Genomic DNA, 230012 nt, shown 5'->3' with positions numbered 1-230012 from the left:
CGCGCGGCGGGTGAAGCGATCGCCCGCGCCCGCAGAGGCGAAGGTCCCACGCTGATCGAGTGCATTACCTACCGCAATTACGGCCATTTTGAAGGTGATGCCCAAAAGTACAAAACAGAGGAAGAGAAGGCCGAACATCTCAACGAACGGGATGCGATCGCCCTGTTCCGCAATCACCTGCTTGCCACGCAGACGCTGACGGCTGATGAGATCAACGGCATCGAGCACGACGTGGACGCAGCCGTGCAGGCGGCGATCCGGTTCGCGGAGGAAAGCCCGTATCCGGATGCGAGCGAACTGTTGACCGACGTGTACGTGTCCTACTAAGAAAGGAGGATGAACATGACGAGAAAAATCAGCTTTTCTGCCGCTGTCAACGAAGCGATCAGGCTGGCCATGCGGGCTGACGAAAACGTCATCCTGCTCGGCGAAGACGTGGCCGGAGGTGCGCAGGTGGACCATCTGCAGGATGACGAAGCCTGGGGCGGCGTGCTCGGTGTGACCAAGGGACTGGTGCAGGAGTTTGGCCGTGAGCGGGTGCTGGACACGCCGATTACGGAAGCCGGCTTTATCGGAGCTGCGATGGGAGCCGCGGCAACCGGCCTGCGCCCGATCGCGGAACTGATGTTTAACGACTTTATCGGCAGCTGTCTCGACATGGTGATGAACCAGGGGGCCAAGTTCCGCTACATGTTCGGCGGCAAGGCGCAGGTGCCCGTCACGATTCGGACCATGCACGGCGCGGGCTTTAGCGCCGCCGCCCAGCACTCCCAAAGCCTGTACGCAATGTTTACCCACATCCCGGGCATCAAGGTGGTCGTCCCGTCCACCCCGTATGATGCCAAAGGGCTGCTGCTCGCTTCCATCGAGGACAACGACCCGGTGATTTTCTTTGAAGACAAGACCCTGTACAACACTACCGGTGACGTGCCGGAAGAGTATTACACCCTGCCGCTCGGCAAGGCGGACATCAAACGCGTCGGCAGCGACGTGACGATCGTGGCCATCGGCAAGCAGGTCCACACGGCGCTGCAGGCGGCGGAGCGACTGGCCCAAAAAGGCGTCGAGGCAGAAGTGGTGGACCCGCGCACGCTTTCGACGCTGGACGAAGACACCATCCTCGCGTCGGTCGCCAAGACCAATCGCCTGATCGTGGTCGACGAAGCCAATCCGCGCTGCAGCGTGGCGACCGATATCGCGGCCTTGGTGGCGGACAAGGGCTTCGATACACTGGATGCGCCGATCAAGCGGATCACCGCGCCGCATACTCCGGTGCCGTTTTCGCCGCCCCTGGAGGAGTTGTATCTGCCTTCGCCCCAGAAAGTGGTGGAGGCCGTCTCGGAACTGATCGGTGACGCGTCCATCGCGGCGGTGACGTAATCGCTGCCCGATGGCGGAAAAGCCCGCTGGCCGTCCTGATCGCGGGAGTGAGCGGGACCGGTACATGGTTGTTTGCCCAGGAGCATTCGGTTCGGTGCGGCAGCCGCGCCGGGTGCTCCTGGCTCGTTTTTGGGTGACGTCGAAGCAGGGGGAGGAGAGATCAGCATGGCACATGAAGTGATTATGCCCAAACTGGGCATGGCGATGGTGGAGGGGACCGTCATCGCCTGGAAAAAACGAGTGGGCGATGCCGTGAAAAAGGGGGAGGGCATCGTCGAGATCAGCTCGGAAAAAATCGAGATGGAAGTGGAAGCACCGGCCGATGGCATCCTGCTGCGCATTGACGTAGCTGAGGGGGGTGTCGTTCCCTACGGTACCGTGCTGGGTGTGGTAGGCCAACCAAACGAGACGATAACAGAGGTGCCGGCAGCTGGTGCTGCACAGGTGGAAGCGGCCGCTTCGCTGGCGGCTGCAGAGCCGGTGACGACTGCGACTGCCGCGCCGGGAGCACCGGCGACAGGAAGGACACCGGCGGCAGGTTCGGCCCTGTCGCGGGAAGGCGTCAAGATTTCGCCAGTGGCCCGCAAAATGGCCGAAGAGGCTGGACTGGACTACACGCGCATCGTCGGATCGGGTCCGCAGGGACGCATTACCAAGGAGGATATCGAGGCGGCGCTGGCGGCGCGGGAAAACGCAGCAAACGCGTCGGCCGGACAGGTTGACGCGGAGCCGGTTGGGACAATGAGCGCCGAACGCATTCCGGTGGCGGGCATGCGCAAGGTCATTGCCGAGCGGATGAAACACAGCCTGATGCAGAGCGCCCAGCTCACCATAACGATGCATGCCGATGTGACCGACTTGCTGCGGATGAAGGAACAAGTAGCTGGCGAGCTGCAGGAGCGCTGCGGGGTGAAGCTGACCGTCACCGATTTGATCGCCAGGGCGGTCGTGCTGGCCCTGTCCCGCCACAAGGACATGAACAGCGCGTTTCTCGGCGATCACATCGAGCGGTACGAGGAGATTCATCTGGGCATTGCCGTCGCTCTGGAAAAAGGACTGGTGGTGCCAGTCATCAGGCGGGCCGGGACGCTGTCGCTGGCAGAACTGTCCGGAACAATCAGGTCGCTGGTGGATCGCGCCCGCCAAAACCAGCTTGCGCCGGATGAGATGAAAGGCTCCACCTTCACCATCACCAATCTGGGCGGATACGGCGTGGACACCTTTACCCCGATCCTCAACCCGCCGGAGACGGGGATTCTCGGTGTCGGGGCCGCAAAGGATACGCCTGTCTTTGTCGGCGACGAACTTGTGCGGCGAAGCATGCTGCCGCTCTCGCTCACCTTTGATCACCGGGTGCTTGACGGCGCTCCGGCAGCGGCATTTCTGGCGACGGTGAAGCGCTATCTGGAAGAGCCGTACAACCTGCTGCTTTAGGGAGGACATCACATGCAAAACGTTGCGATTATTGGCGGAGGTCCGGCAGGGTACGTGGCGGCAATCACCGCCGCGCGCCTGGGGAAACGGGTGTTTTTGATCGAAGAAAAGGAATTGGGCGGCACTTGTCTGAACGAAGGCTGCATGCCGACCAAAGCGCTGCTGGAGTCGGCAGAAATGTACCAGCATGTTCAGCGTGCCGGCCGCTTTGGCATTGACGTGCCGGCGGAAGCAACAAGCGTCAACTGGAAAAATGTGCAGGCGTACAAGCAGGGCATTGTGCGCAGGTTGACCAGCGGGGTTCATCACTTGATGAAGAAAAACCAGGTGCAGGTCATCCGCGGGAGGGCGTCCTTCACCGACGAGCACCGGCTGCTCATTGAGCGGAGTGACGGTGAACAGCGGCTGGAAGCGGACCGCTTTCTCATCGCCAGCGGCTCGGAGCCGATCGCCCTGCCGTTTGCGCCGTTTGACGGCGAGTGGGTCCTGCACAGCGGTCATGCCATGTCGCTTGACGCCGCCCCGCCCGTCCTGCTGATCGTGGGCGGCGGCGTGATCGGCTGTGAATTTGCTTCGCTGTACGGGCGGATGGGCAGCAGCGTGATCGTCGTCGAAATGGCAGACCAACTGCTGCCTGGCGAAGACGCAGACATCGCCGCCGTCCTGGAGCGGGGATTGAGGCAAGCGGGGGTCACCGTTCATTTGGGCAGCCGTGTGGAAGCGCTGGATCACGCGACGAAAACAGCGCGGGTGCGTACACCGGAGGGGGTGATCGAAATTGCCGCAGAGGCTGTTCTCGTGGCAATCGGGCGCAGGCCCCGGGTGGCCGGTCTGGGGTTGGAACGGATCGGGGTGCGCGTCACTTCGCGCGGGGTCGAGGTGAACGAGCGGATGCAGACCAACCTGCCGCACATTTTCGCGGCGGGCGATGTGATCGGGGGAATTCAGCTCGCGCACGTGGCGTTTCATGAAGGAGAGGTGAGCGCCGTCAACATCTGCGGAGGGGACCGCAGCGTCGATTACCGCACAGTGCCACGCTGCATCTACACTTCGCCGGAAGTGGCGTCGGTGGGACTGACTGAGCGGCAGGCGCGGGAAACGTACGGCGAGATCCGGATCGGCGAGTTTCCCTTTGCGGCCAACGGCAAGGCGCAGATTTTGCAGGAGACAGCCGGCAAGGCAAAAGTCTTGATCGAACCTCGCTATCATGAAATCGTGGGCATTTCCCTGGTGGGACCGCGGGCAACCGAGTTAATCGGTCAGGCTTCGCTGATGCTGCACACGGAAATGACAGCCGAGGCGGCGGAAACCCTGATCGCGCCCCATCCGACACTGTCCGAAACGCTCTGGGAGGCAGTTCGGGGCGGGATCGGCCAGGCTGTCCATGCATGACGTCAGGCAGGTATCGCTACCGGGCGGGCATTGCGGTGTCTCGCTATCTTTTGTTCCGCCTCGTTCCACCTTTCCGGTATAATAGAACTACGTACACATGGTCGGCAAAGAGGTGGAACCGTGTCTGTTCAACCTGATTACTTTCAGAAGTACCAACATGCGGATATTGAAGAACTGGCGGACATCATCGGGGATCTGTTGCAAAACCCGATCACGATCGAAGACGCCGACCACAGGCTGATCGCTTACAGCTCCCACGGCGAAAGCACCGACCAGGCCCGCTGGTCGACGATCATGGGCCGGCGGGTGCCGGAACACGTGCTGACCCGGTTGTGGAAAGACGGGGTGTTTCAGGAGCTTTTGACCAAGGACGCCCCCGTGCACATCCCGGCAAAAGACGAGGTGGGGCTCGGCAAGCGGGTGGCGATTGCGATTCGCCGCGGCAGCGACGTGCTGGGATACATCTGGGCCCAGGAAGTAAACCGCCCCTTGACCGAGGAAGACGACGAAATATTGCGACAGGCGGCGCGGGCAGCGGTGACCCGGCTGGTGCAGCGGCAGGGAAAGCGGAAGGCGGAGGAGCGGCGGCGCAAGGAGTTTCTCTGGGAGTTGTTGTTGGGCAATCACACCAGTGACGCGCTGATTCGGCAAAAAGCGGAAAGCCTGCAGATGAAGCTGCCTTCCTCCTACCTCATCTGCGTCATCGAGGCGGCCGGAACGGGGCTGGAGCAGTACCTCTACCCGCTTTTGATGCGCGACAAGCTGCTGTGGGTGGTGGATGACGGACAGATCGTGCTGCTGATCGGTCTTTTCGGTCGAGGCAAGGAAGGGAAAGACGAGCTGCTGCGCAAAACCGAGCAGTTTCTGGCCGACTCGCTCAGCAAGCTGGTGACCCACGTCCGCGAAGGCCAGGTGACGGCCGGTTACGGCTGCGTCTACAGGGCCTACCCCGACATCGTAAAAAGCTACCGGGAAGCGCTCCACGCGGTCCGGGTAAAGCGGCTGTTTCCGCGTGAGACAGAAGGAATTCACGGGTACCACGAACTGGGCATCTACCGCTACCTGCTGAAACTGAAGGAGTGGGACGAAGAGCAGGGCTACCAAAACGACCGGCTGGCCCGGCTCAAGGCGTATGACCGGGAAAACCAGACTGCGCTGATGGAGACGCTGGAGACGTACCTGGACGCTGCCGGCCGGTCCAACGTCACCGCCCAGCGGCTGCACATCCACATCAACACGCTTGGGTACCGCCTGCGCCGGATCGAGGAGATTCTGCGAGTCGACCTGGAGGACATGAATCAGCGCGCCGCGTTGTATCTGGAACTGAAAATGGATAAGTTGGACCAGGAACGCTAGTTCGTTTGTGAAAATTCACAAACAGAGCGGCAAAAGATTAAGGGAATCCCCAAGGAAACGCGTTTTGAAAACGCTGTACAATAGCAGTAACTCGTTATACGGCGTTGCGAAGGAGGATAACCAGCATGATTGTAGGGATTCCCAAAGAGATTAAAAACAACGAAAATCGCGTAGCCATTACCCCTGCCGGCGTGGCTGCGCTGGTGCAAAACGGCCACACGGTTCGCATCGAAAACGGTGCCGGCCTGGGCAGCGGCTTTACCAACGACGATTACACGGCGGTAGGAGCGGAGATCGTCGCCACGGCAGCGGAAGCGTGGGCAGCCGATATGGTGATGAAAGTAAAAGAACCGCTTCCGTCCGAATACGGCTACTTCCGCGAAGGCCTGGTCCTGTTCACCTACCTGCACCTGGCGCCGGAACCGGAGCTGACTCGCGCCCTGATGGAGAAAAAAGTGGTGGCGATCGCGTATGAAACCATTCAATTGGACAACGGTTCACTGCCTCTCCTGATGCCGATGTCCGAAGTGGCCGGCCGCATGTCCGTGCAAATCGGCGCGCAGTTCCTGGAGAAACCGTACGGCGGCAAGGGCGTGCTGCTCGGCGGCGTACCTGGTGTGCAAAAAGGTGAAGTGGTCATCATCGGCGGCGGCATCGTCGGCACCAACGCTGCCAAAATGGCAGTCGGTCTGGGCGCCAACGTCACGATTATCGACGTGAATGCTGATCGCCTGCGCCAACTGGATGACCTGTTCCAAGGTCGCGTGCAAACCCTGATGTCCAATTCGTTCAACATCGCCAACGCCGTGAAAAAGGCGGACCTGCTCATCGGCGCCGTGCTCATCCCTGGTGCCCGTGCACCTCGCCTGGTGACGGAAGAGATGGTCAAAACGATGGCACCGGGCTCTGTGATCGTCGACGTGGCGATCGACCAGGGCGGTTCCATCGAAACGATCGACCGCATCACCACGCACGACAACCCGACCTACGAAAAACACGGCGTGATCCACTACGCGGTTGCCAACATGCCGGGCGCGGTGGCGCGCACTTCCACGCTGGCACTGACCAATGTGACCGTGCCGTACGCTGTGCAGCTTGCCAACAAGGGCTACCGCCAAGCGATCCTGGACAACCGCGCGCTGGCCAAAGGGGTCAACGTGATCGAGGGGAACGTGACCTACAAGGCCGTCGCCGAAGCGCACAACCTGCCGTACGTCTCTATCGACGACGTGCTGCTGGTGAAAAACTAACCGGGCCGGGACGATCCCAGCCGACACAGCAAAACCGTGACCAACTGCCTGCCCTGCCAATCGGGGCAGGCAGTTTTTTTGGTGCGCCCGGCATGGGCGGTAGCTATAGGGTGAAAGTCCCGAACGGGGGTTGGCTGTACCAACCGTTAGCTTAAGGCAAGGGTGTCCGCCGTGAGGCGGAATCTGAAGGAAGCCGGCGGCAAAGTCCTGACCTGAGGTACACGAACCCAATTTGAGGCTGTTGTACTCGGGCGAGCCTGCCGAACAAGGTGAAGCCCCATACAGCCAAGGAGTGCAGCAGTAAATTGGGCAGGTACATGGGACGAAAGTTACCGCCCTTACCCGGGGAGGTCTGCATGATACGCCTACTACCGTTGGCAACCGTCTCCGCGAGGGGCGCTGAACATGCAGAAGTCAGCAGAGGCCATAGTACTCCGATAGAGGACGCTCGAAGGAGGAAGGGCCGAACATCAAGTCAACACATGTTCTAATCCCTTTCGATACGGTGCGTCGAAGCAGAATTCCGAAATGGAACTTCCTCTGAATAGTAGGGGTGAAGCCCCGAGGGTACAGAGAAGGGCTGAGCATCGTACGGCAAGCTTAGCAACATGTGTGCGAAGAGAGGAGTATCGTCAGGGGCATGCTGGAGAAAGTGCTGTCACGGGACAACCTCATGGCCGCTCTCAAACGAGTGGAGGCCAACAGAGGTGCTGCGGGAATCGACGGTGTTTCAACCGAACAACTGCGCGACTACCTTCGTCAGCACTGGGCGACCATCCGGTCGCAAATCGAGAAGGGAACCTACAAGCCGTCTCCTGTCCGCAGGGTCGAAATCCCGAAACCTGACGGGGGAATACGGTTGCTAGGCATCCCTACCGTGGTAGATCGCTTCATCCAGCAGGCCATCCTGCAGGTATTGACTCCCATATTCGACCCAGAGTTCTCCGACTCCAGCTTCGGGTTCCGTCCAGGCCGCCGTGCTCACAGTGCTGTGCGGAAAGCACAACAGTACATCAACGAAGGATTCCGGTATGTGGTCGACATCGACTTGGAGAAGTTCTTCGACCGGGTCAACCATGATATCCTAATGAGCCGGGTTGCCCGCAAGGTGAAGGACAAGCGCCTTCTTAAACTAATTCGCGCTTATCTGCAATCCGGAGTCATGGTCAACGGAGTGTGTGTCACGACGGAAGAGGGCACGCCGCAAGGTGGCCCCTTAAGTCCGCTGTTGGCCAACATTCTGCTAGACGACCTGGACAAGGAGTTGGAGAAAAGGGGACACCGTTTCTGCCGCTATGCGGACGACTGCAACATCTACGTCCGCTCCAAACGTGCGGGTGAACGTGTAAAGGCAAGTGTGGAGCGATACTTGACCAGGGTTCTCAAATGTGAAGATCAGCGATAAAATCCCCAATAGAATCGGTTGAAAATTCCCCATTTTCATCGCAGACTCTCTCCTTGGAGGAGAGAGAAATTATGGTAAAGAATGGGGAGTTTTACATGATTCACGAGATGAGGAAACGTGGCATGAGTATTACTCGGATCGCGCAGGAAATGGGGAGGGATCGAAAAACCATTCGTAAGTGGCTAAACAAGAAGGAACCTGAATCCTATCAGCGAAAGGTCACTCGTCTCGGCAAGCTGGATCCGTTCAAGGATTACGTTCGCCGCCGAATGGAGGAAGGTTGCCTGAATGCGAGAGTTATCCTGGAAGAAATCAAGGCAAAAGGGTATACCGGTGGGATTACCACTCTGCGAGTCTTCATGAAACCGTTCCGGCCCACCGTCATCAGCAAAACCACCGTCCGATTTGAAACAGATCCCGGATACCAAGCCCAAGTCGATTGGGGACGGTTTACGGTGGACTGGCACGGCAAACCAAAACGGCTCTATGCGTTTGTCATGGTCCTCAGCTATTCTCGCATGATGTATCTGGAGTTCACTGAAGATGAGAAGTTGGATACGCTCATCAGTTGTCACCATCGGGCTTTTGAGTATTTTGGAGGGGGTACGGAGGTGATGCTGTACGACAACATGAAGACCGTTGTGAAAGACAGAGATGAACAGGGCCATCCCGTCTGGAATGAGCGTTTTTCCCGATTTGCCAGCCACCACGGCTTCCTTCTTACGAGCTGCCGGCCCTATCGCGCTCGCACTAAAGGAAAGGTCGAAAACGGAATTGGCTATGTTCGCAAGAACTTTTGGCCGCGAGTTCGGGAATTCAAGGGAGTAGACGATCTGAATCGTCAAGCTCGTGAGTGGCTAAATCAAGTGGCCAACGTGAGGATTCATGGAACCACGCACGTCAGGCCGGTTGACCGCTGGCATGAGGAAAAGCTGAAACCCATGAACCCAACGCCGTTTGCGGTCGTCGACCGTCATGCTCGGAAGGTATCAGCCGACTGCCTGGTATCGTTTGAGGCCAACCGTTACTCCGTTCCCTTCCGTTTTATGGGGCAAATCGTGCATGTCCAGGACGACAAGAACGGACGCATCCGGATTTACAGTGGAGACACACTCATCGCTGAACATCCCAAGGCCGTCCAAAAAGGGCAGCTGGTCATCAACAAAAAGCACTTCGAAGGACTGCGCCCAACCGGTCAACATCGAGTTCCTGCCCCAATGCCCAAACTTGTTGACCGACCAGCCCCTGAAGTGCTGGAACGAAACTTATCCGTGTATGAACAATTCCTCGACGAGGCGGTGAGGCTCCAATGATTGGGCTGCAAGAACGTCTTGAGGATGCCTTCCACCAATTCGGATGGACTCGCATTCCCGAGGTGCTTCACCACCACGCCGAAGAAGCTTCCAAACACAATATATCGTATCTGGAATTTCTGGACAAGCTGCTGCAGGAGGAGTTGGCGGCAAAATGGGATCGGTATATCCGGACCCGGACACGTCTAGCCAACTTGCCCTTTCACAAGACCCTGGATCAATTCGACTTTCGTTTCCAACCATCCATCGATGAACGGCGAATCCGGGATCTGGCGACCCTTCGGTTTATCGAGCACCAGGAGAATCTCATTTTCCTCGGCCCGCCCGGTGTGGGGAAAACACATTTGGCCGTTGCACTGGCTTTGGAGGCGATTAAGCAGCGGTATACGGTGTATTTTACAACCGCCCATGATCTCGTGCAAACGCTTCAGCAGGCCGATCAGAACCATACGATCAAACAAAAAATTCGCATGTACACCAAGCCGCGTCTGTTGATCATCGATGAGATCGGCTATCGCAAGATGGACGAACCGGCAGCCCATTTCTTCTTCCAAATCATCTCCGAACGATACGAGACCGGCTCTATCATCCTGACTTCCAACAAGTCGTATGGTTCATGGGGAGAAATCTTTGGAGACTCTATACTGGCCACAGCCATCCTGGATCGTTTGCTGCATCATTCCACCACAATCAATATCAAGGGGGAAAGTTACCGCATCAAAGAAAAGAAAAAGGCGGGTTTCTTCCGACCAGAAGGGCATGAAGAACACCCAAAGGAGTAGTCCTTGTTTCCGCCCCCTAAGGGGCGTATAAAATAACTCTTACTGGGGAATTTTCGATTGATTTTTTTGAGGAGCTTTCTTTTGATCTTGACACAAACTCAAGGTAAATCAACAGAAAAGTGCGGTGGACCGCCCGTGCAACCGGAAGTTCCTCGGCTTTAGCTTTATTCCGGGAAAGGAAGCGCGGATACGTCTGCATCCCAAATCGATCACCCGGTTAAAAGGACGAATTCGCCAATTAACCAACCCACATCGAAGCATGGCCATGCAGGAGAGGATTCAAAAACTCAACCAATACCTCATGGGATGGATCGGGTATTTTGCGCTGGCCGAGGCGAAAACCCATCTTCTGCGAATAGAGGAATGGATTCGCCGAAGGCTCCGGCTCTGTCTATGGACGCAGTGGAAACGAGTTCGTACGAGGTACCGCGAACTTCGTTCGCTTGGATTTTCTCACAACAGAGCACTGGAAATCGCAAACACCCGAAAGGGGGCGTGGCGGACAACAAAATCCCCACACATGCACAAAGCCCTTGGTATTGCCTACTGGCAACAACAAGGGCTGATGAGTTTGATACAGCGATATTTCACACTTCGTCAAGCTTGGTGAACCGCCGTATACCGGTCGGTACGTACGGTGGTGTGAGAGGACGGGGGTTAACCACCCCCTCCTACTCGATTCGGGAGATCGGGTTTAAGAGAATACAGGCATAGGGAATGAGGATACTAGTTGCTAGAGGGGCCGGCTGCCTGCAGACGGGAGGAGTAGGAACCGAAACAGCCGTCTGCTGCCAATGGACCAGGGTCTATCCTCGTATCGCGGCAGAAGTTTTTCCGTAACCGAAGGGAAAGGGTACTTCTCTCGTAGTGCGCACCCTTTTGCAAATATGGTATGCTACTAGGCAGTAGAACGAGTGAGGAGTGCAGTGATGTATCAACTGGTCAAAAAATTCCTGTTTAAGATGAGCGCAGAAGAAGCGCATGAGAAGACCATACACCTGCTCCGGTCAGTGGAAAACTCCGCACCGGGCAAAAGCATCCTGAAGATGGTGTATCAGTTCCGCGACGAACGTCTGGAGACAACGCTCTGGGGCATTCGCTTTCCCAATCCAGTCGGCCTGGCCGCCGGATTTGACAAAAACGCCGAAGTCTATCACGCGTTGGCTTCGCTGGGCTTTGGATTCGTGGAAGTGGGCACAATCACGCCGCAGGGACAACCGGGCAATCCGCAGCCGCGGCTGTTCCGCCTGCCGGAGAAGCAGGCGGTCATTAACCGCATGGGGTTCAACAATTACGGCGCCTACACCGCCTCGCAAAACCTGTTGGACTACGCCTATGCCGACATCCCGATCGGCATCAACATCGGCAAGAACAAGCTGACGCCCAATGAAGAAGCGGCTTCCGACTACAGCAAGTGCCTGGACCTGCTCTATTCGTACGGCCATTATTTTGTGATCAACGTCAGCTCGCCCAACACGCCCAACCTGCGCGACTTGCAGGAGGCCAACAGCCTGCGGTCCATTCTCCGCGAAGTGAAGGCCAAGGCGGCCGAACTGGAGATGCGCGGCGCCAAGGCGAAGCCGATCCTGGTGAAGGTATCGCCCGACATGGCGGACGAGCAGATGAGTGACGTGGTCAGGGCCGCGGTGGCCGAAGGGGCGGCCGGCATCATCGCCACCAACACCACACTGTCCCGTGATGGGGTGGAAAACCACCCGTACGCAGAAGAAGTGGGCGGCTTGAGCGGAAAGCCGCTGGAGGAGCGGTCCACCGCCTGGGTGAGAGAAATTTACCAGGAAGTGGGGGACAAGGTGCCGATCATCGGAGTGGGCGGCATCTTCACCGGTGACGACGCCTACCGCAAGATTCGCGCCGGCGCCAGCCTGGTGCAGGTGTACACGGGAATGATCTACCGCGGGCCGGGTATTGCGCGGCAGATTAACAAACGGCTGGTGCAGCTGTTGAAGAAGGACGGGTTTGCCCGCATCAGCGACGCGGTAGGCGTGGACGCACGATAGATAGCGCACCTCGGAGACGATTCTCCCCTCTTTTGCTTTCGCGGGGCTCGTTTATAATGGACGCAAACGTCCAAGATGGAAAGGAAAAAAACCGAATACAACGGAGCTAGGTGCCCTTATGCGGATAAGGGGTAACAGGGAATCGGGTGAAAATCCCGAGCGGTCCCGCCACTGTAACCAGGGAATTCTCTTTTGACAGGCCACTCGCCGCTCGCCGGACGGGGAAGGCAAAAGAGCGTGATGATCTGGAAGCCAGGAGACCTACCTAGCTGCCGCACCCAACAGCCTTCGAGGAAAGGAGAGGTGAGCCCAGGCAGTACGACTGTTTTGTTTGAGGAAGTAGTCGTCTATTCACATTGCGCAAAGCTCATCCGGCCGGATGAGTTTTTTTCTTGGACGTTGGATGTCGAACCAGATAGGGAGAGGATGCTCGATGAGCCGTTCGCGTTCGTTGATGAGCGGAATGCTTGTGACCGGATTTGTCATGTACTTTCTGCTGAATGAGCCGGAGACCGGACACGCCATGCACATCATGGAAGGCTTTTTGCCGGTGGAGTGGGCGCTGTTCTGGTGGGCCGCGTTTCTGCCCTTTTTCCTGCTGGGCCTGCGCTCCATCAAGCGGCTGGTCCAGGATAACCCCGAGTTGAAGCTGCTGCTGGGGGTGGCGGGGGCGTTTGCCTTTGTTCTGTCTGCATTGAAAATTCCGTCTGTGACCGGGAGCAGTTCCCACCCGACCGGGACCGGCCTGGGAGCCATCCTGTTCGGTCCGCTGGTCATGTCGGTGCTGGGCACCCTGGTGCTGCTGTTCCAGGCCCTGCTGCTCGCCCACGGCGGCTTGACCACGCTGGGGGCCAACGCGTTTTCCATGGCAGTGGTCGGGCCGTTTGTGGCCTACGGGGTGTATCGGCTGGTGCTGCGGGCCAACGGCGGCCAGCGGGTGGCAGTGTTTCTGGCGGCTGCCCTGGCCGACCTGACCACGTACGTGGTGACGTCACTGCAGCTGGCGCTGGCGTTTCCGGCAGCATCCGGTGGTGTCGCCGCCTCGTTCGCCAAATTTGCCGGCATCTTCGCGCTGACGCAGGTGCCGCTGGCCGTAAGCGAGGGACTGCTGACGGTGCTCGTCTGGAACTGGCTGCAGTCGTACAATGCAAAAGAACTGTCGCAACTGCCGCTGCTCAAACGGGAGGGGATGTAAGTGAAACGCTGGTCAAACTGGGTGCTGTTGCTGCTGGTGGCGTTGTTGGCCGTGCTGCCGCTGATATTGGTGAAAGATTCGGAGTTTGGCGGAGCGGACGGCGCGGCGGAAGAAGCGATCAAAGAAGTGGCCCCCGACTATGAGCCCTGGTTCCAGCCGCTTGTGGAGCCGCCGGGCGGCGAGACGGAAAGCCTGCTGTTTGCCGTGCAGGCCGCGCTGGGCGCCGGATTTATCGGATATGCAATCGGCCTGTACCGGGGTCGGTTGAACAACGGCAAAGAACAATGATCGACCAGTTGGATACGCTCGCCTACACCAACCGGCTGCGCCGCCTGTCCCCCGGCTGCAAGCTGCTGTTTGCCGTGGCGCTGATGTTGATCGTCCTGGTCAGCCATCCGCCCGTGCAGATTGCCGCCTTTGTCTGGATCAGCATCTGGATTGTCGCCTACGCCCGCATTCCCTGGCGCGTCTACCTGGTCGGGCTCGTTCTCGCATGTTCGTTTCTGGCCGCGGGAATGCCGGCCCTGTTGGTGGAAGCGGCGCCTTCGTCCGGGTGGAGCAGCGGCGCCAATGTCCTGGCCGCCTGGCAGTGGGGAGGCTGGGTGATCTATGTGACCACGGACGGCGTCGCCCGGGCAGTGACCCTCATGTGCCGTTCCCTCGCGGCACTGTCCTGCTTGTATTTCGTGCTCTTTACCGTGCCGTTTGCCGAACTGCTCCAGGTGCTGCGCCGCATCGGCCTGCCGGCGGTGCTGACCGATCTGGTGATGCTTATGTACCGTCTGGGGTTTGTGTTTCTGGAAACGGCAGCCTGGCTGCGGACCGCGCAAATCGCGAGGGGCGGCTATCAGGGGATTCGCGCGGCGCTCCGCGACACCGGCAGGTTGGTCAGCCGGCTGTTTGCACGTGCGATGCTCCGGTATCGGCAGCTGTACCTGGGCATGATGGCGCGAGGTTTCACGGAGGACTTTCGCGTCGTCAGCCTGTCAACACATGTCCGCTCCAAGCGGCACGAACGGGAGGCACTGGTCGGATGCGTGCTGCTGGCGGCATGGGAATGGTGGATCGGAGGATGAGACGTGACAACGCATGTGCTTGAGTTTGCCGATGTGCATTACACCTATCCGGGCGCCGCTCAGCCTGCGCTCAACGGCGTGACAATGGCCGTGCCGGCAGGCCGGCGATGTGCGCTGCTCGGCCGCAACGGCTGCGGCAAGTCGACGCTGTTTTTGCATGCAAACGGCATTTTTCGCCCGCACAAGGGACAGGTCCTGTGGAAAGGCGTGCCGATCAGTTCGCGGCGGGCAGATCTGCAGGCGCTCAAACGAAACGTAGGGCTTGTGTTTCAGGACCCGGAGCAGCAGTTGATCGCTGCCACTGTCGCCGAGGATGTGTCGTACGGGCTGTGCAATCTCCATCTGCCGGAAGCGGAGATCAGGGAAAAAGTGCGGCGGACACTGGAGGCATTCGGCCTGAGTGAGTGGGCTGACACTCCGGTGCATCATCTGAGTCTCGGCCAGAAGCGGAGGGTGGCCCTGGCCGGCGTGATGGTGATGGAACCGGAACTGCTGCTGCTGGATGAGCCGACGTCCTACCTGGACCCGTGGCAGACGGAGGCCTTTGTCCGTCAGTTGGAGCGCATCCACGCAGCAGGCACGACAATTGTAATGGCGACGCATGACCTGGATTTCGCATACGCCTGGGCGGACTGGGTGTTTGTGATGGATGCGGGGCGGCTTGTGCTGGCAGGGGAGCCGGAGCGTGTCTTTGCCCGTCGGGACATCCTGGAGGTTTTGCAGTTCAAACGGCCCGCCGTGCTGGAACTGTGGGAATCCCTTCCCGGCCATGTGAAAGAACGGCTCGGCCCCGGCCTGCCCAAGACGACGGGCGAGCTGGCGGAGCGGCTGCGTTTGTTGTAGCGTTGTTTGCCCCTTATCCGCGTCGCGTTTTGGAGCGGACGCATTCGACTACTTTGCTGGTTGTCAAGAGAGCGAGCGGGCACCATCACACATGACTGATTTTGCCTGCAAACAAACTGAGACCGAGGCACAATGCCTCGGTCTTTTTGTTGCTTCTGTATTTGCGGCGGATTCGGTTTCTCGCGGTTCCAGATTGGAGGATTGCCCGAGCGCTTGGCTTACAGATCGTAGTACAGTTCGTATTCCTTCGGATTGACGGTGCGCTCCACTTGTTGGATTTCGTCGCGCTTGAGGGCGATCCAGGTTTCGATCACGTCGTGAGTGAAGACGCCGCCCTCCAGCAGGAAGTCGTGGTCGCGTTCCAGCGCGTTCAGCGCTTCTTCCAGCGAGCCGGGTGCGCTCTTGATCTCATGTTTTTCTGCATCGGTGAGGTCGTAGATGTTGCGGTCAACCGGCCCGAATCCCAGTTCGCGCGGATCAAGCCCGCGCTTGATTCCGTCCAGACCGGCCATCAGCATGGCGGCAAAGGCCAGGTACGGATTCGCCGTGGAGTCCGGGGTGCGAAACTCGATGCGAGCCGCTTTCGGCGTCATGGCAGCCACCGGGATGCGGATGGCAGCGGAGCGGTTCCCTTTGGAGAAGACCAGGTTGACCGGCGCTTCATAGCCGGGCACCAGCCGTTTGAACGAGTTGGTGCTCGGATTGGTCAGCGCAATCAGGGCCGGGGCGTGATACAGGATGCCGCCAATGTAATAGAGCGCCATTTGGCTCAGGTTGGCGTAGCCGCCTTTTTCGTAGAAGAGCGGTCGCTCGCCGTCAAACAGGCTTTGATGCACGTGCATGCCGCTGCCGTTGTCGCCGACGATCGGTTTCGGCATGAAGGTGGCCGTCTTGCCGTGTTTGGCCGCCACGTTGCGGACGATGTACTTGAACAGCAGCAGGTTGTCAGCCGTGCGCGTCAGGGTGTCAAAGCGGAAGTTGATTTCCGCTTGCCCGGCAGTGGCCACCTCGTGGTGATGGCGCTCCACTTTCAGGCCGGCTTGGGTCATGAGTGTGCACATCTCATTGCGGATGTCCACCTGTGTGTCAGTCGGCTGCACGGGGAAGTAGCCGCCCTTGTTGCGCACCTTGTAGCCGAGGTTTTGCCCTTCCTTCCCGGTGTTCCAGAACGCTTCCTCGGAGTCGATATGGAAGAAGGAACCGGACGGTCCGGAAGCGTAGCGGACGTTGTCAAACAGGAAAAATTCCGATTCCGGCCCGAAGTAGGCGTCGGTGGCCAGGCCTGTCTGTTTCAGGTAGCGTTCCGCCTTCAGGGCGATGCCGCGCGGGTCGCGTTCGTAGGGTGTGCCGTCGGGATTGTAAATGTCGCAGACGATGTTCAGCGTTTTCGCTTCGACAAACGGGTCGATAAATGCGCTGGCGGGGTCGGGCATCGCCACCATGTCGCTGTCTTCGATGCCTTTATACCCAACCAGGCTGGAGCCGTCAAAGGCGACGCCGTTGAGGAAGGTCCCTTCGTCAACCGCATAGGCGGGGATGGTCACATGATGCTGGCGGCCGGACAGGTCGACGATGCGAAAGTCAACATATTCGATGTTTTCTGATTCAATCAGGGAAAGAACTGATTTCATATCCATTTTGATCACTCCATGACGAATATTCTTAGGTGAAATTTGTGTTAATGTTCGATTTTTAATTTCATATTAGCGATTATAGTGTTTGGATTTTTGCGCTGTCAATAGGTTTTATGACGCATAATGTTAGGTTTTATTACATAATAGTGCGGGGTATCGCATCAGCTTCCGTTTTATTAGAATGGAGACAGACTATTTTGAACTAAGATGGGGAGGAAATGCGGATGAACGTATTGGTCTTGGGAGCAGGTGCGGTGGGCGGTTATTTTGGCGCCCGATTGGCGGAAAAAGGGGAAAATGTTACCTTCCTCGTGCGAAAACGTCGGCAGGAACAGCTGTTGAAGCGGGGCCTGCGCGTACATAGCGTGCACGGCGACATTCATCTCGACCAACCGCAGTTGATCGTCGCAGGTGAAGCAGCAGGGCCCTTTGACGTGGTGATCCTGTCCAACAAGGCCTATCATCTGGACGACAGCCTGGAGTCGATTGCTCCGTACGTGGGCGAACAGACGGTGGTGATACCGCTCTTGAACGGGATTGCCCACATGGAGCAGTTATGGGCGCGCTTTGGACGGGAGCGGGTCCTCGGCGGTCTCTGTTTTATCGAGACGACGCTGAACGAGGATGGCGATGTGGTGCAGACCAGCCCGACGCACGAAGCGGTGTTCGGCGAGTGGGAAGGCGGGCGAAGCGAGCGGGTGGACGCGATCGAACGGGCTTTTGCCGGGACGGCGGCCACGATCAGGGCGAGCGCCAACATCCAGCGCGACATGTGGCACAAGTACCTGTTCATCACCACCTTGTCGGGCATGACCACGTTGATGAACGCAGCGGTAGGGCCGATCCGCGATGCCGTCTACGGGATGGAGCTGACGCGCCAACTGGCCGAAGAGGCGGCCGCCGTGATGCGCGCGCTGCATGCCCCGATCGACGAAGACATCGTCGAGAAGCAGATGAAGACGTTTCAAAATCTGGGCTACGGAATGAAGTCCTCGATGCTGCGCGACATGGAAAAAGGACTGCCGGTGGAAGCGGATCACCTGCAGGGCTACCTGCTGCGGCGGGCGGAGGAACTGGGTGTGGCCGCGCCGCTGCTCAAAGTTGTGTACAATAATCTGAAGGTTTACGAACGGAAGCGGGAAGCAGGCAAATAAGGTATAATAGTAACGGTTTGTTTATTTCGAGAGGAGGGGTACACATGGAAGTGATCAAGATTTCCCCCGCGGATACTGTTACGGCGTCGTGGACGCCATGGTGCTGGCGCTGAAAACGGCGCAAAATTTTGACCTGCCCCGACCGATTCACATATTGGGGATGATTGTACACAACGCCCACGTCGTTGAGGCGTTTGAAAAACTGGGTGTAAAGACGCTGGACGGCGAAGACCGGCTGGCGCTGCTCGACAAGATTGACAAGGGGACGGTGATCTTCACCGCGCACGGCGTTTCCCCCGAAGTGCGGAAAAAGGCGCGTGAAAAGGGCTTGACCGTGGTAGACGCCACCTGCCCGGACGTCACCAAGACCCATGACCTGATCCGCGAAAAAGTGGCGGAGGGGTATCACGTCATCTACATCGGCAAAAAAGGGCATCCGGAGCCGGAGGGAGCTGTCGGCATTGCTCCCGACAGGGTGCATCTGGTGCAGACCGTGGACGAGATCGAGGCGCTGAATCTGCCCGTCGACAAACTGATCGTGACCAACCAGACGACGATGAGCCAGTGGGACGTCAAACACCTGATGGACGCGATCATCAAACGCTTCCCGCAGGTGGAGGTCTACAACGAAATCTGCCTGGCCACACAGGTGCGCCAGGAGGCAGTCGCGGAGCAGGCCGGAGAGGCCGATCTCTGCATCGTCGTCGGCGACCCGCGCAGCAACAACTCCAACCGGCTGGCGCAGGTGGCGGAAGAGATTGCCGGCGTGCCGGCCTACCGCATCGCTGATTTGTCCGAACTGAATCTGGAATGGCTGAAAGGAAAGAAAAAGGTGGCGGTCACGTCCGGTGCGTCCACGCCGACGCCGTTGACCAAAGAGGTGATCCAGTTCCTGGAGCAGTACGACGAGACAAAGCCGGAGACCTGGGAGAAAAAGCGGACAGTCAACATGGAGAAAATCCTCCCGGCAGTGAAGCAGTAAAGCGGGCCGCTGCCGACGGAGACGAGAACCGTCACCACAAGAAATTACCGCGTTTCCGACATCTGAACCCAAGCGCAATTTGGCCGAGGAGACGAGCGGGCACGCTCGTCTCTTCGGCCTGAACCAAAGGAGAGCTTATGTCTGAAGCACTGACCAGTCAAGCGAGCGACGAACGCGGGGCACAGCGCATCCACCTGAACGCATTTTACCTGTTTGCCTACTACGGATTCGGCTCGTTTTTTCCGCTCATTACCCAGTACTACGATTCGATCCGCCTGACCGGAACGCAGATCGGCGTGATCAGCGCCGTGACACCGGTGATCTCCATTGTGACACAGCCGCTGTGGGGCATGATCTGCGACCGCTTTCACATCCGCAAGCAGGTCCTGATGCTGACCCTGGCAGCAGCGGGGGCGATCGGGCTGCTGTTTCCCGCCGTTTCCACGTTTGCCTGGGTGTTTTTGCTCTACATCGCCATGTCCGTGTTTCAAAGTGCGGTCGTACCCGTGTCGGACAGCCTGGCACTGGGGTATGCGAAACGGCACAACGTCCAGTTCGGCGACATTCGCATGTGGGGCGCAGTCGGGTTTGCCCTCGCCGCCTTTCTGACCGGGTTGGCGGTGGAACAATGGGGGCCTGCCGCCATTTTTTACTCGTACTGCGGCGCCTACCTGATCGCCTGCCTGTTTCTGCGCCGGATTCCGGAACACACGGATGCGGCGCCGTTTACCGTGAGTGTGTTCAAGGGACTGACTCAGCTGATCCGCCTGCCGCGGTTTGTCCTGTTTCTCGCGGCTACCTTTTTTATCTTTGGGACGATCAATGCCCATAACATCTGGTTTTCCCTGTACTACCAGCACATCGGGGGAACGGTGGCCGGCGTGGGTCTGGCCTTTCTGCTCTTTGCCGGCAGTGAGGCGCCGTTTATGAAAATCGCCGGTTACTTTGTGCGCCGCTGGGGGCTGGAGCTGACCATTCTGCTTTCGAGCACGGTCTCCGCCCTGCGCTGGCTCTGGTACAGCACGGCTCCCGACACGACCTGGGTGATCGCCCTCTTTTTCATCCAGGGTCTCTCCGTCGGATGTTATCTGGCCACGGCAGCGCAGTTCGTGCGGGAAAACACGCCCGCTTCCTTGCAGGTGACCGCGCTTGCCATCTACGCTTCCATCGGCAACGGTCTGGGCTCGATGACCTGCAACCTGTTGGGCGGCTGGATCAAGGACACGTTTTCCATCCTGGAGACGTACCTGTTTTTCGGTCTGGCCTCGGTAGCCGGACTCATTCCGCTGCTGATCATCCGCTTTGGGCCGTGGAAGCACGCTTCGGCCGAGCAGCAGGAACAGTTCGCGTCAGGACAGCTTAGTCGATAATCAGCAGTCCCTGATACCCTGTTTCCGGATAACCGGGCGTATCCGAGACAAACGGATAGCGCCCTTTTTTGCTGGCCGTAAACTGGAGCGTCGTCGACTGGCTCGGTTTCAGATCGGCGGAAGAGATGTTCAACTCGCGAATCACCAGGTTGTGGGGACGGGTGTCCGTGTTGACGACCGTCAGGGAAACGGTCTCTCCCTGGTGAAAGACGAGCCGGTTGGGCAAAAAGCCGGCGCTGGCAATGGTGACGGTTTGCACCCGTTGGGCCGCGACCGGGGAGGTATTTATGCGGTAGTGGTCATGCAAGGCTAATAACCCCGATATCAGCGCCAGCGCGATAAACGGATAGCGAAGCTGCCTGAAACGGTGACGAGTCATTACACTTCAGCTCCTTCGCGTGTGCATGATCTGTGCTGTTACTATTATCCTGTCCTGGCCTGGGCGGGGATAAACACAGCGATGGTGCGCAGATGATGGATGATCCGAGCGCGAAAAAAGCCCTGCTCCCAACATGATGTCGGGATCAGGGCTTTTGCTGTCATTGACCACGCTTGCCGGCGATCATTTCGATCGCTTCGCCGGTGTTGGCATCAATCATCACGTGAACATCAGCGTTCACGTATTGGTTCCTGCCGGGCTTCCCGTTTCTCGGCATCTCCACGCCGTGGAAGGTTACAATCCAGACGGGAACACCTTGTCCATGCGCATCCGTCAATCGCGCCAGCGCCATCGTCACCTTCTCGGCAGTCGCCGCGCGTGCGGAACCAATGAATCGCTTCGCCGCTGCAAGCGCAGTGTTTTCATCCACTTTTGCCGCTTCATCCAATGCCTGGACGTTCAATCCGTTGTCGACAAACGTGCAGCTTTCTGCCAGTCGCTGAACCTCGGCGGCATACACAGCCGTTCGCTCCTGTCCCGGATCGGGGGGAGAAGCGGTCAGCTGTGCTGCGGCAGCCGATGTGATTCCAACCGCAGCGACAATGACGGCACTTGCTGCGAATCCGAAAGGTTTTTTCAAGAAGCCGTCAACTCCTTTTTATCGCTCGGATATCCCGCTCTAGCCGGGATGTTTGCGGTAAGGTGAGCGGAGAAGAAACCTGCCTTTCCTGCTTTCCAGCAACATTCGCTGACGCTCCACGATGTACCTGTCCAGTTCCTGGCTTACACGCAATACAGCACAATCCGTCAACGATCCTTTTTGTTTGACAATCTCATTCAGTTGTTTTTGGAGGTTCTCAATGATTTGCGAAACGTCTTCGTGATTTTTGGCGCGCCAGCCCTCCATGTCCGAATGCCTCCAAGAATTGATAGTGCGATTCCATTTCCTTCCTTTACTGTACCTACTATTTACCAAATGTCACCAACTTCACTTTTTAGAAAACGTTCGACATTTTAATACACTGATATAAAGACAAAAAGATTTTTATTGATCTGTTTTTATTTTCTGTTTATAATCTCTATAAAATAGTAATGTTTGGAAATGGAGTGTTATAGTTGGAAAGAAACCAACGACGAAGGAAAACCCTCGGAGATTTATTATCTCTTTACCGTAAACAAAGCGGGGTTTCTTTTTCGGAAGTGGAAGCACAAACTGGTGTGACCAAAGGGGCACTTTATAAGATTGAAAGCGGGGAAACGAAGCGGCCGGAATACAAAACAGTTAAGGCGTTAGCTGCTGTCCTGCCTCAGCCCTATGAAGAAATCATTGAATATTACGTGGAAGACGAACAACGGTCAGAGACGTTATATGAAATCCTGCAGGATGTCATGCAACGAGGCAGCAGCATTCCACTGTTGGAAAAAGTGGCCGTCAAGTTCCTGCAATCTCCCCAGGCAGACACCTACACAGCATTGGAACGGCTGTATCACCTCGCTGACACCACCACCAATACCGAGCTCAGCCTGCCGCTTTTCAATACCATTGTCAAGTACGCGAGAGAACACGGAATCCCGCAGTATATTGCCAAAGGGCTGCTCAAAAAATATCTGATTGAAAGGAATGATTTGAAACGGTTGGACGATTCATTCCGAGTTGGCGAAGAAATTACGCATTACATTGACTTTTTAAGCCGAGATGAACAAACGATTTATTATTTTAGGATGGCGCTCCATGCCCACAACATCCAGCAATACGAACGGTGTATTGAATATTGTGAAGCGGGCCTTAAATTGAAAACGGCTGAAACGGAACTGACAGCCAGAGCGTACTTGGCCATGATCAACTCATTTTATTGGTTGGGGGAGTATGATGCTGTTGAATCCCACTTGCGTGTGTTTGAAAGGTTTGATTATGAATTTGTTGCATATACAGCCAAGTTTACGTGTGCGATCGTAAAAGCACGCAAAAAAGAATATGATGTGGCTGTTCCCATGCTGAAAGAGTGTTTACGCGAGGTTAGCCCGGATTCTCGCATTCATGTTGTGAATGAACTGCTGGACATTTATCTGCAGACAAACAATCATCATGAAATTGCCGAGCTGCTGAGAAAGGAAAAGGAAATCCTGCCGGAGAATCCACAGACTCCCTATAAACATCGATCGATCGGAAAGTACTATCGCTACAAGGGAGAGTTTCAAATACAGACAGGCTCCCATGAGGAAGGGATTGACAGTTATCTTAACGGTTTGTGCGCCTACGGAGAAGTGAGTGCCTACCAGGAAATAATCGAATGTATGACTGACATTCTGTCACAGTTCACTAAGTTGAAAAAATCAATTGATATACAATATGTGGAAAATATAAGGGGTTGTATGGTAAAATTTATAAAAAAAGGCAAAGGAGAGGTGTGTAATAATGAAAACATTGAAGACATTGACTGTATTAGCCCTGTTTATTGTTGTATTTATGAATGATCAGCCCATAAAAAAAGTGGGAAGTTTTAGCGCTGATATTTTGTATAAAAAAAATATTCAGATGCATACAATGGATCCGGGACATTAACCAAAAACGATTGAAAGGGAAGCCACGTGCTCCCCTTTCTTGCTTCCTGGCGATCCTTACGCAGTCAGATCCCGCACCAGCGAAACCGCCATGTACGCGGCAACGCCCCAGATGAGAAAGGCGGAGGCGACGTTGAGGGCGCGCAGCAGCCGGCCGGACGAGTCAAGTCTGCCCGCCATCCGTCCGGCCAGCGCCAGTCCGAAAAACCACAGCCAGGAGACGAGAATGCAGGCGGCGGCGAATCCCCACTTCGCCGCTCCGGCATAGCCCAGCGAGCTGGTGCCGATGACGCCGATCGTGTCCAGGATCGCGTGCGGATTCATCAGCGACACCGATGCGGCGAACATCACCTGGCGTTTCGGCGGGAACTGCTCCGCCTCCTGCGTCTCGGCAGAGGGGCGGCTTCGCCAGGTGAGGATGCCCATGTAGATGAGAAAGCAGACGCCCCCGGCATAGAGGATGGTTTTCAGCCAGGCAAAGGTGAGCACCGCCAGCGACACGCCCAGCACGGCCAGCAGGATCAGGAGCGTGTCGCAGACGGCTGCGGTCAGGACGACAGGCAGCGCCCGCCACAGCGTCGGCTGGGCCGCCCCCTGATTGAAGACAAAGACATTTTGCACGCCGAGCGGCAGGATTAATCCGAATGCGAGCACAAATCCGTGCAACGCGGCTTCCCACATGCGAAAAGCTCCTCCTTTTGCGGTGTATCTCATGGCTTCCACAGTAAGACAAATCGGGCCGTCTGTCTCCAGCCAATTGGTTTGGCAGCGACCCGACCAATTGGCTACAATAGGGGAAGCATGAAGACCGGAGGAGGGATCACGATGGTGCCGACGATTGACTGGAAGCCGGACAGGGCGTCGGATGTGCCGATCTACGCCCAGATTGTTGCCTACATCCGGGAAAAAATCGCCACCGGCGACTGGCCGGTCAAAAGCAGACTGCCGACGCAGCGGGCCCTGGCCGAGGCGTTTGGCGTCAACCGGAGCACGGTGGTGACGGCGCTGGACGAACTGAAGGCGGAAGGGCTGATCGAAGCGGTCGTGGGCAGCGGCACCGTGGTCAGCAACAACACCTGGTCGCTGCTGGCGTCCGCCCCGCCTCCCGATTGGCTGAGCTACGTCCAGGCGGGCGAACATCCGCCCAATCAGCCGACCATCCAGGCCATCAACCGGCATGAATACGATCCGCAGATCATTCGGCTGGGCACGGGGGAACTGTCGCCCGACCTGCTGCCGTCTGCCGGCATGGCGGAGATTATGGGACGATTGGGCGGACAGATTGCCCAGCTCGGCTATACGGAACCCAAAGGGCTGAAGTCACTGCGGCAGGCGATCAGCGCCCACCTGCGGACGCGCGGCATCGACGCTCCGCCGTCGTCCATTCTCGTCGTGTCCGGTGCACTGCAGGCGCTGCAGCTTATCTCGCTGGGTATTTTGCGCCAAGGCTCGGCCATATTGCTGGAGCGCCCTTCCTATCTGTACTCGCTGCCGGTGTTTCAGTCGTCGCGCATGCGGCTGACGGGCGTTCCGCTGGACGAGGAAGGGATTCGTCCGGATGCGCTGGCACGGCTGAAACAGGCTCACCAGGCCGCTCTGCTCTACACCATACCGTCCTTTCACAATCCGACCGGCATCCTGATGTCGGAGAGACGGCGGCAGCAGGTGCTGGCCGGCTGCGAACGGGAGCGGCTGCCCATCCTGGAGGATGACGTCTACGGCGAACTGTGGCTGGACGAGCCGGGGCCGCCTCCGCTGAAGGCGCTCGACCCCAACGGGCTGGTCCTGTACGTGGGCAGCCTGTCCAAATCGCTCAGCCCCGGGCTGCGGATTGGCTGGGTTGTCGGGCCGGAACCGGTTGTCGAACGGCTGGCCGACGTGAAAATGCAGACCGATTACGGAGCCAGCGCTCTGTCCCAGCTGGTGGCGGCGGAATGGCTGAGCAGCGGCCTGTACCAACGCCATCTGCAAACGGTGAGGGAGGCTCTTCGAGCGCGCAGGGCGTGCGCGTGCGAGTCGCTCAGGCGCTGGTTTGCCGATCTGGCGGAATGGCGATATCCGCAGGGCGGCTTTTACATCTGGCTGCGGCTGCGCCGGGCGGTGTCGATGCGGACTCTCTTTTCGCGGGCGCTGGCCGAGGGCATTCTGCTGAATCCGGGCTACATCTATGACGGCACGGACGACTGCCACCTGCGCCTCTCGTACGCATACGCCGATGAGCAGCAGATGGAGCGGGCGCTTCACCGCCTGTCCCGATTGATCAGAGAGATGATGTGACCGTCGGCAGAGCAGCGAGCGGGCCCCCTCACCCATGGGCTACGGACTTGTCTGCAAACAGAAGGGACATCCCTTGTCGGATGTCCCTTCAGACTGAAGACAAATTTCCCGGTTTGCAGCGATCGTCTATCAGTGATACGGAAACTGCGTGGAATATCCGCTGAACTGCTGATACGCCTGCTGCAGCTTTTGCTGGTCTTCCGCCTCCAGCTTGTACCATCCCTTTTGGAACATCAGATTAAACATCTCGCGGGCGCTGTGGTGCGTCTCCGTCAGGATGTGCAGCAGGTCGTCGTAGAGCTGCTGGTGGCTGGCTTCCCGTACGGCGACGTTCAGGCTGTCCGTCAGGTACTTGCATGTCGCCAGACCGTCGTTCAAGAAGTCACGGTCGTTCATCTGCGGCCCTTTTACCTTGGGAACACCCGTCTGCGGATTGGCAATCTGGTTTTGGTTTGGCATCTCATATCCCTCCTTTTACTGCATCTGCTGTTGTTGCTGCTGTTGCTGCTGTGCCTGTGTCTGGGGTATGGCAGCCATCGCCTGCGCGTTGTTTACCTGCAAGTGGCTAAGCAGTTTCTGGTAGTGGCGCTGATGCATCTGACCTGCTTTTTCCAGCGCCTGTTTCACCTGCGGGTCGGTCGCCTGTTGGGCGAAGAAGTGCAGCTTTTTAAACGCCAGCAGTTCCCAGGAAAGGGCGTCCTTCAAATAGCTGGCGTCTTTGGTCGAAATCACGCGGGGCGGTTGGGGCATCGGTGCCTGCGTTTGCTGAGGAGTGAACATCGTCGTTGACATGAGGCGATCTCCTTTCAGGTAAAATGGGATACACTCCATAGCTTGAGCAGCGGGAAGGCGGGTCATGACTTGTATTTGCAGGCAAAATGAAAGCCGGTTTGCCTCGTGTCAAATGACAGTCAGCAAACCGGCGAAGCCGTTGCGTATGTGGGAGTACTTGGGAGGAAATCCATTAAACCAATTGCAAGCGCATAATCCGTATGTCAATGCTGACCGGGGCAAAATTGAGACAGTGGCTCGTTTCCTGATGTAGCGCCTCTTGAATCTCCCGGGCCAACGGGGGAATGGACGTCCCATACGGGAGCCGGACATCCAGGGATACCTGCAGACGGGGCACGTCTTCAAACGTGTAGGTCATGTTCTTCACCTGGCTGACGTACGGAAAGCGGCTGCACGTCACCTGGACGATCTTGCGCAGCACCTGCGGATGAATCAGGATGCGGCCGCCGGTAAACGGCGGGTGTACCACCGTCGTTTCCCCGATCACTTCCTTTTTGGCGGAAAAAATCTGTTGGGCGGAGGCGATCATCCGCTGCCAGAAGTCTTTTTCCACCTCGACGCGGGGAATCGGGATCACGTGCTTTCCCTGGGTCTCCCGAATGTACCGGGCCGCTTCGATCTCATGCGCTGGTTTGATCGCTTCGATCGGAATGTAGCGGACAGGGGTGGGCAGGTCCAGCGCTTCCCGTATCCGCTCGATCATTCGCTTCGAGGTGCCGATCACCAACAGGCGCTGAGGGCGGAGGGCGGCGAGAGCGCGGCGCACTTCCTCCGCGTGGTCGCGGTAGTGGAAAATGGCCCGCTTGACCGCCTGGATTTTCGTTTTTTCGTACTTGGCGGAGGTGCCGGCCACCTTGCGGCCCTGGTAAATCAGGATGCCGTCGTCAATGATGGCGCTGATGTCCATCTGGTGGGCCAGCTGCAGCGCACTCGTGCTTTTTCCCGTCCCGCTCGTACCGTAGAGGGCGTAAATCTCCATCGGCTCCTCCTCGTCCGTGTTTTTTCTTTAGTATACACGATCGGGCGCAGGCGCAAAACGGATCACCGGTACTGGGCGCCAAGCTCGCGGGCCCGTTCAGCGGCGCGCAGCACCGCGGAGGTGACGGCGTGTTGAAAGCGGTACGAATCCAGGACTTCCAGACCGGCCTGGGTGGTGCCGCCCGGACTGGTTACTTTTTTCCGCAAAAGGGCGGGCTCATCGCTGGAGTGGAGCAGCATCTGCGCTGCTCCCAGCAGGGTCTGGACGGTGAGCTGCCGGGCCATTTCGCGGGACAGGCCGGCTTTCGCGCCCGCGCCTTCCATCGCTTCTGCCAGGTAGTACACGTAGGCCGGGCCGCTGCCGGAGAGGCCGGTGATGATGTCCAGCTCGTCTTCAGACACGATGTGGACGGAGCCGATCGCTTCAAACAGGGCAGTGGCGGAGCCAAGCTGCTGCTCACTCACGGCGTTGTTGGCGGAGAGGCCTGTGACGGACAGCCCGACGGCGGACGACGTGTTCGGCATCGTTCTGACGATCGGGCCATTGGTGCCCAGCCAGTCGCTGATGCAAGCCGTGGAAACGCCGGCGACGACGGAAATCACCAGTTGATCGGGACGGACGAGTCCGCGCAGGCTGCGGCACGCATCCGGAGCGTCTTTGGGCTTCATCGCCAGGATGAGAATATCGGATTGCTCCACCAGAGCGGCTTTGTCCTCACAGGCGTTCACCCCGAACGTCTCTGCCAGATGCCTGAGCCGCGCCTGGTCGCTGCGGTTGGCGACAAAAATCCGCTCCGGTGCAATGAGTTCGTTTTTCAATATGCCGGCCAGCATGGCCTCGACGATCGAACCGGCTCCGAGAAAGCCGAGCCGCGTATCGAAAGAGAGCGTTGAATGTTCACTCATGCTGCATTCTCCTTCCGTTAGCGAATCTGTCCGCTGCCGCGCACGACGTACTTGCTGGACGTAAGCGCGGGCAGGCCCATCGGACCGCGGGCGTGCAGCTTTTGCGTGCTGATGCCGATCTCCGCGCCAAAGCCGAATTCCCCGCCGTCCGTAAAGCGGGTGGACGCGTTGTGGTAGACGGCGGCCGCATCGACGGCGGCGAGAAACCGTTCCGCTCGCGCGGCGTCCTGCGCCACGATCGCTTCAGAGTGGCCGGTGCCGTGGCGGGAGATATGGTCCAGTGCGTCGTCCATGCTGTCTACCGTGCGCACGGCCAGGATCAAGCCAAGGTATTCCGCATCCCAGTCCGCCGGCGTGGCGGGTACGAGCCGGTCCGCCAGCTCCGGATGGAGCCGCCGCGTCTCCTCGCAGGCGCGCAGTTCGATGCCGGCCTCCATAAGACGGGCCAACAGGTCGCGCCGGTGCGCTTCAGGCCAGGCGCGGTGCAGGAGCAGGGTTTCGGCCGCGTTGCAGACGGCAGGGCGGCTCGTTTTGGCGTTGAGGGTGATCGTTTCCGCCATGGCGTACTCGGCGGTTCGGTCGATGTAGATGTGGCAGTTGCCCACGCCCGTCTCCAGCACCGGGACGGTGGAGGTGCGCAGCACACGGCTGATCAGCGAGGCGCCGCCGCGCGGAATGACGACGTCGATCAAGCCGTTGGCCGTGCACAAGAGATCGACCGATTCGTGTGCGTCATAGGGCAGGTACTGCACGGCCTCTGCCGGCAGCCCGCTGTCCGCCAGAGCGGCGCGGATGCTGTGCGTCAGGGCGAGGTTGCTTTCCCGGGCACTGCGGCTGCCGCGCAGGACGATCGCATTGCCTGTCTTGAGCGCAATCGCCGCGGCGTCCACGGTGACGTTTGGCCGGGCCTCGTAGACCATGCCGATCACGCCCAGCGGGACCCGCACCTGCTGAATCACCAGACCGTTTGACCGGGTCCATTGGGCTGTCACTTCGCCCACCGGATCGTTCAGCGCGACCAGTTGGCCAAGCCCTTCGACCAGATCGCGCAGCCGATCCGGCGTCAGGCGCAGCCGGTCCAGATAGGCAGCCGGTTGACCGTCCGCTTCCGCACGGGCCATATCCCGCTCGTTGGCGGCGAGGATGGCTGCTTCGTCAGCCAGCAGACGTTCGCCGATTGCCTTTAGGGCGCGGTCCTTTTCCGGGCGGGACAGCAAGGCCAGGTGCCGCGACGCCTGTTTGGCCAGGCGGATCTGTTCGTACACGCGTTCCTTCAGGTTTTGCTCCATGTGTGGTTTTTTCTCAGTTTGGCTCTTCTCCACATTCCTCATCTCCTTTAACGCGAGGGAATCCCCCGCCTGCTTCACGTTCTCTCGCTGCCGCCGATTGCCGCAAAGCACGCTGCTTCCGTCCATTGGTCGCGGTGGATGACGATGCCTTTCGGCGGACTGGCGGCAGAGAGCTTTGCCCGCAGCTCGGCGGCGCTCCAGCGGCTGACGCCGCGACCGATCATTTGGCCGTCGCAGTACACCTCGATCACCTCGCCGGAGGCAAACGCGCCATCCACGTCCCGCACGCCGGCCAAAAGCAGGCTGCGCTGGTGTAGCAGCACAGCTTCGGCGGCGCCGTGGTCCACGCTGATCCGCCCGCGGACGGGGGAGTGAAGCGCGATCCACTGCTTGCGGGTCGGCAGCGCGTGGCCGGCGGGCGATTCGGGACGGAAGCCGACGTAGGTGCCGCTGCCGCTGCCATCCAGCACGTCAAGCAGGTCGGACGGCTGCGCCAGGCGGCCGATAAAGCTGGGAACGCCCAACTGCCGGGCAGTCTTGGCGGCAATCAGCTTGGAGCGCATCCCGCCTGTGCCCAATCGGGAGGCTCCGCCAGCCAGCGCCTCCACTTCGTCGGTGACGGCGGACAGATAGGGAATGCGGACCGCGTCCGCGTGGGTGCGCGGGTCCTTGTCGTACAGCCCGTCGGTATCCGTCAGGATCAGGTACAGGTCGGCGTGTACCAGACCGGCAACCAGCGCGCCCAGCATGTCGTTGTCGCCAAAGGTCAGCTCCGCCACGGAGACGGTGTCATTTTCGTTGATGATCGGCAGGACGTTTTTCTCCAGCAGCAGAGACAGCGTCTGAAAGGCGTGCTGATAGCGTTCGCGGTCGGAAAAGTCGCCCCGGGTCAAGAGGATTTGCGCCACGGTGTAGCCGTATGCGGCGAACAGTTCGGTGTAGGTTTGCATCAGGAGGCTTTGCCCGATGGCCGCAGCTGCCTGTTTGGCCGCCAGCGTGCGGGGACGCTGTTGGTACCCCAGCTTCCGAAAGCCGCTCGCCACCGCTCCCGAGGAGACGAGCACGACCTGATGGCCGGCGTCTCTAAGACGGCTGACGGCCGATACGAGCAGGGACATTTTCGCCGGATCGCACCCGCCGCCCGGCGCCGCCAGCGAACTGCTGCCCACTTTTACCACCAGCCGCATTTTTCCCTTCTTCATCGTGTAACCCTCCTCATTCCAGCAACAAAAAAGCAAAAAACCCTTTCATCCCACACATAAGGACGAAAGGGTATCTCTCTTCCGCGGTACCACCTTATTTAACGGTATGCAGGCGTAAAGCACGAGGCGTTGTCCTCGTGTTCAGCCGCCAAACCGTTCGGCTCTCTTTCTTTGATAACAGGTGAAAGAAACCTGTCCAGGTCATCCCTGGCCGCTCAGGGGTGGGTTCAAACCGGTTCATGGGCGAAATCTCTCAGCCGCTGAATCTCGCTCTCTGTACCTGAAGGGCGGTTTTACTGATCCCCGTCATCGCCATAGGCTATACACTTTTGTTCAATCGCGTTTGTTAATTCATAATTATTCGCGTGGGCCTGTGCAAATGTCAAGGGGGTTTGCGCACATATTTTTTTCGCATGTCCGGATTACGGCTGCCGCTCCCGACACCGTCTGACTCGTGATTGCGCTTATGTTTCCCGCGAAAAACAGCGCGCAAACACGGTGCGGCAAAACGATGTGAGCTGGTTGCGAGATAGGGGTTGTTTCCGTGGAGAAATTATGGCTATCATGGAATGAGGTTGAAAAACAGTTGAGGTGGAATAGGCATGTTCGGTTTTGGGAAAAAGGAAAAAAAGATGGACGGCATCGATGTATTGCTGATTAAGACGGAAGAATCGCAACTTCGCGACATCTACATGGTCGCGTTTCCCAGCATGTATGCCAATGACATTGTCAGCATGCTGCAAAAGCTGGAAAAATCGCCGCTGAACAATCGGGAATACCTGGGGGAACTGGGCGGATTCCGCATCATGATCCACCTGGAGGCCATGACCCGATATGAGGTGCTGGACGATGCCGACATGGAGGCGCATCCGCTCCAAATCAGCGACTTTGCCAACTTTCTGCTGCGCCGTCTGGAGACGCTGGAGGCAAACGGCCAGCTGCCTGAATCGGAAGACGTGGCGTTCTTCATGGGCGAGCTGACCATGCTTCGCGACGGCAGTTTTATCCCGCAGTAACACGCAAGCCGGCATTCTTGCCGGCTCTTTTCTCAGGCGCAGGAGAACCGCAGGGTGCAGGGGAGATACGAAACTCATTATCGGCTGGTTCGTATTACGTGTAAGTACGACGCACTTCCCGGCAAAAGGAGGACGACCATGATCGAACTCGTGGACGTGAGCAAGAGCTACGGCGGTACTGTCAAGGCGGTTGACCGCCTCACCCTGACCGTTCCCCGCGGGGAAATTTTCGGTTTTCTCGGGCCAAACGGGGCGGGCAAGACAACGACGATCAAGATGATTACCGGCATCGTCCGGCCGGACCAGGGAACCATCCGGGTGAACGGCCGAGATATCGGGACCGAACCGCTGGAGGCCAAGCGGCAGTTCGGTTATGTGCCGGACAGTCCCGACTTGTTTTTGCGCCTGAAAGGGCTGGAATACGTCACCTTTATGGCCGACATGTACGGAGTGCCGCAGGACGTGCGCAAGGAGCGGATCGCCCGGCTGGCCGAACGGTTTGACATGACCGACGCCCTCTCTGATCCGATTCAGAGTTATTCGCACGGCATGAGGCAAAAAATCGTAATCATGGGGGCCCTCGTCCACCATCCGGAAGTCTGGATTCTCGACGAACCGCTGACCGGGCTGGACCCAAAATCAGCGTTCACCCTGAAGGAAATGATGCGGGAACACGCTGACAGCGGCCGGACCGTGTTTTTCTCCACGCACGTGCTGGAAGTGGCGGAGAAGCTGTGTGACCGCGTCGCCATCATTAACAAGGGCGAGATTCTGTTCTGCGGCACGTTCAAGGAGATGCAAGAGCACTTCCGCTCCAGCGAATCGCTGGAACGGCTGTTCCTGGAGCTGACGAAGCATGAATAGGACCTGGAAGTTGACCAAGGTGCTGATGAAAAACGGCAGCGGCCTTTTGAGCGGGAAGCGGGGGAATTGGTGGAAAAATGCGCTGATTATCCTGCTGTTGGCTGTCGCCTTTTTCCCGATGATATCCGGATACGTGATGGGGGTCATGGGCCTGTACGACGGACTGGCGGCGAGCGGGCAGCAGAGCGCGCTCTTGGGGATGGGGATGGCAATTGCCAGTATGGGCATCCTGATTTTCGCCCTTTTTTACGTTCTGACTGTATACTACTACTCGCAGGACGTGGAGCACCTGCTGCCCCTGCCGCTCAAGCCGTCCGACATTCTCGGGGCAAAGTTCCTCGTCACGCTGGTGTACGAGTATGTGCCGACCGCGTTTTTGCTGCTGCCGCTGCTGATAACGTACGGGGTGAAAAGTGGCGCCGGACCGCTCTACTACCTGTACGCGGCCGTCGTCTTTTTGACGCTGCCGGTCATCCCGCTGGTCATCGCCTCGCTGGTGGCCATGCTGTTCATGCGGGTGACCAGCGTGGGGAAAAGCAGGGACCGGCTCCGCCTGATCAGCGGCGTAATCGGGATCGCGGCCGTGATTGGCGTTCAAGTTGCCATCAATCGGAACAACGCAGGGGAACACAGCTTCGAGCAGTTGGCACAAATGCTGATCTCGGATAATAACGCCCTGCTTTCGCTGGTCACCCGACTGTTCCCGAACACCAGGCTGGGGGCGTTGGCGCTTGTCGAGTCGGGAGCTCTCGCCGGCCTATGGTACCTGCTCGCCTTTGTGCTGGTGTCGGCGGTGTTTGCCGCGGGCTTTGTCATGCTGGGAGACCGCTTGTACCTGAAGGGTGTCATGGGGATCTCCGAGACGGCGGCCAGGCGCAGGCGTGTCAGCGGGGATGAGTTTGACAAGCTGACCGGACGAAGGTCGCCTGTGCTGGCGTTCGCCAGCAAGGAATGGAAGGTGCTGCTGCGCACCCCTGCCTTTTTCCTCAACTGCGTCCTGTCCTGCTTCTTGTTTCCCTTGCTGGTGTTCATTCCCGTGCTCAGCCGCCCGGACGGGTTTGAAACAGTGGGCGAGTGGGGGCAGTTTCTCCAGAAAGACGCCTTTGCCGGAATTGGCGTGGCGGTCTTGTTTGTGCTCGCCATTTTCATGACGGTCATGAACAGCGTCTCCGCCACGGCCTTCTCGCGCGACGGGCAGTCCTTTTTCGTCAACAAGTACCTGCCTGTTTCTTACGTGCAGATCATCGCGGCCAAAGTGGTGCCGGGCACGATACTGGGCATCATCAGCATGCTGCTGCTGTGTGCCGTCCTCGGGCTGGTGTTTCATCCGCCGCTGCAATTTCTCGTGATCGCGTTGCTTGCCAGCCTGCCGGGCATCGTGTTCCTCAACCTGATCGGGATCATGATAGACCTCAGGATGCCCAAACTGGACTGGGATTCAGAGCAGAAGGCGGTCAAGCAGAACTGGAACACGCTGTTCTCGTTGGCGGCCGTGGTGGTCATCGCAGCGCCAACGCTGTACCTGGTGTTCCAGGTGACGCCGTCGCTGTACGGCATCAGCCTGTTGCTGTTTGGCTTGTTTGCCGTCTTCGACCTGGTGCTCTGGCGGGTGCTGGTGACCAAAGGACCAGAATGGATGGAGAAGATCAAGTCGTAAGAAAAAGTGCATGGCAAGGAGAAATGGGGCAAAGAAAGCCAAGCGGGCCCCATCACTCATGTGCCGCGGACTTTGTCTGCACGCTGAACCGGAGGAGTCATTCCTTCGGTTTTTTGCTTGGCCTAGTGCGGCACAGGGAGCGGAAAGACGCACGACACAGAGCTTAAAAACTGGATGATGTTTCCTGAATGCAGGATGATCGGACTATTGGGTCAGGCGGAGAGCTTGTGCATCCCATCCTAAATTTTTTAAGCTATCTTTACAAAGGTGGGAACTGTTGGTATTTTTTTCTCATAACTTAGCAGCGGTTGGGCGGTAAAACAGGCAGTTTTTCCCGGAAATCATCTGTACAAATCATACCATTCGACGCAAATTCACTTGGAGAGGAAAGGAGAAATCATGTTCAAGAGAAGTCTTTTGTGGGTACTCATGGTTTGCCTGTTGTTCCAGGTCGTCATCGTGCCCTGCGCAAACGCCGAAACCGCGTACGACGACGTCAAGGGGCACTGGGCCAGCGAGCAGATTCAGTTCTTGACCGAACGGGGCATATACAAGGGAAACGGCACGCGCCATTTTTACCCGGACAAGCCAATTACCCGCGGCGAGGCGCTGGTGCTGGCGAACCGCGTCTTTGAAGCCGTCTACGGACCGTTGGCTGCTCCCGAGCAGAAGGCTTACCTCGATTACAGGTATCCGCTCCGAAAGGAAATCGAAGCGATGACGGCCAACCTGCAGGTGCTGCTGGACGTCCAGACAGGCTTTGTCAACGAATACCGGCCGGGTGACAAGATTCTCTATTATCTCCATCTGGTTTCGCAGGGGCAGTTGATGAAAACACCGCAGAAAGAACTGGTCGACTGGTGGGTGCCGACCCAGTTCCTGCAGTATCCGCTTTCGCGGGAAGAAGCCAGCATGATCTTCTTTCACCTGCTCGCCCCGTACAAGTTGAGAACCATGAATGCAAAATCGCAGGATGTCGCCTCGTTTTTCGCCGGGTACCAAGGATGGAAACAGCCAAGCTATTATCCTGATACTGCTTCGCCTTATGCGGGAGCGATTCGCGAATTCCATCTGTTCAACGAAACGCGCCTGTTTAACCCGTACAAAAACATGACACGCGCAGAGTTTGCGACCGTACTGAAGCGCCTGTACGATTTTTACACGGAAGACGCCGCCAAACAGTTCCGGGAATCGCAAAATCGGCAGCAAACAGCGGTGAACATGCTGCTGACCGCCGCCAACTATGCGCACCAAACCAAGAATGAGAAATGGCTGGACGCGTATCTGAGCAAGTCTGCGCAGGAGAGCATCGACAAAATCGGCGTGCCGCTGCATGACTATCGCGTGACGCTCACGCTGCGCAAGGATGACACCGACAAGAACAAGCTGTGGGTCACGGCAGCTTACGTAGACAGCAAAGTGGGCAAATACGAGCTGGAGTACCTGCTGGAACCGGATGACGGAAATCCGTTTGGCCGCAAGGTGATGTCGATCAACATCATCCATAAGTAATGGCATAAACGGCAGGTGCGGCTGCGTCTTTGCTGCCTGTACGTGGCCGCCTGCCCTGTCTTTGGCTGTTGCGGCGGGAAAACTTCCGGGAAGGGGAGAGAGCGAATAAGCAGCAAATGAAGATTGCAACCGCTCTCCTTTTCGTTTACAATAAAACTGAGCGATCATTCAGTCGCGTCTGAATCGCCAAACATCTCACAGGTGCGAGGGCTTATACGGTGGGGTGTTTTTTTACACCAGCAAAATGAATGAGCATTCATTCAAGGGGTGACATGTGCGGCGAAAAAAAGGAATACGTTTGAACAGGTAGAAATCCTTCGTGAAAAACTCTGCAAGTTCAGACTGTTTTGCCTTTTTCGCAGGACCCCATTTCTTTAGTGAGGAGGGTAATGGATGGAACGCAACATCTACAAAGCGGCCGTGCTCGGTTCCGGCGTGATGGGAGCAAGCATCGCCGCTCATCTGGCCAACGTCGGCATCCCCGTTTACCTGCTGGACATCGTGCCGCGAGAGTTGACAGAGGACGAGAGAAAGAAAGGACTGACGCTGGCTGATCCCGTCGTCCGCAACCGCATCGCCCAGTCCGGCAAGGACCGGCTGCTGAAAGAAAAGCCGGCTCCGCTCTACGACAAGGCGAACCTGGACCTGATCACTGTCGGCAACATGGAAGACCACCTGTCCTATCTCGGCGAGGCTGACTGGATCATCGAGGCGGTCGTGGAAAACCTCGACGTAAAGAAAAAGGTGTTTGAACTGGTCGAGGCGCACCGCAGGCCGGGCACCATCGTCTCCTCCAATACGTCGGGCGTTTCCATCAACGAGATATGCGCGGGACGTTCCGACGAGTTTCGCAAGCATTTCCTGGGCACGCACTTTTTTAATCCGCCCCGTTATCTGAAACTTCTTGAGATTATTCCCGGAAACGACACGGATCCGGCGATTGTCGACTACATGATGCACTTTGGCGAATTCGTGCTGGGCAAAGGAACGGTGCTCTGCAAGGACACCCCCAACTTCATCGCCAACCGCATCGGGACGTTCGGCCTGCAGGTCTCGATCCAGGAGATGATGCGGCTCGGACTGGGCATCGACGAGGTAGACGCGCTGACGGGTCCGGTGATCGGTCGTCCGAAAAGCGCCACCTTCCGCACGCTGGACGTGGTCGGGCTGGACACGTATGTGCACGTGGCCAACAACGTGAAAAACAAGACCGCGGATGACGCGGAAAAAGCGATCTTCGAAGTGCCGTCCCTGGTGCTGCAGTTGGTGGAAAAGGGCTGGCTCGGCCAAAAGGCAGGTCAGGGCTTCTTCAAGCAGGTAAAGACGGAGAATGGCAAAGAGATTCTCGTACTCGACTACAACACGCTGGAATACCGTCCGCGCGTCAAGGCGAAGTTTCCGTCGCTGGAGGCGGCCAAGACGGCGAAGACGTTGCCGGAAAAGCTGAAAGCGCTTGTGTACGGCAAGGACAAGGGGAGCGAGTTTCTCTGGAGCGTCTTCAAGAAGGTGCTGCTCTACTCGGCGGCCAAGGCGTACGAAATCGCCGACGACATCGTGGCTGTCGACCGGGCGATGAAATGGGGCTTCGGCTGGGAACTGGGACCATTTGAGACCTGGGACGCGATCGGTGTGGAAAAATCGGTGGCCCGCATGCGCGAAGAGGGCGAGACAATCCCGGCGCTGGTGGAGGAACTGCTGGCGAGCGGCAAGACCTCGTTCTATCAGAAACAGGACGGGCGTGTGGCTGTATTTGCCGTCGGCGGCCGCTACAAGGACGTCGAGGAAAAGAAAGAGCAGATCAACCTGGCGGCACTTAAGGAACAGGGCCGGCTGATCAGGAAAAACGCGGGTGCCGCGCTGGTGGACCTGGGCGACGGTGTGGCCTGCCTGGAGTTTACCTCTCCGCACAACGCGCTGGGCATGGATGTGCTGCAGATGGCGGCCTTCGCCGTGGAAGAGGTGCAGCGCAACTTCCTCGGACTGGTGATCGGCAATCAGGGCAAAAACTTCTGTGTCGGCATGAACCTGGCTCTGGCCTTGATGGAGGCACAGGACGAAAACTGGTTTGAACTGGACATGTTGGTCAGACAGTTTCACAAGGTGGGGAACGCGCTGCGCACCATGCACCGTCCGGTCGTAGCGGCGCCGTTCGGCATGACGCTCGGCGGCGGTGTGGAAGTCTGCTTCCTGGCCGACCGCGTGCAGGCGGCCGCCGAGACCTACATGGGGCTGGTGGAAGTGGGCGTAGGCCTCTTGCCCGGCGGCGGCGGCACCAAGGAGATGCTGTTCCGGGCGATGGAACAAGTACCGGAAGGCGGCACCGTGCCGGTTGATCCATTCCCGTTCGTGGCCCGTGCGTTCGAGACGATTGCCATGGCCAAAGTCTCTACTAGCGGGAAGGAAGCGATCAATCTGGGCTACCTGCGCCCGAGCGACCGGATCAGCATCAATCAGGATCACCTCCTCTACGACGCCAAGCAGCTCGTGTTGACGATGGTCAAGGAGGGGTATACACCGCAGCGGCCGCGCAAGATTCGCGTCATCGGCGAGTCGGGGTATGCCACCCTGCGGCAAAGCATCTATTCGATGAAAAAGAGCGGCTACATCAGCGATCACGACGAACTGATCGCCAGCAAGATCGCCTACGTCATGTCCGGCGGCAGCGTGCCGGCCGGCACCGAGGTGACGGAATCCTACATCCTGGAGCTGGAGCGGCAGGCGTTCCTCGAGCTGATCAAGACGCCCAAGACGCAGCAGCGCATGCAGCACATGCTGATGAAAAACAAGCCATTGCGTAACTAGGGAGGGGGAAAGACATGAGAGAAGCAGTGATCGTCGCCGGCGCCCGCACCGCGGTGGGAAAAGCGAAGCGAGGCAGCCTGAAGGACGTGCATCCCGTCGACATGGGGGCTGCGGTCGTGAGCGACCTGTTGCGCCGCGTCCCCGAGCTTAATCCGGCCGAGATCGAGGACGTGATCATGGGGACGGCCGTACCGGAAGCCGAGCAGGGGATGAACATGGCCCGCCTGATCGGCCTGCGCGCCGGATTGCCGACCAACGTTCCCGGCATTACCGTCAACCGCTTTTGCTCGTCCGGCCTGCAGACCATCGCCTACGCCGCCCAGCAGATTATCGCCGGCGGGGCTGACGTGATCGTGGCCGGCGGGGTGGAGAGCATGAGCCTGCTGCCGATGGCCGGCCACAAGGTGGCGCTCAATCCGACGCTGATGGAGACAATGCCGGAAGCGTACATGAGCATGGGGCACACAGCCGAGGAAGTGGCAAAGCGCTACGGCGTCAGCCGCGAAGACCAGGACGCGTTTGCGCTGCAAAGCCATCAGCGGGCTGCAGCCGCCATCGCCGCCGGCAAGTTCCGGGACGAGATTGTGCCGCTGACCGTCAAGCAGCACCGCGTGGACGATGACGGCAAGCTGCACGTCACGGAGCGCGTCTTTGACACGGACGAGGGCGTGCGGGCTGACACCTCGCTGGAAGCGCTGGCCAAGCTGAAGCCGGTGTTCCACGTGCAGGGCACGGTCACGGCAGGCAACTCTTCGCAGACGAGCGACGGCGCAGCCGCCGTACTGGTGATGTCGGCGGAAAAGGCGGACAGTCTGGGCGTTCGCCCGATCGCCAGATTCCGCTCGTTTACGGTGGGCGGCGTCGATCCCGACGTGATGGGGATCGGTCCGGTAGTCGCCATTCCAAAAGCGCTGAAAATGGCTGGATTGAGCCTGGCCGATGTGGACCTGTTTGAGCTGAACGAGGCGTTTGCCTCCCAGTCACTCGCCGTCATCCGCGAACTGGGCCTCGACCCGGCAAAAGTAAACGTCAACGGCGGTGCGATTGCCCTGGGCCATCCGCTGGGCTGCACCGGGGCGAAGCTGACCGTTTCCCTGTTGAATGAGTTGAAGCGGCGCGGCGGCAAGTACGGCGTCGTGACGATGTGCATTGGCGGCGGCATGGGGGCCGCCGGCGTGTTCGAAATGCTGTAGGCACGGAGAAACACCACATTTTATAAAAAGGGAGAGGGATTTGATGGCTGAAACGAAAGATCTGATTCGCGGCGGCAGCTTTCTGATCAATGCCGGTTCGCCGGACGACGTGTTTGTGCTGGAGGAAATCACCGACGAGCAAAAACTGATCGCGCAGACGACAGAGGATTTCATCAACAATGAAGTGCGTCCGCATATGGAAGAGCTGGAACAGCAAAACTTTGAGCTGTCCGTATCGCTGCTGAAAAAAGCGGGGGAACTGGGCCTCCTGGCTGCCGACGTGCCGGAGAAGTACGGCGGTGTCAGCCTGGATAAGATCAGTTCCGCTCTGATCGGCGAAAAATTTGCGCTGGGGCGCGGGTTTGCGATTACGTTTGGGGCGCACGTCGGCATTGGTTCCCTGCCGATCGTGTACTTCGGCACGGAAGAGCAAAAGCAGCGCTACTTGCCCGATCTCGCCACCGGAAAGCGGATTGCCGCGTACTGCCTGACGGAACCGGGCTCCGGTTCGGACGCGCTCGGCGCCAAAACGACAGCCAAATTGTCCGAAGACGGCACGCATTACGTGTTGAACGGGACCAAGCAGTTCATCACAAACGCCGGTTTTGCCGATATCTTCATCGTTTATGCGAAAATTGACGGGGAACACTTCTCTGCGTTCATCGTGGAGCGCGACTTCCCGGGGGTATCGGTCGGCGCCGAAGAGAAGAAAATGGGCATCAAGTGCTCCTCGACCCGTCCGCTCATTCTCGAAGACGCCCGCGTGCCGGTGGAAAACCTGCTGGGCGAGCCGGGAAGAGGGCATGTGATCGCGTTCAACATCTTGAACGTCGGTCGCTACAAACTGGCTGTCGGCGCGGTTGGCTCGGCGAAACACGCCCTGCATCTGGCGACCACCTACGCCAAGGAGCGCAAACAGTTCAAAACGCCGATCGCCAACTTCTCCATCATCAAGAACAAATTGGGCACCATGGCGGCAAAAATCTACGCCGCGGAATCCTTGGTGTACCGCACGGTCGGCCTGTTCGATGCCGCCCTCTCCGCTCTTGGCGAAAAGGCGGAGGACGGCCGTGAAGTGGCCAAGGCCATCGCCGAATACGCGATCGAATGCTCCATCAACAAGGTATTTGCTTCGGAAGTGCTGGATTACTGCGTGGACGAAGGCGTACAGATCCACGGCGGATACGGCTATATCCAGGAATACGAGATCGAGGGCATGTACCGCGATTCGCGCATCAACCGGATTTTTGAAGGTACGAACGAAATCAACCGCCTGCTGATCCCCGACATGCTGGTGAAAAAGGCGATGAAAGGGGAACTGCCGCTGATGCAGGCAGCCGCCGGCCTGCAGGAAGAGCTGATGAGCTACTATCCGGAAGAAATCGAGGAAGCGCCGCTGGCGGCAGAAAAACACCTGATCGAGATGACCCGCAAGATCATCCTGATGGTGGCCGGTTCCGCGCTGATGAAGTACCAGCAGGCGATTGCCAAGGAGCAGGAACTCCTGGCGCTGGCCGCCGACATGCTGATCGAGCTGTACGCGATGGACAGCGTCGTGAAGCGGACGGAAAAGGCAATCGAGAAAAACGGCGTGGAAAACGAGCGGCAAAAGCTGGATCTCGCCACCCTGTATGTACACGAAGCGTTTGACCGGATCGAGGGCTGGGCAAAAGAGGCGCTGGCGGCGATGGAAGAGGGCGACGAACTGCGCATGCGCCTGTCCATCCTGAAAAAGCTGACCCGCCGGACGCCGATCAACACCGTCCACCTGAAACGGGCCATCGCCGACCGCGTTATCGAAGCGGACGGATACGTGCTGTAACGGGTGAAATGAACAGAAGCCGAGGGGATGTCCCTCGGCTTCGTTGTTTTTCGTTTTCGGATTAGTAGATGGCTTCCCAGCCGGCCGGAGTGACGAACAGGCGGATCGCCTTGATCTTGCGGTCGTCCATCAGCGTGAAGTAGTGGCGGGAGTAGGACGGGACGGAGATCAGGTCGCCCGGCTCCATTTCCACGTCAAAGTAGCGGCCGTCCTTGCCTTTGATCGCAAAGATGCCGTGGCCGTCCACGCAGAAGCGGCACTCGTCGTCGGTGTGATGATGTTCTGCTTTAAATTTGACCAGCAGTTCATCCAGGTTGGGCGTCTGATCGGACAGGACGACGATGTCGGCCGTGAGATAGCCGCGCCGCTTGCTGATGTCCTCGATTTCCGGGCGGAACGCGTCGAGAATCTGCTGCTTTTCCTCGTCGGTCAGGTTGTAGTTGTCGCGCAGATTGGCATCCAGGCGGTCTACTCCCCAGTGCTCATAGATGATTTCTTGGGATTGCAGGAATTTAGAAACTTCCTCCGGTGCCGTAATGTACTCGTTGTTGTCGTGAAACCGTACTTTTGCCATGATGCAATACCTCCTTTAATGATTTTCAATTTATTGAGGGTGTGTGAGGGACACGGCGGTCTGGCGAAGCTGCAGCCAGCGCACGTGGTACTCAAACAGGAACTCAAACGACTCCAGGTGGCGCTTCGCCTCGAAGTCGTTGGCACCCCAGGCGTAGATGCCGTGGTTGCGGATCAGCACGCCGGGGACATCAGGTGTGATCACTTTTTCGATCGCGGCCGCCAGTGTCGGAATGTGGGCAAAATTCTCGACAATCGGAATGGTAATGCGCGCGTTTTCTTCCCAGATGCCCAGTCCCTTGATCAGCTCCTGCCCCTGAATGGAAAAGGCGCGCTGCCCGAAGTAGAGTTCGGACACGAGGTTGTTCCACACGGTGTGCACGTGGAAGCAGGCGCCCGCCTGCGGAATGCGCTTGTAGACCACGGCGTGGATCAGCGTTTCCGCCGAGGGCTTGAGCGTCGTCGGTTCGACCGGGCGGGACTCCCCGTCGACCACCAGGTAGTCTTCCGGGGAGAGCTTGGTCTTGTCTTTTCCACTGGCCGTCACGGCAAACTGCAGCGGGTCATCAGAGAGCTTGATCGAAAGATTGCCGCTGGTGCCGGGAAACCAATCGCGGCGGGCAAACGTCAGCTTCGCTTCGTCCAGCCGGCGAAACGCGTCTGCGCGTTGTTCCAGAGTCACTGTCATGGTGAGCCGACCTCCTGTTTGGTACGTAAATCTTTTACAATGTCGATGACGTCGTGGAAGGTGGCAAACGTCCGATGCGCAAGGCCCAGTTCCGCACATTTTTGCGCCAGCAGCGAACGGGCGATGACGAAATCGGCAATCTTGGCGCCCGCCAGATCGGTGACGGAATCGCCGATGACCACGCGGAAGTGGCGGTCCGGGTCGTATCTCCGGATGATCGACGTCTTGCACATGCCGCAGTCGTTGTCACAGTGTTCGTCGCAGCGGTGCGGCCACGTGATGGTGATGTGCTCGCCGCTGAAATCGCTGCCGTTGCAGTAGATGGGCACGTTCAGCTCAAACGGGGCGAGGATCGGCTCCACGAAAAAGTCGATGCCGCCGCTGGTGATCAACAGTTCGATGCCTTCGTCCCGGCAAAAGCGGACAAATTCGGCAAAGCCGGGACGGATCACCGCATCCTCGACGATGAAGTCGACAATCTCCTGCTTAAGCGAGGAAGGGAGGAGCTGAAACAGCCTGCCCACGCCTTCGCGTATGCTCACCTGCTGGGAGAGGATTTGTTCCGTCAGCGCCTCCCACTGCGGGGGAGCAAAGCGGCGCATGATGGCGACGATGTTGTCCTTTTCCGTAATGGTGCCGTCAAAGTCGCAGAACAGCACGAGCGATTTGCTCATCGTCCGCCCCCCCATTTCTCCAGGGCTGCCGCCAGCTCCGGCGACTCGGCTGCCGCGTCGGCAAGCGAACGTCCAGCGACGACCGCGTCAATCGCGGCGACAAACGCGCGTCCGCCTGCGGTCGCCCCGCCGGGATGGCCGTGGATGCCGCCGCCCGCATTGACCACCTGATCCTGTCCAAAATCTTCGTACAGTTGGGGCACCAGGCCGGGATGAATGCCTGCAGACGGGACCGGGAAGGCGCGCCGCAAGCCGTTCAGGGGAGCGGTCAGATGCTCGGCCAGCTGCAGGGCTTCCGTCTTGTCCAGAGCCACGCTGCCGTATGGCGACGGGAAGAGCACCAGGTCGGCGCCGGCGATCCGCATCAGTTTGCCCAAGAGCAGCGGCGTGGCGATGCCGTAGTCGGGCGACGGGTAGAATGCGCCTGCCAGTGCCGGATGGGCCATGATCGGCACGTGGACGTCCGGGTCGGCACTCAGGCGGTGCAGGGCGTCAAAGCCGAACGCCAGCACGTTGAACAGCAGGCAGTCCGCGCCAGCCTCCACGGCCCGCTTGGCCCGCTCGTTCAACTCGTGCACCGGACCGGTCAGATTGGCAGCGTAGAGGACAGGTTTGCCGGTCTGTGCTTCCGTTTCCGCGGCAATCTGTTTAAACGCCTTGATCCGTTCCAGAAACGGGGCGCGGTCATCGGCGAAAAAGATTTCATCGTCCTTGACCAAGTCCACGCCGCCCAGCGCCTGCGCGCGGAACTGGGCTTTCAGATCGTCAAACGGCATACCCAGGCAGGACTTGAAAATGCTCATCAGCAGCGGGCGGTCATGCACGCCGAGCCGTTTGCGCAGACCATCGATGCCGAAACGGGGACCAGGAAAGCCGTTGAGAAACGCTTCCGGGAACTGCACGTCGATCAGCTTGATCTTGCCGTCCATGGAGAGCTTGCCGAAGATGCCGGTCAGCAGCGACGGGATGTCGGCGGTAAAGTTGCGCACCGGGTAGCTGACGGTGATCAGACCGCGCGTTTCCCCGTTTTCCAGCGTCTCCAGCGGTTGAGCGTCCACCGCTTCGCCCAGGTACGGTTTCAGTTCCGCCTGTTTGGCGGCGGGCAGGTCAGTCCAGGTGCCGACGGTCATCCCGACGGCGATCCCCTCTGCTTTTTTGCGCAGGTCTTTCGCTTGTGTCAGATAGGTGACGAGGATGCGTTGTTCGTTCATGGATGGGATGATCCTCCTTGTGCTGTGCCCTCCCGGCTTGCGGGCGGGATTGCCGCCGTGCTGTGGACGAGCCGGACAGGGCCGCTGTGTTCCAACAAAAAACCTCCCCATGGAGGAGGGGAGGCGGTTGTCGTTCAGTCAGCGTCTCCTCTCATCTTTCGGAAAACATTTCCGCAGGATTTAGCACCGTTACGCCCCCAGACGGGAAAGCGCCGGTTGCCGGGCATCATAGGGCCAGTCCCTCAGCCAGCTCGTGATAAGAGTGTGAATCGTCTGCTATGCGGTTTTGCTTGGCAGTTACCCCCATGATATGACGTTCCTTGCAGGGAGTCAACCCTTGATCGGTGGAAATGTGCAGGCTGTTGTCACGCTGCAGGGAGCCGGGCCTGGCGTTGTCCGGCCGGTAGTAAATCCGGCCCTGGCGCCGATTCAGTGCTGGATGTGTACGTTATGGAGAAGGAGCCCCAGTTCAGATGTTTCGTCCACCACCCACCAGAAAAAGGCATCGCGTGCAAAGGCGCATCGGTGTGCAGGCGGAGCGGCGGCCAGATAGGCGCGTATGTCGTCCAGCGGTATGTGATCCCTGCTGGTGTCGGCAAAGGGAAACACGTAGTCAGCAGCAGGCTTTCCGTCCGGTCCGTCAATTGGCACGACCCCCAGCCCGTCGATGGTCGGAATCCAGCCAGCGGATCGGCGCTGGCTCTCCAGGTCGTTCAGATACCGCATGACGTCGGGAATCGGTTCGAGGCCCAGGTCTGTCTGCATGTGATGCAAAACGGTCTGGCGGCACGTAACGAAGTTTCGTAACTGCGGGTCTGTTGCCTCTTCATGCCTGCTTTCTGCGAGATCGGCCCAATACCGCTCCCATTGCCGGGGTGTGCGGACGGACACCAGACTGCCAAGTTCGCCGGCGGATCCGATCGTCACCACCAGGCGGAAAAAGTCTTCCAGATTACGTGCGATAATGCGCAAAGGTGGGTCGTCCGTCGGGCTGACACAAACAATCGAGGCCTCTTCCAGATCTGTGATGCGGCCGAAATCGGTCAAAAAGCCGTAATGAATGCCGTCGCAGCCGGTCTCGGCAAAGACGTGCAGGTCGGGCGGCGTAATCGTGTAGCGGAAGGAATTGTCTGCAAACCGGAAATGGATATACTCCAGCGGTCTGTCCAGTCCTTCCCGTATCAGTTTCTGCTCCAATGCCCGCATGTGCTCCAGCAGGTCGATGCCATACCCCATCAAATCGCCCCTTGGACACCGTGTTATAATACCCCTTATTTTACCATAAACCTCAATCTTTTGAAAAAATGCTGCGGCCTTTTGAAAAAATGCTGCGGCGCGGTGGAACTTTTCCCCGCCATGTGCGTGGATAGGAGTGAAAGGGTGTGAATCCGTGGAAAAGGTCGGACTGGAAGACGTGTACCGCTTGTACGTCAACGACATATACCGCTACCTCTGCCGATTGACCGTTGACCGGGTGCAGGCGGAAGACCTGACGCAGGAGACCTTTTTTCGGGCGTATCAATACCTGGATGACTATCGTGGGGAAAAGGTGCGCCCCTGGCTGTACAAGGCGGCCTACCACACGTTTGTGGACTGGCATCGGAGGCGGAAGAAGCGTCCGTGGCGATTGGTGGAGAAGATTCCGGAACAGCCGGACGGGGCGGCGGCGGACCCGGTGCGGACGCTGCTGAGCCAAGAGGCGTGGTCATCGCTGCGGACGTGCCTGGACCGGCTGCCGGAGAAGCAAAAACAGGTGATCCTGCTGCATTACGAACAGCTCAGCTACGCGGAAATCGCCGAGGTGCTGGGCATCGACACGGGGGACGTAAAGCGCTCATTGTTTCGCGGGCGGCAAAAATTACGCAGAATGTGGAGGGATGAACTTGACGACGGACAAGGCAAATGAGGATCGGGAACGGGAACTGCTGGCATATCTGCGCGGTGAAATGACGAAGGAAGAAGCTGCCTCTTTCCGTGCGAGGATTGCAGCGGACGAACTGTATGCGGAACGCTTGGAGGAGCTTTTGCTGGGCAGCGGCGGAGAGGAGGAGAGAGAAACGGACGTGCTGTCCGAAGAGACGCAGCGCGCCATCCTCCGCCGCAGCAAATGGCGCCACAGGCTCGGCAACGCGGCTTACACGGTGGCCATCTCGCTTCTCGTCGGGGCCGTCCTGATCTTCACCAACGGGTGGATCGGCTGGTATTTGTACGAGGACGCCTACCGGGTGGCCCGGGACATGGTGCACTTTACCCAGCCGGGGCTCACGGTGGGCAGCAGCGGTTCGCAAATCGGATTTCTGTACGGGGAGATAACCATGGAACTGCGTGAACAGGTGGGGAGAGACGATCAGAACGCCGGAACCTTTTCGATCAGCAACGTCTTCTCGATCATTTCCGCGAAGCCGGCATGGACCGACGGTTTGCGGAAAGAGCGGCTCTTTTTTCTCTTTCCGTTGTCAGCGGACGATCGGGAAGAAAGCGCCATCCGCAGAAATCCTGCCTGGAACACGCTGGAAAAGCTGCCGGAGGGAACGGTGGCGCAGCTCGCCGTCTCGTTTGACCGGCTGCTGACCCATGATGAGTACTACGCCCTTTTTTCCGGCTACGATTTGGATACCACCTGGTTCGCCGTGGACACGGGGCAGGAGCGAAACCATCCGGACGCGGCGGAAGGCAGTCTGCTGCTGTCGGCCGGTGACGTGTGGGGATACGCGGAAAGAGAACTCGATTACGGCGAAGCACCGATTCAGGCACATGGCGAAGGTGAGCGGCGCGCCCGGGCGTACCTGGCGGAAATGGAGTATCTCGCGGGACAGGAACGGCTGACGAACGCCATTGGCGAGCGGCTTGTGACCGCCCGAAACCGGCTGCGCATCGAGGAACGCTGCCGCTACCTGCAGCAGAACGGTGTGCGCCTCTACGGGGCGGTCGTGACGGGCCCTGTCAAGGAACTGCTAAAGCTGCGGCAGGAGCCGTCGATCACGGCTGCCTTCGTGGGCCGGATCGACTGGTGGAACTGGGACCGGCCGAGTGCTTCGGGCCAGCGAACCAGTCCGTGAAGACTGGACAATTCGCCCAAAAAAGGGTGTTGACAGCGAGAAGACGGGGTTGTATGATTCAAACAAACGTCAAAACCGCATACGTTGGATACCTTATCCAGAGAAGGTGGAGGGACTGGCCCGATGAAACCCGGCAACCGACATGACGCTGTTCGAGCGATTCTGGCGACAGACGTGCAGCGCATGCACGGTGCTAATTCCTGCAGAAACAAAAGTATTCTGGAAGATAAGGGGGAGACGACACGCAGACGCGTATGAACAGACCTCTTTTCTTCGGGAAAAGAGGTTTTTTGTATGTGCGGAATGCTCCGGCTGGAGGCGGCAGCAGCACACACGCCGCCCGGCGGCCGCCAACATAGACAAAGCGAAAGTGCAAAGACAAGTGAATGTGAAGACAAGAGAATCTGTCAAAGGAGAGGGGATTGGACCATGGCGTATCGCGCATTGAGCGAACAAGAAGCAGTGCAGTACGTAAAACAACTGCCGGACCTGTTTGCGCCGGAAGCGGAACTGACCAGCCGGGAGATTGGTGACGGCAATCTCAACCTGGTATTCCACATCAGGGAGGAAGCGACGGGCAAAAGCGTCGTCGTCAAGCAGGCACTGCCCTACGCCCGCGTAGTGGGTGAATCCTGGCCGCTCACGCTGGACCGCGCCCGAATCGAAAGCGAGGCGTTGCGCATCCAGCACAAATACGTGCCGGATCTCGTGCCGAAGGTGTATCACTACGACGAGGAGCTGGCCCTGACCGTGATGGAAGACGTCAGCGACCACGTGATTATGCGAAAAGGCTTGATCGAGGGCAACCGCTACCCGCTGTTCGCCAAACAGATCGGCCGCTTTCTCGCCCATACGCTGTTTTACACGTCCGACTTGGGGGCGCATCCCTACGACAAAAAAGCGCTTGTCGGAAGATTCATAAATCCGGAATTGTGCAAAATCACGGAAGACCTCGTCTTTACCGATCCTTACGAAGACGCGCCGACCAACAATTTCAACCCGCTGATCAAGCGGGAGGTGGAGGCGATCTGGAACAACAAGCAGCTGAAGCTGGAAATTGCGCAGCTCAAGTACGATTTTCTCACCCGGGCGGAGGCGCTGATACACGGCGACCTGCATACCGGCAGCATCTTTGTATCGCCGACGTCGGTCAAGGTAATCGACCCTGAATTTGCCTACTACGGCCCGATCGGCTTCGACATTGGCGCGGTGATCGCCAACCTGCTGCTGAACTACGCGGGCCAGCACGGTCTGCAGCCGGACGCAGGAAAGCGGGGGGATTATCGAGAATATCTGTTGGCAACGGTGGAAGACGTTTGGAACGAGTTTGTCTCCCAGTTCGTCCAGCTCTGGCACAAACAGGCGAAAGAGCGGAGCGCCCACACCGAAGGCTTCTGGCAGGGCTACGTGCAGCGGCTGATCCGCGACGCAGCAGGCTTTGCCGGCTGTAAAATCCTGCGCCGCGTCATCGGACTGGCGGGCGTCGCCGACCTGAACAGCATCGCCGATGACCAGACCCGCGCGGAAGCAGAACGGCTGGCGCTGGCGATTGGCCAGGCGCTGATTCTGGAGCGGAACAAGGTGGAAGTATCGACAGACATCACAGATATCGTTCGGACGGTTACCGCACGATACTACCAGGAGGCTGTAGTATGACAACGACCAGCACGCCATTTGCGCCGGTCAAGTGGCAGGATGACGCGCTCGTCCTGCTGGACCAGACCCGGCTGCCCGTTGAAACGACATACCTGACACTGACGACTGCACAAGAAGTGTGGGCGGCCATCCGCCATCTGCAGGTACGCGGGGCACCGGCCATCGGCATGGCGGCCGCCTACGGTTTGTACCTCGGCATCCGCAACAGCGACGCCAACGATTTCGATACGTTTTGGCAACACCTGAGCGAACAGGCTGACTACCTCGGCACCTCTCGCCCGACGGCAGTCAACCTGTTCTGGGCCCTGGACAGGATCAAAGCACGCGTGCAGCGCGAGTCCGGCAAACCGGTGGCAGAGCTGAAGGCAGCAGTCCTGAATGAAGCCCTGTCCATCCAGCGGGAAGACGCGGAAGTGTGCCGCCGGATCGGAGAGCATCTGCTCACCCTGCTGAAAGACGGCATGGGCATCCTGACGCACTGCAATCCGGGGGCGCTCGCGACAGCAGCCTACGGCACGGCGACGGCCCCGCTCTACCTCGCCAAGGAGCGCGGCTGGAACCTGAAAGTGTACGCTGACGAGACTCGGCCTGTGCTGCAGGGGGCGCGCCTCACCGCCTACGAGCTGCAGCAGGCGGGCATCGACGTCACGCTGATTTGTGACAACATGGCGGCGATGGTGATGGCCCAGGGCAAGGTGCAGGCAGTCATCGTCGGCACGGACCGCGTGGCTGCCAGCGGTGACGTCGCCAACAAGATCGGGACCTACGGTGTTGCCGTTCTGGCACACGCGCACGGCATACCGTTTTACGTGGCGGCCCCGCTGTCTTCTATCGATCTCGACACGCCGACGGGCGCAGACATTCCGATCGAGGAGCGGCCGGCGGAGGAGATTACACATGGACTGGGCAAACAGGTGGCGCCGGACGGCATCAAGGTGTACAATCCTGCGTTTGACGTCACTCCGGCCCGCTACATCACGGCCATTGTCACCGAAAACGGCATCTACAAACCGGACGAAATCCGCAACTGCAAACGCTGACGCAAACAGCCCCGGACGGCCCAGGGAAGGGCGTCTCGTCCGGAGGTCCTTTTTCCCACCGATAAAGCGCCCCCGGGCGCTGTTTGCGTTTCCTGGAGGAGGAGAGACATGAGAGTGATTCCCATGACGATGGAGGCCTGCCTGAAGCAGCTGGAACCGGCCGACGCGGAGGAGTTGTTCTGGCTGACGGATGTCAACCGGGCCTATTTGCGCCAGTGGCTGCCGTGGCTTGACATCGTGCGCGAGGTAAAGGACACAGCCCAGTTCATCGCCTTAACGATTGACCAGCACAAGCGCCGCCAGGGCACCCATTACGGCATCTGGTACAAGGGCAGGTTGGCCGGGACGCTGGGCGTCCACAGCATCGACTGGAACAATCGGAAGACGTCCATTGGGTATTGGCTGGGGGAGCAGTTTCAGGGAAAAGGGCTGATGACTCAGGCAGTGGCCGCTTACCTGGACCATCTCGTGTTTGGCGAGTGGAATCTGGAGCGCGTCGCCATCCAGGCGGCGACGGGCAATGTAAAAAGCCGGGCCATACCGGAGCGGCTTGGCTTTCAGCTGGAAGGCGTGCTGCGCAGCAACGAATTCTTGTACGACCATTTCGTCGACCACGCCGTCTACAGCATGCTCGCTGCCGAGTGGCGAGGCCGGAGATCCGCGGGGATGAGCAGGAGCGGGATTTGAGAGAATATGTTGGATTGACAAGAAAATTTGGATAACTTACGATCGTAACATGACTAGCGAAAAAGGGATTGCGTGCAGCGCATCCCTTTCTTTGTTGCGAACAAGCAATAGGTCAAGCGGCGTGCCTGCCTGATGCGGGACACTGCCAGCTTTGACCGTGATACAGAGTCGGCTGTCCAGCCAGCGCAGGAGGGGCTGCATCCAAACAGGTACCTGTTGCAGCAGGTTTTCTCTCTGCGGCGCAGCCAGGGAGTGCCGCTGACGTGGCGGGAAGGCTGCACATATGAATAAGGAAGAGTTTGAGAGGAGTTACCGGAAATTATGTCGTCATCGCGTTATACCTTTTGGGTACTGATCCTGGTGGTGGTGATCGGCGGCGTCAGCCAGGGTCTGACCATCCCGCTTTTGGCCGTGCTGCTGGAACAGCAGGGGGTGTCGTCTTTGGCCAACGGCCTGAACGCGGCCGCCTTGTACATCGGGATGGTAGTGGCTTCACCGTGGTTGGAGATCCCGCTCAGACGGATCGGCTACCGTTCCACCATTTTGTGGGGATTGGTGCTGGTCACCGCCTCCACCGTGCTGCTCCCGTTCTTTACCCATCTGGCTGTCTGGTTTGCCCTGCGCCTGCTGATGGGCGTGGGCGATACTTCGCTGCACTACGCCAGCCAGATGTGGGTGACGAAAATTGCGCCGCCAGAGCGGCGGGGACGGGATTTGTCGCTGTACGGATTGGCATACGGGATCGGTTTTAGCATCGGACCGCTGGGAATCAATCTGCTGCCGTTCGGGATCTGGGCACCGTTTGCGGCGGTCACTGTCCTGTACGTGCTGGCGTTTTGCCTGCTGGCCCGTATCCGCAATGCGTATCCCGATCCGGTACCGCCGGCTGCGGATGGAAGGCGGGAAAACCGCTACGCTGCCGTCTTCCGGCTGGGGTGGCTGGCGCTGATTCCGTCGTTTTTGTACGGATTCATGGAGACGTCGCTCAACGGCAGCTTTCCCGTCTACGCGCTGCGAACAGGCATCTCAGTGGAGTGGGTGTCGCTGATCCTGCCGTCGTTTGTCGTGGGCAGCATCATCCTGCAAATGCCGCTGGGGGCGTTGAGCGACCGGATTGGGCGCAGACTGGTGATGGGTGTCTGCGCATTGGTGGGGGCAGCTGCGTTTTTGCTGTTCCCTTTGAGCGGCGACAGCGTCTGGGCGATGATGCTGCTGTTGGCCCTGGCGGGTGCGGCGGTCGGGTCGTTTTACTCGCTGGGCCTGGCCTTTGCGGCTGACATCCTGCCGGCGTCCATGGTGCCGACGGCGGGCATCATTGCCGGCGTGAACTTCGGCGTGGCCAGCATTCTTGCGCCCAATCTGAACGGTCTCATGATGCAGGTGTGGGAGCCGTGGACCATCTTCTGGCTGATGGGCGGGCAGCTTCTCGCTTTCGCCGTCGCCTGCCTGCTGAAGCGGACCCAGTCAGAAAAGATGTGCCTTCATACCCAGGAAAGCTAGGCGCAGCATCCCTCTGCCGTCACAATATCGTCTGTCATGCAGCCCGACTAACGGGCTGTTTTTGCTGAACGTCCTTCAAATTGGGCGCAGACCCAAAGAATAAGCGGCGCTCCCGGCATAAACTGAGAACAGCAGGGGAAACGTAAGGATAGTCCCATTTTTTGTCGAAAGGGGTCGACCCGATGCTTACGCCATCCGTATTTAAACGCGGGATTATCTGGATTCTGTTTTTTCTGCTGAGTCTGGTCGTCGCTCCCTTCTTTACAGATGACAGCAATCCGGCGCCCGCTCCCGCCGCTCCGCAGGCGACAGTCCGATAGGGCGACGGCACACATACCCGCGTTCACGGCCAGTCCGGCCGGCGAGATGCATGGCGTGCCCCGGCATCCCGTATCCACAATCCACGTGGTGCGGGATGTTTACGTTTGGGGGGCTGTCCTGGAGGGGAAGGAGATATCAATGAATACGTCGAAAGGCTCAGGAAGGAAGGGCATAAAATTCATGAAGTTTGTTAAAGAGCTAGACTTTAAAAAAAAGAACGATTGAATGGCAGGCACTCGCTGACATAAAAAAACGGTAACACAAGGTGTGAACTGGATTCATGAAAAACTTGGTCAGGGATATTTTTACTATTATCAGGATTGCTTTAATCTTTCTTGCTACCTTTGCACTTTCAAGCCTATTGTTTTTTAGGTTTTTCTATGATGGTAAAAATGATGAACTAGTTTTTTTAATCCAGTTGGTTGTCGTTTTTCTAATGAACCTCGTATGGTATAAGTGGAAACAACCGCTGACGCATCCCGCTGCAGTTGGCTCCCTTTGCCTTCGCGAACCCAAGTATAAGGAGGGAATTATCATGTCGACGTGGATCTTCCTGTCCATCATTGTTGGGGGTCTTTTGGTTTTTGGGGTAGTGTATGACCGCGTAACAAAAAGAAAAGCGAACGTGAAGGATTTGGATACAGCAATGAAAAACTCAAGCCCGTCTAATATGGTATACAAAGAGACGTTTTTACATGAACAGCAAAATAAAATTCATGATTATAGCCAACTGCACTAATCCTGTCATCTGATGCACGAAGGTGGAGTACCCGCTGATAAAATATGTTAAACTGCTGAAATTTTCGAAACATTAGGCTACAATAGGGAGACAGGAATACAGACAGACGGAACCAGGGGGTACAAGTCGTGATCATCCAAGTGACAGACCTGCGAAAAAATTACGGAAAGCTGGAAGTGCTGAAAGGCATCACCACCCAGGTGGCGGAACGGGAAGTAGTGTGCGTGATCGGGCCGTCCGGCTCGGGGAAAAGCACGTTTTTGCGCTGTCTCAACCAGTTGGAGGAGATGTCGGGCGGACGGATCGTCATCGCCGGTCGCGACCTGAGCGATCCCAAGGTGGACATCAACAAGGTGCGGGAAGAAGTCGGCATGGTGTTCCAGCGGTTCAATCTGTTCCCGCACAAGACCGTGCTGGAAAACGTCATCCTCGCTCCCATCAAGGTGAAGAAGATGCCGCTGGAGGAAGCGCGGCAGCATGGACTGGCCCTGTTGAAAAAGGTGGGGCTGGAAGACAAGGCGGACGTCTACCCGGACCGCCTCTCAGGCGGACAGATGCAGCGGGTGGCGATTGCCCGTGCACTGGCCATGAACCCCAAAGTGATGCTGTTTGACGAGCCCACCTCCGCACTTGATCCGGAGCTGGTCGGCGAAGTGCTGGGTGTGATGAAAGACCTGGCCAGGGAAGGCATGACCATGATCGTCGTCACCCACGAGATGGGCTTTGCCCGCGAGGTGAGCGACCGGGTGATTTTCATGGATCAAGGCGTCATTGTCGAAGAAGGAACGCCCGAACAGATTTTTTCCAGTCCGCGAAACGACCGGCTGCGCGCCTTTTTGGGCAGGACGTCGGCGTAAGCGTGCAAACATGATTTTCAACCCGATAACTAACAAAGACAAAACCCAGGAATGCTGGAAAATCAACATTCCTGGGTTTTTCATTTTTATCGGGACAGCCCCTTTTGAGCCAGCCTTTTTTGTGCGCAATGCTTGGCGGATTACTTTCGAATCGGTTTCCAATGATTGCGTATTTCATTGAAACCAAATGAAAAATGTGGAAAAATATACCTCCTGCGGTTTGGTTGGCGCAAAACAAGCACCTATTGTGCCGCATCAAGAAGCTGGCTCACAGTGACAAACCGGTAGCCCTGGGAGCGGAGATCGGTAATCAGCTCTTGCAGTGCCGCTACGGTCTGCCGCTGGTTCAGCCCGCCGTCGTGAAACAAAATGATGTCTCCGGCCGAGACGCTGCTTTTAACGCTTTTGGCAATCACCGAGGCGGTGCGGGCCAACGACCAGTCGCGCGGATCGACCGACCAGTGGATGATGTCGTACCCGCATGACTGGACGGCGTTCAACACGTCGTGGGTCATGACGCCGCCGGGCGGCCGGTAGTACTGGGCCAGCACGCCGGTCGTGCGCAGGATCGACTGCTCGGCGCGCTTGATCTCGTCGTAAATCTCCTGTTCGGTCAGCTTGTTCAGGTCGTAATGGTGGTACCCGTGATTGCCGATCTCGTGCCCGGCTTTCTGGATCCACTGCATGATCTTGGGATATTGCTCCGCTTTGGAACCGAGCACGAAAAAGGTGGCTAACACGTTGTTGCGGTGCAGCACTTCCAGGATCTTCGGCGTGTAGACGGCATCCGGTCCGTCGTCAAAGGTGAGCGCCACCACTTTTTTCTGGGTGTCGATGCGATGGATGGGCTCGTAGGCGGGGACAGGCAGACCAGACGCGGCGGTGCGGGACGTCCATCCGAAGAGGCAGAGGAGCAGACAGGCAAACAGCATCCTGCGGCGCAAGACTACCGCCTCCTTTGCATGAATGGTCTTTTTCTAGCTTCACCGGGCCCCGGGAAAACATGCTGCCAAAAGAAAACAGCGGTCTGCGGGAAAGCGGGATGTGGTAGAATGAAGGGACCGTACATAGGGGAGGAGAGAGTAATGGTGGAACTCCGCGGTGTTCTGCATGGGCTGGTCCACCAGTACCACGGCAAGGATCAGCCTGTTGACTACTATCTGCAGGTGGGGGAAGACCGGCTGCCGTTGAATGAATGGCTGGGCCGCGAACTGACGATCGCCTTTCTCGGCGAGAAAAACTGCATCGCCTGCGGACGCAAGACCAACAAGACGTTTAACAACGGGTACTGTTACCCCTGTTTTACCAAGCTGCCGGAAAACGACTTGTGCATCGTCAAACCGCACGAATGCCACTATGATCAGGGGACTTGTCGAGACGCCAGCTTTGGAGAGGCGCACTGCATGATTCCGCACTACGTCTACCTGGCCGTATCCAGCGACGTGAAGGTGGGGCTGACGCGAAAAAACAACGAGCTCAAGCGCTGGGTGGACCAGGGAGCCATCCGCGCCATCCCGATCGCGGAGGTGCCGACCCGGCGCATGGCGGGAGAGCTGGAGGTGCACCTGAGCCAGTTTTTGCCCGACAAGACCAACTGGCGAAAAATGCTGAAAGGGGATGTCAAGGAAGTGGATCTCCTCGCCCTTCGCGAAGAGGTGTACGCCCACTTCCCTGAGGAGTTCAAGCCGTTTCAGTACCGGGAAGACGAATGGATAGACATCACCTATCCGATCCTGGAGTCGCTGGACAAGATCAAATCGCTGACGCTGGACAAGCAGGAGAGTCTCGGCGGCAAGCTGATCGGCGTGAAGGCCCAGTACCTGATTTTTGAAAACGGCGTCTTCCAGGCGAAAAAACACGCCGGTTACCAGGTGCAGGTGACCGTCACCGCCTGACGTGCATAAACCAGCCCCCTTCGCTCCACACTGAAAGAAATCGGAGCGGAGGAGGCGAACGCACGTGACCCGAGAGCAGATCCAATACACGGAACCGCTGACCGGCACGCTCGCAGAAGCGGCAGAAGCAGACCCGCTGGGGGTGCCCTTTTCGCCGCTGGCGCAGACGTGGCAGGTCAATCCGGGTACGGAAACGGCGGAGCCGGGCGGCGAGCCTGGTGAACCGGTACGGACAACCAATTAAAAGACGGATGACAGGGTATGGCAGCCAGCAGCGATGCGTGGCTGCCGTTTTTTAAGGACTGCCCTGGTCGCATGAAAAAAAGCCCGCGTAACTTCGGGAGGGGGGCACCTGTCCTCTCCTGCACGTTACTTGCGGGCTCCAGTCTGAATCGTTTTTGCCGCGAGGGACATCGTGGTATGCTAGTAGCAGGAACAATTCTTTCCATTGTTAATTATCACGCGTTCGAGGTGAATCAGTATGACGATCAAGGCATACCTCTACGACAGATGCGGCACCTGCCGCAAAGCGAAGCAGTGGCTGAATCAGCACGGTGTCGCCTTTGAGGAGATTCCGATAGTGGAAGCACCGCCGTCCAAGGAGGAGCTGCGCCGGATGTGGCAGGCGAGCGGGCTTGACCTGCGCAAGTTTTTCAACACCAGCGGCCAGCACTACCGCGAGTTGGGACTGAAGGACAAGCTGCCCGCGATGAGCGAGGAAGAGATGCTGGAGCTGCTTTCGTCCAACGGCAAACTGATCAAGCGCCCGCTGGTGACGGACGGCAATACGGTGACAGTTGGCTTTAAGGAAGATGAGTTCGAAAAAGCCTGGGGGGCGCGCTGACGATGCGGACCCCGTCGCGGCGTTTGGAGCACCTGTCGTCGGCGATATTTTCCGAACTCGCGAGGTGCAAGCGGAGCGCGGCGCAGCGTCGTCCCGTCATCGACCTGAGCATCGGCAGTCCGGACCAGCCGCCCGCGCCTGAACTGGTGGACGCGCTGGTCGAAGCCGTGCGGCAGCCGGGAGCGTTCGGCTATCCGATGACCGACGGGACGGACGAATTTCGCGCCGAAGTGGCCTGCTGGTACCGGTACCGGTTCGGCGTCGCGCTCGATCCCGACAGGGAGGTACACTCGTTGATGGGCTCCCAGGACGGTCTGGCCCACTTTGCCCTGGCCTGGGCCGACCCCGGGGACGTGGTGCTGGTGCCGGACCCGGGGTATCCCATCTACGCCGGCAGCGTCCGTTTGGCGGGGGCCGACCTGTACCCGATGCCGCTGCGGGCGGAAAACGGCTTCCTGCCCGATCTGGCGAAAATTCCGGAAGAGGTGGCCCGGCGCGCCCGCTTCATGATTCTCAACTATCCGAACAACCCGGTGTCTGCCGTGGCGCCGCTCTCCTTTTTTGAACAGGTGGTGTCCTTTGCCAAACGGCACGACATCATCGTGGTGCACGACCTGGCCTACTCGGAAATGGCGTTTGACGGTTATCGGCCGCCCAGTTTTCTGCAGGCGCCCGGAGCCAAAGACGTGGGCATCGAGTTCAACTCGTTTTCCAAAAGCTTCAACATGGCCGGCTGCCGGATCGCCTACGTGGTGGGCAATGAAGAGATCATCAAGCCGCTGGCCGCGGTCAAATCCAACGTGGATTACGGCGTCTTTCTCCCCGTGCAGCAGATGGCGGTGGCGGCGCTGCGGCTGGACAGGGAGTCGGGTTCGTCAAACGCGGTGGGCCCCCTCTACCAGGAACGGCGTGACGTGTTGCTCGCTGCGCTGCGGGAAGCGGGCTGGGCGATCGAGCCGCCCAAGGCGACCATGTTTGTCTGGGCGCCGGTGCCGGCCGGATGGAGTTCGCGGGCGTTTGCCTTTGCCCTGTTGGAAGAAGCGGGCGTGGTGGTCGTCCCCGGCAGCGCATTCGGCGCGGAAGGAGAAGGCTACGTGCGCATTGCTCTGGTGCAGCCGCCGGACGTGCTGCGGGAAGCGGCCGACAGAATCGCGGCATCCGGCATATTGTCTCGAAAACCGACCGGCGCATAAACGTTCCTGCGAGTGGGAATGCTATTTGTTGTGCCATTGAGATGGAATTACAGGTTGAAATGATTCCTACATTATATTGACTATAAAGAGCTACGTTGATATGATGAGAACTGTAGGCAATAAAACAAATCCTAAGGAGGTTGTTACATATGGCACAACGTCTTGTTGGTCTTCCGGCCCCTGACTTTACGCTGGAAACCGCTCTTGGCAACGGCAAGGATTTCGGTAAGGTTTCCCTCTCCGACTACCGTGGCAAATGGCTGGTACTGTTCTTCTATCCGCTCGACTTCACGTTCGTGTGCCCGACGGAAATTATCGCGCTGAGCGATGCTATCGAAGACTTCAAAGATCTGGATGCGGAAGTGCTCGGCGTATCCGTTGACTCCAAGCACTCCCACCGTGCATGGATCAACACCCCGCGCGACAAAAACGGTCTGGGCGGCCTGAACTACCCGCTCGCTTCCGACTTCAACAAAACCACCGCTCGTGCTTACGGCGTGCTGGATGAAGAAGCTGGCGTAGCATTCCGCGGTCTGTTCATCATCGACCCGGAAGGCGTTCTGCGCTACCAAGTCGTAACCGATCTGAACATCGGCCGCTCCGTAGACGAAACGCTGCGCGTGCTGCAAGCACTGCAATCCGGCGGTCTGTGCCCGGCCAACTGGCGTCCGGGTGAAGCTCACCTGACGGCGAACTAAGCATCGCGGCATCAGATGAAAAAGGGTCTAACAACCTGCTGTTAGACCCTTTTTTTGCAGGAGCGATGAGCAAGCGACTCCTGTTTCAATAGAAGGGCCGTTTTTGGCATAAGCTTTTCTGTAGGGAACCGAAAGGAGATGTGCTTTCCATGCGTTTGCGCGAAGAACTGCCTGATTTCCCCGGTGTGACCGAATGGGTCAACGGACAGGCGAGCAAGTCCGAACTGGCCGGCAAACCGGTCCTGGTTCACTTCTGGTCGATTAGCTGCTACATGTGCAAGGAGTCGCTGCCGCAGGTGAACGAGTGGCGCGAAAAATACGCCGCCAACGGCCTGCAGGTGGTAGGCATCCACATGCCGCGCTCCGAAGCGGACACCAACGTGGAGGCCATCAAGGAAACCATTGCCGAGTACAAGCTGACGCACCCGATTGCCATCGACAACCAGATGAAGACCACCGACGCGTTCCAAAACGAATACGTCCCGGCTTTCTACCTGTTTGACGAAAACCTGCAGCTCCGTCACTTCCAGGCGGGCGAGAAGGGGCTCAATTTGGTAAAAAAACGCCTTCATCGAATTTTGGGGATTGAAGAGGAATCCTAGAACGTTTGTCCAATAAGTAAGGGGTAACCGAATGTACCTGATAGGAGGATACGTAAGCGATGGAATTCCCGAAACACCTTCGTTACAGTGAAGAGCACGAATGGGTGCGCGTAGAAGGAAACAAGGCGTATATCGGTATTACGGCTTTTGCCCAATCCGAGCTGGGCGACATCGTGTTCGTCGAATTGCCGGAAGTAGGGGCCGAGATCAAGCAGGATGAACCGTTTGGCAGCGTGGAGTCGGTCAAGACTGTATCCGAGCTGTATGCTCCTGTCAGCGGAAAAGTGGTGGAAGTAAACGGCGAGTTGGAAAACGCGCCGGAACTGGTCAACACGTCGCCGTACGAGCAGGCGTGGATGATCGTCGTGGAAATGTCTGATCCGAGCGAACTGGATAAGCTGCTGGATGCGGACAAATACGAAGCAATGGTAAAAGAATAGGAATGTGCACGAAAAGGCCGGAAGCAGCATGCTCCGGCCTTTTTCTCACGGGGCGGGCCGTGCTCCGGGGCGGGACAAGCGGCGGGTTTCGGGTCCCGGGCCCCGGGGCCAAGCGCAACTGCTGCCCGGACGAGGGGAGAAAACGCCAGCGGCTGCGGCCGGCGGCGTCCAGGCGGGAGCGGAAAATCGCGCCTGTAATGTTTTGATTAGTCAGAAAAAAAGTGGTCGCTGCTGTTGTTTTCAGATACAATGGGAATACGAATGTACGCTTCCGAACAGGGACTGGTATCATTTGCGTCTGGAGTTGACGTCCGTTTGTAGGCTACAATGCCTATACAGAGGTACATTCGTGCAAACGTGCAAGCGTTTGGCGAAAAGGAGGGAGAGGAATGAGCTTTTGCTGCGGAGCCGGAATGGTCGGTTCGATCGGAACCGTGCGCCATTACAAGACGGTTGTGCACAACGTGCCCATCCTGTTTTGTCCGGTTTGCGACCGGATCGAAGTCCATCCGGCCATTGAGGGAGAGTACGAGATCCTGGTAGAATATGCGCAAGGTGATAACGCACCGGAAGTCGACTTTGCCGACTTTGTGAGTGTTGACAATACATCCGAGTTGTTTGAGAATTGTAGCATGACGGACGAAGCGGCCAGCTTCGCCGACGTGCTGAAACAGCAGATTGACATTTCCCTTGACCTGCTGGGCGTGGCCAAAGAGCTGAACGACGACGACTGGCGGGAAACGCTGATGCTGCGCCTCAAGCGATTGAGCGAACGACTGAAGCAGTACAACAAGCGAAGGGAAAGCGCAGCGTGTGATTGAGTTGACGTAGGAGGCAGTGTAAATGTTTCATTTGAAAGGTGTACACCACATCGCCTTAAATTGCCGCGATGTCGTGAAGGTAGCTCGTTTTTTCAAAGACATATTGGAAGTTCCCATCCCTGAAGAACACATGACAGAAGGAGCACCTATCTACTTTCAAATTGGCACTTACACGCGGATTGGTCTCCATCCCTGCACCGATAACGAAGGAAAAGGCGGCATCGGACAGGTGGATCACATCGCCTTTTCCGTGACCAGCCGGGCTGAGTTGGATTATCTGGTTGACAAGCTGGAGGCGTGCAATATCTGCTACCGCGGCCCCATTGCCCGGCCGACCAGCTATAACCTCTATTTTGAAACGCCGGACGGCCACCATCTGGAGGTACGCCTGGACAAGGACGAGTTTGACGAGTAGCCAGACAATGGCTTGGAGATATGTGAGAGATATGGAGAACGGCACCTGCAGGCAGCGCTGGGTGCCGTTTTGCTGTTCCGAGGGCCAATTGCCGTCCCTCTGCCCTGCGGATAAGTGTCGAGAAAAAATGGGAGCGGCTGACACCAGCCGACATCGGTTCCGACTGCTCGTCAAAGGATTCGACCCGGACCTCCGCGAACGTAAGGGAAGAAGCAAAGGGGGAGATGGCGTTGGCGAAGTCTCTGGAGCGGCTGTTGGCGGAGAAGGCGGAGCGGGTAGGGCAAAAACCCCACTTGAAACCCTTGACGGCCGGATGGGAGCGCATCGTGGGGATTGTCGCGGAAGATGTGCCGGCGCGCTACTGCCTGATGTTTTCCGGCGGCGCTGTGACGTGTACGGCCTGGCAGGAACCGGTCCATCTGGAAGTGCGGGGGCGCGCGAGTGATCTGGCGATGCTGTTCGGGGGCGATGAGCTGGCCTACCAGTACGCCAGGCAGCAGGTGTCCACCAAGGGACGGATCGGCGATCGGCTGAAACTGGAGGCACTGATCCGCTTATCGAGCTGAACGATCTATCGCGGATGGCTGGCCAGGAAGGGACCTGGTGTCGTCGTGGGTGCCGTGACGGTACGCTGCGGAGCCCGGTGGGTCTTGTGTTATAATGGTGCCGGGAGAACGTTCCGGTCGGAAGACGAGACAGCAGGGAGCAGCTATGGTTGATAATGACGGAACATTCGCAAAAAAATGAAAGAAGGAGAGGGGAACATGACGACAGCGTTGCCGTTGAAAGAGACGCTGGCCGCGCGGGAAGCCCAGGTATACCGCACGTTTGACCATCTGCACACCCATCCGGAAACCAGTTGGAACGAATGGGAGACGACCCGCTATCTGGCCGAGCGGATGCGCGCCCTGGGGCTGCGCGTGACAACGTTTGACGACTGTACCGGACTGGTGGCAGAGTGGGGCGAGGGTAAGCCGGTCGTGGGCCTTCGGACCGACATCGACGCGCTTTGGCAGGAAGTGGACGGCGTATGGCGGGCCAATCATTCGTGTGGTCACGACGCTCACATGACGATCGTGCTGGAGGCGGTGGAGACGCTGATCGCTTCCGGATACCAGCCGCAAGGGACCGTGAAAATCCTGTTTCAGCCTGCCGAGGAAAAGGGAGAGGGCGCGCTCAAGCTGGTGGAAAAAGGGGTGGTGGATGATATCGACTTCCTCTACGGCGTCCACCTGCGGCCCATTCAGGAAATGGCTGCAGGCGAAGCAGGGCCGGCAATCTACAACGGCGCAGCGATGTTCATGACCGGAGAGATTACCGGCGTGTCGGCGCACGGTGCCCGGCCGCACCTGGGCGTAAACGCCATCGAGGTGGCGGGGGCCATTCTCAACGGGTTGGGGCAGGTGCACACCAATCCGATGGTGCCAGCGACCGTGAAAATGACCATGCTGCAGGCAGGAGGGGACAGCTACAACATCATTCCCGACAAGGCCCGCTTCGCGCTGGACTTGCGGGCGCAGACCAATCAGGCTATGGAGGAGCTGACCGCCCGCGTCCGGCAGGTGATTGACGGCGCGGCCGCGATGTTTGGGGCCGACATCAGCGTGACGACCGGTTCGCAGATGGTGGCGGCGGAAGTGGACGAAGAAGCCAGACGGCTGATGGAACAGGCGATCGTGGACGTCCTGGGAGCGGAGCACCTGCGGCCTGCTCCGGTCAGTCCCGGCGCGGAAGACTTTCATTTCTACACCGTGCAGCGGCCGCACATCAAGGCGACGATGCTCGCGCTCGGCTGCGATCTGACGCCTGGGCTGCACCATCCGCACATGCGCTTCGATCGCACCGCTCTGCTTGCCGGTGCGGAAATCCTCGCGCGTGTCGTGGTTCGGACATTTGCCCACCTCCACGGGGAGCAATCAACGTAATCACAGGCAACGGTGCCTCCGTCATCCGGCGGAGGCTTTTGTCGTTCGGCGCCATGCAGGCGGTGCCGCCATGATCTGGAACGGACAAAAGCGATGCGGAGGCGGAGGAAGCGGACGCGCCGGGGAACCCTAGAAACAAGGAACCCCGGCCGTATGTGTTGGCAGACAGTCATTCACAGTTTGTTCACACCCAAAAAAATAAAATCTTGTAGCTTATTTGGCGAAATGTGATATACTAATTACAAATCACGTGACATGAAAAAGGCATGACTCGGATTTTTATGGGAAGGAGATCGTTCACACATGGAAACCAAGACGGTTTACAAACTTGCTGACGTACTGGCGACGGCGACCGTCCACGCAAACCTGCCTGTCGCCCAACTCGTTGAGATGGCGGTAAAACGCGGTGAAGGTATTCTGACCGACAAGGGAGCGCTCAACGCGTTAACGGGTAAGTTTACCGGCCGCTCGCCCAAAGACAAATTTGTGGTGGACGAAGTCTCCGTGCATGATAAAGTCAACTGGGGACCGGTTAATCAGCCGATCTCTCCGGAGAAGTTTCAGGCTCTCTACCAGGACGTGCTGGAGTATCTGCAGACGAAAGAGCTGTTCGTCTTTGACGGCTTTGCCGGCGCGGACAAAACCTACCGTCTGCCGATTCGCGTGGTAAATGAATACGCGTGGCACAATCTGTTTGCCCGCCAGCTTTTCATTCGCCCGACCGCGGAAGAACTGGCCGAGCACAAACCGGAGTTCACCGTCATTTACGCGCCGACGTTCAAGGCCGACCCGGCTGTGCACGGAACCAACTCGGAGACGTTCATCATCATCAGCTTTGAGCAAAAAACCGTGCTGATCGGCGGGACCGAGTACGCCGGCGAAATGAAAAAATCCATTTTCAGCGTGATGAATCTGCTGCTGCCCGAGCGCAACGTGCTGTCCATGCACTGCTCCGCCAACGTGGGCAAAGATGGCGATGTGGCGCTGTTCTTCGGACTCTCCGGCACGGGCAAGACGACGCTGTCGGCTGACCCGAACCGCTTCCTGATCGGCGATGACGAGCACGGCTGGTCGGACGACGGCGTCTTCAACATCGAAGGCGGCTGCTACGCCAAGTGCATTCGCCTGTCCGAAGAAGGCGAGCCGCAAATCTGGAAGGCGATCCAGTTCGGCACCGTGCTGGAAAACGTGGTGGTCGACCCAGTGAGCCGCGTCGCCGATTACGACAGCGATGCCTACACGGAAAACACTCGCGCCGCCTACCCGGTTGAAGCGATTCCGGGCGCTGTCATCCCGGGCGTCGGAGGCCATCCGAACGTGATCATCTTCCTGACCGCTGATTCCTTTGGAGTGCTGCCGCCGATCTCCAAACTGACGAAGGAACAGGCGATGTATCACTTCCTGTCCGGCTACACCAGCAAAATGGCCGGCACTGAGCGCGGGGTGACCACTCCGCAGACGGAGTTTTCCACCTGCTTCGGTTCTCCGTTCCTGCCGCTGCATCCGGTCGTCTACGCCGAGATGCTGGGCAAAAAGATTGACGAGCGCGACGTGCGGGTCTACCTGGTCAACACCGGCTGGACCGGCGGACCGGTCGGCGTGGGTTCGCGCATGAAGCTGGCCTACACCCGCGCGATGGTAACTGCCGCGCTGAACGGCGAACTGGAACACGTGGACTACGTGACCGATCCCGTCTTTGGCGTGCAGGTGCCGACATCTTGCCCGAACGTGCCGGCGGATGTGCTGCAGCCGCGCAACACCTGGGCGGACAAGGAAGCGTACGACAAGCAGGCGCGCGAACTGGCAGCCCGCTTTATCGAGAACTTCGAGAAGAAATTCCCCGACGCGACAGAGATCGCCAAGGCGGGTCCGCGCGTTCAATAACCAGCATACGCAAAGGCGCCCCGGCCGAACATGGCCGCCGGGCGCCTTTTTTCGCGAGCAGGGGAAAGGCCTGCATGGCAGACTGCTGCCCGGATGATTCATGGCAATTTTTTTCAATCAGATGGAATTGATTTTTCATTACAAAGCAAGTAAAAATGATATGAATGCCCAGTACGCAGAAACGACTTCCCCAATATACTAAACATAATTATTTAAAAATTACAGATATGTTCCATTCCTTGATTTAAAATTATTCTTATTATAAGATAGTCATTGAGAATGAATTGAGAATAACCCATTCATTTCACGATACTGATGGAGGGAAAGCACATGACAGCAGTACCGCATTTGCAAATAAAAAACCTTCGCGCCAAAATCGAGGACAAGGAAATCCTCAAGGGTCTCACTCTGGAAATCAAAGGCGGCGAAGTGCACGCGATCATGGGTCCGAACGGTACTGGGAAATCCACGCTGGCGTCCACGCTGATGGGGCACCCGAAATACGAAGTTACCGAAGGCGAAGTCATCCTTAATGGAGAAAACCTGCTTGAGATGGAAGTGGACGAGCGCGCCCGCGCCGGTCTGTTCCTGGCCATGCAGTATCCGTCTGAAATCAGCGGGGTGACCAACTCCGACTTCCTGCGCTCCGCGATCAACGCGCGCCGCGGTGAAGGCAACGAGATTTCGCTGATGAAGTTCATCCGTGAACTTGACAAGAAAATGAAAACGCTGGAAATGGACGAATCCTTTGCTCACCGCTACCTGAACGAAGGCTTCTCCGGCGGTGAGAAGAAGCGCAACGAAATCCTGCAAATGATGATGCTGGAACCGAAGATCTGTATTCTTGACGAGATCGACTCCGGTCTCGACATCGACGCGCTGAAAGTGGTGGCTAACGGTGTCAACGAAATGCGTTCCCCCGAACGCGGTTTCTTGATCATCACCCACTACCAGCGCCTGCTGAACTACATCAAGCCTGACTTCGTACACGTGATGATGCAGGGCCGCATCGTGAAATCCGGAGGTCCGGAGCTGGCAGAGCGCCTCGAGGCGGAAGGCTACGACTGGATCAAAGAAGAGCTCGGCATCGTGGATGAAACCGTAAACGCGAACGTGTAGGAAGAAGGAGGCAGCAGTCAGATGAGTGTGGATGTACATCTCCGCTTCGACCGTGAAGCGATCACCGAGTTCTCCAAGGCCAACCAGGAGCCTGCCTGGTTTCTGGAAAAGCGACTGGCCGGTTTGAAGGCGGCGGGCGAACTGCCGCTGCCCGCTTTGGAGAAAACGAAAATCGACAATTGGAACTTCGATCAGTATGAACCGTTTGTGACCAGCGCCCGCGTATCTGCCGCAACCGAACTGGACGACGTAGTGAAGGCGCAGATCGACGCAAACGCGGTAAAAAGCCTGATCGTGCAGAAAAACGCCTCCCCTGTGTTTCACGCAGCAGCAGACGAGCTGAAGAGCAAGGGTGTCATCTTTACCGACCTGGCGACCGCACTGCGCGAGCACGGCGAACTGGTGCAGCAATACCTGCTGAACGTCGTGGCGTACGACGAGCACAAGCTGACGGCGCTGCACACGGCTTTGGTCAACGGCGGGGTTTTCCTCTACGTCCCGAAAAACGTGGAGCTGGACGTGCCGCTGCAGGCCGTATTTGAAGTGGCAGGCGACAACGCGCTGCTCTGCCCGCACGTGCTGATCGTGGCGGAAGCGAACAGCAAAGTGACCTACGTGGATACCTACGTCTCCGGCGAAGGCCGCAACATGGTGGCCAACAGCATCGTGGAAGTGTACGTCGGCCCGGGCGCGTCCGTGCAGGTGGCATCCGTTCGCTCCCTGTCCAAGGACGTCCACGACTACACGTTCCGCCGCGCCACCGTTGACCGCGACGGCAAGATGGAGTGGATCCTGGGTGAGATGAACGACGGCAACACCGTCGCCAACAACACGACCATCCTCAAGGGCACCGCTTCCTCCGCCGCGACCAAGACTGTCTCCGTGGGAACCGGCGATCAGCGTCAGAACCTGACCTCCCAGGTGCAGCACATCGGCACGCATTCCGAGTCCGACATGGTCAGCAAGGCAGTTATGACCGGTGAAGCAACGACCATTTTGAACGGCATCACCAAAATCGAAAAAGGCGCCGAAAAGGCCAACGGCGAGCAGGCGGAAAACATTCTCATGCTCAGCGAAAAAGCGCGCGGCGACGCCAATCCGATTCTGCTGATCGACGAGGATGACGTGAAAGCGGGTCACGCCGCGTCGGTGGGTCGGGTGAGCGAAGAGAGCATCTACTACCTGATGTCCCGCGGGATCGACCGCGAGGAAGCGGAGCGTTTGATCATCTTGGGCTTCCTGGAACCGGTCGTCGCTGAAATTCCGATTGATGAAGTGAAGAACCGGCTGCGCCAGGCGCTCGAAAGGAAGTTGGGCTGATGAACGCCAAGGAGCTTCGTCAATACTTTCCCATCCTGCACCAAGAGGTAAACGGCCACCCGCTCGTCTATCTGGACAACGCGGCTACCTCGCAAAAGCCGATCCAGGTGATCGAAGCGGTCGACAAATACTACAAGGAGTACAACTCCAACGTGCACCGCGGCGTGCATACGCTGGGCAGCCGGGCGACAGACGGATACGAGGGCGCGCGTGAGAAGGTCCGCGCCTTCATCAACGCCCGCGAGGCGGCAGAAGTCGTCTTTACCCGGGGAACGACCACCGCTGCCAACATGGTGGCTTACGGATTCGCCCGTACGTTTCTCAAGCCGGGCGACGAGATTGTGACCACCCTGGTGGAGCACCACAGCAACTTCATTCCCTGGCAGCAGGCGGCCAAGGCGACCGGCGCGACGTTCAAGTTCATTCCCTTGGCAGAGGACGGCACGGTGACGCTGGAAGCGGTGGAGCAGACGATTACCCCCAACACCAAACTGGTCGCCATCCACCACATCTCCAACGTGCTTGGCGACACCACACCGGTGAAGGAGATCGCCGAAATTGCCCACCGTCACGGTGCGCTGCTGTTCGTTGACGGCGCCCAGGGGGCTCCCCATAAAAAGATCGACGTGCAGGATTTGGACTGCGACTTTTACGCGTTTTCCAGCCACAAGATGTGCGGTCCGACCGGCATCGGCGTGCTCTACGGCAAACGCGCGATCCTGGAGCGGATGGAGCCGGTTGAATTCGGCGGCGAGATGATCGACTTTGTGGAGCACTTCGATTCCACCTGGAAAGAGCTTCCCTGGAAGTTCGAGGGCGGAACGCCGATCATTGCCGGTGCCATCGGATTGGGAGCGGCTATCGACTTCTTGCAGGAAATCGGACTGGACAACATTGAACGGCATGAGAAAAAACTGGTGGCATATGCTTTGGAGCAGATGCGGGAAATCGAAGGGCTGACAATTTACGGCCCACTGGAAAACCGCAGCAGCTTGATTACTTTCAACCTGGCCGAGGTCCATCCACACGATCTGGCGACTGTGCTGGACAGCCACGGCATCGCCATTCGCGCGGGCCATCACTGCGCCCAGCCGCTGATGCGCTGGCTGAACGTCACAGCTACTGCCCGGGCCAGCTTCTACCTGTACAACACGGAAGAAGAAGTGGATGCGTTGGTGGCGGGGTTGAAAAAGGCGAAGGAGTTCTTTGGCAATGTCTTCTCTTGATGATCTGTACCGCCGCGTGATCATGGACCACTACCAGAAGCCGCGCAACCGCGGCAAGCTGGATGAATCGGAAGGACTTGTAGTCAATTTGAATAACCCGACCTGTGGCGACAGCATCTCGCTCTCCCTGAAAGTGGAGGAGGGCAAGGTGGTCGATGCCAGGTTTCTTGGTGAAGGATGCTCGATCAGCATGTCATCCGCCTCGATGATGACGGAGGCGATCAAGGGCAGGTCGGTGGAAGAGGCGCTGAAACTGGCGAGCATCTTCTCCGACATGATGCAGGGCAAGGAAATCGACGATTCGATCGACCTGGGTGATATCGAGGCACTGTCCGGGGTCGCCAAATTTCCGGCGCGGATCAAGTGCGCCACGCTGGCCTGGAAGGCGCTGGAGCAAGGAATCAGACAGGCCGGAGAGTCGTAAGTCCGTCAGGCTGTCAAGCCACCATGTTCAACAAAAGGAGTGAGTAAGGATGGCGAAGAAAGCCCCTGAATTGCAGGAATACCAGTACGGCTTTCACGACAAGGACGTCTCCGTCTTCCGGACGAAAAAGGGCTTGACCCGCGAGATCGTAGAGGAAATCTCCCGGATCAAGGGCGAACCGGAGTGGATGCTCGAATTCCGTCTGAAAGCACTGGACATCTTTTTGAAATTGCCGATGCCGAAGTGGGGCGGCAACCTGGATGACCTCAACTTCGACGACATCACGTACTACGTCAAGCCGTCCGAAAAGACCGGACGCAGTTGGGACGAAGTGCCGGAAGAAATCAAGGCGACCTTTGACAAGCTGGGCATTCCGGAAGCGGAGCAGAAGTTCCTCGCCGGCGTCTCCGCCCAGTACGAATCCGAGGTTGTCTACCACAACATGCAGGAAGACCTGGAAAAGCTGGGTGTGCTCTTCTGTGACATGGACTCCGCAGTGAAGCTCTACCCGGACATCGTCAAGGAGTACTTTGCCACCGTCATTCCGCCGGCGGACAACAAGTTCGCGGCGCTCAACTCGGCAGTATGGTCCGGCGGCTCCTTCATCTACGTGCCGAAGGGCGTGAAGGTGGAGACCCCGCTGCAGGCGTACTTCCGCATCAACTCGGAAAACATGGGGCAGTTTGAGCGCACGCTGATCATCGTGGATGAGGACGCCTTTGTGCACTACGTCGAAGGCTGTACCGCTCCGATCTACAGCACCGACTCGCTGCACTCGGCCGTGGTGGAAATCATCGTGAAAGAGCGCGCCCGCTGCCGTTACACGACCATCCAAAACTGGTCCAACAACGTCTACAACCTCGTGACCAAGCGCGCTGTCGCATACGCGGACGCGACGATGGAGTGGATCGACGGCAACATCGGCTCCAAGCTGACGATGAAATACCCGGCGGTAATCATGAAAGGACCGCGCGCCAAAGGGACCGTTCTCTCCATCGCGGTGGCGGGGAAAGGACAGCATCAAGACGCTGGCGCGAAAATGGTTCACCTGGCGCCGGACTGCACGTCTACGATCATTTCCAAGTCCATTTCCCGCGACGGCGGCAAAGTGACCTACCGCGGTCTGGCCCAGTTTGGCCGCAAGTCTGACGGCTCCAAGTCCAACATCAAATGCGACACGCTGATTCTGGATAAACTGTCCACGTCCGACACGATCCCGTACAACGAGATCATGAACGACAACATCACCCTGGAGCACGAAGCGACCGTCTCCAAGGTGTCCGAAGACCAGCTCTTCTACCTGATGAGCCGCGGTCTGACTGAAGCAGAAGCGACCGAGATGATCGTCATGGGCTTCATCGAGCCGTTCACCAAGGAACTGCCGATGGAGTACGCGGTAGAAATGAACAGATTGATTAAGTTTGAGATGGAAGGCAGCATCGGGTAGGAAATTATAAAACGTTGTTGCCCCAGCGTTTTATAAGTGGAATACGAGTTTAAAAAAATAATCGTGCCGATTTCGTGCCGATTCAAATTCTTTCTTTTGGTATAGAAGGCGAACTTTTTTAAGTTCGTCTTCTTCATTTTTTCGGTGATGGACAGATATGTGTCGGCGCTCGGTTTGATCGTCTTATGTCCAAGCCGCTTTGATACATAGACTAGACTGGCACCAGACTCGAGTATCATGGGTACCCTTGTATTCCACTTCTGCTTTTTCACAATGCGATTGTGCGATAAAAAATGAGAAAAAGTGGAAAAGAATCCAAAATTATGGTATATATTTTGATTGGGGAGTATGGGTAATATTGTAAGAAAGGGGAGTTATTTCTTTGAGAGATAATTGAAAAGCCAAAAAAAGAAGATTAATGATGTTGGAAATACAATGATAAAAATTATTAGTGTCTCTTTTGGATTCTTAATCGAGTCACGAATAAAACCAGAGAAACCAACTGTAAAGAAAAACGTGATATTTTCAAAAGCTTTGTCTACAAAGCTTTTGTTTTGATTATCATTGTTTTTCAAAGTAAACACCTCTTTTGGGGTTTATTACACAATATTACCATTTATTTCCCTACTAATAAATAGTAAAGGAGTCACGGATAATGAAGAAAATTACAAGCACACTGTTAGCTTTATCGGTTGTAGGAATGTCTATATTTTCTAATTTTGCTGTAATACCTACAACTTTCGCGAAAAGTAGCAAGGGTGATGAAAAAATTCTTCAGCCTAAATTTGATTCTTATAAGATTGAGTTAAATGATGGATATAAAATTGTTTCCGAAAGTGTTGGAATCAACAAAAATGATGATTTCATTGAGACATCAGTTTATTCAAGAGAGGATTTTTTTGATAATGACGGTAAATATCAAAATACTGTCCTTGAGATTTCTTCTTTCCACAATGATTTTGAGACTGGAGAGGCAAAGAATAAATTCCTAACTAAAACAGTTTATGATGAAAAAGGAATAAAGAAGTTGTCAAGTAAAAAATCTCTCTCTTTTGAGATTGCTGATTTTGAAAAAGAGATTGAAAGTTATTTTGAAGATGAAGAGGGATCATTTGATAAAATCGAAGGGCATACCCTAGAAGACGTTAAAGAAGAGAAGGAAAAATTAAATAAAGAAATTGAAAAGAATAATCATTCCATTGGTTTAATGGCTGTTTTAGCCAGGGGAGCTTTTGACAATTATTACAACCATGATAATAAATCGGGAGACTTTGAAATTCAGGCTTTGAGTGCCTCAGCACATGAATATATTAGGATTACAGGTAATGAAAATGATGGGGATAACGCTGACTCTTTGTCGAATTTCAAGAGCTATATAAAAGCTTATGAAGATGCAGTTATTACAAAAATGAATCGAGAAGAGTTTAGAGATGAGGTAAATGCTTGGGCTAGCGGTATTTCTTCCTTCCTTACTATTGGCCAATACGGAGGACAAGCTTTAAAAGGGCCAGCGGGATGGGTTAAAGGAGTTAAGTACCTTGGAAAAGCGTTCATGATTGCTAAGTTAGCCCTTTGGACAACACAAGCCTATGCTTCAGGGGCGGTCTTGGGTTACTCAAATATCGCAGCAGAAAATCTAGATAACGCTAGAAAAGAATTGAATTACAAAAACTGGACGAATGTAAGAATGAAGACTGTTAGCGGATACTAAGAGTGTGGAGGGTATTTATTAGACTCTCAAATTATTACTCATGTGAATTTAAGACAATGTAGGCGTAGCTCCCCTCCCTAATCAATCGATGTAGGGAGGGGTGTTTTTATTTTCATGGCGAAAATAGAAGATGTACCATTTGGGGCAGAGGCTGACTATGGAGAAGGCTTCCTTGAAAACGGTTTTTCCCCGAATTATTACGGTTACGATCTTAGACAGATCGCTATCATGGCTTGGACGCTGTCCGAAGTGGCGTTGAATCGAAAGCTAAGGGTTTGGTGGGAGCAACATGATTACTGGACAAGGTTGGCGGTGAATAGTAGGCGACCTGCCTGATAAGGATGAAACGATAAAAAGGCTTCTGCGGAACGATACAGATTTTGCGGCTGCTTTTGAACCTTTTTATGGAAAGGCCATTGCCGCACGATTTGGCGATTTGATGAAGCGACATCTTACGATTGCGGCCGAACTGGTTCAGGCACTGAATACAGGCAATACCTCAGCCGCTGCAGATGCTCAGAAACGTTGGTTCGCTAACGCAGATGACATTGCTGTCTTCCTGGGGAGAATTAATCCTTTTTGGTCCACAGAGGAATGGAGACACATGATGGATGAGCATTTGAGGCTTCTCAGTAGCGAAGTGACTTCCCGTATTGCCGGAAACTATGCTGAAAACATCGCATTAAGTGATCGGATCGAATCACAAGCGCTGGAAACGGCAGACGTGATGACGAGGGGAATCATTCAACAATTTCCGATGGCCTTTTCCGCTTAACTGCTTTTTGTTAAAGGGGCGTGTCCAGAAAGTCAGGGAAAACTGACTTCTGGACGCCCTTTCTTCCTTGTTAGGGCAGTATTTTAGGTGGCTTTCGCAATTTTTGCAGAACGATCGTTGTATTTTGCTACAAAGTAAAAATCTGAAAAGCCAGTACAAAAACCAAAAACATACTGACACCCAAAAAAGTGTAAGCTCTGGCTTTATCTTTGTTCCAAGCAAATGCCCTAAAGAAACCATGAGAACAACCAGGCCAAGCGTATTCAAGATTTCTAAAAAAGGAACATCGATTAGAAGGGAAGTTACGGCAATCACAATGACGATGATTGCAGTGACAGAAACCCAGAGAGGGAGCTTGCCTAAAAGAAACACTCACTTCCTTTTTGGTTAATTACAACATATTTCTTGGCGTGTTTCATGGATATTCCACATGAGTGGGGAAGCACTGGCGGGGCGAGAGCGAGTGAGCACTGTTCAGACGTCAAACTGCTGACTTTTTTGTTACCTAAGTAAACAATGATGCAAGAGATTACGCAGCCCGGGCCAGGAAGTGTTGGTCCCAGGATGCGTTTTGCTGCCAAGCGACTCTTTTGTTATTTCACGTTGCTTGTCCGAGCAGCCGACTCTCAAGATTCCATGGTGGACAAATCGCCAGTTGGCAATCCAAGCTCCCATGCCTTCAGTACGCGGCGCATGATTTTGCCAGAGTTGGTTTTCGGCAGTGTCTGTCAGGTATTGTGCTTTACATCTGGAAAAAATTGATCATGGATGAAGGAGGGGGAACGCATGGCCAAAAAAAGGCATATTTGGACGAACGCAGATTATTCTGAAGCTGAAGACATACACGATAATAATATAGATGTTATAGTTACTTTACCAGATCGAACCAGATGGTGGGGAACATTTTTTACGTGCAAAAATATAGAATGTCTGCGTCGGAAATAAAAAAACAGGGGAGTTCTTATCTGACACATATCTAAGGTCGGTCAACATGATCATTTGTGAAATGGAAGGTTCTATCGGTTAATCCTCAATCTTTCCTGGTAATGTTTTACGTACGTGTTCGCAGTGACTTTGACACTTGCATGTCCGAGTCGCTCGGACACGTATTTTATTTGGGCATTTATGATTTTATGGTGGAATCCAGCCATTGACGAACATTCATTTGTTGCAAACTGACGTTTTCTGTCGGTTGGCAACATTTTTTATTGCTTGACTTTCCACTTGGATGGAAGGTTTATAATTCGAGTACGGAAAGGAGTGAACCCCATGTTTAAAATCAGCGAGTTCTCAAAATTAAGCCAGGTGCCTGCTAAAACGCTGCGGTTTTATGATCAAATTGATCTTTTATAACCTGCCTACACGGATCAGCAAAGCGGTTACCGTTACTACAAGAGCGAACAGCTGCTTGATCTGCACCGAATTCTGGCGTTTAAGGACCTCGGTTTTACACTTGAACAAATCAAACAGCTTCTGAATGATAACGTATCTACTGCGGAAATTCGAGGAATGCTTCGACTCAAGCAGGCGGAACTTCACTCGCTGATTCAGTCGGAAATGGAGCGTTTACGACGTATTGAGGTGAGACTGGAACAAATTGAACGGAAAAGTGACAGTCTTTCTCATTGTGAGGTTGTAGTTAAGAAGGTTGAGCCCTTAATGGTTGCAACGCTGAAAGAAACCACAAGCAGAGCAAATATTCCCGGGTTATTCGAAATCGATGAATATTTAAAATGGAATGGAATTCCGCTTCCTGTCCCCCATATCGTGATGTGGCATGGTTGTCCGGAATGTGAAAGCAGCATCGATCTGGAAATAGCTTGCCCAATCCCGCGCAAGCTTCAGGACACAGCTCGTTTTCGGACGATGGAGCTGCCGGAATTGACCGTTGCGGCGGTGACCCATATAAGCCGTCCAGACATGGATACGCCAGTGAGCATTGATCTAGGATCTTGGATTGAGGAGAACGGCTACCAGATCAGCCCGGAAATGCCAAGCAGAGAGATTTATTTATCGCCTCAAGAAGGTAACAAATTGTGGTATGTGACCGAGAGTCAGATGCCCATTTTGCGAGCAGGGTTCATGCAATGAAAAAGGAGTGCTCGATATGTCAGAACAATTGGAAAACCAGATGATTGCAGAATTTGATGTTCCCGTTGAGATGCGAGACGGAATCGTGTTGCGTGCTAATATTTATCGGCCCAATCAGGAAGGAAAATGGCCCGTTCTGCTCCATCGCCATCCTTATAATAAAGATACTCCCCCCATTTCTTTTGGATTGTATGATATTTCCCGTGCAGTTCGGCAGGGATATGTGGTCATCGTTCAAGATACAAGGGGGAGATTCGCTTCTGAGGGAGAATGGGAGCTGATTTCGACCAGTAAACAAGAAGCTTCTGATACCTTTGAGACCATTCAATGGGCAAGCACGCTTCCTTACAGCAACGGTAAAGTTGGCATGTTTGGTGAATCTTATTCCGCATTTGTACAGTGGGCAGGCATGCTGAAGAATCCACGTGTACTCAAAGCAGCGACTCCTTCTTTTTCCTGGAGCGATCCCTTTGATGGATTCATGTACCGGGGAGGAGCGCTTGAACTCGGCTTTTTGTCCTATTGGCAATTAGGGATGTATCTGGACACGCTCTCAAGACGTTATGCGGATGAGCAAGAACGAGCTGATGCTTTGGCGCAGTTAGTTTCAGATATTGATCAACTAAAAACGGAGATGAAAACACTGCCATTGAAACAGTTTGCTCCCTTTGCCCGAAATAAAGTGGCTCCCTTCATTCTTGAACATGTTGAGCGCGGCATGGATCAAGATTATGTGGATGCGTTATCGTTGAAGGGGAAATATGACAAATTCACAGTCCCTGCACTCAACATTGCAGGTTGGTACGATATATTTTTGCAAGGAACCATAGAAAATTTTCTTAAAATGCGTAACAAAGGCGGCAGTCCGGAAGCTCGGCAGAGCAAATTAGTCATCGGGCCATGGATGCATTTGGATCACAGTCATCAAGCTGGCGAAATAAATTTTGGATTGGCTGCAAACTACGCTGTCGCGGATATGGTCGGACTCCAGTTGCGATGGTTTGATCATTTCGTAAAAGGAAAGGACACCGGTATCATCAATGAAGCGCCTGTCAAGATATTTGTGATGGGCGAGAATGTTTGGCGCGATGAATATGAATGGCCGCTTGCCCGGACAAATTATACGTCGTACTACCTGCACAGCCAGGGACATGCGAATACGCTTCACGGCGATGGCGTGCTTAGTACAATCATGCCAGATCAAGAGCCAGCCGATCATTATACGTATGATCCGTTGAATCCGGTCATAACGAAAGGCGGAGCGATCATGATGCCTCCCGATTTCAGCAGCGGTGCATTTGATCAGAGAGAGATTGAATCACGCAATGACGTATTGGTTTATACAACCCCCGTATTAGAAAATGATGTAGAAGTTACAGGACCGGTTAAAGTGAAACTGTGGGCAAGTTCAAGTGCCGTAGATACAGACTTTGTCGCACGATTGGTAGATGTTCATCCCGACGGGTATGCACAAAATCTAACAGACGGCATTATCCGTGCCCGTTATCGGAATGCTGCCAAAGGAGAGGCTCCAAGCTTAATCAAGCCTGGAAAAGCTTATTTATATGAAATCGATTTATGGTCAACAAGCAATGTATTCAAAAAAGGACATCGAATCCGCCTGGATATAACGAGCAGTAATTTTCCGCGTTGGGACCGAAATCCCAATACCGGAAGACAATTCGGTGAGGATCGGGCTGAGGATGTTGTGATCGCGCGGCAAACCGTCTTTCATGATGCCGAACATCCTTCTTGCATTATTCTGCCGATCATACCAAGAAGATGAAACCAAAACATTACATCCATGATGAAATCCGTATATTTTTTATGCGGATTCTTTTTTTATTTCCACGCACATACTGCACTGCATGAGCGGAATTACTGCATGGAACGGATGCGAATAATCGAACAGTACAAGCTTTGTGAATACGATAATCGGAGGGGGTGAAAACGTGTGACAACACCCATTTTGATTATCGACCCCGGACACGGCGGGACTGATCCGGGCGCAATGGGGAACGGTCTAAGGGAGAAGGACCTCACCTTGCAGATCAGCACCTACCAAAGTGCACGGTTCCACGCGTTGGGTGTTCCTGTTGTGCTCACCCGAACAACAGATACGTCCCTCACGCCGTCACAACGCACGAAGCTGGTACGAGACAGCGGTGCCACCTACTGTATTTCCAACCATATTAACTCCGGTGGGGGAGAGGGGGTTGAGGCGATCTACTCCATTTTCGCAAAAGATACCCTTCCCAAACTGCTTGCCCAAGCTGTTGCAGATTGTGGTCAGAAAATTCGTAAAATATACACCAAAGTGGGACCTGGGGGGAAAGATTATTTTTTCATGCACCGGGATACTGGAAAAGTGGAAACGATTATCCTGGAATATGGATTTATTGACCATCCCGTCGATGCAAAAAAGCTAAGAGATAACTGGAAAACTTACGCAGAAGCAGTGGTTAAGGCCTTTTGCGGTTACATCGGAGTGCCCTACATTCCACCTGCAAAGCCTGTGGAAAAGGTGTCCATCGAATTAAACGGCAGTCTCCTGCCGGTTCAGGGTTATCTGCGTGACGGCGTATCGTGGCTTCCGATCCGGGCCGTGGCCGAGGCAGTCGGCGCCACAGTGGAGTGGAATGCAACCACCAGGCAGGTTAAGGTGAACGGCCAAGACCTGACGGAGAGCATCGAAAACGGAACAGCGTATGCCCCTGCGCGGGAGTTGGCTGCCATCCTCGCGTTGGACGTTGAGTGGGAACAGGCGACGAAAACCGTGAAGATGAAGAAAAGGAGTGCGTGACAGAAAAGACGGGAAAGCTTGCGGTAATTTACTGGCCTGTCGGGTGCCGTCAAGCTGGCGTTAGAGTCGTTGGGGGCGGGAAACCAACCCTCCACGTCGTCAAGCCTGCCTTATCATTGGAAACATTATTTTATGATTCTATGCATTTTCATTGTTTCTATAATTTGGTATAATAATTTTCGGCATGTTTATCGGCAAATTTGTAAGTTTAATAAAATTATACTATAGCACTTGAGTCGGGAGCGAATGTCATTACAGGTGTAACCTGGCAATGCAGACTTACATTGATCGTCGTGCATTGTTCAATCCGGATCATGTCCGTGAGACAGCGTTGAAAATGCAGCGTAAGGTAAACTTTCTTTCTTCTTTGATTGACAGTGCCAACCATCGCGCGGAGTTTGAATTTCCGTTTGTCGAACAATACATGCGCTAGTGTTTTACACTAGCTTTGGGGAATAAACCATGGCGACGAGGTTTATTCTCCAAAGCTGGTGTAAAGCCAGCTCAAGGTATGTGGTGTCGGAAGCCGCCTGCTGTTGAGCGTGTCAACAGATAGATACCGTACAGTCGAAAATTTTTTAAGAGGGCGACCGGTTGACGACTAGACGGATTAACGTGTTACGTCAGGACACTTTACGGACGAAACTTTTTTGCTAACACAGATTCCCGGCCCCATACCTTGATCTTACAGTAAGATTATTGCTGCCTGCCTTGAACGTTACCCCGTTGATACTCCAGAAGGCGCTCCTTTATTTTGCAAATCGCTGCTCCATTTGGCAGGGCTCACACATCGGTTTGACTGGAAACATTGCTGCAAATAGAGAGGTGGAAAAATGAATTGGGAGACTCTTCCTGATTGGTTTTGGGTAATTTATTACTTAATTTTATCAACAACATTAGTGACTGCAATATTTGGTGTTATACGAAAGAAAATGACAAGGTTGTCCATTTTAGCCATTATGTTTGCTGTAACAGTTCCATTCATTGCTTTGATAAATAGTATTGGAAGGGCAGAAGGTTTGAATGAATTTGAACATTTAATTAGTCAATTACAACAAGGGGCAATTTGGTCTATATATGCAATTATAGGTTATTTGTTTTTAATTGTATGGTGGGTATTGTTCCTGCTAAATAGCAAGACAAAAAATAAGTGAAAGTTCGGTGATTCTGCGGCCGGAGGATGAAGACCTTTGGCTTGATCGCAAGCGGTTTGATCCTGAACTGTTGCGGTATGATGCAGGCCGGATGCGAGGTTATCCGGTGTGCTGTTGGGAGCCCCCAATATCCCGATTGGTTACGCTATAAATCAGCTTTATTAAAATATGCTAAATATGAATTTGAAAAGATAAATCATTGAAACAATGCCAATTAAATCAAATAAATGGTATTTTAATGGTTTTGGCGGATTCTTTTCAAAAAAGTGCTTAAGGATTAAAAAACCAACAATAGCCATTACGGTATGAATAAATTCGCTCATGATTGAGTGCACATCCTTACATTCGGACATATGGACGAATCCGTGAAATGCCTGGTTTTCCTTATTTTACAATATTACAATCGATTTTGGGCGGGTTGAACATTTCGTTCAAGCAGAAAATTCATGATCTCTCCGGGGGAGTGCAGCAGCGGGTTGCCTGGATGCTTCCTGAGGAGCCTCTCCCATACAGACAAATTGCCCCCAACGAGCAGATGCACCGCTGGTATGGGGGTTCTTTTTTGTAGGAGGGTTGCCGCCTGATGGATGATGGATAGTGAGGGGCGGATGCGCGATTTTCTCCCCGCTCGGCATGGCAAATGGCGCATTTCTTTCTATATACTAGAATTAGCGAATACACTGGACCGCGGGGATGCTGACATAACTGTGAATGGAGACGTACATATGCAAGTCGTAACCCAACTGCTTCACCATTATAATCACGCGTTTGGCAGCCGGGGAGAACTGTATCAATCCGAAGAGGCGGATGTGCTGATCGCCGTCTATCCGGCTACGCGCAAACGGGGTTGGTGGACCTACGCGACGCTGGAACTGCATCAAACGGGAGGAACGGAGTGCGTGTTCTATTCCTACCGGTTCACACCTGCGATGGTCACCCACCTCGGACACGTGGCCGGACAGGTGGCCCGGCTGTGGCGCGAACAGGGAAGGCGGCTTGGGGACGGGGACGTCTTTTTGCTCCGGGAACCCATTGCCGAGGGCTCCTGCCTGCGTTGGGCGCTGGCCACGCCCCCTTATTTTGAAGCGGACGGCTTTGAGCTGTTTACCAATGGGAGCGATGTGGTTCGGATGATGATGCTGCACGCCATCTCCGAAACGGAGGCCGCTTTTGTAACGAACGAAGGACTTGACGCACTGGAGAGACGCTTTGCAGAGACCGGAGTCAATTCTCTGGATGTGACGCGTCCCCCTGTCTTATAAAAAGGGAGCGAGCGGAATGAAAGCAATTCGTATGCGGGTCACCGTCGTGGTGGAACACCAGGGCGCGATTTTGTTGATTAGGGAAAAAAGCGACGGAAAGCCCTGTTACAGCTTGCCCGGCGGCAGCGTGGAGTTTCTGGAGACCATTCCGGAGGCGGTGCGGCGCGAGGTATGGGAAGAGACTGGCCTATTGGTGGAGTTTGAGCGGATGCTCTGGGTGGATGAACGGATTGATACCGCCGGTGAAGGCAAGCACACGATTGGCATCGGTGTACTGGCCCGGTTGGTCGGGGAGGAGACGGCGCCCATCCCCGGCGGGCTGGACGACGAAGAGATTGACTGGGCCGGGTGGGTGCCGGTGGAGGAGTTTTGCACGTGTCCGGAGTACAATCCGCTGCGTCGCGAGCAGGTGATCCAGGCGCTGACGAAAACGGGGTACATCCCCGGCTACATCGGCAGCCATTCCCAACAGGAATGAAGCGGTGCCAGGTTTACCAATCCGGGGGTGAGGGGTTCTGCATGTTTTCTCAGATACTTGATCGGATCCTTGATTCTGTTTTAGTCTGGGTTCCTCTGCTGATTATGTTTTCTCCGTTTCTATTTAGATTTTGGTTTGAACGAAAAGAGAAATATGAAAAATGAGTAATGGATACGAGCCCTTTCCGAAACCGGGAAGGGTTTTTTTGTCTGGAGAAGAGGCTGGACCGGAATGAACCTCCGCACGACAGGGTGACAATAGGAGGGAACCACGTGTCGGTAAACATGGCGGCTGACCAAATGGGGAAGTCAACGACTATGAGGTGCCAAAAGGAGGTATGGGTTTTGGAGAAGGATTTGCTGCTGATGAAGGAACTGACGGAGACGGCCGGGCCGCCCGGATTTGAGGTGCGCATCCACGAGGTGATGCGAAAACACCTGGCCGATCTGCAAGCGGAGTTGATTACCGACAACTTGGGCAGCATCGTCGGGAAAAAAGGGGATTCGGGACCAAAAATCCTGTTGGCGGCGCATCTTGACGAAGTGGCGTTTCTGATTACGCACATCACCGATGACGGGTTTTTGCGGTTTCTGCCGCTCGGCGGCTGGTGGGGACACGTGATGCTGGCCCAACGGGTGAAAGTGCTGACCGGCTCAGGTGATTTGACCGGGGTGATTGGTTCCAAAGCGCCTCACGTCCTTTCCCTGGAAGAGCGCAGGAACGTGCTGGAGATCGACAACATGTTCATCGACATCGGAGCGTCCAGCCGGGAGGAGGCGGAGAAATTCGGCGTCCAGGTGGGCGACCCGGCGGTTCCCGTGTGTCCGTTTGAAGTCCTCCCCAACCCCAAACTGCTGCTGGCAAAAGCGTGGGACAACCGGGCAGGCTGTTATCTCGCGCTGAAAGTAATGGAGCAGATTCAACAGGAAACCCTGTCCAATACCGTATACGCCGGCGCCACCGTTCAGGAGGAAGTGGGACTTCGCGGCGCCGAGACGCTGGCGCACAAGATATCGCCGGACATCGCGTTTGCACTGGATGTCGGCGTGGCCGGGGATACGCCGGGCATGGCCCAAAAGGACGGGCGGACCCGATTGGGCAAAGGGCCGCTGTTGGGATTTTTGGATCGTACAATGATTCCCCATCTGAAGCTCAGAAACTTCGTCATCGAGACGGCGCGGGAACACAATATCCCGTTTCAGATCGACGTGATGCCGGGCGGCGGCACCGACGCCGGAAAGATTCACACCGCTTACAACGGCATCCCCTCCATGGTGATCGGCGTGCCGGCCCGCTACATTCACAGCCACGTCTCCGTCGTCCACCGGGATGATTTGGACCATGCGGTAAAACTCCTCGTCGCCCTTCTGAAGAAGCTGGATGCAGCGGCGGTCCAGTCGATCAAGGGCTTGGGACCAAATGACCCGGCCAGACAATGACGGAGGCGAGCAAACCGTTTTCGTTTTTGCTGCGATCTCATTCACGACCGCTCGATGCGCATGACAGCGGCACGGCGTCCCTGGGCTACGGCGGCTACGACGATGACGGCAGCGGCGATAGCCCCCAGCGTGATGGATTCGCCTAACAGCAGGGCAGAAGCGGCAATCGTGAAAAACGGCTGGAGGTACTGCGTCTGGCCGACACGAGCCACGCCCCCAACAGCCAGGCCGTGATACCAGGCGAAGAAACCGAGATACTGGCTGACCACGCTGACATAGCCAAAACCCAGCCACGCACTCCATGAGGCGTTACGGAGTTCGGAGATGAGCGGGCCGGTCATGGTGACGACGAGGAGTGGCAAGGAAAAGACCAGTGCCCAACTGATCACCTGCCAGCTGCCCATCGTGCGCGCCAGCTGTCCGCCCACGGCGTAGCCAACGGCAGCGGCCAGCACGGCACCGAGCAGCGCCAGATCGGCCAGCTGCAGTCCGCCCAGTCCGGTGCCGGCTGCGTACGCCAGGATCGTCAGACAGGCCGCCGCGCTGGAGAGCCAATACCGCCGAGAAGGACGCTCCCCGGCGAAAAACGCAGCCATTCCCGCAGTCGCCAGCGGAAGCAGCGCCAGTACGATTGCGCCGTGGGTGGCCGGTACACGTTCCATCGCCCAGGCGGATAAAAATGGAAAGCCGCCGACCACTCCCGCGGCGACGATCAAAAGCTGCCTGGTTTCCTGCCAGGTTGGTACCCGCTCCCGCTTTAGCAGCAGCACCACTCCGGCCAGCACAGCGGCAACCAGCGCCCGCCCCAGCCCGACGGTGAGCGGAGAGAGGGAGGCCAAGGCTGCCTTGGTGGCCGGAAGCGTCAGGCTGAAGCTGAAGACGCCGAGCAGTCCCCAGGCCAGGCCCACACGTTCCTGCCGTTGAACTGAGGTTTCCCGTGACGAAGGTTGACGAATCCGGCTTCGGACTTGAATTTTCATGATGATCCCATCCTTTTCTCAGCATGCTCTGGCACTTTCCATGGTAGGGGAGGCTGCGTGAAAAGTCTTGAGCCAATTGGTCGCAGGGTTGATAGGCCAATTTGTCGAACGAGAGAACAAGAAACGAAACGAGGGCCACGGGAGGGAATGTGACATGGATTGGAAGCCGGACAAGCATGCGGAAATGCCGGTCTACAAGCAGATTGCAGCGCATCTGGAACGTGAGATCGTCAGCGGGGCGCTGCCGCCGGGGGCTCCGCTGCCGCCAGAGCGGACGCTGGCCCGCCAGTACGGCGTCAATCGGGGGACGGTTTCGGCAGCTTACGAGGAGCTGCGCGCCGCCGGGTTGATCCAGTCCCTGCAGGGAAGCGGGACGTGGGTCAGCCGGCACCTGTGGGGCGTACAAAAAGTGCCCAACTGGCACCAGTACACCACCGGCGGGGCGTTTTTGCCGGCACTGCCGCTCGTCAGGCGAATCCGCGAAGCCGGGTGGAATCCGGCGATCATCAATCTGGCCAAGGCAGAACTGGCGACGGAAATGATCCCGACACTGGAGTTTGAGCGTTTGACCGGGGGGAAGATGGAGGCTATCGATTTGGGGTACGTCCATCCCAAAGGGGAGCCGCAGCTGCGCGAAGCCGTGTCTGCTCACCTGCGGACCCATTACGGGATTGCTGTCTCTTCCGAAGAGATCCTGATTACCTCGGGCGCTCAACAGGCGCTCCATCTCATTTCGCTCTGCCTGCTGGCCCCGGGCGATGCCATCGCCATGGAGGGACCCTCATACACTTATTCGCTGCCCTTGTTCGCGTCGGCGGGCCTTCGCCTCTACCAGCTTCCGATGGACTCGGATGGGGTGATTCCCGACGAGATGTGGACGCTGTACAAAAAACACCGGATTCGCATGGTGTTTCTCAACCCCACTTTTCACAATCCCACCGGCACCGTGCTGAGTGAAGCGCGTCGCCGGCAGCTGTTGACCGTCTGCCGCGAACTGCGGATTCCGGTGGTGGAGGACGACGCGTACGGAGCGCTCGCTCTGGACGAGGACAAGCGTCCGCCGCTGCCGCTGAAGGCGCTGGACAGCGGCGATTCCGTCCTGTACGTCGGCAGTTTGTCCAAGACGATCGCGTCCGGACTAAGGATCGGCTGGCTGGTCGGGCCGCGTGCAGTCATCGAACGGCTGGCTGACGCCAAACAGCAGATGGACTACGGCACCAGCTCGGTATCGCAGCAGTTGGCCCGGCTGGCTCTGGAAGGCGGGCTGTGGGAGCGGCAGATGGAGCGGCTGCGTCCGTTTCTCACCGCCCAGCGGGACCGGATGCTGGCCGCACTGGATACGCACCTGAGGCAGGAGGCATCGTGGAACGTGCCGGCGGGCAGCTGCCACATCTGGTGCCGACTGAACACGCCCATTGACGGACTGGACCTGCTGGAGGCGGCGATCCAGGCCGGCGTGTTGATGACGCCTGGCGAGGTGTTTGGAGCGGAGCCCGGCTGGATGCGTTTGACGTATTCGTGGGAGAGCAGTGAGGCGTTGGAGGAGGGGATACGCAGGTTGGCGGGGGCGATCAAAAAGGCGGCACCGGTACGTTTGTCCCCCTGTCGGTGAAGAATCGTGCCGAAAAATCGAAACATTTGGCCTATCCATTCGTATGAAAGAGGTGACAGGAATGGAAAGGGGTGACAAACATGGGCGTGATGGATACCGTCTACCTCATCTGCATCGTATTTGGCCTTGTCTATACGTTGACGACATTGTTTTTTGGCGATGCTGTCTCCGATTGGCTGGAACAGCTCCAGCTGCCGGTGCTGCAGCCCGTCCTGCTGGTCAGCGGGATTACCGCTTTTGGCGCTGCGGGCTTGCTCCTGACCCGTCTGACTTCCTTTTCCGCGTGGACGGTGCTCGGCTTGGCTGCTTTGGCGGGAGTGGCGTTGGCAGTTCTGGCGTATTTCGTCTGGGTGGAGCCGATGGCGAAGGCGGAGAACACGACAGGTTACTCGATGCAGCAGCTCGTCGGCCAAATTGGCGAAGTATGGACATCGATCCCCTCGGGCGGTCTGGGAGAAGTGCTGATTGTCATGGTGGCCGGCACTACCCACCACATGGCTGCCAGCGTAGATGGTGAACCGATCCGGGAAGGGACGCGAGTCGTGGTGGTAGAGGTGCGTGACCACGTTTTGTATGTCACACCATTTCCCCAATTTGACGAAAAGGAGGCCATGCTTTGATGGAATCGACCATTCTTGTCACCGTCGCTGTCGTTGTCGGCGTCTTCGTGGTGCTGGGCATCGCTTTTTGGGCCCGGTACAAGACCGTGGGCGCAGATGAGGCGATGATCGTGACCGGCAGCTTTTTGGGCACCAAAAACGTGCTCAGCGATGAATCCGGCCGCAAGATGAAAATCGTCCGGGGCGGAGGCGCCTTCATCCTGCCGATTTTCCAGCAGGCCAACTTCCTCAGCCTGCTGTCCCACAAGCTGGACGTCTCCACACCGGAAGTGTACACCGAGCAGGGTGTTCCGGTGATGGCAGACGGTGTCGCCATTATCAAGGTAGGCGGGTCGATTGAGGACATTGCCACAGCCGCGGAGCAGTTCATGGGCAAGTCGGACGACGCGCTGAAAGCGGAGGCCCAGGAAGTCCTGGAAGGCTACCTGCGCGCCATCCTGGGAAGCATGACGGTGGAGGAGATTTACAAAAACCGGGAGCGCTTTGCCCAGGAGGTGCAGGCGGTCGCCGCCAAGGATCTGAAAAAGATGGGGCTTGCCGTGGTCAGCTTCACGATCAAGGATGTGCGCGACAAAAACGGCTACCTGGCGGCGCTGGGGATTCCGCAGATTGCGGCCGTCAAGCGGGATGCCATGATTTCTCAGGCAGAAGCGGACAAGGAAGCGCGCATTCGCCAGGCCCAGGCGGAAGAAGAGGCGCGCAAGGCGGAACTGCTGAAAGAGACGAACATCGCCGAGGCCGAGAAGGACAAGGAACTGAAGATCGCCGCTTTCAAGCAGGAGCAGGACAAGGCGAGAGCCGTCGCCGACCAGGCCTACAAGCTGCAGGAAGCCGTCGCGAAGCAAAAGGTGACGGAAGAGGAGATGAAAATCGACCTCGTCCGCAAGCAAAAGCAAATCGAGCTGGAGGAAAAGGAAATCCTGCGCCGCGAGCGGCAGTACGACGCCGAAGTGAAGAAAAAGGCAGACGCCGAACGATATGCCGTGGAACAGGCGGCGGAAGCGGAGAAGGCAAAGAAAATCCGCGAAGCCGACGCGCTGAAGTATCGGATCGAGGCAGAAGCAAAAGCGCTGGCTGAACAGAAGCGGCTGGAAGGTCTGGCCATCGCCGAGGCGGAAAAGGCACGAGGCAGCGCCGAGGCGGAGGTTACCCGCCTGAAACTGGAAGCGGAGGCGGAAGGGAAGGAGAAATTGGCCGAAGCGTTCGAAAAGTTCGGACAGGCAGCCGTGCTGGACATCATCGCCAAGATGCTGCCTGAATTGGCTGCGAAGGTGGCCGAGCCGATGAAAGCGATTGACAAGGTGACGATCATCGACACCGGCGGCGGGCAGGGCGACGGTGTGAATCGGCTGAGCGGCAACGTGACCAAGCTGATGGCCCAACTTCCGGAAATGTTGAAGGACGTCTCCGGACTGGACATGAACAAAATGATCGCCAGCTTTATGCAGCCGTCCCAACCGGAGGCCCCGCCCGTGACGCAGCCGGCGGCTCAGCAGGCTGCGGCCGCGGCCGAGCCGCTCCCGACTGCGGACCAAGCCCAACGTCCGGCAAGTTCCGCAGCGGAACAATAGACCAGACTCTCCCTTGACAGGGTTGGGACATTTTCAATACGTTCATCGGATTACGTACATCACAAGCAGGTTTCCCTCGCAGGAGGAAGGCTGTTCAGCATGTAGACAACGTCCGTGGCGCATGGGTGATCGGGCCCGCTCGCTCTCTTGACGCCCAGCATATAAGTGGATGTTGTCCGCTCCAAAACGGGACGCGGGCAGGGGGCAAACATCCGGGTGTTTTCGACGAGGTGAGACTTGTGCCCCCTGTTTTTCCCCGCGTCTTTCGTTTTTCCGCTGAGCAGGTCGTCAAAGGAGCTCGCTTGGCCCATCCCTCCATGCGATGTACGTAGTCTTCAGCTTCGGTTGATGAATGTACAGGCCTTTCGGCCTGACAACGATGGATAGATCGTTTCCTTGCGGAACCTCGACGAAACAGTACAGTTTGTCTTCGGTCTGAAGCAGGTTTCCCTCGCAGGTGGGAAGCCTGCTTTTGTTTGTTCTGAGCAGGTCGGCAAAGGTGCCATCCCTCCAAGCATCATGCTTTACTCCAACTTTGTTTATCAACGTGCAGGCCCCGTAATGGGAATCGAAGCAGCATGCATAAATCCCGGAGATTTTATTCATAATTGGACCGCATTTCGCCAACACTATAGAGGCTTGAAGGGAATGAATGGAAGGAAAGGTTTGAACCCCCTATGAAGTTCAACCTGTTTTGGCGCAAATCGGTGGATAGATCGAAACGGTTCCTGTTACGCGAGACACAAGCGGTGAACACAATCGAGAAGACGCCCCTTCACGCGTCGCTGGTTAAAAACGCGGAGGTGCTGACGGAGCGGCTCGGCCGCAACAGTGATTTTGCCGCCTGCCACTTCACGTGTATGAACAGAAATGTCAGCCTGTTCTTTCTGTACAGCCTGGCTGATTCCGACCGCCTGAACCGGCAGGTGATCGTTCCCCTCCAGCAGAGAGCGGGCATGTTCCCGACTGCTGTGGAGACGTCTTTGGCCGAGGACGAGGAAAAAAGCCTGATCGTGTTTATCCAGGAGAACATCATATCCGCAAGTGACATACTGCGGGTAGAGGACTGGCAGGCCGCGATTGAGCAGATCCTGCACGGCAAAGCGCTGCTCCTGGTGGAGGGCGAGTCGGTCGGTCTGGCGGTGGGAGTCAAAAAGGAATACAGCCGGAACATCGAGCAGCCGGAAACGGAACAAAGCGTCATCGGATCGAAAGACAGCTTTGTGGAAACGCTCAACACCAATATCGGCCTGGTTCGCCAGCGCCTGCGCGACCCGTATCTGCGGGTGGAATCCGTCGTGGTGGGAAGACGGACGAAGCAGGAAACAGCCGTATTGTACCTCGCGGACGTGGCCAATCCGCAGATCGTGGAAGAAGTAAGGCGGCGTCTTTCCTGCATCGAAACAGACAGCCTGATCGGCCAGATGCAGCTTCAGGAATATCTGGAGGACAATTCGTTCTCCCTGTTTCCCCTCATGCGCCCCACGGAACGGCCTGACGTCACCTGTTCCTATCTGATTGAGGGAAACGTGGCGGTCATGGTCGAGGGGACGTCGCATGCGCTGATCCTGCCGATCACGTTCTTTCAACTGCTGGAAACCGTCGACGATTACTACACCAGTTGGCAGTACGCCACGCTGATCCGCTTCGTGCGGATGATCGCCCTGTTTTTCAGCATCACGACGCCCGGGCTGTACCTGTCGCTGGTCGCGTACAACCCGGAGCTGATTCCCACCCGGCTGCTCATCTCCATGGACGCCGCTCGGGTCAAGGTGGCGTTTCCCTTTCTGGTGGAAATTTTCATCATGGAACTGATGATCGAGATTTTGCGCGAAGCTGGTGTCAAGCTGCCCAAACCGGTTGGGCAGGCGGTCGGCATCATCGGCGGGCTTGTGATTGGGGAAGCGGCTGTGAACGCCAATCTGGTCAGTCCCGTGACGGTCGTCATCGTCGCGTTGACCGCGATCTCCTCCTTCACGGCGCCTGTGTATTATCTCGGCATCACGTACCGGATTCTGCGTTTCTTTCTGCTGATCTGCAGCAGTCTGCTGGGGACGTACGGATTCATCCTGGGCCTGCTCTTCATCCATGCCCATGTGGCCAGGCTGGTTTCGTTCGGGGTTCCCTATCTGGCGCCGCTGTCGCCGCTGCGTTTGCGCGACTGGACGGATATGCTGATTCGCATTCCGATGAAAAAGCTGCATACGCGTCCAGCATTTCTGAAAACGCGCAAGCCAAAAAAGGGAGAGAACACCCCGATGATGCGCCCCGACAAGCGGAACACGTGAAGGCAACATCTCCTCATGAAAGGAATGATCACGCGTGCAAGGACTGGAACAGCGTCCCGCGATTAGTCCGACTCAACTTTTCATGTTAGCATTCGGCCTTATTGTGGGGGTGGGGTTCCTCATCATGCCCAGAGGCGCGATGGAGAAAGCCCGGGAAGATGCATGGCTGACTGTCATCCTGGCGGGATTGTGCGCCATCCTGTCGCTGTGGTTGATCACCCGGGTGGCCCGCATGTTTCCGCATGATACTGTGTTTGATTACAATACCAAGCTGTTTGGAAGCATTATCGGCAGCTTGTTCAACATCCTGTGGGGCTTGTACTTCCTGTTCTTTACCGTGACCGGCATTCGTGTCATGGCGGAAGTGGTGAGGGACGAAATGCTGCCGTTTACGCCGGTGGAAGCGATTATTGGTGCGATGCTGCTGGTAATCATATACCCGGCGTGGAACGGGCTGATGCCCATTATCCGCATGTTCGAATCGGGATTGCCTTTCACGCTGTTGTTGATTGTCATGTTTTTTCTGTTGGCCTATCTGCACGCCGACTGGGCCGAACTGCGCATTCCGTTCCAGGAGGGCGTCACTCCCATCATTTCGGCTCTCCCCCAGACGATTTATTCGTACCTCGGCTTTGAAGTGTTGTTTTTGTACTATCCGTTCGTCACCCACAAGGATAAGGCTTTCGCCAGCACATCGTTTGCGATCGCCGCGGTGGGATTGTTTTACGCCTTTCTCGTATTGGGAACGCTGGTGACCCTTGGTCCGGATGTTACCATGTCCCAGACCTTTCCCGTCGTGACCATGGCAAAGACAATCGAGGTGGTGCGCCAGTTTGTGGAGCGGGCCGAATTGTTGCTGATTATCCTGTGGCTTCCGCTCGCGTACACCACCCATCTCGGCTTCTTTTTCAGCAGTGCGTTTTCGTTCCATCGCACGTATCCGCGACTGAAGCTGCGGTGGTGGATGGTGATCTTGCTGCCGCTGGTCTTCATCTTGTCGCTGATTCCCGACAATTTTATCGACATGCAGACGTGGTCGGACAAGGTGGGCCTTGTGGGATTGTTTTTGACGATTCCGTACCCGTTGATCATGCTGGTGTGCATAGCCGTGCGGCGCAGGCTGGGGCATTTCCCTCCTCCCCGCAAGGACGGTGATGTGACATGACAAAACGGCGGCGAAATTGGTTTGCAGCCGTCACGGTTATCCTTTTGATCGGTCTTTTGCTTGCCGGATGCTGGGATTACCGGGAGCTGGAGAAGCGTGCAGTCATTGTCGGCATCGGCGTTGACGAACTGCCCCCGCTCACTGAAAAGGGCAAACAGATGCGGATGTACCAGATTCTCGTACAGGTAGTCGAGCCGGCAGGAGCAGGGGGAAATCTGGGCTCGAGCGGCGGTACGGAGGCAACCAGCCGGAAAGCCTACACCAACATTGTCGTCACCTCGCCGTCGTTTGCAAACGCAATCGAACGGACCGTGGCCCTCAGTGATCGCATCCCCAATTTGGCTCACCTGCAGCTGATCGGGGTGGGGGAAACGATGGCGAAAAACGGCATCAACGAGCTGTACGACTTCTTGACCCGCCTGCCCCAGATGCGCCGCCACACGGAAATCGTCGTGCTGGATGGTCCAATTAGCCGGTTCTTTACCACGCAGAGTATCTCTCAACCCACCCCGGCGCTGCACATGTCGGAGATGGCGGCAAATGTCCAGCAGACGCTGGTTATGCCCGATTCCAACCTGGGGGAAGTTTCAAAAAGCGTTCGGGGAAAAATGCCGTTCATCCTGATAAAAGCGAGTTTGGACGATTCCAATAAAATCAGCATGAGACATGCAGCCGTATTTACGGATCAAAAAATGGTAGGCACCCTGACAACGGACGAAATGCAGTTGCTGTCCCTGCTGCGGAATGAAATTGAACGGGGGCTATTGTCCTTCCCGTGCTCTGCAGGCAAAAGAACATCGTTTCAGATCCTGGGGGGGAGAAGCAAATTGGAACCTGTCATGAAAAATGGCCGGCCGCATCTCACGTTTGAGCTCTTTCTCGAAACGGAGATGATCGAATACCAATGTCTGGGCGCTTCCTTTGACAAACAGGAACAGATCCGAAAGGCTGAACGATTGTACGGCGCCGAGTTGAAAAAACGATTGATCACGACGGCCAACAAGCTGAAAGACAAGTACAAAGTGGACGTGTTCCGGCTGACCACCCGGTTGAAAAACTACCCGGACATTCACAAGGCGTTGAGGAACGATCCCAAAACCTTTATGGAACAGATGGTCGTCGATGTAAACGTCAAGCTGAGGATCCGGACGATCGGCAGTTCGCTCGAAACCCCGAGTCTTCAAGAGAAGCCGTGATCACCTGCTCGCATCAGGCGTGGCTCGCTATTCAATCACTGCGCGGCGGCATGTCGCCTGTGGACCCGACGCTTTCGGCAATGTCCGCAAGCGTGTAAGGGCGCTCGACAAAACGACCGTCTGACCACTGGTACAGCCGCAGGTCGGGCATTCCCCCCGCAAAGCTGAGAATCCAATAGGCCAGCTGGGGATAGTGCCAGCCGATTTGATCCGCTTTAGAGGGAACGGGCGGGCTCGTCGGATGGCTGTGCAGGATGCCGACCCACTGCACGCCTGCCTTCCGCACGCTGGCAAGCGCCTGAAAAAAGGAAGGGGCGTCCCACGAAAACGAGTTTCTGCCGTGGCTGGATGAGCGCATCGGCAAATAACCGGTTACCATGGAGCCGTGTCCTGTCAGCAGCGCGGAATACTCATACGGCAGCGCCTCCTGTGCTTCGGCCAGGAGGCGTTTGGCTGTGTGCCGGTCAAAAGACAAACCTTGGTTTTGACTCGCAAAAGGACGGCCGATCAGATCGTCGTACATGCGGCTTTCCTCCGTCTAGGAATGTGGCGAAATTTGCAGGAGCAAACATGACTCGATACGATGATTGTACCATGGGCCGTCTGGCGGGCAACCGGGGAGGCATTCGCCACTTTTCGCTCCAGGCATAGTTTGGTATGCTTAATCGCAAAGGGGTCCCGCCATGAATGTAGATGAATGTACAGGCAGGGGCCGGTTACGCAGACAGTTGGTCATTTCTTCCCTCCATTGGGGTTGGAGGTTTGTGTTGAATGAATTCGATCCAAGTGGGAGTGTGCGGCTGGGGAGACCACTACGACTTGTATCCCCCGGGGACGCGCAGCCGGGACAAGCTGTCCGTCTATGCAGGCCATTTCCCCATCGTGGAACTGGACAGTTCTTTTTATGCCATATTGCCGCAGCGCAATTACGAGACATGGGTGCGTGAAACACCGGACTGCTTTGGCTTCATCGTCAAGCCGCACCAGGCAATGACCGGCCACCAACGAAGTGAAGCGCCCCTGGATCGGCGGGAACTGTTTCGCCAGTTTGAGGAGAGCATCCAGCCGCTGGTGGCGGCGGGCAAGCTGAAAGCGCTGCTGTTTCAATATCCCCCCTGGTTTGACTGTACACGGGAGCACGTGCAGTATGTCCAGGCCTGCCGACAGGCGCTGGATACGTATCCGTTTGCCGTGGAATTCCGCCACCGCAGTTGGTTTGAGCCGCGCTACCGTGAAAAGACTCTGGATTTTCTCAGAACCATCGGGGCGGTCCACGTCATCTGCGACGAGCCGCAGGCGGGCAGCAGTTGCGTTCCTGTCGTCGTCGCCGTGACCGATCCCAAGCTGGTGCTGATCCGCTTTCACGGGCGTAACGTCTCCGGCTGGAACAATCCGGGCGAGGGGCAAAACTGGCGGGATGTCCGCTATCTCTATCAGTACAGCGAAGCGGAACTGGCGGAATGGGTGCCGCGCGTTCAGGAAGTGGCCCGGGAGGCAGCCGAGGTGTGCATCCTGTTTAACAACAACTCGGGAGGGCACGCGGCCGGCAACGCCAAGCAGTTCATGGAGATGCTGGATGTCCGGCCGACGGGTCTGAATCCGCGTCAACTGGAGCTGTTCTAACAGTACGAAAGAAGGTTTGCAGATGGTTTTCGCTATGGCAGCTTTGTTTCTCGTCGTGGGACTGGGGGCCGGAATGATAGGCAGCATCGCCGGATTGGGCGGCGGGATGTTTTTTGTGCCGGCGCTGCTTTACTTTGCCAACGCCTACGAACCGGGCTCCGTCAGCCCGCAGGTGGCGGCGGGCACGTCTCTGTTGGTCATCGGAGTGACTGCGCTCTCGTCGTCGATTTCTTACATCAGGCAGAAAAAGGCGGACGTGCAGACTGCCCTGCTCTTTTTTTTGGGCAGCGCCCCTGGTGCTGTCGCAGGCGTGTACCTGAATACACTACTTCCAGTAAAGACGTTTTCACTGTTGTTCGGACTGTTTCAATTTGGCATGTTTGCCCTGATGATGGTCAAGGACAAAATCAAGCCGCGGAACCTGTCATGGGATGTAAAGCGCCGCTTCGTCGATCCCGACGGCGTCGAGTACGAGTACGGGTACAAGCGGTGGGCAGCCGTGACAGTCGCCTTTATGGTCGGCGTTGTCTCGTCGCTGTTTGGCGTGGGCGGGGGCCTGCTGATGGTGCCGGCGATGATCGTGTTGTTCCGCTTTCCGCCGCACATTGCGACCGCCACGTCGATGCTGGTTATTCTGTTCTCCGCCGCTGTTGGTTCCGCGACCAACATCCTGCATGATCACGTGCACTGGCTGTACGCCGCCATGTTGGCGCCGGGGGCCTGGATTGGCGGCAATCTGGGGGCGGCCGTGGCCGCTCGCTTGAAAGGCAAAACGATTGTGCTGCTGCTAAGGGTTCTGATCCTGGCAGTGGGAATCCAGATGATTGGCGATGCGATCTGGAAGTAGTAGCGAGAGGGAGGGGAGAGCTGTGGCGGACACTTGTACCTTGCACATTCTGCACACCAACGACGTGCACAGCAACTTTTCCAACATGCCGCAGATCGCCTCCTGCCTGCGCCAGAACCGGCAGAGGTGGGAAGCGCAGGGTGAGCGGGTGCTGACCGTCGACATCGGCGACCACGTGGACCGCATGAGCCTCAAAACGGAAGCGACGTGGGGGCGGGCCAACGTCGGGGTGTTGAACCGGAGCGGGTACCAGTACGTGACGATCGGCAACAACGAGGGGATTACCTTCCCCAAAGAAAAACTGGACGCCTTATACGAACACGCCGACTTTACAGTGGTGGCCGGCAATCTGATCGAGCCGGCGAGCGGGCAGACGCCGCAGTGGGCGGTGCCGTACGCGGTACATCATTGGCCCGATTTGCGGGTGGGGATTCTGGGGGTGACGATCCCGTTTGTCCCGTTTTACCGGATGATGGGGTGGGACCTGCGCGAGCCGCTGCCGCTGATCCGCGAGCAGGTCGCCATGCTTCGTCCTCAGGTGGACGTAATCGTGCTCCTGTCCCATTTGGGCTATCAGGCGGACTGCCAGTTGGCCCGGGAGGTGGATGGACTGGACGTGATCCTCGGCGGCCACACCCATCATATACTGGAGCATGGCGAGCGCATCGGCCGCACGTTGATCGCCCAGGCGGGCAGATATGGCGAGCTGGTCGGACACGTGCGTCTGACCTGGGATGCGGCGGCCAAACAGGTAAGCGGTCTGAGCGCCGAGCTGTTTCGCACGAACGACTATCAGCCCGAACCGGAGCTGGACGACTACTTGCGGCGGGAAACACTGGCGGCGGAAACCCTGCTGGATCGTCCGGCGGTTTCTCTCTCGACCGATCTGGACATCGGATGGACAAACGAAACGCCGTTTGGCTCGGTGTTGGCCGCCAGCCTGCGCAAGTGGACCGGAGCGGAGGTGGGTCTGGCCAACGGCGGGCTGCTGCTTACGACGCTGAAGCACGGCCCGGTGTCGTACAAAGACCTGTTGACCTGCGTGCCGCATCCGATCAATCCCTGTGCCGTCACGCTGACGGGGGAGCAGCTGCTGAGCGTGCTGAAGCGGGCTGTCCAGCCGGAAATGGTGCAGCGGGAACTGCGCGGTTATGGCTTCCGGGGCAACCAGATCGGCTGGATGGGCGTGGACGGCCTGCGGGTGTGGTATCGCCCGGGTGAGCAGCCGGACATCGAGCGGGTCGAAGTGAACGGTGAGCCGCTTGATCTCGGGCGGTCGTACCGGGTAGGCACTGTGGATATGTTTATGTTCAGCCGCCTGTTCCCGGAACTGGCCGACGGCGGCGAGATTCGGTTTTACCTCCCGGAGCTTTTACGAGACATCCTCGCGGTGACGCTGGGGGATGACGTACTGGTTCGCGCCGGCTTTGAACCGCGCTGGCTGCCCGTGACCATCTGACGGAATTCCTGAACACCTGCCCGGCGAATGGGGCATGCTACAGGGGAAAGGAGGAGCGAATCATGCGGTTTATCGACGAAGTGTACAATTTGTACAAAGGCCACTTCAACGGCAGCGAGGAGGACATCGTCGCCATCGTCGTCGGCATCTTGGCGGAACAGTCCCGGGAGGATTTGCTCCGTCTGGTGTCGGACATGGAGGAGGAAGAGCTGTTTCAGATGCTGGCCACCTACATGATCGAAGTGATGAAGCGAAAGGTGGCGATGGAAGACGAGCTGTCTCCCTCCCCGCAGGTGCATTGAGCTTTCGCGATAACACCCTTTCTGGCTGGATGTCATAGGATGGAAGCGCACCGACAGTTGGAGACAAAGGAGGAATCTGCGATGATCGAGGTCGCACCCGTCCGTTTTGAAGAGGGAACGGCCATCGCCGTGACCGTGCGCTTGCCCAAAACCACACTGCTTGCCGTCACCACGGACAAAGGGTACATCATGTGTGGCGCGCTGGATGTCGGCTTGTTGAACGAACGACTGGCCAGCCGGGAGATCGTCGCCGGCCGCGCTGTGGGGGTCAAAACGATTGAGGAACTGCTGGACGCTCCCTTGGAATCGGTGACAGTGACGGCGGAGCGCCTGGGAATCACCCCCGGCATGATCGGTCGCGATGCCGTCCGCAAAATGTTTTAGCCTGTCCGGATGTGAAGCCTTGCGAAATGCGGAAAAAAGTCGCCTTTGTCGGCAGAGACGGAGGCGATTTTTTTGCATTTGCAAACAGGTGCCTCTTTTCGACAGGAGCGGCCTTGTTGAGAAAAACATGTAGAAGCCGATCGAATCACGTTATAATAGGGGTACTACGACGAAAGGCGAAGAATGGACATGAGATTGACCTCGATCCACAAGATTCGGCCGGGCGACACGCTGGCCCGTCCCATTTACGCGGAAAACGGAACCGTTCTGGTGGGCGCCGGTGTCGAATTGACGCAGCGCATGCTGGACAGGCTGAAACAGATGAACATCGCCACGCTGTATATACAGGACAAGCGCACGGACGACATCGTGTTGGAAACGCCTGTGTCGGAGCAGACACGGCGGGAAGCGATGAGCGTCATCCAGACCGCGTTTCGCTCGGTGCATGAGTTTCCGCACAAATGGCAGCAGGTGTTTTCGGACAAGCAGTTGGGCCGTCAACTGCGGCAGGTGTTGTCCCGGGTGTCGGACGAGTTGAGAGCCTGCCGTTCGGCGATGAACCTGCTGGCGGATGTCTGCGCCTCTGATCACTACATTTTCTCCCACTCCTTCAACGTCACGCTGTACGCCACTGCGCTGGCAATCAAATCCGGTTTTTCAGAACGAGAGGTGCTGGAGATCGGCATCGGTGCCATGATGCACGACATCGGCAAGATGGCCATTCCCGACGAAATCTTGAAAAAGCCGAACCGCCTCACCCCGGAAGAGTATGAAGTGATGAAAAAGCACGCCGAGTACGGGTTTGAACTGCTGCGCCGGCAGGAAGACATTCCGCTGCTGTCTGCCCACTGCGCGTACCAGCACCACGAACGGCTGAACGGGACAGGCTATCCGCGCCGCTTGAAGGGCGGGGAGATTCATCCGTACGCCCAGTTGGTGGCCGTTTGCGACGTGTTTGACGCGCTGACTACACACCGCATCTACCGACCGTCGCTTCTGCCCCACGAAGCGATGGAGAAGCTGTTTGCCGGGACGGAAACGTTGTTTGCCAAGCCGTTTGTGGAATGCATGCGGGACACCATTTCCCTCTACCCGCTGGGCTTGTCGGTGACGCTCAATACGGGCGAGTCGGGCGTGGTCGTCGATTCCAACAAGGGCATGCCCAGCAGGCCCATCGTCCGCATCCTCTACGACGAAAAAGGCGAGCCGGTGGCGTCGCCGTACGAATACGACCTGTCCAAGCGGCTGCAACTGATGATCGTTGCCTGCGACGGCCTGGTATGAAGCTGCGCGGGGAGTCCCTTCAAAGCCACTTTTTTCGCTTGAAAATCCAGAACATCGTCAAGCCGAGCGCGGCCATGAACGCGAGGACGAGGTAGTAGCCAAATGGGGATTTTAACTCCGGCATGTATTCGAAGTTCATCCCGTAGATGCCGGTCACGATGGTCAGCGGCATGAAAATCGTGGTCAGGGCGGTAAAAATGCGCATGATGTCGTTCGTCCGCCCGGCCACGGCGGAGTGGTACGCTTCCCGCAGGTTGCTGATCAGGTCGCGAAACGTATCGAAGCTTTCCACGATCTTGACCGCGTTTTCCAATATATCGCCGAAGTACTTCCGCAGACGGGGTTCGATCAGCGGAAGTTCTTTTGTATGCAGCGCATCGATCAGATCGCGCTGCGGCAGGAGCATCTTGCGCGCGTACAGCACTTCACTCCGCAGGCCGACGATCTGGTTCAACTGTGTCTTGTGCACGTTGAGCAGGATGTCTTCCTCCAGTTTTTCGATCAGTTCCTCGATATGTTCGACCACCTCAAAATACCGGTCCACGATCTGGTCCACCAGATGGTAGAGAAACGCGTCCGGCCGGTTCAGCTCTTCCTCCCTGACGATTTGCAGCAGACGTGAGTAGATTTCGTGGGGATGCTTGCTGACAGTGATGATGTAGTGGCTGCCCAAAAAAATGTTGACCTCTCGCAAAAAGATATCCTGGTCGCGGAATTCCGCATTGTTAATGACGATGAAATAGTGATCGTGGTAAATCTCCAGCTTGGGTCGCTGCTCCTCCTCATCCAGACAGTCGTCGATCGCCAGGTCGTGCAGCCCGAACAGCGGCTGCAGCACATCAAGGTCAAACAGGGTGGCGTCGATCCAGTAAAAGCCGACGGCGGGCGGTGTGCGTGTCTCGTCGAGGTCGTCAATCTGGGTGATCAGTCCGTTCTGTATCAGTCGAATCTTCATGAACCATGCTCCTGCCGATGGATGATGAGGGAGGGGGTGCGTTTTGGGACGCGCCGTCGCTCGGAGACTGACGGGCAGCCATGCGCGGCCAGATGCGCGTCAGGATCAGCTCGTAAGCCGTCCGCAGCGCCTCTCTGCTTGGAGCGCTGCGGACGACCTGGTCCGGGTCGGACGTCTTCATGGGATACCGCCTCCTTTTTCCGATCGGTGTCACCATCAAGGGTATGACGTCACGCCCGTCCGCTTGCCGTTTTCGTGTTGACGGACAGCCCGGTTTCCTTCCTGTAGTGTGCCTCACTTTCCGCTATTTGTTTCCTTGGGGAATGCCTATTCGTCGCGTATTGACTGGACTTGATCCGATGCGAATACGCCAAACAAAATGGTTTTCAAACGATTATTTCAAACGATTATGAAACAACGGACTGACATTTTTTTGCTGCAGCGAAGACGCACGGGTTTGGAAGGCAGCATGATCGGGGTATAAGTATGTAGATGATGGTGCCAAATGGGGGTTATGGTGAAAATTACTGGAAAAAAAGGAGAGCAAAGAATGAGCAAAAGCCCATTTTCGAATTGGTTCGGCCGAAAGAGCGGCCGCAAAGACGAATCTTTTTTTCGGGACATGCGGGATAAAGGAGAAATCCTCATCGATCCGCAGTCCGAGCTGGCCAGACAATTGTCGATGATTTATTTGACCGAAGAGGATCTGGCCGTGGTCAAAGCGCTTCAGCCCTTGATTGCCCAACACATCGACAACATCGTTGACAGCTTTTATGACAAGCTGGAGCAAGAGCCGAAATTGATGTCCATCATCGAGAATAAAAGCTCGATCGAACGGCTCAAACAGACGCTGAGACGGCACATTCAGGAGATGTTCAACGGCCGGATCGACGCCGCCTATATCGAGCAGCGCAGACGGATCGCCATCGTTCACGTGAACATCGGGCTGGAACCGAAATGGTACATTGGCTCGTTTCAGAATCTGCTGGCCTCGCTGATCGAGATTATGGACGATGCAATTGCGGACAAGCAGGATTTTGTCCGGGCCGTGACCGTGGTGACGAAACTCCTCAATATCGAACAACAGCTCGTGCTGGAAGAGTACGAAAATGAGCACGAGCGGATGCGGCAGGAAACGCAGCGGAAAAACGAGCAGCTTCGTCAGGTCCTGGCCCAGTCCGCCCACGAGCTGGCAGCCATTTCGGAGCAGACCAACACGTCGGTGCAGCAGCTGACGGAACAATCACGGGACGTGCTCCGCTTTGCAGAGAGCGGCACGAGCCATTCCCTGCGCGCCCAGCAGTTGTCCCAGGAAGGCAGGGAAAAGCTGGAGACCCAGCAGAAGCAGATGGAGTTGATCCAGCAAAGCGCCCAGCAGATCGCTGCGGAAATGGGCACACTGGAGGAGATTGCCGAAAAAATTCGCGGCATCGTCGACGTGGTGACCGCCATTGCCGAACAGACCAACCTGCTGGCGCTCAACGCCGCGATCGAAGCGGCTCGTGCCGGAGAACAAGGGCGCGGGTTTGCCGTCGTGGCCGACGAAGTGCGCAAATTGGCGGAACAGACGAAACAGTCCGTCTCCGGCGTGACGGAACTGATCGAAAAGACCAGCGCCCAGACGGTCAGCATGTCCGCAGTGGTCAAGGAAGTGGAGCAGATGGTGGCGTCCAGCACCGCGATGACTGCCGAGACTACCGCCTTTTTCGCGGAAATCCTGCAGGCGGTGACCGAGAGCAAAGAGCAGAGTACGCACATCCAGCAGGAACTGGAACGCTTCTTCAAGGTGATGGAAGACATCAATAAATCGGTATCGCAGGTGGCCGTCTCCGCCGACCAGCTGTCCGCGATCACGGAAGACCTGTAACGATAGCCTGTAACGACAAACAGGCACACTATGGTGCTGTTCCATGGTGTGCCTACGTGTTTTTACGCAGCAGCCGGTTCACCGTCTCCCGCCGCAGCCCGACCAACTGGCCGATCTCTTCCTGGGTGAGCAGCTCGGTCAAGGCGTAATCGCCCACGTACGTGCGAAACCAATCGGTCAACAGAGCCAGCTTGTCCGCCGGAGAGGAAGCGGTTAATTGGTCCATGCGCTGCTGGGTGAGCCGCAGCTTCATCTGGAGCTGCAATGCGATGTCCCGGTACATCAGCGGGTTTTCCTCCAGCGAGCGGTACCACTCGTCCGGAGGGATGACGTCCACGTCGCTGGTCATCAGGGCGATTGCGGTTCCGTGGTATTCCTTGTCCGACAGGAGCGAATGATGGGGAACGATTTCTCCGGGCAGCAGAATGTTGAACAGAAACGGTGAGCCGTCCTGCTGCACCCTGACCACCTTCAACAGGCCCGACTGGATGCGAAAAAGCGGTCCCCGCTCGCCCTGGCGAAACAGGACGTCCCCTTTGTGCAGCCTCATCGGCATCCCTCCGTCTCGCGTGACGGGCCTATGCCGTCAGCGGGTAGATTCAAAGAGTTCCAGCCGTTCCCCGTCCGGCCCCTCGAAAAAGATGTAGCGCGAACCGTTGGGCAGCGTCGTCGGCGCATCGTCCACAAAGGTGACGCCCAACCGTTTCAGCCGCTCGATTTCCTCGTCCAGGTTGTCCACCGTAAACGCGAGGTGGTGCACCTTGCCTTCCACCGGCAGCTCGCTGTTATAGCCGTGGATCAGTTCCAGTTCCGTCTCCGTGGTGCCGGGGAACCCCAGAAACGCCAGCGTGATCCCGGGGTTGGTGTGGACCAGCGTACCGCGGCATTCCAAGCCCACGACATCCCGGTAAAAGGCGATCGACCGCTCCAGATCCTTGACCATCAGGCCGACGTGTTCGATCTTTTTCACTGCCATGCTCATCTCTCCCCTTTTTTCCAGTCGTTTCCCTCATTGTAGACGATTTTTCCCAAAAAGTCTGTACGCGGTTTTGGGCGGCGCACGCAGGCGCTATTTTCTAGTCGGACATATTTCAACCAGAAATAATTGACATTCTTTTCGGAATTAAATTACTATTTGGAAAACAATTTGTATACAGCATACAGTATTCATGACAGGGGAAGGGTTTGAGGATCATGCCCAGGATTATTAAGCGCAGCGAGACGCTTCAGGAACAAGTGTACGAATATTTGCGGGAACAGATACTGTTTGGCGGGCTTGCACCGGGGCAGCGGTTGATCGAGGAGCGCTTGTGTGAAGAGACGGGCGTGAGCCGCAGCCCGATACGCGAAGCGATCCGCCGGCTGGAAAAGGACGGTCTGGTGGTGGTGCAGGCACAGGGAGGGGTCACGGTCTACGAGCCGACGTTCGAAGATTTTACCTCGCTGTTCGAGTGCCGTCTCCATCTGGAACCGGCGGCCGCCCGTTTTGCCGCCGAGCGCCGGACAGAAGAGGAATTGGCCGACCTGCAGGAACTGTTGGCACAAATGGCGGACATTGCCCGTGACAGCGACGCCCGCAGAACGCACGAGCTCCATTTCGCTTTTCACCAACGCATCGCGGAAGCGAGCAAAAACCCATACATGGCCAAAATCATGAACGATCTGAAGGTGCTGATTTCGTTCTACCGCAACGCCATCCTGCAGGTGCACCCGCATCGGCCGGAGACCGTCATTGCCGAGCACGGGGCGATCCTCGACGCGATTCGCAGGCGCGACGCAGACGCGGCTGCAGCGCGAATGGCTGAGCACATTACCCGCGATTTTCGCCTGTGCATGGAAACCAAACGCAGAACAATACGACAAGGAGGGGACCGATGAACGCACGAAAACCGCTGCAGGGTGTGCGCGTGCTGGAACTGGGCACACTGGTGGCCGCGCCGTTCGCCGGCAAGATTTTTGCCGAGTTCGGAGCAGAGGTGATCAAGGTGGAGCCCCCAGAGAAGGGTGACCCGCTGCGCAACTGGCGGACAATGCACCACGACACGTCCGTCTGGTGGTATGTCCAGGCACGCAACAAAAAATCGATAACCGTTGACATGCGCAAGGAAGAAGGGCAGGAGATCATCCGCTCGCTGGCCCGTGAGGTGGACATCGTCATCGAAAATTTTCGGCCCGGGACGCTGGAGAAATGGGGACTTGGTTACGAGGTGCTGAGCGGAATCAACCCTGGGCTGATCATGGTCCGCATCTCCGGTTACGGGCAGACCGGTCCCTACAGCAGCAAGCCGGGATTCGGCAGCGTGGCGGAAGCAATCGGCGGCCTGCGTTACTTGACCGGGTTTCCCGATCGACCGCCGGTGCGGGTGGGCATCGCGATCGGCGACCTTACGGCGGGCCTGTACGCGGTGATTGGGGCGCTGATGGCGCTTCACGCCCGCAGCCGCTCGCCGGAAGGAAGAGGACAACTGGTGGACGTAGCCTTGTACGAAGCCGTGTTCAGCCTGCTGGAAGGCGTGCTGCCTGAATACGACCTGAAAGGGGTGGTGCGGGAGCGGACAGGCAGTTCGCTGCCAGGCATCGCGCCATCCAACACCTACCTGTGCGCTGACGGCAAGTACGTCGTGATCGGCGCCAATGGGGACAGCATCTTTAAGCGGCTAATGCACGCCATCGGCCGCAGCGACCTGGCGGAAGACCCCCGATATGCCACCAATCAGGGACGGGCGGAAAACGTAGCATTCATCGATCAGGTGATTGAGGAGTGGACAAAGCAGCATCCACTCCAGGAGGTGCAGCGCCGTCTGGACGAGGCGGCTGTTCCCGTTGGGCCAATCTACAGCATCGTGGAGATTGTCGAGGACGAACACTACCGGGCACGTAACATGCTGGAGGAAATCCGTCTGCCTGACGGAGAGACGGTGCTGTTTCCCGGAGTTGTCCCCAAGCTGTCGGAGACGCCCGGCGGACACGAGTGGGTGGGGCCGCGGCTGGGGGAGCACAACGAGGAAATCCTCAAGGGTCTGCTCAGACTGGATGATGCTGAGCTAGCCCGGCTGAAGGAGAAGAAAGCCATATGACGACAGACGTGACGATCATCGAAGTGGGGCCGCGTGACGGCTTGCAAAACGAACCGTGCTTCATCCCGACTGAGAAAAAGCTGCGTCTGATCGGCATGCTTGTCAATGCGGGCCTGCGCCGGATCGAGGCGGTGTCGTTTGTCCATCCGCAGCGCGTGCCCCAGATGGCCGATGCTGAAGCGGTGATGGACGGGCTCCCCCGGGTGTCCGGGGTCTCGTTTGCCGCGCTCATTCCCAATCGGAGGGGATTTGAGCGGGCGGCAGCGTGCCGGCTGGACGAAATCAACTGGGTCACTTCCGCCAGTCCGGCGTTCAACCGGCACAACATCAACCAGACGATTGAGGAAAATCTGGATGCCTTCCGCGAGCTTGTTCCGCTGGTCCGGCAGGCGGGGCAGCGGATCCGTTTTTCCATCGCCACCAGTTTCGGGTGTCCGTTCTCTGGAAGGGTAGATCCGGACGTCGTGCTCCAGTTGGCCGAGCAGGCGATTGCCGCTGGTGCGGATGAGATCGGTATCGCCGACACGATCGGCATCGCGGTTCCGGACGAAGTGTACGCGCTGTCCAGACGGCTGATCGACGCCGTGGGGACGGAGCGAATCGCGCTGCATCTGCACGACACCCGCGGCTTGGCGCTGGCAAACACGTACGCCGCTTACACGGCGGGAATCCGCAGCTTCGAGACAGCGGTCGGCGGACTGGGCGGCTGTCCGTTTGCGCCGGGCGCTGCCGGCAACGCGGCGACGGAGGATGTCGTGTACATGTTTGAACGGATGAAGGTGCGTACCGGAGTAGATTTTTCCAAGCTGCTGGACGCTGCCGATTATGCCGTCAGCCTTTCCAAGCGCAAGCCGCTTGGCCGCATCCGGCTGGTTGAATCGAAAAAACGCCAATGATTAACGATTCACTGATGACCAAGGGAGGAAAACCACAATGAAAAAAAGTTGGATCAGCGTATGGACGACGATCGGACTACTGGGCAGTCTGCTGGCCGGCTGCGGCGGAGCGGCGGCACCAGGGGGCACTGCGGCTGACGGCACGTCAGGCGGGCAGGTGGCATCCGCTGACGGCTACCAGGAGGCGACCATCCGTCTCGCCTACAACCTGCCGCAGGACCATCACATCGCGCGCGGGGTGGAAGAGTTCGCAAAAAAAGTGACGGAGCGCTCCGGCGGCAAGGTGAAAATCCAGGTGTATCCGGCCGGGCAACTGCTGAGCGACAAGGAAATGAACCAAGCGATCCTGACGGGCGGCGTCGAGATGGGGGTCAACTCGTCCACGCTGTGGTCGTCGGTGGTGCCGGCGATGGGTATTTTTGACGTGCCGTTCGCGTTTCCCACCTACGAGCTGGCGGGCAAGGCCCTGGCCGGACCTGTCGGACAAAAGCTGAATGCGGAGATGGAGAAGAAGGGGGCCAAAGTGCTGATGTACGCCGACTATGGCTATGCCCAATTCGCCAACAGCGTCCGCCCGCTGACCAAGCCGGAAGACTTTCACGGACTGAAAATTCGCAGCATCGGTCACATCCCGTCGGTGATGATCCAGGGGTACGGCGCGGCCCCTGTCTTTATGGGCGCAGGTGAAGTGTACATGGCGCTGCAGCGCAAGACGATCGACGGCGCCACCTCCGGCACGACAGCGATGGTGCAACGCAAGTACGACGAGGTGTCACGCTATTTGACCGTCGTCAACTACGCCTACCTGGAATTCCTGCTCGCAGTGAACAAGCAGTACTGGGACGCGCTGCCGCCCAAAACGCAGGAACTGTTGACCGAGACGGCCAGGGAGACGGAAGAGTGGATCCGCAAACAGGCAGAAGAAGAGGACAAACAGACGACCGAGCAGTTGAAACAAAGAGGCATGGACGTGTACGTGGTGCCGGAGAGCGACCTGCCGCAGTGGAAGGAAGCGGCCAAGCCCGCCTGGGACGAGTACCTGAAAACCGCCGGGGACTTGGGCAAAGAGCTGCTGGACGACGTGCAGAACATCAAGTAACCGTGCGGCAGAATGCGAGAAAGGGAGGACGCTGAATGAAATGGTTTTCTTACCTGTACCGCTGGCTGGACCGCTTGATCCTGTGGGGGGGAATTGCGGCGGGGATCCTGATCGTGGTGACGACGGGCATGATTTTTTACGAGATTGTCTCCCGTTCGCTCTTTGACGCCCCAACTGCCTGGGCCACCGAGCTGTCCGTTTACGCGATCATCGGCAGTTGTTTCATCGGGGCGGCGTACGCGGTCCGGGTAGACGCCCACATCAAGGTGGATTTGCTCCTGCACAACGTGCCGGCCGCCGCGCGGCGCTGGCTGCTGATCGTTTCCGCCCTGCTGGGGCTCGCGTTCAGCCTGCTGTTTGCCATCTTCAGCTGGGAACACGTCAAGCGGTCGATGGAGCTCGGTTTTACCTCCACCTCGCTCTTGCAGATACCCATGTACATTCCTGAAATGCTGCTGCCGATTGGCGGCACCCTGCTGAGTCTCGCCTTTCTGCTGCAGGCGGTGGACTGCATACGCGGCGGGAAAGGGGGCGAGGCGTAATGGGCCTGTTTTTTACAGGCGGCATGGCCGCGCTGCTCTTGATCGGTGTGCCGGTGGCCTTTGCCCTCTCGCTGTTGGCAGCAATCGGCCTGTACTGGTTCAATGGCGGCGTGCTGGGGCTGCACCAGATTCCCATCATCGCATACAAATCACTGGATGACTTTACCATCAGTGCACTGCCGATGTACGTGCTGATGAGTCAGATTCTGCTCTACAGCGGCGTAGGCAGGGAGCTGTACGAAATGGCCAGCCGCTGGTTGCGTCATCTGCCGGGCGGCCTCGGGCTGGCCACACTGTTGTGCTGCGGTATCTTTTCCGCCATCTCCGGTTCCAGCGTGGCGACGGCAGTGACGATCGGCACGGTGGCAATACCCGAAATGACCACACGGGGTTATGACAAAAAAACGGTGTTGGGTCTGTTGGCGGCGGGCGGTACCTTGGGCATCCTGATCCCGCCCAGCGTCCCAATGATCATCTACGGCTCGGTCACCGGCGAATCGGTCGGCAAGCTGTTTATCGCCGGAGTCGTGCCGGGTATTGTGCTGCTGGTGATTTTTATGGTGTACGCGTCGTGGAGCATGCGCCATATCAAAGACGCGCCGGCCAGCTGGCAGGAGCGTTGGCAGGGGACGCGCAAAGCAGTCTGGGGTCTCTTGATGCCTGTTTTGATCATCGGCGGCATCTACACCGGGGTGTTCACCCCCACCGAGGCGGCTGCCGTCGGCGTAGTATTCAGCCTGCTGGTGGCGGGGATCGTCTACCGCAGCCTCACCTGGGCCAACATCAAAAACATCCTGCTGTCAACCGTCGCAACCAACGCGATGATCCTGTTCATCATCGTCGGGGCGATGCTGTTCGGCTTCATTCTCACCTCCCTGCAGATTCCGCAGGCGATGACGGAGATGGCCACCAGCCTGCCGGTCTCGAAGTGGGTCGTGTTCATCCTGATCAACCTGCTCCTGCTCGTGCTCGGATGCTTCCTGGAGACGGTCTCCATCCTGGTCATCACTCTGCCCATTTTGTATCCGATCATCACGTCTCTGGGCTTTGACCCCATCTGGTTTGCGATCATCATGGTGGTCAACATGGAGCTGGCCCTGATTACGCCGCCCGTGGGACTGAACCTGTTTGTGCTCAAGGGCGTCGACCCGTCCACGCCGATCGCCCTGATTGTGCGCGGCGCGGCCCCGTACGCCGTGATCATGCTGGCGTTCATCGCGTTGTTGGCGTTTTTCCCGGAGCTAGCGACAGGACTGATTGGCCACGTGAAATAACGCTTGTACCTCCTCTGCCCCTTTCTTGAGGCCGAGGGAGTCGGTTGTCACGTGCAGACGGCAGCAGCGAAAAGCAGCATCGAGCAGCCGAGCCGAACCGCCTAAGGCAGGTTCGGCTTCTCTTTTGCCCCCCTCCCGCATAGGATGTACCAACTGGGAGGTGACGGGCGTGGCGCTTTTTCGACCCCGTCGGCGATGGAGAAATCCGCTTTCGCGCACGAAAGCTTTTTTTATCGCGCTGGTCATATTTTTCGTGTTGATGATCCAGTTTCTGGTGTTTGTCGAGAAACGTCTGAAGCCGACGCTGCTGATCCTGGCGTCACAAAAGGCGGAGCAGTTGGCCAAACAGGCCATCACCGACGCGGTGACGAAGCGGATCACGCAGCAGGGTGTAGACTTCAACCAGATCGTCAAGATTGAAAAGGACAACGAGGGAAAAATTCAGGCGTACCAGTTCAATTTCAAGGAGTATTCGCGGATTGTGGGGGAAACCACGTCCCGCGTACAGCAGCGATTGAGGGAATTGGAAGACGAAAAAGTGGATCGGTACATCCCCCTCGGATTGGCGACGGGCAACAGCTTCCTGGCGCAGATGGGGCCGGAACTTCCCGTCACTTTTGTGCCGATCGGAGCGGTAAAGACGCGCCTTAATACGGAGATGAAAGAAGCGGGGATCAACATGGTCCTGGTCACGGTGTACATCTACGTCGAAGTCGATTTACGGATCGTCATCCCGTTTGCCACCGACCAGAAGACGGTGACCACCAAAATTCCGATTACTCACTCGCTCGTCATCGGCGACGTGCCGCAGTACCTGTACAACAATCCTGACGGAAAACCGGACGTGCCAAGACCGGATGATCAACCGGACGACATGCCGTAAGGAGAAGCACGACGAGTCAATTACCGAAAAAAGTGTTGGACCCGTCTGAATATGTGGTATAATGCCCGTAACTGAATACCAACCTTCAGGGCAGGGTGAAATTCCCGACCGGCGGTGATGACGAACGCACGTCTCAGCCCGCGACTCGCTTTTGGCTTTAGGCCGACAGCGACTGACTTGGTGAAATTCCAAGGCCGACGGTACAGTCCGGATGGGAGAAGGTATTTGGTGAGCCTGTGCATCCGTTTGTTGAAAAAACGGACAGCAACAGGCTTATTCCCCTATGCCCTGATCCGACATCAGGGCATTTTTTGTTGGGGCGAAAACGAAGCGGGAAAGGAGCGCACGATGGAACACGACACACGATTCATGGCACTGGCGCTGCAGCTGGCGCGTTCCGCCGCGGGACAGACCAGCCCCAATCCGCTGGTGGGGGCCGTGGTGGTGAAAGACGGCGAGGTCGTCGGCATGGGCGCCCACCTGAAAGCGGGCGAGCCGCATGCGGAGGTGCACGCGCTGCGGATGGCCGGCGAACGGGCAAGAGGAGCCACCTTGTACGTCACGCTGGAGCCGTGCAGCCATTACGGACGTACGCCTCCCTGCGCCGATGCAGTCATCCAGGCGGGGATCAGCCGTGTGGTGGTGGCCGTGCTGGACCCCAATCCACAGGTGGCGGGGCAGGGGGTGTCCCGCCTGATCGACGCTGGCGTAGAGGTCACCGTCGGCATTGGGGAGACGGAGGCGCGGCGGCTCAACGAAGTCTTTTTCCACTACATCACCACCCGGCGACCGTTCGTCACCGTGAAGACGGCCAGCACTTTGGACGGCAAAATCGCCACCGTGACGGGGCACAGCCGCTGGATCACGGGAGAGGAAGCGCGCGGGCAGGTGCACGAACTGCGCCGGCAAAACGACGCGATTCTCGTCGGGGTTGGGACGGTAATCGCCGACGACCCCGAGCTGACCGCCCGGACGTCGGGCAGGGTGACAGGACGTCAGCCGGTGCGGGTCATTTTGGACAGGCAGCTGCGCACACCGCTGGATGCCCGCGTGGTGAATGACGGCAAGGCGCCGACGTGGATTGTCACCTCGGCGGATGCGCCGGCAGAGAAGCGGGCGGCGCTGGAGGAGCGCGGCGTTACGGTAATCGTGCCGGACGGATTGGTCACGGTGGAGAGGGTGCTGGACGAATTGGGAGCGCGCGGCATCACCTCGCTGTTGGTAGAAGGCGGTGCGGAGGTAAACGGTTCGTTTCTGGGCGCGCGGGCGGTCCAAAAGATCGTCGCCTACCTCTCCATGAAGCTGGTCGGCGGCGCCGGCGCCCCCACTCCGTTTGGCGGCCAGGGGCTGGAACGGATGGACGAGGCGGTGCAGCTGGCCGATGTCGAGTGGGAGCAGGTGGGACCGCACGACCTGCGGATCACCGGTTACCCCGTCTGGGATGCGCAATCGTGAGAAACGAGGAGGAGTGCGACGCCATGTTTACCGGACTGGTGGAAGAAGTGGGCGTAGTGGAGAGCGTAACGGGTGACGGCAAGGCATGCCGCATGGTGATCCGTGCCGAACGGGTGCTGGAAGGTGTCCGCATCGGCGACAGCATTGCCGTCAACGGCGTCTGCCTGACCGTAACGTCCCATAGCGACCGTCACTTCAGTGTGGACGTAATGCCGGAGACCCTGAACAAAACCAGTTTGCGGCAGGCAAAACGGGGGCAGATCGTCAACCTGGAGCGGGCGATGAGGCTGGGGGACCGCTTTGGCGGCCACATCGTCTCCGGCCACGTGGACGGGACGGGAACCATTCTCTCGCGCCACCCGCATGCCAACGCGGTGCTGTTTCGGATCGGAGCGGAGCCGGATCTGCTCAAATACGTGGTGCCGCGCGGCTCAATCTGCCTGGACGGCATCAGCCTGACGGTCGTCGATGTGGACGCGGAAAGCTTTTCCGTCTCCATCATCCCGCACACCTTGGCCCACACCAATCTGCGGGACAAGCAGATCGGGGATCCGGTCAACCTCGAAGCGGACGTCATCGGCAAGTACGTGGAGCGACTGCTGGCGTGGCGCTCTGAACAGCCGCAGCAGGAGCGGCGGACGGGGCTTACGCCGGAGTTTTTGCGAGAGCACGGGTTCCTCTGATGGAATCGACGGGTGCTGTCAAAACAGAAGGGAGGGAACCGATCATGTTCCATGCCATAGAAGAAGCGCTGGAAGACTTGAAACGGGGAAAAGCGGTGATCGTCGTGGATGACGAGGACCGGGAAAACGAAGGGGATTTCGTCTGCCTGGCGGAAGCGGCCACGCCGGAGATGATCAATTTCATGGTGACGCACGGACGCGGCCTCGTCTGCGTGCCGATCACGGACGAACACGCCGCCCGGCTAAAGCTCAAGCCGATGGTGGAGGCCAATACCGACCGGCAGGGGACGGCGTTTACCGTCTCCATCGACGAAGCCGGCACCCATACGGGCATCTCCGCTCACGAGCGCTCGCGCACGGTGCTGGCGATGCTGGACGATCGAAAAACGGCGGACGATTTTCGGCGCCCGGGCCATATCTTTCCGCTGATCGCCAAACCGGGCGGCGTTCTGCGCCGGGCCGGCCACACCGAGGCAGCCGTCGATCTGGCCCGGCTGGCGGGTGCATTTCCCGCCGGGGTGATCTGCGAAATCATGAACGAGGACGGGACAATGGCCCGCCTGCCCCAACTGGCCGAGATCGCCGAACGTTTTGATCTCAAACTGATCACCATCGCCGACCTGATCCGCTACCGGATGCGGACGGAGCGGCTGGTCAAACGGGAAATCGAGGTGAAGCTGCCCACCGAATACGGCGACTTCCGCATCGCCGCCTACACCAACGAACTGGACGGCAAAGAACACGTGGCGGTGATCAAGGGCGAGATCACGCCGGACGAACCGGTGCTGGTGCGGGTCCACTCCGAGTGCCTGACCGGCGATATATTCGGCTCGCACCGCTGCGATTGCGGCCCGCAACTGCACGCCGCCCTGCGGCAGATCGAAGCGGAAGGGCGGGGCGTTCTCCTGTACATGCGGCAGGAGGGGCGCGGCATCGGCCTGATCAACAAGCTGCGAGCCTACAAGCTGCAGGAGGACGGCTACGACACCGTGGAAGCAAACGAAAAGCTGGGATTCCCCGCCGACCTTCGCGACTACGGGATCGGGGCGCAAATTCTGCGCGATCTGGGCGTGAAACGCATGCGGCTGTTGACCAACAACCCGCGAAAAATCCGCGGCCTCAGCGGCTACGGACTGGAAGTGGCGGAGCGCGTGCCGATACAGATCCCCGCCCATCCGCACAACAAGCGGTACCTGGCCGTCAAACACGAGAAGCTGGGTCACCTGCTCCAACTTTGAATAAGGAGTGAACAACCATGAAAGTGTTCGAGGGAAATCTGGTAGGAACGGGTCTGCGCGTAGGCATTGTGGCAGCCCGGTTTAACGAATTGATTGTCAGCAAACTGCTCGGCGGCGCGCTGGACGCGCTGAAGCGGCACGGCGTGGAGGATGCAAACGTCGACGTGGCCTGGGTGCCGGGGGCTTTTGAGATTCCGCTGATCGCCAAGAAAATGGCGGAGTCCGGCCGCTACGACGCCGTTGTCACGCTTGGCGCGGTGATTCGCGGGGCGACGCCTCACTTTGATTACGTGTGCAGCGAATGCGCCAAAGGGGTGGCGTCCATTTCCCTGGCTACCGGCGTTCCCGTGATTTTTGGCGTGCTGACGACAGACTCGATCGAGCAGGCGATCGAGCGGGCCGGCACCAAAGCAGGCAACAAAGGATGGGAAGCGGCTGCGGCTGCCATCGAAATGGCCAACCTGAACCGTCAGTTCGCCTAAAAAGGCAAAAAAGGGCGTCCGCTATTCCTGCAGACGCTTCCACTCCCGCCAGGCTGCCAAAAGGGCCTGGCGGTTCCATTTTCGTTCCCTGCCGAACAGGGCTTTGATCAGCCCGACAAACATCGTCTCCTGCTCCTCGGTGTAGGGATACCAGTTGACCTCCCGTTTTTGCCTGCCGGGATCGTGTATGACGGAGACGGCGTGGGTGAACGCGCGCAAGCCTTCCGGACCGCGGTAGCGGCCAATGCCGCTCTGCTTCACGCCGCCAAAGGGCAGATGCGGGTTGGCGAAGCTGACCAGGCAGTCGTTGATGCAGACGTTGCCGGTTTCCAGCTGGAGGGCGACCCGCTTGGCCTTTGTTTCGTCCTGCGACCAGACGGACGCGTTCAGCCCGTACGGCGAGTCGTTCGCCAGACGGATCGCTTCAGCCTCGGAGGAAAAGGACATGATCGGCAGGACGGGGCCAAACGTCTCCTCACGCATGATTTTCATCGCGTGCGTCACGCCCGTCAGGACGGTCGGGGACAGAAACATCCCGTCTTCGTCAAAGCGGCCTCCGATCTCCACCACGGCTCCCTTGGCGATGGCGTCGGCCACGTGGTCCCGGACAATCTCGGCCTGCCGGGGAAAGGTCATCGAGCCGATGTCGGCCTGTCGGGGAAAACCTTGGCGCAGCGCTGCCGTCTTCGCCTTGACCAGCTCCACGAACTGCGGGTATACGCTTTGCTCGACGTAGAGACGCTCGACGGACATGCAGACCTGTCCCGCGTTGGTAAACGCGCCCCAGACGGCGGCATTGGCGGCCCGCTCCAAATGGGCGTCGGCAAAGACGATCATCGGGTCCTTGCCGCCCAGTTCCAGCTCTACCGGGATCAGATATTCCGCGGCCTGCTTCATGATGGCGCGGCCCGTCGCCGCCGAGCCGGTGAAGAAAATTTTGTCCGGCCTGGCAGCCACCAGCGCCTGCCCCACCTCCCTGCCGCCGTGAAGCACCTGGATGACGCCCTCGGGGAAGCCGATGGTCCGGAACAGTTCTTCCATGACCAGGCCGGTGTACGGCGTGACTTCCGACGGCTTCAAGAGGACCGTGTTGCCGGCCGCCAGCGCGGAAAGGGCAGGAATGACGGAAAGCTGGAACGGGTAATTCCACGGCGAAATGACGGCGACCACGCCCAGCGGTTTGTAGTGGATGGACGACCGTTTCGGCCACAGCACCAGCGGCGTGGGCACCCGTCTGGGGGACAGCATGCGCTTCGCGTGCTTTTCGTAGAAACGGATCGTGTCGGCCGTGATAAAGATTTCCGTCATGAGCGCTTCCAGCGTAGGTTTTCCGGTGTCAGCGCTGATTTTTCCCGCCAGTGTTTCTGCCTGCTCCGCCAGGCAGTGGCGCAGTCGAGTCAGGTAGTGGAGCCGCTCCGGAAGCGGCCGCGCTGACCAACCCGGAAACGCTTGCCTGGCTCGTTCCATCGCCAGGCGCACCTCGTCTGGCGTCGCTTCCGCCAGTTCGCCGAGGATTTCGCCGGTGGCCGGATTTTGCATCGTGAGAACGCCCATGGCGTATCACCTCTTATGGTTGTCCAGTTTTTCTGTTTCCATTGTATGTAGGACAGGAAAGGGCTGTCAAAAAAAGAAGCGGCCGCTCACCGCTTCTTCTCAGCGTGTAGACAAAGTCTGCGGCGCATGGGAGATCGGGCCCGCTCGCTCGCTTGACGCCCAGCACAGAAGCGAATGATGTCCGCTCCAAAACGAGACGCGGGCAGGGGACAAACATCTGGGTATTTCGAGGAAGTGAGACTTGTGTCCCCTGTTGGTCCCCGCGTCTTCGTTTTTCCGCTGAGTCGGTCGTCAAAGGAGCTCGCTTGGCCCATCCCGCCATGCGATGCCCATTGTCTTTTCGCTTCGGTTGATGAATAGGCAGGCCTTTCGGCCTGGGAATCATTTTTGTGGCCGCTAACTCAATGAACCGTTTGTCTTCAGTCTGAGAAGAAGCGGCTGCTCACCGCTTCTTCTTTTTGCTGTACATTTGCCGCTCCCAGCGTTTCAGATAGGGATACGGGTCAAACGCCCATTCGCTGTAGCCTCTGTCCCGGTACATGCCGTAGTGCAGGTGGGGGGGAAACTTGCCGGATGTACCCGGTTTGCCGTAGCCGGAACTGCCGACGTAGCCCAGCACTTCTCCCGGTTCGACGATGTCTCCCGGCTTCAGCCCCTTTCGGAACGAGGAAAGGTGGGCAAAGTAGTGATAGATGTTGTTCATGTCGCGCATGCCGATGCGCCACCCGCCGTACCGGTTCCAGCCGACCACTTCGATTACGCCGTACCCTGTGCTAAGCACGGGTGTCCCGTATCCGGCAAAGATGTCCGTCCCTTCATGGATGCGTCGCCCGCCCCAGCCGCGCGGATCGCCCCATGTGCTGTGGTAGCTGTAGTTGTACCGTTTGGGGATGGGGAAGTGGTGGTCGTGCAGATCCAGCCGCTGGTACTTGTTGTACACGGCGGCAAACTGGGTGATGGTCTTGACCGCCCAATCCCACTTGTAATAGGCCCACAAGCCGATGCGCCAGTCGTCATGCTGGAAGCCGTACGAGGCGAGGAAGCGGATCATCGCCGCAAGCACGTCCATGTCGTTGTTGCGGTCCGCTTTTCCGTCCCCGTCCCCGTCTGCTCCGATTCCGCCAAAAAAGCGGATGGATACCGGGTCCGTGTCGTCATCCTCAGGATTCAGCTCTCCACACCACCGGGCAGGGGGAATGTTAATTGCGGTCAAGCGCCGCTGCTGCTCCTTTTCAGGGGAATCCTGTTTGGTCCGTCTCTGCATGCTTCGTTCGTATTGATCAATGGCCGCCAAATACGGCCAGGGGATACCGTAGACCAGTTCCATCTGCTGGAACAACTCCAGCCGCTCCTTGAAGATGGAATCGTCCTGTGTGCCGGACGAGACAGAGGAAGCAGCGGTTGCAGCGGAAGACAGCAGACAGGTGGAAACTGTCAAACACAAGCTGATCTGAACGATTAGGCGGAAAACAAACATTTTGTCTCCCTCCAGCCAGGTAGTTTCTCGTTGTAGTTTCTGCCAGCCTGGCCGCATTATCCGCATTACTTTTTGCCAAATGGCATACGCAAACGGCAGGCGCTGCAAGCTGGATTGGTGTATGATGCAAGAAAAGGAATCGTGCCAAAAGGAGGGGTGATGATGAAACTGGTCATACGCAGCGAACGGCCGCTGTTTTTGCGCGAACTGGCCGAACCGCTGATGCGCCTTATGCCCGCCGGGGGAACGGACCGTTTCTCCGCAGACGAACACGCGGCGGCCATCCTGCAACGCGCAGCGTTGTACCGCTCGTTTTGCCGGGAGGACGACTGGGCGGCGGAAGAGAAAGCGCTGCGGACACTGACGACACTCCTGCCGGCAAACGATCATCGTCTCCAACTGGGGATACAGTGCCTGCCCGTCCCTGCCGGTCTGCCTGTTCCGCTGTTGACACTGCTTGAGGGCTGGATGATCCGCGAAGAGAACTGGCCGCCAGAAAAGTTCTCCCCGCTTGCCATGCTGTGGCTCAAGGCAGTGGGCGCCCGGCCGCTCGCTCGGCTTGACGGCCGGATTACGCAGGTGGAGTACGGGGAAGGAGTGGCGGTGATCCGGCTGGAGAGCGATACGCGGGGGAACGGGAGCGACGTGCCTGTCGTCAAGGAACGGCGGCAGCACGAAGAGGAACACATTGACGAAGGAATGTACCTGCTCCAGGCCAACCTGGACGACAGCAGTCCCGAGTGGCTGTCCCATGTGTTGGACAGGCTGTTGGCAGCGGGAGCCAACGATGTCCACTTTTTGCCTGCGACGATGAAAAAGAGCCGTCCAGGCGTGCTGCTGCAGGCATTGTGCTACGGCAGCCGGCTGGACGAGCTGAAATCCATCCTGTTTCGGGAGACGACCACCTTTGGCGTTCGCTATTTCCCCGTTTCCTGTCACAGGCTGGCGCGCCGTGTCGTGACCGTGACCACCGAGTGGGGAGACGTGCCGGTCAAGCTGGGCTACCATCGGGGTGAGCGGGTGCAGGCGGCGCCGGAATACGATGTCTGCGCCCGGTTGGCAAAGCAGGCCGGAGTGCCGCTGAAACAGGTGTACCAGCAGGCGCTGCTGCTGGCGGAATCTGCACAGGCACAGTCCAGGCAGGAGGAAACAGGCTGCGTGGAGAAATGGAAAAGGGAGGAAGAGTTTCCTCAGAAAGACGCAGGGAGGCTGTGCGATGAGTAAAAAGGTGTTAATTGTCACCGGTGACGCGGTGGAGGCACTGGAAGTCTTTTATCCGTACTACCGCTGCCTGGAAGAGGGATTTGAAGCGGTGATCGCTTCCCCCGCCAAAAAGACGCTGCACACGGTCTGTCACGATTTTGAAGCACACAGCGAGACGTACACGGAAAAACCCGCCTACCAGCTGTCTTCCCACGTCGCGTTTGCCGACGTCAGGGCGGAAGAGTACGACGGCCTGATCATTCCCGGGGGACGGGCGCCGGAGTACATCAGGCTGAACGAACACTTAAAGCCGATCCTCGCCCACTTCTTTGAAGCAAACAAGCCGGTCGCGGTAATCTGCCACGGCTCGCAAGTCCTGACTCTGGTCAAGGAACACCTGCGCGGCCGGGAATTGACCGCCTACCAGGCATGCCGTCCCGATGTGGAAGCGTGCGGCGCCGTTTACAAGACCGACACGCTGCACGTGCACGGCAATCTGGTATCGGCTCACGCCTGGCCGGATCTGCCAGGGTTCATGCGCGAGTTTATTCGCCTGCTCCGCTAGTGAAAAAACGACAGCCTTGTCCGCTGACAAGCGGGCAAGGCTGTTTCAGCGTGTAGACAAAGTCCGTGGCACATGGGTGATCGGGCCGGCTCGCTCTCTTGACGACCAGCAAAGAAGTTGGCGGCATCCGCTTCAAAACGCGACGCGGGCAGGGGGCAAACATCTGGGTATTTCAATGAAGTGAGACTTGTGCCCCCTGTATACCCCGCGTCTAGCGTTTTTCCGCTGAGCAGGTCGTCAAAGGAGCTCGCTTGGCCCATCACTCCATGCCATGTCCTTTTTCTCCACCTTCGGTTGATCAATGTGCAGGCCTTTCGGCCTGGAAAAGATGGAAGATCGTTTCCATGTGGACACTCAATAAACAAACAGTTTGTCTTCAGTCTGCGACAGCCTTGTCCGCTGACAAGCGGGCAAGGCTGTTTTTTTGCTCAGCAGGGATGGCCGATCAGGACGCGCAGGACGTTGGGCTGGTCGGGCAGATCGCGCGTGCCCGCCCCGTAGCCGATCGCTTCCACGGTCATCGCCGGCAGCGGCCCAAATTGGCGGACCAGGGCTGCCGCGACGCCTGCCCCTGTGGGAGTGGTCAGCTCCTTTTGGATGTCGGTTTGGCGCAAGGGAATGCCTTTGAGCAGTTCCATCGTCGCCGGAGCGGGGACCGGATAGAGTCCGTGGTCGCAGCGGACATAGCCGTTTCCGGTGGGGACGGGACCGGCGTACAACCGGTCGATCTCCAGGTCTTCCAGGGCCAGGGCGATCCCGACAATGTCCACGATCGAATCAAGTGCCCCCACTTCGTGAAAGTGGACGGTTTCCACAGGGACGTTGTGGATTTTTGCCTCGGCGACCGCGATTTTTTCAAACACGGCCTGAGCCCGGGCGGCGACCCGCGGTGCCAAATCGGCTGCTTCAATTATCTCTGCGATCTCCTTGTAGCGGCGGTGATGGTGGTTGTGGTCGTGGTGATGGTGATCGTGGCCGCGATGCTCGTGACTGTGATCGTGATGGTGGTGGCCGTGATGGTGATGCCCGTGACCGTGGCCGTGGTGGTGCTGATGCTCATGACTGTGCTCACCTTGTGCGTGATGGCTTCCGGCCAAGACGGGCAGCGTCTTCAGCCCGCGGGCGCGTTCCTGTTCCTCATCGACAACGTCCAGTTTTAGTGCGCTGACGCCTTTTTTGACGACGGTTTTCCACTCCAGTCGAAACGGTCCCAGCGGCAGTTTGCGCAATTCCTGTTCGATTCGATCGCGGTCTGCCCCCGCGTCGACCAGCGCGGCCAGCATCATGTCGCCGCTGAGCCCGGAAAAACAGTCCAGGTACGCTATTCGCATCGCAATCGCTCCTTTTCAATCGGTTGTTGCTTCCTGTATCATGAAAGAGAAAATATGTTCGCGTGACGATACAACCGTTGACCAAAGTGTAACACGGCAGCGGGGCGCTGTCATGTCGGGGAGGTTCACATGCTGAGGTTTATCCATACCGCGGACGTCCATTTGGATGCGCCGCTTCAGACATTGTCCGCCCTGTACGAGCTCAGGCAGGAGGACTTTCGCCGGACGATGCGCACCATCCGCGACCTGGTGCTGGACAAGCAGGCCGATTTCTGGCTGATCGCCGGAGACCTGCTGGAATACCACGGAGGGAGGCGCTCCACCGCGCTTTTTTTGCGCGATTTGTTTGCCAGCGTGGCGCCGGTGCCGGTCTGCATCGCGCCGGGCAATCACGATCCGTGGCATCCCGACTCCTATTACCAGACGCTGGAGTGGCCGGGCAATGTTTTCTGGTTTACACCGGAATGGGGGGCGTACGAATTCCCGGACAAATCATGCGTCGTCTACGGATGGGGTTTCCCCCAGCCGCACGTGTACGAATCGCCGCTGCCCGCCTTTCCCGGCCGGCTGCACGGGTATCGGCACCACCTGATGGTGCTGCATGGCAGCGTGGTTAACGGCGGGGCGGACGGGCACCATCCGTACGCGCCGATGACGCTGGAAGAAATGGCTGCAGCAGGCATGGACTACATCGCGCTGGGCCACATCCACAAGCCGGCCGTGTTTCTCCACCCGGTCAGCCAGGCGCCGTTTGCCGCCTATCCCGGTTCGCCGGAAGGGCTCTCCGCCAAAGAAGCGGGGGAGCGTTTTGTCATGTACGGCGAGTTGGAGAAAGACGGACGCCTCCGGCTGGAGCACGTGCCGGTGCAAAGCCGCATCATCTCCAGGCGGGAGGTGGACGTTGCGGGGGCGGAGACGACGGAACAGCTCGTCAATGTGCTGGAGCGGGAGCTGGCCGACGAGGAGGACGACTGTCTGCTGTATTTGACCCTGACAGGGGAGAGGTCCGCCCATTTCACCCCGCCGGTGGAAGTGGTGGAGCAGCGGCTGTCCCGCTTCTTTTACGTGCAGTGCACGGATCGCACCTGGCCCGATCTGGACGCTGACCAGCTGCAAGCACAATCCGGTGTCTGGGGCAGATGGCTGTCCAAGCTGGCGGAAGCAGAGGCGGAAGGTGCCGACGAGTGGCAGCGTGACATCGCCAGGATGGCTCGCCGGGAAGCGCTGGCGCGGATCGGGGGGATCTTGCGGTGAAAATCGACGAACTGCAGCTGCGGGGATTTGGCAAGTGGCGTGACGCGGTCTTTCGCTTTGCCCCAGGGATCAACCTGTTTTGCGCCCCCAACGAAGCGGGCAAATCCACCCTGCTGGAGGGGCTGTTTGCCGCGCTGTACGGGATGAAAAAAGACTACGTCCGGACGGCCCGCTACCTGCCGGAGTACGAGAAGTACCTGCCCTGGGATGGCGGGACGTACGAAACCATCGTCCAGTACGAAGTGGCGGGCAAATCATACCGGCTGCACCGCTGGTTGGAAAAGGAGCGGGAGCAGGCGCGGCTGTTTCTCAATCCGGACTGGTCGGAGGTAACCGGCCTGTACCAGGAAGACCGGCGAAAGGAGCGCAATTTTCTCGAGCTGCACCTCGGGTTGACGCGCAGCCTGTTTACCGATGTCACCTGGATCAGGCGGGAACAGATGGCGGCGGCTGAGCACCTGCTGCCATCGCTGGGTACGGACGAAGCCGACCCGGCGGTCAATCGGGTCCTGGCGGAACTGGAGCGGGAACTGGCGACGATCGGGAAAAAGGAGCGGGCGGACAATACGCTCCTGGGAAAAGCAGGTGCGCGCGTCGCACAAAAAGAGCGTGCCCTGGCCGAAGCGGAAGCGGGGTGGGCTGCTGCTAGCAGGCTGGCCCGGCAGATCGCGGATTGGGAAGCGGAGCGGCAAGAACGGGAGCGGACGCGGGAAAAGCTGCGGCAGCGCCTGCACAGGGTGCAGGAGGCAGAGGCGGAATGGCAGGCGCGCTGGCGCCAAAGCTACATTGCTCCTTCTCCTGAACAGTGGGAAGCGTGGGAAGAAAATGCCGTCACCGCGGAAGAGCGCCGTCTGCACCGGGAAACGCGGGAGCTGTTGGCTGCGCTGGCCGCCCGATCTGCCTCTGATGCCGATACGGGATCGGAAACGGAACGGGAACGGCTGGAAGCCGACTACCAGCGGGCCCTCGAATTGCGCAAGGCGTGGGAAACCTGCCGGGAACAGGTAAATAGCCTGGCCGCATCCGCCATCGTCGGAACGGAGCGGCCGCGGCAAAAAGCGACGGGAAAATTTTCTTCAGATCGGTTGTTGCGGGCGGGAAGCGGCCTGCTGTTGGCGGCAGCGGCAGGTGCTTTCCTGGCGGGGAAAGGAACGTATGGCTGGATTGCCGGCGTACTGGCAGTCCTCTTGGCTGCGGTCGGTACATTGAGGCGCAGACGTGCACGCGGAAACCAGCACGTGCCGGCCGTCATCGAGGAGTGGCGGCGCTTGCAGCAGGAGGCGGACCGCCTGGAAGCAACACTTCGCGAGATTTATCAGGCATGGAACGCGGCTGATTGGGTCGCGTTTCTCCAGCTTCGGGAAGCGCTGCTGAACATGAGCCGGCAGCGGGAAGCGGACAGGCAGACGGAGGAGTGGAAGCGGCGCGAGGAAGAAGCGCGGCTGCTCGCCCGCTGGGGGGATGAGCTGCGCTCCATATTGGAAGCGGAAAAAGCGGAACGGGACCGGGAACGGGATGGCCTCGTACAGTCCTTGAAGGAGACGGAAGAGCGGCTGCAGGAACTGCGTGAGCAAATCGCCCGGGCATCGGGCGAGATGGGGAGCCATGATTCCGTATCGGTTGCGCGGGCACGCAGTGAATACGAGGACGCCATCGCCGCCCTGCGCAGCCTGCAGATGAGAAGGGAAGCGCTGCAGTTGGCCCGTGACACGCTGCGGGAGGCTTTGGCGGAATGGAATCGGGACGTCTCCCCTGTGTTGAACGGACTGGCTTCCGATGTGATGGCCCGGATCACGGGCGGCAAGTACCGGGACGTGCGGCTGGACCCGCGCGAACGGTTTGCGGTCCGGCTGCTGGAACCCGTCCGGCAGCGGGTCGTGGAGCAGGAACAGTGTTCCCTGGGCACGCAGGATCAGCTCCACTTTGCACAGCGGGTGGCGCTGCTGCGTCTGGTCAGTCGGCAGACGGAGCCATTGCCGCTGTTTCTCGACGACCATTTTGCCCACTACGATCAGGAGCGGCTGGAGCGGACGCTGGCCTATGTGGCGGAGTTGAGCGAAGAGCACCAGGTGTTCCTGTTCACCTGCCAGCAGCGGGAGCTCACGCTGTTGGAACCGTACCTGCGGGGATCGGACTGGCACAAGGTGCACCGGCTGTAACGCGACCATTTCACGGACAGGTCCCGCGGATTTCACCGACTGGGTATGTGGATTTTCCCGGCGGGCTTCGCTAGGTCGCGAGTGTGGCGGGCATACATACACCCGAAACGGGAGCGGATATTGTCCCCCCAAAGGCATTCCTCTATAATGGAGGGTGACCAAGTCCAATGAGGAGTGAGCCCAATGACGCTACGCAAACCGGAGTGGCTCAAGATCAACCTTGTATCAGGAAAAGAACTGGCCAACTTCAAGGAACTGAAGCAGACCATGCGCAGCAAGACGCTGCATACCGTATGCGAGGAAGCAAAGTGTCCCAACATTCATGAGTGCTGGGCCAATCGTACGGCCACCTTCATGATTTTGGGTGATATATGTACCCGGGCCTGTCGTTTTTGCGCCGTGAAGACCGGTCTGCCGACTGAACTGGACCGAGCCGAGCCGGAACGCGTGGCGGAAGCGGCGGAACAGATGGGGCTGAAACACGTCGTCGTCACCTCGGTTGCCCGCGATGACCTGGCGGACGGCGGGGCGCTGATCTTCGCAGAGACGATCAAGGCGATACGCCGCCGTCTGCCGCTCGCCTCCGTGGAGGTGCTGATTCCCGACTTCATGGGCAACTGGGATGCGCTCAAAGTGGTCATGGATGCCCGTCCTGACGTGCTTAACCACAACATCGAAGCGGTGCGCCGCCTCTCCGACCGGGTGCGGGCCCGCGCCAAGTACGACCGGACGCTGGAACTGCTGAAAAAGTCCAAGGAATTCCAGCCGGACATCCCGACCAAGTCCAGCCTGATGATCGGGGTAGGTGAAACGTTCGAGGAGATTTTGGAAACCATGGACGATCTGCGTGCGGTCGATGTCAACATCATGACCATCGGCCAGTACCTGCAGCCGACCAAAAAACACCTGCCCGTAGAAAAGTACTACCACCCCGACGAGTTTGCCCGCCTCAGGGAAGAAGGCATGAAGCGCGGTTTCAGCCACGTGGAGGCAGGTCCGCTGGTGCGCAGCTCGTACCACGCCCACGAACAGGCAAACGCCGCCAAGGAATCGATCGCACAGGCAAAGTAGACAAAAAAGCAAACCCCTATGGCAGTCATAGGGGTTTGTTGCCGTTAGCGGGTGGTTGTGGTCATTTTGGAGCCTTTGGTCTTCATTTCTTCGCCGTCCACCTTGCCGCCCAGTCGCTTGATCAGGGCATCCACGCTGCGCTGTTCATCGGCGTGTCGTCCCATCGTGACGTTGTTTGCGCGGCTGGCGATGCGGGCGATTTCGGCGATGTCGTTTGCGTTGTCGGTCACATACACCTTGTAGTAGCGAGGTGCAATCGACTGAGCGCCCATGCGTGCCTGTTCCTTGGTCACGCGGTTGTCCCCGCCCAGGGTGTTGAGGCCGACGAAAATCTCCTCGTCTGTGACGAGAACGGTGGAGCGGTTCACGCCCGGGCAGCTGGCAGTCACGTTGCCCACGGCGCGGGCCAGCGCCTCCCGGTCGACATAGACATTATTCACTCCGGCCGTACGGACGTGCTTCCGGTCGATTTGGGCAAAGCCCATTCGCGGCATGGTCGTCGCCATCGTGCCTACGCGGCTGCGGTCACGATAAATCGACGGAGTGCCTACACCGTCAAACGGGCGCCGTCCGTCGTCCGTAAAGGCATTGTACGAGCGGGCGCCGCTGGTGTACGCGTTGTAGTTGTTGTTCATGTAGTCAGTGCCGTACGGTGTGTTTCTCACGCCCAGATCGTAGTCGCGCATACCCATGCCGTCAAAGGGACGCGTACCGAGAACGTCGAAAGGACGGGCGCCTATGCCGTCGTTGTTCCGCATGCCGATACCGTCCATATGCATGCGCGGAACGGCTTGTTGAACCGTTGTGCCCGGATGACGGTCATTCGGAGCGGCATTTGGCGTACAAGCGGACGCGACCAAAGCAAGACCTGCGAGAACAGGAAACAGCCATGTTTTTTTCAATGGTTCCACCCCCTACAGCTAGGGTGTCCCCCGCGGATGGGGAGTTTTCGTGGGAAATTTAACTCCCTCTGCGAAAAATGTGATAAGATGGACGTAGTATGCAAAGTGTAAGGAGGAAGCGGTCTTGATTCGCACGCCAGCCGGTACGTACGAGGTCATGGAGGAAAATCGCGACGGGTGGAACCCGGAAGCGTTCAAGGAACGCTACAGTGACATTCTCGACAAGTACGATTACATCGTTGGGGATTGGGGTTACGGCCAGTTGCGCCTGCGCGGGTTTTACGACAACAGCAACCGCAAAGTGCCGTTCGAGCAGCGAATCGCCGCGTTGGATGAGTACCTGCACGAATTTTGCAACTTTGGCTGTCCCTATTTTGTGCTGAAAAAGGTAAAACCGGCCTCGCCAGACCAGCATGGGCAGGAAGCAGCAGACGGAGCAGAGGGGACGGATGCCGAACAGCGCAAGGAATCGGACAGGGACGAACCATCCCTGTATATCGAACGAAAGGAACGCCGCCGTTTTCACCCGCGCCACGGCAGACAGGAGCGAACCGAGCGGAGCGGCTCGTCCGGTGAGCGCAGCGGCCGCCATGAGCGGGGAGACAACAAGAGCAAGTTCGCCAAGGGGGAAAAAGGCGGACGCGACGGCGGAAAAGAACGCCGCCAACATGCGCCGCGAGCCAACCGCGAACGGGACAAGATCACCGCAGGTCCCACCCCGCCAAAACGTGAATCGTAAAAAACCATTGACAGTTGATCGTAAAAACAGCCCGAATCCAATGGATCGGGCTGTCAGTATGTAGTCAGTGGTGTCCTGTGAATTGGTTTCCGCTCGCTCTCTTGACGGCCAGCCAGGCGACAGCTGCCACGTAAAAACGGAACAAGGCACCGTCCGTTGAGCGCGGATCGATGCCTTTGGCTCTGCGGCATGCCGTCACGCTGTAGGTACCGTTCGGCAGCCTAAAACGGATAAAACGGGTAGAATGGGTAAGGATACGGCGGGTAGAAGGGATAATAATACGGGTAGAAGCCACCGAACGGGAAGACAAAGGGAATGATGACATCAAAATGGGGATGCCGTCTCCGCCGCCGCCAGAACACCGGAGCGGCGAGATCTTCCCTGTGGTGTACTTGGCTGCGTGACTCGTACGGAAAATTGACTGATTGAGCAGAAGGATACGGTTGCATCGCGCGATGTGGCACTCCTCTCATATTGTCTGTTTTGATGTTGCAGTATACGAGACGTCTGCCCGGGTGGCGCGTTGTCCAGAGGGAAATGGGCGGGTGTACCGGATCGGTTAAAGGACAAGGTGCACGCAGTGAAAAAGGGACGCGCCTGTTGGTCAGGCCGTCCCTTGTCTGTCATGTCCCGGATCAGGGAATGACGGTGTGCAAAAACGAGCGCAGTTCTTCCGCTTCCTTTTCGTTCAGGTTGAAGGCGTACTCGAGGTAGCCTTCCTCTTTCAGATCGTCGTCGCCGATGATGGCGGAGCGGCCGTTCTGAATGTTGATCACCAGTTTTTTGCCGTAAAAGCGGTTGGTGGTCGTAATTGCCAGATCAAAGCGCGTCGCTTCGCCCATAAAGCTGACGAACCGGGTCTTGGTCTCCTCGGTCTCGTCGTACAGGAAAAACAGGTCGTTGGCCATTTTCTTCCCCCTTACTTCCACACGAGATTGGGCTTGTGGGTGAGATTGTGCAGCGCGCGGATAAAGCGGATCGTTTTGGTCTTGGCACGCATCACGATCGAGTGGGTCTCGACCATGTCGTCCCCAAGGTAGCGGACGCCCTGCAGCAGTTCTCCGTCCGAAACGCCGGTAGCGGCAAAGATCGCGTCGTCTCCTTTGACGAGATCGTTCAGGGTCAGCAGCTGCTCCGGATCAGCCAGCCCCATTCGGATGCAGCGCTGCCGTTCCGCTTCGTTTTGCGGCCGGAGCCTGGCCTGCATGTCGCCGCCGAGGCATTTGATCGCCGCCGCGCTGATCACGCCTTCCGGTGCGCCGCCTGTGCCGAGGAACAAGTCGATCCCCGTATGCGGCATGCAGGCCGCGATGGCTGCGCCCACGTCGCCGTCGCCGAACAGTTTGACGCGCGCTCCTTTTTCCCGGACAGCATCAATGATTGCCTGATGGCGCTCCCGTTCCTGAATGATCACGGTGACGTCCTGAACGCGCTTGTTGTTGGCTTCCGCCACCACTTCGATCATCTTTTCCACCGGGTCGTCCAGGCTGATCTTGCCGGCGGCCCGCCTGCCCACCGCCATTTTGCTCATGTACATGTCAGGGGCGTGCAGCAGCGTCCCCTTGTCGCCGATGGCCACGACCGACATCGCGTTGTTGTGTCCTTTGGCGACAATCGTGGTACCTTCCAACGGATCGACGGCCACGTCCACCTCCGGACCGGTCGCGTCCGGATGCCCCAGTTTTTCGCCGATGTAAAGCATCGGCGCCTCGTCCAGCTCGCCCTCGCCGATCACAACCGTTCCGCGCATGTTGATCGTCTCAAACATGGCGCGCATGGCGCTCGTCGCCGCGTCGTCGGCCTCGTTTTTCCTGCCGCGCCCCAACCAGTGGGAAGAGGCCAGCGCTGCCATTTCCGTTACACGCACCACTTCCAGTGCCAGTTCGCGTTCCACTGTGTTGTATCCTCCCTTTGTCCCGCCAAAAACTCACCCCTCATTGTAACACAATTGAGAGGGGGATTCGTGACAGTGCAGACAATTTTGGTATACTGATGATGAAAAGAGGTGAAGGTGATGAACGATTCCTATCTGCGGCAAGGGGAATTGGTTCTTCTGGTATTGGTGCTGACGTTTGTCATTACCGTATTGTATGCAAAATGGGCAGCGAAAAAGCGAAAGTGATAAAGGAGATCTCCCATGTACGACGTAAATACGAAAAAGATCGACGAAGTGTTGACACACATGTCCCGGATGCTCGACCTGCTGGACAAGCTGGCGGCCCGGGGAGCGAATGACGTTCTCGCCGACGAAGTGGCCGAGGCGGCGATGGAGAGGGCGCTGCATCTGTCCATTGAGGCGGTGATCGACGTGGGCAACGCACTGATTGACGGCTTTATCATGCGCGATCCCGGCAGCTATACCGACATTGTGGAAATTTTGCGGGATGAGCGGGTCATCAGCGACGAGCAGGCGCGGGTGCTGACAGACGTGGTGGAGTTCCGCCGTCATCTGGTCAACCAGTATACCAGCGTGCCGGCGGCGGAAATGGTGGCGCTGGTGCAGGACAGCCTGCCGACGCTGCGCCAGTTTGAGCCGGCTGTGCGTACGTATCTGCAAAACGAACTGTTTTAAGGCGAGAAACGCGGATTTTTTATACAAAACACTTTCTTTTGTTTACTAAAGAGGCCCGATTCGATACAATAGAGAGAAAGGGCGGTGATTACGATGGCTAACGAAGGAACTTCCACCCGCGACCAGATCCTCAACATGCTCAAAGTAAAAGGCTCGCTGTCCGTCAGCGACATGGCAGTCCAGCTGGGGATCACGGAGATGGCTGTGCGGCGTCATCTGAATACGCTGGAGCGGGACAATCTGATCAAATCGACGCTGGTACGCCAAGCGATGGGACGCCCGACCAATGTCTATTCGCTGTCGCAGGAGGCAGATGAGCTGTTTCCGCGCAACTACTCTCATCTGACGCTCGACTTTTTGCGCGATTTGGAAGCAATGGACGGAATCGGAAAGGTGGAAATGCTGTTCCGCCGCCGGGAAAACCGTCTGGAAGAAGCATACCGCAAGCAGATCCAGCAGGAGTCCCTGGAAGAGCGTGTCGCCAAGCTGGCCGAACTGCAAAACGAAAAGGGCTATATGGTAGAGTGGGAAAAGGACGAACAAAACGGCTGCTACCGCATCCGCGAGTACAACTGTCCCATCTCCCAAGTGGCGCGCGAATTCAACCAGGCGTGCAACTGTGAGCTCTCCCTGTTCCGCCGTGTGCTGAAAGCCGACGTGGTACAGACTACCTGCATGGCCAAGGGCGGAGAAAAATGCGTGTTTGAGATCAAGGAAGCGAAGCAAGCCTAACAGAATGACAACGTGCGTAAATCCACTCGTCGCCGGGTGGATTTTGTTGTGAACGGGGAAAGGATGAGGCAGCATGAAGCAGTACAAGGGGTATTTGCTGGATTTGGACGGAACCATTTATCGCGGCAGGGAGGCCATTCCGGGAGCTGCCCGGTTTGTCCAGCATTTGCGCAAACAGGGGATTCCGTACCTGTATCTGACCAACAATTCGTCCGCTTCGCCGGAGCAGGTGGCGGCGCGCTTGACCGGGCTGGGCATCGACGCGGAGCCGGAAGAGGTCTATACCTCTGCAATGGCGACCGCCCACTATCTCAAGGAGCTGGCCCCGGCAGGCACGCCGGTGTATGTGATCGGCGAAGAGGGACTGATTGCGCAGCTGAAAGCCAGCGGCTTTACAATCAGCGAGGAGCGTCCCCGGTACGTGGTGGTGGGGATTGACCGTTCGTTTGATTACGCCAAATTGACGACAGCTGCCCGGGCGATCCGGCAAGGAGCCAACCTGATCGCCACCAACGCCGATGCCGCTCTGCCGACCGAACAAGGCTTGTTTCCCGGCAATGGTTCATTGGTGGCAGCTGTCTCCACGGCGTCCGGAGTCAAGCCGGTAGTCGTCGGCAAACCGGAGCGCATCATCGTTGACTACGCGCTGACGCGGTTGGGCACGAGCGCCGGGGAGACGCTGATCGTCGGGGACAACCTGGATACCGACATTGCCGCGGGTAACTGCTCGGGCATGGACAGCCTGCTGGTCTTGACCGGTTATTCCACGCGGGAGGACGTGGAGACGCATCCCTGCCGTCCCACGCACATCGCATCCGATCTAGCCGATTGGCTCGGAAGAATCGGGGGGTAGGCAGTTTTCCTCCGCTTGTTTCTGGCGGTGAGCGATGCGGCTGGACGCCGCCGCAGCTATGGCTCCGACCAGATCGTCCAGAAAAGTGTGGACGCCAAAGCGTTTGTCGTTTAGATCCTTTAGCTTGCCGTACTTGAGCTTGTCCACGTACCCGTAGTTGGTGAATCCGATGCTGCCGTACAGGTTCACGACGGCAAACGCCAGCACCTCGTCCACGCCATAGAGCGGTTCATCCGAGGCGATAATCTCCTGAAGCGGAGGGATTAGTTTCTTTTCTTCGGCCAGCATGTCGAGCTGAATGCCGGTGAAAAGGGCGTTCTGTACTTCCCGCTTTTTCAGTACGGCTTGCACGCTTTCGCGGCACGTGTCCATGGAGAGGTTGGAAATGTAGTCTTTTTGCAGAAACATGACAATCTCGGCAATGTGGTCGATGTGGACGCCGCGCTGTTCCAGCAGCGAGACGACGGCGTCGTAACACGTGTAGCTGTTGAGCGGATTGTTGCCGTTCACCGCTGTCCTCCTCTCGCCACCGCTTTTTGGGAATCTGCCTGCGGCGCGTGCCGGTCAGGCAGGTGTGAGGGCATGTGCACGTCGGTAGTATCTGCAACGAGATAGGCACCTATCCCGCCTGCGTTACATACCATGCTCCATGAGAAGGTGTGTGGGGAGGTTGTTCTCATGGAGTACAAAGCCTTGCTGGAAGAAGCGTACGGATTTTCCCTGCACGGCTGCCGATCAGCAGGGGCGGGAACCGTGCTGGAGACGGATCAGGGGCTGTTTTACCTGTATACCGCGCCGGCGGGATTCAAATACAAAAGCAGGTTTATCGAGCGGGTGAAAAAACAACTGGCGCAGCAGCAGGAAGTGAACATGCTTACGCTGGTCAAGTCGAAAGAGGGATACCCGTACGTCATCAGCGACGATCAGATTTTCTACCTGTACCGTGGTGTGCGGGAAGGGGTTCCGGACGATCCGGCGTTTGCCGCAGGGCAGGCGCTTGCCCAGTTTCATCAGGCGACCCGTTCGTTCAAGAGCGACAAGCTGTTTTCGTCATCCTCCACGCTTGGGCGTTGGCCCGTCATGTGGCGGAAAAAACTGCGCGAGTACAACGGGTACCGGGAGGACATGGAGGAAGCGGACGGTGAGATCTTCCCGTTTGACGAGTATCTTTTGACCAGTTACACCTATGTGAATCAGTTGGGGGAGACGGCGGTGCAGTACCTGTACCATGCCGGTTACGACAGCGTGGTGAAGGAAACAGCCCACTGCGGCAAAGTAGCCTACCAAAATTTTGATGAGGGGTATATCCTGTGGAATGAAGACTACGTTCGCTATGTCTGCGGCGAATGGAACTGGGTGCTCGATATGCGGGCGCGCGACATCGGCCAGTGGATCAAGGCGTCCGTGCGGCGAAACGGCTGGCAGGAAGACGTCGTGACTCATTTCCTGGACGGGTACAACAGCGTCTGCCCGCTGTTGGAATCCGAATACGCCGTGGTCTACGGCCTGATGCTGTACCCCGGGCGTTTTCTCAAACTGGTGGAGACGTATCGGTCATTGCCGTGGGAAGATAGGCAGGAAGTGGACGCCGCGGCGTGGAAAGAACTTTTGGAGGAAGAACTGATCAACATGGAAGAGGCGCTTCGCCGCTACCCGCAGACGATTGCGCAGCGATACGGGGCGCCGGTTCCGCACATTGACTGGTTGTGGAGGCCTGCTGATGACAAAACCGATGGTGTACGTGACGAGGCAAGTGGCGAATGAAGCCATTGCCATGCTGGAGGCGGTGGCGGACGTGGAAGTGTGGGCGGAGGATCGTCCCATCCCCCGAGACGTGCTGCTGCAAAAGGCGGAAGAAGCCAGCGCTCTCTTGACCATGCTGACGGAACGGATTGACGAGGAACTGCTGATGCGGGCAAAACGGCTGCGGATCGTCGCCAACATGGCCGTCGGCTACGACAATATCGACGTGGCGGCGGCCAAACGACATGGCGTCATCGTGACCAACACGCCGGACGTGTTGACGGAGGCGACCGCCGATTTGGCCTTTGCCCTGCTGATGGCGGCGGGCCGACGGCTGGTGGAGGCCAACCACTTTTTGTTGGCCGGCGGGTGGACATCCTGGAACCCGCACCTGATGGTCGGGCAAAACATCTACGGAGCGACGCTCGGCATCGTCGGCATGGGCCGCATCGGACAGGCGGTAGCCCGGCGGGCGGCGGGTTTTGGCATGCGGATTCTCTATCACAACCGCCGCCGCCGTCCGGATGCGGAGCGAACGACAGGTGCGCAGTATGCGCCGTTTGACGAACTGCTCCGGGAATCGGACTACGTCGTGCTGCTGACGCCGCTGACGGAGGAGACGCGGAATCTGATGGGCGAGCGGGAGTTCTCCCTGATGAAACCGACCGCAGTGTTTGTCAACGTGTCGCGTGGCGGCACGGTGGACGAGGCGGCACTCTACCGGGCTCTCGTCGACAAACAAATCTGGGCGGCCGGTCTGGACGTGTTCCAGCAGGAGCCCGTGCCGCTTGACAACCCGCTTTTGTCGCTGCCCAACGTCGTGGCCCTGCCGCATATTGGCAGCGCAACATATCAGACGCGGCTGGAAATGGCTCGGCTGGCTGCGGCCAACATCGCCGCCGTGCTGAGCGGAGAGGAGCCTGTAACCCCCGTATGAACTGGATGATTGCGACGGTGACCGGTCTGGTGCTGGCAGCGGCATGCACGGCCGCCGTGTCGCTGTACGTAGCCTGGAAATTGACGCACCCGCCCCGCAAGCCGGTGGACATGGAGCCGTCCCGCTTCGGCATCGGCCATGTGGAATCTGTCACCTTTCCCAGCCGGGAGGACGGCATCACGTTGAGCGGCTGGTACATCGCGGCGGAAGCCAATGGACACGACAGAAACGGCTGCACGCTCGTCTTTGCCCACGGTTACGGGCAAAACCGGCTGGAACCGCATCTGCCTGCCCTGGCTTTGGCCGCCCGGCTGCTGGCTGCCGGATACGACGTGCTGATGTTTGACTTTCGCAATGCGGGAGAGTCAACTCCTGCCCTGACGACGATCGGTCTTCGCGAGCAGCAGGACCTGCGGGGGCGATCGATTACGTGGAACAAAGGCGTCCCGGGCAAAAGATCGGTCTGATCGGGTTTTCCATGGGGGCAGCCACTTCGCTTCTGGTCGGCTGCACAGACGAGCGTGTGCAGGCCGTGGTGGCCGACTCGCCGTTTTATTCGCTGCGCGAGTATTTGCAGGAAAACCTGCCGCACTGGACAGGGTTGCCACGGGTACCGTTCAACTGGTTGATTCTGACGCTCAGTCCAATCATGCTCCGGGCCAATCCGTCGGAGGTCAGGCCGTACATGGCAGTGAAGCGGGCCAACAAGCCGATCCTGTTCATTCACGGCACCGGCGATGAAACCGTGCCGTGCAGCAATAGCAAACAGCTTCGGAAGCTCGCCGCTCACCCGGATTCCGCGCTTTGGCTGGTGCCGCAGGCGGGCCATGTGCGCAGCTTCGCCATGATGCCGGACGAGTACATAAAGCGAGTGACCGCTTTTTTCCGCAAGGCGCTGCTGCTGAAAAAGTAAAAAGCCCTTGCCGGCCGTAAAACCGGTAAGGGCTTTTGCTCGATTAGAATACTTGTTGTACTTCTTTGATTCCCGGCACTTCTTCCAGCAGTGCGCGCTCGATCCCTGCCTTCAGCGTGATCGTGGAAGAAGGGCAGCTTCCGCATGCACCCATCAGGCGCAGTTTCACAACGCCGTCCTCTACGTCGACGAGCTGTACGTCGCCGCCGTCGCGCTGCAGGTACGGACGCAGTTTGTCAAGGACTTCCTGTACTTGATCGAACATGTCCATGGGAATTTCACTCCTTTCCAACCTCCCTCTATTATACTCCCCTGGAGCCGATAAATCCATGACCGGTGCGCCCGAAGTGGCACTTTGCCGCGGATCGTGAACCCGGGCGGCGTGCCGCATGGACTTTTTCGCTTGGCCTCATGTTATAATAGAGGAGCGAAAAGGAACAAGAAGATAAGGGGTCGGTGTCGTGAACGTATACCGTAACGTGAAGGAACTGATCGGCAACACGCCGATTGTCGAACTGACACAGTTTGATCTGCCGGAAGGCGTTCGACTGTTTGCGAAACTGGAGTATTTCAACCCGGGCGGCAGCGTCAAGGACCGCTTGGGACTGGAACTGATCCGCGCCGCCGAAGAGAGTGGGCAGCTGAAGCCGGGCGGTACGATTATCGAGCCGACGGCCGGCAACACGGGAATCGGGCTGGCGCTGGCAGCGATCGGTACCGGCTATCGCGTAATCTTCTGCGTGCCGGCCAAGTTTTCCGAAGAAAAGCAGGAACTGATGCGCGCACTGGGTGCGGAAGTGGTGAATACGCCGACCGAACTGGGCATGAAAGGAGCGATCGCCAAAGCACAGGAACTGGCGGCATCCATTCCCGGCGCATTCGTACCCCAACAGTTTGCCAATCCGGCCAACCCGGCAGCTCATTACAAAACGACGGGACCGGAAATCTGGAAACAAATGGATGGGAAAGTGGACGTGTTTGTGGCGGGGGCCGGCTCTGGCGGCACCTTCATGGGGGTAGCCCGCTACCTGAAAGAACAAAAGCCGTCCATCAAAACCGTCATTGTCGAACCGGAAGGCTCCATTTTGAACGGCGGCGAACCCGGTCCGCACAAGACGGAAGGAATCGGGATGGAGTTTTTGCCGCCGTTTATGGACACGAGCTACTTTGACGCCATCCACACCATCCTGGATGTGGACGCTTTTGAGATGGTCAAACAGTTGGCCGCCAAAGAGGGACTGCTGGTGGGCAGTTCGGCGGGTGCGGCGATGGCGGCTGCACTGCGGGAAGCGCGGGAAGCCAAGCCGGGAACCAACATCGTCACCTTGTTTGCCGACGGCAGCGAGCGTTATCTGAGCAAAAAAATCTACCAAGGAGGAGTATAAGATGCGGATCAAAACACGCCTGATCCACGGAGGAATTGAGGGAGATCCCCATACGGGAGCCGTTTCTGTTCCGATTTATCAAGTCAGCACATACAAGCAGGAAGCAGTCGGCAAGCACAAGGGCTATGAGTACTCCCGCACGGGCAACCCGACTCGCCACGCGCTGGAAACCTACATCGCGGAGCTGGAAGGCGGGGCGCGCGGCCTGGCATTTGGCTCCGGCATGGCCGCTCTGTCCACGGTACTCTCCCTGTTCTCCAAAGGAGATCATCTGGTGGTGGGCGACGACGTATACGGCGGCACGTACCGGGTGATTACCCGCGTCTTTTCCCGCCTGGGACTGGATGCCACCTACGTGGATACGAGCAATACGGCTGCAGTGGAAGCGGCCATTCGCCCGGAAACCAAGGCGATCATCATGGAAACACCGACCAACCCGCTGTTAAAAGTAAGCGACATTGCCGCTCTGTCGGCGATCGCCAAAGCGAACAACATCCTGCTGCTGGTGGACAACACGTTCATGACCCCGTACTGGCAAAATCCGCTTGAACTGGGCGCCGACATCGTCTACCACAGCGCCACCAAGTACCTGGGCGGACACAGTGACGTGGTGGCCGGCCTGGTCGTGGCCAAAGACGCCAAGGTGGGCGAAGAGCTGCACTTCCTGCAAAACGCGATCGGCGGCATCCTCGGGCCGCAGGATTCCTGGCTGCTGCTGCGCGGGATGAAGACGCTGGGCGTACGCATGGAAGAGCACGAGCAAAACGCGCGGACACTGGCCAACTGGCTGGCCGAGCGGAACGACATCAAACGCGTCATCTACCCCGGCCTGCCCAGCCACCCCAACCACGAGCTGGCGAAAAAGCAGGCGCGCGGCTTCGGCGGCATGATCTCCTTTGACGTCGGAAGCGCCGAACGAGCAGACGAAGTGCTCGCCAAGGTGAAATACTTTACGCTGGCGGAATCGCTGGGGGCGGTGGAAAGCCTGATCAGCGTCCCGGCCCGCATGACCCACGCCTCCATTCCGGCCGAGCGGCGGGCGCAATTGGGCATCACGGACGGTTTGATCCGCATTTCAGTAGGGATTGAAGACGTACAGGATTTGATTGACGACCTGGAACAAGCTCTTTCCTAAAGACACAGGAAAGATCAGCAGGGGGCATGGCAGATGAGCGTGGAAATCAAGGTCTACGGTACCGAGCAGTTGTGTGCGAGCTGTGTCAACCTGCCGTCGGCCAAGGAGACGGCCGAATGGCTGCAGGCGGCTATCTCACGCAAATACGGAAACGACAGCGTCCGAATCGTCTACAAGGACTTTCAACAACCCGAGACAGAAGATGACAAAAGCTGGGCCAAACGGATTGTGGAAGAAGATTTGTGGTATCCGCTTGTCGTAATTTCCGGGGAAATTGTCGGTGAGGGAAATCCGAAACTGAAAGATATATACGCCAAGTTGGAAGAGCTGGGGGTACCCCCGCTCGACGAGGCAAAGTAAGAACGGGCGGGAGCAATCCCGCTCGTTTTCGTTTGTATGCGGGGTGTCGCACGGAAGAAGCAAGATACTGGCATAATCCTTGTCGCCACCTATTGCATGTGTCGCTTCATTGCAAATGAACAAAATTGTTTTCGTAATTTTCTAAAATTATGCTGCTGCCTCCCAGGACGTGAGTTCTACCTGTCCCACCCGATTCATATACATCCAGAGGAAAAACCGTAATCGAGGAGGGGCCCTGCATGGAACAGCAGTTGGCTCGCTATTACGAGCTGAAAGAGGCACAAAAGAAAATCGAGGAAGAGCTGAACGACCTGAGGCAGAAACTGTTGGCAGAATATGCGGATAGCGGAGGCGCCGAAGCAGGGGCGTACAAGCTGACCATCCACTATCAGGAGCGGCGGGAGTACTACGATGAGCGGGTTTACAACGCTCTGCCCGATCCATCGCTGTGGCGGCTGATGTCCCGGGCGGACGCCGGAAAAATCGCCAGTCTGCTCAAGCTGAACGTGATTCACGACGGCATCCTGGAGGGAACTTACGAGCTAAAGAAGATTCCTGTCCTGCGCGTGCAAAAGCGATAACGGCATTTAAGGGAAAAGCCTTTCGGCGAGATAGAGTGCACCCCTTAAAGTAGACATTGGAAAAACCCCTTGGGAAAACCGATGTTACTTTAAGGGGTGAATTTTTTATGGCTATCAAAGGTCAAAAGTTCAAGCATTATCCTTTGTCGTTGAAAATGGAGGCAATACGATTGCATGTAGAGGAGAAGTGGACATACAGACAGATCACTGAGCATTTAGAAATCCAGGATAAGGATCGAGTAAAAAAGTGGATGCGGAAATACAAACAACTTGGGGAGTTCGGTCTTTTGGATCAGCGTGGACGACGTACAGCGTACATCGATCAAGATCGACATGTGAAAAAATTGAAACGGGAGAACGAAATTCTAAAAAAGTGTTTGGAAATCTGGATGCGGGAGGTGTAAGAAAAAAGTATCGTGTGATGGAGAATGTCGCAGCGTTGTACCCGATTACCGAACTCTCCAAACTTCTTGGTGTATCGAGGAGTGGGTATTATCGGTATCTTGCACAGAAGGAGTGGGATAGAGACGGAGAACTGAAACAGCAGATTCAAACCATCTATGATGAACGAAAAGGAATATATGGGTATCGAAGAATTCAAGCGGAACTCTTTCGTCAATACGGCAAGGTTGTGAATCATAAGAAGGTGTTACGACTCATGCAAATTCTTGGGCTGAAAGCCATTATTCGTGGCAAGCGAGCGTATCGGAGCACGTATCGAGCGGCTGAATCTGATGGTCGTGTTGCCGAAAATCTGTTGAAGCGTGACTTCACAGCCGAGAAACCAAACCAGAAGTGGGTCACCGATGTTACCCAGTTTCGTGTAGGAGATCAACGTATCTTCTTATCAGCGATTAAAGACTTGTTTCACAACGAAATCGTGGCGCACCATGTGAGCTTACACAATGACAATGCCCTTGTCCTGGAGACGTTTCGGAAAGCATTTGAAAAGCATAAGGACGTGACTGGACTGATCGTACACAGCGATCAAGGCTCCCAGTACACGTCCCACGCATACCACGACATGCTGCAAAAGGTTGACGCCCGAATCAGCATGTCGCGAAGGGGCAATTGTTTAGACAATTCCCCTATGGAGAGTTTCTTCTCGCACTTAAAGGCAGAAGCTCTCTATCCTTATGATATTCGAAGTCTGGATGAAGCGCAAAGACGAATTGAGGAGTACATTCGTTTTTACAATGAAGAGCGTTTGCAAATCAAATTAAATAAGCTGACGCCAGTCGAGTACAGGCGTCAGCATGCGGCCTAACGGCCGGGGGTTTTTTAAGTGTCTACAAAATGGGGTCTTGACCAAGATACCGAAAGGCTTTTTGTTCATCTTGCTGCGCATTATCCGAGATGCTTTTTGTACATCCACAGCACGCCGCTCTTCATCACGCGGGGCATTTGGCCGACCAGGGAGACTTTGCCCATCACGCCAAAGCCTTCCTTTTTGCCCAGCGAGCCGAGAAATCCCTTGTGCTTGATGTCCGGCAGGGAAGCGGGATATTCTTCGCCCTTGATGTCCTTTTTCAGCATCATGGCGATTTGTTCACCCTGCAGTTCCGCCGATTGGGCACTCGGGGCGATGGGCAGGCTGGCACAGTCGCCCACCACGTACACGTTGGGATATTCGGGGATTTGGTGATACTGGTTCAGCTTGGCACGGCCGATGTTGTCCTTCTCGATCGGCAGAGCGCGCACGATGCGGCTGGCCTGGATTCCGGCCGTCCAGACGGTGACGTCGGTTTCCACCGGCTCGTTGTGGTTGTAGACCACCCCCGGCTCGACGCGGGTCACGCTGGCCATGGAGACCAACTGCACATCGTGTTCAATAAACCACTGGGAGGCGTACTGCTGCAGTTTTTTCGGGAACGGGCTGAGAATGCTCGGACCGCGGTCCACAATGCGAATGTTCAGGTCCGGGCGGCTTTCCCGCAGTTCGGAGGCCAGCTCTACGCCGCTCAACCCTCCGCCGATGATCGTCACTGTACCGTACGGGCCCAGGTTGTTGATGGCTGTGTACGTGTTGCGGGTCGCGTTCATGGTTTGAATCGAGTGGGTATATTGTTCCGCTCCCGGGATATCATGATAACGGTCTTCACATCCGAGCGCGATAACCAGCCAGTCGTAGGCGAGGGTGTCGCCGTTTGCGAATGTGACGATCCGCTCGTCCATGTTTACGCCGGTTACCTCCCCGAATTTGATCGTCAAACGAGGATCGCTTGGAAACGGGACGCGCACGGCTTTTTCCGGTTCCGTTCCCGCCGCGAGGGCATAATACTCCGTTTTCAAGCCGTGAAACGGCATCCGGTCCACAAGTGTCACAAAGACATTGTCAGGTAAATCCGGGGACAGGACCCGCTCGATAATCCGCAGACCCCCGTACCCTCCGCCAAGGATCACAAGTCGTTTCATAGAAGGTCTAGTCCTTTCTTCAGTCCGTTATTTTACAGCACCCATTCTATTGTTAGTCTCTTTTGCGCAAATTGCAAGCAGAATCTTTTTCCCCGTCCATTCGCGGATAACTGCACCTGCCAAGGGGAAAACCAGTTGCCAACAGGACTTGGTTTGCTATGATAGGGGAAGGGTCTTACGGCCTCGCTGGCGAGAACAGTCCATGTTGACGGCAGGTGAAAAAGTAGATGAAGCCATTAGTTGAATTTTGCGCGAGCAACGTCTCTTCCTATACAAAGCACGTGATGGAGGCGCTGGAACACGATCCCGAGCTGGATGTGGACGTGCTGGAGTACGGCTGCCTCGGCTATTGCGGCGAATGCTACATGCAGCCGTTTGCGCTGGTGAACGGCGAGCTGGTCCAGGCGGCTACCGCAGAGGAGCTGCTGGCGGCCATCAAAAAAAAGCTGCAGGAAGACAAAGAGGATGACGGATTCCCGTTTTAGCGACAGGGAGATGAAGAGGGCACGGCTGAATGATCGGCGTGCCCTTTTTTGTTGAATTCGAATGCAGACGAACCTGAACGTGATCGGCGAACCCTCCGGAACGACCATCCGAAGCGGGGCAATACAAAACAAGCTGACGCCCGTAAGAGAGGCGTCAGCTTGCAGTGAGGGTGACGGCATGTCGTGCCGCGCGGCTGGTTTTTAGTGTTCCTTGATGACGTTGTAGAACGTGTCCCGTTCCAGTGCGCGTTTGCCGGCTCCCTTGATCAGCCAGACCAGTTCGTCGACGGTGAGGGCTTGTTGGGTCAGCGCGCCGGCGGAGTGGCTGATGCGCTCTTCGATCAGCGTGCCGTGCACGTCGGACATCCCCATGGTCAGGGACACCTGCGTCAACTGCGTGCCGATGTTGATAAAGTACGCCTTGATATGCTGGAAGTTGTCCATCATCAGGCGGCTGATGGCCATCGTCTTCAGGTCGTCAATCGCCGAGTTGCGCCGCTTGATGCCGGCCGTTGCCTTGATCGGCTGCACCGCCAGCGGGATGAACACCAAAAAGCCGTTGGTCTCGTCCTGCAGTTCGCGCAGGCGGATCATGTGGATCAGGCGCTCCTCCAGCGTCTCGATGGAGCCGTACAGCATCGTGGTGTGGGTCTTCAGGCCAAGCTGATGAGCCGTGCGGTGCACTTCAAGGTACATGTCCGTGCTGGCCTTTTCCGGGCTCATCTTCATGCGGTACCGCTCCGTCAGGATTTCCGCGCCGCCCCCGGTCAGGGTTTCCAGGCCCGCTTTCATCAGTTCCTGCAGCACTTCCTTGATGGACAGGCCGGAGAGGCGGGAAAAGAATTCAATCTCTGCGCCGGTATACGCTTTGATCGTCACGTGCGGGTACGCCTTTTTCAGGGTGCGGATCGTGTCTACGTAATAGTCAAACGGCACATGCGGATTGTGGCCGCCGACGATGTGGAACTCGCGGATGCCTTCGCGATACCGCGTGCCGACGTAGTGGAGCAGTTCGTCCATGCTCATCGTGTATGCGCCGTCTTCCCCGAGATCTCGACGGAAACCGCAGAACCTGCAGTGCGCCTCACAAACGTTGGTCGGGTTGATGTACATGTTTTGAATAAAATAGACGTTATTCCCGTTTTTTCGCTGATTGACCAGGTTGGCCAGTTGGCCGATGGTCAGCAGATCGTTTGAGTTGAACAGCGTCAGGCCGTCTTCCAGTGTAAGCCGCTCGCCGCGAATGACTTTTTCCGACACACCGGCCAGCGCTGGGTCTTGGATGGTTAACGTATCAAGCGCCATCCGAACACTTCCCTTCTCAGATTTCGTCCGGTCCGTTGCCCTGATGCGAATGATCAGGGCAGATCCGTCAATCGTTCACAAAAGCATCTATATTATAAACCTCTTGGGAAGGTGGAACAATATCAGAAGTTTAGCAACGCACGTACTGTAAAATTTTTGCAAATTTCACCAAAAACCCTGCATATTCTTGGTTATATAAGGAAATTTTGATTGCCTTATGGCTGTGGTTCCTGTAAAATGGAAGTGGAACGAAGGCTTGTACGCCTTATCCATCTTGAGGAGGAGCTTCAGCAATGCGAGATATGGTACTAGAAAAAATCGAACTCCTTCGACAGGATATGGTGAAAATGGGGTTAGAGTTTGGGTTGGATCATCCTGATGTTCTGGCATACAGTAAGCAGATTGATCAACTTCACAACGAACTAAACCAATTGGATCATAGTCTGTCTAAGGTAGTGAAGAAGTCAAAACCGTATCGCGTTTTCTTGTTGGAAAACAAAGCGCATTTTGCATAAAGGGGGGCATCCCTCTTTTTTTGTTTCGCTGCGTGTTGCAGGGGGAAGGGGCAGGCGCCCGAAGTGCAGGGCAGCCTTGAGAAAACGCGGCTTCCTTTTGTATACTGAAAGCAGAAAGCGGCACCCTGTTATCAGGAACACGGCGTTTGCGTGGTGCAAGCATGGAATGGAAACCGCCGGTAAAGGAGGGTAACGAGATGATTACATTGACGGAACAAGCCAGTCGGAAGGTAAAGGAGATGCTGGCTGCGGAAAACAAGCCCAACCTGTTCCTGCGCGTAGGCGTCCGTCCGGGCGGTTGCAGCGGCTTTACCTATGGAATGGGCTGGGATCAGGAAATGAAGGAAGGTGACCACACCTTCGAACAGGATGGCATCAAGATTGTTGTCGACAAGGACAGCTATCTATACATTGAAGGCACGCGAATCGACTACAAGGAATCGCTGATGGGCGGCGGGTTCTCCATCGACAACCCCAATGCGGTCGCCTCCTGCGGCTGCGGCGCGTCGTTCCGAACGGCGCTGGCCGAGGGCAAGCCGGAGAAGTGTGACGAGTAAGACGCCAGACGAGAGGACGCTACCCTCGTGGGCATTGCATGACGGTCATGCGATGCCGCGAGGGTTTCTCTTTTTGCCGGGGAAGAGGGGGGCGATTCAGCGACGTTCACCAATCGTTCGCCGGTTCGTCAAGATTCGTTCACAGGTTGGCAGATTCTGGACTGGCTTCGTTCGTTACAATGAAATTGTAGAACGTAAAGACATTGCATGAAAGAAGGGTGTCTTATGAAAAAAATGTGGGGTTTCATGATCTCGGCAGCAGTCCTGTCCGTCATGTTGGCAGGCTGCGGCGGCGACAAACAGGAAGCGTCTCAAGGAAACAGCCAACCTGCGGCAGCGGAGGCCAGCACGGCGATCAACATTGAGGCGAGCAACTGGAAGTTCAATCAGGATACATTTGAAGTAAAAGCGGGTGAACCGTTTACGATTAACTTCAAGTCGACCGAAGGGTTCCATGGCATCGGCATTGAAGGGCTGGACGTGGACATCCAGAACGAGGGCAGCAAGACGCTGACCGTCGACAAGCCGGGCGAGTACAAAATCTTCTGCAACGTCCTCTGCGGTCCCGATCACGGCAAAATGCTGGCCACACTTGTGGTAAAATAAACGATACGGAAAACAAACCTATAGAAGTGCAGCAGCACGAAAAAGCGTGGCGAACGGAACGTGTGTACACGTTCTTGACCGCCACGCTTTTGTTTGACTTAAAATCCGATGGAATGCTGCAAAGTGGCTACCGCAACGTTGTATTGGTGTGTGGTATCGATGCGTTCGGCAATGCTGTCCAGCCATTTTTCTTTCCGATTGGCCAGTTCAGATGCGGATGCTGTTTTGTTCAGGTAGTCCATGTAGGTTTGACGGTAGCGTTCTTCTGCCGCTTTTTGGCTTGCGATGCTTTCCTCCAAGGCTTGTTTCGCCTGAACCACTTTCTCGTAGTTGGCTGTGATTTCCGCGTCTGCTTTCCGTTGGGCCGATTGCAGCAGCAGCTCGTACTTTTTCAGCTCAATTTGCGCAATGCGCCCCGGGTATGTGCTAAGGGCGGCGTACTCGCGGATGTAGTTTACCTTGGCTTGGTAAAAAGCGACTTCAGCAGACGCCTTCACCAGATCGGGCCGCTTTTGATGGGCGATTTTTTTGTATTCCTCGATCGGGAGCAGTTGGAAGGTGGAATAATCCACGGCTGCCAGATTCCACGCCTGGTCGCTTTTTTCGTTCATCAGTTGGTTCAGTTTGGCAAGCGCCTCGCGATACGTTTCTTCCAGTTCGCGGAGTGTTTTCTGAGCGTCGCTGTTGTCACCGTACTTCGCGTCGGCGTATTTCTTTTGCAGGTCGGCCTTCTCTTTCGCTGCCAGTACCTCATAATACGCCTTGTGTACATTGAGGCGGGCATCGTTTTCCTTTATCCTCCAGTTGGATTCTGCGACCTTGTAATCCCTGATGGCGTCGGCTTCCGTCTCAAATTTTGATTTGGCACTGCTCAAGGTTCTGACGGATTCGACTTTTGTGTTTCTCGTACCCATAAGGGCCTGGAGTGTCGTGTAATAAGCGGATTCACTGTCAAGCTTGAGCAGATTCAGGTCCATGCTGCTGGAAATAGCCTTATCGATCGCCTGCTCAAGTGTGAGGTCGGAAATTTCTGACGGAGCAGCAGCAGCAGTTTCGGCTGCACCCGTATCGGCAGGAGCGGCGAGGACGGGTGTTGCACTTGTGAGAAGCGCGGCAATCAAGGTCGTGCTGGTGAGTGGTTTGAGCAAATGAAACTTCATGATGGATGAGCCTCCTTAAAAAATCGGAATAATGCATGTATGATAACGATTATCATTATCACCAACGAGGTCAGTATAAGATGTCTTCATGTGCGGCGTCAAGGCAAAAAATGCTGCAGAATTACAATTTTTTTAGATTGCGAGATACATATTTTCCCTCTGCCCCGCGCATGATAGAAAGGGAATGCGTGCATGCAATCTCCACAGGCTCCGCTTACGGCAGGGCCGAGTTTGATGCAAAGGAGTTGATGGCCCTGGAAAGAAAACGGTATTACATCACGCTGCAGTCGGGTACGACCGTGGCCGAGATCCGCGACGTCAAGGGCGATTCCACCTACGACTTTGAGATCGAGGCGACCGAGGTGGAAGCGGGGATGCTGCGCGACCTGTTCAATCACTGCGCGCACGGGGACTTCATGATGTGGATGCACGGTCATACCTTGTGGAGCGACATGCCGGATCGGGACAACGATGAATACGACGACAATCTGCGCGAGATTTACCGCATGATTTACCGGCTGGGTACGCCGAAAACCCGGAACGATCTCCAACAGATGGGATTGGTGGAGAGGCTGGGGTTGGACAGGGACGGGCTGCGGCCGCTTTAGCCATGATTTCGCGCCGCTTGTCCACAGTCGCTTGCCAATCGCTGCTTGCGCAGGCTGTCACCCGCAGCCGGGAAGCACTACGACCAGATCGGTACGCGAAAAGGAGTGATGAAAGATGAAACGTTGGCAAAAACACTTGTTGGCGACAGCACTCGTGACGGGTCTGGCGATTCCGGCCGGCGTATCCGCAGCCGACATCCAGGCGCGGCCGGCGGCAACGCTCATCCCCGGCGGAGAGGTCGGCGGGGATCACGAGCATCACGAGCATCACTTTGAACACTACAAGCATAAATGGCGCTGCGGGTTGCACCTGAATGCGCACCGTCAGATGTACCTGACCCTGCTGGCCGAGAAGTACACACCGGACCGCGTGGACGAGTGGAAAGCCGCTTTTGCCGAACGGGAACGCCTGATGACACAGCTGAAGGCATCGCGGGAGCAAAACGGCAAGGACGCAGACAAACAAACGTTGCGGGCAGAATGGAAAGCGCTGAAAGAAAAACTGCACGAGCAGGTGAAAAATGGCCAAATCACCCGCGAGCAGATGAAGCAGCAGTTGAAGGAATGGCGCGTCAAGAACTTTGGCGAGCACGATGCAAAAGACGCGGAAGCCATGCGCACCGTGAGAGAGCAGTTTAAACAGACCCACGAGGCGTTTGACGCCGCGATCCAATCCGGTGACGCCGCAAAGATCAAGGAAGTGCTGCCGAAGCTGTTGGACGAGGTAAAAACGGTCAACCAGCACCTCGCCAAAAAGCTGGAAGAAAAGAAAAACTAGCGGGCCGGTTTTCCGGTTCAATTGGAACCAAAAAAAGGACGTGTCCCGGTGCGCGTCCTTTTTTCGTGGAACGGGTCTGCGTGTTCGTGTTGGTCAACACGGATGGTGGCGTCTGCTTTACCGCCAGGAGATTCACCTGCACCGCTTAAAAAAGGTCTAGGGGGACTGGTCATGCAGCGCTTGAGCGCTCCACTCCTCGATGACCGACAGATGCTCCTGCCGGCAGGCGGGACACCAGCCCACATGCAGACAGTGGTGGTGGAGCCGATCGGGAAAGCCGTTGCTCAGCTTGGCGTCGTCGATCTCCCGGTACGGGCTGTAATCGCCGTAGTAGTCATACAGCCGTCCGGCATCGTCCAACGGGCGGCCGCAGCGGGGGCACGTCTCCTGGTAGGGCGCGAGGCCATTGCAGATAGGGCAGAGGTGGCCCATGGCCAGTTGAATCCCTCCTCTCTTGTGGTGTGGTTCTTTCCCTACTGTGCGCCGGGGCCGCATCCCCTATGCAGACCGGCTGGCGCAGCCAGCACAGGCCGTCCCGCGCAGAAGGATGGATGACAAAAAAGCCCTGTCCAGCCGAAGATGACAGCTGACAGGGCGCTTTTGGCCATGGATTACGATTTGAAATTGTCCATGCTGGAGGAGTGGCCGGGCTGCAGTTTCGCATCCGGATTGATGTAGGCGACCGCGTTGTTTACAGCGGTAGGCGCTTCGCCGAAGCCGACGGCGATCAGTTTGACCTTGCCCGGATAGGTGGCGATGTCGCCGGCCGCGTAGATTCCCGGGATGTTGGTCTCCATGCGGGAGTTGACGAGGATGGCTCCCTTTTCCAGTTCCAGTCCCCAGTTCTTGATCGGTCCCAACGAAGAGATGAAGCCAAAGTTGACGATGACGGCGTCCACTTCCAGCTCGCGTTCTTCCTTGGTGACGTTGTTGACGATTGTGAGCCGTTCAATGCGTTCGTCGCCGTGCAGGGCGGCGATTTCATACGGCGTGGTGACTTTGACGCTGGAGGACATCAGCATTTCGACACTGTGTTCGTGAGCGCGGAACTTGTCGCGGCGGTGGATGAGGGTGACTTCCTTGGCAATCGGTTCGAGCATCAGCGCCCAGTCCACGGCGGAGTCTCCGCCGCCGACGACTGCGACGCGCTGTCCCTTGAAGGAGTTCAGATCGGTGACGAAATAGTGCAGGTTGGCATTTTCGTACTTGGCTGCGTCAGGATGTTCCAGTTTGCGGGGCTCAAACGCGCCCACGCCGGCGGTAATGATGACCGCCCGCGAGTAGTGAATGCCTTTGTCGGTGGTAATTTCAAAAATGTCATTCGGTTTCTTCTCGACGTTTTCCACCTTTTCCTCCAGGCAGACAGTCGGTTGAAACCGGGAGAGTTGTTCTTTCAGATTGTTGATCAGGTCTTGGGCAAGCACTTTCGGAAACCCGGCCACATCGTATATGTATTTCTCCGGGTACAGAGCAGAAAGCTGTCCGCCAAGCTGCGGCATGCTTTCGATGATCTTCACGCTAACTTGTCGCATCCCGCCGTAAAATGCGGTAAACAAACCGGCAGGTCCGCCGCCGATAATGGTAATGTCATACACCTGCTCGTCCTTTTGCAGAAGATTCAATCTCAAGCACCTCCGAAATATTCTGAAAGCATCTTTTCCTATTATAACCATACCTGTAAACGAAAAAAAGAAGGGAAAAAAGTGGGATAGGTCAGAAATCACTTGAAAATCTTGTCGACTCCTTTTAATATGAGTGTGAATGTAACGAATTTGACAAAATTTTTTGTTTCCTGGATTGTGCATTTTTTCACAGATTGGGGCAGCAGATCTGACAGGGCAATTATTCCGTTCATACTGGAGCAGCCGCATAGGGCATCTTAAGAGTATCCAATCACGTGAAATTTCGCACAAACTTCCAGGAAATGACTATCACCACACGAATGGAAGGGATACCATGAGCACACCCAAAATTCTCATCCTCGGCGCCGGGTACGGAGGCCTGCTGACCACGCTGAAGCTGCAGAAAAAGCTGAATTACAACGAAGCGGAAATCACGCTGGTCAACAAGCACAATTACCACTACATCACCACCTGGCTGCACGAGCCGGCTGCTGGCACCGCCTCTGCTGACCACGCCCGCGTCAACCTGGATCAGATCATCGACATGAACAAGGTGAACTTTGTAAAAGGCACCGTTCAGTCCATCCAGCCGGAAGAACAAACTGTCACCCTGGAAAGCGGTGAAGTGCTCAGCTACGACTACCTGGTGATTGGTCTGGGCAGCGAACCGGAAACGTTCGGCATCCAGGGCTTGAAAGAACACGCGTTCAGCATCCGCAGCATCAACGCTGTGCGCCAGATCCGCGAGCACATCGAGTACATGTTCGCCAAGTACAAAAACGAGCCGGAGCGCACCGATTACCTCACCTTTGTGGTGGGCGGCGCAGGCTTCACCGGCATCGAGTTCTGCGGCGAGCTGGCCGACCGCGTTCCGGAGTTGTGCCAAGAGTTTGACGTCGATCCGGACCTGGTCAAAATCTACTGCATCGAAGCGGCACCGACCGCCCTGCCTGGCTTTGATCCGGAATTGGTCAACTACGCGATGGACGTCCTGAGCCGCAAAGGCATCGAATTCAAGATCGGCACGCCGATCAAGGAATGCACCGAAAATGGCGTCCTGCTGGCGAACGGCGAAGAGATCAAGTCGAAAACCGTCGTCTGGGCGGCGGGTGTGCGCGGCAACAGCATCGTGGAGAAATCCGGCTTTGAAGTTATGCGCGGCCGCGTGAAGGTTGACGAGTACCTGCGCGCGCCGGGTTACGAAAACGTGTTTGTGGTCGGCGACTGCGCGCTGATCTTTAACGCTGAGGGTCGTCCTTATCCGCCGACCGCCCAGATCGCTGTCCAGGAAGGTGAATGCTTGGGCGACAACCTGGCGGCCCTGATTCGCGGTGAAGTGATGCAGCCGTTCGTTCCTGCGCTGCAGGGTACCCTCGCATCGCTCGGCAAAGGCGAAGGCATCGGAATGGTCGGTTCGAAAAAGCTGTTCGGCAGCACCGCCGCCCTGATGAAGAAGGCGAGCGACCTCCGCTACCTGTGGAAGATCGGCGGAGTCGGCCTGGCCATGAAAAAAGTGCGGTTGTAAGAGGCAGCCATGCGTCACGCCAGTGTTCAGGTCAGAGGACTGCTGACGAGGGATGAACTGGAGCGCTACAACGCGCTGATGGAAGTAGGCGCCTATCTGGAGGAACAGGGCCGCTACGATCTGTCCAAGCACGTGCAGCGCGAAGTCGACATCCTGATCCTGCCCGCGATTGAGCGTCTGAAAGAAAAAGGGCGGGAGCGGGACAGGGAAAACCTCCGTTACATGATCGACAACGGACTGCTCGACGCAGACGACGAGTAGCGCGAAAACAAGAGCGAAGAAACGCGGGCAGTGTAAAATGCGGGGCAGACGTGCACGCTGCCACGCCCGCGCTATCCATCTTCACGCATTTGTGAGAATGAGCAAGAAAAACCGGGATGCAGCCGCTTACATCCCGGTTTTTTTCTGTTTTCCGAGTGATTTTCCCGTTGTCGAGGCTGCGAATTCTCTGCTATAGTAAGACACATCAAAAAAATCAGAAAATACAATTTATTTCCCGAATGGATGGGAAAGGAGAGATCACCATGAGAAGCGAACAAGAACAATGCCCGTACTGCAAGGGACAGGGGTATTTCCAACTGCTGCTGGGCGGCACTGAGAACTGTCCGGGCTGTGACGGCACCGGGACTTTGTCCGCACCGATGCCGACCGCTTCTGCCGTCAAGGCATAGCTGAGCCGACCAAAGTCGGCTCTCAGCATGCAGACAAAGTCCGAGGTGCATGGGAGATCGGGCCCGCTCGCTCGCTTGACGCCCAGCATAGAAAAGGAGCGCCACCTCTAAATGGGCTGCGTAGCGATGCGGCTTTGGCGATCCCCCGCAATCGATGCGGAGCGTGCAGTTTGTGCTTCCCTGTTGGGCGAGCACGGGCCGCGCCGAACGCGAGCGTTAGAGCCGACCATAGTGGTTCCGCCGCTTTTCCAATTGACCTCATCCTGCGATTGGGCTACACTAAAAAACGGAAACGGACGTGTTTGAGATGAAATCCCGATACGTCAGAAGGCTGGAGGATTGAACGGTCAATGGATTTGCTGCAATTTATGGTGTCAATTGTGCTGTTTGCCGTGCTCGGCTTTGGCATCGGCTTTATCATAAACATGATATTGCGGACGACCTGGCTGCCTGTGGTGCTCGTCGGCGGCGTAGTGGTCGGGGCGTTGGTGTACAAAAAAATCGTTCCCGGCCCCTGGGACGCGATCATTCTGGGATGCGGCATGGCGGGAACCGTGCTCAGCGGTTGGACGATTCAAACGCTGCGCAAAAAAGGATATCGTATGTTTTAACCGTTGGTTTGGCGGGCCTGTTGCGGGCCTGCCTTTTTTGATGCGTCTCCTGCACAGGCCGGCTGATTGTGCCGCAAGATGCAGAATATTTTTGTAATCAGGTCATTTTGTGTATAGTTTCCTTCTCTTCGGGACAAGACTAGTACCGAGAGGAGGTTTATATCAGAATGATTGGTAAGCGATTGGTGAGTATGATCGTCCTGGGCGTTACCGTACTGACCGGATTCGCGACCGACGGATTGGGGTACAATGTGATGGCAGACCATTCTGTTAAGACAGTGTTCGGCGTCTCGGAGATGAGAGATGGCCGGCAGGTCGTCAAGAAACGGACGGTTTCCACCAGCTCCTTCACCCCGATGACCGACAAGAACGAACTGATGCTGGAGCAGTATCCCAAGGTGCGCGTCGTGGCGACCGGGTATTACGCCGGGTATGAGTCGACGGGCAAACACCCGTCCCATCCGTCTTACGGGATTACGTACTCGGGCGTAAGGGTTCGCCGGGATGAATACTCCACCATTGCCGCCGACCTGCGCGTGTTTCCGCTGGGAACGGTCCTCTACATACCCGGTTACGGTTACGGCGTAGTTGCGGACAAAGGCGGGGCCATTCGCGGCCACAAGATCGACCTCTATTTTGAGACAAAACAGGATGTGTACAAGCAGTGGGGCAAAAAAGCCCTGGACGTGTACGTCATCCGCCGCGGCGACGGCAAGGTGACGGAAGCGATGATGACCCAACTCAACGAAAAAGGAATCGCGGCAATGGCCGACCCCATCAACTGACTGCAGCGGGTTGGAAACACAAAAAGGATTTGCCCCGGAGTGAGCCGGCGGCAAATCCTTTGCTTGTGTACAGGAGAAATCAAACGGTCAGGTGCGATCGTCCGGGTACAGTAGTTTGACCAGGTGTTCCAATCCGTTGAGAATACGGGGGGACGGGCGGCAATAGAGTCCTTCTTCCAGCAGATGGACGTGCCCATGGCGGATGGCGTCCATCTCTCCCCACCCGGGCCGATCGGTGATCATTGCCGGTTTGATTCGGCGCAGCTCGATGCCGCACCAGACGACGCAGACGTGATCAGGATTCCGCTCCCGCACCATGTCAGGGGTTGCTTTGACATTGGCACAGGGAAAGTCGGCGAACACATTGACGCCCCCGACAATTTCGCTTACATCGGTCAGCCAGTTGTCCCGTCCTGGGGTGTAGATTGGATTGGGCCACCATTCCCAATACAGCTTCGGCCGGGTGCTCTGCTTCGCTGCCGTCTGACGGATTATTTCCACTCTTTCGGCAAATTGCTGCGCCAGCCGTTCGGCGGCTTGTATCGTACCGGTGGCTTCGCCCACCAGCAGGATGTCGCGGGGAATGTCGGCGATCCGCGACGGATTCAGCACGATGTGGGGAATCCGACGAGCCGCCAGTTCCTCCACGTTTTTTTCCATACCGGGAACGCTGAGCGAGGCGACAACCAGATCGGGCTGCAGCGCCTCCACTTTCTGTATGTCAATTGACAAGTCGGGGCCGACGCGCGGCAGGTGCTGCCATTCATCTGGCCAGTCGGAGTGGTCGTCCAGACCGACCACCTGATCGCCCAGTCCCAGGTAATAGAGGATTTCCGTATTGCTCGGACAAATGGAAACGATGCGCATGCTCTCCCTCCCCGAAACGTCGCTGTCCGGCTCCGTTTCCGGTGCGGGACAACTCTGTCCGTCTCTTTTCGTCTACAGCAGCCGATGCGTAATCAGCGCGACCATGACACCCAGCCATCCGCCGACGAATACCTCGATCGGCTGGTGGCCGAGCAGTTCTTTCAGCTTTTGGGCCTTTTCCTGCTTGGGACGCACCTTAAAGGTCTTCATCCCCTCCAGCAGATGGTTGAATTCGTCTACCAGCTTGTTCAGCACGACAGCCTGCATGCCGGCATGGCGGCGGACGCCGGCCGCGTCAAACATGACGATGACCCCGATAATCGCGGAGATGGCGAACATGCTGCTGCTGAACCCTTCCCGGATGCCCACGGCCGTCGAAAGGGCAGTTACTGCGGACGAATGAGAACTGGGCATGCCGCCCGTGCTGAACATCAGCGACCACTGCCAGGTCCGGGTGGCGATGTAGTGAAGCGGGATTTTGATCAATTGGGCAATTCCTATGGCAATCAGAGCCGCCCATAACGGAAAGTTGTCAAGTATTGCTGCCATAGAAAGATCCATTCCTTTCTGATCTGATGCGTCTGCGTATGTATATTGTAACAGAACAGCGTTTCGGGCATCCGTAAAGTTTTCGTCAGGATTTCGAGACCGGGCAAACTGTGTTACGATGGAAAGCGGAAGGACGGTGGCGGTTGACCATGCGATACCCCGAGCAGTACATACGGTTTATCGAGAAGTTCAACGCCGGCGAGTACTACGAATGCCACGACCTGCTTGAGGAAATCTGGATGGAAGACAAAGCGAACAAGTTTCTCCAGGGTTTGCTGCAAATGGCGGTCGGACTGTACCACTTTTCCAGCGGCAACGTCAAGGGTGCGCGACTGATGCTGGCCAATGCCCGCAAATATCTGGCCAGGTATGGTCCGCGCCACTGGGATCTCGATGTCGACGCAATTCTCCGGTTTCTCGACGACTGCATGGACGCACTGCCGCAGGCGGACGTCATTCCGTATACGGAAGCGAAAGCCATTCCGTTTCCTTCCCTCCATCTGAGTCTGGATAGGCCCTAAGGCATTCATGTGCCCGTAGCTTTATCCTATCACAGAGAAAGAAGGAAAGGTATATGAACGTCACTGTGGAAAAACGGAGCGCATGGTGGACCGTTGCGTGCGATGAGCTGGTGCTCCCGCTGTGGAAAGAGGAAGAACTGGCGCAGGTGTATCCGGAATTGGATCAACGGTTTGCAGGCGGGTTGGCCGCGCTACAGCAGGACAAGGAAATCAGCGGAGAGGCCAAGTCGGTGGCTGTCGTTCACACGATGGGCCGGCTTCAGGCCAAAAAGTTGATTGTCATCGGCATGGGTGACCGGGAGAAGGCGGACTTCGTCTCGATCCGTGCTGCCTGGGGGCGTGCTGCCAAGACGGTCGGCGGCAAAGGCAGCGGCAAAACCGTGGCCGTGGATCTGCGCGGCGGACGGGAGTTGTCGACCAGCCGCTTCGCACAGGCGGTGACAGAGGCGTTTTGCCTGGCGTCGTATCACTACGAAGGCTATCGGCAAAAGCCGAAGCGGGAGGCGGAGCCGCTCGGGACGGTGAAGCTGCTCGTCGGCAGCGACGAGGAAGCGGCCAGCGCCATGCTGGGCGTGATGCGCGGCGAAGCGCTGGCGCAGGGGACCAACCTGGCGCGGACACTGGTCAACGAACCGGGCAATTACCTGACGCCGCGCGCCCTGAAAGACGCAGCGGTGGCTGTGGCCAAACGCTTCGGTATGGCGTACGAGGTGCTGACAAAAGATAAGCTGGAGGAAATGGGCATGGGCGGCCTGCTTGCCGTTGCCAAGGGCAGCGTCGAGGAGCCGTATGTCGTCGTGGTGAAATACCAGGGAACAGAGACCTGGGAAGACGTGATCGGCCTGATCGGCAAAGGCGTCACGTTTGATACGGGCGGTATTTCCATCAAGCCGGTTGCCGGTATGGAAGCCATGAAGTCCGACATGGGCGGCGCGGCAGCGGTGATCGGGGCGTTGGAAGCGCTGGGACAGATCAAACCCCGGGCGAACGTGCTCGCGGTCATCGGCTGCGTGGAAAACATGCCATCGGGAACAGCCTTCAAGCCGGGCGACGTGATTACCACGATGAGCGGCAAGACCGTGGAAATCATCACGACCGACGCCGAGGGACGGATGGTCCTGGCCGATTGCATCACCTACGCCAGAAAGCAGGGTGTCTCCTGCCTGGTGGATGCCGCCACCCTGACCGGAGGGGCCGTCGTCGCTCTGGGCCACTACTGCTCCGCCGCGCTGACCAACGACGAGGCGCTCGTCAGCGAACTCCTGTCCGCAGCCGCACAGGCCGGGGAACGCCTCTGGCAGCTGCCGCTGTTTGAGGAGTATTGCGAATTGAACAAAAGCCGCTATGCCGACCTGAAAAACTCGGGCGGCCGTTACGGCCACTGCATCATCGGCGGCGCCTTTTTGCGGGAATTCGCGGAGGATACCCCGTGGGTCCACCTGGACATTGCCGGCACGGCGTACACCAGCAGCGCGAAAGACATGCAGCCGGCGGGCGGTACGGGCGTCATGGTCCGTACGCTTGCCCAGTTTGTGATGAATCGCAATCAATCCAATGCGTAAAGGAGTTGGTAAACCATGTTTCAAAATCCGAGTGACGAACGCCGCCGCCAATTGCTGGAGGAAGCGAAAACCATCGCGGTGGTCGGCCTTTCCAACAAGCCTGAGCGCACCAGCCACATGGTCGCCGCTGCCATGCAAAACGCCGGTTATCGCATCATTCCGGTAAACCCGACGATTGCCGGCGAGACAGTCCTGGGGGAAAAAGCGGTCGCTTCCCTGAGCGAGATCGACGAGCCCGTGGACATCGTCAACGTATTTCGCCGCAGTGAAGACGTGCCGCCGGTCGCCGAAGAAGCGGTCAAACTGAAACCCAAAGCCCTCTGGCTGCAGCAGGGGATCGTCAATGAAGAGGCGGCCGCGCTGGCGAAACAGCACGGCATCGAGGTCATCATGGACCTGTGCATCAAGGTGGATCACGCCCTCCTGCGCGTGGGGAAAAAATAAACCGGCGGACGCCGCCGTCCGTCAGCGGACGGCAGGCGGATTTGTCCCGCATTGCGAAGGACGCCCCCTGCACATTGGCGGGGGTGTTTTTCTTGCAGTGATCTGCAGGATATGGTAAGAAGGTGGTATACCTCAATGAGTCGGTTCCGTATGGCCGGCCGCTCTCCGCATATACTACACGGGACGGCATTGTGCCCGGGAATCGATCACGCCTGTCGGAACAAAGGAGTGAAGCCCCATGGTTACCAACAAGCCCCTGGAAAGCAGGCATGACCGCGTGCCCCCCAATCAGAAAGTGACGACCGGCTTTCCCGTCCTGCACTACGGCGATGTACCGGAGTACACCGATTTGGCAACCCAGTGGAGCTTTCGCATTTTCGGCCTGGTCGAGCAGGAAGTGACGCTTACCTATGAGCAGATCATGGCCCTGCCCAAAACCCAGGTGACCAACGACATTCACTGCGTCACCGGCTGGAGCAAGCTGGACAACGTCTGGGAAGGCATTCCCGTGGAAGAAATCGTGAAGCTGGTCAAGGTGAAGCCGGAGGCCAAATACGTGATGCTGCACGCCGAATTTGGCTGGACGGCCAACATGCCGCTGGACGATTTCCTCAGGCCGGGCAACCTGTTTGCCTACAAGCACAACGGACAGGACCTCACCCCGGAACACGGCTGGCCGCTCCGCTTCGTCATCCCGCACCTGTACTTCTGGAAAAGCGCCAAATGGGTGCGCGGCGTCGAGTTTTTGGAAAAAGACAAGCAGGGATTCTGGGAGAAGAACGGCTATCACATGTACGGCGACCCGTGGAAAGAGCAGCGGTTTGCGTGGGATTAAAAAGACCGTTTTAACGCTGTCCGTTTACTTTACCGGAGCTTATGCGTATAATAATTTCTAGAGATGATCGCTACCGTTCTTTTACGGATGGTAGGTCAAGAGTAGTCAGCGGGAAAGGGCAACCTTTCCCGCTATTTCGTTATGGGGAGGGTAGCAACTTGCAGAGAAGGGCGGCAGTTTTCATTGATGGCGGGTACCTGGATAATGTATTGCTTCATTATGGCAAGGCGAAAATCGATTACGAAAAGATGGTTCAAGACTTGACCGGCGAAAATCCCTTGCTGCGCGCATATTATTATCACTGTTTACCTTACCAATCCGCCGAGCCGACACCTGAGGAAAAACAAAAGTTTTCATCTGCGGAGAGATTTCTCAGAAGATTGAGTAGATTGAATAGTTTTACCGTTCGGAAGGGTAAATTACAATACAGAGGAAAAACGGATGACGGAAAACCTTTGTTTGAACAAAAAAGAGTCGATGTTGCTTTAGCTACTGATTTAGTGATGCATGGTACGAAAAGATTAATAACTCACGCAATCTTGATCACAGGGGATAGTGATTTTATCCCCGCAGTAGAGATAGCTCAATCAGAAGGAGTACATATCACGTTATTTTATGGAAACGGAGAAAATTCAATGCCCCATGATGAACTGATGGACGCTGTAGATTCCAGACACATGATCACACAGGAAATGATTGATAAATGGAAAAGGGAGGAAAGGTCAGAAACGATATAATCACAAGGTGGGTTATTGATTGAAGTGCAGGTGGTCAGACCAATTACCATAATTTATGCATGAATTTGTCCGCTTGGCCATCCGATAAACATGGTGAAGAGGCAATTCCTCGACAAATGTTCTTGGGAATAAATTTGAGGCAGTCAAATTGTGCAGGAGACTGCCTCCTTTTTTTCGCAAAAGCACCAAATGAGGAGATACTTCACTTAGCTACCATGATTTATATAAGGAAATTATTATATTGATCAATTATAATGACATCGTTCACGTACTACTTCTCCGATCATCTAAAGACTAGATGGTCGGAGCTTTTTATCAAACAACCGCCTGCTCCAGGTTCGTCCGCTTCGTGCATGGAACGGCATGGACGATTTCAAGCTCCGGAAGCATGGCAGAAGACGTAGATCATTTGTTTTCGATGAACGATAAGGCAATGTGACAATCTCTAATTATACACCGTCATAGCGAGTATCTCAATTCACCGCTGTTGAGTCAGCCAAACATATTTGCTCCAGCTGACCCCCGATTTGCTGTCCCCCAGCATGATCCTCAAATCTCTCCCGGTTTTTGTCCGCATTCACGATCCTGCACATCATTTCTTCGCACATTCAGGTTCCACTTCCTTCGGCACGTATTTGACAAATCATCTGCATCGTTGACATTCGTGCTTGATATGTTCGCAATTCTCTGATTATTGGTGGTCATTGACAGACATTGGGAGACACGCTATAATCCAACTAATCATATCGGAATTATAAACACAAAGATATGATGTTCACTTATGCAAAAATCATCGTGTGATCGGAGAAAAGGAGAGAAACACAACATGAAAAAAACGCGTTTGTTGATGATCATGCTGCTCGTGATCGGCACGCTGCTTTCCGCTTGCGGAGGTAACTCGTCGGACGATTCGGCCGCATCTGCTGGGGAGAAAACGTCGATCAAGGTGGGTGTGACGGCCGGCCCGCACGAAGAAATCATGAACAAGGTAAAAGAAGTGGCCGCGAAAGAAGGATTGGACATCGAAGTCGTCGTGTTCAACGACTACGTTCTTCCCAATCAGGCGTTGGATAAAGGAAACATTGACGTAAACAGCTTTCAAACCATTCCGTTTTTAGAGAAATTTAATGAAGATCACAAAACGCAGATCGTCGAGATTGGCAAAACCGTTACCTTCCCGATGGGGATTTACTCCACCAAGTACAAGAAGGTAGAAGACATCCCGGAAGGCGGCACGGTCGGCATCCAAAACGACCCGACCAACAGGGCGCGCGCTTTGCTGCTTTATCAGGCGGCGGGATTGATCAAGCTGAAAGACGGCGTCGGCGACAATGCAACGCCGCAGGACATCATCGAAAATCCGAAAAGACTGGTCTTTAAAGAACTGGAGGCGGCCCTGCTCGCCCGGACGCTGAAGAGCCTGGATGCGGCAAGCATCAACACCAACTTTGCCATGGAAGCAGGGTACAACCCGAAAAAAGACGCGATTTTTGCCGAAGGTGCGGACTCCCCGTACGTCAACGTTATCGCAGTCAACGCAAAGGACAAGGACAACCCGCTCTATCAAAAACTGGTCACGCTCTATCGGTCGGAAGAAGTCAAGAAGTTCATCGAAGAAGAGTTTTCCGGATCGGTGCTCCCTTCTTGGTAAGGAGGGGAGCGTCCCAACAGGGAGGAGCATGGGCAGATGATACAGCTGACGAATATTCACAAGACATACAAGGTTGGCAGCAAACAGGTAGACGCATTAAAGGGCGTAACGCTCCACGTCAACAAAGGAGAAATATTTGGCGTGATCGGATTCAGCGGAGCAGGGAAGAGCACCCTGCTGCGAACGATCAACCTGCTGGAAAAGCCGACAAGCGGATCGGTTGTGGTCAACGGGCAGGACATGCTGAAGCTGTCCGAAAAGGAACTGCGCCAGGCCCGCAAAAAGATTGGCGTCATTTTTCAGCATTTTAACCTGCTGTCGTCGTACAACGTGTTTGACAACGTGGCCGAAATTCTCAGGATGAATCGGGTGCCGAAAGAGCAGATTCGTAAAAAAGTGGAGGAACTTTTGCGCCTGGTAGGTTTGGAAGACAAGGCAAACGCCTACCCCTCCCAATTGTCGGGCGGGCAGAAACAGCGGGTGGGGATCGCCCGGGCGCTGGCCATGGACCCGGAAATCCTGCTATGCGACGAGGCGACCTCGGCGCTTGACCCGCAAACCACAGAGTCGATTCTTGACCTGCTGTTGGACATCAACCAAAAGTTTGGCCTGACGATTGTGCTGATCACCCACGAGATGCAGGTCATTAAAAAAATCTGCGACCGCGTCGCGATTATGGAAAACGGGGTCATCATCGAGCAGGGAACGGTACTGGATGTCTTCAGCAATCCACAGCAGCCGACGACGGGCAACTTTATCAAGACGGTTTTTGATGACAAGGTCCCGAAAGAGATGCTGGCCAAAATCAAGAACGCCGGTCCCAGCGCGTACATCCTGCGCGTCGCGTTCCGCGGCGATGCGGCGCTCGATCCTGTGTTGGGAACGCTTGCCTCCCGCTATCCGGTCAAAACAAACCTGCTGTACGGATCGATCAGCTCGATAAAAGGTACCGCGCTCGGCATTCTGCTGCTGCATATTTCCGGTGAAGACAAGGCGGTGCAGGAGGGAATTGCGTATCTGCGCCAGTCCGTGTACCGGGTGGATGTCGTATCACAAGCGGAGGTGGGGGTATAATGGATCGACTGGTGGAACTGCTGCCGTTGTTTTACCAATCGTTTGAAGAAACGGTGATCATGGTCGGGGTCTCCCTGTTCATCGCCACGCTCTTGGGCATCCCGCTGGGCGTGCTGCTGGTCATTACCCGTCCGGATCACCTTGCCCCCAACAAATGGGTCTACCACAGTCTCAACGTCATCATTAACGTGATTCGTTCGCTTCCCTTCATCATTTTGATGGTGGCGATCATTCCATTCACAGAGTTTGTCGTCGGCACCTCCATCGGTGTCGAGGGCGCGATCGTGCCGCTTATCGTGTACACCACGCCGTATATCGCCCGCCTGATGGAAACGGCACTGCTCGAAGTGGACCGGGGCGTAATCGAGGCGTATCAGGCGATGGGCGCGTCCCGCTCGCAAATCATTTTTCGCATCATGATTCGCGAAGCCCGACCGGGCATCGTCTTGTGCCTGACCATCGCGACCATCGGCCTGATCGGGGCGACGGCGATGGCGGGAGCGGTCGGCGCGGGCGGCCTGGGCGATTTGGCGTTGCGCTACGGCTATCAGCAGTGGGACATTGAAGTGATGATCATGACGGTGATCATTCTGATCTGCCTGGTGCAGGCAATCCAATCGCTCGGCAACTGGGCAGCCAAAAAACTGAAGAAAACCGCGTAAGCCAACTGCTGGCTGGCGGCACACATCTCCACCCGCGTCAATGACTGGCGCGGGTCTTTTCATTTGGCGAAAAAGGCTGTGGCTGCCAGGTCCAGAGAGCAGACCGTGTAGCCATCGCCGTTTCAAATCTGAATCAAAAATTGTTATTTTATATTAAAAACATTACCCAAAAGAGGATCGGGCAGCTTGGGACCGGCAATCCCTATACAAAGGAGCGTTGAAATGGGTAAAGAGTCGCGGTTGTTTAAAACGCTTTTTCTTATGCAGTTGTTGTCATCCTTTCTCGTATTTTCGGGTCATTACACGGCCTTGGTGCTTCAGTACGACAGTGCTTTCTGGGCCACTGCCCTGAATCAGCTGAGCCGGTACGGCACTGTTCTCCTGGCGATGATCAGCGGGTTTTTTACGGCCCACACCTTTGATGTCAAACGGCCAACGGCGCGGCAGTTCTTTTCCGGAAAGCTGCTGTATGTAGTTGTGCCGTTCCTGTGCGCCGGAGTGGTGTATCATTATTTGCTCTACGACGAATGGCCGCATACGAAAGCAGCGTTTGTCTCGATTCTCTTGGGCAAGACGGGCGATCAGCTCTACTTTCTGTTTATGCTGTGCCAGTATTACGTCTTTGCCTACCTGTTTCGAAACATGATCACCAAGCAAAACATCACGGTCCTGATCTGGTTGTTCATGGGACTTCAATACGTGTACATTCACTACCTGCATCACGGATGGCTGGGGTTGACGACGCGCCATTTCTTTCCCGCCTGGATCTTCACCTTTTACCTGGGCCATCTGCTGTATTGGTACCGGCATGAGATGATGCACTTCCTGCGAACGCATCGGGGGCTGCTGCTCGCCTGTGCGCTGCTGTCCGTTGTTAGCGCGGTCCTGTTTATCCTGTCTGACACCATTTATGTGGCGGTTCACCTGCGATTCGTGCTGGCGGCGTTTGTCTCCCTGATCGTGCTGATCATGGTGCTGGAGCGCTGGGCAGATTCCATTCCGATACGTTTCCGGAAAGGGCTCACGCTGTTTATCTATTTGACCCATTCGGCCGTCATGATCTGCTGCAACCTCGCGCTGATCAAGCTAACGGGGGATCTGTCGTGGATTTTCGCCAACATCGGGTTGACACTGCTCTACCTGCTGGTGATCTACGCGGGCACTGTGTTCCTGTCATGGGGACTGTCCCGGATCATGTACACCGTGGAGGGCATGACGCGAAACATGCGCCAGTTGAGCGGGTGAGGATTTGTGCAAAAAATGTCCGATTTCAAAGAGAATTCAAAAAAAGAAACGATACACTGTGCTTGTACCGGGGTCGGTACCAAAATCAGGAATTGGCTGAAGGGGTGAGACATGGTGTTGAAAAATACCAAGGGGAAGAGAGCGGGCATGTGGAAAAAGTCGTCGGCCGTTGTCCTGTCTTCCGTACTGCTGGCAGGCGTTCTGGCATCCAGTTCCGATGCCGCGGTCGCGACCAAAAACGTGCAGGTTAAATACAACAATGTGAAAGTGACGTACAACGGCCAGCTTGTTCCCACCGACATCGAACCGTTTTTGATCAACGGCACGACCTACATTCCTCTGCGGATGATGGCCGGTGTGTTTAACAAGAATGTGGCGTGGGACGGGAACACGTATACCGTGAGCGTCACGGACAAGGAAGACCCCCGCATTGCCACCCTGCAGGCGGAAATTGCGCTAAAAGATGCCCGGATTGCCGAGCTGGAGAAGAAATTGAAGGATGCGGAGGACAAGCTGGCAAAAGCCGAAGACGATGACGTCGATGACCGGATCGAAGAGCTGGAAGATGACCTGAACTACGACTATGGAGATTATGAGGATCTGGAATGGTCGATTTACTTGAGCGGCGACGAGGATGAGATTGAGGTGGAGATTGAAGTAGACCTTGACGAGTATCAGGATGAATACGACGATCTTTCTACCAGAGACATCGAGAGACTGGTGGAAAATATCTGCAACGATATCTGGGATGAATTCGAGGATGCTGATATCGACGGGGTCATCATTGACATCGCCGACGACGATGAACTGCACGACTTCTACGGTGATGCCAGCAGCGGCGACATTGAATTGGACGGAAAAGAAATCTGAATGAATCCCCGGGGGAAACATCGGGGGACACTTGCGACAGGGAACTCGCTGAAAACAGCGGGTTCCTTTTTTCATGCGTTCACCCGACACACAACTCTTCCACGATCATTCCTAGAGTTTTCCACAGTTCTCTAAGGCGAATCAAAGATTGAAACCCTACACTAAAGCTGTACCTGGGTACAAGTTTAAAATATTGGAAAGGATGATGGAGATCATGTTCAGCAAAGCAAAAATCGGAATGCTGTTGGGAGCAATGGCTACGGCGTTGAGCATTGGCAGCATCGGAAGCGTCTACGCCGCTGCCGACAATCAGCAGCCTGTGGATAAAGGCGTCAAGTTCGAACATAAGGGCTGGTTCAGCGCGGAGAAACTCGGAAAAGGTAAAGTATTCGTAAAAGGGCCGTCCCTCTGGGATAACGATGAGCTGCTGGATCTGCTGAAGCTGGATAAGGAACAACTGCAAAGCAAGCTGAAAGACGGCAAATCGCTGGCCGACGTGTCCAAGGAGCAGGGCGTGTCCACGGATGAGCTGGTCAGCCTCTTGACCAAGCAGGAGGAAGAACGTCTGGCAGCAGCGGTGAAGGAAGGCAAGCTGACGCAAGAGCAGGCGGATAAACTGAAGGAGAGCATTGCCGAGCGGGTGCAGCACTTCGTGGAAAACACTCATCCGGGAAAAGGCTTCGTGAAGTTCCGCGCACTGTTCCCGGGATTCGGTGACAATGAAGAGCTGCTGGATCTGCTGAAGCTGGATAAGGAACAACTGCAAAGCAAGCTGAAAGACGGCAAATCGCTGGCCGACGTGTCCAAGGAGCAGGGCGTGTCCACGGATGAGCTGGTCAGCCTCTTGACCAAGCAGGAGGAAGAACGTCTGGCAGCAGCGGTGAAGGAAGGCAAGCTGACGCAAGAGCAGGCGGATAAACTGAAGGAGAACATTGCCGAGCGGGTGAAGCACTTCGTGGAAAACACTCATCCGGGAAAAGGCTTCGTGAAGTTCCGCGCACTGTTCCCGGGATTCGGCGACAATGAAGAGCTGCTGGATCTGCTGAAGCTGGATAAGGAACAACTGCAAAGCGAGCTGAAAGACGGCAAATCACTGGCCGACGTGGCCAAGGAGCAGGGCGTGTCCACGGATGAGCTGGTCAGCCTCTTGACCAAGCAGGAGGAAGAACGCCTGGCAGCAGCAGTGAAGGAAGGCAAGCTGACACAGGAGCAGGCGGACAAGCGAAAAGCAGAGATCGAGAACGTGGTGAAGAAGCTGATCGAGCGGACCTTTCCCGCCGGTCACGCTGAAAAGACCGTGGTAGAACAGTAATTGTTGAAACAGCGAAACTGAGGCAGGTGAGCAATCACCTGCCTCAGACTGCAGACAAACTGTACTTTTTCATTGAGGTTCCGCAAGGAAACGATCTTTCCATTGTTGTCGGGCCGAAAGGCCTGCACATTGATCAACCGAAGGTGGAGATAAAGTACGGGCATGGAGTGATGGGCCATGCGAGCTCCTTTGACGACCTGCCCAGCGGAAAAACGGAAGACGACGCGGGGAAAACAGGGGGCACAAGTCTCACTTCATCGAAATACCCAGATGTTTGCCCCCTGCCCGCGTCGCGTTTTGGAGCGGACGCGATCCGCTTCTTTGCTGGTCGTCAAGAGAGCGAGCGGGCCCGATCATTCATGCGACATGGACGTTGTCTACACACTGAGGCAGGTGAGCAATCACCTGCCTTTTTCAAATCTGTTTCAAAAAAACGGATGGTTTACTAATAGATTGGGAGCGTACGGCCACAGGCACAATTGGTGTAGTATATAAACATAGAAATGCGCTCTTCCCTGCCGTCGCCCGCAACGCAGAAGGCAGGGGACAGGAGTAGGAAAGAGGGGTGGGTATGCGAATTCTCGTAGTAGAGGATGAACGTCATTTGCTTCAGGCGATTAGCGCCGTGTTTAAGGAAGAAGGATATCAGGTAGACTGTGCCGACCGGGGAGATGAAGGCCTGCTGCTGGCGGAACGAGGCATTTACGATCTGCTGGTGCTGGATATCATGATGCCTGGTTTGGACGGCTTGTCGATGATAAGAACGTTGCGGTCAAAAGGCAATTTGACACCGGTTTTGTTTCTTACCGCCAAAGACAGCGTGGAAGCCCGGGTCGAAGGCTTGGACGCCGGAGCCGACGATTACCTGGTCAAACCGTTTGCGGTGGAAGAACTGCTGGCGCGAACGAGAGCGCTGCTGCGGCGCAACGGGAAGTTTGCCAAGGAAGGCGAGCTGAGCTATGGCCCGATTTGCCTGAAGGAGTACGAGCACGACGGGTATGTGGGACCCCATCCGCTGCGGTTGACCAGCAAGGAGTACGATCTGCTCAAGTATTTTCTCTACAACCGGGAACAGATTTTATCGCGCGACCAGATTTTCGACCGGGTCTGGGGCATCGAATCCGAGGCGAACTACGGCATTGTGGACCTGTATGTCCATTATCTGCGCAAAAAACTGGCCGATCACGGGTGCGACCACTATATCCGCACGATTCGGAACGTCGGCTACATCCTGAAGGGAAACAATGAGCATGTTTAGAAAGACGCGAATCCGCCTGGTCACGCTGAATGTGATCGTGTTCGTCCTGCTGTTGAACGGTCTGGGGGGCGCGCTGTACGCCTCCATGCAGTATCGGCTGTATGCTCAGGTGGACGCAGAATTGAAGCAGATCGGAAAACGTCTGCTGTTTGATCCGTTTCCGTTTTTTCGGGCAGAGAAAAGGCGGATGCTCGACGTGGACAGGCGGATGGTCTTCCTGCTCTGGGACGATCGGGGAGAGCTGATTCGCAAGGAATACGGCGACTCCATCGACCCGGCAGAACTGCTGAAGTTCCGGCCGGACGGAGTGGCGGATGGCATTGAAACCTTGACGGTGGACGGGCAGACCTACCGCGTCTACACCTTGTCCATCGACAAGCGGGTGTTTGCGGAGGGACGGGTGTGGAAGGTGAAACGGATCCAGATGGTGGTCAACCTGGAACCGGAAGAAAAAATGCTGAACACCCTCCTGTACGTGTTGGGAATCGGCGGTGTGGTCAGCATCGTGATCGCTGTCTTCGCGGGGCTGTTCCTTGCCAAGAGGGCACTGATTCCCATTCAACTGTCGTGGGAGAAGCAGCAGCGTTTTATCGCGGACGCCTCCCACGAACTGCGCACGCCGCTGTCGGTCATTCTCGTTCATCTCGAACGGCTGTTCCGCAATCCCGACCATACGATTGAACAGGAAAGCGAAAATATTTGGGTCAGCATACAAGAGACGAAGCGGTTGAACAAGCTGGTATCCGATTTGCTCACCCTGGCCCGCTCTGATTCCAACGAACTGCAGATTATGAAGCAGCACGTCCGACTGGACGAGCTGGCGTGGAAAGCGGTGCAGTCCTTTCAGCAGCTTGCCGAGCTGAAGGAGATTGACGTGCAGGCAAACATCGAGCAGCCGCTGGACATGTGCGGAGATGGGGAACGGCTGTACCAACTGCTGGTGATTCTCCTGGACAACGCTTTGAAATACACGAAAGAAAAAGGAACGATCAAGGTCACGTGCAGACGGGACAACCATTGGGTCACGATGGTCGTGGCCGATACCGGCATCGGCATTGCCAAGGAGGATCTTCCCTTCATCTTCGACCGGTTTTACCGCGGGGACAAAATGCGTTCCCGAAAGATGGAAGGCACCGGCTTGGGCCTGTCCATCGCGAAGTGGATCGTGGATGCCCACGGCGGCCGGATTCGCGTGGAAAGCGAGGAGGGCGCAGGTTCCAGCTTTACCGTCATGCTGCCCTCCCGGGTCAAGGACGCGGGCTGATTTTGCATCAGGGGAATAGAAGAAATCCGAGGTGTACGAGCGCCTCGGATTTTTGTTGTGCCGGCACACATTGGGCGCCTGTGCCATAGGCTGTGGTATGACTTGCGGCCGTCGCTGAAAGTCAGGGACGTGCAGCAAGAAGGGCTACCGCATGGCGAGGTGATGACGTGAGACTTCCGTACAACGTACCTGACTTTCTGGGGGCCGTGTTGTCTATCATTGCGGGCGTTGTGGTCATTCTTGAGGCGTATCGGCTGCGGGCCTACGCCCTGTCCCCATATGTGGGCGATCATACGCTGCCGGCCATTCTGGGGCTCGGATTTCTGCTGTTGGGTGCGGTCCTGCTGGTTCGCTCGTTCCGGGATCAGGAGCGGGACAAAGAACCGCCGTCGCCCCACCGAACGAGCATATTCCGCTGCCTGGCTCTATTGGGAGCGTACTGCCTTTTGATTGACATCGTCGGCTACCTGACAGCGACGATGATCGTGTCGGCGATTCTATTCCGCGTCGTCGGCAGGTACGGATGGGGGACGGCCATCGCCTCGGCTGCGGTCCTGACTGGATGCCTGTACGTGGTTTTCATCATGTGGCTGCAGATGTCGTTTCCTGCTGGATTTTTTCTGTGAAAGGGACGCGGTAACATGGACACCTTACACCTGTTGTTGGCTGGATTCGCACAGGCGATTACGCCGGAAAACCTGCTTGTGGCCGCACTTGGCGCACTGGTTGGCACGTTTGTGGGGGTGCTGCCAGGATTGGGGCCCACGTCCGCCATCTCCATCCTGCTGCCCGTCACCGCCGTAATGGAACCGACGCAGGGGATCATCATGCTGGCCGGCATTTACTACGGCGCCATGTACGGCGGATCGACCACGGCGATTCTCCTCAACATCCCCGGAGAGATTTCGTCGGTCCCCACCTGTTTGGACGGCTATCCGCTGGCGAAGAAGGGAAAAGGGGGGGCGGCCCTCGGCATTTCGGCCATCGCCTCCTTTGCGGCCGGGATCATGGGCGTCGTCGGATTGGTCTGCTTTGCGCCCGTCCTGGCAGACCAGGCATTGAAGTTTGGTCCTCCCGAATACTTTGCCCTGATGATCCTGGCCCTGACGCTGATGGTCAGCTTGTCGGGAGGCTCCTTGATCAAGGGGTTTTTGATGGGGGCCTTCGGATATACGCTGTCGCTGGTGGGACTGGGGCCGTCTTCCGGGATGCCCCGGTTTGACTACGGCATCCCTCTGCTGAGCGGCGGGTTTGACATGATCAGCATTATTATCGGCCTGTTTGCGATTGCCGAAGTGCTGAAGGGAATCGGGGAAAAGCGGATTGCCACCGTCATCGGCACGCGCGGCAGCGTTTACCCGTCAAAAAATGATGTGAAAAAGTGCGCCGCGCCCACGATCAGAGGAGGGTTGGTTGGGTTTTTCCTCGGGCTGCTGCCGGGCTGTTCCGCCGCGATCACCTCGTTTCTCGCCTACGATCTGGAGAAAAAAGTGTCGAAGCATCCGGAGCAGTTTGGCAAGGGTGCAATCGAGGGCGTGGCTGCACCGGAAGCGGCCAACAACGCCACCAGCAGCGCCGGGTTTATTCCCCTGTTTTCCCTGGGCATTCCCTCTTCCCCGCCGCTGGCCATCCTGCTGGCCGGATTCATGATCTACGGTTTGACGCCCGGTCCCGTGCTGTTTGAGCAGCACCCGCTCTTTGTCTGGACGGTCATCGCGTCCATGTTCGTCGGCAATGCGATGCTGCTGGTACTCAATCTGCCGCTGGTCTGGGTGTGGGTCAAACTGACGAAGGTTCCGTACGGCATCATGGCGCCCGTCATTCTGATGCTGTGCACCATCGGGGCGTACAGCGTGCGAAACAGCCTGTTTGACGTGGCGGTGGCCTTTGCGTTCGGCGGGCTGGGCTACCTGTTTCACACCTACCGCTGGCCGGTCGTGCCGCTGGTGTTGTGCTTTATTCTCGGACCGCTGCTGGAGGAGTCGTTTATCCAGACGATGGTCATGTCGTCCGGCGATGTGGCAATCGTGCTGGAGCGCCCCATCTCGCTGGTCATCCTGTTGGCGGCAGCCGCTCTGATGCTGATCTCCCTCGCGCTCAACAGGCGGACGCAAAAGCGGGTGCGGGAAGAGCATCAACACGGCGCGGACGTGGCCTAGCATCATTGAGAGCAGCTTGTTGTACAGGAGGAGTGTTGTTTGAAAGCATATGGGAAATGGATCGGCGGGATCGTCTCCTGCCTGGCAGCCGTGGCGGTGACGGCCTGCGGGGCGGACGTTGCCCAACCCGATGTCGGTTCTGAGACGCAGGCCATTGCCGGTCAGGCGGCTCCCGTCTATCCCGACAGACAGATTGAGTACGTGGTTCCCTATTCCGCCGGGGGCGGGGTAGATCTGGTTGCCCGGGCTGCGGCAGATTATTTGAGCAAAGAGTGGGGGCAGCCGGTCGTCGTCGTCAACAAACCGGGGGGCGGCGGCACGGTCGGGGCGCAGTACGCTCTGAAACAGGCGAAAAACGACGGCTACACGGCGCTGGCCGTCAACGTTTCCAACACGTCCATGCTGTCGGCGGGGATGAAACAGCCCCTGATCACCAATGAGGACCAGGTGTACGCCGCCCGGATCGGAAAAGGGACGCTGGCGTTCGCGGTCAAGGCAGATGCGCCGTGGAAGGACTTCGCCGAATTCTCCCAATGGGTGAAACAGCACCCGGAACAGTTGACCTGGACCTCCGTCGGACCTGCCGGATTTTCCGCATTCGGTGTGGCGGAATGGATGGACGCGATCGGGGCTGATTTTACCAAGACCCGGATGATTGTGACGAAGGGCGCGTCCGATTCACTGCCCAAAGTGGCGGGCGGACACGCGATCCTCGCTGTCCATACTGTCGGCGAGATCAATCCCATGCTCCAGGCAAAGAAAGTGAGGATTCTCGCGGTGTCCGGCAGCGAGCGCAGCCCGTTTCTCCCCGACGTTCCCACCGCCGAAGAGCAGGGAGTAAAGGGGCTGACCGTGTTCTGGTGGACCGGGGTCTCTTTTCCCAAGGGGACACCCGACTACGTGATCAACAAGTGGGAAGAAGCCGTGGCGAAAATGGTGAACGACCCCGCATTTGTGAAAAAGCTGCACGGCATACAGGTGGAGCCGGACTATGCCGACTCGGCCCAGTTTACGCAGGATGTGGCGAAGGAAACCGGGTATTACGTCGAGCTGGCTGAAAAGCGCAATATGCGAAAATGATGATGGGCCACATGGCAGTTTCGTCCCCGTGCTGCGGGGCCGGTCCCATCCCTGGGGGCCAGCGCCATGCCGGAGTGCAGGGAATGAGCTGTTACGGCAACAGCCATATCCCTCACTCCCTTTGCTCGTGCCAAAAACATACTTGACAGGTATGAATAGTTGGAATAGACTGTATCGTAAGCAACGACACCGGGTTCAAAAAATAAAACATCCGCAGCCGATCAGTCAACTGAAGGCTCCTGCCTGTTTGCTCTGATGCAAGCATGTGGGAGCCTTTTTGTTGATACTCCACATTTGATGAGAGGAGGAAACTCGTGCTGACACTCACAGATTCACGGAAAAACCCGCGGACCCGTGCTGCTGCCGCTTTTCTCGCAGGACTGTTTCTGGCGGCCGCCTTTCTGATCGGATGCTCCGGGGACAGCCGCGAAAGCGCGGGGCAGGCCGCTGCCCAATCGGAAGAAACGGCGAAGGTCCTGCGCATTGGCTACCAGAAAGGGGATCCGCTGAACATCGTTAAAGAGCGCGGCACCCTGGAAAAACAATTGAAGGAACGGGGATACGACGTGACCTGGCACGTGTTTCCGGCCGGTCCTCCGCTGCTGGAAGCGCTGAGCTCGGGCAATCTTGACGTCGGGCGAACAGGCGATTCTCCTCCCGTGTTTGCCCAGGCGGCAGGCTCTCCCCTGGTGTACGTGGCTGCGGGCAAGGCAAAGTCCGAAGGCTCTGCGATCCTCGTCAAACATGAGTCCAGCATACGCACGCTGGCCGACTTGAAAGGGAAGAACATCGGCCTGGCCAAGGGGTCCAGCGCTCATTACCTGCTGGTGAAGGCGCTGGAAAAGGCCAACCTCCAGTACAGCGACGTGACCCTGTCGTTTTTGTCCCCGGCCGATGCCCGCATTGCGTTTGAGCAGGGAAAAATCGACGCGTGGGTAGTGTGGGACCCCTATTTCGCCGACATCGAGATCACCGGCAAGGTCCGGGTGCTGGCCAACGGCGTAGGCCTGGCGGAGGACCGCGATTTCTACCTCGCCTCCAAACGCTTTGCCGAGGAGCATGGCGACATAATCCACGTATTGCTCGAAGAAGTGGAGCACGTGAGCGCGTGGGCCAACGAACATCCCAAGGAAGTGGCCCAGCTGCTGGCGCCGCTGTTGAAAATCGACGCAGCCGCGCTGGAGAAGGCGGCGAAACGCAGAGAGTACGGGCTTCAGCCGATTGACGACGTCATTGTAAAAGGGCAGCAGGAAATAGCTGATACGTATTTCGCCCTGAAGCTGATTCCGCAAAACATTTCCGTCCAGGAAGCAATTTATCGACCAGCACGGTAAGAGAAAGGGAGTGGGCTCATGGAAGTCTTTTGGTTTATACCGACTCACGGGGATGGCCGTTATCTGGGAACATCCGTAGGGGGGCGTCCCGTCACGTTCAACTATTTGCGTCAGATCGCCCAGGCGGCGGATGAGCTGGGGTTCAGCGGTGCCCTGCTGCCTACGGGACGGTCATGCGAGGACGCGTGGGTGGTGGCATCTTCCCTGATCGCGGCCACCCGGCAGATGAAGTTTCTCGTGGCAGTTCGGCCCGGGATTGTTTCTCCTGCGGCGGCAGCCCGCATGGCGGCCACCCTCGACCGCTTTTCCGACGGCCGTCTGTTAATCAACGTGGTGACGGGCGGCGACCCGGTCGAGTTGGCCGGGGACGGTCTCCATCTGTCCCATGATGACCGTTACGCATTGACGGATGAATTTCTCACCATTTGGCGCTCGTTGTTAAGAGGGGAACAGGTCAATTTTCAAGGTGAGTATCTGCATGTGAAAAATGGGCGTCTGCTGTTTCCCCCGTTCCAAAAACCGTATCCGCCGCTGTACTTTGGCGGTTCGTCCGAGGCGGCGCTTAAAGTGGCGGCCGAACACGTGGATGTGTATCTCACATGGGGAGAGCCGCCGCAGCAGGTGGCGGAAAAAATCAGGAAGGTGCGCGCGCTGGCGGAAGCAAACGGGCGTACCGTCCGATTTGGCATCCGCCTGCACGTGATCGTCCGGGAAACGGAACGGGAAGCGTGGGACGCCGCCGAACAGCTGATCAAGCACCTGGATGAAGAAACGATCCGCACGGCGCAGCAAGCGCTCGCCAACTACGACTCCGAAGGTCAAAAGCGGATGATTCGGCTGCACAACGGCAACCGCAGCGATCTGGAGATCAGCCCCAACCTGTGGGCCGGCATCGGTCTGGTCAGAGGCGGGGCGGGGACCGCGCTCGTGGGCGACCCGCAGACTGTCGCCGCCCGCATGTTGGAGTACGCCGAGCTTGGCATCGAGACGTTTATCTTTTCCGGCTATCCCCACCTGGAAGAGGCGTATCGAGTAGCGGAACTGCTGTTTCCGCATCTGCCGCTGGCGAATCGAACGCCGGAAGCTCCGGCTGGTGAAATCATCGGCAATGACCGTTTTCCCGAGAAAAAAGTCTCGTCCCGGAGCGTGGTCGCCCATGGCTGACATCATCTTGGGCCCGGGAGGAGATTCGCCATGCGTTTGACGTTGAAAACACGCGGCCTGGCGCACGTAATTCCCTGGAGCATTCCGCTTCTGGTCATTCTCGTGTGGCAGGTGCTCGGCGACTGGGGGATCATCTCTACGCGCGTTCTGCCGACGCCCGTCCATGTAGTGGAGGCGGCGGTGCAATTGGTTCAGGACGGGGAACTGTTTGACTATATAGCAGCCAGTGCCAAGCGGGCTCTGATCGGCTTTTTGATCGGCGGCGGCCTCGGCTTTTTCCTGGGGTTGCTCAACGGGGTGTTTCCCCCTGCCGAAAAGCTGCTGGACACATCGGTGCAGATGGTGCGCACGATTCCTCATCTGGCCTTGATCCCGCTGGTGATCCTGTGGTTCGGGATCGGAGAGGAAGCAAAACTGGTTCTCGTCGCGCTGGGCGTCTTGTTTCCCATTTACGTCAACACCTTTCACGGCATCCGCACAGTAGATCACGGTCTGCTGGAAATGGGCAGGGTATACGGGCTGAGCGGATTCGCTCTGTTCTGGAACGTCATCCTGCCGGGGGCGCTTCCCTCCATCCTGGTAGGGGTCCGCTACGCACTCGGAGTCATGTGGATGTCGCTGATCGTGGCGGAAACGATCGCCTCCGATTCCGGCATCGGCTACATGGCCACCAATGCCCGTGAGTTCATGCAGATGGATGTCGTCGTGCTGAGCATACTCTTGTACGCGCTGTTGGGCAAACTGTCCGACAGCATCGCAAAGGCGATCGAAAGAAGGTGGCTGCAGTGGCATCCGAGCTACAGCAAGCGGTGATCCGGCGTGGGGGTGATGGTATGAATGCGAATTACGGCATGTCACTCGATGTGCAGGATGTGGGCAAGGCTTTTGGCGCCACCCGGGTGCTGCGGCAGGTGCGGCTTGCGATGCAGCCCGGCGAATTCGTCGCCGTCGTCGGGCGGAGCGGATGCGGAAAAAGCACGTTGCTGCGGATGATTGCCGGCCTGGACCAGCCGACGGAAGGACAGATTTACGTGGATCGCCAGCCCCTCTACGGCCTGTACCCGGAGGTGCGCATCATGTTTCAGGACTCCAGACTGCTCCCCTGGAAAAAGGTCATCGACAACGTGGCGCTCGGGATCAGGGCGGGAGCGAAGCGGACAGCGGAAGAAGCGCTGCGTCTTGTCGGTCTGTCCGAACGCGCCGGCGAATGGCCCCGCGTCCTGTCCGGCGGGCAGCGGCAGCGCGTCGCACTGGCCCGCGCCTTGGCGGGAGAGCCCCGGCTGCTTCTGTTGGATGAGCCGTTGGGCGCGCTGGATGCGCTGACCCGGATCGAGATGCAGCGGTTGATCGAAAAGCTGTGGCTGGAACAGGGATTCTCCGCCATTTTGGTGACGCACGACGTGAGCGAAGCAGTCGCCCTGGCCGACCGTGTGGTTCTCCTGGAAGAGGGAAAGGTGGCGATGGACATCAAGATCAACCTGGCCCGGCCCCGGGTGAAGGACAACGGTTTTGCCCACTATGAGCGGGTGATTCTGGACAGAATCCTGGGTGCGCGGGTAGAGGAGCCGTTTTTCGCCAACAATCAAGCGCATGCCTACTCCATCTGAGCATGATCCGGTGCGGATCGGACGCGGTCCGGTGCGAACAGCCGGATTCGCCCAAAGCGTTGCCGCGCTTTTGGCCCTGTACAACAGACGTTCCCGTTCCCTGCTATGGGGAGGCGCAACTGCAAAAATGAGCAGATCACCAAGCTGCCAGGCTTCAAGGTGATCTGCTTTTTTTATGGGATTGCGGCGATATTGCCTTTGCTGCAAGAAAACCTCGAAGATTAGGAAACATTTGCTAACACAAAGGCGTTACAATATATGGGAGTAATTAGTGGGGGGGGGAAAAGCCGATGAAAAAGCTGGTGATTTCTCTGTCCGCAGTGGTTCTGGCATGCTCTGCATGGGTGTTTTATTCTTTCGCAACGGAAGAGAAATCTGACATATTTCGTTCACTCAGCGCAGAGCTGAAGGAGATCCAAGCCACAAAAGACAGATACATTGCCCAGGTTGAACATATCGGCATCACGAGCGGGGAGTTTCAGACCTACAAGGCGTACATGCGGGCCAATCAACAACTCAATAACCGTAAAGATGAATTGTCCGACAGTGAGTTGTTAAAAGATTTGATCATCGAAAAGTTGCTGCTGCTGGAGGCTGAAAAGCAAGGGGTAGCGGTCAGTCTGGAGCAGGCCAGAGCGTATTCCGACGAGATGAGACACATTCTGGAAAGTACAGCCGATGAAAAAGCAAAAGCGTTTCAGCAGCAGGTCATAGCCCTGACCGGTCTGCGTGAAGATGAATACTGGGAGAAGCATGCTCCGGAAGCGTACAAAAGCCAGCTCAGCATCGAACATTTGCTGAATAAACTCGTCCAAGACGGGGTACTGCCAAATGCCTCTGGAGACCCTGAGTCCTTTCAAACGGCATGGAAATCTTACAAGGACAAATTGTATGAGAGCCGCTCGGAACAGGTGAAGATTTTTATCGATGACATCCAGTGAAACGGCCAGATTTCCCTGCCCGCGCGTTTTGAAGCGGACACTGCCACCTTCTTTGCTGGTCGTCAAGAGAGCGAGCGGGCCCGATCACCCATGCGCGACGGACTTTGTCTACACGCTGAGGCACAGCATCCAAACAGGAAGCTGTGCCTTTTGTCTGTCCGGCGTCCGGCTACGGGCGGATTTTCACCGGCGTTCCGATCGGCACCCGTTTGGCCAGGTACTCCACGTCCCGGTTGTGCATGCGGATGCAGGCGCGGGAGACGTACTTGCCGATCGAGGCCGGGTTGTTGGTGCCGTGGATGCCGTAATGAGGCTTGCTCAGCCCCAGCCAGTAGGTGCCGAACACGCTGAGCGGGCCGCCCGGGTAGGAGTTTGGGTACGGGACTTTGTTGATGATGGTAAAGTCGGCGCGCGGCGTGGCGGTGGCGATTTTGCCCAACCCGACGGGAAACGAGCGGACCAGGCGCTGACCGCCAGATGCGCATGTACCCCAATACGAATGTTCATTTCAAGAGATGTTTTGTCAGATTTTTTGCACAAATGATTGGACAGGTTGTCAGAACATGAAGTCTATATTTTCTCATATATTTAAATTCATAGAATTATTAGACATATTAACCGAGGGGGTACACATCATGAGACGTAAAAAGCGCGCGTCCATCCTCATCCCGCTGCTTCTCGCTGCCGTTTCCATCGCCGGCTGCAGCCCGCAAAGCTCACCGTCCGGACAAGCCGGTCAAACTGGACAAGCCGGGGAGGCGGCTGGCGCGGGGAGCGGGTCGTCCGCCAACAGGATTTTGATTGCGACGCAAAGCCCCCTGTCCGGCTCTCAGTCAGCAGTCGGCGACTCGATCAAGACAGGGGCGGAGTACGCCCTGCGCTTGCAGCAGGACGAGTTCAAGCAGATGGGATTTGACCTGCAGTTGTATCCGCAGGACGACCAGGCCGATCCGAAAATTGGCGTGACCAATGCGGAGATGCTGGTCTCCAACCCGGATGTGCTCGGCGTGGTCGGCCATTTCAACACCGGTGTAGCCATCCCCGCCTCCGTGAAGTACGAGACGGGCAGCCTGGTGATGGTCTCACCCGCCAACAGCGGCGTGCAGCTGACGGAGGAAGGCAAAAAGACCGTACACCGGATCTGTGCCCGCGACGACGCGCAGGGGCCCAAAGGCGCCAAATACGCCAAGGAAACGCTCGGCGTCAAATCCGTCTTCCTGCTGCACGACAAAACGGCGTACGGGCAGGGGCTCGTCGACCAGGTGAAGGCCCAGTTTGAAAAGGACGGCGTGCAGGTGTTGGGCTATGAAGGTGTCAATCAGGGGGAGAAGGACTACAACTTTGTGATTAACCAGGTGGTGGCGAAAAACCCTGACATGATCTATTTTGGCGGCATTTATCCGGAGGCCGGAATCCTCGTCAAGCAGGCGCGGGAAAAAGGCTTCAAGGGGATCTTTATGGGCGGCGACGGCATCGACTCCCCCGATCTGATCAAGATCGCGGGACCGGAGGCGGCTGAAGGGGTGGTGTTCACCTCGCTGGCAGGGGACGTGAAGCAGACGGAAGAGGGGCGAAAATGGGCGGAGGAGTACGAAAAGGCGATGGGGAAAAAGCCAGAAACCTACTCCGTCTACGCCTTTGACTCCATGAATGTGATCCTCAACGGCATCAAGCAGGCGATCAAGGCCAACGGCGGGAAAAAGCCGACCCGCGAGCAGGTGCTGGAGGCGGTCCACAACACAAAGGATTTTCAGGGGCAGTTCGTCAAAGTTTCGTTTGACGACAAAGGGGACAACGTATTTGCCGATGTGTTCATTTACAAATACGAGAAGGACAAGACGACCTTCCTGGGCAAGATCGAGTAGTGAGGAAAGCAGCCGATGTTCATTTGGAACATCGGCTTTTTTTCTGCCCGGGGGCGCTCCTGCTCCCGGAGGATGGCGAACAGCCCGGATCACGGCGATCCGGGCTGCGTATTCAGCGGTTCCATTCGTCTTGAAGCTGTTGATACTCTTCCGGGGTAAACAGGCTGGAGCGGGTGAGAAAGCGCACTCCTTCCGGCCCTTCCAGGGAAAACATGCCGCCGCGGCCTTCGACGACGTCGATCACGAGCCGTGTGTGCTTCCAGTATTCGTACTGGGCCCGGCTCATGTAGAAGGGACATCCGCCGATTTCACCCAACAGCACGTCACTGTCGCCAATGAGAAACTCTCCTGCCGGGTAGCACATCGGCGAACTGCCGTCGCAGCAGCCGCCCGATTGATGAAACATCAGCGGGCCGTACTTGGCTTTTAGCCGTTCGATCAGCGCCAGCGCGGCGTCGGTAGCCAGCACCTTCTGCACGTTGGCCATGGTCTTCTCAAAAGAAGCCCAGTGCGTCGGGGCTGTAGCTGACCAACAGGTTTTTCGTCTGCTGGTAGTGCTCCAGCATCATCTTGTGCGTTTCCCGTCCGATGCCGGACTGCTTGTACCCGCCGAACGCGGCGTGGGCGGGGTAAGCGTGGTAGCAGTTGGTCCAGACGCGACCGGCCTGAATGCCCCGGCCCATGCGGAAGGCTGTGCTGATGTCCCGCGTCCAGACACCGGCACCGAGGCCGTACAGCGTGTCATTGGCGATGGACAGCGCCTCTTCTTCGCTGGCAAACGTGGTCACAGCCACCACCGGACCGAAGATTTCCTCTTGGAAAATGCGCATCTTGTTGTGCCCCTTGAAGACGGTCGGCTGGATGTAGTAGCCGTTTTCCAGACCGCCGCCGAGCAACTGCCGTTCACCGCCGGTCAGCAGTTCCGCGCCTTCCTGCTTGCCGATGTCGATGTAGGAGAGGATTTTTTCCATCTGTTCGGTAGAGGCCTGCGCGCCGATCATCGTCTCCGTGTCCAGCGGATTGCCCTGCTTGATCGCCTTGACACGGGCCAGCGCTCTTTCCATGAACGGCTCGTAGATCGATTCGTGGATCAGGGCGCGGGACGGGCATGTGCACACTTCCCCCTGGTTGAGCGCAAACAGCACGAATCCTTCGATCGCCTTGTTCAAAAACGCGTCGTCCTTGGCAAACACGTCGGGGAAGAAGATGTTGGGCGACTTGCCACCCAGCTCCAGCGTGACGGGGATGATGTTCTGGGATGCGTACTGCATGATCAGGCGGCCCGTCGTCGTCTCTCCGGTGAAGGCGATCTTGGCGATGCGGCTGCTGGATGCGAGCGGCTTCCCGGCTTCCAGTCCGAAGCCGTTGACGACGTTCAGCACGCCCGGGGGCAACAGATCGCCGATCAACTCCAGAAGGACCAGGATGGAGGCGGGCGTCTGTTCAGCGGGCTTGATGACGACGCAGTTGCCTGCGGCCAGCGCCGGAGCCAGCTTCCAGGCGGCCATCAGCAGCGGGAAGTTCCACGGAATGATCTGGCCGACGACGCCGAGCGGCTCGTGGAAATGGTAGGCAACGGTATTGGCGTCGATCTCCGCCAGCGTTCCCTCCTGGGCGCGGATGCAGCCGGCGAAGTAGCGGAAATGGTCGATCGCCAGCGGCAAGTCGGCAGCCAGGGTCTCGCGGATGGGCTTGCCGTTGTCCCAGGTCTCCGCCACCGCCAGCATCTCCAGGTTGGCTTCCATCCGGTCGGCGATTTGGTTGAGCACGCGGGCGCGCTCCGCTGTAGACGTCCGGCCCCACGCGGCTTTGGCGGCATGGGCGGCATCCAGCGCCAGTTCGATGTCTTCGGCGGTGGAGCGGGGCACTTCGCAAAAGACCGCGCCGTTGACGGGGGAAACGTTTTCAAAATACTCCCCTTTTACAGGCGGGACCCACTGACCGCCAATGTAGTTTTCGTAGCGTTTCTTGAACGTCACCTTCGCGCCGTCCTGTCCGGGTTGCGCATAGATCATGGAATACCCCTCCTCATGAAAAATGTTGATGAATTTGTTGATGGCAGCTGCCTCTATCCATGTGCAAGGAAGATGCCAACTCCGTAATCTGCGTCGTTTTCAGGCGAAATGTGGAACATTGCTCCGGCTGCCTGTGCCATAATGGAACAGCGGTGCTCCAAAACGGAACATTTATAAAATTCGGACGATTATGGTACCATAGAAGTACGTAATGATCGGAAAGGAGGCCTATTGATGTTCGATCAGGTGTCTCTGTCAGACTTCCCGCCTGATGTTGCCTTGTCGTGGAAGCGCTCTCATGAACGCGGGCTCAAACCGGATGACAAGGCGGATGACCAGATTATTACCGGCACGCTGATCAAGGAACTGATCGACCGGCACCGCTCTCTGGTCAGCCATGCCGAAACGGTCTTTTCCAAGCTGTATCCGGTCATCCGGCAGTTTGGCTGCGTGGTCTTTTTGACCGACCGGGAGGGGACGATCCTGTATGCCAGCGGCGATGCTGAATTTGCCAACCGCGCCGCTCAGGTGCAGCTTCAGGTGGGCGCCAACTGGCACGAATCGAGAAAAGGAACGAACGCCATCGGAGTGGCGATCGAGGAGAAAAAGCCGGCGTTCGTAAGGGGAAGCGAGCATTATTTTGTGGAAAACCGCTTCCTCACCTGCGCTTCGGCCCCCTTGTACGGCAAAAACGGGGACTTTCTCGGGGTCATCAACATCAGCGGTCTGCACGACCGGTTCCACCCGGTGATTGCGACTTTTGCGCCGCTTGCCGCCGAACTGCTGCAAAACCGCTTCATGATCGAAGAGATGGAAAAGGAGCAGCTGATTACGCTGCGGCAGCTGGAAGCAGTGTCTGACCACCATCCGCTGCCGCTGCTGACGCTGGACGCCGACCGGCGCGTGACCGGCGCCAACCGGGCTGCCCTCCGCCTCCTGGGAGAAGATTGCCTCGGTCAAACCTTTTCGCCCAAATCCCACTTCCAGGTGATCCCGATCAAGGACGAGACACAGCGAGTCTACCGCTCTGTTGCGATCGGGACAAGCCATTCCAGGGAAAAGGCATCCCGGCAGGAGCGGGGCCCGTATACCTTTGCCGACATCTACGGAGAGTGTCCGGCCATCCTCCGGGCCAAGGAGCTGGCCCGAAAAGCGGCAGGGAGCTCGCTGGCCGTCCTGATCACCGGGGAGAGCGGGACCGGGAAGGAGCTGTTCGCCCAGGCGATCCATGCGGCCAGCGGACGGGGGCCGTTTGTGGCGGTCAACTGCAGTGCCATTCCTGACACCCTGATCGAGAGCGAACTGTTCGGATACGAGAAAGGAGCGTTTACCGGCGCGCAAAAAGAAGGGAGTCCGGGCAAGTTTGTCGCGGCCAACGGGGGAACGATCTTTCTCGACGAGATCGGAGACATGTCCCTCCGTGCACAGGCTGCGCTGCTCCGGGTGCTGCAGGAAAAAACGGTCACGCCCGTGGGCAGTGCCGTGGCCAGACGGGTGGACGTCCGCGTCATCGCCGCCACGCACCGGAACCTGCCGGCTGAGGTGCAGGCGGGCCGTTTTCGGGCTGATCTGTACTACCGGCTAAAAGGCATTATTCTGCATTTGCCCGCGCTGCGAGAGCGCAGTGATCTTCGACAATTGGCCGGACACCTTCTGCGCAAGCATGCAGACACGCCGGCAGAGCTGTCCCCGGAAGCGCTGGACAAGCTGTGCAGGCACTCCTGGCCCGGCAATATCCGGGAGCTGTTGGCCGTGCTTCAGCAAGCGTCGTTTCTGGCGGAGGGAGCAGTCATCAGGCCGGAGCACGTGATCATAGACGAGCCCGCCATGCGGGATGATGCGCCGACTTCGCTGCGCTGTCACGAACAAAAAGCGATCGAGGAGGCGCTGCTGGCGACCGGGGGTAACATCTCCCAGGCTGCCCGGCTGCTGCACATCGGCCGCAACACGCTGTACCGGAAGATCAAAAGCTACGGCATCCGGCTGGGCCCGGAAGCGGACAAAGGACACTTGCGGATGTGACAGCATTGTGGAGGCCGGCCGTAGTGCCGAAAATCAGGCAGGAAGCGAGGCAGCCGTGCGACCCGGCGCATGTGTATTCGAAATATTCAGTATAATCCGTAGTCAACCACGCGCTGATTCCGGCAATTATGGCATTGCCACGCTGTTGGCGCTGGCGTGCAGGATTTTGGACGGCGGCAGGAGAAGTTCCCTCTGTGTGAAACAAGCCATCAGCGGAAGGGAGCGGAAACGATGACAGTACAGAACAAAGATGTGGTGATCGGATTTGTCGGCACCGGCGTGATGGGGAAAAGCATGGCGTCCCATTTGATAAAGGCGGGGTACCGCGTACTCGTGTACAACCGGACCAAAGCAAAGGCGGAGGAGTTGATCGCCCAGGGAGCGACGTGGATGGACCGGGTGTCCGACCTGGCTAAAGCGGCGCAGGTGATCATCACCATGGTCGGCTATCCGAAAGACGTGGAAGAGATTTATCTGGAGGCGGATGGTATCGTGCATCATGCCAAGCCTGGCGCCTACCTGATTGACATGACCACGTCCAAGCCGTCGCTCGCCCGAACGATTTACGAAGAGGCGAAAAAGCGCGGGCTCTTTGCCTTGGACGCACCGGTCTCCGGCGGTGACGTGGGAGCTCGGGAAGCGCGTCTGACGATCATGGTGGGTGGCGATGAGGACGCCTATGCGGCGGTGGAGCCGATCCTGCGGGTGATGGGCACCAACGTGATTCGGCAGGGCGGCCCCGGCGCCGGCCAGCACACCAAGATGTGCAACCAGATCGCCATCGCCACCAACATGATCGGCGTCTGCGAAGCGATCGCGTACGCGAAACGAGCCGGACTGGACCCCACCCGCGTGCTGCAGAGCATCGAGGCGGGAGCGGCGGGAAGCTGGTCGCTCAGCAACCTGGCGCCGCGGATGATCGCCGGCAACTTCGCGCCCGGCTTTTACGTGAAGCATTTCATCAAAGACATGACCATCGCGCTGGAAGCGGCCAAGGAGATGGGGCTGATGACCCCCGGGTTGGAGCTCTCCAAATCGCTGTACGAGGAACTGGCCGCGCAGGGTGAGGAAGACAGCGGCACCCAGGCGCTGATCAAATGGTTTGACAAGCAGTTCGCGTCATCCGTGTGACAAGGCGAGAGCCGACGTGATGTATCGGCACAAAAAGCAGGACCGGTCCGTCCCGGGAGCAGTCCCCGGCGGGCGCGGTCCTGTATCGCTTTTGGCACCCCCATTCTCGTGTCGCTGCTTATCAGCATGTGAAGGCAGACCGATGTGCCGAAACTGCCTGCCGTCGTCATAAGCGGAGCGCAGCAGAGCGAATACGGAAAACCGGAAACGCAACCATTTTGGTCCGGAAACGTCTTACAATTGACAGCCAAAACAGAAGGGAGACCCAACGTGAACAAACGAATCGCAGCCCTGGTCACGTCCGTCGCGCTGGTATGGAGCGCGATGATGCCGACCGGGCAGGCTGCCGGCCAGGGCACTGTTCATCCGTATATAACCGATTACAAAATCGGCTTCACCGACGGCAGCTCGCTGGTCACCAACGCGGTTTTCGACGATGCTGCCAAGCGGGGAGATTATTATGTCGTGACCAAAGGCGGCAAAAAAGGGATTCTCGACGGTCGCACCGGCAAGGAGATTACGCCGTCTGTCTGGGATGATGCCGACATCCCCGACGGGAAAAACATCGCCGTCGTCCGCAAAGGCGGCTGGTTTCATTACATTGATCTGCCGAAACGGGCCCTTTCCCCAAGCAAATTTGCCGGCGCCCACACATATTTTCTGTCCCGGACATACCCCACGGTGATTGCGATGGGCGGCAGCACCTCCATGCTGCTGGACCCGTCCGGCAAGGTGCTGCTGCCGCCGTTCCAGGGGAAAATCGAAATGGTGGACGTGGCGGTACGGGGAACGGATGATGAAGACGAAAGCGTCCGTTATCTGGTGGCGACCACTGCCCAAAAACTGACCGTGTACGATCCGGTTACCCTCAAGCCCTTGTTTTCTCTGCCCCGCGCCTCGCTGGTTCCGAACAACGGGTTGAAACCGGCGTACATCCGGATCGCATCCGGCGGCAAGCAGGGATTGGTCGACCTGAACGGGCGATACCTCCTGGAGCCCAAGTACAAGGCGCTGGTTCCACTGGAAAACGGCTTCTTCCGCGTGGAAGCTGAGGAGGGCGTCGGCCTGTGGAAAGACGGCATGCTGGCTCCCCCCAGCTTTACTGATGTCGGTGTCCTGCGTGATGTGCCGGACGCCTATTACACCGTGTCTGGGGGAGGCATCACGTACCATTCGACGGCCGGGGGAACCTCCTTTGCGCTCAAGCAGTCGGAGTACCTGCACGGCGGTTATGTGTTGGGACAGGACCCGTCCACCGGGTTGTACGGCGTCAAAAACGTCCGGGGTGAAACGGTTGTGCCGTTTGTCTACCCGCGCGTGGAACGGGTGTCGGGGATACGGCTTTTGGTCCGCTCCGACGGCAAGAAAGGCATCCTGCGGGGCGAGTGGGGCAGGCCCGTACAGGAGCCGGACGCCTGGTTTGACGCCGTGACCACGATCGGCGATTACAATATGGTGAGCGTGCAGGACGGGACAAAGGTGGGGCTGTATTCGCAGAAGGCGGGTCTGCTCGTGCCGCCTGCGGAACACACGCTGATCAGCTACGATTCGTACGCGGGAACGGCCACCGTCACCGGACCAGACGGCAAGCAGCGGATCTATCGATCGGACGGCTCATCCCAGGATGCGAACGAGCCGACCATCTACCCACTTACGGACACGTTGTCCGCGTCTGTCAACAAGGAAGGGGACGTGGTCATTATCGAAAAGGAGACCAGGCAGCCAATCAGCAAGCCATACCAGTCCGTGTACACTGATCACGAGCTCGTGGTCGCTGTTGACGGTGATGCCGCAGACCTGTACACGCCCGATGGCAATATGCTGACGACAGACGTGAAGATCGCGGCTCGGTATAAAAGCATCGAGCGGCCGATCATGTTGATCGACATTGGCGAAGCCATCTACACGGCCGGGACAAAAAACGACACGGGCGAACTGGCGCTGGTAAAGATCGCAAACGACTCCCTGCAGGTGGAAAGCGACTTTCGCTATCACAGCTTTACCGCCTGGCAGGTAAACGAGCGCGCGCTGTTCGTGTTTGTACAGAAGGACGGCAGACGCGATCTGTGGTTCGCAGGGGGAGACGGGGCCGCCCGCAGGTTGGAGGGGATCAGCGGCTATCGTGTCGATAGCAATAGCGGACTAGTCTTCGTTCAGGGTAATGGCGGTTGGGATGTCTACGCGGCAGACGGAAACCGGCTGACAAACGGCGGATACCGCTCGCTGGAAGTGATCAAAACCGTCGGCGGGCAGCGGTTCGTCGCCTACCAGGACCAGCGCACCGGTTTGTACGGCCTGTTGGGGACAGACCTCCGCGTGTTGACACCGCCGAAATACGAAAGCGTAAAGCCGGCAGACAAGGTATTCAGCCAGTTCGGCCTGTCACCCGACCAGGCACCGCCGTTCGTATTTACCGCAGGGGGCCATTTTGGCTACCTGAACAGCAGCGGACAGGAGGTGTTCCGCACGGCGCTATTCACGAAAAAGCCTGCGGTCTCGTATCGTCCGCTGACGCCGCAGGCGTTTGCAGCCTACAGGGAGCTGTTGCGAAACAATCCGCTTGAGCTGGCGGACTTCGGCAAACCGTACCGATGGCCGGAGGCGGACAACAGCGAGCGCGTGTTTTTCGCCAACCTGGCGCTCTACTTTAACTTGCCGGTCAATTCCGGGAAGCGCGAAGTCCTGCAAGCGCTGATCGCCAAAGGGATCATCAAGGACGATCCCCGCCGCGCTGTCCTGTCGGATGACGACTTCTTCGCGCTGATGTATTACGTCGTGAATGGAAAGACGAGCCAGTCTCTGACCCAGCAGCAGTTGCGGGACTGGGCGGAAAAACGGGGGCTGGTGCGGGAGAGATGGATAAAAGGTGTTGAGCAGTCGATAGACAGCTACTACACCGAATACCTGCAGTCCTTTTTTCAGGAGCTGCTGCGGACACAGGCGGCGGCCGTCAAGCCGAAACCGCTGTCCTTCGCCACGCTCAGCGAAGCGCAGCAACAAATGCTGCGATCCCTCATCGTGGTGAACGGCCGGGAGTATGACCAACTGCCGCTTCCGCTTCCGCAGGCTGAGGTAAAACGGCACCTCGAACAGCTTGTCCGCCAGTACAATAAACAGGCGCCGCTGCTGCTGAAAGCGGCCCAGGCGGCACGCTAGCGGGAGACGAAGCGGCGGCCCGCGTCTCATTGTGTCTCCGGATGGCAACACGCCCATTCTTTTCAGGACGTTTTTTACAGGCAAAATGCCAGACGATCGGCTCGTCTGGCATTTTTTTGAGGTGGGCCGGTGGCGGTGTATGCGCCGCGGCTTCACCTGTCCGTTCTGTCAGCGGTTGTCCACCTTCTCCGGGTACATGTCGTGGTTCATCAGGCGGTACTCCGCCATCTTCTCGTACTTGGTGCCCGGTCTGCCGTAGTTGCAGTACGGATCGATGGAGATCCCGCCACGCGGGGTGAACTTGCCCCACACCTCGATGTATTTCGGGTCCATCAGCTTGATCAGGTCGTTCATGATGATGTTGACACAATCCTCGTGGAAGTCGCCGTGGTTGCGGAAACTGAACAGGTACAGCTTCAGCGACTTGCTCTCCACCATTTTCTTGTCCGGGATGTAGCTGATGTAGATGGTGGCAAAGTCGGGCTGTCCGGTAATCGGACACAGGCTGGTGAACTCCGGACAGTTGAATTTGACAAAGTAGTCGCGGTACGGATGCTTGTTGTCAAACGTCTCCAGCACATCGGGATCGTAGGTGTAGCTGTATTTCGTCTGCTTGTTGCCCAGCAGCGTGAGCGAAGAAAGATCTCGTTCCTGATGGTTATCCATGCAATATTCCCCCGTTTCGTTTGAAAAACGCGCCATTTGTCAGACGCCCCGCTTGTTGCCCCACACCAGCGCGTGAAGCTGGGGCAGCACTTTGACGTCGTTCATGTCGGCTGCGGTCATCGTCCGCTCGATCAGCCATTCGTAGGCCGCCAGCAAGCGCTCCCGCAGACCGGCGAGATCGGCCTGCGCCTCGTCGTCGTTCCCTGCCTGCAGATAAAAGGGAACGCGCGGATACCGCAGATGCACCTGGCGGGCGTAGTCAAAATCGGCTTCGTCAAACACGACCACCTTCAGACTGGTGCGCACATCGCCGGCTCGGCCGGACAGCGCGTGCACCATCGCATCCAGCGCGGTGAAGTCGGTGGTCATCCCGGAACTGGGCGGTTTGGGCGAGATCGTCACGTCGTCAACCTGCAGCAGCCAATCCTGCCACCGGCTGCCCTGCGTCTCGACCGCCGTCCGGATGTTTTGCTCCCGCAGCAGCCGGACGAGCTGCCCGACGTTGGCAATCAGCGCCGGATTGCCGCCCGAGATGGTGACGTGGCCAAAGCGGTCCTGCCCGATGCGGCGCAGCTCTCCCCAGATTTCCTCGGGCGTCATCTGCCGGATTTCGCCTGCGGCCGAGCCGTCCCAGGTAAAGGCGGAGTCGCACCAGCGGCAGCGGTAGTCGCAGCCGGCGGTGCGCACAAACATCGTTTTCTGGCCGATCACCATGCCTTCTCCCTGAATGGTGGGGCCGAAGATTTCCAGCACCGGAATGGTGTTCACTCGTACATCCACTCCCGTCTCACTTCGGCGTAGCTGGTCGGCGTCTCGTACAGGCGGACAAATTCCACGCGGGCACCGTCATATCGGTCGCGGTACGCTTCCGAGCTCAGCTGCGCCTCCATCTGCTCGAACAGCCAGACCACCATGTTTTCCGCCGTGGTGTTCATCGGCGGAAGCATCTCGTTCAGGTAGCGGTGGTCCAGGTACACTTCGATGTGCCGCTTCCAGATCTCCTTGATGTCGCCGAAATCAATGACGATGCCGATCTCATTCGGATAGCCGCTGATGCCGAAGACCACCTTGTAGGTGTGGCCGTGCAGGTTTTTGCACTTTCCTTCGTAGGCGTGCAGGTGGTGAGCGGCGTCAAAGGTAAACTCCTTGCTGACCAGCACCCGCTTGCGGTGATAGCGAAGCTGTTCTTTTTGAATCTCTTTGCCCAGCGTTTGCAGCCGGTCGACAATGCGGAAGTCAAAAAAGCCGCTCATCAGGCCTTCACCTCCCCGCGTTCCCGCAGGTAGGCCTCCAGGCCGGCTTTCCGCAACTTGCAGGCGGGGCATTCGCCGCAGCCGTCTCCCTTGATGCCGTTGTAGCAAGTGAGTGTTTTTTCGCGGATATAGTCAAACGCGCCCAATTCGTCGGCCAGTTTCCAGGTCTCCGCCTTGTTCAGCCACATGAGCGGCGTGTGGATGACGAACGGATAATCCATCGCCAGGTTGAGCGTGACGTTCAGCGACTTGATAAACGCGTCGCGGCAGTCGGGATACCCGCTGAAGTCCGTTTCGCACACGCCGGTGACCAGATGGCGGGCCCCCCGCTGTTTCGCAAAGACGGCGGCAAACGACAAGAACAGCAGATTGCGGCCGTCCACGAATGTGGAGGGAAGCTGGCCGTCTTCCTGGGCGATCGGAATGTCGGTTCGGGTCAGCGCGTTGGGTGCCAGCTGATTAAGCAAGCTCATGTCCAATACCGTGTGTTCTACACCCAATTCCTCGGCGATTTGCCGGGCGCATTCGATCTCCAGATTGTGCCGTTGCTGATAGTCAAACGTAATCGCGGCCACGTCGCCAAACTGCTTGCGCGCCCAGTACAGGCAGGTCGTGCTGTCCTGGCCGCCGCTGAAGACGACGACGGCTTTTTCCTGTTTCATGCTCTCCATCTCCTTTGCGTTGTGGTGGAAGAAAGAGAGTTCTTGAACTGAATCCTGCAAAAAAAACAAAACAATACCAAGGGTACTGTTTTTCACCTTAGTTTTTTATAGAGGGAGTTCGCGAACCTCTCCCATGCGTGCGCATGGATTTTCCAGTATGCAGTTGTCAGTCGGTATGGGCATGGCTATTCTGATTATACACTATTTTTGCCGTCAGCGCGGACTGCCGTTATTTGGCTTGCTACATCAGTCCGATCGGCTGCGGCCAGTTACCTATGCAAGACACGAGAACGGAGGAAGTGCGATGGTATTGGAAGTGATAGCGACGACAGTGGAGGACGCCAAACGGGCAGAGCGGGGAGGGGCGGATCGGATTGAGCTGATCAGCGGCATCCTGGAAGGGGGCGTGACGCCCAGCTGCGGTTTGATCGACGCGGTGGTCAAAGCCGTCTCCATCCCGGTCAACGTCATGGTACGGCCGCACAGCCAGTCGTTTTGCTACACGGCCGACGATCTGCGGGTAATGCGCGAAGACATCCGCGTCATCCGCGAGAGCGGTGCGGCGGGCATCGTCCTCGGCGCCCTGACGCCGCAGGGTGAGGTGGATACGGCAGCGCTAGAAGAGCTTTTGGCCGAAGCGGAAGGGCTGGACGTCACGTTCCACCGCGCCTTTGACGAAGCCGCCGACCAATTGGGAGCGGCAAGCGTGCTGCTTCACTATCCGCAGGTGCGGCGGATTCTCACATCCGGGGGACAAAAAAGCGCGCTGGACGGAGCGGAGCGGATCGCCGACCTGGTGCGGTTGACCGCGGGGACGCATCTGTCCATCATGGCCGGCAGCGGACTGACGCTGACGACGATGGCTGATGTGATCCGCTCTACCGGCGCGACGGAAGTCCATTTCGGCACCGGCGTCCGCGAAGACGGCCAGGCGCAAAAGCCCGTGGACGAGGCGAAGGTGGCGGCGGTGAAAGCGGCGCTACATACGCTGATGTTGGAACGGCCCGGCCATTGAGCCGGGAGCAAAATGACGGCAGCGGCGGATGCGTAATGATTGGGCCACGAAAAGAGAGGGTACGACTCCATCCGCCGGAGTTGCCCGCAAGTAAAACGTTAATTGCTGCCAAGGAGCTGATGAGGATATATGAAGGGAAAAATCTTTATCATTTGTGCATTTTTTATCATCCTATTGCTCGTAAGCCTTAATATTTACAAGCTGCTCAACGTCCCCACATATTCGTTAGAACGCAACGTACAAGTGGTGGTTTTTAATGGCACTGAATATTCCATCAGTAAGGTAACGATCAATGGTGATGTTTACTACTGGGATATTTCTGCTGATCCGGCAGCCTTTACGTTTGGCAAACTGATCGGGCAAACACAACATGGCGAACGCATATATGAAGTGAAGAATGACAAATCAAAAGTAATGATTACGTCGTTCATGAGTCCGCAGTTTATCTACACGAAAGACAAAAGGTACTGAGTAGGGCGTCCCTAACAAAAAAATCAATGATTGAGAATCAGCTTTGTGCGTAGTATTATTTAATTAATTTAATAAAGTATGTTTCCCACTCTCCACGGCCCTGCCGGTTGGCAGCCGGAAAAGCAGGGGTTGACGTTGGCAAGCACCTGGAATCGAAAGGGCTGCCGCCGACATCATGCCGGCGAGAGGAGAAAGGAAAGGGTGATGTCTGTGGAGATCTACGCACAGCTGCACGCGAGATTTCGCGAGGAGTTTGGCATACGGGAAGACGTCCGCGTCTTCTTTGCGCCGGGGCGGGTCAATCTGATCGGGGAGCATACCGATTACAACGGGGGTTATGTGTTTCCCGCCGCCCTCACGTACGGTACCTGGGCGCTGGCCGCTCCCCGGCAGGACGGGGTGTACCGGTTTGCTTCCGTCAATTTTCCCGGGAAAACCTCGTGTGAAGCGTCCCGCATCGTCTACCGGGCAGAAGACGGATGGGCCAATTATCCCAAGGGTGTTGTACATGAACTGACGGCGCTGCCGGAATGCGCTCCGCTGCTGAAGGGGGCCGATTTGCTGTTTTTCGGAAACATTCCCAACGGGGCGGGCCTGTCGTCTTCGGCTTCCGTGGAATTGGCGGCCGCTGTGGCCGTGACCGCCCTGGCGGGGATCGACATGCCGATGATGGAACTGGTCAAACTGGCGCAGCGGGCGGAAAACCGCTTTGTCGGGGTGCGCTGCGGGATCATGGATCAATTCGCGGTCGGGATGGGGAAAAAGGAGCATGCAATCATGCTGAAATGCGACACGCTGACTTACGAATACGTGCCGTTTCGCATCGACGGATACAAGCTGGTGATTACCAACTCCAACAAGCGGCGGTCCTTGACCGACTCCACGTACAACGAACGCCGCCGGGAGTGCGAGGAAGGATTAAGCGAACTGCAGAAGCGTCTGCCGCATCTCCGCTCGCTGGGCGATCTTTCCGGCAACGAGTGGCGGCAGGTCAGCACGTCCCTCTCCAACGAGGTGATTCGCAGGCGGGTGGAGCATGTAGTCGCCGAAAACGAGCGGGTCATCCAGGCGGCGCAATGCCTGGCAGCCGGTGATCTGCACGCGTTCGGCCGCCTGATGAAAGCTTCGCATGAATCGCTGCGCGACCTGTACGAAGTGACCGGGGGCGAACTGGATGCGCTGTTTGAAGCGGCGGCACAGGCTGACGGCTGCATCGGCACCCGCATGACGGGGGCAGGGTTCGGCGGCTGCACGGTCAGTCTGGTGCAGGCGGACGCCGTGGACGCGTTCAAGCGTCAGGTTGCCGGACGTTACAGGCAAGCCACAGGGCTGGTACCCGACTTTTACGTGTGCGAGCTCGGAGACGGAGCGGGCGAAATCGTCCTGCCTCCTACCGCGTAACGGCTGCACGCATGCTGAATAAGAGATGAACGAGAGCAAGGAGGAATCTGGCCAATGGCTGAACTGCGCTACAATCCCCTGCTGCGCGACTGGACGATGGTGGCGTCCAACAGGCAGCACCGTCCGCACATGCCCAAGGATTACTGCCCGTTTTGCCCGGGCTCGGGCAAGGTGCCGGACCACTACGACGTGTACAAGTACGACAACGATTTTCCCGTGCTGACGCCCGATCCGCCGGAACCGGACCCGGTGCAGACCTCCCTGTACCGAACGGCGAAGTCGTACGGGAAGTGCGAGGTGATTTTGTACTCGCCCGATCACACGAAAACATTGCCGGAACTTTCTGTTGATCATATCGTCAAGCTGGTCGACCTGTGGGCAGAGCGTTTTGCTGAACTGGAAAAAGACCCTCGCCACCAGTACGTGCTGATTTTTGAAAACCGGGGCGAAGAATGTGGGGTCACCATGCCCCATCCGCACGGACAGATTTACGCCTACTCCAAAATGCCGCTGAAAATCAGGCAGGAGCTGGAAAGCTGCAAGCTGCACTATCAAGAGACGGGCAAGTGCCTGCTGTGCCAGATGAATGACGAGGAGAAGAACTTCCAACAGCGGGTCATCATCGAGAACGACCACTTTCTCGCCTACCTGCCCTTTTTTACGGATTACCCGTACGGCGTGTTTATCGTCAGCAAACAGCACAAAACGGCGATCACCGATTTTACTGCGGAGGAAAAACGCAGCCTGGCCGCGATCCTTCGCGACACCACCGGAGCGATGGATCAACTGTTCGATAGGCTGTTCCCGTACATGATGGTCATGCACCAACGCCCCGTCAACGGCGACGACGTGGAGGACTATTACCATTTCCACATCGAGTTTTACACGCCGCTGCGGGATCGGGACAAAATCAAGTTCTACGCCTCTTCGGAGATGGGAGCGTGGGCGGCGACCAATCCGCAGTCCGTGGAAGAGACGGCGCCCCGGCTGCGGGAAGCGTATCGGCGGTTTTTGCAAAAAGATGGGCGATTGCCCGAGGGAGGCGGCGCATAATGGCGATTCTGGTGACAGGTGGAACAGGGTATATCGGCAGTCACACCGTGGCGGAGCTGCTCGCCCACGGCGAAGAGGTCGTCGTGGTGGATAACCTCCGCACAGGACACGAGCGGGCCGTGCTTGGCGGCACGCTGTACCGCGGAGACATCCGGGACCGGCGGTTTCTGGACGAGGTGTTCCGCGCCCATGAGATCGAAGCGGTGATTCACTTCGCGGCCAAATCGCTCGTCGGGGAGAGTGTCCGCGATCCGCTTGGCTATTACGACAACAACGTGATCGGCACTCATACCCTGGTGTCGGCGATGCTGGAGCACGGCGTCCGCAAGGTGGTCTTTTCATCGACAGCGGCCGTCTACGGCGAACCTGAGCGCATCCCGATCCGGGAAGAAGACCCGACGGTGCCCACCAATCCGTACGGCGAGACCAAGCTGGCCATGGAAAAGATGTTTCGCTGGTGCGACCAGGCGTACGGACTGAAGTCGATCTCGCTGCGCTACTTCAACGCGGCCGGCGCCCACCCGGATGCGCTGATCGGGGAAGACCACGAGCCGGAGAGCCACCTGATTCCGCTCGTCCTGCAGGTAGCGCTGGGGCGGCGGGAGCAGATCGAGATGTTTGGCGACGATTACCCGACCGAAGACGGGACCTGCATTCGCGATTACGTGCACGTCATGGACCTGGCGAACGCACACCGGCTCGCCCTGAACTACCTCCGCACGCACAACCGGAGCGATGTGTTCAACCTGGGCAACGGCACGGGCTTTTCCGTGAAACAGGTGATCGACACCGCGCGGAAGGTGACGGGCCATCCGATTCCCGCCAAAGTTAGCCCCCGGCGGGCGGGCGACCCGGCCGTGCTGGTCGCTTCCGCCGATAAGGCGAAACGGCTGCTCAACTGGCAGCCGCGCTGCCCTGAGCTGGAGACGATCATCGCGAGCGCGTGGAACTGGCACCGCCGCCACCCGCACGGCTACGCCAGTGTGGACCGGTAAAGAGAGAGGAGGGGCAGATGTGAAATGAACGCGCAGGCAGAATACGAACGATGGCTTCGGCATGAGGAGCTGGACCCGGACCTGAGACGGGAACTGTTCCAAATCGAAGGAGACGAGCGTGAAATCGAAGATCGGTTTTACCAGTCGCTGACGTTTGGCACCGGCGGACTGCGCGGCGTTCTGGGAGCCGGCACCAACCGGATGAACCGCTACACGGTCCGCAAGGTGACGCAGTCCCTGGCTCGTTTCCTCGTCCGGCAGGGGGACGCTGCGATGCGGCGGGGAGTGGTCATCGCGTACGACTCCCGGCGACAGTCTTCCGCATTTGCCCGGGAGGCGGCGCTGGTCCTGGCGGCCAACCAGGTAAAGGCGTATTTGTTTGAAGGTGTGCGTCCCACGCCGGAACTCTCCTTTGCCGTTCGCCATCTGGGGGCGGCCGCCGGGATCATGATCACGGCGAGTCACAATCCGCCCGAATACAACGGCTGCAAGCTGTACGGAGCCGACGGTGCCCAGCTTACCGCGGACGCGGCGGAGGTAATCGCAGCGGAATTGGCGGACGTGGACGAACTGGCGGTGCCGCTGGCGGACGCGGAGGATGCTGCGGCACAGGGGCTGCTGGAAGAGATAGGCGCAGCGATGGACGAGGCCTATGCCGCCCGGCTGCGCACGTTGGCATTCCAATCCCGGGAGAACAACGCAGACTACCGCGTCGTCTACACGCCGCTGCACGGAACGGGCAGCGCGCCGGTGCAGAGGGCGCTGCTCGACATCGGCTTCCGGCATGTGACCGTCGTGCCGGAGCAGGAGCGGCCCGATGCCGATTTTCCGACAGTGGCCTCTCCCAATCCGGAAGACCCGGCGGCGTTCGCCTTGGCGATCGAGACGGCCGAAAAGACGGAAGCCGACCTGGCCATGGCCACCGACCCCGATGCCGACCGCGTTGGCGTCGCGGTGCGGGACGGCAGCGGCGCATTTGTCTGCCTGACCGGCAACCAGTTGGGAGCGCTGCTGCTCGACTACATCCTGTCCCAGCGTGCAAAACGACAAGCGCTGCCCGGCAACGGGGCGATCGTGAAGACGATCGTCACATCGGAGATGGGCGCCGCGATTGCCGCCCGGTACGGCGTGGAAACAGTGGAGACGCTGACCGGCTTCAAGCATATCGCGGAAGCCATCCGGCAGTGGGAGAAGACGGGAGAGAAGACGTTTCTCTTTGGCTACGAGGAGAGCTGCGGCTATCTGATCGGCGATTTTTGCCGCGACAAGGACGGGGTGCAGGCGTGCATGTTGACGGCGGAGATGGCAGCCTACTACGCCAAGCAGGGGAAAAGCCTGCATCAGGTGCTGCTGGCGCTGTATGAACAGGTAGGGTTTTATCAGGAAGCGCTGGTATCGTTCACGTGGACTGGCCGGGAGGGTGCCAAGCGAATCCAGCAGCTGATGGAGCGCCTGCGCAAAGAGCCGCCTGAACGGGTGGGTGATGCTGCGGTGACCGCACGCAAGGATTATCTGCCCGGAATTGATGGGCTGCCGCCGGCCGACGTAATCAAAGTCCTGCTCGCGGACGGTTCGTGGTTTGCGGCCCGTCCTTCCGGCACGGAGCCGAAGATCAAGTTTTACTTTGGCGTAAAGGGAACGGATGCGGCTGATGCGAGCGAACGGCTCAACCGCTTGAAAACGGACGTTTTGCAGTTTATCGGAATGACGAAAGGAAGTGACCTGTGCCATGCCCACTGAGGCAGTAACGAAAATACGGGCGTTTTTGAACGCGCAAAATCTGGACGGGGTGCTGCTCCGCACACGGTCCAATTTCGCCTGGGCGACCGGAGGAGGGGACAACCACATCGTCAACACGACGGAGTTGGGCGTGGCGGACCTGCTGATCCTGTCCGACCGCATGTACTGCATTACAACGCGGATGGAAGCCGCCCGCATTCGTGACGAGGAACTGGCCGGCTTTGGCTGCGAGTTCGTCACGCCTGAATGGTATGAAGGAACCGATGAAGCGATCCTGCAGTTGTGCGCGGGAAAAGCTGTGGGTGCCGACGTCTGGTTCCATCACCTGCCCAATGTGGCCAGTGAACTGGCGCAGATCAGGTCCACGCTGACAGGCGAGGAGATGGAGCGCTACCGCCAGCTGGGGCAAACGGCGGCCAAGGCGCTCGAAGCCACCTGCCGGGAGCTCCAGCGGGGGTGGACGGAGCACGAAATCGCCGCCCATCTCGCGGCCAAGCTGCTGAGAGAAGGAATCAACCCGCAGGTGCTGTTGGTCGCCACGGACGAGCGGATTTTCCGTTATCGCCATCCAATTCCGACGGAGAAGCAGCTGGATCGCTACGCCATGCTCGTGTTGTGTGCGGAAAAAGGGGGACTGGTGGCAAACGCCACCCGCTTCGTCCATTTCGGGGACCTTGCGCCCGAGTTGGAAGAAAACAAGCGGAAGCTGGCGGAGATCGAGGTGGCGATGATTGCGGCGACGCGACCGGGGGCGAAGCTGGCGGACATCCTGCAGCGGGGGATTGAAGCGTACAAACGGGCGGGATACCCTGACGACTGGCAGCTGCTGCATCAGGGAGGGCCAAGCGGATACGTCCCCCGCGAATTTCTCGTCGGTCCGGGCGAAACAGGCGTCGTCCGGGCGCAGCAGGCCTACGCCTGGAATCCGTCGATTCGCGGCATCAAGATGGAAGATACCTTCCTCGTTCACGAGGAAGAGATTGAATTCATCACGCACACGGGCGAATGGGTGTACATGGAGGCGGCAAGCGAAGGGCGGACGTACCTGCGGCCGGACATCCTGATCCGCTAGGTCTAAAGACAGCGGAACAAATGACCGGACTGGCACCGGACAGCGGCTTGTGGTATCACTGGTGTGTGGATTGTGCACATCGGGCACGCTGACGTAAAAGGAGGGATATGCATGGTCCGAGGCATGGCAGGAAGCTTTCAGCTGATGAAATCGCTGAACAAGTCGCTGATCCTGAACGTCATCCGCACCGAAGGGCCCATTTCCCGCGCCGACATTGCAAAACGGACGCAGTTGACCGCTCCGACGGTTACGAATATCGTCGGCGAACTGCTGGAATCCGGTCTGGTGATCGAAAGCGATCTGGGCGTCTCCAGCGGCGGCCGCAAACCCATTTTGCTGCGCATTCATGCTCAGGCATTTCAGGTAATCGGCATCGACGTGGGAACGCAAGACATCAAACTGGTGCTGACCAATTTGGATGCGGAGATGCTCGACTCGCTTAGGGTCAGCATGCCCGCCGGCCTGACCGGCGAACGGCTGCTGGCACTGCTGACAGAGGCTGTCCGCAGCATCATGGACCGGAATCGGTTGAACAAAGCGTCCGTGATCGGGATTGGCGTAGGGATGCACGGATTGGTCAATCCGGCCGAAGGGGTGTCGATCTACGCCCCCAACCTGAACCTGCGCAACGTTCCGATTCGTGAGAGCCTGCAGACTGCGTTTGGACTGCCGGTGGAAGTGGAAAATGACGTGCGGGCCATGGCGCTGGGCGAAAGCTGGTTCGGCAGCGGCCAGAATATCGATCACTTCGTCTGCGTCAATGTAGGACGGGGGGTCGGGGCCGGGATCATCATCGACCGAAAGCTGTTTGACGGAACCACCCACACGGCCGGCGAGTTGGGTCACATCACTGTCGATCCCGCAGGGCCGCAGTGCAGTTGCGGAAACTACGGCTGTCTGCAAGCCCTCGCCTCCGGTCCGGCGATCGCCGGCAGGGCCAAGGCGGAGCTGCAGCGGGGCCGAACAAGCATCATCGCCGAACTGGCGGGCGGAGACTTGGATGCGGTCACTGGCGAAACCGTCCATGCAGCCGCGCTGCAGGGGGATGCGCTGGCCATTGAGGTGCTGCAGGCTGCGGGACGTTACCTGGGCATCGGGATCGCCGCTGTAATCAACGTCCTTAATCCGGCACGGGTGATCATCGGCGGAGGAGTGGCCAAAGCGGGAGATTTTCTGCTGCAGGCGGTCAACGAGACGGTGCGCAACCGGGCGCTGCAGACGCCCGCAGAAGCCGCGTCCATCACACTCTCCAGGCTGGGCGATCACGCCACGGCGATCGGCGCGGTCACGCTGGTGCTGAAAAAACTGTTCGCTCCTGATTATGCGACATAGATGTGACAGGCGTTTAGGCACGTACCCCGAAACAAATGTGAGCCCTGGGTTTTGCAGGCAGGCAAAGCCCAGGGCTCGTTTCTCGTTTGCAGAAGGATTCCGCATGGCAATATAGTATAAAATAGTATGTATTTTCAAAATAATAATTGTACTTGTACAGGGGGTGGTTGGCGCATGATGAATGTCCAGTTGACCATCGCGCCTATGATGGAGAGGGCGGAACAATACTTTTCCAGGAAACAGGTGATCTCCCGAACGGCGACCGGGATTCATCGGTTGACGTATGGAGAGATCGGCGAACGAACGCGCCGGCTGGCGAGTGCCCTGAAAAAATTGGGCGTCAAGCGCGGCGATCGCGTAGGGACACTGGCGTGGAATCACCATCGGCACCTTGAGGCGTATTTCGCCATCCCGGGGATGGGAGCTGTGCTGCATACGATCAACATTCGTCTTTCCCCCGACCACATCACGTACATCATCAACCACGCAGAAGATCAGGTGCTGCTGATCGACGAAGACCTACTGCCGCTCATTGAGGGCTGCAAGGATCACCTCCATTCAGTGAAGGCGTACATCCTCATGACGGATCACGAGGAACTGCCCGCCTCCAGCCTCCAACCGCTTTACTCGTACGAAGCATTGCTGCGGGAGGGCGATCCCCATTTTGAGTACCCCATCGATATCCAGGAGAATGAACCTGCCGGCATGTGCTACACGTCAGCCACGACAGGGAAGCCGAAAGGAGTAGTGTACACGCACCGCGGCATTGTCCTGCACTGCATGGGCATTGGGCTGGTCGATTCGCTCGCGCTGTCCGAGTCCGATGTCTGCATGCCGGTCGTTCCCATGTTTCACGTGAATGCCTGGGGACTTCCGTTTGCCGCTACGTGGTTCGGGACGACCCAAGTGCTGCCCGGCCCCAGATTCACTCCGCAGCTGCTGGCCGAGTTGATCGAATCCGAAAAGGTAACCGTTGCTGCAGGTGTCCCGACGATCTGGCTGGGCCTGTACCAGGAGCTGGAAAAAGGACGTTACGACACCAGCAGCCTGCGCAACATCGTCTGCGGCGGTTCCGCTGCGCCCAGAGGGATGATCAAGGCGTACGCGGAGAAGTTCAACATCCCTGTCCTGCATGCGTATGGCATGACCGAAACCAGCCCCCTCGTTACCGTTTCCCGCCTGAAAAGCTATCAGCAGGATTTGCCGTTGGAAGCCAAACTGGATGTGTACGCCAAGCAGGGGATGGTGGTACCCGGGCTGGAAGTCAAGGTGGTCGGACCCCATGGTGAAGTGAAATGGGATGGACAGGAAATGGGAGAACTGCTCGTCCGCGGACCGTGGATTGCTGATGAGTATTACCGGGATGAACGCTCCCAGGAGGCGTTTATCGACGGATGGCTGCATACAGGGGACGTGGCGACGATTGACGAAGAAGGGACCATCAAGCTGGTCGACCGGACGAAAGATTTGATCAAGAGCGGCGGCGAATGGATTTCATCCGTCGATCTCGAAAACGCGCTCATGGCCCACGAGGCAGTGTTGGAAGCGGCCTGCATCGGAGTTCCCCATCCCAAGTGGGACGAGCGGCCCGTAGCCTGCGTGGTGCCAAAGGCGGGCAGCGAAGGCAAGGTGACCAAAGAAGAGCTGCTCGCGTACCTGGCTCCGCAGTTTCCCAAATGGTGGCTGCCGGATGACATCGTCTTCGTGAGCGAGATTCCCAAGACGACCGTGGGGAAATTCATGAAACGCGCCTTGCGGGAACAGTTCCAGCATCATTTCACCGCACAAACAGATGTCCGGTAAGCAACGGAAAAACCAGCGGGATATTGGCTGCCCGCTGGTTTTTTGGTTGACACAAAAGTTGTTTTTCGCCATTACAGCTCGTCAAATCCGTTTTCTTTTGTCACCTTGGCATACGTTCGGGATTTTCCTTCAAAGAAGTCCGTTTTGGTTTGATTCAGGGCTTCGTCGGAAAACGGCCGAATCCACGGCATGCAGTTATCCACGCCCTCATACGCTTTTTCCAGACCCATCATGTCCAACCGCTTGTTGACGATATAGCGGATGTAGCGGTCAAATTCGTCAAAGTCAATACCCTCGACGCCTGTCAGCACATGGCGGGCCCATTTCATCTCCAATTCAACCGCCTGATTCATCTTTTCATACACAAAGAAGCGGTTTTGTTCCGTATCCAGTTCGGGAAAATCGGCCAGCAGGAGCTGGAACACTTCCCCGAAAAAGTAGGTGTGCTGCGCCTCGTCCCGCTGAATGTAGCTGATCATCTGGCTGGTTCCCAGCATCTTTTGATGACGGGCCAGATTGTAGAAGAACGCAAACCCGGTGTAGAAGAAGACCCCTTCGAGAATCATGTCGGCGACAAGCGCCTCCAGGAAGGTCTGGGGGGTTTTGTCGTCCCGGAAGCGCTGGTACATGTCGGCGATGAACAGATTGCGCTCCAGAAGCACCTGGTCGTGTTTCCAGTATTCAAACACGTCCTTTTGCGTCTGGTAGTCGACCAGACTGGAGAGCACATAGGAGTAGGACTGGTTGTGAATCACCTCCTGCTGGTTGATAATGGCGGCAATGGCCACCAGGGACGAGTCGGTAAAGTATTGGCCGACATCGGTCACAAAGTTGGTCTGCATGCTGTCCAGCACAGCCAGCAGCCCGATAATCTTCTTGAAGGCGTCCTGTTCGATCGGCGTCAGTTCAGCAAACTGCTGCTTGTCCTTGTTCATCGAAATCTCGGACGGAATCCAGTGGTTGGCGATCAGCACCTTGTACAGCTTGTACATCGCCGGGTGGCGGATATCATCCCAGTTCAACACCCCGGAACACTCGCCGTTGATGATTTTGGTTGACCTGTTGGGCGCGTTTGTATCAAATACCTTTTGCTTCTGCAGCATATCCGTTCTCCTTTCCGCGATCAGGTGCAGGCTTCGCACTCATCAATCTCTACGGCCCGGCTGCGGACGTAGTAGGTCGTCTTCAGCCCCTGCTTCCATGCCTCCAGATGGAGCTGCAGCAGCTCTCTGGCGTGGATGTCGGGGCGGACATACAGATTGATGCTCTGCCCCTGATCGAGGTGGCGCTGGCGGGCGGCCGCCTGTCTGATCGACCAATGCTGGTCTAGGTGATAGGCTCCCTTGTAGTACCACATCGTGCGGGCAGTCAGATCGGGAGCGGGATTGGCGATTTTGTACGTCGTCTTCTCCTCGTAGGCGACCGGTTCAAACACCGGGTCGATGGAAGCGGTGGAGCCGGCGATCAGCGACGTGGAGCCGGTGGGAGCGACCGCCATCAGATACCCGTTGCGAATGCCGTGCTGGGCCACTTCTTTGGCCAGCGCCTCCCACTCGGGCGAATTATAGCCCCTGCGGGCAAAATAGCTGCCGCTTTCCCACTCGCTGCCCGAAAAGAGCGGATAGGCGCCCTTTTCCTTCGCCAGTTCCGTGGAGGCGCGAATCGTCAAGTAATGGATGCGTTCAAACAACCGGTCGTTGAAGGCGACCGCTTCTTCGCTTTCCCATTTGATTTCCTGGAGGGCCAGCAGATGATGCAGGCCAAACGCCCCCAGCCCGATGCCTCGGTACTTTTTGTTGGTTTGCTGGGCCTGCAGGACGTCGATCCGGTTCACATCGATCACGTTGTCCAGCATCCGCACCTGGATGGGGATCAGCCGCTCCAGCACGTTGGCAGGCACGGTGCGCCCCAGGTTGATGCTGGAGAGATTGCAGACGACGAAATCGCCCGGCGTTTTCCGAATCACGATCTCTCCGTCCTGCAGCACTTCTTCTGTCACCGTGGTGGGCGACATGTTCTGCAGGATTTCCGTGCACAAATTGCTGGAGTAAATCATGCCCGCATGTTTGTTGGGGTTGGCGCGGTTGACGGTATCCCGGTAGAACATGAACGGCGTGCCCGTCTCCAGCTGGGAGATCATGATCCGCTTCATGATCTCGATGGCGGGTACCGTCACGCGGCTCAAGCGGGGATGCCGCACGCACGCCTCGTACCGTTCGCGGAACGTGCCTCGCCCGGGCTCCTCATCGTAGCAATCCTCCAGCGAAAAGCCCATGACGGTGCGCACTTCATGCGGATCAAACAAGTGAAACTCGGCCCGGTTTTCCACCGCTTCCATGAACAGATCAGGGATGCACACACCCGTAAAGATGTCATGCGCCCGCAGGCGTTCGTCCCCGTTGTTCATTTTCAAATCGAGAAACGCCAGGATGTCCTTGTGCCACACGTCGAGATACACGGCAACGCTGCCGTTGCGCGTTCCGAGCTGGTCGACGCTGACCGCCGTATTGTTCAGCTGGCGAATCCACGGAATGACCCCGCTGGATTTGTTTTCATAGCCGCGGATGGAAGAGCCGCGCGCCCGCACTTTTCCCATGTACACGCCGATGCCGCCGCCCATCTTGGACAGCCGGGCGACGTCGGTGTTGGAATCGTAGATGCCTTGCAGAGAGTCGTCGACCGTGTCGACAAAGCAGCTGGAGAGCTGTCCGCCCCGTGCTTTGCCGGCATTCGCCATGGTGGGCGTTGCCACGGTCATGTACTGATGGCTGAGCGCCCAGTAGGCTTCCTTTACCAGCGCGAGTCTTTTTTCGCGGGGTTCCTGCAGCATGAGGTGCATGGCGATGACCATAAACCGCTCCTGGGGCAGTTCATACAGGCTGCCGGTGTAATCCCTCGCCAAATACCGCTCGGCGAGAGTCACGATCCCCAAATAGGTAAACAGCTTGTCCTTTTCCGGATCAATCTCCCGTTCCAGCTCCGCAATCTCTTCCGGACGGTAGGCGGTCAGCAGTTCCTGTTTGTAAATGCCCTTTTCCACCAGCTGTTTCAACAGGTTCAAAAACGAACCGTAGGGACGCGCAGGACTAAAGGAATACGCCCGGCTGCGGGCCGCTTCGTGATACAGGGCAGCGAGGTACGCCCTGGCGGCGACGTAGGTCCATTCCGGCTCCTCTTTGGAAATCAGTTCGGCGGCCGACATGGCAACGATTTTTGCCGCTTCCTGTTCCGTGAGCGTTTTGTGTTTGGCTCTGATGGCCGCCGACTGGATGACGGCATCTGCGCGCAGCCGGGGAAAATCGGCCAGAATGTCGCCAATCAGCGATGTAATACGTTGGTCAATGTCAGAGACAACCGTTTGCAATCTATCCCTCTCCTTTGCGGTTCATGAAAAAAGCATCCTCTCCCGCCGGGTAGAGGATGCTGATGTTGCCCATGTGGAAACAAACATGCCTGTGTCAAAGCGGAACGTGCGCCCGAAAGAGCGGCACGCCGCGAATGACCGATTCCACACCTCCCCATCCTCGTGGTTCCAACGGTGTTGTCTTTGTGGCAGGTCTCCTGGCTCATGGATCATCGCTTCTCTGAACCTTCCCGTCGATGCGATCGACAGTGGCATCTGACAGAGTCGCTCCCCATTTACAGTGGCGGGACCGCGCCGGACTTGCACCGGTCTTCCCTTTTAAGCGCTTGCCGGAATCCTGGGCAAGCGCACCACAAAGCACACTATATATGGTTGTATGAAGGTACTATAACACAATATGTTGTGGGAGGGAAGACTGATCTTGGCTGGCAGCTTCCAAAAAAGCGGGTCCGGTCCAGTGACTAGCTGTCACAAAACCGCCAAGCATTGCGCGCCCTGCTTTTCCCTTGCCAATCTGTTATAATGAGACGAGTATGGAGATTGCACTGGGCAAGGAGTGAGCAAACGGTGAGCTATGCGTATCTTAAAGCCCACGTAGGCGGTTGGGAAGTGGCATTCATCCTGCTGATCGTCGGGTACATCCTTTTCCGTCTCGGCAAGGAAAAAGTGGGCAACATCGTTCACATGTTTCTGCGCGTGATGATGGTGATCGTGGTCGTGACGGGTGGTTGGATGTTGTTTAAGTTCCACACGGGAGACGTCCTGTACTATGTGAAGGGACTGCTGGGGATTGTCGTCTTCGGGCTGATGGAAATGGCGCTGGGACGGGCACGCCGCCAGGAAGCCAGCATCGGATTTTTCGTTGGCGCGCTCGCGCTGATGGTGCTTGTCATCCTGATCGGGTACCGCGTAATCGTGTAGGCGGCGGGTGCTTTGCACACACGTCGAAAAGCTTTCACTCGGATCAAAAGGTTCCGGGTGGAGGCTTTTTTTGTTGTTGTTCGCTAAGACAAGCGGCGCCAAGAGCGGCGGATGCTCGCGGAAGCGGAGTGCGCCGCGAATCAGAACGGTCTGATATAGAATGGAGAACTTCTCCACATATATCAATCAATATGGCGGAATGCTCCGCTTTTGCATATAATGGCGGTAGGAATAAAGCTGTTTTCTTTTGGTGATAAACGGAGGAGGACGCCGATGACGGTAAATCAGAAAGAGCAGACGGCCGGCGCGTCCGGCGGCGCGGCCAAAACCAATGCCACCCTGCTGGGCATTCAGAGTTTGCGGCCGTCGTTTACCAAATCTGAGCAAAAAGTGGCGGAGATCGTACTGAGCCAGACGGAGAGCGTAATTTACTCTTCCGTCATCGACCTGGCGGAAAAAGCGGGCGTGGGCGAAACCACCGTGCTGCGCTTCTGCCGCAAGATCGGTTTTCGCAGCTACCAGGAGTTCAAGCTGGCGCTGGCCCAGGAGCTGGTCCATCCGGTGAAAAACCTGCACGGTGAGGTAACGGAGGAGGATTCGCTGACGACCATCGCGCAAAAGGTGACGGCCACCAACATGCAGGCGGTTGGTGACACCAGCTCGCTCATCGACCCGGTCGAGCTGGAGCGGTGTGTCGACCTGCTGCAAGCCGCCAACACGATCCACTTTTACGGCGTGGGAACATCCGGGGTGACGGCCCAGGATGCCAAATACACGTGCTTGCGCCTGGGGCTGAAAGTGGACGCCTTTTACGAGGCACACCTGCAGGCGATGGCTGCCGCCACGCTGGGGCCCGGCGACGTCGCCGTGGGCATCTCCGTGTCGGGCAGCACCAAGGATACGATCGATTCGCTGAAAGTGGCGAAGGAAGCAGGGGCAACAGTGCTGTGCATCACCCACTACCGCCGCTCGCCGATCACGAACGTGGCTGATGTCACGCTTTTGACGGCAGCAAAGGAAGGGCCGCTGCAGGGCGGTTCGCTCGCGGCCAAAATCGCCCAACTGCACGTCATCGACATCCTGTGTACGGCACTGGCCATGCGCATCCAGGAGAAAGCGCTGACCTACAAGGAAAAGACGGCAAAAGCGGTGCTGGACAAAAAATACTGAAGCGGCTGACGGAGGGAGAGCGCATGAAACTGCTGATTGCGGAGAATTACGAGTCGTTGGGCAAAGCTGCGGCGCACATCGTGGCGCAGGTGGTGACAGCCAAACCCACTGCCGTACTGGGACTGGCTACGGGCAGCACACCGATCGGCATGTACCGGGAACTGGCGCGGCTGCACCGCGAGGAGGGAGTTGACTTCTCCCGCGTGACGACGTTTAACCTGGATGAATACGTCGGACTGCCGCCGCATCATCCGCAAAGCTACCACACGTTCATGCAGGAACACTTTTTTCGCCATGTGGACATCCCGCTGGAGCAGACCAACATCCCGCGCGGAGACGCACCCGACCTGCAGGCGGAGTGCCGGCGATATGAAGCGGCAATCGCGGCGGCGGGAGGCATCGACCTGCAGGTGCTGGGTATCGGCGGAAACGGCCACATTGGTTTCAATGAGCCGGGGTCCGACGCGGAGACGACCACGCGGATCGTGGAACTGGCACAAAGTACAATCAAGGCGAACGCGCGCTTTTTCGAATCGATCGACGAAGTGCCGACGAAAGCTGTATCGATGGGGATCAAAACGATTCTGGCGGCGAAGCGGATCATGCTGCTTGCGAGCGGCGAGGCCAAGGCGGATGCGGTGCGCCGCATGCTGGAAGGAGAGAAGACGCCTGACGTGCCCGCGTCGCTGCTGCAGCTTCATTCAGATGTGACCGTCATCGCGGACAAGGAGGCGGCAGCGCTGCTGTCAGCCGAGACGAAAAACAGCGGCCGCCTGGTGTGAACGGCCGTTGTTTGCGGCGCTTGTTCACCAATTCGTTTCGCATAACGCTTCGTTCGTTATGCTATACTGGGAGTGTCCAAGAAGAATGCACCAGATTACCGTAAGGAGTTGAACCTGATGAGCACGAACGAGGCATTGCTTACGCTGGAAGGCTGGTATACTTATCATAATTTCCGCACGATCAATTGGGAGAAGTGGAAAGCGGCTTCGGCCGAAGAGCGCCAGGCCGCACTGGACGAGCTGTTTGGCCTGATCCGCGAGTGGGAGGCAAATGAACAGGAGAAGCAAGGCAGCACGGCCATCTACAGCATCCTGGGGCACAAGGCGGACCTGGTCTTCCTGTTCCTGCGCCCGACGATGCAGGAACTGGACGCGATCAAGACGGCGTTCAACAAGACCCGCTTCGCCGCGTACACCGAGGCGCCGTACTCCTATATTTCTGTGGTGGAGCTGAGCAACTACGTACATAATCCCGGCGAAGACCCGAAGTCCAATCCGCAAATCCGGGAGCGGCTCTACCCGATTCTGCCGAAGTGGGAGCACATCTGCTTCTACCCGATGAACAAAAAACGCAACCTGCAGGACAACTGGTACATGCTGACGATGGAACAGCGTGCCGAAATGATGCGCTCGCACGGAATGATCGGCCGCAAGTACGCCGGCAAAGTGAAGCAGATCATCGGCGGCTCGGTCGGCTTCGACGATTGGGAGTGGGGCGTCACGCTGTTTGCCAACGACCCGCTCGAGTTCAAGCACATCGTCTACGAAATGCGCTTTGACGAAGTGAGCGCACGCTATGGGGAGTTCGGCAACTTCCTGGTGGGCAACATTGTCACGCCCGAATCGCTTGCGCAAATGCTGCAGGTGTAACCCTTTCAACCATAATCTACCCACGGTGCAGCCGGGGTAGATTTTTTTTGCATGCAAAGCATCAGGTGGATAGATGATCCTCTCGTATATGGAATAATTTGTATCAATTCGTGACAAATGGTAAGATTGTGTTCGTAATTGCAAAGCCAAGAGGGGAGAGGTGTTTTTCGGTATGACCAGAAAAAAGATGCTGCGGGTAGCAGCGGGATTTTCGGCAGCGGTGCTGCTGGCCGGTATTCCCGTCCCGCTTGCTGGCGTGTGGGAGAACAGCCTGCCGAGCGCCTTGGCCGCCGGGCAGCAGGCGGACGAGTTGACGCGGGAGCAGGCGATTCAACAGATGAGCAAGCTTTTGAACATACCGGCCGATTACAAGCCGGAGCGGTCGTACTACAAGAAAAAAGATCAAAAAAATCCGTTCGACCATCCGCTGTGGAGCCTGACCTGGGTAAAAGACAGCGGGGAGGGACGTGTGTCTGTCAACGTCGATGCGGTGACGGGACAATTGGTGTATTATTCACACTACGATGAAAAGCGGGAAAGCGACTCGTCGTCGGCGGTCAGCGAGGAACAAGCGCTGCGGGAGGCCGAGCAGTTTCTCGAGCGGGTTGTCCCCAAAACAGAGCGGGAGAAGCTGTCCAAGCCAAACGAATACCCCGGCCTCCCCAATTTTACGGGTGACCCGTGGAGAACGCGCGTCTTTTCCTATACGCGCATGGAAGGCGACACGCCTTTTCTCGGCAACGGCGTTCTGGTGATCGTCGATCGAACCGGCGAAGTGATCATGTTTATCAGGAATTGGTACCAGGGAGAACTGCCTGACGCCAAGGCAGTGATCCAGCCTGACGAGGCGGAGCGGCTGCTGGCGGAAAAAGCGGCGCCCTCACTGGTCTACTCGCGGGAGAGTGATCTGAACGGCCGTTACCCGGCGAACTCAAATCGGTACCGCCTGGTCTATCGCTACGTGCAAACTGATCCGCAGTTCGTGGACGCTACGACCGGGAAGGTGCTGAACGCACTCGGCGAGCCGGCCGAAGAAGTCGGCATCAAGCCGCTGGGGAGCACGGTCAACAGCCGTGCAGCGGACAAGCTGATCGGCAAGGAAGAGGCGCAGAAGATCGCCGAAGAGCTGGTCAAGCGGCTCCCCGGCAGCTATCGTTCCGATGGAAGCAGGGGAGGCGGTGCCAGATCGGGAGTGGATGGCGTGGAATCGAGATACTGGCATTTTGAATTCACTCCGCTGCACGTCAAGGGGGAAAATGTGGAGCCGCTTGAGATCAGCATCAGCGACCGCGGGGATTTGGTCGAATACCGCACCGGGGAAGGGCGGTTTTCTTACGAACGGGGACGGAAAATCGAGAAGGCGGTCTCGTGGAAAGCAGCGCAGGAGAGTGCGGTCAAGCTGGTAAAAACGCTGCTGTCCGAACGGCTGGGGGACATCTATCTCATCGACCGCAATGCATCCCGCACGATCGAGGAGGAGGTGCGGGAGCAGGGGCAGTATTACGTGTTTACGTTTGGCTGGATGAAGAACGGCATTCCGATCGAAGACAGGAATTTCCGCGTGATCGTCAATCCCGAAACCGGGGAAGCGGAAGAGCTGAACGTGTACGAATATGGACCTGTCAGTGCAGAGGAAACGGCGGCCAAAATTGACCGAAAGGCAGCAGCCAAAACGGAGCAGGAGCAAAAGAAACTGATGCTTGCCTATCACCTGCCGGACAGCGAGTCCAAACCGCTGCTTGTCTACAGCTACGTCGGCGATGAGGGAGTCGTGGACGCCGTGACCGGGGAGTGGCTCAGTTTTGCCGACTTGCGGAAAAAAGAAATTCCGCAGGACATTGACAACCATCCCGGGCAGGCAGCACTGCAGTTTGCCATTCGGGAGGGCTTGTTGACGGTGACTGACGGCAAGGTGGAACCGGACAAAGCGGCGACGCGCGGTGACATGGTGCAGATGATGGCGCGCATGGTCAACCGCATCGAGTTTCACCGGCAGTTCAGCGGGCTCGATGATGACGACGAAGATCGCCAGCCGTACCGGTTTGCTGACGTCGACGAGAACCACCCGCTGTACGGTGTCATCAAAAAAGCGATTCAATACGGACTGATCCCCAAGGAGGGGACCAGGTTTGAGCCGGATCGCCCGGTGACCCGCGGAGAAGCGGCGGAAATGGCCGCCCGCCTGCTGGGGTATGGTGAACTCCTGGAAAAACCGGGGCTGTTTGCGTCGCCGTATCGGGATGTAGAAAAGCGGCTGGTGCCCGCCGTCGCCCTGGCCCATGCCTACGGGCTGCTTCCTTCCGGGTCACCCGACGCGTTCCAACCAGACAAAACGCTGACCCGGGCGGAGGCTGCCAAGTTGATGAAGGCGCTTCTGGAGGTTAGGAAACCGAAGTGACGTGCGTCCCGCGAAAAAAGATCTAGAAAAAAGAAAAAAATGGGCATGAAGGATATACTTGTCTTGTCATTTTCGGGAAATATTTGTACAATGATGAACGGCTGTTCTTTTTATTTGGAATGGCCTGTTTTTTTTGTGTTTATTATAGCTCATCAACAACAGGAGGAATCGACATGAATGGGCCTACCGAGCCAAAACGAACACGTTCGCTGCAGATGAAAGGAAAACTGCTGTTGACCTTTGCCGTGATTCTGCTGTTGCCGAGTCTGCTGATCTCAGGGGTCTCGTTCTACAGCGCCAAGCAGGAAATCGAGGACCAACTGCTGCAGCGGGCTGACGAGCAGGTGAAGACCCTGGCCGGAACAATTGATGCCTATCTGGATTTGCAGATGAAGGAGGTGGAGCGGGTCGCTTCTCATCTGGCGGGACAGGGGCTGACGAGCAACGATTCCGCAGCGCATGCGTATTTGCAGGAGGCCGCCACCATCCACAACGAGTGGGAAGGTATCTACATCGGAACGGAGACGGGGGCGTTTGTCAGCACGGTGTCGGTAAAGGCCGGGTATGACCCGCGTACTAGACCCTGGTACCAACAAGCCATGGAGAACAAGGGAAAAACGGTCATCACTGATCCGTACATTTCTGCGTCTACAGACCTCCCCGTCATCACCATTGCCCGGACGACAAAAGACGGGCACGGAGTGGTCGGGCTCGACCTCAGTCTGCAGGCACTGGCCGAAATCACCAGCCGGGTCAAAATCGGCGAATTCGGCTACGTCGTGCTGATGGACAAACAGCGGAAGTTCATCGTCCATCCCCAGCAGAAAGCGGGGACGGAAGCGGAGAAAGCAGATTATATCGACCACGTGTATGCTAACGAAGCGGGCACGTTTGAGTTCGTCAACCAGGACGGACAGAGCAAGCGAATGGCGTTTGTCACCAACGGACTGACCGGTTGGAAGCTGCTGGGCACCTATTACGTGAGTGAAGCGGAAGCAGAGGCCTCCGACGTGCTGCCTCCCATTTTGACGATCGTGGCCGTAGCAGTGATCGGCGGCGCCGTGCTGGTGCTGTGGATTGTCCGCTTGATCACGCGTCCGCTCGCCGTATTGATGGCGGCCGCCGCCAAGATCAGCGAGGGCGACCTGTCTGAACCAGTAAGAGTAAATGCCAGGGACGAAATCGGCCGCTTGGCGGAGAGCTTCGAGGGCATGCGCCTGTCGCTGCAGTCTGTCCTGGCCAAGGTGAACCAGGGTGCCGTCCAGGTGGCGGCGTCGGCTGAGGAGCTGATGGCAAGCGCGGATCAGAGCAGCAAGGCCAGCGAACAAATCTCGTCCGCGATTCAGGAAGTGGCCGTCGGGGCGGACAAGCAGGTAGCTGGCGTGGAAGAGGCGTACCAGGTGGTCAACATGATGGCAAGCGCTGCGGAACAGATCAACGGCAACACGCAGCAGGTGGCTGGACTGGCTTCCGAGGCTTCGGACAAGGCAGCTTCCGGCAGCCAGACCGTGCAAACAGCGATCAACCAAATGACGGAAATGAGTGTCACCGTCAAGGAATTGGCGCATACCGTGGACGGACTGGGCAAGCGCTCGCAGGAGATCGGCAGCATCGTCGACGTCATCTCCGAGATTGCCGATCAGACCAACCTGCTGGCGCTCAATGCCGCTATCGAAGCAGCGCGGGCAGGTGAACACGGCCGGGGATTTGCCGTGGTGGCGGATGAAGTGCGCAAGCTGGCAGAGCAGACGACGCAATCCACGCAAAAGATTGCCGAACTCATTGCGGTGATCCGCCAGGAGACGAACGATGCGGTTCGTTCCATGCACACGGTGACCCAGGAGGTGGCCGCGGGAATTGACGTGGTCCATGCGGCTGGGGCCTCCTTCGAAGAGATTCGTGCGGCAGTGGAAGAGCTGGCTGGACAAATCCAGGAGGTGTCCGGCGCGGTGCAGCAGTTGACCGAAGGCACAAAACGCGTGGTGGAGACGACGCATACGATCCGGGAAGTGGCAGAGGAAGCGGCATTTGGTACGCAAAACGTTTCCGCCGCAGCTCAGCAGCAGTTGGCTTCCATGGAGGAGATCAACGCGTCGGCCACGGCGCTGGCGAAGATGGCCGAAGATCTGCAGGAGATGGTAGGCAGTTTCAAAGTATAACCGTACATGAAGTATAAGCACGATCTGTGCGTATTCAGATTGCCCGGGCGCGGGAAGATCAAGGGATCACCCCCTCCCGGGCTGTTGTTTTTCTGGCAACTCCTATCCGACGACAAACTTGCGATAGTTGACCGTGCGGGCAATCCGCCTGTGCGGCCGGGAGAGCAGGTACCGGTGGCCTGCTTTCCAGGTGTGGCTGCCGACGTTTTTTCGGCGAATTGCACAGTAGTGAAAACGGCTGCCCGAGTAGATGCGAAAGCCGAGGCGGCGGCAATTCCGCAGGAACGCGACATCCTCCCCCAGCGAGCGGTTGGCAAAACGGACACGGTTCCATACGCTTCGCCGAAATGCGAGGGTCCCGCCTGCGATCCGCCCTGTCATCCTGTGTTCGTTCCCCGGATATTGCAGGGTCAGCAGCCGCAAACCAGAAAAGTACATAAAATACGAGCGCTTCCCGACGACGGCCGCCTTTGATCGGGCAAACGCGCGCAGCGTGTCAGCCGCGTAGCGGGGGGCGTAGTAATCGTCGTCGTCAAATTTGGCGAGGTAGGGATAGCGTGCCTTGCTTGCGGCAAAGTTCAGGCAGGCGCCGAGTGACGTCCGTCCGGGCAGTTTGTAGACGGACACGTTGGGAAACGAACGGGCGTAATTTTTGTAGCGCGCTTCGCTCATCGCATCGTTGTTCAGCACTACGATCAATTCCTTGTTGACTCCGCGCTGCCGCAGATAATTCTGAAACAGGTTGCGCATCATGCCGGGACGTTTGGTGCAGGTGATAATGGAGATGCCGGTTTTCCCGGTACTCCCGGTTCGCTTCACGTTGATCCACTTCCTTCTTCGCTGGGATAGTGTGATACGAGCGGGAAAACGTCCAAAACGTACTACATGTGTATTCAGAGGCGGGGCGAAGAACGCTGAGCGAGTGCGGAGTTTGGCAAGATAACCTGTGGGTGGTGCATATCATTGAAGCGAAATAGTTTGACTATTCTGTGTATGGGCGGTATAATTTGGATAACTTTGTTAGTTAGGTTAACTAACTGTTTGGTGGTGAGTGAAAAGGCGTGCGTTCGTCCAGAAAAACGGGCAGCAGCAAACTGGTGAAAAAGTGGAACAAGGAAGAGATCTTGCAGCAGGTGATTCAGCACGGTCAGATCTCCCGCGCCGACATTGCCAAACAGACGCAGCTGAGCCGCCCCTGCGTTTCCGCCCTGGTGGAGGAGATGATTCAGGATGGGCTGCTCCAGGAGGTGGGGATGGGCGACTCCCGTGGCGGCCGAAAGCCGATCCTGCTGGAGTACAACTACCAGGCGTACGCGATCGTCGGCGCAGTGTTTGAAGGCTCCGCGCTGGAGATGGCGGTGGCCGACCTGAAAGGCGAGTTTTTGGCCCGGTACCGCAAACGTCTGGCCCAGCCGGCCGACGGAGAACGGGTGATCGAGGATTTGGCAGCGGGACTGGACCGTCTGCTGGCGGAGAGCAGCTTGCCGCGCGACAGGCTGCTGGGCATCGGTGTCGGCCTGCCCGGGGTCACCCAGCGGGGCAGCGGTACGGTCAGCTTTGCTCCCAGCACGGGCTGGATGGGATCGCCGATCAGGCAGACCATCGAGGAACGGCTGGAGGTGCCGGTCATCATCGACAATGACGTCAACATGATGACTCTGGGCGAGAGCGTCCGCGGTGTCGGTGTCGGCTATTCCAACGTTGTCTACATCTACGTCGGCACGGGGATCGGCTCCGGCATCATCCTGGACGGCCAGTTATACCGGGGAAGCCGGGACGCAGCGGGCGAGATCGGTTACATGCTGATCGGCCCCGTACACAGCCGGCGCGACGGAGCGTACGGCGTGTTTGAGACGCATTACTCCGTCCCTGGCGTCAAAGCACAGGCGAAGGCCTTTCTCTCCGACCTTCAGGAAGGGTCGAGTATCATAGAGACGCTGATCGGTCAAGCTCGGCAGGACAACCGGGAGGCCGCGCGGTTGCTGGATGACGTATACCGACACTGGGCCTACGCGATGGCCAATATCGTCAGCGTGCTGAACCCGGAGCTGTTGATTCTGAGCGGAGAGATGGTTCATATCGACGAAAAAGGGGTGAAGCAGATTCGCGAGTGGCTGGCGGAATGGGTGCCCGTTGTGCCCCGTATGGAAAAAGCGCGACTTGGTGAAGAGGCGGGGTTGATCGGGGCCGTTCACAGCGTCCTGGAAGCGTTTCCATCTACGAAATTGCTGGACAAATAGAGTGAAAAAAAGGGGGATTCGATTGTGAAAACGTCCAACAGCACATGGAAAAAATGGCTTCGCGGCGTGTTTGTCGGCTCGCTGGCCCTGACCGTCGCCGCTTGTTCCGGCGGAGGACAGGCGGACAGCGGTACAGGCGGCCAGTCCGGTGATCAGGCGCAGCCGGCAGCATCCGGCGAATCGCAAAAATTGGTCATTTACACCGCCCGGGACAAAAATATTTTTGAAATCGTCCTGCCCAAGTTTAAGGAAAAATATCCCAATATTGAAGTGGAAACATTTGAGATGGGGGCGCAGCAAATCCTGGAGCGGGTGCGTGCCGAAAAGGCCAATCCGCAGGCCGATTTCTGGTGGGGCGGCACACAGTCCGCGCTGAGCACGGCAGCGGACGAGGGGCTGTTGGAGCCGTACAAACCGACGTTTGCCGACAAGATTCCCGATCTGTACAAGGACCCGCAGGACCGCTGGTACGGCGAAATGCTGCTGCCCGAGGTGATCATGTACAATTCGCAGGCGCTGACGAAAGAAGAAGCGCCGCAGGACTGGGACGACCTGCTCGATCCCAAGTACAAGGATAAAATCGTGATCCGCAACGTCCTGCCGTCCGGCACGATGCGGACCATTTACGCGGCGATGATCTACCGTCAGGGGCCAGACACGCCGGAAAAAGGGTATGAATGGCTGAAAAAACTGGACGCCAACACCAAGGAGTACGCCCAGGACCCGACCCAGCTCTACCTGAAGCTGGACCGCCAGGAAGGCGTCATTTCCCTGTGGAACCTGCAGGACGTCCTGATTCAAAGCAAGCAGAACAACCATCCGTACGATTTTGTCTATCCTGAGAGCGGCGCGCCGATCCTCGTCGATGGGGTCGCGATCGTCAAAGGGGCCAAGAACATGGACGCAGCCAAAAAGTTCTACGAGTTCCTGTTCAGCCCGGAGATCGCCACGCAGTTGGCGAAAGAGCGCTACCAGTTCCCGTCACGCACCGACATCAGCAAGGACGAACTGCCTGACTTCATGAAAAACCTGGAGCTGAAACCGCTGGAGCTCGACTGGAATGTGATGGCGGAGAAAGAAAAAGAGTGGATGCAGTACTGGGACGAAAACATCAAGGGAAAAAGCAAGAAGTAAGCGGGTGAGGACAGCAGGAACAGACGGGAAGGGGGACCCCTTTCCGTCTGGCCGTGTCCGGTTCCGTCCGGCACAGGCGACTGCCGAAGCCGGGCAGCGCCCTGCCAATCTCGAGAGGGAGGACACCTGATGAGCAGCGTAACACTTGATCACGTCAGCAAACAGTTTGGCGACGCAAAAGGGGTCGAAGATGTTCACATTCACATCGAATCAGGCGAATTCTTCACCTTTTTGGGGCCAAGCGGCTGCGGCAAGACGACGACCCTGCGGATGATCGCCGGCTTTTACTATCCCACCAGGGGACGGATCTGCTTCGGCAGCCGGGATGTCACATCGCTGCCGCCCCACAAGCGAAACACGGGCATGGTGTTTCAAAACTACGCCCTGTTTCCGCACATGACCGTATTTGAGAACATCGCCTTTGGGCTCAAGGTTCGCAAGATTCCGAAAGCGGAAATGAAAGAACGGGTAGAGCGGGTGATGAAGCTCGTCCGTCTGGAAGGATACGGCGAACGCCGGATCGACCAGCTTTCCGGCGGACAGCAGCAGCGGGTGGCGCTGGCCCGCGCGCTCGTTATCGAGCCGCAGATTCTGCTTTTGGATGAACCGCTGTCCAACCTGGACGCCAAACTGCGCGAAGAAACCCGGTATGAAATCAAGCGGCTGCAGATGGAACTGGGCATTACCACCATTTACGTCACGCATGACCAGGCGGAGGCGATGTCCATGTCGGATCGGGTGATGGTGATGCAGGGCGGCGAAGTGCAGCAGGTGGGTACGCCGCACGAGATTTACCATCGGCCGGTAAACCGTTTCGTCGCGTCGTTCATCGGCGAAACCAATCTGTGGGAGGGGATCGTGGCAGGCATCGACGGTAACGAAGTACGGGTGCGGGTGGCTCCTGACCTCGTGCTGACCGGATATGCGCACAACGTGTCGCCGCAGGTGCGGCTCGTGCCGGGCGAGACAGTCGTGCTGTCGATTCGGCCGGAAACGGTGCAGGAAAGCACGGGAGCGGACGGTGAGAACGTGGTGTCGGGCACTGTTGTGCTTGCCGAGTTTACGGGTGCGTGCGTCAACTACGTGACCAGCGTCGGCCCTCATCAGCTCCGCAGCATGTCCATCAGCCAGGGACGGCCGCTGAAACAGCGCGGAGAGACCATCTCCCTGCACATTCCGAAAGCGAGCATCTACTTTGCGGGATAAGGAGGAGGAGCTTGTGAAAGCAGAACTACAGCCAGCCGCGACACCGTCCAAACGGATCTCCTTCACTGCTTCGCCGTCCTTTGTCTACGTGCTGGTTTCTCCGCTGTTCCTGATCCTTTTGGCCTACGTCATCTATCCGCTGTTTGAAACGTTTGCCACCAGCGTCAACGTGGACGGGCAGTTTACGTGGAAAAACTACGCCCGTTTCTTCAGCCTGGAGCACACGGCCAATCTGGAAGCGCTTTGGAACAGCGTATACATATCCGTGTTGAGTGTCATTACCTGCGGCATTGTTGGCGTGACGATGGCCTTTTTGCTGGAGCGCTACGAGTTCCCGGGGCGGAAAATCCTCTCCGTCCTCGCCCTGGTGCCGATGGCGCTGCCGCCGCTCATCGGCGTGCTGTCGTTTACGTTTTTGTACGGGGAAAGCGGCATATTCCCCCGATTGTTCAAGGAACTGTTCGGGCTGGAACAGGTGCCGTTTTCGCTGAAAGGAATATGGGGCGTCGTTGTGGTCCACACCTTTACCATGTACACCTATTTTTTCATGACGGCATCGGCGGCGATCAAAGGTCTTGACCCGTCGCTGGAAGAGGCGGCGGCTAGCCTGGGCGCCAACCGCTTTACCGTCTGGCGGCGGGTGATTTTGCCGATGCTCACGCCAGCCATGGTGGCGTCGTCGCTGCTGGTGTTCATGATCTCCATGGCGTCCTACACGGCGCCGCTGATCTTCGGCATCGACCGGACGATGACGATGCAGATTTACCTGTCCCGGACCAACGGCGATCTGGACATGGCGGCTACCCAGTCGACCGTCCTGTCCGTCGTCTCCATTGCCTTTTTGCTGCTGATGCGCTGGTACCAAGGGGTGCGCAACTACCAGAACATGAGCAAGGGCATCAGCGTACACCGCACCGAGGTGAAAAGCAAAGCGGGCCGCTATGTCTGCATGGTGCTGGCCTTCATCGGCATCGTCATCCTGATGCTGCCGATCCTCGTGCTGGTGTTGATCTCGTTCTCGGTGGACGGCACCTGGACGGTGCAGATTCTGCCGCCGCAGTACACGCTGGACCACTACATCGACCTGTTTACGGACAGCAAGACCTGGCGGCCGATTGCCAACAGCCTGGAGCTGAGTGCGATCGCCACCGTCGGCATCGTCCTGTTCGGGGTGGCGGCGGCGTACGCGATGGTGCGGCTGCGCTTTCGCGGCAAAACGCTGCTCGACGTGCTGATCATGCTGCCGTGGGCGCTTCCCGGCACTGTTGTCGCCGTCAACCTGATCGCCGCGTTCAGTGAGCCGACCGTATTCAGCTTTGGCCAGGTGCTCATCGGCACGTTCTGGATCATCCCGCTCGCCTATTTCGTCCGCCACCTGCCGCTGGTGTTCCGCTCCACATCGGCCACGCTGATGCAGATGGACCCGTCGGTGGAGGAAGCGGCGCGCAATCTGGGGGCATCGTGGTGGTACAGCTTCCGCCGCGTCGTTTTCCCGATGGCATTTGGCGGGATTTTGGCCGGCACGCTGTTGGCGTTCGTTCAGTGTATCGGCGAGTTCGTCGCCTCCATCCTGATCTTTACGCCGCGGACGATGCCGCTGTCAGTGGCCATTTTCCAGCGCATGTACACGTTTGAATTCGGCACCGCGTGCGCATACGGCGTGCTGCAGATTGTGGTCATCATCATCGTCCTGTTCATCTCCAGAAAACTGGCTGGCGACAAGGCGGGCACTGCGGTGTAGGCAGGTTTGCGTTCGATTTCTCGTCCCGAAACCAGACGGCAGCGTCTGTGCATGTCCGTTTCAGCTACCTCAGGTCAATCCATGGCGACAGCAGGAACCGGCTCCATGGACGGCCATGATTGATGCATACATCAATCCCAATAAGGAAAAGGAGGAGCGTTCATTGAGAAAGGGGACATTTGCCAAGCTGTTTTCCGTCGTATCAGCCGTGGCCCTGGCAGGCACTCTGGTATGGCCGATGGCGCCCCGGACCGCCCATGCTGACCGGGGAGTGGTCGACTTGTACAAAGCGATCAAGCCGTTGACTACCATCGCCAGCGCCATGAACACGGGGGCTCACCCGGATGACGAGCACAGCGCGATGCTCGCGTACCTGTCGCTCGGCAAGGGTGTGGACACGTACAGCATCATCGCCAACCGCGGCGAAGGGGGCCAAAACGAAATCGGCAGCGAGCTGGGCAACGCACTGGGCATTATCCGTACTCGTGAATTGCAGGAAGCGTCCAAGGTCACCAACGTCACGCTGGACATCCTCAGCGAATCGATCAACGACCCCATTTACGACTTTGGCTTTTCCAAGAGCCCGGATGAGACACTGTCCAAATGGGGAGAACAGGTCGTCTACGAACGGCTGATTCGCAAGATTCGCGAACTGCGGCCGGACGTGCTCATCCCCGCGTTTTTGAACGTACCCTCCACGCACGGACATCACCGCGCCATCAACGTGATCACGGTAAAAGCGTTCAAGGACGCCGCCGACCCGTCCGTGTTTCCGGAGCATCTGAAAAACGGGCTGCGCCCCTGGCAGCCCAAAAAGCTGTACGTGCCGGCGGATGAGAAAGACTACACGGTTCGCGTGCCGATCGGCGAGTACGACGAGGTGTACGGCGCGTCTTACCAGCAGTTGGGCGAGGAATCCCGCTTCATGCACAAGAGCCAGGGGATGGGGCGCCACTACGACGAAGGGCCCAGCTTCAACTACTACAAGCTGGAGCAGTCGACGGTTCCGTCCAAAGCCCGGGAATCGGACTTTTTCGAAGGCATCGCCTACACCTTTGACGACCTGGCCCGGGAAGTGGCCGGCAAGCCGGGCGGGGAAAAGCTGGCCAGGGAGCTTCGCACCCTGCAAAAAGACGCCGACGACGTGATCGCCGCCTACCCGCGCTTTGCCGACGTGGCCAGGGAAGTGCACGACATGCTGTCGGACGTGCAGAGGGCGCTGACCGTCGTGCAGGAAGCCAAACTGGACGAAGCGACCAGGGCAGACCTGACCCACCGTCTGAAGGTAAAGGAACGACAGCTGTACACGGCGAGTGCGGAGGCGCTGTCACTGGTGGCCAAAGTAAGGCCGGAGACAGGCGAACTGGTCGCCGGTCAGACTGCCACCGTAAAAGTGACGGCGTACAACGGCGGACAGGTGCCGCTGAAAGACGTCAGCCTGAAGCTGAATGTGCCGGAAGGATGGCGGGCCAAGCCGTTGGGGGCGACCAGCTTCGGCCAGGTGGGGTACAACCAGACCGTCACGGCCGCGTACGAAGTGGAGGTGCCGAAAGACGCCCCGCTGTTCCAGCCGTATCTGCCGCCGTCCATCACTGCGGACGTATCGTACAAGGCGTTCGGCTCCACCGCGGTCAGCCGCGTCGTTCCGTCTGACGCTGTCGCCGTCCTGCCGCCGTTCTCGCTGTCGCTCGACCCGGGCGCAGCTGTTCTGAACACGTTGAAGCCGCAAGAGCCGATTTCGGTGAAGGTGACGGTAAAGAACTACCAGCCGGGTGCGGCGGAAGCGGACATCTCGCTGGACGTTCCGGCAGGCTGGACGGTAGAACCGAAGGCAAGTCCGCTGGCGTTTGCCGCCAAAGGGGAGACCAAGTCGGTCGCGTTTACGGTAAAGCCGTCCGCCGCCGTCAAATCGGGCACGTACACGGTAACGGCCGTGGCGCGCGCGGGGGCAAAAGAAAGCCGCCATGGCGCCCAGGTGATCCGCTATCCGCACATCGGCACCACGTATTACGTCCAACCGGCGGAGCTGATGATCCAGGCGTTTGACCTGAAAGTGCCGGAGGGGTTGAAAGTAGGATACGTCTCCAGCGGTTTTGACAACATCGACGAGTACCTGAAACAGGTCGGCGTCAACGTCACCCTCCTCAGCGCCAAGGACATCGAGTCTGGCGACCTCAGCCAGTACGACACGATTGTGCTGGGCATCCGGGCGTACGGGTTCCGCCCCGAACTGATTTCGAGCAATGCCCGCCTGTTGAAGTACGTGGAAAACGGCGGCAACCTGGTGGTGCAGTACCACAAGCCGGAAGACAACTGGAAGCCGGAGTTGGCGCCGTACCCGATCACGATCGGCACGCCGCTGATTGAATGGCGCGTCACCGATGAAAACTCGAAAGTTACCATGCTTGCGCCGGATCATCCCATTTTCAACACACCCAACAAGATTACGGAGGAAGACTGGAACAACTGGATTCAGGACCGTTCCGCCTACAACCCGTCGCAGTGGGGCAAAGAGTACGTGGAGCTGATTGCAAACGGCGATCCGGGCGAGAAGGAGTTTACCGGCACATTCCTGACCGCAAAATACGGCAAGGGGACGTACACCTACAGTTCGCTCGTCTGGTACCGTGAAATCCCCGCCCTGGTGCCGGGAGCCATCCGCATGTTCGTCAACATGGTCAGTTTGAAGCAATAAGACAGGAAAACGGGACGGGAGAGACGGCCGCAGTCGGCCGTCTTCCCCGCTTTTCCCGGCTCCCCGGCAGTGGGGAACCGCGAAAAAACAGAAAAGGAAACGGCAGGGAAGGAGAAACGTCAATGGACTACAAAGAGCGGATATTTCAACGGGAAGGAGCCCGGTTCCCCGGAAAGACGTACGCGGAGGCCGTGCTGGAACCGGCTTTTTCGGAAGCGAAAACCCATCTGCTGACGCCGATGATGGCGATCAACAAGGCGCATCTGATCATGCTGCGCGAACAGAAGCTGATCACGGAGGACGAAGCGAAGGCGATTGCCCGCGCCCTCACTGCCATCGACCTGGACGGGCTGCGCCGCTCAGCCTATACCGGACAGTTTGAAGATTTGTTCTTTCAGGTAGAGAGCCGTCTTTTGGAGCTGGCCGGGGACGTGGCCGGCAATCTGCACCTGGCCCGCAGCCGCAACGACATGGGCGTCACCATCTACCGCATGGTGCTGCGCGAGAAGCTGCTGGCCACGCTGGCTTCGGCACTCTCTCTGAAAGAGCATTTGCTCCTGTTTGCGCAAGAACACACCGAGACGGTGATGATCGGCTACACCCACACCCAGCAGGCGCAGCCGACGACGATGGCCCACTACATCACGGCCGTGGCTGACTCGCTGTCGCGGGACATCCGCCGCCTGATCAGCGCCTACCGCACCTGCAACCGCAGTCCCATGGGAGCGGCGGCGCTGACCACCTCGGGTTTTCCCATCAGCCGGGAGCGAATGCGGCAGCTGCTCGCCTTTGACGAATTGGTGGAGAATTCCTACGACGCGATCGGCGGGGCGGACTACCTGGGCGAAACGGCGGCCGCCGTGCAGGTGGCGGCAATCAACCTGGGGCGGACGGTGCAGGATATGCTGCAGTGGTGCACGCAGGAGTTTGACGTGCTGAAAGTGGCTGACCCGTATGTTCAGATCAGCTCGATCATGCCGCAGAAGCGCAATCCTGTCTCGTTTGAACACATGCGCTCCATGCTATCGTCCAGCGCGGGCAACGCCGCTGTCGTCTTGACGATGATGCACAATACGCCGTTTGGCGACATCGTTGACACGGAGGACGACATGCAGCCGTACGCCTGGCGCAGCCTGTCCGTCCTGGAGCAGATGTACCGCCTGATGGCCTGTGTGGTCGGCACGATGGACGTAAACAAGGAGGGGCTGCTGGAACGGACCAAAGGCAGTTTCGCCACGGTGACGGAACTGGCCGACACGCTGGTGCGCATCGACCGTCTGTCCTTCCGCACGGCGCACCACATCGTCAGCCGCGTGGTGAAGGAGGCGGCGGCCCAAGGGCTGCGGGCGGACCAAATCAGCCTCGAGCTGGTCAATCAGGCCGCTTTGGCTGTCATTGGACGGACGCTGACGATTACGGACGAGCAGCTTCGTCAGGCGCTCGATCCGGTATATTTCGTCGCCGTTCGCAAGCTGCCCGGCGGACCCAATGCGGACGAAATGAAGCGGATGATCGGCGAACGAAAGCAGTCGCTGCAGGCAGAAATGGCCTGGCTGAAGCAGGCCCGCGAGGCGTGCGACCAGGCGATGCGCTATTTGGATCAGGTCATGGCCGAATGGAGTGAACGGAAATGACAGCGGTACACATTCCCCTGCTGGCCGTGGACGGCGGCGGCACGAAATGCCTCGCTGTTCTGACAGACCGGTCCAAGCGGACGTTGGGTGCGGGACGGGCCGGTTCCTGCAACTACCAGGGGATTGGCAGGGAAGCGGCCGCGCGGGAACTGGCGGCCGCAATCAGCCAGGCGCTGAATGAGGCGGCGGGGCGGCTGCCGACAGCCGCTCCCCACGACAGCATGAGCCGTACAGCATGGGAGATTGAGTGCGCCGTATTTGGCCTGGCTGGATTGGATACAGAGCACGACCGGCAGGTGATCACGGGCATGGTCCGCGACGTCCTGAAGATGCTGCGGATTCGCGTCCGCCACCTGATCGTGGAAAATGACGGCTTTGCCGCCCTGCTGGGAGCGACCAACGGAGAGCCGGGCATTCTCGTGATCGCCGGGACCGGCTCGATCGCGTTCGGGGTGAACCGGGCGGGCGAGACGGCGCGCGCAGGCGGATGGGGTCACCGCGTCGGCGACGAGGGCAGCGGGTACTGGATCGGCAAACAAGCGATCATGGCTGTATTGAAAGCGGCGGACGGCCGCGGTGAGCCGACGCTGCTGGAAAGCCTGCTGCTGCCGCATCTGGGGCTCGATCGGGTGGAGGAACTGTTTAACTGGACGTACGGCCCGGACTACTCCGTGGAAAAGGTGGGCGAACTGTCGCCGTTCGTCAGCCAGGCGGCCGACTCGCAGGATCGGGTGGCCGCGTCAATTCTCAAGGCCGCCGGTGAAGAGCTGTTTCTCGCTGCCCGCGCCGTCATCGAGCGGCTGAGGATGAGAGAGGAGCCGTTCAAAATGATCCTCCAGGGAGGCGTGCTGCAAAACGACGAGCGCGTCCGCCGCATCGTCATCGAGCACGCCCGCCGCTACACGCCGCAGGTGACCATCGACAAGGCGCAAAACGATCCGATCTTCGGCGTGATAGCCAAAGGGCTGGCCTATCTGGAGAAACAGGCCGGCGAGAGCGAGGTGTGATGATGAAACGACTGATGTTTGTCTTTCCCCATCCTGACGATGAATCGTTTGCCTGCGGCGGGACGCTGGCCAAATGCAGCGATGCCGGACAGGAGACCTGCCTGATTTGCGTCACGTCCGGCTGCAAGGGACGTTCCGGGCCGTTTGCGTTCGACAGCCGGGAAGCGCTGGCCCGTCACCGCGAACAGGAGCTGCGCAACGCGGCGCACATCCTCGGCATTACGCGGCTGGAGCTGTACCGCTACCCAGACGGCGGGTTGGCCGAAGTGGATCCCTGCGAACTGGCCGGACGGCTGGCGTCCGCCATCGTGGAATGGAAGCCGCACGTGGTGGTCACGTTTCCCCCCGACGGAGTGACGGGCCATCCCGACCATATCGCCGTGTGCCGCGCGACGGGCATGGCGGTGGAACAGGCGGAGCAGGTGCTGCCGACGGATGAGTGGCCTGATTTCTACTTCGTCTCCATCCCGCACTACTACGACCATTGTCCGGACAAAGGACCTGCTCCCGCCGTGCCGATCACCGGCAAGGTGGACATCACCCGCTACCGCGACCGCAAGGGGGAGGCGCTCCGGGCCCACCAAAGCCAGGTCTACTCCGTCAACCGCGCCTACCCCGGGGTCATGGAGGGAGACAACGGGGTGATTGGTTGCTACGAGTATTACACGCTTGTCCGTTCCGGCGGCCAACCCGTGAAACCGGTCGCGCCCAAGAACGGGATTCCGGTGATGGAGTTGTAGCATTTTCGGGACCGCATACCAGACTGAGGTGAGCCAATGGGTGCCGTGCTGGAGATCACCCTTTATACAAGAAAGGGTATCGATTTTTCAGAATGCAGCAAGTTGCTTCACAAAAACAATATCACGTGCGACATTGTCGAGATCGAAGTCATTGAGGATTGGGAATATCGCAATCAACAATGCTTGCCTCCAGATACCGACCTTGCCCTGCTGCATGAGTATATCGAGCAGGTTATCGAGCAGAGAAAACATCTAATTTGATCGTGCTGGATAAAGCAGAGTAAATCAAATTCCAGTTTCATCCTGTCAAAAGACGTGGTACCCTGATGAAAAGGGACTGCGTCTTTTTTTGGCAAGCCGGCGGAACTGGCGGCGCCAGGGGGCGAACGACTGGACGTCCGATTGTTCACGCCTGGCAGTACAGGGGGAAGCGGCTTGCTCTCCGTGGAAGCGCCATCATGTAGAAACGCCATCATGAAAAGGAGGGCGGCGAGTGAACAGCAAGGAACCGACCCGTAACCATTTTCTGTCTGTTGCCGAAATTGCCGACGCGCTGGGGCAGCGCCAGCCCGGCATCATGGGAGAGAAGCACCTGGGCCGCTTCAGCGTGCTGGTGCCGCTGGTGGAGCGGGATGACGGAACGTTGGCGGTGCTGTTTGAAAAGCGGGCGCGCACGATGCGGCGGCAGGCCGGAGAAATCTGTTTTCCGGGAGGGCGGGCCGAAGAGGGAGACGCCTCCCCGTGGGAGACGGCCCGGCGTGAGACGAGCGAAGAGCTGGGGCTGGCCGCTAAACGCATCCGCCAAGTGGGGACGCTGGATACGGTGGTGACGCCGTTTGCCTGTATCTACCCGTTTGTCGGGCAGATCGACTCGCTTGCAGACATGTCGCCCAACCCGGCCGAAGTGGAAGAGGTGTTTTGCGTGCCGCTGCAAACGCTTGTTGCCACCCGGCCGGAAGTGTATCCGGTGAAGATGAAGGTGGAGCCGGGAGCGGACTATCCCTATCACCTGATACCGGGCGGCGAGCGGTATCCGTGGCGGACCGGCACCGTCCACCACTTGTTTTATCGGGTGGAGGGGCGCGTGATCTGGGGGCTGACCGCACGGATTCTGGCACATTTTCTGGAACTTGTGGGTCCTGACGGCGAAGGACAAGCCGAACGCTGATTCCGATTGCGAAAGGAGCGTATCATGCATGTGGCCAACAAACGAGGCAACCAAACGACTGCAGGTGCAGTGGCCGATCATCCAGGCCCCGATGGCCGGCGGGGCGACGACACCTGAGCTGGTCGCCGCTGTTTCAAATGCGGGCGGGCTGGGCTCGCTGGGGGCAGGGTACATGAGCGGTGAGCAGATCCGCAGTGCGGTTCGCGCCATCCGTCAATTGACCGACAAACCGTTTGCGGTCAACCTGTTCATCCCGGAGGAGGTCAGCGGCGATACGCGTCCGGGCGAAAACGTCCGGCGGCTGATGAACGAAGCGAGGCGGCGGCTGGGCATCCCCGAAGACCCGGACGTCGGCCGGTTTGCCGAACCGTTTGAAGAGCAGATGGCGGCGGTGCTGGAGGAAGAGGTGCCAGTGTTCAGCTTCACGTTTGGCCTCCTCGAGCAGCGCTGGATGGCGGAGCTGAAGCGGCGAGGGGTCACGGTGATCGGCACCGCCACCACGGTGCGCGAAGGCGTGGCGCTGGAGGCGAGCGGCGTCGACCTGGTGGTCGCGCAGGGCAGCGAGGCAGGCGGGCATCGCGGCTCGTTTTTGCCCGATTCCCCCGACAACCTGATCGGCTTGATGGCCCTGGTGCCGCAGTTGGCGGACAGGCTGAATATCCCGGTCATTGCCGCCGGCGGCATCATGGACGGGCGGGGGATCGCTGCCGCGTTGGCACTGGGGGCAGAGGCTGTACAGGTGGGCACGGCGTTTCTGGTCTGCACGGAGAGCGGCGCCCATCCGCTGCACAAACAGGCGATCCTGGAGGCAGGCGATGACCAGACGGCGCTGACGATCGCGTTTTCCGGCAAGCCGGCGCGGGGCGTCTGCAACCGGTTCATGCGCGAGATTGCCCCGTACCGGGATGAAGTGCCGCCCTATCCGGTGCAAAACGCCTTGACCCGCGACATCCGGCAGGCCGCGGCGAAACAGCGCGAGCGCGACTACCTGTCGATGTGGGCTGGCCAGGGGAGCGGTCTCTCCCGCCAGATGGACGCGGGGACGCTGATGCGCCGTCTGGTTGAGGAAACGGAACAGGCGATGGCACGTTTCGCCGGCCGGACGTAAATGGCATCACGGCCGGGATCGCGGCCGTCGAAGGCTCCCGCACGTCCCCGCGCGGCGGTGAGCAGCATACGGACAGATGAGATGAAATCATTCATGCGGGAGAAGGGAGGATGGCACACCTTGGGCATCCTGCGCATTGTTCTGTTTGTGCTGTCGTCGCTTTTGCTCCTGTCATGCTCCAATTCTGAGCGGACGCAGCCGGGCATGCTGCACATCGAACCTGTCGATTTGTTCGCCGGAGATGCCCAAAAATTCAAACCGTTCCTGGGAGACATGTCAGGGGCCGTCAAAGTGTCCTACGAAGGAAAGAAAGAGACGATCCGGGCTGTGGTTGAGGTGTGGGAAAACGGCGTCAAAACGGACATTGGGCAGGCGTTTGACACAATGACCCGCGCGTCAACCAATAACAGGCATTACGACGGCCAGTTTCTCATCTCCGTACGAGAGTCGGACGCCAACAACGAAGCCAGCACGCGATACGTGGTCACTTCCGCTTTTGCCGACGACAGCGAACAGTCCAGCGTCCGGACGGAACTGGACGCCGGGCGTAAACATATGGCAAGAGGGCTGATTCAACTTCACGACAGTGTACAGGTTTCGGAAGGGGAACAAGTAGCCGTCTGGGGCATGCAGGCGACGGATGAAAACGTCATGCACGTGATGGATTTCTCCCCCGAGCGGCTAAAACTGGCAAAGTGGGCGTTGATTGTCAAGCTGTCGGCCGTCGATGGCACCGAGGTTGAAAAATAGAACGTAATGCTGTTCGCCAGAGTGCTGACGGAACCCCGTCGGGAACCTCGCCTCTATCGGCGCATTATGTGTTCGGCTGGCGGGGTGATTGCGATACAATAGAGGGGGAACGAGCATGAACGAAATTCGTGTCAGAGCCCTGGTCGAGTCGGACCGGCTGTGGCTGGGCGGCTTTCTCCGTGAGCATTGGGGCAGCTCAAACATGGTGTACGGCCACGGACTGCAGGTGTTTGCCTGTGACGAGCTGCCCGGATTTGCCGCTTTCTGCGGCGAGGAGCTTGTCGGGCTGGTGACCTACGCTGTCGCCGACGGCCAGCTGCAGGTGGTCTCGCTGGACAGCGTGAGGGAAGGCATCGGCGTCGGCACCTCCTTGATGCTGGCGGTGGAACGGGTGGCGCGCGACAGCGGAATGGATCGCGTTTGGCTGTTGACGACCAACGACAACCTGAATGCCCTGCGCTTTTACCAAAAGCGGGGGTACGTACTGGTCGCTGTCCACCGCAATGCTGTGGAGCAGGCGCGTCGGCTCAAGCCGCAAATCCCGACCGTTGGCAGTGACGGCATCCCGCTGCGCGACGAGATTGAGCTGGAAAAGCGGCTATCGCCGTAGCCGCGCGGCATCGCTTGAGAGCGCCGGCAGGCACCTGCGGCCATCATCCGACCGGGCGGCAGCACGCGATGAAGCAAGACAGCAGATGGAGGGATGGAGGATGAAGCAAGCATTTGCCCTGCGGGGAACGGTGGTCACAGGCGGCACGATTGTGGCTGACGGCCTGGTCGTCGTGGACGGCGGCACAATCGCCTACGCGGGAACGTCAGCCGGGTACGCCGGACCGCTGCCGGAACGGGTGGAGACGGTGAAGGACGGCTGGATTTGTCCGGGGTTCGTCGACATACACATGCACGGCATCGCCGGCTGCGACACGATGGACGGCACGCCGGAGTCGCTTATGACGATCTCCCGGGCGCTGGCCCGTTACGGCGTCACGTCGTTTTTGGCGACGACGATGACAGCCCCTTACGCGGAGTTGGAAAAGGCGATCCGCAACATCGCCGCGGTCAGCCGAGCCGGGACGGAGGGAGCGGCTGTCGCGGGCATTCACCTGGAAGGGCCGTGGATCAATCCGCGCTACAAAGGGGCGCAAAACGAGGCCCACATCGTCGCACCCAAATTGGCGGAGGTGCGCCGGCTGTACGAGCTGGCAGGCGGACTGCTGAAGGTGGTGACGATCGCGCCGGAGCAGCCGGAAGCGCTGGAAGCGATCCGCTGGCTGAAGGAGCAGGGGGTCATCGTCTCCGCCGGGCATACCGGGGCCACGTTTGCCCAGGCACAGCATGCGGTGGAGTGCGGCGTGCAGCACTTTACCCACTGCTTCAACGCCATGACGGGACTGCACCACCGCGAGCCGGGGGTGGTCGGTGCGGCGATGGTGCACGAACAGTTGAGCACCGAGCTGATCGCCGACGGAGAGCATGTGCACCCGGCCGTGATGCGCATTTTGTATCGGCTGAAGTCGTTTGGGCGCCTGGCCCTGGTCAGCGATTCGATGCGGGCGGCGGCGCTCGGCGACGGCGTGTACGACCTGGGCGGCCAGGAAGTGCACGTGCGGGGAACGCAGGCCAAACTGGCGGACGGCACGCTGGCCGGCAGCATTTTGACACTCAACCGGGCGGTGCAGAACATGGTGACCCTGTGCGGCGTGCCGCTGCCGGAAGCGGTCGCCATGGCGTCCCAGACACCGGCGGAGATCGTGGGCCTGGGCGGGCAAAAAGGGCGCCTGGAGGCGGGGTACGACGCGGATATTACCGTGCTGAACCTGTCGTACGGAGTGGAGGCCACCTATGTAATGGGCAGACAGGTGTACCGCGCACAGGCGTGATCAATGGCACAAAAGACTGTCCCGTGGGGGATGGCACCGTCCAGCGGGGATGCCGTCTGACACAGCATGAGCATCATCTGCTGCTGCATCGGCGCAGCAGATCCGAATCGCGAATAAAGGAATGGCAGGCAAAAGGGGGAGGGTGGTCTCGTGAAGTACGCGGTCGTATGTGCCGGGCTATGGCTGGCCTGTTTGGCGGCCGGACTGTATTTCGGCTATTGGAACACGTTTGCCGTCGTCGGCGGAGCGGTGTGGCTGTTCAGCGCGGTCTGTTCGGGAGCGCTGCTGAGCGGCGACCGCATTCGCGCCAACTACGCGACGGAAACGGCGGAGGATCGCAAGCAGCGGCAGAAATGGGCGGGACGCTTGTTTCTGTTCGGCCTCCCTTTTGTCGTGACGGCCATTTTCCTGTTATGGTCTACACGCTGAGCGAAGCAGCACGAGTCTGCTTCGCTCTTTTTTCATGCCAAGTCGCGGCGCCCATCAGCGATTCGAGCGCGTCACGGAATCATCCACGACAGGACGTTGGATTGCAGGAACGTGATCAGGCCGACCAGCACCACCAGGATGATGCTGTGCTTCAGCGTAAAGCGGACGAGGTCGGCTTCCTTGCCGGCCAATCCGACGGCGGCGCAGGCGACTGCAATCGATTGCGGCGAGATCATCTTTCCGGTGACACCCCCGCTGGTGTTGGCGGCAATCGCCAGGACGGGATCAACCCCCAACTGCGTGGCCGTCACTTTTTGCAAATGTCCGAACAGCAGGTTGGACGACGTGTCGGAACCGGTGATAAACACGCCGAGCCACCCGAGGAACGGCGCAAAGAATGGAAACAGCACGCCGGTTGAAGCCAGCAGGGTCCCCAGTGTCGTGCTCATGCCGGACGCATTGGTCACGTAGGCAAACGCGACAACCGAGGCGATGGTCACGATCGGGAAGCGAAGTTCGTGCAGCGTTTCGGCAAAAGTGGAACACCAATCTTTCCAGGATATCCTGACGATGAACTTGGTCACGACAGCGGCGACCAGGATCGATGTGCCGGCAGCAGCCAGCAGTTCCAGCTTGAACACGGCGGCCATCGGGTTGCCGGCGGTGTCGATAATCAGCTTGTGCAGGCCGGGGACTTCCGGCGTAAAGGTAAGCAGCTTCCCGAGCGGATTAAGCAGGTTCAGCAGGGGATTGCTCCCCTCGTATGTGCCGAGCAGGGCCTTTTTGACAGGGGGGAGTCCCCAGAGAAAGATGAAGACGGTAAGCATGACAAACGGCGACCACGCCTTGACTACCTGCAAAGAGGAATGCTTTGGGCCGGCGTGCCCTGCTGAAGCGGCAGCGGCCGTCAGTTCAAAGGAGGCCTGCTCGGCGGAAAAGCGAAACACCTGCTTGGGCTTCCAGACTTTCAGAAAGAGCGCCAGCGCCACGATGGAGACGAGCGCGGACAGGATGTCGGGCAGTTCCGGTCCCAGGAAGTTGGACGTGAGGTACTGGGTAAGCGCAAACGAGACGCCGGAGACGAGAATCGCCGGCAGGACCTCCACCGCTTTTTTTACCCCTGCCATGATGACGATCAGGTAAAACGGCACGAAGGCGGAGAGGAACGGAAGCTGCCGCCCGACCATCTTGGAAATCTCCATCGCGGGCACCCCGGTCGGCCCCTCCACGGCGAGGATGGGAATGCCGATCGCGCCAAATGCGACGGGTGCAGTGTTGGCAATCAGACAGAGGCCGGCGGCGTAAAGCGGGTGAAAGCCCAGACCGACCAGCAGTGCGGCCGTGATAGCCACCGGAGCACCAAAGCCGGCCGCCCCCTCCAGAAACGCGCCAAATGAAAAAGCGATCAGCAGCACCTGCAATCGACGGTCTTCGGTAATCGACACGACAGAGGCGCGGATCAAATCAAACTGGCCCGTCTTCACCGTCAGCTTGTACAAAAACACGGCACAGATGATGATCCAGCCAATCGGCAGCAGGCCGTAAACAGCTCCCTGAACCGACGACATGACCGCCATCCGGACCGGCATGCCGTAGACCAATACAGCGACGAGCACGGCGAGGAGCAGCGTGGTGATTCCGGCCACGTGCCCTTTCATGCGCTTGATCGCCAAGGCCCAGAAGAAGTACAGAATCGGGACGAGTGCCGCCAGGGCCGAGAGTACGATACTCCCATTGAGGGGAGCGACTGTTTGTGTCCACGTCATGGAAAAACACCCCGTTTCAACATGAGTTCAAAGCAGGAAACACGACAAAGTAATAAGGTCACCTGATGAATTGGTGGTTGAGAGTCCGTTCCGTCACGAGCGTACTGCATGCGAATTAAAGAAAGCGTTTGCAAAAACAGCAAGGCAAATGTCCGGCAGCGCCCTCCTTTCCGGTGGACATGAACGAGAGCCATTCATCATGTAGTAAGGTCATCTGATGAATTTTTGGTGAATGATTACCTCGATTATAAAAAGCAGGAAAAAAAGATTCAAGAAAAATTTTGAATCTTTTGATCGGTCGGCGCTGCAAAAAAACGGCACGAGCCCCCGCCCGTCCTAAAAAGGCGGAGCCGAGGGCTCGCTGCTCATTTGTTTTCCTTGGTCAGGGGCAGTTCGGATCGCTGCAGGTGTTTGGCCATCAGCTCCATCCCCCGTTTGGCGTCACGATTTTTGATCGCTTCTACCAGCTGTTTGTGCTCCTCGTACAGTTTCATGGCCGACTCGGTATGCAGCCACAGCTTTCGTATGTCCTGCATCGTGCGAAACAGGGAAGAGGCGAAGTTCTCGATCAGCGATTGCAGGATCGGGTTCTGCGTGCTGCGGGCGATGGCCAGGTGGAAGTTGACGTCGTAGAGGTGGCTGATCTCTTCGTTGCCCAGCGCTTCTTTCATCTGCTTGAGAATCCGCTCCAGCTCTTCGATGTTTTCGTCCGTGCGGTTGTATGCGGCCAGTTCCACACAACCGATCTCCAAAATCTTGCGCACCTGCATGATCTGCAGCAGTTCCACCTGCGGGTTGTTCAACTGCAGCATGGTTTCCGCTGATTGGAACGGGGCGCTTTTGACAAACGTCCCGCCGCCCTGCCGCGACTCGATCAGCCCCAGGGCCTTGAGGTGGCTCAACGCCTCACGGATGGTGGAGCGGCTGACGTGATACTGCTTGGCCAGATTTTCTATCGTATCCAGTTTGTCACCAGGCTTGAGCAGGCCGGATTCAATGATTCGCTGCAACTCTTCGGCGATAATTTCATAGCTTTTTTTATGCAGAAACATCCGGTTACCTCCATGGCAGTGATAATTCCACTCTACACTTTTTTCCTGAATTATGATAGTCTGGTGTAAATTCATCAGATAACCTGACATATTTTTGGTCAGGCATACCCAAGCGACGAACTGGAGGAGAAGCATGGATGAACGTCTCGCTCTTTGTCACCTGTTTGTCTGATGCCGTCTATCCCCGCGTGGGAGAAGCGGTGGCCCGCCTGTGCGCCAGGTACGGCATCCGGCTCCGCTTTCCCGACGGGCAGACCTGCTGCGGCCAACCCGCGTTCAACAGCGGGTACTGGGATGCGGCCCGAGACGCGGCCAAGACCATTATCGACGCGTTTGCTGAAAGCGATTTCGTGATTGCCCCGTCCGGCTCCTGTGTGGGAATGATTCACCATCACTATCCCGCGCTGTTTCAAGACGACCCGGTCTATTTGCAAAAGGCGGAAGCGCTGATCGAAAAGACCTATGAATTTTCGCAGTTTTTCGTCAATGTTTTGGGGGTGACCGATCTGGGGGCGACCTTTCCGCACACGGTCACGTATCATCCGTCCTGTCATGCCAGCCGGCTGCTTGGCGTCAAGGACGAACCGCTGTCCCTCTTGTCCAATGTAGCCGGGCTTCGACTCGTTCCGCTGCCCTATGCCGAAGACTGCTGCGGATTCGGCGGGACGTTTTCGGTCAAGCTCCCCGACATTTCTCTGGCGATGGCGGCGGAAAAAGCGGAGCACGTGCTGGAGACGGAGGCGGAGGTCCTGGTCGGAACGGACATGGGCTGCCTGATGAACATCGGGGGCCGCTTGATGCACGAAGGCAAACAGGTGCGGGTGATGCACCTGGCGGAACTCTTGTACGAAGGGGTGAACAGCAGACGATGAGCGGACATCATACGGCTGATACCTTGGAGCAGCGGGCGAAAATCGCCCTGCGCGACCAGTTTTTGCGAAATGCCGTCAAGTTTACCACCAAGAAGCTGCGCACCGGCAAGCAGACAGCGGCGGACGAACTGGGCAACTGGGAAGCCTGGCGCGAACGCGGGCGACAGATCAGACTGCACACGATCGCCCATCTGGATTACTACCTGAGCCAATTTGTCGCCAACCTCAGGGCGGCGGGGGGATACGTTCACTTCGCGGCGGACGCCAGGGAGGCTGTCGACATCACCTTGCGCATCGCCAGGGCGAAACAGGCGAAATCGGTGGTGAAGTCCAAGTCGATGGTGTCTGAAGAACTGCACATCAACCAGGCGCTGGAGGCGAACGGGATCGAGGCGGTGGAGACCGATCTGGGAGAGTACATCATCCAGCTGGCCGGGGAAA

225 protein-coding genes, 3 pseudogenes, 6 riboswitches and 1 other annotated feature (2 of these 235 only partly in view) are annotated in these 230012 nt (G+C 57.6%); of the genes and pseudogenes, 178 read left to right on the top strand and 50 right to left on the bottom strand.

The window, feature by feature from the left end; translation table 11 throughout:
- From IRT44_RS02710 to IRT44_RS02640, 15 genes and pseudogenes are all read left to right on the top strand, one after another.
- A protein-coding gene (locus IRT44_RS02710; RefSeq protein ID WP_230077403.1) for a thiamine pyrophosphate-dependent dehydrogenase E1 component subunit alpha crosses the window boundary here: on the top strand, nt 1-327 show its final stretch. It extends 666 nt beyond the left edge of the window; only the last 327 of its 993 coding nucleotides appear in the window; its start codon lies off the left edge, out of view; its stop codon occupies nt 325-327.
- 15 nt (nt 328-342) lie between these two features.
- Nucleotides 343-1380, top strand: coding sequence for an alpha-ketoacid dehydrogenase subunit beta (locus IRT44_RS02705; protein ID WP_230077402.1), 1038 nt, complete (start codon nt 343-345; stop codon nt 1378-1380).
- Between the two features lie 165 nt (nt 1381-1545).
- A complete protein-coding gene (locus IRT44_RS02700; protein ID WP_171566798.1) occupies nt 1546-2814 on the top strand; it encodes a dihydrolipoamide acetyltransferase family protein in 1269 nt (422 codons plus the stop codon).
- A gap of 12 nt (nt 2815-2826) precedes the next feature.
- On the top strand, nt 2827-4206 hold the full coding sequence (lpdA, locus tag IRT44_RS02695) for a dihydrolipoyl dehydrogenase (RefSeq protein ID WP_230077401.1): 1380 nt from the start codon (nt 2827-2829) through the stop codon (nt 4204-4206).
- Nucleotides 4207-4326: 120 nt separating this feature from the next.
- The gene (locus IRT44_RS02690; protein ID WP_230077400.1) at nt 4327-5562 is read left to right on the top strand and encodes a PucR family transcriptional regulator; all 1236 of its coding nucleotides are present in this window, start codon (nt 4327-4329) and stop codon (nt 5560-5562) included.
- A gap of 125 nt (nt 5563-5687) precedes the next feature.
- Nucleotides 5688-6812: an alanine dehydrogenase gene (gene ald / locus IRT44_RS02685; protein ID WP_171566801.1), complete on the top strand. Its 1125-nt coding sequence runs from the start codon at nt 5688-5690 to the stop codon at nt 6810-6812.
- A 640-nt stretch (nt 6813-7452) separates the two neighbouring features.
- Nucleotides 7453-8199: pseudogene (gene ltrA, locus IRT44_RS02680) on the top strand (group II intron reverse transcriptase/maturase); the annotation flags it as partial.
- A 113-nt stretch (nt 8200-8312) separates the two neighbouring features.
- On the top strand, nt 8313-9530 hold the full coding sequence (istA, locus tag IRT44_RS02675; RefSeq protein ID WP_230077399.1) for an IS21 family transposase: 1218 nt from the start codon (nt 8313-8315) through the stop codon (nt 9528-9530).
- Entirely contained in the window at nt 9527-10312 is a 786-nt protein-coding gene (gene istB / locus IRT44_RS02670; RefSeq protein WP_029099487.1) for an IS21-like element helper ATPase IstB, read from the top strand. The genes istA and istB overlap by 4 nt, the downstream gene beginning before the upstream one ends.
- A 124-nt stretch (nt 10313-10436) precedes the next feature.
- Nucleotides 10437-10922 carry a group II intron maturase-specific domain-containing protein gene (locus tag IRT44_RS02665; protein WP_230077398.1) on the top strand — a complete coding sequence of 162 codons (486 nt, stop codon included), beginning with the start codon at nt 10437-10439 and terminating at the stop codon, nt 10920-10922.
- 319 nt (nt 10923-11241) lie between these two features.
- Complete coding sequence (locus tag IRT44_RS02660) at nt 11242-12330, top strand: quinone-dependent dihydroorotate dehydrogenase (protein ID WP_230077397.1); 1089 nt, start codon at nt 11242-11244, stop codon at nt 12328-12330.
- 91 nt (nt 12331-12421) lie between these two features.
- A riboswitch (cobalamin riboswitch) is annotated at nt 12422-12614 on the top strand.
- A 149-nt stretch (nt 12615-12763) separates the two neighbouring features.
- On the top strand, nt 12764-13525 hold the full coding sequence (locus tag IRT44_RS02655) for an energy-coupling factor ABC transporter permease (protein ID WP_171566803.1): 762 nt from the start codon (nt 12764-12766) through the stop codon (nt 13523-13525).
- Complete coding sequence (locus IRT44_RS02650) at nt 13526-13813, top strand: energy-coupling factor ABC transporter substrate-binding protein (protein ID WP_230077396.1); 288 nt, start codon at nt 13526-13528, stop codon at nt 13811-13813. It abuts the gene before it with no gap.
- Complete coding sequence (gene cbiQ / locus IRT44_RS02645) at nt 13810-14601, top strand: cobalt ECF transporter T component CbiQ (RefSeq protein ID WP_171566805.1); 792 nt, start codon at nt 13810-13812, stop codon at nt 14599-14601. The genes IRT44_RS02650 and cbiQ overlap by 4 nt, the downstream gene beginning before the upstream one ends.
- Before the next feature lie 3 nt (nt 14602-14604).
- The gene (locus IRT44_RS02640; RefSeq protein ID WP_171566806.1) at nt 14605-15444 is read left to right on the top strand and encodes an energy-coupling factor ABC transporter ATP-binding protein; all 840 of its coding nucleotides are present in this window, start codon (nt 14605-14607) and stop codon (nt 15442-15444) included.
- 218 nt (nt 15445-15662) lie between these two features.
- On the opposite strand, the gene glnA is transcribed toward IRT44_RS02640, so the two are convergent.
- Nucleotides 15663-17081 carry a type I glutamate--ammonia ligase gene (gene glnA, locus IRT44_RS02635; RefSeq protein ID WP_230077395.1) on the bottom strand — a complete coding sequence of 473 codons (1419 nt, stop codon included), beginning with the start codon at nt 17079-17081 and terminating at the stop codon, nt 15663-15665.
- Between the two features lie 221 nt (nt 17082-17302).
- Here glnA and panE point away from each other — a divergent pair, with 221 nt between their 5' ends.
- The 3 genes and pseudogenes from panE to IRT44_RS02620 all read left to right on the top strand — a co-directional run bounded on the left by panE (nt 17303) and on the right by IRT44_RS02620 (nt 20584).
- Nucleotides 17303-18232 carry a 2-dehydropantoate 2-reductase gene (gene panE, locus IRT44_RS02630; protein ID WP_230077394.1) on the top strand — a complete coding sequence of 310 codons (930 nt, stop codon included), beginning with the start codon at nt 17303-17305 and terminating at the stop codon, nt 18230-18232.
- A 44-nt stretch (nt 18233-18276) separates the two neighbouring features.
- A pseudogene (locus IRT44_RS02625) lies at nt 18277-19214 on the top strand (4-hydroxy-3-methylbut-2-enyl diphosphate reductase).
- Nucleotides 19215-19351: 137 nt separating this feature from the next.
- Nucleotides 19352-20584: an MFS transporter gene (locus tag IRT44_RS02620; protein WP_230077393.1), complete on the top strand. Its 1233-nt coding sequence runs from the start codon at nt 19352-19354 to the stop codon at nt 20582-20584.
- Here IRT44_RS02620 and IRT44_RS02615 read toward each other — a convergent pair.
- The 3 genes from IRT44_RS02615 to IRT44_RS02605 form a co-directional block, all read right to left on the bottom strand.
- Nucleotides 20574-20963: a cupredoxin domain-containing protein gene (locus tag IRT44_RS02615; RefSeq protein WP_171566811.1), complete on the bottom strand. Its 390-nt coding sequence runs from the start codon at nt 20961-20963 to the stop codon at nt 20574-20576. The two genes, IRT44_RS02620 and IRT44_RS02615, sit on opposite strands and share 11 nt — an antisense overlap.
- 160 nt (nt 20964-21123) lie before the next feature.
- Nucleotides 21124-21603: a hypothetical protein gene (locus tag IRT44_RS02610; protein ID WP_230077392.1), complete on the bottom strand. Its 480-nt coding sequence runs from the start codon at nt 21601-21603 to the stop codon at nt 21124-21126.
- A 39-nt stretch (nt 21604-21642) separates the two neighbouring features.
- A complete protein-coding gene (locus tag IRT44_RS02605; RefSeq protein ID WP_171566814.1) occupies nt 21643-21870 on the bottom strand; it encodes an aspartyl-phosphate phosphatase Spo0E family protein in 228 nt (75 codons plus the stop codon).
- 209 nt (nt 21871-22079) lie between these two features.
- On the opposite strand from IRT44_RS02605, the gene IRT44_RS02600 reads away from it, so the two are divergent.
- Complete coding sequence (locus IRT44_RS02600; protein ID WP_230077391.1) at nt 22080-23438, top strand: helix-turn-helix domain-containing protein; 1359 nt, start codon at nt 22080-22082, stop codon at nt 23436-23438.
- A 144-nt stretch (nt 23439-23582) separates the two neighbouring features.
- Here IRT44_RS02600 and IRT44_RS02595 read toward each other — a convergent pair whose 3' ends face one another.
- On the bottom strand, nt 23583-24206 hold the full coding sequence (locus IRT44_RS02595) for a LysE/ArgO family amino acid transporter (RefSeq protein WP_212132878.1): 624 nt from the start codon (nt 24204-24206) through the stop codon (nt 23583-23585).
- A gap of 147 nt (nt 24207-24353) precedes the next feature.
- On the opposite strand from IRT44_RS02595, the gene IRT44_RS02590 reads away from it, so the two are divergent.
- Nucleotides 24354-25802, top strand: coding sequence for a MocR-like pyridoxine biosynthesis transcription factor PdxR (locus tag IRT44_RS02590; RefSeq protein ID WP_230077846.1), 1449 nt, complete (start codon nt 24354-24356; stop codon nt 25800-25802).
- A 129-nt stretch (nt 25803-25931) separates the two neighbouring features.
- On the opposite strand, the gene IRT44_RS02585 is transcribed toward IRT44_RS02590, so the two are convergent.
- The 6 genes from IRT44_RS02585 to proB form a co-directional block, all read right to left on the bottom strand.
- Nucleotides 25932-26261, bottom strand: a complete 330-nt coding sequence (locus IRT44_RS02585; protein ID WP_171566817.1) for a spore coat protein — start codon at nt 26259-26261, stop codon at nt 25932-25934.
- A 15-nt stretch (nt 26262-26276) separates the two neighbouring features.
- On the bottom strand, nt 26277-26594 hold the full coding sequence (locus tag IRT44_RS02580) for a ferritin-like domain-containing protein (RefSeq protein ID WP_171566818.1): 318 nt from the start codon (nt 26592-26594) through the stop codon (nt 26277-26279).
- A 172-nt stretch (nt 26595-26766) separates the two neighbouring features.
- Nucleotides 26767-27573, bottom strand: coding sequence for an isopentenyl transferase family protein (locus IRT44_RS02575; RefSeq protein WP_171566819.1), 807 nt, complete (start codon nt 27571-27573; stop codon nt 26767-26769).
- 62 nt (nt 27574-27635) lie between these two features.
- Nucleotides 27636-28478, bottom strand: a complete 843-nt coding sequence (gene proC, locus IRT44_RS02570) for a pyrroline-5-carboxylate reductase (protein ID WP_230077390.1) — start codon at nt 28476-28478, stop codon at nt 27636-27638.
- Nucleotides 28479-28495: 17 nt separating this feature from the next.
- Nucleotides 28496-29800, bottom strand: a complete 1305-nt coding sequence (locus IRT44_RS02565) for a glutamate-5-semialdehyde dehydrogenase (protein WP_268255206.1) — start codon at nt 29798-29800, stop codon at nt 28496-28498.
- A 41-nt stretch (nt 29801-29841) separates the two neighbouring features.
- Entirely contained in the window at nt 29842-30969 is a 1128-nt protein-coding gene (gene proB / locus IRT44_RS02560; protein WP_212132874.1) for a glutamate 5-kinase, read from the bottom strand.
- Nucleotides 30970-31024: 55 nt separating this feature from the next.
- Nucleotides 31025-31288, bottom strand: a binding site (T-box leader).
- Nucleotides 31289-31571: 283 nt separating this feature from the next.
- Between proB and IRT44_RS02555 the strand changes: the two genes are divergently transcribed.
- The 7 genes from IRT44_RS02555 (at nt 31572) to IRT44_RS02525 (ending at nt 41835) form a co-directional block, all read left to right on the top strand.
- A complete protein-coding gene (locus IRT44_RS02555) occupies nt 31572-31985 on the top strand; it encodes a hypothetical protein (RefSeq protein ID WP_171566822.1) in 414 nt (137 codons plus the stop codon).
- Between the two features lie 138 nt (nt 31986-32123).
- Nucleotides 32124-32849 (top strand): ABC transporter ATP-binding protein, encoded by a 726-nt coding sequence (locus IRT44_RS02550; RefSeq protein ID WP_171566823.1) that lies wholly within the window; start codon nt 32124-32126, stop codon nt 32847-32849.
- Nucleotides 32842-34506 (top strand): putative ABC transporter permease subunit, encoded by a 1665-nt coding sequence (locus IRT44_RS02545; RefSeq protein WP_230077389.1) that lies wholly within the window; start codon nt 32842-32844, stop codon nt 34504-34506. The genes IRT44_RS02550 and IRT44_RS02545 overlap by 8 nt, the downstream gene beginning before the upstream one ends.
- Nucleotides 34507-34905: 399 nt before the next feature.
- On the top strand, nt 34906-36018 hold the full coding sequence (locus IRT44_RS02540) for an S-layer homology domain-containing protein (RefSeq protein ID WP_171566825.1): 1113 nt from the start codon (nt 34906-34908) through the stop codon (nt 36016-36018).
- Nucleotides 36019-36411: 393 nt separating this feature from the next.
- A complete protein-coding gene (locus tag IRT44_RS02535) occupies nt 36412-38820 on the top strand; it encodes a 3-hydroxyacyl-CoA dehydrogenase/enoyl-CoA hydratase family protein (protein ID WP_212132870.1) in 2409 nt (802 codons plus the stop codon).
- A gap of 14 nt (nt 38821-38834) precedes the next feature.
- Nucleotides 38835-40013: an acetyl-CoA C-acetyltransferase gene (locus IRT44_RS02530; protein ID WP_171566827.1), complete on the top strand. Its 1179-nt coding sequence runs from the start codon at nt 38835-38837 to the stop codon at nt 40011-40013.
- A 43-nt stretch (nt 40014-40056) separates the two neighbouring features.
- On the top strand, nt 40057-41835 hold the full coding sequence (locus tag IRT44_RS02525; RefSeq protein WP_171566828.1) for an acyl-CoA dehydrogenase family protein: 1779 nt from the start codon (nt 40057-40059) through the stop codon (nt 41833-41835).
- Nucleotides 41836-41896: 61 nt separating this feature from the next.
- Here the strand turns inward: IRT44_RS02525 and IRT44_RS02520 are convergent, their stop codons facing one another.
- The 5 genes from IRT44_RS02520 to IRT44_RS02500 form a co-directional block, all read right to left on the bottom strand.
- Complete coding sequence (locus IRT44_RS02520; RefSeq protein ID WP_171566829.1) at nt 41897-42409, bottom strand: 1,2-dihydroxy-3-keto-5-methylthiopentene dioxygenase; 513 nt, start codon at nt 42407-42409, stop codon at nt 41897-41899.
- Nucleotides 42410-42439: 30 nt separating this feature from the next.
- A complete protein-coding gene (locus tag IRT44_RS02515; RefSeq protein WP_171566830.1) occupies nt 42440-43096 on the bottom strand; it encodes a methylthioribulose 1-phosphate dehydratase in 657 nt (218 codons plus the stop codon).
- Nucleotides 43093-43770 (bottom strand): 2-hydroxy-3-keto-5-methylthiopentenyl-1-phosphate phosphatase, encoded by a 678-nt coding sequence (locus IRT44_RS02510; RefSeq protein WP_171566831.1) that lies wholly within the window; start codon nt 43768-43770, stop codon nt 43093-43095. Before IRT44_RS02510 ends, IRT44_RS02515 begins: the two co-directional genes overlap by 4 nt.
- Nucleotides 43767-44981, bottom strand: a complete 1215-nt coding sequence (locus IRT44_RS02505) for a 2,3-diketo-5-methylthiopentyl-1-phosphate enolase (RefSeq protein WP_171566832.1) — start codon at nt 44979-44981, stop codon at nt 43767-43769. The genes IRT44_RS02510 and IRT44_RS02505 overlap by 4 nt, the downstream gene beginning before the upstream one ends.
- 148 nt (nt 44982-45129) lie before the next feature.
- Nucleotides 45130-45244: riboswitch (SAM riboswitch) on the bottom strand.
- A gap of 166 nt (nt 45245-45410) precedes the next feature.
- Entirely contained in the window at nt 45411-46217 is an 807-nt protein-coding gene (locus tag IRT44_RS02500) for a hypothetical protein (RefSeq protein ID WP_230077388.1), read from the bottom strand.
- 154 nt (nt 46218-46371) lie between these two features.
- On the opposite strand from IRT44_RS02500, the gene IRT44_RS02495 reads away from it, so the two are divergent.
- The 9 genes from IRT44_RS02495 to IRT44_RS02455 all read left to right on the top strand — a co-directional run bounded on the left by IRT44_RS02495 (nt 46372) and on the right by IRT44_RS02455 (nt 54840).
- On the top strand, nt 46372-46887 hold the full coding sequence (locus IRT44_RS02495) for an RNA polymerase sigma factor (protein ID WP_230077387.1): 516 nt from the start codon (nt 46372-46374) through the stop codon (nt 46885-46887).
- Nucleotides 46865-48040: an anti-sigma factor gene (locus IRT44_RS02490; protein WP_230077386.1), complete on the top strand. Its 1176-nt coding sequence runs from the start codon at nt 46865-46867 to the stop codon at nt 48038-48040. Before IRT44_RS02495 ends, IRT44_RS02490 begins: the two co-directional genes overlap by 23 nt.
- 90 nt (nt 48041-48130) lie before the next feature.
- A riboswitch (SAM riboswitch) is annotated at nt 48131-48273 on the top strand.
- A gap of 196 nt (nt 48274-48469) precedes the next feature.
- On the top strand, nt 48470-49696 hold the full coding sequence (mtnK, locus tag IRT44_RS02485) for an S-methyl-5-thioribose kinase (protein WP_171566835.1): 1227 nt from the start codon (nt 48470-48472) through the stop codon (nt 49694-49696).
- Complete coding sequence (gene mtnA, locus IRT44_RS02480) at nt 49693-50736, top strand: S-methyl-5-thioribose-1-phosphate isomerase (protein ID WP_212132867.1); 1044 nt, start codon at nt 49693-49695, stop codon at nt 50734-50736. Before mtnK ends, mtnA begins: the two co-directional genes overlap by 4 nt.
- Nucleotides 50737-50844: 108 nt before the next feature.
- Nucleotides 50845-51423 (top strand): GNAT family N-acetyltransferase, encoded by a 579-nt coding sequence (locus tag IRT44_RS02475; protein WP_171566837.1) that lies wholly within the window; start codon nt 50845-50847, stop codon nt 51421-51423.
- Nucleotides 51424-51744: 321 nt separating this feature from the next.
- Nucleotides 51745-52923 (top strand): MFS transporter, encoded by a 1179-nt coding sequence (locus tag IRT44_RS02470; RefSeq protein ID WP_171566838.1) that lies wholly within the window; start codon nt 51745-51747, stop codon nt 52921-52923.
- A gap of 182 nt (nt 52924-53105) precedes the next feature.
- Nucleotides 53106-53243 carry a hypothetical protein gene (locus IRT44_RS02465; protein ID WP_171566839.1) on the top strand — a complete coding sequence of 46 codons (138 nt, stop codon included), beginning with the start codon at nt 53106-53108 and terminating at the stop codon, nt 53241-53243.
- 281 nt (nt 53244-53524) lie between these two features.
- Nucleotides 53525-53983, top strand: coding sequence for a hypothetical protein (locus IRT44_RS02460; RefSeq protein ID WP_230077385.1), 459 nt, complete (start codon nt 53525-53527; stop codon nt 53981-53983).
- A 128-nt stretch (nt 53984-54111) separates the two neighbouring features.
- On the top strand, nt 54112-54840 hold the full coding sequence (locus IRT44_RS02455; protein WP_304415109.1) for an amino acid ABC transporter ATP-binding protein: 729 nt from the start codon (nt 54112-54114) through the stop codon (nt 54838-54840).
- 242 nt (nt 54841-55082) lie between these two features.
- Here the strand turns inward: IRT44_RS02455 and IRT44_RS02450 are convergent, their stop codons facing one another.
- Nucleotides 55083-55772 carry a polysaccharide deacetylase family protein gene (locus IRT44_RS02450; protein ID WP_371808911.1) on the bottom strand — a complete coding sequence of 230 codons (690 nt, stop codon included), beginning with the start codon at nt 55770-55772 and terminating at the stop codon, nt 55083-55085.
- Nucleotides 55773-55928: 156 nt separating this feature from the next.
- Here IRT44_RS02450 and IRT44_RS02445 point away from each other — a divergent pair, with 156 nt between their 5' ends.
- The 29 genes and pseudogenes from IRT44_RS02445 to IRT44_RS02315 all read left to right on the top strand — a co-directional run bounded on the left by IRT44_RS02445 (nt 55929) and on the right by IRT44_RS02315 (nt 82806).
- Nucleotides 55929-56735 (top strand): DUF2797 domain-containing protein, encoded by an 807-nt coding sequence (locus IRT44_RS02445; protein ID WP_171566852.1) that lies wholly within the window; start codon nt 55929-55931, stop codon nt 56733-56735.
- Between the two features lie 64 nt (nt 56736-56799).
- On the top strand, nt 56800-56979 hold the full coding sequence (locus IRT44_RS02440; protein ID WP_171566842.1) for a hypothetical protein: 180 nt from the start codon (nt 56800-56802) through the stop codon (nt 56977-56979).
- Between the two features lie 237 nt (nt 56980-57216).
- Nucleotides 57217-57579: an arsenate reductase family protein gene (locus tag IRT44_RS02435; protein ID WP_171566843.1), complete on the top strand. Its 363-nt coding sequence runs from the start codon at nt 57217-57219 to the stop codon at nt 57577-57579.
- A gap of 2 nt (nt 57580-57581) precedes the next feature.
- On the top strand, nt 57582-58772 hold the full coding sequence (locus tag IRT44_RS02430) for an aminotransferase class I/II-fold pyridoxal phosphate-dependent enzyme (protein WP_171566844.1): 1191 nt from the start codon (nt 57582-57584) through the stop codon (nt 58770-58772).
- Between the two features lie 149 nt (nt 58773-58921).
- Nucleotides 58922-59470 (top strand): peroxiredoxin, encoded by a 549-nt coding sequence (locus IRT44_RS02425; protein ID WP_171566845.1) that lies wholly within the window; start codon nt 58922-58924, stop codon nt 59468-59470.
- A gap of 149 nt (nt 59471-59619) precedes the next feature.
- Nucleotides 59620-60072 carry a redoxin domain-containing protein gene (locus IRT44_RS02420; RefSeq protein WP_171566846.1) on the top strand — a complete coding sequence of 151 codons (453 nt, stop codon included), beginning with the start codon at nt 59620-59622 and terminating at the stop codon, nt 60070-60072.
- Between the two features lie 59 nt (nt 60073-60131).
- Nucleotides 60132-60512, top strand: coding sequence for a glycine cleavage system protein GcvH (gcvH, locus tag IRT44_RS02415; RefSeq protein WP_029098324.1), 381 nt, complete (start codon nt 60132-60134; stop codon nt 60510-60512).
- A 389-nt stretch (nt 60513-60901) separates the two neighbouring features.
- Nucleotides 60902-61333, top strand: a complete 432-nt coding sequence (locus IRT44_RS02410) for a hypothetical protein (protein WP_171566853.1) — start codon at nt 60902-60904, stop codon at nt 61331-61333.
- Nucleotides 61334-61355: 22 nt separating this feature from the next.
- Nucleotides 61356-61748: a VOC family protein gene (locus IRT44_RS02405; protein WP_171566854.1), complete on the top strand. Its 393-nt coding sequence runs from the start codon at nt 61356-61358 to the stop codon at nt 61746-61748.
- Nucleotides 61749-61978: 230 nt separating this feature from the next.
- Complete coding sequence (locus tag IRT44_RS02400; RefSeq protein ID WP_171566855.1) at nt 61979-62314, top strand: SCP-2 sterol transfer family protein; 336 nt, start codon at nt 61979-61981, stop codon at nt 62312-62314.
- Between the two features lie 198 nt (nt 62315-62512).
- Nucleotides 62513-63673, top strand: coding sequence for a M20 peptidase aminoacylase family protein (locus tag IRT44_RS02395; RefSeq protein ID WP_171566856.1), 1161 nt, complete (start codon nt 62513-62515; stop codon nt 63671-63673).
- A gap of 303 nt (nt 63674-63976) precedes the next feature.
- A complete protein-coding gene (pckA, locus tag IRT44_RS02390) occupies nt 63977-65557 on the top strand; it encodes a phosphoenolpyruvate carboxykinase (ATP) (RefSeq protein ID WP_230077384.1) in 1581 nt (526 codons plus the stop codon).
- A 330-nt stretch (nt 65558-65887) separates the two neighbouring features.
- The gene (gene sufC / locus IRT44_RS02385) at nt 65888-66676 is read left to right on the top strand and encodes a Fe-S cluster assembly ATPase SufC (protein WP_029098330.1); all 789 of its coding nucleotides are present in this window, start codon (nt 65888-65890) and stop codon (nt 66674-66676) included.
- A gap of 21 nt (nt 66677-66697) precedes the next feature.
- Nucleotides 66698-67996 (top strand): Fe-S cluster assembly protein SufD, encoded by a 1299-nt coding sequence (sufD, locus tag IRT44_RS02380; RefSeq protein ID WP_230077383.1) that lies wholly within the window; start codon nt 66698-66700, stop codon nt 67994-67996.
- Complete coding sequence (locus IRT44_RS02375) at nt 67996-69222, top strand: cysteine desulfurase (protein WP_171566859.1); 1227 nt, start codon at nt 67996-67998, stop codon at nt 69220-69222. The genes sufD and IRT44_RS02375 overlap by 1 nt, the downstream gene beginning before the upstream one ends.
- On the top strand, nt 69209-69646 hold the full coding sequence (gene sufU, locus IRT44_RS02370) for a Fe-S cluster assembly sulfur transfer protein SufU (protein WP_171566860.1): 438 nt from the start codon (nt 69209-69211) through the stop codon (nt 69644-69646). Before IRT44_RS02375 ends, sufU begins: the two co-directional genes overlap by 14 nt.
- 49 nt (nt 69647-69695) lie before the next feature.
- Complete coding sequence (gene sufB / locus IRT44_RS02365) at nt 69696-71093, top strand: Fe-S cluster assembly protein SufB (protein ID WP_171566861.1); 1398 nt, start codon at nt 69696-69698, stop codon at nt 71091-71093.
- A 655-nt stretch (nt 71094-71748) separates the two neighbouring features.
- Nucleotides 71749-72804 carry a hypothetical protein gene (locus IRT44_RS02360; RefSeq protein ID WP_230077382.1) on the top strand — a complete coding sequence of 352 codons (1056 nt, stop codon included), beginning with the start codon at nt 71749-71751 and terminating at the stop codon, nt 72802-72804.
- 114 nt (nt 72805-72918) lie between these two features.
- Nucleotides 72919-73140 (top strand): hypothetical protein, encoded by a 222-nt coding sequence (locus IRT44_RS02355; RefSeq protein WP_230077381.1) that lies wholly within the window; start codon nt 72919-72921, stop codon nt 73138-73140.
- Between the two features lie 103 nt (nt 73141-73243).
- A complete protein-coding gene (locus IRT44_RS02350; protein WP_230077380.1) occupies nt 73244-73579 on the top strand; it encodes an acetylglutamate kinase in 336 nt (111 codons plus the stop codon).
- 1269 nt (nt 73580-74848) lie between these two features.
- On the top strand, nt 74849-74932 hold the full coding sequence (locus IRT44_RS19435; RefSeq protein ID WP_409978433.1) for a MerR family DNA-binding transcriptional regulator: 84 nt from the start codon (nt 74849-74851) through the stop codon (nt 74930-74932).
- Nucleotides 74933-74962: 30 nt separating this feature from the next.
- Nucleotides 74963-75136, top strand: a pseudogene (locus IRT44_RS19365) (MerR family transcriptional regulator); the annotation flags it as partial.
- Nucleotides 75137-75670, top strand: a complete 534-nt coding sequence (locus tag IRT44_RS02345; RefSeq protein WP_326838947.1) for a GyrI-like domain-containing protein — start codon at nt 75137-75139, stop codon at nt 75668-75670.
- 16 nt (nt 75671-75686) lie between these two features.
- Complete coding sequence (locus tag IRT44_RS02340; RefSeq protein ID WP_230077378.1) at nt 75687-77456, top strand: CocE/NonD family hydrolase; 1770 nt, start codon at nt 75687-75689, stop codon at nt 77454-77456.
- A gap of 168 nt (nt 77457-77624) precedes the next feature.
- On the top strand, nt 77625-78473 hold the full coding sequence (locus tag IRT44_RS02335) for an N-acetylmuramoyl-L-alanine amidase (RefSeq protein WP_230077377.1): 849 nt from the start codon (nt 77625-77627) through the stop codon (nt 78471-78473).
- An 833-nt stretch (nt 78474-79306) separates the two neighbouring features.
- Complete coding sequence (locus tag IRT44_RS02330; RefSeq protein ID WP_230077376.1) at nt 79307-79627, top strand: hypothetical protein; 321 nt, start codon at nt 79307-79309, stop codon at nt 79625-79627.
- Nucleotides 79628-80352: 725 nt separating this feature from the next.
- On the top strand, nt 80353-80889 hold the full coding sequence (locus IRT44_RS02325) for a suppressor of fused domain protein (RefSeq protein ID WP_230077375.1): 537 nt from the start codon (nt 80353-80355) through the stop codon (nt 80887-80889).
- A gap of 16 nt (nt 80890-80905) precedes the next feature.
- Nucleotides 80906-81367, top strand: a complete 462-nt coding sequence (locus tag IRT44_RS02320) for an NUDIX domain-containing protein (RefSeq protein ID WP_230077374.1) — start codon at nt 80906-80908, stop codon at nt 81365-81367.
- A 365-nt stretch (nt 81368-81732) separates the two neighbouring features.
- On the top strand, nt 81733-82806 hold the full coding sequence (locus IRT44_RS02315; RefSeq protein WP_409978432.1) for a M42 family metallopeptidase: 1074 nt from the start codon (nt 81733-81735) through the stop codon (nt 82804-82806).
- A gap of 41 nt (nt 82807-82847) precedes the next feature.
- On the opposite strand, the gene IRT44_RS02310 is transcribed toward IRT44_RS02315, so the two are convergent.
- On the bottom strand, nt 82848-83786 hold the full coding sequence (locus IRT44_RS02310) for a DMT family transporter (protein ID WP_171566875.1): 939 nt from the start codon (nt 83784-83786) through the stop codon (nt 82848-82850).
- Nucleotides 83787-83940: 154 nt separating this feature from the next.
- Between IRT44_RS02310 and IRT44_RS02305 the strand changes: the two genes are divergently transcribed.
- The 6 genes from IRT44_RS02305 to IRT44_RS02280 all read left to right on the top strand — a co-directional run bounded on the left by IRT44_RS02305 (nt 83941) and on the right by IRT44_RS02280 (nt 92238).
- On the top strand, nt 83941-85398 hold the full coding sequence (locus IRT44_RS02305) for an aminotransferase-like domain-containing protein (RefSeq protein WP_230077372.1): 1458 nt from the start codon (nt 83941-83943) through the stop codon (nt 85396-85398).
- Nucleotides 85399-85478: 80 nt separating this feature from the next.
- Nucleotides 85479-86018 carry an NfeD family membrane protein gene (locus tag IRT44_RS02300; protein ID WP_171566877.1) on the top strand — a complete coding sequence of 180 codons (540 nt, stop codon included), beginning with the start codon at nt 85479-85481 and terminating at the stop codon, nt 86016-86018.
- Nucleotides 86018-87589, top strand: coding sequence for a flotillin lipid rafts scaffold protein FloT (locus tag IRT44_RS02295; protein ID WP_230077371.1), 1572 nt, complete (start codon nt 86018-86020; stop codon nt 87587-87589). The genes IRT44_RS02300 and IRT44_RS02295 overlap by 1 nt, the downstream gene beginning before the upstream one ends.
- Before the next feature lie 677 nt (nt 87590-88266).
- Nucleotides 88267-89877 carry a spore germination protein gene (locus IRT44_RS02290; RefSeq protein ID WP_230077370.1) on the top strand — a complete coding sequence of 537 codons (1611 nt, stop codon included), beginning with the start codon at nt 88267-88269 and terminating at the stop codon, nt 89875-89877.
- Nucleotides 89878-89911: 34 nt separating this feature from the next.
- On the top strand, nt 89912-91042 hold the full coding sequence (locus IRT44_RS02285) for a GerAB/ArcD/ProY family transporter (protein WP_171566880.1): 1131 nt from the start codon (nt 89912-89914) through the stop codon (nt 91040-91042).
- Nucleotides 91039-92238 carry a Ger(x)C family spore germination protein gene (locus IRT44_RS02280; protein WP_230077369.1) on the top strand — a complete coding sequence of 400 codons (1200 nt, stop codon included), beginning with the start codon at nt 91039-91041 and terminating at the stop codon, nt 92236-92238. Before IRT44_RS02285 ends, IRT44_RS02280 begins: the two co-directional genes overlap by 4 nt.
- 31 nt (nt 92239-92269) lie before the next feature.
- Here IRT44_RS02280 and IRT44_RS02275 read toward each other — a convergent pair whose 3' ends face one another.
- Nucleotides 92270-92761, bottom strand: a complete 492-nt coding sequence (locus IRT44_RS02275) for a M67 family metallopeptidase (RefSeq protein WP_171566882.1) — start codon at nt 92759-92761, stop codon at nt 92270-92272.
- 248 nt (nt 92762-93009) lie between these two features.
- Between IRT44_RS02275 and IRT44_RS02270 the strand changes: the two genes are divergently transcribed.
- The 6 genes from IRT44_RS02270 to IRT44_RS02245 all read left to right on the top strand — a co-directional run bounded on the left by IRT44_RS02270 (nt 93010) and on the right by IRT44_RS02245 (nt 98137).
- The gene (locus tag IRT44_RS02270) at nt 93010-93861 is read left to right on the top strand and encodes a DUF72 domain-containing protein (RefSeq protein ID WP_171566883.1); all 852 of its coding nucleotides are present in this window, start codon (nt 93010-93012) and stop codon (nt 93859-93861) included.
- Between the two features lie 22 nt (nt 93862-93883).
- The gene (locus IRT44_RS02265) at nt 93884-94708 is read left to right on the top strand and encodes a sulfite exporter TauE/SafE family protein (protein WP_171566884.1); all 825 of its coding nucleotides are present in this window, start codon (nt 93884-93886) and stop codon (nt 94706-94708) included.
- 22 nt (nt 94709-94730) lie between these two features.
- On the top strand, nt 94731-96167 hold the full coding sequence (locus IRT44_RS02260) for a bifunctional metallophosphatase/5'-nucleotidase (RefSeq protein ID WP_212133605.1): 1437 nt from the start codon (nt 94731-94733) through the stop codon (nt 96165-96167).
- A 62-nt stretch (nt 96168-96229) separates the two neighbouring features.
- Nucleotides 96230-96469 (top strand): DUF6154 family protein, encoded by a 240-nt coding sequence (locus tag IRT44_RS02255; protein WP_171566886.1) that lies wholly within the window; start codon nt 96230-96232, stop codon nt 96467-96469.
- An 81-nt stretch (nt 96470-96550) separates the two neighbouring features.
- A complete protein-coding gene (locus tag IRT44_RS02250) occupies nt 96551-96853 on the top strand; it encodes a YunC family protein (RefSeq protein ID WP_171566887.1) in 303 nt (100 codons plus the stop codon).
- A gap of 189 nt (nt 96854-97042) precedes the next feature.
- A complete protein-coding gene (locus tag IRT44_RS02245) occupies nt 97043-98137 on the top strand; it encodes an HD-GYP domain-containing protein (protein ID WP_171566888.1) in 1095 nt (364 codons plus the stop codon).
- Nucleotides 98138-98156: 19 nt separating this feature from the next.
- Here IRT44_RS02245 and corA read toward each other — a convergent pair whose 3' ends face one another.
- Complete coding sequence (gene corA / locus IRT44_RS02240) at nt 98157-99092, bottom strand: magnesium/cobalt transporter CorA (protein WP_171566889.1); 936 nt, start codon at nt 99090-99092, stop codon at nt 98157-98159.
- Nucleotides 99049-99273: a hypothetical protein gene (locus IRT44_RS02235; protein ID WP_230077368.1), complete on the bottom strand. Its 225-nt coding sequence runs from the start codon at nt 99271-99273 to the stop codon at nt 99049-99051. The genes corA and IRT44_RS02235 overlap by 44 nt, the downstream gene beginning before the upstream one ends.
- Nucleotides 99274-99642: 369 nt before the next feature.
- Here IRT44_RS02235 and IRT44_RS02230 point away from each other — a divergent pair, with 369 nt between their 5' ends.
- On the top strand, nt 99643-100959 hold the full coding sequence (locus IRT44_RS02230; RefSeq protein ID WP_212133603.1) for a globin-coupled sensor protein: 1317 nt from the start codon (nt 99643-99645) through the stop codon (nt 100957-100959).
- A gap of 52 nt (nt 100960-101011) precedes the next feature.
- Here IRT44_RS02230 and IRT44_RS02225 read toward each other — a convergent pair whose 3' ends face one another.
- Entirely contained in the window at nt 101012-101509 is a 498-nt protein-coding gene (locus IRT44_RS02225; protein ID WP_171566892.1) for a Crp/Fnr family transcriptional regulator, read from the bottom strand.
- 36 nt (nt 101510-101545) lie between these two features.
- A complete protein-coding gene (locus IRT44_RS02220; RefSeq protein WP_171566893.1) occupies nt 101546-101935 on the bottom strand; it encodes a VOC family protein in 390 nt (129 codons plus the stop codon).
- 218 nt (nt 101936-102153) lie between these two features.
- On the opposite strand from IRT44_RS02220, the gene IRT44_RS02215 reads away from it, so the two are divergent.
- The 11 genes from IRT44_RS02215 to ribE all read left to right on the top strand — a co-directional run bounded on the left by IRT44_RS02215 (nt 102154) and on the right by ribE (nt 112588).
- Nucleotides 102154-102837, top strand: a complete 684-nt coding sequence (locus IRT44_RS02215) for a GntR family transcriptional regulator (protein ID WP_171566894.1) — start codon at nt 102154-102156, stop codon at nt 102835-102837.
- Nucleotides 102834-104036 (top strand): CaiB/BaiF CoA transferase family protein, encoded by a 1203-nt coding sequence (locus IRT44_RS02210; RefSeq protein ID WP_171566895.1) that lies wholly within the window; start codon nt 102834-102836, stop codon nt 104034-104036. The genes IRT44_RS02215 and IRT44_RS02210 overlap by 4 nt, the downstream gene beginning before the upstream one ends.
- Nucleotides 104033-104932 carry a hydroxymethylglutaryl-CoA lyase gene (locus tag IRT44_RS02205; RefSeq protein WP_230077367.1) on the top strand — a complete coding sequence of 300 codons (900 nt, stop codon included), beginning with the start codon at nt 104033-104035 and terminating at the stop codon, nt 104930-104932. Before IRT44_RS02210 ends, IRT44_RS02205 begins: the two co-directional genes overlap by 4 nt.
- Before the next feature lie 37 nt (nt 104933-104969).
- A complete protein-coding gene (locus IRT44_RS02200) occupies nt 104970-106031 on the top strand; it encodes a TRAP transporter substrate-binding protein (RefSeq protein WP_230077366.1) in 1062 nt (353 codons plus the stop codon).
- A 35-nt stretch (nt 106032-106066) separates the two neighbouring features.
- Nucleotides 106067-106573, top strand: coding sequence for a TRAP transporter small permease (locus IRT44_RS02195; RefSeq protein ID WP_171566898.1), 507 nt, complete (start codon nt 106067-106069; stop codon nt 106571-106573).
- Nucleotides 106573-107847: a TRAP transporter large permease gene (locus IRT44_RS02190; protein ID WP_230077365.1), complete on the top strand. Its 1275-nt coding sequence runs from the start codon at nt 106573-106575 to the stop codon at nt 107845-107847. The genes IRT44_RS02195 and IRT44_RS02190 overlap by 1 nt, the downstream gene beginning before the upstream one ends.
- Before the next feature lie 160 nt (nt 107848-108007).
- Nucleotides 108008-108730, top strand: a complete 723-nt coding sequence (yunB, locus tag IRT44_RS02185; RefSeq protein WP_171566900.1) for a sporulation protein YunB — start codon at nt 108008-108010, stop codon at nt 108728-108730.
- Between the two features lie 77 nt (nt 108731-108807).
- Nucleotides 108808-108957, top strand: a riboswitch (FMN riboswitch).
- A gap of 121 nt (nt 108958-109078) precedes the next feature.
- A complete protein-coding gene (gene ribD, locus IRT44_RS02180; protein ID WP_230077364.1) occupies nt 109079-110185 on the top strand; it encodes a bifunctional diaminohydroxyphosphoribosylaminopyrimidine deaminase/5-amino-6-(5-phosphoribosylamino)uracil reductase RibD in 1107 nt (368 codons plus the stop codon).
- A gap of 23 nt (nt 110186-110208) precedes the next feature.
- Nucleotides 110209-110868 (top strand): riboflavin synthase, encoded by a 660-nt coding sequence (locus tag IRT44_RS02175; protein ID WP_230077843.1) that lies wholly within the window; start codon nt 110209-110211, stop codon nt 110866-110868.
- Nucleotides 110869-110912: 44 nt separating this feature from the next.
- Nucleotides 110913-112106: a bifunctional 3,4-dihydroxy-2-butanone-4-phosphate synthase/GTP cyclohydrolase II gene (locus tag IRT44_RS02170; RefSeq protein WP_171566902.1), complete on the top strand. Its 1194-nt coding sequence runs from the start codon at nt 110913-110915 to the stop codon at nt 112104-112106.
- Nucleotides 112107-112123: 17 nt separating this feature from the next.
- Nucleotides 112124-112588, top strand: a complete 465-nt coding sequence (ribE, locus tag IRT44_RS02165; RefSeq protein ID WP_171566903.1) for a 6,7-dimethyl-8-ribityllumazine synthase — start codon at nt 112124-112126, stop codon at nt 112586-112588.
- A 21-nt stretch (nt 112589-112609) separates the two neighbouring features.
- Here the strand turns inward: ribE and IRT44_RS02160 are convergent, their stop codons facing one another.
- Both IRT44_RS02160 and IRT44_RS02155 read right to left on the bottom strand, forming a co-directional pair.
- Nucleotides 112610-114142 (bottom strand): aldehyde dehydrogenase family protein, encoded by a 1533-nt coding sequence (locus IRT44_RS02160; protein ID WP_230077363.1) that lies wholly within the window; start codon nt 114140-114142, stop codon nt 112610-112612.
- Between the two features lie 442 nt (nt 114143-114584).
- On the bottom strand, nt 114585-115619 hold the full coding sequence (locus IRT44_RS02155; RefSeq protein WP_171566905.1) for a M23 family metallopeptidase: 1035 nt from the start codon (nt 115617-115619) through the stop codon (nt 114585-114587).
- A 162-nt stretch (nt 115620-115781) separates the two neighbouring features.
- On the opposite strand from IRT44_RS02155, the gene larC reads away from it, so the two are divergent.
- Both larC and IRT44_RS02145 read left to right on the top strand, forming a co-directional pair.
- Nucleotides 115782-116843: a nickel pincer cofactor biosynthesis protein LarC2 gene (gene larC / locus IRT44_RS02150; protein WP_230077362.1), complete on the top strand. Its 1062-nt coding sequence runs from the start codon at nt 115782-115784 to the stop codon at nt 116841-116843.
- Nucleotides 116836-117387 (top strand): DJ-1/PfpI family protein, encoded by a 552-nt coding sequence (locus IRT44_RS02145; protein ID WP_171566907.1) that lies wholly within the window; start codon nt 116836-116838, stop codon nt 117385-117387. Before larC ends, IRT44_RS02145 begins: the two co-directional genes overlap by 8 nt.
- A 428-nt stretch (nt 117388-117815) precedes the next feature.
- Here the strand turns inward: IRT44_RS02145 and IRT44_RS02140 are convergent, their stop codons facing one another.
- A complete protein-coding gene (locus IRT44_RS02140) occupies nt 117816-118718 on the bottom strand; it encodes a nickel pincer cofactor biosynthesis protein LarC (RefSeq protein WP_212132140.1) in 903 nt (300 codons plus the stop codon).
- Between the two features lie 129 nt (nt 118719-118847).
- Here IRT44_RS02140 and IRT44_RS02135 point away from each other — a divergent pair, with 129 nt between their 5' ends.
- The 3 genes from IRT44_RS02135 to lipA all read left to right on the top strand — a co-directional run bounded on the left by IRT44_RS02135 (nt 118848) and on the right by lipA (nt 123202).
- On the top strand, nt 118848-119972 hold the full coding sequence (locus tag IRT44_RS02135) for a metallophosphoesterase family protein (protein WP_230077361.1): 1125 nt from the start codon (nt 118848-118850) through the stop codon (nt 119970-119972).
- Entirely contained in the window at nt 119969-122131 is a 2163-nt protein-coding gene (locus tag IRT44_RS02130; RefSeq protein WP_230077360.1) for an ATP-binding protein, read from the top strand. Before IRT44_RS02135 ends, IRT44_RS02130 begins: the two co-directional genes overlap by 4 nt.
- 183 nt (nt 122132-122314) lie before the next feature.
- A complete protein-coding gene (gene lipA, locus IRT44_RS02125) occupies nt 122315-123202 on the top strand; it encodes a lipoyl synthase (RefSeq protein WP_171566911.1) in 888 nt (295 codons plus the stop codon).
- Between the two features lie 44 nt (nt 123203-123246).
- On the opposite strand, the gene IRT44_RS02120 is transcribed toward lipA, so the two are convergent.
- The gene (locus IRT44_RS02120) at nt 123247-124113 is read right to left on the bottom strand and encodes a YhcN/YlaJ family sporulation lipoprotein (protein WP_230077359.1); all 867 of its coding nucleotides are present in this window, start codon (nt 124111-124113) and stop codon (nt 123247-123249) included.
- 115 nt (nt 124114-124228) lie between these two features.
- Here IRT44_RS02120 and IRT44_RS02115 point away from each other — a divergent pair, with 115 nt between their 5' ends.
- Nucleotides 124229-124843 carry a YutD family protein gene (locus IRT44_RS02115; protein ID WP_230077358.1) on the top strand — a complete coding sequence of 205 codons (615 nt, stop codon included), beginning with the start codon at nt 124229-124231 and terminating at the stop codon, nt 124841-124843.
- A gap of 635 nt (nt 124844-125478) precedes the next feature.
- On the opposite strand, the gene IRT44_RS02110 is transcribed toward IRT44_RS02115, so the two are convergent.
- On the bottom strand, nt 125479-125751 hold the full coding sequence (locus IRT44_RS02110; RefSeq protein ID WP_171566913.1) for a DUF3055 domain-containing protein: 273 nt from the start codon (nt 125749-125751) through the stop codon (nt 125479-125481).
- 11 nt (nt 125752-125762) lie between these two features.
- Complete coding sequence (glpX, locus tag IRT44_RS02105; protein ID WP_171566914.1) at nt 125763-126737, bottom strand: class II fructose-bisphosphatase; 975 nt, start codon at nt 126735-126737, stop codon at nt 125763-125765.
- A 120-nt stretch (nt 126738-126857) separates the two neighbouring features.
- Between glpX and IRT44_RS02100 the strand changes: the two genes are divergently transcribed.
- The 4 genes from IRT44_RS02100 to IRT44_RS02085 all read left to right on the top strand — a co-directional run bounded on the left by IRT44_RS02100 (nt 126858) and on the right by IRT44_RS02085 (nt 129000).
- On the top strand, nt 126858-126965 hold the full coding sequence (locus IRT44_RS02100) for an amino acid ABC transporter permease (protein ID WP_171566915.1): 108 nt from the start codon (nt 126858-126860) through the stop codon (nt 126963-126965).
- A 15-nt stretch (nt 126966-126980) separates the two neighbouring features.
- Complete coding sequence (gene hepT / locus IRT44_RS02095; RefSeq protein ID WP_212132137.1) at nt 126981-127415, top strand: type VII toxin-antitoxin system HepT family RNase toxin; 435 nt, start codon at nt 126981-126983, stop codon at nt 127413-127415.
- A gap of 93 nt (nt 127416-127508) precedes the next feature.
- Nucleotides 127509-128147 (top strand): helix-turn-helix transcriptional regulator, encoded by a 639-nt coding sequence (locus IRT44_RS02090; RefSeq protein ID WP_171566917.1) that lies wholly within the window; start codon nt 127509-127511, stop codon nt 128145-128147.
- A gap of 73 nt (nt 128148-128220) precedes the next feature.
- Entirely contained in the window at nt 128221-129000 is a 780-nt protein-coding gene (locus IRT44_RS02085; RefSeq protein ID WP_171566918.1) for a TIGR01457 family HAD-type hydrolase, read from the top strand.
- On the opposite strand, the gene IRT44_RS02080 is transcribed toward IRT44_RS02085, so the two are convergent.
- A complete protein-coding gene (locus tag IRT44_RS02080) occupies nt 128968-129510 on the bottom strand; it encodes a phosphatidylglycerophosphatase A family protein (protein ID WP_171566919.1) in 543 nt (180 codons plus the stop codon). The two genes, IRT44_RS02085 and IRT44_RS02080, sit on opposite strands and share 33 nt — an antisense overlap.
- A 168-nt stretch (nt 129511-129678) precedes the next feature.
- On the opposite strand from IRT44_RS02080, the gene IRT44_RS02075 reads away from it, so the two are divergent.
- Genes IRT44_RS02075 through IRT44_RS02060 form a run of 4 tightly spaced genes read left to right on the top strand, consistent with a single transcriptional unit; the run spans nt 129679 to nt 132593 of the window.
- Nucleotides 129679-130764: a hypothetical protein gene (locus tag IRT44_RS02075; protein ID WP_171566920.1), complete on the top strand. Its 1086-nt coding sequence runs from the start codon at nt 129679-129681 to the stop codon at nt 130762-130764.
- Nucleotides 130721-131680, top strand: a complete 960-nt coding sequence (locus IRT44_RS02070; protein ID WP_230077357.1) for a 2-hydroxyacid dehydrogenase — start codon at nt 130721-130723, stop codon at nt 131678-131680. The genes IRT44_RS02075 and IRT44_RS02070 overlap by 44 nt, the downstream gene beginning before the upstream one ends.
- Complete coding sequence (locus IRT44_RS02065; RefSeq protein WP_230077356.1) at nt 131677-132147, top strand: alpha/beta hydrolase family protein; 471 nt, start codon at nt 131677-131679, stop codon at nt 132145-132147. The genes IRT44_RS02070 and IRT44_RS02065 overlap by 4 nt, the downstream gene beginning before the upstream one ends.
- Complete coding sequence (locus IRT44_RS02060; protein WP_230077355.1) at nt 132111-132593, top strand: alpha/beta hydrolase; 483 nt, start codon at nt 132111-132113, stop codon at nt 132591-132593. The genes IRT44_RS02065 and IRT44_RS02060 overlap by 37 nt, the downstream gene beginning before the upstream one ends.
- 43 nt (nt 132594-132636) lie before the next feature.
- On the opposite strand, the gene IRT44_RS02055 is transcribed toward IRT44_RS02060, so the two are convergent.
- Nucleotides 132637-132864, bottom strand: a complete 228-nt coding sequence (locus tag IRT44_RS02055) for a NifU family protein (RefSeq protein ID WP_029098389.1) — start codon at nt 132862-132864, stop codon at nt 132637-132639.
- Between the two features lie 190 nt (nt 132865-133054).
- On the opposite strand from IRT44_RS02055, the gene cysK reads away from it, so the two are divergent.
- From cysK to IRT44_RS02025, 6 genes are all read left to right on the top strand, one after another.
- The gene (cysK, locus tag IRT44_RS02050; RefSeq protein ID WP_171566923.1) at nt 133055-133978 is read left to right on the top strand and encodes a cysteine synthase A; all 924 of its coding nucleotides are present in this window, start codon (nt 133055-133057) and stop codon (nt 133976-133978) included.
- Nucleotide 133979: 1 nt separating this feature from the next.
- Nucleotides 133980-135113: a bifunctional cystathionine gamma-lyase/homocysteine desulfhydrase gene (locus tag IRT44_RS02045; protein ID WP_171566924.1), complete on the top strand. Its 1134-nt coding sequence runs from the start codon at nt 133980-133982 to the stop codon at nt 135111-135113.
- Between the two features lie 33 nt (nt 135114-135146).
- Nucleotides 135147-135473: a YuzD family protein gene (locus tag IRT44_RS02040; protein WP_171566925.1), complete on the top strand. Its 327-nt coding sequence runs from the start codon at nt 135147-135149 to the stop codon at nt 135471-135473.
- A 239-nt stretch (nt 135474-135712) separates the two neighbouring features.
- The gene (locus tag IRT44_RS02035) at nt 135713-136054 is read left to right on the top strand and encodes a hypothetical protein (protein WP_171566926.1); all 342 of its coding nucleotides are present in this window, start codon (nt 135713-135715) and stop codon (nt 136052-136054) included.
- 107 nt (nt 136055-136161) lie between these two features.
- Nucleotides 136162-136458: a helix-turn-helix domain-containing protein gene (locus IRT44_RS02030; protein WP_230076701.1), complete on the top strand. Its 297-nt coding sequence runs from the start codon at nt 136162-136164 to the stop codon at nt 136456-136458.
- Nucleotides 136459-136475: 17 nt separating this feature from the next.
- Nucleotides 136476-137321, top strand: coding sequence for an IS3 family transposase (locus IRT44_RS02025; RefSeq protein WP_230076700.1), 846 nt, complete (start codon nt 136476-136478; stop codon nt 137319-137321).
- Nucleotides 137322-137401: 80 nt separating this feature from the next.
- Here IRT44_RS02025 and IRT44_RS02020 read toward each other — a convergent pair whose 3' ends face one another.
- Nucleotides 137402-138469, bottom strand: coding sequence for an NAD(P)/FAD-dependent oxidoreductase (locus IRT44_RS02020; RefSeq protein WP_212132133.1), 1068 nt, complete (start codon nt 138467-138469; stop codon nt 137402-137404).
- A gap of 227 nt (nt 138470-138696) precedes the next feature.
- Here IRT44_RS02020 and IRT44_RS02015 point away from each other — a divergent pair, with 227 nt between their 5' ends.
- The gene (locus IRT44_RS02015; protein WP_171567455.1) at nt 138697-138954 is read left to right on the top strand and encodes a DUF1450 domain-containing protein; all 258 of its coding nucleotides are present in this window, start codon (nt 138697-138699) and stop codon (nt 138952-138954) included.
- A gap of 201 nt (nt 138955-139155) precedes the next feature.
- Here the strand turns inward: IRT44_RS02015 and mqnE are convergent, their stop codons facing one another.
- Nucleotides 139156-140259, bottom strand: a complete 1104-nt coding sequence (gene mqnE, locus IRT44_RS02010; RefSeq protein ID WP_171567456.1) for an aminofutalosine synthase MqnE — start codon at nt 140257-140259, stop codon at nt 139156-139158.
- A gap of 293 nt (nt 140260-140552) precedes the next feature.
- Between mqnE and IRT44_RS02005 the strand changes: the two genes are divergently transcribed.
- The 3 genes from IRT44_RS02005 to IRT44_RS01995 all read left to right on the top strand — a co-directional run bounded on the left by IRT44_RS02005 (nt 140553) and on the right by IRT44_RS01995 (nt 141937).
- Nucleotides 140553-140774, top strand: coding sequence for an aspartyl-phosphate phosphatase Spo0E family protein (locus tag IRT44_RS02005; RefSeq protein ID WP_171567457.1), 222 nt, complete (start codon nt 140553-140555; stop codon nt 140772-140774).
- Nucleotides 140775-140971: 197 nt separating this feature from the next.
- Entirely contained in the window at nt 140972-141331 is a 360-nt protein-coding gene (gene erpA, locus IRT44_RS02000) for an iron-sulfur cluster insertion protein ErpA (protein WP_230077354.1), read from the top strand.
- A gap of 225 nt (nt 141332-141556) precedes the next feature.
- Complete coding sequence (locus tag IRT44_RS01995) at nt 141557-141937, top strand: cupredoxin domain-containing protein (protein ID WP_171567459.1); 381 nt, start codon at nt 141557-141559, stop codon at nt 141935-141937.
- 98 nt (nt 141938-142035) lie between these two features.
- On the opposite strand, the gene IRT44_RS01990 is transcribed toward IRT44_RS01995, so the two are convergent.
- Complete coding sequence (locus IRT44_RS01990; protein WP_212132132.1) at nt 142036-143097, bottom strand: TolC family protein; 1062 nt, start codon at nt 143095-143097, stop codon at nt 142036-142038.
- Between the two features lie 248 nt (nt 143098-143345).
- Between IRT44_RS01990 and IRT44_RS01985 the strand changes: the two genes are divergently transcribed.
- Entirely contained in the window at nt 143346-143705 is a 360-nt protein-coding gene (locus IRT44_RS01985) for a hypothetical protein (RefSeq protein ID WP_171567490.1), read from the top strand.
- Between the two features lie 115 nt (nt 143706-143820).
- The gene (locus tag IRT44_RS01980) at nt 143821-144483 is read left to right on the top strand and encodes a hypothetical protein (RefSeq protein ID WP_230077353.1); all 663 of its coding nucleotides are present in this window, start codon (nt 143821-143823) and stop codon (nt 144481-144483) included.
- A gap of 156 nt (nt 144484-144639) precedes the next feature.
- On the opposite strand, the gene IRT44_RS01975 is transcribed toward IRT44_RS01980, so the two are convergent.
- Both IRT44_RS01975 and IRT44_RS01970 read right to left on the bottom strand, forming a co-directional pair.
- Complete coding sequence (locus tag IRT44_RS01975; RefSeq protein ID WP_171567461.1) at nt 144640-144915, bottom strand: hypothetical protein; 276 nt, start codon at nt 144913-144915, stop codon at nt 144640-144642.
- Nucleotides 144916-145094: 179 nt separating this feature from the next.
- Nucleotides 145095-146105: an NAD(P)/FAD-dependent oxidoreductase gene (locus IRT44_RS01970; protein ID WP_171567462.1), complete on the bottom strand. Its 1011-nt coding sequence runs from the start codon at nt 146103-146105 to the stop codon at nt 145095-145097.
- Nucleotides 146106-146439: 334 nt separating this feature from the next.
- On the opposite strand from IRT44_RS01970, the gene IRT44_RS01965 reads away from it, so the two are divergent.
- The 5 genes from IRT44_RS01965 (at nt 146440) to IRT44_RS01945 (ending at nt 149697) form a co-directional block, all read left to right on the top strand.
- A complete protein-coding gene (locus IRT44_RS01965; protein WP_171567463.1) occupies nt 146440-147630 on the top strand; it encodes an NAD(P)/FAD-dependent oxidoreductase in 1191 nt (396 codons plus the stop codon).
- 9 nt (nt 147631-147639) lie between these two features.
- The gene (locus tag IRT44_RS01960; RefSeq protein WP_171567464.1) at nt 147640-147891 is read left to right on the top strand and encodes a hypothetical protein; all 252 of its coding nucleotides are present in this window, start codon (nt 147640-147642) and stop codon (nt 147889-147891) included.
- 263 nt (nt 147892-148154) lie between these two features.
- A complete protein-coding gene (locus IRT44_RS01955; RefSeq protein ID WP_171567465.1) occupies nt 148155-148301 on the top strand; it encodes a YuiA family protein in 147 nt (48 codons plus the stop codon).
- A gap of 350 nt (nt 148302-148651) precedes the next feature.
- Entirely contained in the window at nt 148652-148912 is a 261-nt protein-coding gene (locus IRT44_RS01950; protein WP_171567466.1) for a YuiB family protein, read from the top strand.
- A gap of 167 nt (nt 148913-149079) precedes the next feature.
- Nucleotides 149080-149697 carry a 3D domain-containing protein gene (locus IRT44_RS01945; protein ID WP_171567467.1) on the top strand — a complete coding sequence of 206 codons (618 nt, stop codon included), beginning with the start codon at nt 149080-149082 and terminating at the stop codon, nt 149695-149697.
- 87 nt (nt 149698-149784) lie between these two features.
- Here the strand turns inward: IRT44_RS01945 and IRT44_RS01940 are convergent, their stop codons facing one another.
- Nucleotides 149785-150564 (bottom strand): cobalamin-binding protein, encoded by a 780-nt coding sequence (locus tag IRT44_RS01940; RefSeq protein ID WP_230077352.1) that lies wholly within the window; start codon nt 150562-150564, stop codon nt 149785-149787.
- A gap of 72 nt (nt 150565-150636) precedes the next feature.
- Nucleotides 150637-151113, bottom strand: a complete 477-nt coding sequence (locus tag IRT44_RS01935; protein WP_171567469.1) for a divergent PAP2 family protein — start codon at nt 151111-151113, stop codon at nt 150637-150639.
- A gap of 149 nt (nt 151114-151262) precedes the next feature.
- Between IRT44_RS01935 and IRT44_RS01930 the strand changes: the two genes are divergently transcribed.
- The 22 genes from IRT44_RS01930 (at nt 151263) to IRT44_RS01825 (ending at nt 172833) form a co-directional block, all read left to right on the top strand.
- Nucleotides 151263-151634 carry a DUF309 domain-containing protein gene (locus IRT44_RS01930; protein WP_171567491.1) on the top strand — a complete coding sequence of 124 codons (372 nt, stop codon included), beginning with the start codon at nt 151263-151265 and terminating at the stop codon, nt 151632-151634.
- Nucleotides 151635-151687: 53 nt separating this feature from the next.
- The gene (locus IRT44_RS01925; RefSeq protein ID WP_171567470.1) at nt 151688-153196 is read left to right on the top strand and encodes a leucyl aminopeptidase; all 1509 of its coding nucleotides are present in this window, start codon (nt 151688-151690) and stop codon (nt 153194-153196) included.
- A 15-nt stretch (nt 153197-153211) separates the two neighbouring features.
- Nucleotides 153212-153640, top strand: coding sequence for a CoA-binding protein (locus tag IRT44_RS01920; protein WP_171567471.1), 429 nt, complete (start codon nt 153212-153214; stop codon nt 153638-153640).
- A 238-nt stretch (nt 153641-153878) separates the two neighbouring features.
- The gene (locus IRT44_RS01915) at nt 153879-154475 is read left to right on the top strand and encodes a sulfite oxidase-like oxidoreductase (RefSeq protein ID WP_171567472.1); all 597 of its coding nucleotides are present in this window, start codon (nt 153879-153881) and stop codon (nt 154473-154475) included.
- A gap of 158 nt (nt 154476-154633) precedes the next feature.
- The gene (locus tag IRT44_RS01910) at nt 154634-155212 is read left to right on the top strand and encodes an NYN domain-containing protein (RefSeq protein WP_230077351.1); all 579 of its coding nucleotides are present in this window, start codon (nt 154634-154636) and stop codon (nt 155210-155212) included.
- An 826-nt stretch (nt 155213-156038) separates the two neighbouring features.
- Entirely contained in the window at nt 156039-156863 is an 825-nt protein-coding gene (locus tag IRT44_RS01905; RefSeq protein WP_230077350.1) for a MetQ/NlpA family ABC transporter substrate-binding protein, read from the top strand.
- A 36-nt stretch (nt 156864-156899) separates the two neighbouring features.
- Nucleotides 156900-157937 (top strand): methionine ABC transporter ATP-binding protein, encoded by a 1038-nt coding sequence (locus IRT44_RS01900; protein ID WP_171567475.1) that lies wholly within the window; start codon nt 156900-156902, stop codon nt 157935-157937.
- On the top strand, nt 157937-158599 hold the full coding sequence (locus IRT44_RS01895; protein WP_171567476.1) for a methionine ABC transporter permease: 663 nt from the start codon (nt 157937-157939) through the stop codon (nt 158597-158599). Before IRT44_RS01900 ends, IRT44_RS01895 begins: the two co-directional genes overlap by 1 nt.
- Before the next feature lie 222 nt (nt 158600-158821).
- A complete protein-coding gene (locus IRT44_RS01890; RefSeq protein ID WP_171567477.1) occupies nt 158822-159844 on the top strand; it encodes an acyltransferase family protein in 1023 nt (340 codons plus the stop codon).
- 147 nt (nt 159845-159991) lie between these two features.
- Entirely contained in the window at nt 159992-160714 is a 723-nt protein-coding gene (locus tag IRT44_RS01885; RefSeq protein ID WP_171567492.1) for a stalk domain-containing protein, read from the top strand.
- A 214-nt stretch (nt 160715-160928) separates the two neighbouring features.
- Nucleotides 160929-162026, top strand: a complete 1098-nt coding sequence (locus IRT44_RS01880; protein ID WP_230077349.1) for a hypothetical protein — start codon at nt 160929-160931, stop codon at nt 162024-162026.
- 26 nt (nt 162027-162052) lie between these two features.
- Nucleotides 162053-162475: a hypothetical protein gene (locus IRT44_RS01875; RefSeq protein WP_171567479.1), complete on the top strand. Its 423-nt coding sequence runs from the start codon at nt 162053-162055 to the stop codon at nt 162473-162475.
- 122 nt (nt 162476-162597) lie between these two features.
- Nucleotides 162598-163284 (top strand): response regulator transcription factor, encoded by a 687-nt coding sequence (locus tag IRT44_RS01870; RefSeq protein WP_171567480.1) that lies wholly within the window; start codon nt 162598-162600, stop codon nt 163282-163284.
- Complete coding sequence (locus IRT44_RS01865; RefSeq protein WP_212132120.1) at nt 163277-164548, top strand: sensor histidine kinase; 1272 nt, start codon at nt 163277-163279, stop codon at nt 164546-164548. The genes IRT44_RS01870 and IRT44_RS01865 overlap by 8 nt, the downstream gene beginning before the upstream one ends.
- A 206-nt stretch (nt 164549-164754) precedes the next feature.
- Entirely contained in the window at nt 164755-165174 is a 420-nt protein-coding gene (locus tag IRT44_RS01860; RefSeq protein WP_230077842.1) for a tripartite tricarboxylate transporter TctB family protein, read from the top strand.
- Between the two features lie 15 nt (nt 165175-165189).
- Entirely contained in the window at nt 165190-166707 is a 1518-nt protein-coding gene (locus tag IRT44_RS01855) for a tripartite tricarboxylate transporter permease (RefSeq protein WP_230077348.1), read from the top strand.
- A 39-nt stretch (nt 166708-166746) separates the two neighbouring features.
- Nucleotides 166747-167787 (top strand): tripartite tricarboxylate transporter substrate binding protein, encoded by a 1041-nt coding sequence (locus tag IRT44_RS01850; RefSeq protein WP_171567483.1) that lies wholly within the window; start codon nt 166747-166749, stop codon nt 167785-167787.
- Nucleotides 167788-168101: 314 nt separating this feature from the next.
- The gene (locus IRT44_RS01845; protein ID WP_230077347.1) at nt 168102-169121 is read left to right on the top strand and encodes a sulfonate ABC transporter substrate-binding protein; all 1020 of its coding nucleotides are present in this window, start codon (nt 168102-168104) and stop codon (nt 169119-169121) included.
- A gap of 18 nt (nt 169122-169139) precedes the next feature.
- A complete protein-coding gene (ssuD, locus tag IRT44_RS01840; protein WP_171567485.1) occupies nt 169140-170285 on the top strand; it encodes an FMNH2-dependent alkanesulfonate monooxygenase in 1146 nt (381 codons plus the stop codon).
- A 30-nt stretch (nt 170286-170315) separates the two neighbouring features.
- Nucleotides 170316-171098 carry an aliphatic sulfonate ABC transporter permease SsuC gene (gene ssuC / locus IRT44_RS01835; RefSeq protein WP_230077346.1) on the top strand — a complete coding sequence of 261 codons (783 nt, stop codon included), beginning with the start codon at nt 170316-170318 and terminating at the stop codon, nt 171096-171098.
- A 20-nt stretch (nt 171099-171118) separates the two neighbouring features.
- Nucleotides 171119-171892, top strand: a complete 774-nt coding sequence (locus IRT44_RS01830; RefSeq protein ID WP_212132115.1) for an ATP-binding cassette domain-containing protein — start codon at nt 171119-171121, stop codon at nt 171890-171892.
- Between the two features lie 290 nt (nt 171893-172182).
- Entirely contained in the window at nt 172183-172833 is a 651-nt protein-coding gene (locus IRT44_RS01825) for a hypothetical protein (protein ID WP_230077345.1), read from the top strand.
- A 169-nt stretch (nt 172834-173002) separates the two neighbouring features.
- On the opposite strand, the gene IRT44_RS01820 is transcribed toward IRT44_RS01825, so the two are convergent.
- Entirely contained in the window at nt 173003-173296 is a 294-nt protein-coding gene (locus IRT44_RS01820) for a L,D-transpeptidase (RefSeq protein WP_230077841.1), read from the bottom strand.
- 172 nt (nt 173297-173468) lie between these two features.
- On the opposite strand from IRT44_RS01820, the gene IRT44_RS01815 reads away from it, so the two are divergent.
- Nucleotides 173469-174698, top strand: coding sequence for a branched-chain amino acid ABC transporter substrate-binding protein (locus tag IRT44_RS01815; RefSeq protein WP_171567489.1), 1230 nt, complete (start codon nt 173469-173471; stop codon nt 174696-174698).
- A gap of 112 nt (nt 174699-174810) precedes the next feature.
- Here the strand turns inward: IRT44_RS01815 and IRT44_RS01810 are convergent, their stop codons facing one another.
- Complete coding sequence (locus IRT44_RS01810; protein WP_171565876.1) at nt 174811-175185, bottom strand: DUF779 domain-containing protein; 375 nt, start codon at nt 175183-175185, stop codon at nt 174811-174813.
- A 7-nt stretch (nt 175186-175192) separates the two neighbouring features.
- Nucleotides 175193-176713, bottom strand: coding sequence for an aldehyde dehydrogenase (adh, locus tag IRT44_RS01805; RefSeq protein ID WP_212132113.1), 1521 nt, complete (start codon nt 176711-176713; stop codon nt 175193-175195).
- A 234-nt stretch (nt 176714-176947) separates the two neighbouring features.
- Between adh and IRT44_RS01800 the strand changes: the two genes are divergently transcribed.
- The 3 genes from IRT44_RS01800 (at nt 176948) to IRT44_RS01790 (ending at nt 183022) form a co-directional block, all read left to right on the top strand.
- Entirely contained in the window at nt 176948-178735 is a 1788-nt protein-coding gene (locus IRT44_RS01800) for a sigma-54-dependent Fis family transcriptional regulator (protein ID WP_212132112.1), read from the top strand.
- 192 nt (nt 178736-178927) lie between these two features.
- A complete protein-coding gene (locus IRT44_RS01795; RefSeq protein ID WP_268255219.1) occupies nt 178928-179866 on the top strand; it encodes an NAD(P)-dependent oxidoreductase in 939 nt (312 codons plus the stop codon).
- 270 nt (nt 179867-180136) lie between these two features.
- Entirely contained in the window at nt 180137-183022 is a 2886-nt protein-coding gene (locus IRT44_RS01790; protein WP_212132110.1) for a WG repeat-containing protein, read from the top strand.
- Between the two features lie 168 nt (nt 183023-183190).
- On the opposite strand, the gene queF is transcribed toward IRT44_RS01790, so the two are convergent.
- From queF to queC, 4 genes are read right to left on the bottom strand one after another with little or no spacing between them, the layout of a single operon-like run.
- Entirely contained in the window at nt 183191-183688 is a 498-nt protein-coding gene (queF, locus tag IRT44_RS01785; protein WP_171565881.1) for a preQ(1) synthase, read from the bottom strand.
- Nucleotides 183689-183727: 39 nt separating this feature from the next.
- A complete protein-coding gene (queE, locus tag IRT44_RS01780; protein ID WP_212132109.1) occupies nt 183728-184456 on the bottom strand; it encodes a 7-carboxy-7-deazaguanine synthase QueE in 729 nt (242 codons plus the stop codon).
- Complete coding sequence (queD, locus tag IRT44_RS01775) at nt 184453-184941, bottom strand: 6-carboxytetrahydropterin synthase QueD (RefSeq protein WP_212132108.1); 489 nt, start codon at nt 184939-184941, stop codon at nt 184453-184455. The genes queE and queD overlap by 4 nt, the downstream gene beginning before the upstream one ends.
- On the bottom strand, nt 184941-185612 hold the full coding sequence (gene queC, locus IRT44_RS01770) for a 7-cyano-7-deazaguanine synthase QueC (RefSeq protein ID WP_268255203.1): 672 nt from the start codon (nt 185610-185612) through the stop codon (nt 184941-184943). Before queC ends, queD begins: the two co-directional genes overlap by 1 nt.
- 82 nt (nt 185613-185694) lie before the next feature.
- Nucleotides 185695-185738: riboswitch (PreQ1 riboswitch) on the bottom strand.
- A 169-nt stretch (nt 185739-185907) separates the two neighbouring features.
- Between queC and IRT44_RS01765 the strand changes: the two genes are divergently transcribed.
- From IRT44_RS01765 to IRT44_RS01725, 9 genes are all read left to right on the top strand, one after another.
- Nucleotides 185908-186618 (top strand): copper homeostasis protein CutC, encoded by a 711-nt coding sequence (locus tag IRT44_RS01765; protein WP_171565885.1) that lies wholly within the window; start codon nt 185908-185910, stop codon nt 186616-186618.
- Between the two features lie 129 nt (nt 186619-186747).
- Nucleotides 186748-187089, top strand: coding sequence for a hypothetical protein (locus IRT44_RS01760; protein WP_171565886.1), 342 nt, complete (start codon nt 186748-186750; stop codon nt 187087-187089).
- Nucleotides 187090-187293: 204 nt separating this feature from the next.
- On the top strand, nt 187294-188490 hold the full coding sequence (locus IRT44_RS01755; protein ID WP_230077840.1) for a galactokinase: 1197 nt from the start codon (nt 187294-187296) through the stop codon (nt 188488-188490).
- 54 nt (nt 188491-188544) lie between these two features.
- Entirely contained in the window at nt 188545-189543 is a 999-nt protein-coding gene (galT, locus tag IRT44_RS01750; protein ID WP_212132105.1) for a galactose-1-phosphate uridylyltransferase, read from the top strand.
- The gene (galE, locus tag IRT44_RS01745; RefSeq protein ID WP_171565888.1) at nt 189543-190538 is read left to right on the top strand and encodes a UDP-glucose 4-epimerase GalE; all 996 of its coding nucleotides are present in this window, start codon (nt 189543-189545) and stop codon (nt 190536-190538) included. Before galT ends, galE begins: the two co-directional genes overlap by 1 nt.
- 24 nt (nt 190539-190562) lie before the next feature.
- The gene (locus IRT44_RS01740; protein WP_230077344.1) at nt 190563-192278 is read left to right on the top strand and encodes a phospho-sugar mutase; all 1716 of its coding nucleotides are present in this window, start codon (nt 190563-190565) and stop codon (nt 192276-192278) included.
- Nucleotides 192268-193350, top strand: a complete 1083-nt coding sequence (locus tag IRT44_RS01735) for a M24 family metallopeptidase (protein ID WP_171565890.1) — start codon at nt 192268-192270, stop codon at nt 193348-193350. The genes IRT44_RS01740 and IRT44_RS01735 overlap by 11 nt, the downstream gene beginning before the upstream one ends.
- 111 nt (nt 193351-193461) lie before the next feature.
- Nucleotides 193462-194682, top strand: coding sequence for an ROK family transcriptional regulator (locus tag IRT44_RS01730; RefSeq protein WP_171565891.1), 1221 nt, complete (start codon nt 193462-193464; stop codon nt 194680-194682).
- Nucleotides 194683-194856: 174 nt separating this feature from the next.
- Nucleotides 194857-196485, top strand: coding sequence for a long-chain fatty acid--CoA ligase (locus tag IRT44_RS01725; RefSeq protein WP_171565892.1), 1629 nt, complete (start codon nt 194857-194859; stop codon nt 196483-196485).
- 71 nt (nt 196486-196556) lie between these two features.
- Here the strand turns inward: IRT44_RS01725 and IRT44_RS01720 are convergent, their stop codons facing one another.
- Nucleotides 196557-197585: a ribonucleotide-diphosphate reductase subunit beta gene (locus tag IRT44_RS01720; RefSeq protein ID WP_230077839.1), complete on the bottom strand. Its 1029-nt coding sequence runs from the start codon at nt 197583-197585 to the stop codon at nt 196557-196559.
- Nucleotides 197586-197608: 23 nt separating this feature from the next.
- Nucleotides 197609-199828 (bottom strand): ribonucleoside-diphosphate reductase subunit alpha, encoded by a 2220-nt coding sequence (locus IRT44_RS01715; RefSeq protein ID WP_409978431.1) that lies wholly within the window; start codon nt 199826-199828, stop codon nt 197609-197611.
- A 190-nt stretch (nt 199829-200018) separates the two neighbouring features.
- A riboswitch (cobalamin riboswitch) is annotated at nt 200019-200219 on the bottom strand.
- A gap of 197 nt (nt 200220-200416) precedes the next feature.
- Between IRT44_RS01715 and IRT44_RS01710 the strand changes: the two genes are divergently transcribed.
- The 6 genes from IRT44_RS01710 to IRT44_RS01685 all read left to right on the top strand — a co-directional run bounded on the left by IRT44_RS01710 (nt 200417) and on the right by IRT44_RS01685 (nt 208149).
- Nucleotides 200417-200770, top strand: a complete 354-nt coding sequence (locus tag IRT44_RS01710; protein ID WP_230077342.1) for a YisL family protein — start codon at nt 200417-200419, stop codon at nt 200768-200770.
- A gap of 273 nt (nt 200771-201043) precedes the next feature.
- On the top strand, nt 201044-201940 hold the full coding sequence (locus tag IRT44_RS01705; RefSeq protein ID WP_171565895.1) for a MurR/RpiR family transcriptional regulator: 897 nt from the start codon (nt 201044-201046) through the stop codon (nt 201938-201940).
- Nucleotides 201941-201963: 23 nt separating this feature from the next.
- Nucleotides 201964-202722: a glucosamine-6-phosphate deaminase gene (gene nagB / locus IRT44_RS01700; RefSeq protein WP_212132101.1), complete on the top strand. Its 759-nt coding sequence runs from the start codon at nt 201964-201966 to the stop codon at nt 202720-202722.
- 117 nt (nt 202723-202839) lie between these two features.
- Nucleotides 202840-203592 carry a hydrogen peroxide-dependent heme synthase gene (hemQ, locus tag IRT44_RS01695; protein ID WP_230077341.1) on the top strand — a complete coding sequence of 251 codons (753 nt, stop codon included), beginning with the start codon at nt 202840-202842 and terminating at the stop codon, nt 203590-203592.
- Between the two features lie 172 nt (nt 203593-203764).
- A complete protein-coding gene (locus IRT44_RS01690; protein ID WP_230077340.1) occupies nt 203765-205990 on the top strand; it encodes a YcdB/YcdC domain-containing protein in 2226 nt (741 codons plus the stop codon).
- 173 nt (nt 205991-206163) lie between these two features.
- Entirely contained in the window at nt 206164-208149 is a 1986-nt protein-coding gene (locus tag IRT44_RS01685; protein ID WP_230077339.1) for a methyl-accepting chemotaxis protein, read from the top strand.
- A gap of 102 nt (nt 208150-208251) precedes the next feature.
- On the opposite strand, the gene IRT44_RS01680 is transcribed toward IRT44_RS01685, so the two are convergent.
- Nucleotides 208252-208968, bottom strand: coding sequence for a glycosyltransferase family 2 protein (locus IRT44_RS01680; RefSeq protein WP_230077338.1), 717 nt, complete (start codon nt 208966-208968; stop codon nt 208252-208254).
- 242 nt (nt 208969-209210) lie between these two features.
- Here IRT44_RS01680 and IRT44_RS01675 point away from each other — a divergent pair, with 242 nt between their 5' ends.
- The 15 genes from IRT44_RS01675 to IRT44_RS01605 all read left to right on the top strand — a co-directional run bounded on the left by IRT44_RS01675 (nt 209211) and on the right by IRT44_RS01605 (nt 225881).
- Nucleotides 209211-210389 carry an ROK family transcriptional regulator gene (locus IRT44_RS01675; protein WP_230077337.1) on the top strand — a complete coding sequence of 393 codons (1179 nt, stop codon included), beginning with the start codon at nt 209211-209213 and terminating at the stop codon, nt 210387-210389.
- Nucleotides 210390-210413: 24 nt separating this feature from the next.
- Entirely contained in the window at nt 210414-211523 is a 1110-nt protein-coding gene (locus tag IRT44_RS01670) for an extracellular solute-binding protein (protein ID WP_212132097.1), read from the top strand.
- Between the two features lie 129 nt (nt 211524-211652).
- Complete coding sequence (locus IRT44_RS01665; protein WP_171565903.1) at nt 211653-212729, top strand: ABC transporter ATP-binding protein; 1077 nt, start codon at nt 211653-211655, stop codon at nt 212727-212729.
- A 13-nt stretch (nt 212730-212742) separates the two neighbouring features.
- Nucleotides 212743-214470 carry an ABC transporter permease gene (locus IRT44_RS01660; RefSeq protein ID WP_230077336.1) on the top strand — a complete coding sequence of 576 codons (1728 nt, stop codon included), beginning with the start codon at nt 212743-212745 and terminating at the stop codon, nt 214468-214470.
- A 163-nt stretch (nt 214471-214633) separates the two neighbouring features.
- Entirely contained in the window at nt 214634-217165 is a 2532-nt protein-coding gene (locus tag IRT44_RS01655; protein ID WP_171565905.1) for an NEW3 domain-containing protein, read from the top strand.
- A 122-nt stretch (nt 217166-217287) separates the two neighbouring features.
- On the top strand, nt 217288-218799 hold the full coding sequence (gene argH / locus IRT44_RS01650) for an argininosuccinate lyase (protein ID WP_171565906.1): 1512 nt from the start codon (nt 217288-217290) through the stop codon (nt 218797-218799).
- Complete coding sequence (locus IRT44_RS01645; RefSeq protein WP_230077335.1) at nt 218796-219806, top strand: N-acetylglucosamine kinase; 1011 nt, start codon at nt 218796-218798, stop codon at nt 219804-219806. The genes argH and IRT44_RS01645 overlap by 4 nt, the downstream gene beginning before the upstream one ends.
- A gap of 2 nt (nt 219807-219808) precedes the next feature.
- Nucleotides 219809-220546 carry a PIG-L deacetylase family protein gene (locus IRT44_RS01640; protein WP_230077838.1) on the top strand — a complete coding sequence of 246 codons (738 nt, stop codon included), beginning with the start codon at nt 219809-219811 and terminating at the stop codon, nt 220544-220546.
- 36 nt (nt 220547-220582) lie between these two features.
- Nucleotides 220583-220807, top strand: a complete 225-nt coding sequence (locus tag IRT44_RS01635) for a hypothetical protein (RefSeq protein ID WP_230077334.1) — start codon at nt 220583-220585, stop codon at nt 220805-220807.
- Nucleotides 220808-221039: 232 nt separating this feature from the next.
- Nucleotides 221040-221714, top strand: coding sequence for an NUDIX hydrolase (locus IRT44_RS01630; RefSeq protein ID WP_230077333.1), 675 nt, complete (start codon nt 221040-221042; stop codon nt 221712-221714).
- Between the two features lie 28 nt (nt 221715-221742).
- Nucleotides 221743-222822, top strand: coding sequence for an NAD(P)H-dependent flavin oxidoreductase (locus tag IRT44_RS01625; RefSeq protein WP_212132093.1), 1080 nt, complete (start codon nt 221743-221745; stop codon nt 222820-222822).
- Nucleotides 222823-222942: 120 nt separating this feature from the next.
- The gene (locus tag IRT44_RS01620; RefSeq protein ID WP_230077332.1) at nt 222943-223572 is read left to right on the top strand and encodes a hypothetical protein; all 630 of its coding nucleotides are present in this window, start codon (nt 222943-222945) and stop codon (nt 223570-223572) included.
- A 115-nt stretch (nt 223573-223687) separates the two neighbouring features.
- Nucleotides 223688-224182: a GNAT family N-acetyltransferase gene (locus tag IRT44_RS01615; RefSeq protein ID WP_171565914.1), complete on the top strand. Its 495-nt coding sequence runs from the start codon at nt 223688-223690 to the stop codon at nt 224180-224182.
- A 100-nt stretch (nt 224183-224282) separates the two neighbouring features.
- Complete coding sequence (gene nagA / locus IRT44_RS01610) at nt 224283-225452, top strand: N-acetylglucosamine-6-phosphate deacetylase (protein WP_230077331.1); 1170 nt, start codon at nt 224283-224285, stop codon at nt 225450-225452.
- 150 nt (nt 225453-225602) lie between these two features.
- Nucleotides 225603-225881 (top strand): DUF5316 domain-containing protein, encoded by a 279-nt coding sequence (locus IRT44_RS01605; RefSeq protein WP_212132090.1) that lies wholly within the window; start codon nt 225603-225605, stop codon nt 225879-225881.
- Between the two features lie 71 nt (nt 225882-225952).
- On the opposite strand, the gene IRT44_RS01600 is transcribed toward IRT44_RS01605, so the two are convergent.
- Nucleotides 225953-227647 carry an L-lactate permease gene (locus tag IRT44_RS01600; protein WP_230077330.1) on the bottom strand — a complete coding sequence of 565 codons (1695 nt, stop codon included), beginning with the start codon at nt 227645-227647 and terminating at the stop codon, nt 225953-225955.
- 365 nt (nt 227648-228012) lie between these two features.
- Nucleotides 228013-228699, bottom strand: coding sequence for a FadR/GntR family transcriptional regulator (locus IRT44_RS01595; protein ID WP_212132089.1), 687 nt, complete (start codon nt 228697-228699; stop codon nt 228013-228015).
- A gap of 137 nt (nt 228700-228836) precedes the next feature.
- On the opposite strand from IRT44_RS01595, the gene IRT44_RS01590 reads away from it, so the two are divergent.
- Both IRT44_RS01590 and IRT44_RS01585 read left to right on the top strand, forming a co-directional pair.
- Complete coding sequence (locus IRT44_RS01590; protein ID WP_230077329.1) at nt 228837-229571, top strand: (Fe-S)-binding protein; 735 nt, start codon at nt 228837-228839, stop codon at nt 229569-229571.
- A protein-coding gene (locus tag IRT44_RS01585) for a LutB/LldF family L-lactate oxidation iron-sulfur protein (RefSeq protein ID WP_230077328.1) crosses the window boundary here: on the top strand, nt 229568-230012 show its 5' portion. 1052 nt of this gene lie beyond the right edge of the window; the window shows 445 of its 1497 coding nt (coding positions 1-445); its start codon is at nt 229568-229570; its stop codon lies beyond the right edge, outside the window. Before IRT44_RS01590 ends, IRT44_RS01585 begins: the two co-directional genes overlap by 4 nt.

This window comes from Brevibacillus sedimenti, from assembly GCF_020923495.1.
GTDB classification, from domain to species: domain Bacteria; phylum Bacillota; class Bacilli; order Brevibacillales; family Brevibacillaceae; genus Brevibacillus; species Brevibacillus aydinogluensis.
Note: the sequence above shows the minus strand (reverse complement) of the source record. Positions and strands in the feature narration are given on the sequence as shown.

Excerpts from the sequence above, each read along its gene's own strand:
- IRT44_RS02705 (WP_230077402.1), top strand. The coding sequence starts at position 343 with ATGACGAGAAAAATCAGCTTTTCTGCCGCTGTCAACGAAGCGATCAGG.
- IRT44_RS02700 (WP_171566798.1), top strand. The coding sequence starts at position 1,546 with ATGGCACATGAAGTGATTATGCCCAAACTGGGCATGGCGATGGTGGAG.
- lpdA (WP_230077401.1), top strand. The coding sequence starts at position 2,827 with ATGCAAAACGTTGCGATTATTGGCGGAGGTCCGGCAGGGTACGTGGCG.
- ald (WP_171566801.1), top strand. The coding sequence starts at position 5,688 with ATGATTGTAGGGATTCCCAAAGAGATTAAAAACAACGAAAATCGCGTA.
- istA (WP_230077399.1), top strand. The coding sequence starts at position 8,313 with ATGATTCACGAGATGAGGAAACGTGGCATGAGTATTACTCGGATCGCG.
- istB (WP_029099487.1), top strand. The coding sequence starts at position 9,527 with ATGATTGGGCTGCAAGAACGTCTTGAGGATGCCTTCCACCAATTCGGA.
- IRT44_RS02660 (WP_230077397.1), top strand. The coding sequence starts at position 11,242 with ATGTATCAACTGGTCAAAAAATTCCTGTTTAAGATGAGCGCAGAAGAA.
- IRT44_RS02655 (WP_171566803.1), top strand. The coding sequence starts at position 12,764 with ATGAGCCGTTCGCGTTCGTTGATGAGCGGAATGCTTGTGACCGGATTT.
- cbiQ (WP_171566805.1), top strand. The coding sequence starts at position 13,810 with ATGATCGACCAGTTGGATACGCTCGCCTACACCAACCGGCTGCGCCGC.
- glnA (WP_230077395.1), bottom strand. The coding sequence starts at position 17,081 with ATGGATATGAAATCAGTTCTTTCCCTGATTGAATCAGAAAACATCGAA.
- panE (WP_230077394.1), top strand. The coding sequence starts at position 17,303 with ATGAACGTATTGGTCTTGGGAGCAGGTGCGGTGGGCGGTTATTTTGGC.
- IRT44_RS02620 (WP_230077393.1), top strand. The coding sequence starts at position 19,352 with ATGTCTGAAGCACTGACCAGTCAAGCGAGCGACGAACGCGGGGCACAG.
- IRT44_RS02615 (WP_171566811.1), bottom strand. The coding sequence starts at position 20,963 with ATGACTCGTCACCGTTTCAGGCAGCTTCGCTATCCGTTTATCGCGCTG.
- IRT44_RS02605 (WP_171566814.1), bottom strand. The coding sequence starts at position 21,870 with ATGGAGGGCTGGCGCGCCAAAAATCACGAAGACGTTTCGCAAATCATT.
- IRT44_RS02595 (WP_212132878.1), bottom strand. The coding sequence starts at position 24,206 with ATGTGGGAAGCCGCGTTGCACGGATTTGTGCTCGCATTCGGATTAATC.
- IRT44_RS02585 (WP_171566817.1), bottom strand. The coding sequence starts at position 26,261 with ATGCCAAACCAAAACCAGATTGCCAATCCGCAGACGGGTGTTCCCAAG.
- IRT44_RS02580 (WP_171566818.1), bottom strand. The coding sequence starts at position 26,594 with ATGTCAACGACGATGTTCACTCCTCAGCAAACGCAGGCACCGATGCCC.
- IRT44_RS02575 (WP_171566819.1), bottom strand. The coding sequence starts at position 27,573 with ATGGAGATTTACGCCCTCTACGGTACGAGCGGGACGGGAAAAAGCACG.
- proC (WP_230077390.1), bottom strand. The coding sequence starts at position 28,478 with ATGAGTGAACATTCAACGCTCTCTTTCGATACGCGGCTCGGCTTTCTC.
- proB (WP_212132874.1), bottom strand. The coding sequence starts at position 30,969 with ATGAAGAAGGGAAAAATGCGGCTGGTGGTAAAAGTGGGCAGCAGTTCG.
- IRT44_RS02555 (WP_171566822.1), top strand. The coding sequence starts at position 31,572 with ATGTTCGGTTTTGGGAAAAAGGAAAAAAAGATGGACGGCATCGATGTA.
- IRT44_RS02550 (WP_171566823.1), top strand. The coding sequence starts at position 32,124 with ATGATCGAACTCGTGGACGTGAGCAAGAGCTACGGCGGTACTGTCAAG.
- IRT44_RS02545 (WP_230077389.1), top strand. The coding sequence starts at position 32,842 with ATGAATAGGACCTGGAAGTTGACCAAGGTGCTGATGAAAAACGGCAGC.
- IRT44_RS02540 (WP_171566825.1), top strand. The coding sequence starts at position 34,906 with ATGTTCAAGAGAAGTCTTTTGTGGGTACTCATGGTTTGCCTGTTGTTC.
- IRT44_RS02535 (WP_212132870.1), top strand. The coding sequence starts at position 36,412 with ATGGAACGCAACATCTACAAAGCGGCCGTGCTCGGTTCCGGCGTGATG.
- IRT44_RS02530 (WP_171566827.1), top strand. The coding sequence starts at position 38,835 with ATGAGAGAAGCAGTGATCGTCGCCGGCGCCCGCACCGCGGTGGGAAAA.
- IRT44_RS02525 (WP_171566828.1), top strand. The coding sequence starts at position 40,057 with ATGGCTGAAACGAAAGATCTGATTCGCGGCGGCAGCTTTCTGATCAAT.
- IRT44_RS02520 (WP_171566829.1), bottom strand. The coding sequence starts at position 42,409 with ATGGCAAAAGTACGGTTTCACGACAACAACGAGTACATTACGGCACCG.
- IRT44_RS02515 (WP_171566830.1), bottom strand. The coding sequence starts at position 43,096 with ATGACAGTGACTCTGGAACAACGCGCAGACGCGTTTCGCCGGCTGGAC.
- IRT44_RS02510 (WP_171566831.1), bottom strand. The coding sequence starts at position 43,770 with ATGAGCAAATCGCTCGTGCTGTTCTGCGACTTTGACGGCACCATTACG.
- IRT44_RS02505 (WP_171566832.1), bottom strand. The coding sequence starts at position 44,981 with ATGAACGAACAACGCATCCTCGTCACCTATCTGACACAAGCGAAAGAC.
- IRT44_RS02500 (WP_230077388.1), bottom strand. The coding sequence starts at position 46,217 with ATGGGGTATGGCATCGACCTGCTGGAGCACATGCGGGCATTGGAGCAG.
- mtnK (WP_171566835.1), top strand. The coding sequence starts at position 48,470 with ATGGCGTATCGCGCATTGAGCGAACAAGAAGCAGTGCAGTACGTAAAA.
- mtnA (WP_212132867.1), top strand. The coding sequence starts at position 49,693 with ATGACAACGACCAGCACGCCATTTGCGCCGGTCAAGTGGCAGGATGAC.
- IRT44_RS02475 (WP_171566837.1), top strand. The coding sequence starts at position 50,845 with ATGAGAGTGATTCCCATGACGATGGAGGCCTGCCTGAAGCAGCTGGAA.
- IRT44_RS02470 (WP_171566838.1), top strand. The coding sequence starts at position 51,745 with ATGTCGTCATCGCGTTATACCTTTTGGGTACTGATCCTGGTGGTGGTG.
- IRT44_RS02465 (WP_171566839.1), top strand. The coding sequence starts at position 53,106 with ATGCTTACGCCATCCGTATTTAAACGCGGGATTATCTGGATTCTGTTT.
- IRT44_RS02460 (WP_230077385.1), top strand. The coding sequence starts at position 53,525 with ATGAAAAACTTGGTCAGGGATATTTTTACTATTATCAGGATTGCTTTA.
- IRT44_RS02450 (WP_371808911.1), bottom strand. The coding sequence starts at position 55,772 with ATGCTGTTTGCCTGTCTGCTCCTCTGCCTCTTCGGATGGACGTCCCGC.
- IRT44_RS02435 (WP_171566843.1), top strand. The coding sequence starts at position 57,217 with ATGACGATCAAGGCATACCTCTACGACAGATGCGGCACCTGCCGCAAA.
- IRT44_RS02430 (WP_171566844.1), top strand. The coding sequence starts at position 57,582 with ATGCGGACCCCGTCGCGGCGTTTGGAGCACCTGTCGTCGGCGATATTT.
- IRT44_RS02425 (WP_171566845.1), top strand. The coding sequence starts at position 58,922 with ATGGCACAACGTCTTGTTGGTCTTCCGGCCCCTGACTTTACGCTGGAA.
- IRT44_RS02420 (WP_171566846.1), top strand. The coding sequence starts at position 59,620 with ATGCGTTTGCGCGAAGAACTGCCTGATTTCCCCGGTGTGACCGAATGG.
- gcvH (WP_029098324.1), top strand. The coding sequence starts at position 60,132 with ATGGAATTCCCGAAACACCTTCGTTACAGTGAAGAGCACGAATGGGTG.
- IRT44_RS02410 (WP_171566853.1), top strand. The coding sequence starts at position 60,902 with ATGAGCTTTTGCTGCGGAGCCGGAATGGTCGGTTCGATCGGAACCGTG.
- IRT44_RS02405 (WP_171566854.1), top strand. The coding sequence starts at position 61,356 with ATGTTTCATTTGAAAGGTGTACACCACATCGCCTTAAATTGCCGCGAT.
- IRT44_RS02395 (WP_171566856.1), top strand. The coding sequence starts at position 62,513 with ATGACGACAGCGTTGCCGTTGAAAGAGACGCTGGCCGCGCGGGAAGCC.
- pckA (WP_230077384.1), top strand. The coding sequence starts at position 63,977 with ATGGAAACCAAGACGGTTTACAAACTTGCTGACGTACTGGCGACGGCG.
- sufC (WP_029098330.1), top strand. The coding sequence starts at position 65,888 with ATGACAGCAGTACCGCATTTGCAAATAAAAAACCTTCGCGCCAAAATC.
- sufD (WP_230077383.1), top strand. The coding sequence starts at position 66,698 with ATGAGTGTGGATGTACATCTCCGCTTCGACCGTGAAGCGATCACCGAG.
- IRT44_RS02375 (WP_171566859.1), top strand. The coding sequence starts at position 67,996 with ATGAACGCCAAGGAGCTTCGTCAATACTTTCCCATCCTGCACCAAGAG.
- sufU (WP_171566860.1), top strand. The coding sequence starts at position 69,209 with ATGTCTTCTCTTGATGATCTGTACCGCCGCGTGATCATGGACCACTAC.
- sufB (WP_171566861.1), top strand. The coding sequence starts at position 69,696 with ATGGCGAAGAAAGCCCCTGAATTGCAGGAATACCAGTACGGCTTTCAC.
- IRT44_RS02360 (WP_230077382.1), top strand. The coding sequence starts at position 71,749 with ATGAAGAAAATTACAAGCACACTGTTAGCTTTATCGGTTGTAGGAATG.
- IRT44_RS02355 (WP_230077381.1), top strand. The coding sequence starts at position 72,919 with ATGGCGAAAATAGAAGATGTACCATTTGGGGCAGAGGCTGACTATGGA.
- IRT44_RS02350 (WP_230077380.1), top strand. The coding sequence starts at position 73,244 with ATGAAGCGACATCTTACGATTGCGGCCGAACTGGTTCAGGCACTGAAT.
- IRT44_RS19435 (WP_409978433.1), top strand. The coding sequence starts at position 74,849 with ATGTTTAAAATCAGCGAGTTCTCAAAATTAAGCCAGGTGCCTGCTAAA.
- IRT44_RS02345 (WP_326838947.1), top strand. The coding sequence starts at position 75,137 with ATGGAGCGTTTACGACGTATTGAGGTGAGACTGGAACAAATTGAACGG.
- IRT44_RS02340 (WP_230077378.1), top strand. The coding sequence starts at position 75,687 with ATGTCAGAACAATTGGAAAACCAGATGATTGCAGAATTTGATGTTCCC.
- IRT44_RS02330 (WP_230077376.1), top strand. The coding sequence starts at position 79,307 with ATGAATTGGGAGACTCTTCCTGATTGGTTTTGGGTAATTTATTACTTA.
- IRT44_RS02325 (WP_230077375.1), top strand. The coding sequence starts at position 80,353 with ATGCAAGTCGTAACCCAACTGCTTCACCATTATAATCACGCGTTTGGC.
- IRT44_RS02320 (WP_230077374.1), top strand. The coding sequence starts at position 80,906 with ATGAAAGCAATTCGTATGCGGGTCACCGTCGTGGTGGAACACCAGGGC.
- IRT44_RS02315 (WP_409978432.1), top strand. The coding sequence starts at position 81,733 with ATGAAGGAACTGACGGAGACGGCCGGGCCGCCCGGATTTGAGGTGCGC.
- IRT44_RS02310 (WP_171566875.1), bottom strand. The coding sequence starts at position 83,786 with ATGAAAATTCAAGTCCGAAGCCGGATTCGTCAACCTTCGTCACGGGAA.
- IRT44_RS02305 (WP_230077372.1), top strand. The coding sequence starts at position 83,941 with ATGGATTGGAAGCCGGACAAGCATGCGGAAATGCCGGTCTACAAGCAG.
- IRT44_RS02300 (WP_171566877.1), top strand. The coding sequence starts at position 85,479 with ATGGGCGTGATGGATACCGTCTACCTCATCTGCATCGTATTTGGCCTT.
- IRT44_RS02295 (WP_230077371.1), top strand. The coding sequence starts at position 86,018 with ATGGAATCGACCATTCTTGTCACCGTCGCTGTCGTTGTCGGCGTCTTC.
- IRT44_RS02290 (WP_230077370.1), top strand. The coding sequence starts at position 88,267 with ATGAAGTTCAACCTGTTTTGGCGCAAATCGGTGGATAGATCGAAACGG.
- IRT44_RS02280 (WP_230077369.1), top strand. The coding sequence starts at position 91,039 with ATGACAAAACGGCGGCGAAATTGGTTTGCAGCCGTCACGGTTATCCTT.
- IRT44_RS02275 (WP_171566882.1), bottom strand. The coding sequence starts at position 92,761 with ATGTACGACGATCTGATCGGCCGTCCTTTTGCGAGTCAAAACCAAGGT.
- IRT44_RS02270 (WP_171566883.1), top strand. The coding sequence starts at position 93,010 with ATGAATTCGATCCAAGTGGGAGTGTGCGGCTGGGGAGACCACTACGAC.
- IRT44_RS02265 (WP_171566884.1), top strand. The coding sequence starts at position 93,884 with ATGGTTTTCGCTATGGCAGCTTTGTTTCTCGTCGTGGGACTGGGGGCC.
- IRT44_RS02255 (WP_171566886.1), top strand. The coding sequence starts at position 96,230 with ATGCGGTTTATCGACGAAGTGTACAATTTGTACAAAGGCCACTTCAAC.
- IRT44_RS02250 (WP_171566887.1), top strand. The coding sequence starts at position 96,551 with ATGATCGAGGTCGCACCCGTCCGTTTTGAAGAGGGAACGGCCATCGCC.
- IRT44_RS02245 (WP_171566888.1), top strand. The coding sequence starts at position 97,043 with ATGAGATTGACCTCGATCCACAAGATTCGGCCGGGCGACACGCTGGCC.
- corA (WP_171566889.1), bottom strand. The coding sequence starts at position 99,092 with ATGAAGATTCGACTGATACAGAACGGACTGATCACCCAGATTGACGAC.
- IRT44_RS02235 (WP_230077368.1), bottom strand. The coding sequence starts at position 99,273 with ATGAAGACGTCCGACCCGGACCAGGTCGTCCGCAGCGCTCCAAGCAGA.
- IRT44_RS02230 (WP_212133603.1), top strand. The coding sequence starts at position 99,643 with ATGAGCAAAAGCCCATTTTCGAATTGGTTCGGCCGAAAGAGCGGCCGC.
- IRT44_RS02225 (WP_171566892.1), bottom strand. The coding sequence starts at position 101,509 with ATGAGGCTGCACAAAGGGGACGTCCTGTTTCGCCAGGGCGAGCGGGGA.
- IRT44_RS02220 (WP_171566893.1), bottom strand. The coding sequence starts at position 101,935 with ATGGCAGTGAAAAAGATCGAACACGTCGGCCTGATGGTCAAGGATCTG.
- IRT44_RS02215 (WP_171566894.1), top strand. The coding sequence starts at position 102,154 with ATGCCCAGGATTATTAAGCGCAGCGAGACGCTTCAGGAACAAGTGTAC.
- IRT44_RS02210 (WP_171566895.1), top strand. The coding sequence starts at position 102,834 with ATGAACGCACGAAAACCGCTGCAGGGTGTGCGCGTGCTGGAACTGGGC.
- IRT44_RS02205 (WP_230077367.1), top strand. The coding sequence starts at position 104,033 with ATGACGACAGACGTGACGATCATCGAAGTGGGGCCGCGTGACGGCTTG.
- IRT44_RS02200 (WP_230077366.1), top strand. The coding sequence starts at position 104,970 with ATGAAAAAAAGTTGGATCAGCGTATGGACGACGATCGGACTACTGGGC.
- IRT44_RS02195 (WP_171566898.1), top strand. The coding sequence starts at position 106,067 with ATGAAATGGTTTTCTTACCTGTACCGCTGGCTGGACCGCTTGATCCTG.
- IRT44_RS02190 (WP_230077365.1), top strand. The coding sequence starts at position 106,573 with ATGGGCCTGTTTTTTACAGGCGGCATGGCCGCGCTGCTCTTGATCGGT.
- ribD (WP_230077364.1), top strand. The coding sequence starts at position 109,079 with ATGGAACACGACACACGATTCATGGCACTGGCGCTGCAGCTGGCGCGT.
- IRT44_RS02175 (WP_230077843.1), top strand. The coding sequence starts at position 110,209 with ATGTTTACCGGACTGGTGGAAGAAGTGGGCGTAGTGGAGAGCGTAACG.
- IRT44_RS02170 (WP_171566902.1), top strand. The coding sequence starts at position 110,913 with ATGTTCCATGCCATAGAAGAAGCGCTGGAAGACTTGAAACGGGGAAAA.
- ribE (WP_171566903.1), top strand. The coding sequence starts at position 112,124 with ATGAAAGTGTTCGAGGGAAATCTGGTAGGAACGGGTCTGCGCGTAGGC.
- IRT44_RS02160 (WP_230077363.1), bottom strand. The coding sequence starts at position 114,142 with ATGGGCGTTCTCACGATGCAAAATCCGGCCACCGGCGAAATCCTCGGC.
- IRT44_RS02155 (WP_171566905.1), bottom strand. The coding sequence starts at position 115,619 with ATGTTTGTTTTCCGCCTAATCGTTCAGATCAGCTTGTGTTTGACAGTT.
- larC (WP_230077362.1), top strand. The coding sequence starts at position 115,782 with ATGAAACTGGTCATACGCAGCGAACGGCCGCTGTTTTTGCGCGAACTG.
- IRT44_RS02145 (WP_171566907.1), top strand. The coding sequence starts at position 116,836 with ATGAGTAAAAAGGTGTTAATTGTCACCGGTGACGCGGTGGAGGCACTG.
- IRT44_RS02140 (WP_212132140.1), bottom strand. The coding sequence starts at position 118,718 with ATGCGAATAGCGTACCTGGACTGTTTTTCCGGGCTCAGCGGCGACATG.
- IRT44_RS02135 (WP_230077361.1), top strand. The coding sequence starts at position 118,848 with ATGCTGAGGTTTATCCATACCGCGGACGTCCATTTGGATGCGCCGCTT.
- lipA (WP_171566911.1), top strand. The coding sequence starts at position 122,315 with ATGACGCTACGCAAACCGGAGTGGCTCAAGATCAACCTTGTATCAGGA.
- IRT44_RS02110 (WP_171566913.1), bottom strand. The coding sequence starts at position 125,751 with ATGGCCAACGACCTGTTTTTCCTGTACGACGAGACCGAGGAGACCAAG.
- IRT44_RS02100 (WP_171566915.1), top strand. The coding sequence starts at position 126,858 with ATGAACGATTCCTATCTGCGGCAAGGGGAATTGGTTCTTCTGGTATTG.
- hepT (WP_212132137.1), top strand. The coding sequence starts at position 126,981 with ATGTACGACGTAAATACGAAAAAGATCGACGAAGTGTTGACACACATG.
- IRT44_RS02090 (WP_171566917.1), top strand. The coding sequence starts at position 127,509 with ATGGCTAACGAAGGAACTTCCACCCGCGACCAGATCCTCAACATGCTC.
- IRT44_RS02085 (WP_171566918.1), top strand. The coding sequence starts at position 128,221 with ATGAAGCAGTACAAGGGGTATTTGCTGGATTTGGACGGAACCATTTAT.
- IRT44_RS02075 (WP_171566920.1), top strand. The coding sequence starts at position 129,679 with ATGGAGTACAAAGCCTTGCTGGAAGAAGCGTACGGATTTTCCCTGCAC.
- IRT44_RS02070 (WP_230077357.1), top strand. The coding sequence starts at position 130,721 with ATGACAAAACCGATGGTGTACGTGACGAGGCAAGTGGCGAATGAAGCC.
- IRT44_RS02065 (WP_230077356.1), top strand. The coding sequence starts at position 131,677 with ATGAACTGGATGATTGCGACGGTGACCGGTCTGGTGCTGGCAGCGGCA.
- IRT44_RS02055 (WP_029098389.1), bottom strand. The coding sequence starts at position 132,864 with ATGGACATGTTCGATCAAGTACAGGAAGTCCTTGACAAACTGCGTCCG.
- IRT44_RS02045 (WP_171566924.1), top strand. The coding sequence starts at position 133,980 with ATGCGGATCAAAACACGCCTGATCCACGGAGGAATTGAGGGAGATCCC.
- IRT44_RS02040 (WP_171566925.1), top strand. The coding sequence starts at position 135,147 with ATGAGCGTGGAAATCAAGGTCTACGGTACCGAGCAGTTGTGTGCGAGC.
- IRT44_RS02035 (WP_171566926.1), top strand. The coding sequence starts at position 135,713 with ATGGAACAGCAGTTGGCTCGCTATTACGAGCTGAAAGAGGCACAAAAG.
- IRT44_RS02030 (WP_230076701.1), top strand. The coding sequence starts at position 136,162 with ATGGCTATCAAAGGTCAAAAGTTCAAGCATTATCCTTTGTCGTTGAAA.
- IRT44_RS02025 (WP_230076700.1), top strand. The coding sequence starts at position 136,476 with ATGGAGAATGTCGCAGCGTTGTACCCGATTACCGAACTCTCCAAACTT.
- IRT44_RS02020 (WP_212132133.1), bottom strand. The coding sequence starts at position 138,469 with ATGAAACGACTTGTGATCCTTGGCGGAGGGTACGGGGGTCTGCGGATT.
- IRT44_RS02015 (WP_171567455.1), top strand. The coding sequence starts at position 138,697 with ATGAAGCCATTAGTTGAATTTTGCGCGAGCAACGTCTCTTCCTATACA.
- mqnE (WP_171567456.1), bottom strand. The coding sequence starts at position 140,259 with ATGGCGCTTGATACGTTAACCATCCAAGACCCAGCGCTGGCCGGTGTG.
- IRT44_RS02005 (WP_171567457.1), top strand. The coding sequence starts at position 140,553 with ATGCGAGATATGGTACTAGAAAAAATCGAACTCCTTCGACAGGATATG.
- erpA (WP_230077354.1), top strand. The coding sequence starts at position 140,972 with ATGATTACATTGACGGAACAAGCCAGTCGGAAGGTAAAGGAGATGCTG.
- IRT44_RS01995 (WP_171567459.1), top strand. The coding sequence starts at position 141,557 with ATGAAAAAAATGTGGGGTTTCATGATCTCGGCAGCAGTCCTGTCCGTC.
- IRT44_RS01990 (WP_212132132.1), bottom strand. The coding sequence starts at position 143,097 with ATGAAGTTTCATTTGCTCAAACCACTCACCAGCACGACCTTGATTGCC.
- IRT44_RS01985 (WP_171567490.1), top strand. The coding sequence starts at position 143,346 with ATGGCCCTGGAAAGAAAACGGTATTACATCACGCTGCAGTCGGGTACG.
- IRT44_RS01980 (WP_230077353.1), top strand. The coding sequence starts at position 143,821 with ATGAAACGTTGGCAAAAACACTTGTTGGCGACAGCACTCGTGACGGGT.
- IRT44_RS01975 (WP_171567461.1), bottom strand. The coding sequence starts at position 144,915 with ATGGGCCACCTCTGCCCTATCTGCAATGGCCTCGCGCCCTACCAGGAG.
- IRT44_RS01965 (WP_171567463.1), top strand. The coding sequence starts at position 146,440 with ATGAGCACACCCAAAATTCTCATCCTCGGCGCCGGGTACGGAGGCCTG.
- IRT44_RS01960 (WP_171567464.1), top strand. The coding sequence starts at position 147,640 with ATGCGTCACGCCAGTGTTCAGGTCAGAGGACTGCTGACGAGGGATGAA.
- IRT44_RS01955 (WP_171567465.1), top strand. The coding sequence starts at position 148,155 with ATGAGAAGCGAACAAGAACAATGCCCGTACTGCAAGGGACAGGGGTAT.
- IRT44_RS01950 (WP_171567466.1), top strand. The coding sequence starts at position 148,652 with ATGGATTTGCTGCAATTTATGGTGTCAATTGTGCTGTTTGCCGTGCTC.
- IRT44_RS01945 (WP_171567467.1), top strand. The coding sequence starts at position 149,080 with ATGATTGGTAAGCGATTGGTGAGTATGATCGTCCTGGGCGTTACCGTA.
- IRT44_RS01940 (WP_230077352.1), bottom strand. The coding sequence starts at position 150,564 with ATGCGCATCGTTTCCATTTGTCCGAGCAATACGGAAATCCTCTATTAC.
- IRT44_RS01935 (WP_171567469.1), bottom strand. The coding sequence starts at position 151,113 with ATGGCAGCAATACTTGACAACTTTCCGTTATGGGCGGCTCTGATTGCC.
- IRT44_RS01930 (WP_171567491.1), top strand. The coding sequence starts at position 151,263 with ATGCGATACCCCGAGCAGTACATACGGTTTATCGAGAAGTTCAACGCC.
- IRT44_RS01925 (WP_171567470.1), top strand. The coding sequence starts at position 151,688 with ATGAACGTCACTGTGGAAAAACGGAGCGCATGGTGGACCGTTGCGTGC.
- IRT44_RS01920 (WP_171567471.1), top strand. The coding sequence starts at position 153,212 with ATGTTTCAAAATCCGAGTGACGAACGCCGCCGCCAATTGCTGGAGGAA.
- IRT44_RS01915 (WP_171567472.1), top strand. The coding sequence starts at position 153,879 with ATGGTTACCAACAAGCCCCTGGAAAGCAGGCATGACCGCGTGCCCCCC.
- IRT44_RS01905 (WP_230077350.1), top strand. The coding sequence starts at position 156,039 with ATGAAAAAAACGCGTTTGTTGATGATCATGCTGCTCGTGATCGGCACG.
- IRT44_RS01900 (WP_171567475.1), top strand. The coding sequence starts at position 156,900 with ATGATACAGCTGACGAATATTCACAAGACATACAAGGTTGGCAGCAAA.
- IRT44_RS01895 (WP_171567476.1), top strand. The coding sequence starts at position 157,937 with ATGGATCGACTGGTGGAACTGCTGCCGTTGTTTTACCAATCGTTTGAA.
- IRT44_RS01890 (WP_171567477.1), top strand. The coding sequence starts at position 158,822 with ATGGGTAAAGAGTCGCGGTTGTTTAAAACGCTTTTTCTTATGCAGTTG.
- IRT44_RS01885 (WP_171567492.1), top strand. The coding sequence starts at position 159,992 with ATGTGGAAAAAGTCGTCGGCCGTTGTCCTGTCTTCCGTACTGCTGGCA.
- IRT44_RS01880 (WP_230077349.1), top strand. The coding sequence starts at position 160,929 with ATGTTCAGCAAAGCAAAAATCGGAATGCTGTTGGGAGCAATGGCTACG.
- IRT44_RS01870 (WP_171567480.1), top strand. The coding sequence starts at position 162,598 with ATGCGAATTCTCGTAGTAGAGGATGAACGTCATTTGCTTCAGGCGATT.
- IRT44_RS01865 (WP_212132120.1), top strand. The coding sequence starts at position 163,277 with ATGTTTAGAAAGACGCGAATCCGCCTGGTCACGCTGAATGTGATCGTG.
- IRT44_RS01855 (WP_230077348.1), top strand. The coding sequence starts at position 165,190 with ATGGACACCTTACACCTGTTGTTGGCTGGATTCGCACAGGCGATTACG.
- ssuD (WP_171567485.1), top strand. The coding sequence starts at position 169,140 with ATGGAAGTCTTTTGGTTTATACCGACTCACGGGGATGGCCGTTATCTG.
- ssuC (WP_230077346.1), top strand. The coding sequence starts at position 170,316 with ATGCGTTTGACGTTGAAAACACGCGGCCTGGCGCACGTAATTCCCTGG.
- IRT44_RS01830 (WP_212132115.1), top strand. The coding sequence starts at position 171,119 with ATGAATGCGAATTACGGCATGTCACTCGATGTGCAGGATGTGGGCAAG.
- IRT44_RS01825 (WP_230077345.1), top strand. The coding sequence starts at position 172,183 with ATGAAAAAGCTGGTGATTTCTCTGTCCGCAGTGGTTCTGGCATGCTCT.
- IRT44_RS01815 (WP_171567489.1), top strand. The coding sequence starts at position 173,469 with ATGAGACGTAAAAAGCGCGCGTCCATCCTCATCCCGCTGCTTCTCGCT.
- IRT44_RS01810 (WP_171565876.1), bottom strand. The coding sequence starts at position 175,185 with ATGGCCAACGTGCAGAAGGTGCTGGCTACCGACGCCGCGCTGGCGCTG.
- adh (WP_212132113.1), bottom strand. The coding sequence starts at position 176,713 with ATGATCTATGCGCAACCCGGACAGGACGGCGCGAAGGTGACGTTCAAG.
- IRT44_RS01800 (WP_212132112.1), top strand. The coding sequence starts at position 176,948 with ATGTTCGATCAGGTGTCTCTGTCAGACTTCCCGCCTGATGTTGCCTTG.
- queF (WP_171565881.1), bottom strand. The coding sequence starts at position 183,688 with ATGGATAACCATCAGGAACGAGATCTTTCTTCGCTCACGCTGCTGGGC.
- queD (WP_212132108.1), bottom strand. The coding sequence starts at position 184,941 with ATGAGCGGCTTTTTTGACTTCCGCATTGTCGACCGGCTGCAAACGCTG.
- queC (WP_268255203.1), bottom strand. The coding sequence starts at position 185,612 with ATGGAGAGCATGAAACAGGAAAAAGCCGTCGTCGTCTTCAGCGGCGGC.
- IRT44_RS01765 (WP_171565885.1), top strand. The coding sequence starts at position 185,908 with ATGGTATTGGAAGTGATAGCGACGACAGTGGAGGACGCCAAACGGGCA.
- IRT44_RS01760 (WP_171565886.1), top strand. The coding sequence starts at position 186,748 with ATGAAGGGAAAAATCTTTATCATTTGTGCATTTTTTATCATCCTATTG.
- IRT44_RS01755 (WP_230077840.1), top strand. The coding sequence starts at position 187,294 with ATGTCTGTGGAGATCTACGCACAGCTGCACGCGAGATTTCGCGAGGAG.
- galT (WP_212132105.1), top strand. The coding sequence starts at position 188,545 with ATGGCTGAACTGCGCTACAATCCCCTGCTGCGCGACTGGACGATGGTG.
- galE (WP_171565888.1), top strand. The coding sequence starts at position 189,543 with ATGGCGATTCTGGTGACAGGTGGAACAGGGTATATCGGCAGTCACACC.
- IRT44_RS01740 (WP_230077344.1), top strand. The coding sequence starts at position 190,563 with ATGAACGCGCAGGCAGAATACGAACGATGGCTTCGGCATGAGGAGCTG.
- IRT44_RS01735 (WP_171565890.1), top strand. The coding sequence starts at position 192,268 with ATGCCCACTGAGGCAGTAACGAAAATACGGGCGTTTTTGAACGCGCAA.
- IRT44_RS01730 (WP_171565891.1), top strand. The coding sequence starts at position 193,462 with ATGGTCCGAGGCATGGCAGGAAGCTTTCAGCTGATGAAATCGCTGAAC.
- IRT44_RS01725 (WP_171565892.1), top strand. The coding sequence starts at position 194,857 with ATGATGAATGTCCAGTTGACCATCGCGCCTATGATGGAGAGGGCGGAA.
- IRT44_RS01705 (WP_171565895.1), top strand. The coding sequence starts at position 201,044 with ATGACGGTAAATCAGAAAGAGCAGACGGCCGGCGCGTCCGGCGGCGCG.
- nagB (WP_212132101.1), top strand. The coding sequence starts at position 201,964 with ATGAAACTGCTGATTGCGGAGAATTACGAGTCGTTGGGCAAAGCTGCG.
- hemQ (WP_230077341.1), top strand. The coding sequence starts at position 202,840 with ATGAGCACGAACGAGGCATTGCTTACGCTGGAAGGCTGGTATACTTAT.
- IRT44_RS01690 (WP_230077340.1), top strand. The coding sequence starts at position 203,765 with ATGACCAGAAAAAAGATGCTGCGGGTAGCAGCGGGATTTTCGGCAGCG.
- IRT44_RS01685 (WP_230077339.1), top strand. The coding sequence starts at position 206,164 with ATGAATGGGCCTACCGAGCCAAAACGAACACGTTCGCTGCAGATGAAA.
- IRT44_RS01665 (WP_171565903.1), top strand. The coding sequence starts at position 211,653 with ATGAGCAGCGTAACACTTGATCACGTCAGCAAACAGTTTGGCGACGCA.
- argH (WP_171565906.1), top strand. The coding sequence starts at position 217,288 with ATGGACTACAAAGAGCGGATATTTCAACGGGAAGGAGCCCGGTTCCCC.
- IRT44_RS01645 (WP_230077335.1), top strand. The coding sequence starts at position 218,796 with ATGACAGCGGTACACATTCCCCTGCTGGCCGTGGACGGCGGCGGCACG.
- IRT44_RS01640 (WP_230077838.1), top strand. The coding sequence starts at position 219,809 with ATGAAACGACTGATGTTTGTCTTTCCCCATCCTGACGATGAATCGTTT.
- IRT44_RS01635 (WP_230077334.1), top strand. The coding sequence starts at position 220,583 with ATGGGTGCCGTGCTGGAGATCACCCTTTATACAAGAAAGGGTATCGAT.
- IRT44_RS01625 (WP_212132093.1), top strand. The coding sequence starts at position 221,743 with ATGTGGCCAACAAACGAGGCAACCAAACGACTGCAGGTGCAGTGGCCG.
- IRT44_RS01615 (WP_171565914.1), top strand. The coding sequence starts at position 223,688 with ATGAACGAAATTCGTGTCAGAGCCCTGGTCGAGTCGGACCGGCTGTGG.
- nagA (WP_230077331.1), top strand. The coding sequence starts at position 224,283 with ATGAAGCAAGCATTTGCCCTGCGGGGAACGGTGGTCACAGGCGGCACG.
- IRT44_RS01600 (WP_230077330.1), bottom strand. The coding sequence starts at position 227,647 with ATGACGTGGACACAAACAGTCGCTCCCCTCAATGGGAGTATCGTACTC.
- IRT44_RS01595 (WP_212132089.1), bottom strand. The coding sequence starts at position 228,699 with ATGTTTCTGCATAAAAAAAGCTATGAAATTATCGCCGAAGAGTTGCAG.
- IRT44_RS01590 (WP_230077329.1), top strand. The coding sequence starts at position 228,837 with ATGAACGTCTCGCTCTTTGTCACCTGTTTGTCTGATGCCGTCTATCCC.